This is a genomic window from Stenotrophomonas genospecies 5 (assembly GCF_054473825.1).
Genome location: NZ_JBTMUW010000001.1, coordinates 1075185 through 1304024, shown reverse-complemented (window position 1 = coordinate 1304024; position 228840 = coordinate 1075185). Strand labels below are relative to the sequence as shown.

Genomic DNA, 228840 nt, shown 5'->3' with positions numbered 1-228840 from the left:
TTTCCAGCAACCACGGTGTGGAGGGCGACACCGATGATCCGGCGATCCTCTCGTTGCGTGCACGGCAGATGCGCAACCTGCTGGCCACGCTGCTGCTGTCGCAGGGCACGCCCATGCTGCTGGCCGGCGACGAGTTCGGCCATTCGCAGCAGGGCAACAACAACGCGTACTGCCAGGACAACCCGCTGAGCTGGATCGACTGGGAGCGTGCCTCGCAGCCGGCGGCGCAGGCGCAGGTGGCATTCGTGCGGCGTGCACTATCGCTGCGCCGGCGCTATGGCCTGCTGCGCAGGAACCGGTTCCTGCGCGGCGAATACGATGAAGCGCTGGGCCTGCGCGATATCGACTGGCGGCATCCGGACGGCCGCAGCATGGAGGAGGCGGACTGGCACGACCCCGAACTGCGCGCGCTGCTGATTGTGCTGGACGGTCGAAGCCCCGACAGCGGCCTGCGTGAGCCCGGGCGGCATGTCAGCCTCGCCCTGCTGTTGAATGCCGGAGACCAGCCGCAGCGGTTCCGCGTATCGGATCAGGCGCTGTCGTTCCGGCGCGTACTGCTGCAGACCGACGAGGCGCCGCTGGAGCAGGACGGCACCGGCGACTGGACCCTGCCGCCGCGCAGCCTGTGCCTGCTCGCGGCCAGCAGCGCCTGATTGCAGCGCGCCCGCTCGGCGCGAAGACCGATCGGCAGCGCCGGGTCCCGCCCGGCCTGCCGTGAATCAGCCCAGCAGATGGCGCAGCAACCCGGCCGAGACCACGCCGATCAGCACGGTCGGCAGCATCGACAGCCGGGTGGCGGCCAGCAGGGTGATGGCCAGCGCAGCCAGATCGGCGGGCTTGTCGGCGACGAAATCCGGGGCGATCACCGAGATCAGCACGCAGCCCGGCGCGGCCTCCATGACCGTCACCGCACGCTTGCCGAGGGTGCGGTTGCGCAGGGCCAGGAAGCCGATGATGCGGGTGAGGTAGGTAACGGCTGCCATCAGCACGATGGTGAGCAGCGAGCTCCACTGGATCATGCCGCGTCCTCCGCCAGCAGCCAGGCGGCCACCAGCCCGGCCAGCGCACCACTGGCGACGTACCAGGCGCCGGGAACCAGCAGATAGGTGCCTGCGGCCACCAGCAGGCTGACCAGCCAGGGCCGCGCCGCGCGCAGCCCCTGCCACATGCCACGCAGCAGCACCAGGAAGACCGCGGGGAAGGCCATGTCGAATCCATAGGCATGGATGTCGCCCAGCAGCGGGCCGGCGATCGCCCCCAGCGTCGTGCAGGTCACCCAGACCCCATACAGGCCGGCCGAGGTGCCCAGGTAGTAGGCGAGGCTGAAACCGTGCATGCGCCGCCGCGCGTCGGCGACACCCAGGGCCCAGCTTTCGTCACACATGAAGAACAACGCCGGCAGCGTGCGACGGCGTGGCAGGTGCTGCAGCAGCGGTGCCAGGCTGGCCCCCATCAACAGATGGCGGCTGTTGACCAGCGCGGTGATCGCTACGATGAGCGCGATGTGCGGAGGTGACGTCCACAGCTCGACGGCGGCGAACTCCGAGCCACCGGCGAAGTTGAGCCCGGTCATGAGCGGTACTTCAAGCGCCGACAGGCCCTTCTGCGCAGCCTGTGCACCGAGCACCAGGGCGAAGGGAACAAAACCGATCATCACCGGCACGGCAGCGCGCAGGCCGCGCAGGAACTCGGCGCGGGGCGTGACGTGGCAGGGGGCGTCAGGCGGAAGGAGGGAGGATTGGGCGTCCATGTAGCGGAAGCGAGTGAGGGGGCTTCATCCTAGCGGCGACGGCACGAAATTGGGTTGCGTTGATGCCATTCAATTGAGAATGTTGCGCATCTGATGCGGCAGATGGCCATGAGGGTGAAATCCAATGCAATCTCAACTCGATAACCTTGATCGCCGGATTCTCGAGGCGCTGCAGGTCGATGGTCGTCTGCAGAACCTGGAGCTGGCCAGGCAGGTCGGTCTTTCGCCGTCGGCCTGCCTGCGCCGGGTCCGGCTGCTGGAGGAGGGCGGCTACATCGACCGCTATGTGGCGCTGCTGAACGAGACCAAGGTCGGACGGGGCTTCACCGTGTTCGTGCGGGTCTGGCTGCGTGGGCAGGACGAGGACACCACCAACCACTTCATAAACAGCGTCAAGTCCCTGCCGGAAGTGCTTGAATGTCATCTGATGGCGGGCGACTGCGATTTTCTGCTGCGGGTGGCCGTGGCCGACCTGGACGCGTATCGCCAGTTCCAGATCCGGCATCTGAACAGGATCGCCGGGGTGCAGAACACCAAGACCGAGATCCCGATGCAGCGGATCAAGCAGACCACCCGGCTGCCGCTTTGAGGCCGCGCCGCGCCGGCCCCCGGTGCGGCGGTCATCGCAATGACATCTGCCCCCGGTAGGGTCTGACCCCGCTTGCCGGTCGCGCGCGGGCGACCTCCCGGTCGTGCCGCCTGCCTCCGTCACAGCTGCTGTCGCTGCCGAGGGTCATGTGTTCAACGTCAGGGGGCTGGATGGACGCCACGCGGTCAGAACATGGAGAGTGGCCATCGCTGCGTGGCTGCTGCTGGCCTTCGTCGCCACGGCCGAGGACGACGTCCGTGCCTACGACATCCCGGCGCAGCCGCTGGAACAGGCAGTGGAGCGCTTCAGTGTCAGCAGCGGGTGGTCGGTGATGTACGCCGGCGAACTCGCTGCCGGTCGGCGCAGTTACCCGCTGCACGCCAGCCTGCCGCCGCTGCAGGCGCTGCAGACCCTGCTGCAGGAGACCGGCGTCGAAGCCGAGGTGATCGGCGCGCAGCGCGTGGTGCTTCGGCTGGGCGCGCAACCCGAACGCGCAGCCGGTCCCGTCGGCCTGCTGCCGGAATCCGAGCGCAGCCGTCGTTTTGGCGGGCTGCAGCAGCGGCTGCGCGACGCGTTCTGTGACGACCCCCTGCTCGCACCGGGCCGCTACGCGGCGACGCTGCGTTTCCGCATCACCGCCGAGGGCCATGTCGACGATGCCGAACTGCTCGTCGGCAGCGGCGACGCCCGGCGCGATCGGCGCCTGTTGCTTGCCATCGGCAGGCTGGCGCCGTCCATCGACGCCGCCGCGTTGCCGCAGCCGGTGACGCTGCAGATCCAGCCCTCCCGTGCCGACCACGACTGTGGCCGACGGCAGCCCCTTCCATGATTTCAAGGATTCGAACATGAGCAACGGAACGGCCGGGGCGGTGGACCTGATGGATCACCTGCTGGGGGCTTACGATGAACTCAAGCGCCGGCTGGTGCGCAAGCTGGGCTCGGAAGAGCTGGCAGGCGATGCGCTGCAGGACACCTGGATGCGCCTGAGCGCACGCCGCGACCGGCTGGACCCGGTGCAGAATCCGGCGGCCTATCTGCTGAGGATGGCGATGAACACCGTGATCGATCGGCAGCGCGCCGACCATCGCCTGCTCAGCCTGGAAGAAGTGGACGCGCTGATGGAGATGGCCGATCCGGGCCCCGGTCCGGCTCAGGCTGCAGAGCTTGATCGTGCCCTCGAAGACATGGTCGGCCTGCTGCACCGCATGCCCGAACGCCGCCGCCGGATCCTGCTGGCGATCCGCGTGGACGGCCTGCAGCAGCGGGACGTGGCCGAGCAGCTGGGCGTGTCGCTGCGGCTGGTGCAGCGCGAACTGAAAGCGGCCCAGGACTATCTGGCCGAGCGCAGCGGGCAGGACCGGCAGGTGCGGTTCTGACCGGCGGCGTCCGTCTACACTTTGACGCCGAGCAGAACCCCGCAGCGTGCGGGCATGGCTGGACTGCGCATGGACCCTGATGATCGCCCGCACCGCACGCTCGACGCCGTGGAGCGCCAGGCCCACGCCTGGGTGGTGCGTCTGACGTCGGGCGAGGCCACGGCAGCCGACGGACGCAGGTTCCGCCAATGGTGCGCGACCGATTCGCGTCACCGCGAAGCGTTTGCCCGTGCGCGGCGGCAATGGGAGCAGGTGCGCGTGGCCGGTGAGCAGGTCCCGGCTGCGGCGCGCCAGCCGCAGGCACCGGGCCTGGCACGGCGATGGAGCCGGCGTGCATTCCTGGGGGCGGCCATTGCCGCCCCCGCCAGCCTCGCCGTGGTGGCAGCGATCCGTCCACCGTTGGGGCTGTGGCCGTCGGTGAGTGCGATGGCGGCCGACTTCCATACCGGCACCGGCGAGCGCCTCCAGCTTGCGCTGACGCCGCAGTTGACGCTGGAGCTGGATACGCAGAGCAGTCTGCGGCGCCGGATGGGTGCGGGTGGCGAGGGTTACGAGCTGGTGCAGGGGCAGGCGGCATTCGAGACCGCTGCGGGTTCACGCCTCGCACTGTACGCGGGGCCGGGCTGTGTGATCGCCGATGAGGGCGCAGCCCGGCTGGACGTGCGCAATACCGGGGGACACGTCCGGGTGACGTGCCTGCGCGGCAGCGCCCGCATCGAGCACCCGCAGGGCCGGCTGCGGCTGCAGGCCGGACAGCAGACCCGCTACGACGAACGCCTGAGCGGCGTGGTGGCCGAGGCCGTGGCCGGCGAGGTCAGCGCCTGGACCGAAGGCATGCTGGTGTTCCGCCGCGCGCCGTTGCGCGAGGTGGTGGACGAGATCAATCGCTATCGCCGCGGCAGGGTCCTGCTCGGTGACGGCGCACAGGCGCGTGCGCCGGTCAGCGGTCGCTTCCGCATCGATGACCCGGACGCGGCGCTGGAACAGCTGCGGTTGACGCTGTCGTTGGAGCTGCGTCGCTTCCCGGGCGGTATCGCCGTCCTGGGGTAGAGTCCCCGGCCACGCGCGTCGTGTGGCTGCCGCATGCAAGGAGAAGCCAAGGAATGCGCAACGAGACCATCGGTGTGCTCGACCTGCGACGCAACCTGTCCGCATTGCTGGAGACCACGCAGCGGCGTCCATTGACGGTGCATCGCTATGGATCGCCCTGGGTCTGCGTGGTCTCCGATCCGCAGTGGCAGGAACAGTCCGTGCTGCTGGATTTCGACCCGCAGGGCCATCCGCTGGCTGCCCTGCTGAGGTTGCAGCAGGCGCTGTCGCTGCCGGAGAAGGGCAGCGTATCACCGGCAATGGCGGCCCGCGGTCTGCTGCTGATGGCGATGCATGGCATACAGGGCCTGCCACAGTTGCACGATCAGGTGATCCATCACCGCTTGTGGCACTGGTTCGTGGCCGGTGCGGTGATTGCGATGGACGGATGGCAGTTGCCGGCACTGCGCCAGGCCACGGCCGCGTTGCTGGCCGACGCGGACGCGGCCGGGTTGCTGTCCGCATTTGCCCGACGTCCCGACGTGATGGTGCTGGCACGACAATGCGGCGGCATCGCTCCGCTGCTGGATGCCGATGCCTGCAGGCGCATGACGTCGCTGTGACAGAGGGGCTGAAGCGCAACGCACGGCACATCACGCGCAACGCGCTGTCGCTTCATCGACCCTGCTGACGTCTTCTCCAGAGTACGGCGCATCCGCGTCGTGGAGCGCAGGCAGCGTCGATGGCGGAACGTCGCAGGATCAGCATGCTCGAGCTGGATCGTCACCTGAGCCGGTCGCTGGAACAGGCCCGGCACGCGCCGCTGTGCGTACAGCGCTACGGGCATCCGTGGGTCTGGGTGCTTTCCAGCGACGCCTGGGCAGACGCCGCGCGATGGGCGGCGCTGGACGTCGAGGCGCATCCGCTGCTGGCGCTGCGCCGCGCAACCGATGCGCAACTGCCGGCGTGGCCGGAAGCAGCCATCGCGACGCTGCCCCTGGACATGGACGATGTCCGCATGCTGCAGCGTGCCGCTCTGCTGCTGTGGGTGCAGGCACTGGACAGCGCGCAACGGGTACACGATGACCTGCGCCATCACCAGGTGTACCGCCGCTTCGTCGGCTTCGGCCGTGGCAGCGCCTGGTCGCCGACGCAATGCGTGCGGATCCTGCAGGCCAGTCGCCACCCGCTGCTGCGTCGCTGCGTGGAAGGCGCGTTGGCGGCAGTACCTGCAACGCTGCTGCAGTCGGCTGCCGTGCCGCCGGCGGGCGCCAGCGCAGACAGGGTGGAGCAGCAGCGAATTGCAGGTGGATGTTTATCGTACTGACACATGCGCCGCTGACCATGGTGCAGCGGTCCCTTCCAGGATGACGAGGGCGGAACAATGGCAAGACAGCTTCGTGGTGGCAGGGCCCGGCAGCACGGTTTCAGCCTGATCGAGATCATGGTGGTGGTGGTGATCATCGGCATTCTTGCCGCACTGATCGTGCCGCGCCTGATGGATCGTCCCGATCAGGCGCGGGTGGTGGCGGCACGCCAGGACATCGCCGCACTGATGCAGGCGCTGAAGCTCTATCGCCTGGACAATGGCCGCTACCCCAGCACCGAGCAGGGATTGCAGGCGTTGGTGGCGCCGCCCCAGAGCAGCGGCGCGATGCCGACAACCCCCTATCTGGACCGCCTGCCGAACGACCCCTGGGGGCATCCGTACCAGTACCAGAACCCGGGCGCGCACGGCGACATCGACGTGTTCTCCCTTGGCGCGGACAGCAAGGCCGGAGGTGATGCCGGCAATGCGGACATCGGCTCCTGGCAGCTGTGAGGTCCACCGATGTCGCCTCCGATGGCAGCCTTTCCGTGTCGTCGCCAGCAGGGCATGGCGGTGATCGTCGCGATGCTGGTGGTCGCACTGGTGGCGGTGATCGCGACCGCGCTGCTGACCCGCCAGGCCGCGCAGCTGCGTGCGCTGCGTGGCGACCAGCTGCGGGCGCAGGTACGCATGGCCGTGGATGCCGCGCTGGAGCGCGCGGGGCAGCAGCTTCGTGACGACGCGCGCGAGCAGCTGACCACCGTGCGCGACGGTCGCTGGGCACGGCCGGTGCAGCTGGATGCGCCGCTGCCGGTGCGCCTGCAGATGGTGGACGCGCAGTCGCTGTTCAACCTGCGCAACCTGTTGTCGCAGGGCCAACCGGATGCGCAGGCGCGGCAGGCCTTCGTGGCGCTGTGCGTGGAGCAGGGGGTGTCTGCGGCTACATGCAGCGGTGCCGCGGACCACATCCAGGCACGGCTGCGCGACGGTGATCGCGCCGCGCAGGCGCCCCTGCCGCGCGAAGCCCTGATCGGGCAGGCGCTGGCCGATGCCGAGCCACGCGCCGTCCGGGCGTTGTCCCGGCGCACGGTGGTGTTGCCGGCGCAGACGCTGGTCAACGCCAATACGACTGACCTGGCCGTGCTGCAGGCGGTTGCACCCGGCGCTGATCCGGGCCGGCTGCGGGCGCTGGTGGACGAGCGCGATGGCGGCCGCTGGCTGCTCAACCGCGGTGATATTGCCAACCGCCTGCAGGTGAGCAGCGAGCAGATGTCGGTGATGCCGCTGGGCATCCACAGCGAATGGTTCCTGGCGGTCGGACAGGTCCAGGCAGACGACCGCGACGTCGATTTCCGCGCGTTGATCTGGCGTGAGTACCGCGATGACAGCGTGCGCGTGCAGCGTGTATGGACGAGGATCGGCGCATGAGCGTGCAGCTGCGGGTGCGCCTGCCGGCGCTGGATCGACTGCAGGCCGACAGCCGGGTGGAGTGGGCGCAACTGCAACGCGGTGACGTGGCGGCGCATGGCTGCGAGGCGCTATCGGCGTTGGGACAGCGCCATCCGCAGGCACAGGTGCACGCCTGCCTCGATCCGCATGACCTGATCCTGCTGGAACTGCAGCTGCCGCCGCTGTCAGGTCGCCGGCTGCAGGCCGCGCTGCAGGGCGAGGTGGAGGCGATGCTGCTGGACGACCTGCAGGATGTTGCGCTGGCCAATGGGCCGCAGGCGGCTGACGGGACCGTGCCGGTGGCATGGCTGGGCCAGCAGGCCGTGGCCCAGGCGCAGCAGCTGCTGGCGTCGTGCGGCCTGAGCCTGCAGGGGCTGTACCCGACGCCGCTGCTGCTGCCGTGGACGGAGGGGCGGGCCACGCTGGAGGCGAAGGGCGAGCACCTGCTGGTACGCAGCGGGCGCGACCGCGGCTTCGTGCAGTGGAGTGGCGGGCGCGACGTGGCAGCCGTGCTGCAGGCAACCTCCCTGCGCCTGCAGCAGGCCGGCGTGCAGGCCGTGCAATGGGTGCATGCGGTGCCCTCGGGTTGGCCCGGACACCTGCAGACCAGCACAGTGGCCGCGGGCAGCGAGGCCAGCGGCCCGCTGCCGGCATGGGCACTACCGCTGCAGCGCGGCGGACGACGCCTGCCACGAGTGGCGATCGGGCTGGCACTGGCGGCCGCGGTGCTCGCCGCGACGGGCCTGCAGTTGCAGGTCTCGCGCTGGCGCGGCGAAGGTGAGGCGTTGCAGCGGGAAATGACGCGGCAGTTCAGCGCGCAGTATCCGGAAATCACCGAGGTACTGGATCCGGTCCTGCAGGCACGGCGTGCGTTGGCCGCACCGGTGCAGACGGCTCCACTGCCGCGGATACAGCAACAGGTCGCGCTGGCATTGCAGGCGGTTCCGGAGCTGGCCGGCCGCGTTCGCGGCATGGACTACACGCCCGGCGCGCTTGAACTGGAACTGGACGCCGATGCGCAGGCGCTGGCCGATGATGCGCAGCATCTGGAACGATGGCAGCAGGCGGCGCAGGCGCAGGGCCTGCAGCTGGTCCGCCAGGGCGGTGGCCGCCTGCGGCTGAGCACCGGGGGCAGCCGATGAGGGTACGGACTGCGTGGATGGAAGGCGGCATCGCGGCGCTGTCGCAGTGCTGGCGGCGCCTGCAGCTACGCGAACGCGTCATGCTGACGACGATGGTGGGTGCACTGCTGGCCGCTGCGCTGTGGGCATTCTGGCTGGAGCCCCTGCTGAAGCAGCGCAGCTACTGGCAGGTTGAGCTGCCGCGCCTGCAGGCACAGATACGGGCACTGGCGCCCTTGCTGGACGCGCGCGAGCGCCAGCGCCTGGCCCGGGAGCAGCGGCCGACACTGACCAGCCTGCGTTCGCGGATCGCCGCCGCCGGCCTTGCCGATGGGGTGCGGGTCGACGCGCGCGAGGGACGCTGGCACCTGCAGGTGCAGTCGGTGCCCGCCGATGTGCTCTGGAACTGGCTCCTGCCGCTGCTGGCCGACCCGACCATCGAACTGCAACGACTGCAACTGCAACGCACAGGGGACGCGGATATGCCGGCGGCACGCATTTCAGGAAGCATCGTGATGAAGGCCGTTGCGGGTGAGCTTCGATGAGGTCGATGCACGGTCTTGCCTGTGGCGCGGTGCTGGCTCTGGTCGTGGGGATGCTCCACCTGCCCGCGCCGGCATGGGCGCAGGATGCCAGCGACGAGCCGGTGCAGTTGAATCTGGTGGATACCGATATCGGTGGCGTGCTGCGGATGGCAGCGCGTTTCACCGGCCGCCAGTTCCTGATCGATCCACGCGTGACCGGCAAGATGACGGTGGTATCGGATGGTCCTGTCAGTCGCGCGCAGGCCTATCAGCTTCTGCTCGGCGCACTGCGCATGCGTGGCTTCGCCGTGGTCGAGAACGGTGGCATCAGCCGGGTCGTGCCACAGGCCGATGCCAAGCTGCTGGGCGGCCGGGTAGGCGGCGGAGCGGCAGGTGGAGAGGTTGCCACACGGACCTTCGCGCTGCGTTACGAGAATGCGGCCGCACTGGTCGCGGTGCTGCGGCCGATGATCAGTCCGGACAACCCGATCACGGCCAACGCGGGCAACAATACGCTGGTCATCACCGACTATGCCGACAATCTGGAACGCATCGCGCGGGTGATCGCCAGCGTGGACACCCCGGCTGGCATGGACACCGACGTGGTCAAGCTGCAGCAGGGGATCGCCGTGGATGTGGCCGCGATGGTCGCACCGTTGCTGGATGCGCAGGGCGCCGAGCCGGGCCAGAAGGTGGTGGTGATGGCCGATCCGCGCAGCAACAGCGTGCTGCTGCGCTCCAGCAGCCCGGGGCGCACGCGGTTGGCACGCCAGTTGGTGGAGAAGCTGGACCGGGCACAGGACGAGTCCGGCAACCTGCATGTGGTCTATCTGCGCAATGCACAGGCCACCCAGCTGGCGGGCGTGCTGCGTGGCGTGGTGGCCGGGCAGAGCGACGCGCAGGCGATGGGCAGCGGCGAGGGCATCACGCCGCTGCCTGGCGGGTCCGCTCGCAGCGCGCCGACGCAGCCGCAGCCGCAGCAGGCCGGGGCCACGGGCAATGCGCTGCCGTCGCAGCGGCTCGATCCGGACCGGCGCGACCCCGCTGATGCCGGCAGCAGTGGCTTCAGCCAGAACGGCATCTCCGTACAGGCCGATGTCGCTACCAACACGCTGCTGATCTCGGCGCCGGAGCCGGTGTACCGCAACCTGCGTCGGGTGATCGACCAGCTCGACCAGCGGCGCGCGCAGGTGCTGGTGGAAAGCCTGATCGTGGAAGTCAACCAGACCGATGCCGCTGAACTAGGCGTGCAGTGGATGCTGGGCAATGGCCGTACGTTCGCAGGCACCCACTTCGGTGGTGCGACCGGCGGCAGCGGCCTCAATGGCACGGCGCGCACCACGCTGGACGTGCTGCCGCGCGATGGCCTCAACGTGGGCGTGATCGATGGCACCATCACGCTGCCGGGCGTGGGCCAGATCCTCAACATGAAGGCACTGGCCAACGCGCTGCAGAGCAAGGGCGGTGCCAACATCCTGTCCACGCCGAACCTGATGACGCTCGATAACGAGGCCGCCAGCATCATGGTCGGCCAGACCGTCCCATTCGTCAGCGGCCGCTATGTCACCGACGGCGGAGGTGGCAGCAACAATCCGTTCCAGACCATCGAGCGCGAGGACATCGGCCTGAAGCTGCGGGTGCGCCCGCAGATCTCCGAAGGCGGGACGGTGAAGCTGGACATCTATCAGGAAGTGAGCAGCATCGACGGCCAGAGCTCCAGCAGCGAGGGCATCATCACCAACAAGCGGGCACTGGACACCAGCGTGCTGCTCGACGACGGCCAGATCATGGTGCTGGGCGGCCTGCTCGAGGACAGCGTCAGCCACGGTCGCGACGCAGTGCCGGGCCTGGGCCGGATTCCGGTACTGGGCGCGCTGTTCCGCAGCGACACGCGCAGGCGCGCCAAGACCAACCTGATGGTGTTCCTGCGACCCCACGTGGTGCGGGACCCGGCGGCCGGCCAGCGCCTGACCCGCGATCGCTACGACTACATGCGCAACGCCCAGGCCGCTGCACAGCCGGTGCAGAGCTGGGCATTGCCGGCGTTGTCGGCGCCGCAGCTGCCGCCACGGGACCTGGGCGCGCTCGGCCAGGACAACGCGCGCGACGGGCAGGGGCGGCCATTGCAGAACACCAGTCTGGCGGCCCTGTACCCGACCGGGGAAGGCACTGCGCAACTTGTGCAGTTCGCGCAGGGCCTTGACCCCGCACGCGCCGCGCAGGCGGTGGCGCAGGTGCGGGCATTGGGGCTGCAGGCGTACGCAGAAGCCACACCGGGCGCAGCGGGTCAGCGCCTGCGGGTGCGACTGCCACGCGATCCGGCACAGCTGGACCCGGCCCTGCAGCAGCTGCGGGGCTTGGGATACACCCCGGAACTGGTGATCGGGCCGTGACCGTGGCCAACGATCTGCGATCACTGCCGTATGCCTGGGTGCGCAGCCACGGTGTGCTGCTGGCCGACACGGATGATGGGCCGGTCCTGCTGGGTACCGCCGAGACCCCGGCCTGGGCTGTCGCCGAGCTTCGCCGCCTGCATGGACCCCTGCCGTTCCAGCAACTGGACAGTGCGGCCTGGCAGCAGCGGCTGGGCGAACAGTATCGTGACGGCGGCGACGCGGCGGCGGTCGTCGGCGCGGCGGAGAGCGAAGTCGACCTTGACCGGCTGATGCAGGACATGCCGGAGATCACCGATCTGCTGGACGCACAGGATGACGCGCCGGTGATCCGCATGATCAATGCGCTGCTGGCACAGGCCGCGCGCGATGGCGCCAGCGACCTGCACATCGAGCCGTTCGAGACCCATTCGGTGGTCCGCTACCGTGTCGATGGCACGCTGCGCGACATGGTGCAGCCGCGGCGCGCCCTGCATGCCGCCCTGGTGTCGCGCATCAAGATCATGGCGCACCTGGATATCGCCGAGAAGCGCCTGCCACAGGACGGACGCATCGCCCTCCGTGTGGGCGGCCGGCCGCTGGACATCCGCGTGTCCACCGTGCCGACCGGGCATGGCGAGCGGGCGGTGCTGCGGCTGCTGGAGAAGGATGCCGGCCGGCTGCAGCTGCAGCGCCTTGGCATGGCCGACGACACCCTGGCCACGTTCACTGGCCTGATCCGCCAGCCACACGGCATCGTGCTGGTCACCGGCCCGACCGGCAGTGGCAAGACCACCTCGCTGTACGCCGCGCTCGGCCAGCTCGACAGCAGCACCAGCAACATCCTCACCGTGGAGGATCCCGTGGAGTACGACTTCGCGGGCATCGGCCAGATCCAGGTCAACGCGCGTATCGGGATGACCTTCGGCACCGCCCTGCGTGCGATCCTGCGCCAGGATCCGGACACCATCATGATCGGTGAGATCCGCGACCTGGAAACCGCGCAGATCGCCGTGCAGTCGTCACTGACGGGTCATGGCGTGCTGGCCTCGCTGCATACCAACGATGCGATCTCGGCAGTGACCCGGCTGGCAGACATGGGGGTGGAGCCGTTCCTGCTGGCGTCTTCGCTGCGCGGTGTGCTGGCACAGCGGCTGGTAAGGCGCCTGTGCATGCAGTGCCGGCGCGCGGAGGTCGACGCCGACGGTCGCACGGTGTGGCGGGCAGTGGGCTGCGCAGCCTGCGCACACAGCGGCTACCGCGGGCGAACCGGCATCCATGAGCTGTTCGTGGTCGATGATCGGGTACGGGCGCTGATCCACGAGGGGCAGGGCGAGCCCGCGCTGCGCCAGGCGGCACGGGCCGCCGGCATGCGCAGCCTGCGCGAGGACGGCCAGCGTTGGGTCGACAGCGGGCTGACCACGCTGGAGGAAATCCTGCGCGTCAGCGGCGACGGGTGACGCGACGATGGCGCTGTTCGACTACCAGGCCGCCAACGCGCAGGGACGCATCGAGAAGGGCCAGGTGGATGCCGACAGCCCGCGTGGCGCGCGCCAGCTGCTGCGTGGGCGTGGGCTGACGCCCGTGCAGGTCAGCTCCGCGCGCGGCGCAGGCCGGGGCTGGGGAGCACGCCGGCTTTCGGCCAGCGAACTGGCCTGGGCCACGCGCCAGCTGGCCAGCCTGCTGGCCGCCAGCCTGCCGCTGGAGGGCGCATTGAGCGCCGTCATCGAGCAGGCAGAGCGACCGCATGTGGCCCAGGCGCTGACGTCGGTGCGCGCCGATGTGCGTGCAGGGCAGCGCTTGACCGTGGCCCTGGCGGCCCGGCCGCGCGACTTCCCGCCGATCTATCGCGCCCTGGTCGGCGCCGGCGAGGACTCGGGCGACCTGGCGCGGGTGATGGAACGCCTGGCCGATTACATCGAGGAGCGCAATGCGCTGCAGGCCAAGGTGCTCACGGCGTTCATCTATCCAGCGGCGATCAGTCTGGTATCGGTGGCGATCGTGATCTTCCTGCTCAGCTATGTGGTGCCGCAGGTGGTGACAGCGTTCGTGCAGGCACGGCAGACACTGCCGATGCTGACCCAGGTGATGCTGGCCGCCAGTGCGTTCGTGCGCAGCTGGGGTGCATGGACAGCGCTGGGCATCGGCCTGCTGGTTGCGGCATGGCGGCTGGCGTTGCGCCGCACCGATCTGCGCCTGCGCTGGGATGCGATGCTGCTGCGCGTACCGGTGATGGGGCGCTTCGTGCTTGGCGTGAACAGTGCGCGCTTCGCCTCGACGCTGGCCATCCTGCTCGATGCCGGCGTGCCATTGCTGCGCGCGCTGGAGGCAGCGCGGCAGACGCTGGGAAACGCGCTGCTGGCGCGCTGCGCCGAGGATGTCGCCGCGCGCGTGCGTGAAGGCGCGGCACTGGGCGCTGCGTTGAAAGTGCAGAAGGTCTATCCGCCGATCCTGGTGCATCTGGTCACCAGTGGTGAAAAGACCGGCACACTTGCGCCCCTGCTGGATCGCGCCGCGCAGACCCTCTCGCGCGAGATCGAGCGGCGCGCGATGGCACTGACCGCACTGCTCGAGCCGACCATGATCCTGGTGATGGGCGGGGTGGTGCTGACCATCGTGCTGGCGGTGCTGATGCCGATCATGGAAATGAACCAGCTCGTGCAGTGACGGGCGTGCGGCGCACAGGCCACGCTTCTCCACACAATCCTCCATACCTTTTTTCGATCTTCCACAGGTTTCTTAAGCGGCCTGTCATCGGCACGGACGAGCATGATCCTGTCGTCGCGGAGCGGGCTGGGAGGCCCTCAGCGACAGCAGGCGTGTAGTGACCGTTCCTCCCTTGGCGTTTCCCTTCGCAGCAAACCCTTCAGGAGAAGATCATGTACAAGTACAAGACTCTGGCCGCGCTGGTTGCCACCGCGCTGCTCGCCACTGCCGGCGCCGCGTCGGCGCAGACCGTTACCGGCGGTGGTGCATCGCTGCCGGCCGACCTCTACAAGGGCCAGGCTGACAGCATCCTGCCGGCCAACTTCAGCTACGCCGTGACCGGTTCGGGCACCGGCAAGAAGGCGTTCCTGGAGAACAATTCGGCGCTGTTCTCGACCACCGGCACCGTGCATTTCGCTGGCAGCGACTCGGTGCTGAGCGCGACCGAACTGAGCACCTACACCACCAACTACAACCAGTCGACCAATGCGAACCGCTACGGCGCCCTGATCCAGGTGCCGTCGGTGGCCACCTCGGTGACCATCCCGTTCAACAAGCCGGGTTCGGCCGTCAACCTGAGCGTGGCGCAGATCTGTGGCGTGTTCTCCGGCGCGATCAGCGACTGGTCGACCATCGACGCCAACCGCAGCGGTCCGATCCGTGTGGTCTACCGCACCGAAAGCAGCGGCACCAGCGAAATGTTCACCCGCTTCCTGGCTGCCGCCTGCGCCGCTGAGCCGGCTGCGACCTCGAACCTGGTCGGTGGCACGTTCGCCGTGAAGTCGACCTTCGCCGACCTGTACAAGCGCGATGCCAACAACAACCTGCCGGCGTTCCTGGTCGCCGCGCCGGCCACGGGCGGCACCTCGCTGTACAACGCTGTCTATGCGGCGGATGGCCGCATCGGCTACGTCGGCCCGGACGTGATCCCGAGCCTGACCGATGCGACCAAGGTTGCCAAGGTCAAGGGCTTCTCGCCGGACCAGGTGAGCGTGCAGGCCACCCTGGATACCGTCGCTCCGCCGACCGGCACCGCTGCCGAGAACCCCGCCAACTGGGTGCCGGTGTTCGGCAACCCCTCGGCCGGCTATCCGATTGCCGGCTACACCAACCTGGTGATCGGCCAGTGCTACAAGGATTCGGCGGTTGCCACCAGCCTGCGCGGCTTCCTGGCCCGTCATTATCCGGCGACCTACCCGGCGGCCTACGAGGCGTCGATCACCGGCCATGGTTTCATCCCGCTGACCAAGGCCTGGCGCGATGCGATCCGCAACCGCTTCGTGCTGGCCAGCAGCGCAGCCGGCCTGAACAATCCCAGCACCTGTGCGGGCATCGGCCGTCCGCTGTAATCCGCAGCACCGCGTGAACCCTGTTTGACCCGGCGCCGGCCCCTGTGGCCGGCGTCGCCATTTCCGCCGTGCGGCGTGCAGCGCCATCGCCCCCTGCACGCTGTCGGCTTCATGTCATGCGAACCGTCTATCAGTGGCAGGGCATGCGTTGCGCGTGTCTCGGATCTCCGCTGCCAGTGCGGTCCAGTGCGCGGTCACTCGCATCAGGCGAATGCACGACGTCGGACGCCTCCAGCTGCAGTTGCTGGTCCGGCAACACGGAGCTGCGCTGCAGAGCTCGCGTAGGCACGAACGAGGATGGACGTGTCCTCATGCTGCGGGCTGGGAGATGACAGTAGGGGTGCAGTAACGGTTCCTTCCTTGGCGTTTCCCTTCGCAGTAAAACCTTCAGGAGAAGATCATGTACAAGTACAAGACTCTGGCCGCGCTGGTTGCCACCGCGCTGCTCGCCACTGCCGGCGCCGCGTCGGCGCAGACCGTTACCGGCGGCGGGGCCTCGCTGCCGGCCGACCTCTACAAGGGTTCGCCCGACAGCATCCTGCCGGCGAACTTCAGCTACGCCGTGACCGGATCGGGTACCGGTAAGAAGGCGTTTCTGGGAAACGACTCGGCGCTGTTCTCGACCAACGGTACCGTGCATTTCGCCGGCAGTGATTCGGTGCTGAGCAGCACCGAGCTGAATACCTACACCACCAACTTCAACCAGCCGACCAACGCCAACCGCTACGGCGCGCTGATCCAGGTGCCGTCGGTGGCCACCTCGGTCACCATCCCGTTCAACAAGGCCGGTTCGGCGGTGGACCTGAGCGTGGCGCAGATCTGCGGCGTGTTCTCGGGTGCGATCAGCGACTGGTCGACCATCGACACCAACCGCAGTGGCCCGATCCAGGTCGTGTACCGTTCGGAAAGCAGCGGAACCAGCGAGATTCTCACCCGATTCCTTGCCACTAACTGCGCCCGTGAGCGGGCTGAGACCTCGAACCTGGTGGGCGGCATGTTCGCCATCAAGTCGACCTTCGCCGACCTCTACAAGCGCGATGCCAACGGCAACCTGCCGGGGTTCCTGGTGGCCGCCCCGGCCACCGGGGACACCTCGCTGTACAACGCTGTCTACGCGTTTGAAGGCCGTATCGGCTACGCCGGGCCGGACGTGATCCCGAGCCTGACCGATGCGACCAAGGTCGCAAAGGTCAGAGGCTTCTCGCCGGATCGGGCGCAATGGGAATTCATCCTGACTGTTTTCGATCCTCCGTTCGGCATCGCTGCTCAGGACCCTGTCAACTGGGCTCCCTACATGGGCAATCCTTCAGTTATCTACCCCATCATCGGCTACACCTACCTGTTGATTGGTCAGTGCTACAAGGATCAGACGGTTGCCAATAAACTGAGGGGTTTCCTGGCTCGCCACTATTCGGCGGCCTACCCGGCCGCCTACGAGGCATCGATCACCGGCCATGGCTTCGCCCCGTTGCCCAAGAAGTGGCGCGATGCGATCCGCAACCGCTTCGTGCTGGCCAGCAGCGCAGCCGGCCTGAACAATCCCAGCACCTGTGCGGGCATCGGCCGTCCGCTGTAATCCGCAGCACCGCGTGAACCCTGTCTGACCCGGCGCCGGCCCCTGTGGCCGGCGTCGCCATTTCCGCCGTGCGGCGTGCAGCGCCATCGCCCCCTGCACGCTGTCGGCTTCATGTCATGCGAACCGTCTATCAGTGGCAGGGCATGCGTTGCGCGTGTCTCCGATCACCGCCGCCAGTGCGGTCCACCAGGTTGATGAGGTTACGATGTCGCACCCGCTCCCGTCCGCTGTTCATCCGGCCGCGCCGATGCGCCGCAATCATCCGATGGCCTGGGCCATCGCGGTCGCACTGGGAAGCGTGGTCGCCCCGGCCAGCCAGGCCCAGCAGGCGTTCAGCCCGGCCTGGTTCGCCGAGCGCGGCGCAGCGCAGGGCGCTGCGAGCCAGAGCGGGCGCATGCCCAACGGCGTGCCCATCCAGTTCCAGTTGCCGGCCCAGCAGCAGGATGCTGCGCGGCAGAAGCTGCAGCAGTCGATCGACAATCTCGGCACCGCCGCGCAGGCCATCGCCCTGCAGCAGCGCCTGCAGGATCAGGCGCGGCAATCGCGGCGGGAGGCGGGGTTCATCGTTGCCGACGGATTGGGCAGGGACGGGTTGAAGGTCGATGAGAATCCGTTGACCCGGGGCTGGATCAACGCCCGCGAGGCGATCCAGTCACAGGGCAGTGACGGACGTGTCCAGGTCAGCATCGAGCAGACCGCGGACAAGGCGATCCTGAACTGGGAGACCTTCAATATCGGCGGCAACACCACGCTGAACTTCCTGCAGAACCCGGACTGGGCCGTGCTCAACCGCGTGAACGACCCGAACGCGCGGCCCAGCCAGATTCTCGGCCAGCTCACCGCGGGCGGCACCGTGTTCGTGGCCAACCGCAACGGCGTGGTGTTCGGCAACAACAGCCAGGTCAACGTCCGCAACCTGGTCGCGGCGGCGGCGCGCATCAGCGATGGCCAGTTCCGCGACACCGGGTTGTACAGCGCGGATACGAATACGGCCGCCCTCAGCGATGCCGCTGGCAAGGTGATGGTGGAGCGGGGCGCACGTATCGCGACCCACGAGCCGACCAGCGCCACGCGTGGCGGCGGTTACGTGCTGCTGGCGGGACACAGCGTGGAGAACGCCGGCCAGATCGAGGCGCGAAAGGGCCAGGTGCAGCTGGCTGCCGGCGACAGTTTCGTGATCCGGCGCGGCGTCGGCACCGCAGCCAATACCAGCTCCACCACGCGTGGCAATGAAATCGCGCCGCGCTTCATCGCCGACAGTACCGCGGGCAGCGTGCGCAATACCGGCCTGCTGCGTGCCCGCGAGGGTGACGTGACCCTGGCCGGACGCAACGTCGAGCAGGCCGGCGTGGCCGTGGCCAGCACGACGCTCGCACAGCGCGGCACCGTGCATCTTCTGACCTCGGCCAGTGATGCCGGCAGCACCGTCACGCTCGCCGATGGATCGACCACGGCGGTGCTGATCGAGGACGATGGCAAGGCCACGGCACTGGACACCCAGCGCGACAGCCTCATCAGGGAATCGGCAGAGCAGGATGCGATCCGCGCGGGTGCGCGCTCGGCAACCTTCGACAATCTCTCCCAGCACAACGACCGACGCGACCAGTCGCGGGTGGAGATCGTTTCCGGTGGCACCATCCATTTCCGCCCCGATTCGCTCACGGTTGCCACGGGCGGCCAGGTCATCGCCGACGCGGCGGCCCGCAGCTACGTCGACGATGCAGCACGCGTGGACGTGTCGGGTGCCGTGGGCGTGCAGGTCTCGATGGAAAGCAACAATGTCCAGATCAAGGTGCAGGGCAACGAACTGCGCGATGCGCTGGACAACCGCGACAGCGGCAAGCTGACCAGCAGCGAGGTCTGGGTCGACCGCCGCAGGCTCATCCACGTGCCAGCCGGAACCGGGGGCTACGACGGTGAGCGCTGGTATGCCGCAGGCGGCCTGCTGGAAGTGGGCGGCTACCTCGACAACCAGGGGCATTCGATCGGCGAATGGGCCGCGCAGGGAGGCACCGTCCTGCTGGGTGGCAGTGAAGTGATCACGCATGGTGGGTCACGCATCAACCTTGCGGGTGGCAGCCTGGATGTGCAGAGCGGCGTGATCCGGCAGAGCTGGGTGCGCGGCGTGGATGGCCAGGTGTACCGCCTTGATGACGGGCCGGCGGAGATGCTGTTCGACGGGGTGTATAACGGCCATGAGGTGAAGCAGGAGCGCTGGGGCGTCACCGAGACGTTCCGCGATCCGGTCGTGTTCGCGGCGCAGCGTGTCGACAACGGGTATACGGTCGGCCGCGATGCAGGACGCCTGATCGTCTCCGCCCCGACGGCGGTGCTGGACGGCCACGTGGAGACCGCCACCTTCCAGGGCGCGCAGCAGAACCGCCGGCCCGATGCCGCACTGGACGGCTATGCACAGGCGCAGACGGCAGCAGCGCGCAACGCACAGCTCTACCTCGGGCGTTATGACGGCCAGGGCCGCAGCGGCGTGTTCGGTTCGTACGTGCGCGTGGATGACAAGGCGCCGAAGACGGCGGCGTGGTCACTGCTGGCACCGGTCGGGGAAGAGCGACGCGACACGGTGTGGCTGGACATCGCAGAGTTGAGTGCCCAGCAGTGGGGGCGGATCGATCTGGCGAGCGCCGATCGCATCAGCATTGACGGCCGCCTTCGGTTGCAGGCGGGTGGACAGCTGAATCTGACCGGCAGCGAGGTGGAACTGGCGGGCGACATCGGCATTGCCGGCGGCCAGCTGTCGGCGGGCAACCTGCTGGAGGTGCAGGGCAGGCCGACGGCACTGCTGCACGATGGCCGCGCACGCACCGTTATTGCCGACGGTACCCACATCGATCTTGCCGGTGAATGGAGCAACGCAGCGTTGGGAGAGCCACTGGATGCGGGTGGTGCCTGGACGGATGGCGGCCGCTTGAGCCTGGGCAACAGCCATGACGTGAGGGTGGGCGCGGGGGCGACGGTCGACGTCGAGGCCGGCGCCGCGCTGGACCTGCGCGGCAAGGGTCGTGTCGGCAAAGGGGGCAGCATCAGTCTGCAGGCGAACAGCAGCACGGTGGCAACGGACGGCAGCGGCCGGGTGCAGCTGGGCGAGGGCAGCCGGTTCAGTGGCCGTGGCCAGGGCAGCGGCACGTTCTCGCTGGGCACCGGTGGCCGGGTGCGGGTGGGCGATGCGGATTCGGCCGATGCAGCCGCGCTGCAGATCGATGCCGGCCTGTTCGGCAGCGGCTTTGCCCAGTACGACATCAATGGCCATCAAGGGCTGGAGGTTGCCGATGGCACGCAGCTGGCAGCGCGCATGCCGGGCCTTCGGATCACCGCCGACGCGCGCGCCGCGACGGACCGGAAGGACGCACTGGAGCGCTGGCTGGCACCGCTCTACAGTGCCGATCCGCTGAGCGGGCTGGTCCGCCAGCGCAGCGGTGCCAGCGTGAGCCTGCGCTCGGATCGCAACAGCGTCGGCGGCGACCTGCGGGTGGGCAAGGCCGCGCTGATCGAGGTCGACCCGGGGCAGGCGATCTCCCTGCTCGGCGCCGGCAACATCGACGTGGAAGGTACGTTGCGTGCGCAGGGGGGACGCATCAGCATCGACGATGTGCGCCTGCCGACCACGCTGTATGCCGGGCAGCGGAGCGAACGGACCTGGCGGTTCGCCGACGGTGCGCTGCTGGATGCCAGCGCGGATGCGGTGTCACTGGCCGATGCCGGTGGCCGCCTGCAGGGACAGGTGCGGGCCGGCGGGCGCATCGAGATCGGCGGCGCGCTCGACTGGGAGAGCTCTGCGTCGGTGGACAACCGTCCGCCTGAAGCCTTCGTCGTGCTCGAGCGTGGCGCGCAGCTGCGGGCAGCGGGCGCCTCGGCGCCGCTGGATGTCGACGGGAAGGGACGGACCCGGGTGGACAGCGACGGCGGGCAGATCGTGCTGCGTTCGGCCAACGCTCTGTACCTGGACGGCGCCATGGATGCCTCTGCCGGCGGCAGTAGCGCGCGTGGCGGCACCTTGGGCGTAGCCTTTGGTGGCAGCGTTCATGCGCGCGGTGCGAGCGAGGAGGTGCTGCGCGCGCGTGGCATCACGCTCAGCCAGCGCAGCCCGGTCGACGCGGTGCTGCCGGACCGGCTGGAGTACGGGCACGCGGCGCTGTCGGTGGAGCAGATCCAGGCCGGTGGCTTCGACACCCTGTCCGTGTTCGGTGACGTCCGCGCGGAGGGCGATGTCGACCTGCGCATGGGCCAGAGCCTGCGCATCTACGGACAGGGGCAGTCAAGCCTCGGCATGGCCGTGGCAGCACCGCAGTCCAGCGGCATTTCGCTGAGTGCTCCGCACCTGCTGCTGGCACAGTCGCACTGGCAGTCGCTGCCGGGTGAGAACCTGGTGGTCACCGATACCGTGGCGTCGGCTGCGGAAGGCGACCACGTGCTGTCGGCGAGGGCTGATCTGATCGACATCCGTGATGTCACCTGGCTGCCCGGCTTCAACCAGGTCGTGCTGGACAGCCGCAGCGACGTGCGGCTGCTCAACGCGGTGTCCAACGGCGGATCGATCAGTGCGTTGATGGCGAGCGGGTCGATGGACGTGAGTGCCGCCCGCCTGTACCCCACCTCCGGTGCGACGGGCTATCTGGTCGCGGGTGCGTCTGCGGCGACCTTGGCGACGCCCGGATACTGGTCAGATCCGGATGCGGTGCTGCGCATCCGGGGTACCGGCACGGCGGCGGCCACTCCGCCCGAGTCAGCGCTGGGCGCGTTGCAGCTGGTGGCAGCGACCGTGCAGCAGGGCGGAAACGTGCAGGCGCCGATGGGGGCGCTGCAACTGGGCGGCCTGATCCTGGGCGGCACACGTGCCAGCCGGGTGGAGCTGTTGCCGGGCAGCATCACCTCCACCAGTGGCGCAGGTCTGGCGCTGCCCTACGGCGGTACCGTGGACGGCGTGTCGTGGAGAAGAGGCAGCAGCAGCCTGGAATCACTGACGCCGGGTGGCATTGCGTCCAAGGGCGTGACCGTAACCGCCAACGATGTGGACGTGCATGCCGGTGCGCTGCTGGACGTATCGGGTGGCGGCGAACTGACCGGCGCGGCATTTGTCTCAGGCCGCGGTGGCTCCGTCGACGTGCTGCGCACTGCGCTGGCCGATGCCAACCCGCGCTATGCGTTCAGTGCCTCCGGCAACCCGGTGTACGCGATCGTGCCGGGACGTGCCGGCAGCTTCGCACCCAGCAGCGATGATGGCTTCGCTGCTCCAGCGGTGGGCCAGCAGATCACCGTACCCGCCGGCGTTCCCGGGCTGCCCGCGGGGACCTACACATTGCTGCCGGCCAGCTTCGCGCTGCAGCCGGGTGCATTCCGCGTAGAGCTGGGCGCGACGGGGACCTCCGGCGTACCGCAGCCGATCCAGACCGGCACCGGGACGTGGCGCGTGTCCGGTCAGCAGGGATCGGCACTGGGTGGGGTGGCGTCGCCGCTGCTCACCGACATCCTGCTGACGCCGGCGGCGGTGGTGCGCCGGCATTCCGGCTACAACGAAACCAGCTACAACAGCTTCGTGCAGGCCACCGCCGACCGTCGTGGCGAGGCGCGCGGCTGGCAGACCATCGATGCGCTGGGGCTGACCCTGGCACTGGGTGAAGGCGCTGGCCGCGAGGGAACCGCGGCCATCGACTTCGCCGGCACGGCGCGCTTCTCCGCGGCCAATGAAAAGGGACGCGGCGGCACCCTGTTCGCCACGCTCGCCAGCCCGGCCGTGGGTTCGCTGGAGATCGCTGCTGCCGGCAGTCCGTCGCAGGCGCACGATCGTGGCGCGACCTTCACCGACGACGCACTGAATGCGCTGCGGCCGGAACGCATGGTGATCGGCGGACAGTTCAATGAGACGGCTTCGCTGGTGGCGGTGTCCGGCGCGGTGCGCGATGTGGCGATCCGCTCCGGTGCGACCCTGCAGGCGCCGGAGATACTGGTGGCTGCGGCGTCCGGTGGCAGCGGCATCCTGGTCGAAGCCGGGGCGACACTCGATACCTTGTCTTTCGCACGCGACACCGCGTCCGCGCCGACCGTGCCCTATCAGGTCAATGGCGGCCTGCTGGCCGTCTCGAACCAGCGCCTGAACCTGATCACCGGTACGACCGGCGTGGCGGCAGGGCCGGTCGCGATCGACATCGGCGGCTGCCACACGGACTGCGAAGGCGAGGCACGGCTGGTATCCGATGGCAGCATCGGGGTGGCCACCGATGGCGTGCTGCAGATGCGCGATTCCGCCCGTTATGGCACGCGCCAGCTGGGCGTGAGCATGGCGGCGCTCAACCTCGGCAGCGCCGAGGCGATCGCGCAGGCAGCGGCCGCAGGGGCGTTGCCAAATGGCATGACCATGAACCAGTCCGTGCTGCAGCAGCTGCTGCGCGGCAATGATGCCACCGGCGCACCGGCGCTGGATACGCTGAGCCTGGTCGCACGCGATTCGGTCAACGTGTTCGGCAGCGTCGACCTGGATGCGCGCGACAGTGCCACCGGCCGCGGTGGCCTGCAGACGCTGGTACTGGGCGCGCAGGCCATCCATGGCTATGGTGCGGCGAGCGACCGTGCGCGCATCCTGGTGGACACACTGGTCTGGGACGGTTCGCTGGCGGCGACGCAGGCGGCGGGCAGCGATGCATCGGTGCCGCCGGCCGATCCCATGGTGGACCGGCTTGGCGCGGGGCAGCTGGACATCGTCACCCGCAACCTGCAGCTGGCGCGCGCCCCGTTCAGCCGTCCCAGCTCCGAGGTGCCCGCGAACCGCCAGGTGCTCGGCTTCAGCGCGCTCAACCTCAGCGCGTCCGGGCAGCTGCTGTTTTCCGCGCAGGGTACGCTGGACGTGTACCAGCAGCGCGGCGACTATCTCGCGGACAAGGGCTGGCAGTACAGCGGTGGCAGTATCGGCATCGACACGCCGCTGCTGACGGCCGATCCGGGTGCGCAGCTGCAGGTACGGACCGGCGGCGACTTCCGCCTGCAGGGCGGCAGCGGCAGGGCCGGCGGCGACGCACTGGGCAGTGAACTGAGCATCGATGCCGAGCGGATCGCGCTGGACAGCACGATCGCACTGGCCTCCGGCCGCCTGTCAGCGAGCGCACGCGAAGGCATCGCGCTCGGCAGCCAGGCGGCGCTGGACCTGGCAGGACGCAGGGTTACGCTGTACGACGTGGACCGGTACAGCTGGGGCGGCGACGTGCTGCTGTCCAGCGATGCGGGTGACGTCAGCACTGACGCCGCCTCACGCATAGATCTCTCGGCGCGCAACAACCGCGGCGGACGGCTGACGGTGAATGCCCTGGCCGGGAGTGCCGATCTGGCCGGCGGCATCGAGGGGGCTGCCAGTGGCCGTTACGACGCAGGTGGCACCGTGGTGCCTTACGACGGCGCAGACCTCGTGGTTCGCGCTGGCACGTTGCAGGACTTCGCAGCCCTGAACCAGCGCTTGAACGCAGGCGGTGTCACCGGCGGGCGCACGTTCCGGATCGGTGAGGGTGATCTGCTGATCGGTAACGAGGTGAAGGCGCGCAGGGTCGACATCAGCCTCGACGCAGGCAGCCTGCGCGTGGCGGGGCGCATCGACGCCAGCGGCGAACAGGTCGGCGCGATCCGCCTGTACGCACGTGACGGTCTGCAGGTGGAGGGAACGCTGGATACGCATGGCACCGGCCTGCGCGTGGACAGCCAGGGCAAGATCATCGACAGCCCGAACCGGGCCACGATCGAACTGGGCAGCGCCGCCGGCGGGATCGACATCGGCGCCGGCGCTCATCTGGACCTGCGCGCGGGGACGGCTGTGGCGGTGGGCGGCGGCCGCGGGCAGAACGACGGCGTGGCCCGCGGCACCCTGAAGATCGATGCGCCCCGCATCGGCGGCAACGATGCGGCGATAGCGGTCGCCAACGGTCTGCGCGTCGAAGGTGCGGCCGATATCCAGGTCAATGCGGTGCGACGCTATGAGGACGCCCCCTTGGCGGACAGTGTCGACGTCAACGGCAACCGCGCGCAGCGCGTCACCCAGCAGTGGCTGGACCAGATCGTCGATCCGGACAACCGTGCGTGGATGGACGGCGCGCTGGCCAATGCGGATCTCCGACAACGCACGGCTGCGCTGGGCACGCATCGCCTGCGCCCCGGCGTGCAGGTCCTCGCCCGCCGCAGCGAGGCCAATCCCGGAGGTGACCTGACCGTATCCGGTGACATCGACCTGTCCGGCTACCGCTATGGGCCTGAGGCCGATCGCAATGATTCGGCGCGGCGCGGCTTCGGCGAGTCGGCGTCGCTGGTGCTGCGCGCGGAGGGCAACATCAACGTGCACGGCAGCATCAACGATGGCTTCGCGCCGCCACCGGCCAATCCGGACGAGGCAGGATGGCAGTTGCATGAGAGCCGCAACGGCACCGCCGGTCACACGCCGTTCGGCGGCGACCTGGTGGTGCCGGTGGAGGGCGTGAGGCTGCAGCCCGGTACGGAGTTCCGGGCCGGTACCCGCCTGAACTATGACGTGCCGGTCGAATCGGTAACGCTTCCGGTCGGTACCGTGCTGCCCGCGCCGATGGTGATCTCGCAGAACCTGCGCCTGCCCGCGGGCACGGTGCTGGGTGCGGCGGTGACCACCGACTCCGGGCAGACGCTGGCGGCGGGCACCGTGCTGCAGGAGCCGCTGGTGCTGGCGGCCGGTGCGCGACTGGGGGCCGGCTTCCGCCTGCGCAGCGATGTGCAGATGGCCGCCCAGGACTGGCCGGCCGGCGCGATGCTGCCGGTGACCCTGCGCCTGGCACGGGAAGTCGAGCTCAAGGTAGGCGCGTACATTCCATCGTTGACCAAGGTGGAGCTGCCCGGCGACGCATCGGTGAACCTGCGTCCTGCCGACGCCAACGGCAACCAGGGACGCAACTGGGCGCTGGCGCCGATGCTGGCCGAGGGCACCACCTCCTGGGACCTGACTGCGGTTGCCGGCGCCGATGCCGGGGCAGCCGATCCACGCAGCCGGCGCTGGGGCAGCGAAGGCAGCGTGGTGCTGGCCGACACCCACCAGGGCTCGATCGGTACGGTCAAGACCGAAATCATTTGGGTGGGTGATCGTGCGTTGACCGAGCGGGCATCGCTGGACTGGATCGGCGACACCTCTTATGCGGGCCGTCCGATCGCGGAGCTGGCCGACATGTATGGCTTCACCGAAGATGAGTTCTGCGCGATGTCGGCCGACTATTGCGGCCCGGCCCCCCGCCAGGTAGCCGCGCAGGGCTCGCTGGATTACTGGGGTGACGAGTCCTACGTGGGCACCCCTGCGAAGGACTTCGCGGCGATGTTCGGCATGACCGAAGACCAGTTCTGCAGCACGGCACCCAGCTACTGCGCCGGCGGTGGCACGCAGACCGAAGTGACCACCTACGGCAAGCGCGCGGGCACGCCAGCCTGGAGCGTGCTGCGCACCGGCAAAGGTGATCTGGAACTGCTCGCTGCCGGTGATGTCGTGATGAAGTCCGGCTTCGGTGTGTACACGGCGGGCACTCCCACCACGCTGGGCGAGGGCCGCGACGCTGCCTTCAATTCGCCCCGTGCAGCAGCCCCCAGGAACACCGCACTGCTGGGGCCGAACTTGGTGCCGGGCAGCTATGATGCCGCGTTGGCCGGCTACCAGGCCTGGTATCCCGATCATGGCGGCAACCTGCGCGTCGAGGCCGGACGCGATATCGTCGGTGATGTCTGGACCGCGCGCGCGGAGTCGGGTACCAGTGAGCGCGACTGGGCGCTGTACTCCAGTGCCGCGGTCGGCAATTGGCTGTGGCGGCAGGGAACCGGCAGCACCACCGGCGTGGAGCCGGTGCCGACCAGCTGGTGGATGAACTTTGGCGCCTACACCAACGTGTCCGCTGCTGCTGGCGCCTCTCCGCGGATGGTCGGCTTCACCGGCTTCGGTACATTGGGCGGCGGCAACTTGACGCTGGAGGCCGGGCGTGACGCCGGCGTGCGCGATGCGATAGGTGACGCGCTGGACTCGACGATCGCACCGCGCTCGGGTGCGATCATCGCGGCGGTGGGATCGACCGGCCGGGTCAGCGATGGCCAGCTGCACCTGACCGGCGGCGGCGACCTGCAACTGCGTATCGGTGGCGCACTGAATCCGAATCTGCGGGCGACGTTCTCCAGCCTCAATGCCTCCAGGGCGGGACAGAATCTCGATCTCAACGGTACCTTCAGCAACCTGCGCGGCAGCCTGCTGCTCGATGCGGGACGCATCGGTGCAATGGGCGTCACCCTGGACAGCTACGGGACGCTGGGCCAGCTGCGTGCGGCCGATCTGTTCGCCGCCGACGCCGCCCGCCCGATGGGCGGGCCGGTGCTGGTGCTGGGCGATGCGGTCGCACAGCTGCAGGCGCGGGGCGATGTCGTGCTCGGCGGCGTCGCCGATGCCGGCCGGGTTCCACTGGCCAACTACAGCACGGTGGTGCAGGACAACGGCAGCCGCGCTGCGGGCAGCACCTGGTTCTCCCTGTGGACCGCCAACACAGCCGTGGATCTGTTCAGTGCCGGTGGTGACCTGGCGCCGGGCCTCGCCGGGCCGGAGAACGTGACCGGCAGCAATCTGTGGCCCGAGCAGGTTGCGCTGGCACCGGGCAGCCGGGAGGAGCTGCTGAACTACTGGCTCTATCCTTCGCGCTTCAGCGCCGTTGCCGCCCAGGGTGACATCAAGCTGGACCGGATCAGTGCCGTGACGGGGACGCAGGATGTGATCCTGCTGGCGCCCTCGGCCACCGGGCGGCTGGACGTCCTGGCCGGCGGCAGCATCTTCGCCCGCAGCGGCGCGACCCAGATCACGCGCTCGGGCGCGGATGCGCGCCTGCCGGGGCCGTTCGACCCCGCATTCGTTGCCGAGCAACGCGATGCCAGCGGTAATGTCACGCGTCCGCGGCACAACCTGTCGGTCGATGGCAACATCGCCTCGCCGGAGGCATCGCTTCCGCTGTTCGCGTTCGGCCCGGGTACGCCGTTGTCCACGGTCTCCTCGGCACTGGCACCAAGCCGCTTCTACGCCGTGCAGGGCGACATCATCGGCCTGGCGACAGGCGCCCAACGCACGCTCGACGGCACCGCCTGGCAGCGCACGCAGCTGAACTGGTTCGAGGCAGCAGGCGCGGTGCAGCTGCGGGCAGGGCGGGACATCCTCGGCGTGTCGATGACCGCGTTGAACAGCGCGCCCACCGATATCACGGTGGCGGCGGCGGGACGTGACATCGTGCATCTGGACGCGACGATCGCCGGCCCCGGCAACGTCGAGATCAGTGCCGGCCGTCAGCTGCGCCAGGAGGAGGCGGGCAGCATCGTCAGCCTCGGTGGCATCGTGCAGGGTGACACCCGTCCGGGTGCCAGCATCGCGCTGACGGCCGGCAACCAGCAGATCGATTTCGCCGCCCTGCGTGCCCGCTATCTGGATCCCGCAAACCTGGCCGATCCCGCGCAATCGCTTGCGTCGCAGCCGGGCAGGGCAGTCAAGGTCTACGACCAGGAACTGAAGCAGTGGCTGCAGCAACGCTTCGGCATGGCCGCCGATGGCGAGGCAGCGCTGGCAGCGTTCGATGCGTTGCCGCAGGAACAGCAGCGCATCTTCCTGGGGCAGATCTACTACGCCGAGCTGCGCGAAGGCGGACGCGAGTACACCGATGCGGAAGGGCCGCGCTTCGGCTCCTATCTGCGCGGGCGCGAGGCCATCGCCACGCTGATGCCGGACAGGAATGCGGCCGGTGCGACGATCGACCGTACCGGCGATATCGTGATGTACGGCGGCTCCGGTGTGCGCACCGAGGCGGGCGGCAACATCGAACTGATGGCACCGGGAGGCCAGATCGTGGTGGGCGTACAGGGTGTGGTCCCGCCTGCCAGTGCCGGCCTCGTCACCCAGGGGCAGGGCGATATCCGCCTGTTCAGCCAGGACAGCGTGCTGCTGGGCCTGTCGCGGGTGATGACCACCTTCGGTGGCGACATCCTGGCGTGGTCGGAACAGGGCGACATCAATGCCGGTCGCGGCTCGCGCACCACGCTGTTGTACACACCGCCACGGCGCGTCTATGACACCTGGGGCAATGTGATCCTGTCGCCCCAGGCGCCGGCCAGTGGTGCGGGCATTGCCACCCTCAATCCGATCGCGGAAGTCGCGCCGGGCGATGTGGATCTGATCGCGCCGCTGGGCACCATCGATGCGGGCGAGGCGGGCATCCGTGTGTCGGGCAACATCAATCTGGCCGCGCTGCAGGTACTCAACGCGGCCAACATCCAGGTGCAGGGAGACAGCAAGGGCCTGCCGGTGCTGGCGTCGGTGAACGTCAACGCGCTGGCTTCGGCCAGCGCCGCCGCCAGCAGTGCCAGCCAGGCGGCACAGGATGTGATCCGCAAGAGCCAGGAGGATGCCCGGCGCAACCAGCCTTCGGTGATCAGCGTGCAGATCCTGGGCTTCGGCAACGCCAGCAGCAGCATCAACCCGCCGGCACGCGGCACGACCGCGGCCAGCGGCTACGACGTAGACAGTGCTTTCCAGTTCCCGCAGGCCCGCGAACCGCAGGCGCGTGGAGAGGGTGGCACACAGCGGCGATAGTTGCCGGGGATGATCCACGCGGTGCGTGGCGATCCGCAATCGGGCCCGCTGCCACGGAGCGGTGGCGGCCCCCCGCCAGGACGGCACGGAGGGCAGGGAGCAGCCATCGGCGGTGAGGAGCACCCACAGGCGCCACCGGGCGCGGGACAGCGCCCGGTGGCCGGGATGGCGGACGCTGCGCCCCGGATGACGTGGGTCGACGGCGTGCAGCTGCGTCTGCGGCTAGAGTTCAAGGACGCGACGGTAGCTCAACGGACCGCGGCCATCACGCAGCCGCAGCCTCAGTTCCAGCCCGGTGGCCGGCAGCAGCAGGCCCTGGCTGGGCAGCGTCGTCCAGCCGGCGCCCGGCTGCCAGGCGCGCACATCGAAGAACTGGACATCGTGCGCCACGGCCAGCCCGCGTGACTGCTCTGGTGGCGGCAACGGATAGCGATCCGATGGCGGCCCGCTGGCCCGCCACAGGGTATTGCCCTGGCGCCACCAGCGCACCCGCTGCCAGCGCAGCCCGTCGCTGCCGACGCTGCGGGTGATCTCCAGCGCGAAACTGCCGTCGGCCTGCCGTTCGCTGACCAGCGCCGGCGGCAGCAGGCGCTGTGGCTGGTCAGCGGGGCGTACCGCACCATTCATCAGGGCATCGTCCGCGCGCATCTCGATGTCGCGCTGGAACTGCTGCAGCACCCGCAATGCGGCATTGGTGCCTGCATCAGCCTGGCGCAGTCGCTGGTCACTGGTGGACACGCTGTCCAGCGCACGCCAGCAGATCACGGCCAGCACGCCCATGAGGGTGATCGCGATCATCACTTCGATCAGGGTGAAGCCCTGCACGCGCCGTTTCACGGTGCAGCGGTCCATGGCAGCAGCATGCGTGCCAGCGACTGCGTTGGTGCATCCTCCGCCACCACGATGAGCTCCAGCAGCGGCTGCCCGTCGCTGCCGCTGCCCAGATGCTGCCGCACCAGGAAGCGGCTGCGACCCTGCACGCAGCGCTGCTGCACATCCGCGGGCGGTTGCGCGGCCAGCCGCAGTTCCTGCCAGCGGTCCTGTGCGCACAGCAGTGCCAGACGTCGGTCGCGCAGCCGCGACTGGTCATCGGTTGCCACTGCCACCGAGCGCATCACCGCCGCCAGCGCGACTGCCACGATGGCCAGTGCGATCAGTACCTCGATCAAGGTGAACCCCCGCCGCGGCCCCATCACTGCACGACCTGCAGCTGTCCACTGCCGTCGTCGCGAAGGCGCAGCTGTCGCCCCTGCAGCGACAGCGCCAGCTCCCACGGCACGCCGATCCATTCCGGACTCAGTTCGATGGCTGCCGCCGGCTGTACGGCGATGCCCGGGCTCTGCCACCGCTGGGGGCGCAGCAGGTCGTCGCGCTGCACGTCGGTCCAGCGGTCGCCCTCGCGTCGGCTGAAGCGGTAGCCCTCGGCATCCGCCTGCCAGCGGAGGCTACGGCCATCGATGCGGGCCTCATCGCGTGCCACCTGCAGGCGTTGCGCCAATCGCTCGCCTTCCTGACGGAGCTGGCGCGCAGGATCGAGCAGTGTGCCCAGGCCCAGGCCGATGGCCGTTGTACAGATGCCGATGATGACCAGCACCACCATCAGTTCCAGCAGGGTGAAGCCGCGCGGGATGCGCCGCATCGACATCGCCTCCTGTGCCTGCCGATCGCGGACAGGGTAGCGGCGGATGATGAAACAAAAGCGTCAGCGGCGACTGCTAGCGTGGTGGCCGTCAATGTCGACGAAGGTGCGGAACATGGACGGCAGGCGCTGGGATCGCAATCACCTGCTGACACTGCTGGCGGCGACGCTGCTGCTGGCCGTGATGGCCTACTGGGGCATTGCCCTGTTCGCTGCAGGACCACCCGCGGCGGCCAGCGCGGTAAGGCCGTCGACACCGGCCCGGCCACCGTTCGACGCTGCGGCCAGCGCTCCGCTGGTGCGGCTGCTGTCACCGGGTGCGATCCACACCGAGGTAGTGGTACTGGGTGTGATGGCCAGCGCGCACGCACCGCTGGCACTGCTGTCGGTCGATGGTGGCGCGGTCGATGCCTATGTGCCGGGGCAGCGCCTGGGACCGTCCACGGTACTGGCCGGCATCGGCGCAGAGACCATCGAACTGCAGCAGGCGGGGCGGTCGCGCAGCCTGCCGGTGCCCGCGCTGCAGCCCGTTCCTGCCGACGGCATCGTGCCTGCCGCTGCGGGGCGGCACTGAGGCGCGATCAGCGAGAGGGGCGCTGCGGTGTCACCGAGCGACCAAAGGCGTCGCCCATCCGTTGCCGGGTGCCTTCCAGGTTGTACTGCATGAGCTGGTTGCCGGGCTGCCGCATCAGCCGCTCCGACTCGGACAGGCGCGGTGATCGTGCACGCGGCGGTGCCGGTGCGAGCCTGCGCTGCAGACATTCCCAGGCCGGAATGCGCTCTCCGTTGACCTGCACGTCGATGCAGGGCGGTGTGTCCGCGCGCGTTGCGCGGTCATCGGCGTGCGCAATCGGCATCGCGATGGACGCGAGCAACGCCACGGCAGGCCAGCGCCATGCAATCAGGATCATGCTCATCTCCTATCTCCCGCCACCCCATGTCGGCTGCTTCATGGACGGGTGGCGGGCGCAGTGTCCGCCTGCGCGCATTCCGCCGCCGTCAACAGATGACAGTGCTGTCACAAAACTGTTGGCGGCTTTGACGCGCCCTGCACGTCCTGTGGGTAGACCCACGCGCCGCTCCCTGGCCACTTCCTTCGATACGACGCGATGCCTTCAATGACGCCTGTTCCGTGCCGAGCTGTCCGACTCCCGCTGCGCCTGCGTCCGCGGGTACTCGCGCTGGCCGTGGCGTCCCTGCCATTGCCGCTGCTCGCGCAGGATGCCACGCCGGCGGCCAGGGTGAACATCAACGAGTACATCGTGCGCGGCAACACCGTACTCGATCCGCGTCTGATCGAGCGCGCCGTTGAGCCCTATCTCGGCCCGGGCAGGACGTTGGCCGACGTCGAGCAGGCGCGCGATGCAGTCAGCGCGCTGTACCAGCAGGCGGGATACCAGTCGGTGTACGTGGAACTGCCCGAGCAGCAGGTCAGTGCCGGCGTGGTGCTGCTGAAGGTGCAGCAGACGCCGATCGGCGAACTGCGCGTGGTCGGTGCGGCGCCTGCTGCGGCGGCGCGGATCCGCGCACGGGTACCGGCGCTGGCGGAGGGCCAGGTGCCGGATTTCGACCGGGCGCAGAAGGAACTGACCGCGCTCAACGAAGGCGGTCGCCGCCAGGTGATGCCGCTGGTCCGTGAGGGAAAGACGCCCGGCACGATGGACGTGGACCTGCAGGTGGAAGAAAAGTCGCCCTGGCGAGCGAGCGCCGCACTCAACAATGACCGCAGTGCCGACACCGAGAAACTGCGCCTGAGTGCCTCGCTGGCGGATGACAACCTGTGGGGACGCGGGCACAGCGCCAGTCTCGGCGTGTTCCTCGCTCCGCAAGATACCGATCAGGCCAAGGTGTTCTCGGCGTCGTACACGCTGCCGTTTGAAGGCAGCCCCTGGAGCCTGGAGGCATCGGGCTATACCTCCGACAGCCGCGTGCTCAATGCCGGCGGCCAGGGGGGCGCGGGAACCGGCACCAACGTGGTCGGCAATGGTCATTCGATCGGCCTCAAGCTCAATTACCGCCTGCCCGGCAGCACTGCATGGTGGCGGCAGCTCAGCCTCGGCGTCGACTTCAAGGACACCGAGGAGGACACCTGGATGGGCAGCGACAACCTGAAGACTCCCCTGAAGTACGCACCGCTCACGCTGGCATTCGTGGGTGTGCGCCAGGGCGAACAGGACCAGCTGAGCATCAGCACGCAGCTGGTGGCCGGAACCCGCCGCCTGTTCGGCTATGGCAGCAATGGGTACGACTTCAGCCAGAAGCGGGCGTGGGCCGATCCCAGCTTCGTCGCACTCAAGGCCGATGTGTCGAATACGCATACCTTCGGCAGCGATTGGCAATGGTATGCACGCGGGGCCCTGCAGGTGACCGATGCGCCACTGGTCTCGGCCGAGCAGTTCGCCGCCGGTGGCATGTACACCGTGCGCGGCTACCTGTCGGCCGAGGCGATCGGTGACTACGGCGGTGTGGCGAACCTGGAATGGCGCACCCCGGCATGGCCGCTGTGGAGCGGCAGCCAGCTTCGCGTGTACAGCTTTGCCGACGCGGCCTACCTGCGCCTGCGGCGGCCGCTGCCCGAACAGCGCGACCAGTACAACCTGGCCTCGGTCGGGCTCGGCGCGCAGCTGCGCCTGGGAGATCACCTGCAGTTGCGCCTGGACTATGCGTGGCCCTATGCCGATGGGCCGGTGACCCGCAAGGACGACCCGCGGCTGCATTTCAACATCAGCACCAGTTACTGACCCTTCCCTTGAACATGCGTTCTCCGGAGACCCCTCGCATGGACCGTTTGCTTTCCCGGATGTTGCTGCTGCTGGCCGCGCTGATCGCGCTACCCGCCGCTGCGGCCGATGCCAGCTGGTGGCAGGCCGAATGGAAATACCGCAAGCCGATCACGATCGACGCAGGCCCGCAGGGTGCCGGTCTGGCAGGCGATCCCGGTCGAACCCCGCTGCTGCTGCGCCTGCATACGGGCAACTTCGGTTTCGACGGCACCCAGGATGCCGGCAGCGATCTGCGTTTCGTGTCGGCGGACGGGCGCACCGTGCTGGCGCACCAGATCGAACAGTTCGACCCGGCGCTGGGGCTGGCTCTGGTGTGGGTGGATGTGCCGGCCGTCAGCGCCGCCGCACCTCAGACGATCTGGATGTACTACGGCAACGACAAGGCGCCGGCCAGTGGGAATGGACAGCAGGTATTCGATCCGGACTACACGCTGGTCTACCACTTCGCCGACGCCAATGCCCCGGCACGTGACACCACGGCCTACGGCAACAATGCGGGCGCAGTGGTGCCGGCCGCCGAAGGTTCGGTGATCGGTCGCGGCGTGCAGTTCGCCGGCACTGCGCTGCCGCTGCCAGCCAGTGCTTCGCTGGCGCAGGAGGCCGGCGCGCCATTGACCGTGTCCGCGTGGATCAAGCCGGGTGCACAGAATGCGGCGCAGGCCATCTATGCCCGTCGCGATGGCAGCGCGGAACTGCTGCTGGGCATCGACAACCGGGTGCCGTTCGTGCAGCTCAATGGCCAGCGCAGCACGCCTGCGCAGCCGATTCCGGAGGGACAGTGGGCGCATCTGGCGCTGACGGCGGAGAAGGGGTCGCTGCAGCTGTATCTCAATGGCCACGTGGTGGCGCAGCTCAGCGGCGAACTTCCGGCCATGTCCACCGCAGCGGTGGTGGGTGCTGACGCGCCGGGTGCCGAGCAGCCGCTGGCCAGCTTCGACGGTGCGCTGGATGAACTGCGGATTTCTCGCGTTGCGCGTCCGGCGGCACTGCTGCTGGCCGATGCCACCGCGCAGGGCGCTGACTCACGCCTGATCAGCTATGGCGCCGATGAGCAGTCCATGGGCCAGAGTCACTTCGGCTTCATCCTGAAGGCGATGCCGTTCGACGCCTGGGTGGTGGTGGCCATCCTCGGCCTGATGATGCTGATGTCGTGGGCGATCATGATCGCCAAGAGCCGTCACTTCGGCCGCACCGGCAAGGCCAATGCGGTGTTCACTGATGCTTTCGGCAAGCTGGCCGGCGTGCCGCTGCGCACGCTCTCGGACATGGACCGGCAGGGCCAGGCACCGGCGGCCATGCGCGACGGTTCGCTGTGGCGCATCTATCAGGTGGCCATCGATGAGATGCAGCAACGCCACCAGCGCGACGGCAACGGCGGCTATCTGAGCGCGGCGACCATCGCGGCGATCCGCGCATCGATGGATGCGGTGATGGTGCGCGAGCAGGAGGCGATGTCGCGTCGCATGAACTGGCTGTCCACCACCATCGAAGGCGCGCCCTATGTGGGCCTGTTCGGTACGGTGATCGGCATCATGCTGGTGTTCGTGGTCGCGGCGATGGCCGGTGCGGTGGACATCAACTCGGTCGCGCCGGGCATGGCGGCGGCTTTGCTGTGTACGGCCGCCGGCCTCGGCGTCGCGATCCCGGCACTGTTCGGCTACAACTGGCTGGGCGCACGCGCCGAGGCCATCGGTGCCGACATGGCCGTGTTCATCGACGAATTCGCCGCCCGCCTGGCTGAAGAGCAGGACGGGCGCGGCCCGGCCACGGTGCAGGGCTGAGGAGCGCGTCATGGCCCAGAAGGCGAAGTTCGGCATCAAGAAGCGCGAGAAGGGCATCAACGTGACGCCCTTCGTCGATGTGCTGCTGGTGGTGCTGGTGATCTTCATCCTCACCAGCAACGCCTCCATTCCCGGCATCGAGGTCAACCTGCCGAAGGCCAGCAACAGTGTGGCGCTGGAGAAGCCCAAGACCAAGGCGATCACCATCGATCCCAGCGGCCAGGTGTTCCTTGACGCCTACCCGGTGACGATTGCCGAGCTGGAGGACCGCCTGAGGACAGAACGCGCGACCTCGCCGGACTTCCCGGTAATCGTGCGTGGCGACGCCCAGGTGCAGTACGCGCGCGTGGTCGAGGTGCTGGATCTGCTGCGGCGGCTGGAACTGGCCCAGGTTGGCCTGGTCACCGGCAAGGCACAGGGCTGAGGCATGACCGGCCCTCATTCCCCACGGCCGGAGCCCGGCATGCGTGACCGCCCGCTGCTGGTGACCGTCGCGCTGGTGCTGGCGGTGCTGCTGGTAGTGGGCGCCGTGCTGTGGTGGCTGCTGTTCAAGGACACGGCCAGCACCCGCCGCCCCGTGGTGCAGCCGCCGATGCTGGCGTTGCCACCCCCGCCGCCACCCCCACCGCCGCCGCCTGAGAAGCCCCCCGAACCGGAGACCCCGCCGGAGGAGACCCTGCCCGAGCCAGAGCCGCTGGATCAGCCGACCCCGGCCGAGGAGCCGACGCCGACGCCGGACAACGCCGACCCGGTGACCATGAACGCCGACGCGCAGGCGGGCGGTGACAACTTCGGCATCCAGGCGGGCAGTGGCGGCGGCGCGTCCGGTACCGGTCGCGGTGGTGCCGGCAATGCCACCTATGGCCGCTATCTGGGTTACCTGATGCAGCAGGCGATTGCGCGCGATGCGCGGGTCAAGCGCCTGGCCTTCCAGTTGCAGGTGAACGTGTGGCTGGCGCCGGATGGGCGCCTGGAGAAAGTCGAGCTGGTGCGCGGCAGCGGCAATGAAGAGGCCGACGCCGCCGTGCTCGACGCGCTGCGCCAGATCGGCCGGGTGGACCAGCCGCCGCCACCTTCACTGGACTTCCCCGCGCGCGTGCTTGTGCAGGGCCGCAGGCCGGGGGCGTGAACCGTGATTTCCCCGATTTCCCTTCTTCCGATGAGAACCGTGATGAACAACCACGTCCGCGCTCGAACCGACTCCCGCCCGTCGCGGCCGGCCCGACGGGCGCTGCTGTGCTGCGCTGTGCTGCTCAGCCTGGCGGCGCCGGCCGGTGCAATGGCTGCTGAGACCACCATGATCAAGCTGATCAAAGGCCTGATGGCCACTGGCGCGCTCAAGCCCGAGGACGGCCAGGCGCTGCTGGTGCAGGCCGAAGCCGAGGCAGCAGCAGCCCAGCGCGGTGCTGCCGGTGCTGCATCGGCCAGCAGTGGAGGCATCGCGCTTGAGACGGGCGATGTGCGTGTGCCCTATGTGCCGCAGAGTGTCCGTGATGGCATCCGCGACGAAGTGCGCCAGGACGTAATGGCGCAGGCGAAGGCGGAGGGCTGGGCGGCGCCGAATGAGGTCGCCGAATGGACACAGCGCATCAAGGTGACCGGGGACGTGCGTGTGCGCAGCGAGTCGCGCTTCTATGGCGATGACAACAGCGGCATCGTCAGCAACTGGGCCGCGGTCAATGCGGGCAGTGGATTCGACACCAACACCAATACCAACCTGCAGCTGCCGCCCTTGCTCAACACCCGACAGGACCGCCGTAACCTGTGGCGCATCCGCGCCCGCCTGGGGGTCGAGGCCATGATCGGCGATCACACCACCGCTGGCATCCGACTGGCCAGCGGCAGCAGCAATGGCCCGGTGTCCACCACCGAGCAGCTGGGGGGCGGCCTGAGCAAGAAGGACGTGTGGCTCGACCAGGCGTGGCTGGCCTACAGTCCGGCCGACTGGCTGACCGTGCGTGGTGGCCGTTTCGGCAATCCGTTCTGGAGCAGCGACACCCTGTTCTCCAACGATCTGAATTTCGATGGACTTGCCGCCAACCTGAAGTACGGGTTCGGCGACGGCGATCTGGACCTGTTCGGCACCCTTGCCGTGGCGCCGCTGGAGTACACCTCGGACAGCCTGCAGAGCCGCAGCGGAGAGAAGTCGCCGAACGAGAACAAATGGCTGTCCGGCGCGCAGGCTGGCGTGAACTGGCGCTTCAACGACGACAACGCACTGCGGGCCGCACTGGGCTACTACGACTTCAAGAACATCAGCGGTCGGCTGTCCTCGCCCTGTGCCCTGTACTCCGGCGCCGTCGGCTGCGACACCGACTGGTCGCGCCCGGCGTTCATGCAGAAGGGCAACACCCTGATGCTGATCCGCGACATCGCGCTCAATCCGATGGATCCGGCCGGCACGCCGACGCCGCAGTATGTCGGCCTGGCGTCCGCCTTCCGCCTGGCCACGCTGAACCTGCGTTGGGATACCCGGCTGGCGCAGGACATCGGACTGCGCCTGGAAGGTGACTTCATCCGCAACCTGGCGTACGACACGCGGGCGATGTTCCGCCGCGCGAACAACGGCATCGTCAACAATTTCGGTGCGGGTGACGCTCCCGGCATCGATACGTTCCGCAGCGGCGACACCGCGTGGATGCTGCAGGCAACGTTCGGCGCCATCGATCTGAAGGAGAAGGGGCAGTGGCAGGCACTGCTGGGCTACAAGCGGATCGAGGCCGATGCGCTGCCGGATGCCTACAACGATCCGAACTTCCATCTGGGTGGCACCAACGCGCGCGGCTATTACGTGGGTGGTGCCTATGCGTTGGACACGCGCAGCTGGATCAGCGGCAAGTGGATGGCTGCCAAGGCGGTGTCGGGCCCGCCGCTGGCGATCGATGTGTTCCAGCTGGAGTTCAACACCGGCTTCTGAGCCGCCAGCGATGACGGGCCGGCACGAAACGTGGCGGGGGTGCAGCGATGCGCCCGTCTAGGGAAAGGAGACCACGCGTGGCAACAAGGAGGAGTGTGATGAGCCGTCGCAAGCTGTTCGAAAATCCCGGGACGTCCAGCCAGATGCTGGGCATCGGTCCGGCCTATGTCTCGGTGGAGGGCCTGCGCCAGCACCTGGCCGAGTTCCTGCTGTACGCCGGCCGCCCGGTGGTGATCATGCGCGGGCGCAGCGAGGTGGGCTATTTCCTGCCGTCCCGCTGCTGGCGCCAGCGTGACGACGATCCGCTGGCGGCCGCCGCGGCCAACCAGATGCTGGATGCCGCGGGTTTCCAGGCCGAGGACATCCAGCAGGTGGAGCGGGAGTTCAACGCGATGCGCCGGCGCACCGTGCTGCATCCCCGCCGCTAGCACTTTCCGGGAGCGGCGTTCTGGCCGCGTTCGCTGGTGATGCGCGCCCCTTCGCGCATCACCAGGGTGACCGGGGTCTTCTCGACCACCTCCAGCAGGCGCTGCCACTGGGCATCGTCCAGCGCGGCGCTGGCATGCAGTATGCGGTGCAGATGGAGACGGCCATCAGGATCGCGCTCCGAGCGCAGTTCGGCATGGAACTCACCCAGCTCCCAGCCCTTGCGCTGGGCGTACATGCGCAGGGTGATGGCGGTGCAGGCGGCCAGTGAGGCCAGGTACAGGTCGAACGGGGCGAATCCCTTGCCCTGGCCACCCAGCGAGGCCGGCTCGTCGGCGTTGACATCGAAGGTGCCGTTGCTGATGTGGTGCAGGTAGTTGTCAGCCGTCGAGACAATGCGTGCGTAGGCCATGGGCTTTCCTGTGCGGGGGATGTGGGGCCGGATCAGGCGCGGTGCCGCGCGGCCATCACCGGTGATGATCGGGTGGCAGGGCTATCGTGACAATGGGACTGACGATCCCGGGAGTGGCGGGTGCCGTGGTGCGGGCTGGGCGTGATGGGGTGCCGCGCCCTACAATCACGTCCCGGACCGTCGCCATCACGCCCATCATTCCCCGGTCCGGCCTGGCACCTATGTCTCCCAATGCCCTGGCGCTGGTCGAGCTGTTGATCCGCGAGCGCCGTGCGTTGTCACGCTTCATCGCGCGCTACCTGGACCCGGCCAGCACCGAGGACACCCTGCAGAACCTGTACCTGAAGGCCAGCAGCGTGCCCGGCGATCCGCCGATCCTTGAACCGCGCGGTTACCTGTACCGCATGGCGTACCACCACGCCCTCAACCGCAGTCAGGCCGACGCACGCGAACGGCGGGCGATGGCCGAGTACGCGTGCGAGGTCGGCGATGCCGTTGGTGGTGAGCAACAGGCGCTGGACCAGGCGCAGCTGCGCGAGATCACCCGGACCATCCTTGCGCTGCCGCCGCAGGTGCGGGAGTGTTTCGTGCTCAACCGCTACCTGGGCCTGAGCGAGCGTGAGATCGCCGCTCGCCTGGGCATTTCCAAGAGCCTGGTCGGCAAGCATGTGCTGCGCGCGGCAATGCTGATCCAGCAGCACCAGCAGGGCGCACGCCGATGACCTGCAATTACCGTGGGCAGAGGCCGCCCGCCCTTGTCACAACAGTCACGCGCACCGGTTCGTGGTGCGACAGGCTACGACCATGACCACGTCCGAACCCTCGCCGCGACAGGCCAGGCAGGCGTTGCGCTGGGTGATCCGGTGCAGTGCAGGCCCGTTGCCGGACCGGCAGCAGCGGGCCCTGCAGCGATGGCTGCAGGCCGATCCGCGCCATGCCTTGGCCTGGCGCCGCCAGCAGGCATTCTGGGACGGCCTGGACGCGGCTGGGCCGGAGGTGCTGGCCGCACTGCCGGCACTGACCTCCGATCGCCAGGGCCTGCGCCCGATCGCCCCGCGCAGGCGCCTGTCCTGGTGGTGGGCCAGCGTGGCCGCGGTGGTGCTGGCGGTCCCAGCCCTCCCCGGGGTCGCATTGTGGGCGCGCAGCGATCTGCGTAGCGGCGATGCACCCCGTGTGGTGCAACTGGAGGATGGCAGCACGATCGTGCTGGATGCCCGCACCGCGCTGGCCGTCGCATTCGATGGGCATCAGCGGCAACTGCGGCTGCTGCGCGGGCAGGCGTGGTTCCGGGTCGCGCATGAAGCGCGGCCGTTCCGGGTCGAGGCCGGCGGTGGCCTGGTGCGCGACATCGGTACCGCGTTCAGCGTTTCGTTGCAGGACGCGGTGGTGACCGCCCAGGTCAGCGAAGGGGTAGTGGACGTACATCCCGGTGATGGCAGCCTGCAACGGCTGCATGCAGGGCAGGCACGCGCGTTCCGTGACGGACGCTGGCTGCAGCCGGTGAGCAGCCTCGCCAGCGACGCGGTGGCACCCTGGCGGCGCGGTGAGGTTGCCATCGACGATCTGAGCGCGGCCCAGGCCATCGATCGGTTGGCGCGCTATCGGGCCGCACCGGTCTGGGTGCTGGGGAGAAAAGCGGAGCAGATCCGGGTCAGTGGCCTGTTCCATCTGCGCCAGCCGGACCCGGCCATCACCGCAGTGGCGGCCCAGGCGGGCCTGCGCGTGCAGCGGCTGCCGGGTGGCGCGCTGGTGGTCTGGTGATGCCGGCAGGGTTTGGAGATCGCGATGAAAAAAACCTGAAAAAAGCGTGGGCAGCCTGCAGCGTGCGCTGTCTATAGAGGTACAGCCAGAGCGAAACACCGTTTTTCCTCAAGCCAGACACACCACCGGCAGCGGCTGTGCCCGTGGTTTCCCTACGCTTGAGGAGTTCTGTCCATGCCGTCCACGGCGTCTGCCTGCCACCGTCGCGCCACCACACTGGCCCTGGCCATCTGCACCGCACTGCTGCCGCTGGCCCGGGTGCCGGCCGCGCAGGCGCAACCCAGCACAGCGGCGGCGCTGCGCCAGTACGCAATCCCGGAGCAGTCGCTGGCAGACGCGGTACGTGCCTTCGGGCGCCAGGCCGATGCGCAGGTGGTGTTCCGCAGCGACCTGGTCGAAGGGCGTCGCTCCACTGCGGTGCAGGGTGAGTACAGCCAGATGCAGGCGCTGCAGCGGCTGCTGCAGGGCAGTGGCGTGCGTGCCCAGCGAGGCCTGGATGGCACCTGGAGCCTGCGCGCCGCCGCGGACGCAACGCAGGCATCGGCCGAGGGGGAAGGGGTGCGGGTGACCGATACGCTGGACGTCGCCGGTCGCCTGCAGCCGGAAGGTGGCGAGGCGCGCGATCGCCGTGGCTATGACGACGTGTTCGCGCTGGACCTGACCACGGCGTATTCGGGGCGGGACCGGGTGGAGCGCTTCCGTGGCGCCAACCCGGCCGACGTGGTCAAGGATCTGGTCGGCGTTTTCAGCGGCGATGCGCGCAACAGCGGCGCGCTGGACATCAACATCCGCGGCATCCAGGGGCCGGGGCGGGTGCCGGTGAGCATCGATGGCGGCGAACAGGCCCTCACGGTGTGGCGGGGCTACAACGGCGTCAGCAACCGCAACTACATCGATCCCAACCTGATCGGTGGCATCCAGGTCATCAAGGGGCCCGGCCTGGTGCGTGACGTGCACAGCGGCATCGGCGGCGCGCTGGTCATCAGGACCATCGACATCGATGACGTCGTGGCGGCCGGCGAACGCTTCGGCGGGGAGCTGAAGATAGAAGGCAGCAGCGACGCGGTGGCGCCACGCCTGCCACGCCTCCACAGCGGCGAGGACTACCGGACGGTGCCGGGTTTCCCGCAGGGGTCGCCGAACTCGCCCTATGACGACCGTACCCTGGTGGTGCCGGTGCAGTCGCGCAGCGGCAACACTCCATTCGATGGCGAGGATCAGGCGTGGCGACTGGCGCTGGGCCTGCGCGGCGAGACGGTGGACGTGATGGCGGCCTATGCCTGGCGCCGGCGTGGCAACTATTTCTCCGGCAGCCAGGGCAGCGACTACTACGACCAGGACCCACGCGAGCAGTACGAGTACCAGGGCATCGACTACATCACCACGCTGGCCCGCTACTTCAAGCCGGGTGATGAAGTGCCCAATACGTCGAGTGAACAGGAGTCGTGGCTGCTCAAGGCGACGTGGCAGATCAATGACGACCAGCAGCTGAAGGCGAGCTGGCGGCACACGCTCTCGCACTACGGCGAGATCATGCCTTCGCGCATCCTGTCGGCGCCGGACTACGGCCGCATCCAGTGGCCGTTGAGCCGCGTCGACTCGGATGCCTGGAACCTGGAGTATCGCTGGCAGCCGGCCGGCAGCCGCTGGCTGGATCTGTATGCCAATCTGTGGCGCACCGAGACCGACAGCGATACCTATACCGCGGGCGGCTTCCCCAACTTCGCGCCGGGCAATCCGCAATGGGACCCGGAAGCCAGCCCGATCCTGCGCAACACCGCTCTGGCCAACGCGCGCAACGATCGCACCGGCCTGACGGTCAGCAACCGCTTCGCGTTGCACTCCAGCCTCGACCTGACCGTAGGGGGCAACTGGCAGTACGAGAGCCTGGGTTCGCGCGATCCTTACTTCGGCACCACTGATGGCTGGCGCATGTTTCCGCGTGCCGGCCGCCGCCAGGAGGGTGAGGGCTACCTCAACCTGGAATGGCGTCCGCTCGATGTCCTCACCCTCAACGCCGGCGTCCGCTACAGCCGCTACTGGGCCTTCGACGACTTCCTCGACGCGCACCCGGAGCTTCTGACCAAGGGGGTGGGCAGCAAGCAGGCTACCTATCGGGTCAACGAGCTGCCCGAGCGACCGGCCAGCCTGCAGGCAGAGATCGATGCGCTGGAAGCAGAACGCGAGTTCTGGGAGAGCATCGGCATGGGCTCGGTGATCGATGATTCGATCCGGGGACTGCTGGCCTATTACGAAACACCGCAGGCAGTGGAGCACAACATCGCCTGGCTGCCCGACGCCAACGGCAACTATGCCCGTGCCACCAACCCCTGCCTCAACGGCGAGGTGGCCGCGATCCCGGGCGTGCTGCCGTTGTTCGCCGGCAGCGACCTGGTCTGCAGCATCGGCAACACCGTGCAGGCGCGGCCGGTGGATGGCAGCAACCGGCGCCAGCGCGATCACGCGTGGCTGCCCACTTTCTCGGCGACGGCGCATCTGTCGCCGGCCGCGCGCATCTACCTGCGCTACAGCGAAGCAGTGCGTTTCCCGAGCATGTTCGAAAGCACCATCGCGTTCTCCAGCAGCCTCAACCCGCTGTATGACCTCAAGCCGGAGCATGCCTACAACTACGAGCTGGGTTACGTGCACGACCTGTCGGCGCTGTTCGGAAACACCGCCGACGCCGACGTCAAGCTGGCCTATTACGTGCACAAGACCCGCAACGTGATCGAGCGCGATGCCTACTTCCTGTTCGACAACATCGACAAGCAGACCATCCGCGGCATCGAACTGCAGGCGCGCTTCGACAACCGCCGTTTCTTCACCGATCTGGGCATCGCCCGCACGCTGGAGAACGAGGTCTGCGACGAGAGCAGTGCCGTGCTGCTGGATGCCAACCGTGGCCTGGTCCCGAACTGTGTGCAGGATGGGTTCGTCAGCGGCTACCTGCTGACCCAGGCGATTCCGAAGCTGTCGGTCAACGCGTCGCTGGGCACCCGCCTGTTCGACGAACGACTGGAGCTGGGCAGCCGGATCATCCACTACCGGCGCCACGACAATCCGGACCTGCAGGCCTACCGCGACCGGTTGCTGGCGGGTGGCAGCAGCCTGCTCTGGCAGAACGTGCCCTTCACCTGGGGAAACATCACCACGGTGGATGCGTATGCGCGCTGGCGCTTCAACGAGCACGCCAGCGTGGAGCTGGTCGGCAGCAATCTCGGCAACCGCTACTACGTCGACCCGGCCACGCGGTCCACGCTGCCGGCGCCGGGCCGCACCCTCAAGCTGGGCATCACCGCACGCTTCTGAGCACCTGCATTCAAGCGTTGTACCCGTAGTTCCCTCAACCCAAGGAGCAACACCATGAAAATGATCTCCCGTTCCGTCCTGGCGGTCGCCGCCTCCTTCGCCCTGGCCGGCGCGGCGCAGGCAGCCGACATCGTCGGTGCGGCCAGCCCGGTGACCGATGCCGAGCTGTATGTCGCCGTCGGTGATTCCCAGGTCAACGGTGGCCCGCACTCGGCCGGCAAGGCCGGTATCGGCGTCGGCACCGTGTCCAACGCCCGTCGCGTCGATTTCCAGGGCCTGGCCAGCTATTCGGTGCCGACCACCGTCAATGGCACCACCGTGCGCACGCTGGCCATGCCGATCACCGGTGCGCCGGGCAGCCACTCGGGCATGGGCCACTTCAACTTCGTCAAGGTCGGCAGTGGCGATGTCTGGTTCGGTGAATGGTCCAAGGACGGCGCCGCAGGTGGCTTCAACAACCGCCAGGTCTACTTCGTCGGCGACCGTGCCGGCACCACCCTGCCGGCCGGCGTGGCCACCTACAGCGTGGCTGGCCTGAACAAGTTCAACGGCAGCAACCTGCTCAGCGGCACCTTCCGCGCCAACTTCGGCACCGGCACTCTGCTGGGCGGCCTCAGCGGCGGTGGCCTGTCGGTCAACATCAACGCCACCATCAACAGCGCCACCGCCTCGTTCGCAGGCGCGGCCACCGCCAATGGTTCGGTCAGTGGCACCACCCAGGGCCAGTTCTTCGGTGCCAATGCCGCCACCCTGGCCGGTATCGCCACCTTCGCCGGCAACAGCCAGTACGACACCGCCTTCGGCGGCAGCAAGAACTGATCGCCACGCCCCTGACGGGGCAGGGCAGGGACAAGCCGCGATCCGCCAGTCCCTGCTTCGGCCCGCTGCATCGCTTCACACCGGATCGACCATGCGCCTCCCTCTTTTCTGCCTCCTTCTGCTGGCGCTGACCGCCACGGCGCACGCCCAGCAGGATGACCTGCGCCGCGTGCTGGAGCAGGGCAACGACGTGCGCCATCAACGCCAGGACCAGCAGCGGCTGCAACAGGCCGAACCGGATCGGCCGACCGTCACCCTCGATGGCCGGACCCTGCGCGTGGAGCGCACGGTCGACGACCTGGGCCAGGCGCTGTACCTGTCGTTGCAGCACCAGCAATGGCCCGCCGCGCAGGCCTTCCTGCACGAATACATTGAACTTCCCGGCCATGACCCGCTGCTGCGCCACTACGCACAGGGCGCGCTGGCGCGGGTTGCGGGCGAGCATCATCGCGCGGCTCTTGAGTACGAGGCCCTGCTGGCCCGGCAGCCGGATTTCCTGCCTGCGCGGCTTGAACTGGCGCGGGTCTACGCCGAGGACCAGCGTGACCGGGAGGCGACGTCGCTGTTCACCGCGATCGCCGCCGGCATCGATGACCGCGACCCTGCCACCGCCGGCGTGCGCGGCCGGGTGCAGGGGTATCTGCAGGCGCTACAGGCGCGGCGGCGCTGGAAGGGCGCACTGTCCGCCGGACCTGCATGGAGCGACAACATCAACCGCAGTTCGGCCAGCCGCACCTGCCTGTTCGGCGTAGGCGAGGACTGCATCATCGAGCGCAGGTTGCCCGATGCCCAGCGCGCACCGGGGGTGGACTACGACGGCAGCCTGGAACGCCGCTGGGCACTGGCCGGCCACCACGGCCTGTATGTGCGCGGGTTGGCCTTCGGCCAGGCATGGAAAGACAACCGCGCCTACAACGAACTCAACGCCACTGTGCAGGTGGGCTACAGCTGGCGCAGTGCGCGGCACACCCTGCTGCTGGCCCCCGGCTACGACTATCAGGCACTGGGCAACCGTACCCTGCAGGGCGCCGCAGGCGCGCATGCGGAATGGCAATACGCACTGGACCCGCGCAGCCTGCTGAAGCTGGAGGCGGACTGGAAGCGCCAGCGCTATCGGCAACCGGGGCTGGCCGACAACTACGATGGCTCGATGGGAGCACTGTACGCCACCTGGTTCCGTGCGCTCACTACGCGCTGGACCGTCTTCGCCGGCATCGATCTGGCCGACAGCGGAGCGGCCGACGCAGCCAATGCCTATCGCCAGCGCGGCCTGCGCGTCGGCGCGGCGCGGCAGTGGAGCGGCACGACTGCCACGCTGTTCCTTTCGCTGCGCGAGCGCAGCTACGATGCCTGGAGTCCGCTGCTGGAAGCGCGCCGGCACGACGACGAGCAGAACCTCATCGCGCTGGTACGCAGCGAACGGCTGGCGGTGGCAGGCCTGGTACCCAGCCTCAGCCTGCGCTACACCCGCATCGACAGCAATGTGGACTGGCTGTACAGCCATGACCGCAGCCTGCTGAGCCTCAAATGGGAGCGTGCGTTCTGACCGCAGGCCGGGCACACAGCGTGTTTGGCCGAGGTGAATGCGGTCTCGCTGTTGTCTTCATCCGTCATCACGCGTTCTTGTAGGGCAACTCGCGCATCCTGCGGGCATTGCGGCCGGGCGGGCCGCGCGTGTCAGGGAGTACAGCGTGCTGGAGTCGGGCGATGAACGGGAGGGGCTGCAGGGTCTGCGGGTGCTGGTGGCCGAAGATGAATTCGCCATCGCGATGTTCCTGGCCGACTATCTGCAGCTGAAGGGTGCACACGTCGTGGGCCCAGCCGGTGACCTGCGCGAGTTGGCGCGTCTGGTCGATGATCACCCGATCGACGTCGCCCTGCTGGACATCAACCTGGGTGGTGAGCAGGTGTACCCGCTGGCCGACCGCCTGTCCGAGGCGGGGACGCCGTTCCTGCTGACCTCCGGTTACGACGACAACCTGCCGAGCCGCTTCGCCAGCGCGCCGCGCTGCCCCAAGCCCTACCATATCGACGCGTTGGCCCGTCAGCTGGCCGGACTGGTCGCCGCACCGCGGGCTGCTGCGGGCAAGGTCTGACTGCGCGGCATGGGCCGGCGATTGGATACCGCTGCTTCCCCGTCCGTGCGCGGTGCAGCAGCTTCGGAGCATCGTCTGGGTGGACTGCACGACGGCATGGATGCCCGCATCGCGCGCCACGACTGGTCGAGGACGCCGCTGGGCCCGACAGAACGGTGGCCGGCGCATCTGCGCGCCACCGTGGACATGATGCTGGCCCATGGGTTTCCGATGATCATCCTGTGGGGCCAGGAGCTCATCCAGCTCTACAACGACGGCTATGCCGAGATCCTTGCCGACAAGCATCCCGCTGGCCTGGGGCAGCCCACCCGCGACTGCTGGCCCGAGGTCTGGCACATCAACGGGCCGATCTACGACCGGGTCTGGCAGGGTGAGACCGTCACGTTCGAGGACAAGGTGTACCCGCTGGCCCGGCAGGGCCGGCTGGAGGACGTCTGGTTCACCATCACCTACAGCCCGCTCCGCGGCGAGGAAGGGCAGGTGGGTGGTGTGCTGGTCACCATGTTCGAGACCACGGCAGCGCACGTGGCACAGGCCGCGCGTGAGCGCGAGGAGCGGCGGCGGCAGGAGAGCGACCGGCGCCTGGCGCTGGCGTTCAAAGTATTGCCGGTCGGCCTGTGCATTGTCGATGCGCAGGGGCAGATGCAGCTGTCGAACGACCAGATGCGCGCGTATCTTCCCAGCAGCCAGGTGCCCTCGGCCGATCCGGTCAACCAGCACCGATGGCAGGGCTGGCATGCCCATGGCAGCCCGATCGCACCCGAGGATTTCGCCATCGCACGGGCCCTGCGCGGAGAAACCGTGGTGCCCGGACTGGAGTTCCAGTTCACCCACGATGATGGGTGTGTCCGCTGGACGCGGGTCGCGGCGGCGCCGCTGCGAGATGTCGACGGCGAGGTGACGGGCGTGTTCGCCATCGCGGTGGACATCGATGATCTCAAGCGTGCCACCGAGCGGCAGGCGGTGCTGCTGGCCGAGCTGCAGCACCGCGTGCGCAACATCATGGCCACGATCCACGCCATCGCCTGGCGCACGCGCGAATCGGTCGACAGCGTGGACGAGTACGCTGACCGCCTGTGCGCACGCCTGATGTCGCTCTCCCGCACGCAGACCCTGCTCACCCGCAGCGCCAATGCCGGGGTGAGCCTGCGTGGCATGCTGGACCAGGAGATCGCGGTGCAGGGACACGCGCCCGACGGATTCCTTCTGCAGGGCGAGGAGGACGTGCTGCTGCCGCCCAAGGCGGCCGAGGTGCTGTCGCTGGCGGTCCATGAACTGGCCAGCAACGCGCTCACGCACGGCGCATCGGTGCACAGCGATACGCGGATCGAGGTGTCCTGGTCGATGCAGGACATCGACGGTGAAGCCTGGCTGGACCTGCACTGGTGCGAGCGGCGCGCGGTGAACGACGACTGGGTCGTCCCTTCGCATCGCGGGCTGGGTCGGGCGCTGGTCGAACAGCGCATTCCCTACGAGCTTGGCGGCAGCGGCGAACTTGCGTTCTCACCCCAGGGCGTGGATGCGTGGATCCGCTTGCCGCTGCGCGAGCGCGACAGCCTGCTGCAGACCGATGCCACCTCCAGCCTGTCGCCGCCGCGCGGGTAGCGCCTGCGTTCCTTCAATGGCTGGCCGGGTCAGTGCGTGGCGGCTGCGCCGATCAGGGTGCAGGCGAGCGCCATCGCGACCGGTACCGCCAGATGACGCGTCGCCAGCGCGGTGCCCGTGGTCATCAGCGAAGCCAGGGCAATGCCGAGCGCGAGCACCGGCTGGCCCTGCAGGAACTGGTGGATGCAGCCGGCGCATCCAGCGACGGCCAGGCCAACGGCGAAGCAGACATGGAGCAGGGAGGCAGCATACATGGGGGGATCCTCGCGGTGATGCCGTGGGTAGCGGCCGGCGCCGGGGCAAGTTGAGCCGCGATCTTCCATTCCAACGAATGGATCACATTGTGTGCGCGCCACGGTTACGGCGGGCGACCTAGGGTGGTGCTGCAGAAACATTCGAAACCCGTACGAGGAGGCAGCGATGGCACGAACGATTCCCGAGGGGACGCTCGTGGTGGTGGCCGATGGTGGTTCGGCCCGGGTGTTCACCAATGTCGGCAGCGCGCAGCAGCTCACGCTGAAGCAGGAGGGCGAACTGCGGCTGCAGGACATCAGCGACACGGGCGTCTCCGGGCAGGGCCCGGCCGGTGCCGTTCCCAAGGACATGTCCATCGCCCAGCTCAACGAAGCCACCTTCGCCAAGCAGGTGGCCGAACAGCTCAACGAGGATGCGCTCAACAACCGCTATGCCCACCTGCTGCTGGTGGCCGACCCCACCACGCTCGGACGGATCCGTCCGCTGCTGCACAAGGAGACGCAGGCACGGTTGCTGGGCGACATCGCCAAGGACCTGACCAACGCGCCGCTGGCAGACATCCAGCGCAGCCTGGCGGGGTAACCTCGGTGCCCTTCATGCGCACGCAGCTGTCCAGCGAGCCGTCACGCGCCGAAGTGGAGGCGCGCGACGGCTGGCAGCTGCTGGAATTCGGTGCGCCCTGGTGCGGCCATTGCCAGGCGGCACAGCCGGCGCTGCAGGAGGTCGTGGAAGCACATGATCTGGCGCACTGGAAGATCGAGGATGGGAAAGGGCGGGCGCTCGGGCGCTCGTTCCAGGTGAAGCTGTGGCCCACGGTGATCCTGCTGCACGACGGCCGGGAAGTGGCACGCGTGGTGCGTCCGCGCGTGCGTGCCGATCTCGCCGCGCTGGAGGGCGCGCTGCCCGACTGAGGGCACGCTGCACCGGGGACTGCGGCCGCACTGCAGCATGCGATGCACGGGCACTGGTGCTAGCATCGGTAGACCATCTGAATCGATCCAAATGCCGATGCCCACGCTGGACCGTCGTCTCCTGATCGCCTTCGCCGCCACCGCCATGCTCGCCTCCGGCGCGGCCTGGGCAGCGCCTTCGAAGTCCGCCGCCGACAAGGCGTATGCCTCGGTGGACCCCTTCATCGGTACCGGTGGTGAGGGGCATACCTACCCCGGCGCGACGATACCCTTCGGCATGGTCCAGCTCAGCCCGGACACGCGCATCCAGCCGCGTGAGAAGGCCTACGGCTGGGCCGCCGGATACCGTTATGACGACAGCAGCATCGTCGGCTTTTCGCACACCCACTTCTCCGGCACCGGGCATTCTGATCTCGGCGACATCCTGGTGATGCCGTTCACCGGAAACCCGGGATTGGAACGCGGCGACCCCGAACGGCCCCGCAGTGGCTATGCGTCGCGCTTCCGCCATGACGACGAAAAGGCCGAACCGGGCTACTACGCGGTGACCCTGGACGATTACAAGGTGCGCGCCGAACTGACCACCAGCGCCCGGGTCGGTGTGCATCGCTACGCCTTCCCCAAGGGCGTCGATGCCAAGGTACTGCTGGACATGCGGACCAGCATGTACGACTACCCGGGCAAGGTGCTGTGGTCGCGGGTGCGGGTGCGTACGGACGGCACCATCACCGGTTTCCGCGAGACCCGCGGCTGGGCGCCGGGGCGCCAGCTGTATTTCGCCATGCGCTTCTCGCAACCGTTGGCAGGCCATGCGCTGCACAACACCGAGCAGGACATCGTGTACAAGGGCTTCCCGCCGCCGGGTGAGAAAGATCCGGCACAGCGCGCACAGATCGAAGGCCGCCAGCTGGTCGGCACGTTCGATTTCGGCAGGCTGGATGCTCCGCTGGTGGTGAAGGTGGCGATCTCGCCCGTGAGCGAGGCCGGTGCGATCGCCAACCTGGATGCCGAGGTCGCCGACTTCGACTTCGACCGCGTGCGCGCGCAGGCCCGGCAGGAATGGACGCAGGCACTATCGGTGCTGGACATCGATGCGCCGGAGCATGCGCGGCGTAGCGCCTACACCGCCCTGTACCACACGATGCTGGGGCCGACGCTGTTCATGGATGTGGATGGCCAGTATCGCGGCCCCGACAACGCCGTGCATGTCGCCAAGGGGTATGCCCACTATTCCACGTTCTCGTTGTGGGACACCTACCGGGCGCTGCATCCGCTGCTGACTCTGGTGCAGCCGGAAAAACGCAACAGCGACTTCATCAACTCGATGCTGGCTCACCACGAACACAGCCCGTACGGCATGCTCCCGGTGTGGTCGTTCCACGGCCTGGAAGACTGGTGCATGATCGGTTACCACGCGGTGCCGGTCATCGCCGACGCCTATGTGAAGGGCATCCGCGGCTTCGACGCCGCAAAGGCGCTCGACGCGATGGTGGAGACCGCCAATTACGGTCCCTACGACGGCATCGCGCAGTACCGTGAGCTGGGGTATGTGCCCATCGATGAAGAGGGCGAAGCGGCCAGCAAGACCCTGGAATACGCGTTCGACGACTGGACCATCGCGCGCATGGCGCAGGCGATGGGCAGGAGCGAGATCGCGGCGACATTCGACAAGCGTGCGGCGAACTGGCGCAATGCCTTCGACAAGGACACCGGCTTCATGCGTGCCCGCAAGCGCGACGGCAGTTTCCGCACCCCGTTCGATCCCAGCGCCAGCGGCTACGGCACCGACTACACCGAGGGCAATGCTTGGCAGTACTCGTGGTACGTCCCGCAGGACGTGGCGGGCCTGGCTGCCGCGCATGGCGGCAGCGACCGGCTGCTGGCGAGGCTGGACGAGGTGTTCAACGCCACGGTCGATCCGGCGGTCTTCGAGCACATGGAAGACATCACCGGCCTGATCGGCTGGTATGCGCATGGCAACGAGCCCAGCCATCACGTTGCGTACCTCTACGCCTACGCTGGTCAGCCCTGGCGCACGCAGGCGCGCCTGAAGCAGATCATGGAGACCCAGTACGCCGACCGTCCCGATGGCCTGGCCGGCAACGATGACGTGGGCCAGATGTCGGCGTGGTACGTGTTCACCGCGCTGGGCTTCTATCCGGTGGCGCCGGGCTCGGGGGAGTACATCCTGGGCCGCCCGTTCCTGCCAAGGACCGCCATGCGCCTGCCCAACGGCAGGACCTTCACCATCGTGGCCGAGGGGCTGGATGACAGGCACACCTATGTGGGCAGTGTGTCCCTGAACGGCAAACCGCTGCAGCGCACCTTCCTGCGCCACGACGAGATCATGGCCGGGGGCGAGCTGCGCTTCACCATGCAGGCCGAGCCGAACAGGGACTGGCCCGGGCAGGGCGCGCAGGCGCCGTACTCGATGTCAACGCCGTAACGGTAGCGCCGGGCCATGCCCGGCGGCTTTGCTGTCACACCATCCCGCCATTGGCTCGCAGCACCTGGCCATTGATCCAGCCGCCGTCGGTTCCAGCCAGGAAAGCCACCGCGCCGGCGATGTCGTCCGGCGTGCCCAGCCGCTCCAGCGGATTCATCTGCGCCAGGCGCTCGATCAGTTCCGGCGACTTGCCCTCCAGGAACAGGTCGGTCGCGGTCGGGCCGGGTGCCACGGCATTGACCGTGATGCCACGGCCACGCAGCTCCTTGCTGAGTATCGCCGTCAGGGTTTCCACGGCCGCCTTGCCTGCGGCGTAGACACCGTAGTTCTCCAGCTTGAGGCCGACCACGCTGGTTGACAGCGCGACGATGCGGCCGCCGTCGCGGACGCGTCGCGCGCTCTCGCGCAGCACGTTGAAGGCGCCCTTGAGATTGATGGCGGTGACCCGATCGAACAACGCGTCGTCGGTGGCTGACAGCGGCGCAAGCTGCAGCACTCCGGCGCTGTTGACCACCACATCGATGCCCTCGAATCGAGCCTCGACGGCATCGAACAAGCGGCTCACCGCCTGCGGATCGGCCACGTCGGCCTGCAGCGCAATGGCTTGGCCGCCGGCGGAGACCAGCTCGGCGGCCAGGGCATCAGCCTCTTCGCGGCGGCCGGCATAGTTGATCGCAACCGCATGGCCGTCGGCCGCCAGCCGACGCGAGATCGCGGCGCCGATGCCGCGGGAGCCGCCAGTGACCAGGGCGACTGTACGGGGAGAGGAGCGGGACATGAAGGCTTCCTTCGAAGACGCGCCCGCGTGGCGCCCCATCATCTTGCTGGTTCCTGCCGCCCGGATAATCATGGAGAATCCGACAACATCATCCGGATGTTCGAACAATGGATCGATTCACCGCCCTGCGCGCTTTTGTCCGTATCGTCGAACGTCGCAGCTTCACCCGCGCTGCAGAGGACCTGGGGCTGCCGAGGGCCACGGTGACCGACGCGATCAAGGCGCTGGAGCGGCGGCTGGGGGTGAGGCTGTTGCACAGGACCACGCGACGGGTGGTGCCGACCCTCGAGGGCGAAGCCTTCTATGGCCGCTGCCTGCGCCTGATCGCCGACATGGACGATGCCGAAGCCGCATTCCGTGATGTCCCGCCGCGCGGCACGCTGCGCATCGAAGTGCACGGAACGCTTGGTCGGCACCTGTTGTTTCCGCACCTGCCCGAGTTCCTGCAGCGCTATCCCGACATCGAGCTGGACGTGAGCGAGGGGGATCGCTACGTGGATCTGCTGCGCGAAGGCGTGGATGCCGCGCTTCGGGTCGGCACCCTGGCCGACAGCGATCTGGTCGCGCGGCGACTGGCACTGCTGCGCGAAGTCACCGTTGCCTCACCGTCCTACGTGGGTTCGCATGGGCTGCCGGACAGCATCGACGCGCTGCTGTCCGGTCATCGGATGGTCGGTTTCCGTTCCGGTGCCAGCGGACAGTTGATTCCTCTGGAGTTCCAGCAGGCCGGGCAGGTGCGCCATGTGCCTCTGCCGGCAACCGTGCGGGTATCCGGCGCAGATGCCTTCCTGGGGGCGGCACTGGCGGGGCTCGGCATCATCCAGGCGCCGCGCTACCGGCTGGATCCCTATATCGAACGTGGTCAGTTGCTGGAGTTGCTGGCGGAATCGCCGCCCACACCCAGCCCGTTGAGCCTGGTTCACCCGCGCAACCGCACGCCGTCGCCGCGGTTGCGGGTATTCATCGACTGGATTGCCGGCGTGTTTGCGCCGGACCGCTAGCGCCCGGCAGGGCCAGCTCGAACACGGTGCCCGATGCGTCGGAGACCACGCTCACCGATCCACCATGGGCCTGCACGATGGCGCGGGTGATCGCCAATCCCAGCCCGGCGCCCTCGTGCCGGCCGCGCTCGCCGCGGAAGAACCGGTCGAACAAGCGGGGCAGTGCCTGCATGGGAATCGACGGACCGAGGTTGTGGACAGCAATCCGGCTCATGGGCCCGGTGCCGTCCAGCCGCACCACGATCTCCGTACCCGGCGTGGCGTGCTGCAGGGCGTTGGAAAGCAGGTTGGCGACCGCCCGGTGCAGCATCAGGCGGTTGCCGTTGGCTTCTGCGCTGCCTTCCCGCCGCAGCGTGAGCTGGCGCTCCTCGGCCAGCAGATCGTAGAACTCCAGCAGCGCATCGACCATCGCATCCAGCGCCACCCCCTCGCGCGAGGGCAGGGCGCCGGGTGCTTCGGCCTGGGCCAGATAGAGCAGATCGCCCACGGTCTGTGCCAGCCGTTGCAGCTCTTCCGCGCAGGAGAGCAGCGTCTCGCGATAGGACTCGTTGCTGCGGGGGTGCGCGAGCACCACCTGCACCTGGGTCAGCATGTTGGTGATCGGCGTACGCAGTTCGTGGGCGAGGTCTCCGGAGAACCCGCTGAGGCGCTCGAAGTCCTGTTGCAGCCGCGCCAGCATCCCGTTCAGGCTCTGCGCCAGCTGTTCCAGTTCGACGGGCACGTGCTCGGCCGTGAGCCGGCGCTGCAGTCGTCCGGCGGTGATATGGCGGGCCTCGTCGGCCAGCGTGCGCAGTGGGCGCAGCGTCTGCCGCACGACGTAGCCCCCCAGCAGGCTGCTGGCCACGGCAGCAGTGACCAGAGCGACGGCCAGCAGGTGGCGGAAGCGCTGCAGGAAGTCCGCATGGCGCGCATCGTCGATCGCCAGCAGGGTGGCCAGGCGGCTGCCATCGGCCAGCGTCTGCCGCAGATTGAGGGCGTGCAGGCGGCTTCCGTCGGCCAGCGTCCAGTCATGGCGGCGCGGTTCAGTGTCGGCGGGTTGAGTCCGCGCATGCGCGCGCAAGGCCTCCGGCGCGGTGGAGAAGAGCACGCCGCCCTGCTCATCGACGATGTGGAAGGCGATATCGGGATGGTGGCGCAGCGCATCGCCCAGGCGCTGGGCGCGCTCATCGGACGTGCCGCTGCCGGCGAGGTCGGCGATCAACGCGGCCTTGTTCTCCAGTTCGGCGAAATCCTGTGCGACCAGATCATGGCGCGCGCTCAGATAGATCGCCACGCCCAGTGCAGCCAGCACCAGCGTACCGACCGTGGCGAACAGCACGGTGAGGCGGACGGCAATGGAGCGTGGCAGGCTCATTGCGGTTGCGCTGCTTCGGCCTCGGGTGCCTCCAGCACGTAGCCCATCCCGCGCACGGTGACCACCAGCTTTTCGGCGAAGCCATCGTCGATCTTGGCGCGCAGGCGGCGTATCGCCACATCGATGACATTGGTGTCGCTGTCGAAATTCATGTCCCACACCTGCGAGGCGATCAACGAGCGTGGCAGGACCTCGCCGCGCCGTCGTGCCAGCAGCTCCAGCAGCGCGTATTCCTTCGGGCTCAGTGTGATGCGCTGGCCACCGCGCTCCACGCGCCGGCGCAGCGTATCCACCACCAGATCGGCGACGACGATGCGGTCAGGCTGAGACTGGCCCTGGCCGCGTCGCAGCAGGGTACGCACGCGTGCCAGCAGCTCGGCGAAGGCGAAAGGTTTGGCCAGGTAATCATCGGCACCCAGTTCCAGCCCCTGCACGCGGTCGGCAATGCTGCTGCGCGCCGACAGGAACAGCACCGGCACCTGCCACCCCGCATCGCGCAGGCGCGACAGGACGTTCCAGCCATCGAGACCGGGCAGCATCACATCGAGGATGACCAGCTGGTACTCGCCGCTTGCCGCCAGATGCAGGCCGTCCACGCCGTCGCAGGCGAGATCGACCACGTAGCCCGCTTCGATCAGGCCCTGTCGCAGGTAATTGCCGGTCTTGGGCTCGTCTTCGACGATCAGCAGCTTCATCGTGTGCATGCCGGCCCGCGCAGCGCCGCCCTCATGCCAGCGGGTCCAGCGTGCCGAGCACGGCCACGCAGGCCAGTACCAGCAGCCCGAGTGCGGCCTCGAAGGTGAGGCTGTGACGCAGCGAGCGCAGCGGGCGGAACTGCCAGCCGCCACGGATGGCGGTGGCGAGTGCCGGCACCAGCCGCCAGCGGTGCAGCGCGGCCAGGCCGAGCATGCCCGCGACCAGGGCCAGCTTGAACAGCAGCCAGCGCCCGTGCGCGGTGTTGAACAGGGTCTGCAGCGAGCCCTGCAGATCCACGTAGGTATAGGTGCCGGTCATCGCCAGCAGGGCCACGATTACCGTACCGGGCAGGGCGAAACCATGCGCCACCTGCCAGAGTTCATGGGTGCGTTCACGCAGGGAAGGGCCCTGGGTGCGCAGGGCCAGATGCAGCACCGCGGCGATCGCGCCGACCCATGCGCCTGCGGCGAGCAGGTGGACGGTCCCGGCCGCCAGGCGCAGCGCACCGCGGATGCCGTCGCCGGCGGCGGCGTGGCCGTTCCAGGCCAGGCTTGCCAGGGCGACCGCCGAGAGCGGCAGCAGGATGACACGGCGTGCCCCGGCCACTTTCGCGCTTGCGGCAAGCAGCGGCAGCATTGCCAGCAGCGCCAGCGCACGCACCAGTGCCGCTTCGCCGACCGGTGTGGCGGTGGTGAACCATGCGACGGTCGCTTGATCGACCGCGGCAAGCGGAAGCCCCAGCACGCCTGTCACCCGCACCGCCGCGTCCAGCAGCACGACTGCCAGCGCGATCACGGCCAGTGGCAGGAACATGCGACGCGCAGGCGCAGGGCGGATGAACAGCATCCTGCCGAACAGCAGCATCAAGGCCAGGTACAACGCCAGCCGCAGGGCATAGGGAGACAGTTCGATCACCACCGCAGCTTACTTCACGCTGAAACGATAGTCGCCGGTGACGGGGTGGCTGTCCTGGCCGACGGCGCGCCACTGCAGGCGATAGTCTCCGGCAGGCAGCGGCTTGGCGAAACTCACGACCAGCCGGTGACCATCGTCCGACACCTGCTGGGAAAGGGCAGGCATCGCCATCAGGGTGCGGCCATGGGCCATGCTCAGTTCGATGCGGGTGGCGCGCGGCATCACCCGCTCGCTGAAGGTCAGCTCGATGCGGTTGGCAGGCGCGACGCTGGCATCGGCGGCGGGCGTTGCCTTCACCAGGCTGGGGTGTGCAAGGGCCAGCGGAGCGGCGGCGACGCCCGGCAGCAGCAGGAGCAGAGCGGCGGAGCGGCGGAGCGAAGACGACATGGTGGGTGCCTGCAGGAATGGGGCGCTCAGGCTGACGGCGGGCACCTTTCGTGGCCCTGACCCGGACATTACCGATCTGTCAGGTTGGCCGGTGCCGGGCCGACCCGCCCTTCCCATCATCGGCGCGCGCGTGGGCAGGCACGCAGGGCGCGGCGGTTGCACAGGTGGGCCATCGCCAGCAGCCCACCGCCGCAGGCGGTGGCCATGCCGTGCCAGAGCAGCGATTCCTTCAGCGGTGGATACAGCGATGCGGACAACAGCAGGCCAGCCCCAGCCAGGGCCAGTCGCATCGGCAGCCAGTGGCGGTGCCGGCGCAGGCCCGCAGCGGTGCTGGCCAGCGCCAGCAGCGAGGCGAGCAACGCGAACGCCCACTCCCAGCGTGACATCAGCAGCAGGGTGGTCATCAGGGCATGGCCGGGGTGCTGGAACGAGCGCAACGCCATCATGGCCGCCGGGACGAAGGCCAGCAGCAGCGGCAGCGCGATGCAGTGCGCTGCGCAGGCCAATGACAGCCCTGCGCCGGCCAGATCGAAACGGGGATGCCAGCGTGCCGATGCTGGCGGCTGTGGCAGACCCCTTGCAGGAACGGTGGGGATGTGGTCCATAATGTTACATAGTAACACTAACGGTACCCTCATGAAGCTTCCCGCCACGTTTCTGCTGCTGCTTTCTGCGGCGTCCGCCCACGCCCATGAGGTGCGCCAGCAGTGCGCGCATGTGCATGGCCAGGCCACGGTCGATGTGGCGCTCGAACGGGGAACACTGGACCTGGCAATGCAGGCCCCCGGTATCGGCCTGCTCGATTTCGAGCGACCGCCCGCCACCCCGCAGGAGCGCGCCGCGCTCGCACGTGCGAAGGCACTGCTGAAGGAAGGCGCATGGGTCACCCTGCCGACTGCGGCCCAGTGCCGCCTTGCCGCCAGCAGCGTGGCCGCCGACGGATTCGCTGCAGACCCGATGCGCGACGCCGGGCACCACGGCCATGCCGGCTTCAGTGCCGGACTGCGTTTCCAGTGCGCGCATCCGTCCGCGCTGCGGGTGCTGGTGGTCCGCCTGCCGGTGCTGTTCCCTGGCCTGCATGAGGTCATCGTCAACAGCACCACGCCCGCCGGACAGGGACGGCACGTGCTGACCGCCGACACTCTGCGCGTGGTGCTTGCGCCGTGAGTGCGGCGGTCATCGATGTGCAGGACCTGCGCTTCGCCTATGGCGATCGCCCGGTACTGGAGATTCCGGCATTGCGCGTCGATGCGGGCAGCAGCGTGCTGCTGCGCGGTGCCAGTGGCGGTGGCAAAAGCACCCTGCTGGGTGTGCTGGCCGGCGTGCTGCGCGCTCGCCAGGGCCGGGTCGACGTCGCCGGACACTCCCTGCATGCGATGAACGGTCCGGCCCGCGACCGCTTCCGTGCCGACCAGCTGGGCGTGATCTTCCAGCAGTTCAACCTGCTGCCGTTCCTCAGCGTGCGCGAGAACATCGCGCTGGGTCTGCGCTTCTCGCGGCTGCGCAGGCAGCGCGTCGGCGCAGCGCTGGACGAGGAGATCGCACGGCTGCTGCAGTCCCTGCAGATCGACCCGACGCTGATGGACCGTCCGGCGGGCAGGCTCAGTGTCGGCCAGCAGCAGCGCGTGGCAGCGGCACGCGCACTGATCGGGCGGCCGCAGGTGCTGCTTGCCGACGAGCCCACCTCGGCACTGGACCGGCACGCGGCGGACGCGTTCGTGCGCCTGATGACCCGGCAATGCCAGGCCTGCGGCACCACCGCGCTGGTGGTCAGCCACGATGAAAGCCTGCAGCCTCTGTTCGACCGGGTCATCGTCCTGGCCGAGATCAATCATGCCGGAGCTGCCCATGCTTGAACTTGCCTGGGCCAGCCTGCGCAGCCGCGCGCTCAGTGTTGCCCTCACGGTGCTGGTGATCGCCCTCAGCGTGGTTCTGCTGCTGGGCGTGGAGCGGGTCCGCACGCAGGCGCATGAAGGTTTTGCCAGCACAGTGTCCGGAACCGATCTGATCGTGGGTGCGCGCTCCGGACCGGTGAACCTGCTGCTCTATTCGGTGTTCCATATCGGTGATCCAACCAACAATGTCTCCTGGCAGTCCTATCAGGCGCTGTCGGCGCTGCCGCAGGTGAAGTGGTCGGTGCCGCTCTCGCTGGGCGATTCCTGGCGGGGCTACCGCGTGGTCGGCACCACCGGCGGCTACTTCGAGCATTACCGCTACGGTGCCGGTCATGAACTGGTCTTCGCACAGGGCGGGCCCTTCTCGGACCTGTACGATGCGGTGATCGGCGCGGAGGTGGCGCAGGCGCAGAACATCACGCCGGGCGACCCGATCGTGCTGGCGCATGGCACCGGGGCGGTGCCCCTGGCCACGCATGCCGACAAGCCGTTCCGCGTGGTGGGGATCCTGCAGCGCACCGGAACACCGGTGGATGCGTCGGTACTGGTATCGCTGCCGGCGATCGAAGCCATCCACATCGACTGGCGTTCCGGCGTGCAGCTGCCCGGCCAGCATGTCAGCGCGGAGCAGGCGCGGCGGCTTGATCTGACCCCGACCAGCATCACCGCCTTCATGCTTGGCCTGAATACCCGCATCGCGACGTTCTCCGTGCAGCGCACGATCAATGACTATCCGGAGGAGGCGATGCTGGCGATCCTGCCGGGCGTCACCCTGCAGCAGTTGTGGCAATCGTTGGGCACGGCCGAGCGGGCACTGCGGTTGATCAGCGCGATGGTGGTGCTGCTGGGAATGGTCTCGCTGGTGGCGCTGCTGGTATCAACCCTGCAGGAGCGGCGCCGCGAGATGGCGGTGCTGCGCGCGGTCGGCGCGCGTCCGCGCTACATCGCCGGTCTACTGGTGGTGGAGGCGGTGGCGACCAGCGCGCTGGCGTGCGGGCTGGCACTGGCGGCGCTTGTGCTGGCCAGTGCCGTGGGACGCAGCTGGGCGCTGGCGCAGTATGGCCTGTCGATCACCCACGTCTGGCCGGATGCGCGCGAGCTGGGCTGGGTGGCGGGCCTGCTGCTGGTCAGCGCCGTGGCGGGCCTGCTGCCGGCCGCGCTGGCCTACCGGCGCACGCTCGCCGACGGTCTGGCGTCGCCGGGATGAGCATGCGCCGGCTGGGTGGCTTGCCAGTGTTGCTGATGCTGGTTGCCTGCGAGCGGCCGGTCGACACCGGCGTGCAGGCGCTGCCGCCACCGGTGGCGGATCAGGGCGCAGCGACCGTGGAAGAGCAGGAGCTGGACTGGCTGCAGATGATGCCCGCCGACGAGCTGGCGGCGCTGGAACGTGGCGAAGGCCCTGAGGTGGAGCACAACGGCAGCCGACGCATGCCGCAGTTCGGCACGTTCCGCACCGTCGACGCCGTGCTGCAGCGCCCGGTGCGCCTGCCGGGCTACGTGGTGCCGCTCGCCAGTACTGCGGAAGGACGGCTCAGTGAATTCCTGTTCGTCCCGTATTACGGCGCGTGCATCCATGTGCCACCACCGCCGCCGAACCAGATCGTGCACGTGGTACTGGACCGGGCAATCGAGATGCCTGACATGTACGCTCCGTTCTTCCTGGCCGGAAACCTGCACGCCGAGCGCCTGGACGATGAGCTGGCAGGCTCTGCCTACAGCATGCGCGATGCACGGCTGAAACCCTATGCGCCGTGATTGCCTTGCATGGCTCGCCGGATGCGCGCTGCTGGCCGGATGCGCCCGCGTGCCCGACGGTGCCGGACAGCACCCCGCACCGTTGCCGGCGGCGGCGCCGTCTCCGTCGGCAAGCCCGATCGACCGCTGGGACGCCCTGATGCCGGACGAGGACCGTTTCCAGCGACCGCCGCCGCAGATCGGCCTGTCACGCGACGGCATGGCCGGCGTCGGTGGCCTGATTGACGACAGCGGCGCCGGCACGCCGCCCGGTCAGGCGATCGACCACTCCCGTCCGGAGCGCGCCCGGCAGTTCGGCTCTTCGCGCGTGGTGGCATCGGTGGATGGACGTGCGGTGGACCTGGACGGTTACGTCGTGCCCCTGGGCACCACCGACGATGGACGCGTGGACGAGGTGCTGTTCGTCCCGTTCTATGGTGCCTGCATCCATGTACCCCCACCACCGCCGAACCAGATGATCCACGTGACGTTGGCCACGCCGATCACGCTGGGTGCGCTGTGGGACCCCTATCGACTCGCCGGGCGGGTGCAGGTCAAGCGCTTCGACGCCGACATCGCCAGCGCTTCCTACGATGTGGCGGCCGCCACACTGACGCCGATCCACAACTGATGCGCGGGCGTCCACTACTGGCGATGGCGCTGCTGGCGGTGACGGCCACGGCGGTCGGGTGGCTGTACCTGCGGACAGCGCAGCCGAAGCCGCCGCAGGCCACTTCCGTGGCGCCCACCGATGAGATGCGGCAGCGGATCGAGCGGCGGATGGGGGACGATGCGGCCTTCCGCAACGACGTGGCATTCCTGCTGGTGGCAACCCTGCGCGACCGCTGCCGGCCGGCAGAGGCAGGGCTGCTCGCGCGCATGGCCAACCGTGCCGCGCTGCCGGTACTGGCCGCGGTGAGTGCGGTGACTGCGGAGGATCCAGGCCTTGACCGTCCCATCTACCGTTACATCCAGCACCGCGCCGACAGTGCCCGCTGCACGGATCCGCTGCCCCTCGCAGCGGCCGGTGGCCGCGTGCTGCACGTCGATATCGAGCAGTATGCACGCACCTTCCCGGACAGCTACTTCGATCCCACGCGCAGCAGGGCGCCGCGGGATTTCGGTGGGCATACGCTGCGCGAGCGGGCCTCCAACGCATGCAACAGCGTGGTTTATTCGGTACTGCCGCTCGGCGACGCGGACTGGCGCTGTGCGTCGCTGCGGGCGAACGCGCGGGCCCGGGTGCGTAGCCTGTGCGAGGACGAACTGCGGCGCCAGCACGGTGACATCGCGGGCGAACTCGACATGGCCGTGGGGCAGGGCATGCAGGAACAGGTGGTCGCGGCGGTGGCGGCGTTGCCGGTGGACTGCAGGTAGCACCAGCGGCGCCTGCCGCGGCTGAACAGTGCCTGGGTCGAAACCTGAACACGTCCCTGTAGCGCCATAACTATACAGGATATCCGGTATAGTTAATTCACCCCCTTTTGCCCAGGTCCGTTCCCATGGCCTTGTCCCAGCCCCTGGCCGATGCTCCGGCCCTGTCCCGTGCCCGGCGTTGGGCGCTGTTGTTCACGGTGGCCGCCGGCCTGTTGCTGGTGACGCTGGACAACTCCGTGCTGTACACGGCGCTGCCCACGCTGACGGCGGAACTTTCCGCCAGCGCGGGTCAGGCGCTGTGGATCATCAATGCCTATCCACTGGTGATGGCTGGCCTGCTGCTCGGTGCGGGCACGCTGGGCGACCGCATCGGTCACCGTCGCATGTTCCTGATCGGCCTGGTGGTCTTCGGCGTGGCTTCGCTGGCGGCAGCGTTCTCTGTCACCGCAGCGCAGTTGATCGCTGCCCGTGCGCTGCTCGCCGTGGGCGCCGCGGCGATGATGCCGGCCACGCTCGCGCTGATCGGCCTCAGCTTCCATGAAGAGCGTGAGCGCAACATCGCCATCGCGATCTGGGGCTCGGTGGCGATCGTCGGCGCCGCACTCGGACCGATCATCGGTGGCTGGCTGCTGCAGCATTTCTGGTGGGGATCGGTGTTCCTGGTCAACGTGCCGGTGGTGATCGTGGCCTTCGTCGCGACGCTGCTGCTGGCGCCGGAGGGGCAGCGCGACACGTCCCGGCCGTGGGATCTGCTGTCCTCGCTGCTGGCGCTGGCGGCGCTGTCGGGGCTGGTGCTGGCGATCAAATCGCTGATCGCCACGCCGCCTTCCTATGGCCTCGGCGCGGCGGCATCGGTGCTGGCGCTGGCGGCGGGCGCCGCGTTTGCCCGCCGCCAGCAGCGCCTGCCGCATCCACTGCTGGACTTCGCGATCTTCCGCAATCCGGCATTCCTGGCCGGTACGCTGTCTGCGGTGTTCACCCTGTTTGCGATGGCGGGCCTGCAACTGCTGACCACCCAGCGTTTCCAGCTGGTCGCCGGATTCACGCCATTGCAGGCGGGCCTGCTGGTATCGGTGGCGGCGCTGGGCAGCCTGCCCAGCGCGCTGCTCGGCGGCAGCATCCTGCACCGCGTCGGCCTGCGTCCGCTGATCTGCGGCGGACTGGCCGCGGGGGCACTGGGAGTGGGCGTGGTCGCGTTCGGTTTTCCGCACGGACTGGGCTGGGTCGTCGCCGGCATGGCGATCACCGGGTTCGGCATGGGCTCGGCAATCTCGGTCGCATCCACCGCCATCCTCAACAACGTGCCTGCGCACCGTGCGGGCATGGCGTCCTCCGTGGAGGAGGTCTCCTACGAATTCGGCGGCCTGCTGGCGGTGGCGATGCTGGGCAGCCTGGGCGCAGCGATGTACGGCGCCTTCCTGCCGGTATCGGCGGATGTTCCGGCACTGGCGCGGGAAGGATTCGCCCAGGCGCAGCAGGTCGCCCGCGAAGCCGGCCCGGGCGAGTGGTTCGCCGGCGCCACCGCCGCCTATGACCGCAGCTACCAGATCGTACTGCTGGTCATCACCGCGGTGTTGGCCGTGGGTGCAGCGCTGATCGCGCGCCTGCTGCGCGGGCGGGGAGCCGCGAGGGAGCGGCCGATCGCGTAAAGTAGTGCGATGAGAACCAGCAAGCGCCAGCGCATCCTCGATGCCGCCGTCAACGTGATCAATCGAGACGGCGTGCGCGCGGTGACCTTCGAGTCGGTGGCGGCAGAAGCCGGCCTCACGCGCGGCGGCCTGCTGTATCACTTCCCGTCGCGCGATGCACTGCTGCGCGGCATCGACGAGCACCTGGTGCACAACTGGGAGGCGTCGATGGAAGCGCTGCTCGGCAAGCGTGCCAGCGAGGCCACGGCGCTCGAGCGCTATCAGACCTTCGTCCGCGTGTCGGCGCAGAGCGCGACGCGCGCCGAGCTGATGTTCATGCTCGAATCGGTGGACCCGGAGGCCGGTGAGCGGCCGTGGAGCCCGGCCGTGCAGCGCTGGGCGCCATCGCCGCCGCCGGCCGGCGTGGTTGATCCTGCGGCGCTGGACAATTTCGTGGCACGGTTGGCGGCCGATGGGCTGTGGATCTACGAGGCCATGTACGAAGGACAGCTGGACGACGCGGTGCGCGCCCAGGTGGCCGAGCGCATCGCGGGCCTGTTGTCACCCGGCCGATGATGGGGGTTGCCCACTGACGATGGCGGGTCCCGCCATGGCCGCGTTCATGCCGTTGGCATGTCTTCCGGCCGCAACCGCTCTGGATGGGTGTACACATTGAATCCACTGCCGCGGGCGAAGCCGACCAGGCACAGCCCTGCGCTGCGCGCCAGATCGATCGCCAACGCCGTTGGCGCGGACACGGCGGCCAGTACGCTGGCACCGGCGCGCACTGCTTTGCTGACCATCTCGTAGCTGGCCCGGCTGGAAATCAGCAGCAGTCCACCGTTGATGGCGTGCTCGTTGTGATGCAGGGCGCCGATCAGCTTGTCCAGTGCATTGTGGCGGCCCACGTCCTCGCGCACCCAGCCGATGCGCCCGTTGGCGTCGGCCCAGGCGGCCGCGTGGGTGGAGCCGCTGGCCGCATTCATCGGCTGGTGCTGCGACAGCGTGGCCAGTGCCCGCTGCAGGGCCGCCGGCGCGTAGGTCCGTCGTTCGCGTACCGGGGGCAGGGGCCGCAGCACATCCTCGAGCTGCCGTGTTCCACACAGGCCGCAGCCGCCACGGCCGGGCAGCAGGCGGCCATCGGCCGGATCCAGACCGGCGCCCGGAGCCTCGACAGAAACCGTCATCCGCAGTTCGATGCCTTCCAGCTGCGGCCCCACATCGATCGAGAGCAGCTGCGTCGGCGTGGTGATCAAGCCCTCGCTGAGCGAGAAGCCGAGCGCAAAGTCCTCCAGGTCGCAGGGCGTGGCCATCATCACGGCGAACACGGTGCCGTTGTAGTGCAGCGCTACCGGCACCTCTTCGGCGACCACGTCGGCCTGCGCCTGCGCCTGCACCTGCAGCCCGCCCTCGCGCCAGCGCTGCAACGTGCGCTGCGCGGTGCCGGCAGGCGGAGAGGGCGGCGGGGGCGAGTCAGCCATGCGGAGTGTCCGGACAGAGTGAGCGTGTCATGGGCTGCTGGCCCACGCCCCGAGGATAGCGCAGTGCGTCCGTGGCAATGCAGCAGACTCCGTCGACCCGGAGGGGGCGCGCTGGGAGATGCGGGGCGGCTCTGGCGAAGCGGTCCCGGGCGTGCTTGACTCTGTCTGTCGTGCCCTTCGCAGTCTCGTCTCCTGGCGCCAGGTCTTCGAACATGTCCGAGCAGAAACCCCCTCGTTACAAGCCCTACAACCAGCCCGCAGGCGGCTGGGGTGCGGCCGGCGCCACCGCCCGGGTTCTGCTGCAGCAGAGCGTGATCGGCAACGGCTCCAGGGCACTGCTGGCGATGAACCAGCCCGCTGGCTTCAAATGTCCCAGCTGCGCCTTCCCCGACGCCGACGAGCGCAGGAAACTGGAGTTCTGCGAGAACGGGGCCAAGGCACTGGCCTGGGAGGCGACCCGGTTCCGGGCGGATCGCGAGCTGTTCGCGCGTTATACCGTCAGCGAGCTGATGGAGCGGACCGACTACTGGCTGGAAATGCAGGGCCGGCTGACCGAGCCGATGCGTTACGACGCAGCCACCGACCACTATGTGCCATGCAGCTGGGACGAGGCGTTCGCACTCATCGGCCGTCACCTGCGGTCACTGGACAGCCCGCATCAGGCCGAGTTCTACACGTCGGGCCGCACGCCGAACGAGGCGGCGTTCCTGTATTCGATCTTCGTACGCGAGTTCGGCACCAACAACTTCCCCGATTGTTCGAACATGTGCCACGAGCCGACCAGCCGTGGCCTGCCACCTTCCATCGGTGTGGGCAAGGGCACCATCGTCCTGGAGGATTTCGAGCACGCCGAGGCGATCTTCGTGATCGGCCAGAACACCGGCACCAATTCGCCGCGGATGATGGGCAACCTGGTCGAGGCGCGCAGGCGCGGCGTGCCGATCGTGGCGGTCAACCCGATGCCCGAGCGCGCCCTGATCCGGTTTGCCGAGCCGCAGGATGTGGTGCAGATGGCGACCTTCGGCTCCACCGAGATCAGCAGCGAATTCGTGCATATCCGCATCGGCGGTGATCTGGCGCTGATCAAAGGCATGATGAAGGTGATGTTCGAGCGCGAGGCACAGGGCCAGCGCGTGCTCGACCATCGGTTCCTGGATGAACATACGGTCGGCCTGGAGGCCTTGCGCGCGGACGTGATGGCGCAGGACTGGGACGACATCGTCAGGGTCTCCGGCATCTCGGAGGCGCAGATCCGGCGCTGCGCCGAGATCTACATCCGCTCCAATGCCACGGTGATCTGCTATGGCATGGGCCTGACCCAGCACCAGTATGGTTCGCGGCTGCTGCAGCAGGTCGCCAATCTGCTGATGCTGCGCGGCAACTTCGGCAAGCCGGGGGCGGGGATCGGCCCGATCCGGGGTCATTCCAACGTGCAGGGCGATCGTACCGTCGGCATCGACGAGAAGCCGGCGGCAGCGTATCTGGATCGCCTGCAGGAGGTGTTCGGTTTCAATCCGCCGCGGGAGCACGGGCATCATGTGGTCGAATCGATCGAGGCGATGCTCGACGGCAGCGCCAGGGTGTTCATCGGGCTGGGCGGCAATTTCATCCGTGCCGTGCCGGACACGCCCCGGGCCTACGAAGCCATGCGCAGCCTGCAGCTGACGGTGGGTATCGCCACCAAGCTCAACCGCGGGCACCTGGTGCATGGGCGCGATGCGCTGATCCTGCCGGTAGTGGCGCGCTCGGAACGTATCGTCACGCCCGCAGGCGAGCAGTTCGTGACGATCGAGGATGCGATGTCGAACGTGACCGCATCGCGCGGTGTTCTTGAGCCGGCCAGCGACCAGCTGCTGCCGGAGGTCGAGATCGTCTGTCGCATGGCGATGGCGACGCTGCCGGACAGCAGGGTCGACTGGGCAGGTTGCAGGCATGACTATGCGCGGATCCGTGACCTGATCGCTGCCGTGTACCCGCAGATCTATGCAGGCTTCAATGAGCGCATCCGGCAGCCGCACGGCTTCCATCTGGACATTGCACCGCGCCGCCGGGTGTGGCCCACCGCCAACGGCAAGGCCAACATCCTGGTGATGCCGGGCCTGGATGTGGACGACCCGGTGCACGATCCGGACATGCTGCGACTGGCCACAGTGCGTTCGCATGACCAGTTCAACACCACCATCTACAGCTACAACGACCGCTATCGCGGCGTGTACAACGATCGCAGGGTGGTGTTCATGAACATCGAAGACCGGCTGGCACGCGGTCTGGAGAAGGAGGCGCGGGTCAGCCTGGAGACGCTCAGCGCAGATGGCGTGCGGCGTCGCATCGACGGGCTGACCGTGCTCGACTACCCCATGCCACGGGGCGCGCTGGCGGGCTACTACCCTGAGTTGAATGCGCTGCTGCCGCTGGACTACTACGATCGCCTCAGCGGCACGCCTGCGGCGAAGTCGATTCCGGTGCGCATGCGAGCAGACACAGGCAGCGCAGACACCGCCTAGGGCCGGGCGGCGGCCCGGCCCGCCACGCCCATCGGCTATGATGCCGGTGATGAATGCTGCTGCTCTCCTGCTGCGCTGGCTGTTGCTCGCTGCCCTGGTGCTGACCGCACCCGGGCTGGCGCGGGCCGCATCGGGCGACGGTGGGCAGGGCGACATGGAGCACTGCGCCGCGTTGCATGAGACGGCCGTGGATCGGGCCGGATGCTGCGGCGATCGATCATCGGGCGACTGCGGAGCGAGTGATTGCCCGTGCCCTCCGGCGTGTACCGGCGTGCCGGCGACCTCTTTCGCCGTGGCGATAACCGCCTGGCGTGAGGCGCCACGCGCTGCCCTTGCACGACGGCCTGTGCCGCCGCCCCTGACCGACGCGTTGCGACCTCCCATCGTGTGATGGCCTGCAGGCGCCAGCCGCCTGTTGTCCAGCCTGTCCCATTCCCGATTTTCCCGCGCCTTCGATGCGTGGGTCGCGGGCGTTCCGCCCGCATGCACAAAGGAACCAACACGATGAACCGTTCTCTCTCTCTCGGCCTGCTGCTGGCCAGCATTCTGTCCGGCGCCGGCTGCGCCCGTGCAGCCGAAGAGGTGGCCGCGGCGCCGGGCCATGCCCACGCAGCGGCCGATGCCGCCTCCGTCCCCGATGCGCAGCTGCCGACCGCCATCGTCCACAAGACCGCCAGCTGCGGTTGCTGTGGTGTCTGGATCGAACACCTGCAGGCCGCGGGCTTCGCGGTGGACGTACGGGATACCGATGACATGAACCCGATCAAGCAGCGCCTGGGTGTGCCGGTCGGCAAGGGGTCCTGCCATACCGCCGAGATCGACGGCTATGTGGTGGAGGGGCACGTTCCGGCCGAGGACATCAAGCGGCTGCTGAAGGAGCGTCCTGCGGCGCGTGGACTGGTGCTGCCGGGCATGCCGGCCGGTTCGCCCGGCATGGAGATGCCCGACGGTTATGTGCAGCCGTACACGGTGGAACTGGTGCGCGGTGACGGCAGCACCGAGCCGTTCGCCCACCACGGCCAGGGCGGCTGAGGGTCGCTGCTGCTGTGGCGGCTCACAGGCCGCCACGGCTTCAGTGCGCGTTGTCGCGTCCCCTGGCCAGCTGTGCCTCGAAACTGCGCTCGGCTGAATCCGCGTAGGCGCTGCAGCGCATCGCTGCGGCACTGGCCTTGGCGCCTGCGGCATAGTCCCAGCCGCTGGCGCCAGGATGCGGGGTCAACAGCACGTCGCAGGGCAGGCGGCGCACGGTCGCGAAGCTGCGGCGATAGTCCTCGATCAGGTGCGGATAGCGGGGATTGCCCTGCAACCGGTAGCCCGGCGCACTGAGGCTGTCCGCATAGGCGATGCGTACCGGCCTGCCATCGCGGGTGTCGTTCCAGGTCCAGGCGGTGCTGCCCGGTGTGTGACCCGGCATGAAATGCGCGGTGAAGTGCATTCCGCCCAGCGACACGACCTCGCCGTCCATCAGGATGCGGTCGGCATTGGCCGGAGGGAAGGTGATGTCATCGCCGAAGTGCAGATCGTTGCTGCCCCCGCGCGCCAGCAGGACGGCCGTTTCGGCGTTGCTGGCGATCTGCGCGCCGGTGCGGCGCTTGAGTTCGGCCACCGCACCGGCGTGGTCGGCATGGGCATGGCTGAGCAGGATCCAGCGCAGCTGCTGCGGTGCGACGCCGCGCTGCTGCAGGTTGGCCAGCAGGTGATCGGCCATCTGCGGCATGCCGCCATCGATCAGCACCGCGCCGTCGTCGGTCTGTACCAGCAGTGCGGTCAGGTTTTCGGTGCCGATCTGCCAGGTGTGGTCGGCGATCTGCAGCGGCCTCATCGGCTGCAGCCATGAAGCATCCACCGTGTAGGCCCGCAGCTGGGGCAGGGGCGGCTCTGCTGCGTGTACCGGCGGGACCGCCACGGCAAGGACGAGGGCAGGCAGGAGAGAGCGCATCGTGAGGGTTCGCTGGAAGGAGGCGCAGAAACTAGCATGGGCCTCGTCGGCCGCGTTCCGCATAGATTTCATGGCTCCCATAAGGCTAGTCCAGCCCGGCCCGCAGCCGGTCGTACAGGCGGACCAGGTCGACCAGCGTGCGCGCGCCCATCTTGCGCATCACCTGGGCGCGGCGCACCTTCACCGTGATCTCGCTGACGCCCAGGTCCGCAGCGATCTGCTTGTTGAGCCGGCCCCGGACCACGCCATCCACCACGTCGCGCTCGCCGGCCGACAGCGACTCCCAGCGCTGCTGGAGGGCGCCCAGTTCGTCGCCTTCGCGGCGGCGCTGGCGATCGATGCCGATGCCCTTGTGGATCGCATCCAACAGTTCCTGGTCGCGGAAGGGCTTGGTCAGGAACTCGATCGCACCGTCCTTGATCGCGTTGACACCCATCGCGATGTCACCGTGGCCGGTGATGAACACCACCGGCAGGTGCAGGCCACGCTGGCGCATGCCGCGGTGGAATTCCAGGCCGCTCTGGCCCGGCATGCGCACATCCAGCACCAGGCAAGCGGGCGCATCCAGCAGCGGTTGTTCGAGGAACGCCTGGGTGGACGCGAAGCCCCGTACCTGCAGGCCCATCGAGGCCAGCAGATCCTCCAGCGCCGCGCGCACCGAGGGATCATCGTCGATCACGTACACGATGGGCGCCGGCTCGACGGCCGGTGCAGCGGGTCTACGCATGGCGGTCCCCGATGGCAACAGGCAGGTCGAACACGAAGCAGGCGCCACCGCCGGCAACGCGTTCCGCGCGGATGTGGCCGTCATTGGCCTCGATCATGGAGCGGCTCAAGCTCAGGCCCAGGCCGAGGCCGCTCGACTTCGTGGTCCAGAATGCCTCGAACACGCGCTCCGGCTGTTCCGCCGGCAGGCCGATGCCACGGTCGCGCACGCTCAGGGTGATCCGTTGCCCGTCGCGCCGGCTCAGCAGTGACAGCCGGCGTTCGGCCACCGCTACGCCTTCCATCGCATCGACGGCATTGAGAATCAGGTTGCCGATCACCTGCTGCACCTGCACGCGGTCGGCCTGCACCGGCGGCAGGTCCGGCTCCAGCAGCAGGGCCACGGTCACCCCATGCTGGTCGAGTTCGCTGCGCGAGAGCGCAAGCATTTCCTCCACGGCCTGATTCAGGTCGAAGGTGTCGCGCTGGGGTGCCGCACCCCGGGTCAGTCCGCGGATGCGGGCGATCACATCGCCGGCACGATGCGCGTCGGCGAGGATGCGTGACAGCGCCTGCCGTGCCTTGTCAACATTCGGCGGTTCCTGCGCCAGCCAGCGCTGGCAGGCGTCGGCGCTGCTGGCAATGGCCGCCAGCGGCTGGTTCACCTCGTGCGCGATGGACGTGGTCAGCTCACCGACGGTGGACGCGCGGGCGACCCGCAGCAGGCGTGCCTGCGCCTCCTGCACGGCGGCCTTGGCGGCTTCCATTTTCAGCGCCAGCCAGGTGGTGATGGCGATCACCAGCATGCCGATCACCGAATTGACCAGACCGATGCGGTAGGTGCCGAACCGCGTCAGTACGAAGCTCAGGCCGGTCAGGGCGACACAGGCCACGGCCAGGGCCAGCAATCCGCGCGGCGAAAGCACCCGCGAGGCTGCCAGGATCACCGCCGCATAGAAGCAGGCGGCTGCCACCGCGTAGTCGGTCAACGTGTCGAGCAGGAAGATCGCCACTACGGAGGCGATCAGGGCCAGCAGCACCAGTGGACGGCGGGACGACAGCGAAGGCATCGGGACAGCTCCCTGGCGGGATGGAAAGGATAGCAAAGCCGGCTCTGCCTCCCGTGGCTCTGCGTGTGCACCTGGACGGCAGCGGCTGCCGCGCTGCACGTGCGCGCGATGATCTCGCGTCACTCCTCCAGGCTGGCATTCCAGAACCCCTGCAGGACGCCGGGCGTGGTGGATAACGCCGCCAGAACCGCATCCAGCTCGTCGCCATCGGCGGTGGTGGCATACAGTACCGCTTCGATCTCCACATCGCGCTCGCCGAACGGATGGTGGTCCACCGCGCGCACGGGGTACTGGGCCTGTTCCAGCAACAGCAGCAGGCGATCCAGTACCTCGGCCTGCTGTTCGCGCTGGCAGACGACATTGATGGCATAGACGGCTTCGCTGAACGTCTCCGGCAAGGGCTGCCGCTGGATGCGGTTGACCACCGGCCGCAGCAGCGTGTTGGCGGCGAGCACGAACAGCGTGGCCATCACCGCCTCCGGCAACAGCTTGATGCCGGCACAGGCCCCCACTGCCGCCGAGCCCCACAGGGTGGCGGCGGTGTTCAGGCCCGAGACCTGCGCGCCCTCCTTCATGATCGCGCCCGCGCCCAGGAAGCCGACACCGGAGATCACGTAGGCGACCACGTGCAGCGGCGACGGCGGCCCGCCGTACAGGTCGTGGAAACGGACAGCCAGGTCGACGAACACCGCCGCGCCGACGGCTACCAGCGTGTTGGTGCGCAGCCCTGCGGTACGTTGGCGCAGCTGGCGTTCCAGGCCGATGGCGGCACCGAGGACGAAGGCGGTGGACAGGCTCAGCAGCGAGCCGAGCGTGGCGCCGGCGTTGAACGCGGGCAGGTTCAGGTTGATGGCGGACATCAGGATCTCCCCAGGCACGGCCGGCAACGCCTACTGCCAGCCGTAGCGACGGATGTAGAGCTTCTTCAGTGCAGTGGTCAGTGCGGCATAGCCGAACAGGATCGCCACCAGGAACGGCCAGTACCCTGCCGGCAGTGCCTGCAGCCTGAAGTAGGCGGCCAGCGGGCTCATCGGCAGGATCACGCCCAGGGCCATGATCAGTCCCGTCATCAGCAGCAGCGGTGGCGCGGCGATGCTCTGCAGGAACGGCAGCTTCGGCGTGCGGATCATGTGCACGATCAGGGTCTGGGTCAGCAGGCCGACGACGAACCAGCCTGACTGGAACAGGCCCTGGTCGGCGGGTGTGCGAGCGTCGAACACATACCACATCAGGGCGAAGCAGCTGAGGTCGAAGACCGAGCTGATCGGTCCGAAGAACACCATGAAGCGGCCGATGTCCGTCGGGTTCCATTTCAGCGGCTGCCGCACCAGTTCCTCGTCCACGTTGTCGAACGGAATGGCAATCTGCGAAACGTCGTACAGCAGGTTCTGCACCAGCAGCTGCAGCGGCAGCATCGGCAGGAACGGCAGGAAGGCGGACGCTACCAGCACCGAGAACACGTTGCCGAAGTTGGAGCTGGCGGTCATGCGGATGTACTTGAGCATGTTGCAGAAGGTGCGCCGGCCCTGGATCACGCCTTCCTCCAGCACCATCAGGTTCTTTTCCAGCAGGATGATGTCGGCCGCTTCCTTGGCGATGTCCACGGCGCTGTCGACGCTGATGCCGATGTCGGCGGCGCGCAGCGCGGGCGCATCATTGATGCCGTCGCCGAGAAAGCCGACCACCTTGCCCTGCGCGCGCAGCTGGCGTACCAGTCGTTCCTTGTGCAGCGGCGTCAGGCGGGCAAACACGCGGTGGTGCTGCAGGGCGTGTGCCAGCGCTTCATCGCCCATGCGTTCGATCTGCGGGCCGGTCAGGATCGTGTCCGCGTCGAGTCCGACCTGGGCACAGACACGGGCGGTGACCAGTTCGTTGTCGCCGGTGAACACCTTGACCTCGACGCCATGCATCGCCAGTGCCTGCAGTGCCTGTGCAGCCGATTCCTTGGGCGGATCAAGAAAGGCCACGTAGCCGATCAGGGTCAGTCCACATTCGTCGGACTGGGTGTAGGTCGCCTGCTGCGCGCTGGTTTCCTTCATCGCCACCGCCACCACCCGCAGGCCCTGTTCGTTCAGTTCCTCGGTGGTCTGCCGGACCCGCGCCAGCCGCCGTTCGTCCAGTGGCATGTCGTGGCCGTTCTCGCGCACGGTGGAACACACCGCGAGCATCTCCTCGACCGCGCCCTTGCAGATCAGCTCATGGTGATTCCCGCATTCGGATACCACGACCGACATGCGGCGGCGCTCGAAGTCGAACGGTATCTCGTCCACCTTCCGGTAGTCCTGGCTCAGGCGCAGCGAGCTCTGCAGTTCCACGTGCTCCAGCACGGCGCGGTCCAGCAGATTGATCAGGCCGGTCTGGAAGTGGCTGTTGAGATAGGCGAACTTCAGCACGTCTTCCGAGTCACGGCCGAACACGTCGGTATGCCGTTCCAGGGCGATCCGGTCCTGGGTGAGCGTGCCGGTCTTGTCGGTGCACAGCACGTCCATGGCACCGAAGTTCTGGATGGCGTCCAGGCGCTTGACGATCACCTTGCGGCGCGACAGCAGCACCGCCCCCTTGGCCAGGGTGGAGGTGACGATCATCGGCAGCATTTCCGGGGTCAGGCCGACCGCCACCGACAGGGCAAACAGGAAGGCTTCGGTCCAGTCACCCTTGGTCCAGCCATTGACCAGCAGCACGAACGGCACCATCACCAGGGCGAAGCGGATCAGCAGCCAGCTGACACTGTTGACCCCGGCCTGGAAGGCCGTGGGTGCACGGTCGCTGGCGATGCTGCGCTCGGCCAGAGTGCCGAAATAGGTGCGGTTGCCGGTAGCCAGTACCACCGCGGTGGCCGTGCCGGAGACCACGTTGGTACCCATGAACAGCAGGTTGTGCTGATCGAGCAGGCCGGCCTGCGCATCGCCCGGATGGGCGAACTTCTCCACCGGCAGTGATTCCCCGGTCATGGCCGCCTGGGCCACGAACAGATCCTTGGCCGACAGCACCCGGCAGTCGGCCGGAATCATGTCGCCGGCCGAGAGCACGAGGTGATCGCCGGGTACCAGCTCGCGGATCGGCAGGTCCAGCAGCCGTGAGGGCCGCCGGCTGTGCAGGTGCGCACCGAAGTACTGATCGGCCAGGTCTGCCGCTTCCGTTCCAGGGGTGCGCCGCAGTACACGCGCCGTGTTCCCCACCAGTGCCTTCAGCCGTTCAGCGGCGCGGTTGGAACGCCCTTCCTGGACGAAGCGGATCAGGGTGGACAACAGCACCATCGCGCCGATCACCACCGTGGCCTTCGCATCCTCCGTCAGCCAGGAGACCGCTGCCAGCACGGTCAACAGCAGGTTGAACGGATTGCGGTAGCACTGCCACAGGTGGCGCCACCACGGCAGCGGCTTTTCGTGATCGACTTCGTTCGGGCCGAGGGCGGCCAGCCGTAAGTCCGCCTCGTGCTGGCCCAGGCCATCGGCGTGCGAGTCCAGCCTGCTCAGCAGGTGCGCTTCATCGAGCTGCGCCAAGGTGACCAGTCCGGCGGTGAGGTTGAACGGTACGCTCCCGCTGTTGCCGGGACCGAAGCCGGCTTCGGGCATCGCCCGGCGCCGGAACAGGTTGCCGGCGCGCCGGCTGCGCAGGAAAGCGTTGAACCAGGCATTGAGCAGGCTCATGGGGAACTCCTTGATGGGGCCGGCGCAGGACCGGCACGCAGGGGGCAGGGCGTCGCGTCGCCGTTCAGGCGGAGCGCAGGGCCAGTACGTCAGGCGACCAGGGCTGCATGCGAAGGCGCTGGCTGCCGCCGATGCACAACGGCTTCATCGCGTCGCGGAGGGGGCAGGGCAGATGGCGCAGGACGCTGATGCGCTCGCTGATCGGCAGCAACGAAAGGACGTCGGCCACCACGCGTGGCGAGCCCAGCGCCAGCGAACGGGCAAACAGCACTGGGCCATGCACCCACAGCTGGCTGCGCAGGGCGGTGACATCGCGCGTACCCATCAGGCGGCGCAGGGTGATGTAGAGGGTCTTGCAGAACATGGGGGCACTCTCCAGGCAGGTGCGCCTGGCGGCCCCCCGCACTCACGCAGGCAGGGACCGGCCGCCAGGCGCCAGGTACGGGCGGAAACAGGCAGGCAGGGGCGCGTTGCGCCCGGCAGGGTCGGGATCCATCGGCGTCTCCGTGCAGGTGGGAAGGGGCTGCCGGGCGCGTTTCCCGGCGGTGGTGCCATTGTCGGCCGCTGGCCGGGCACGGCCTAGAGGCCCGTGGGTTAGCGTCGCTATACCTTGGTATAGCGGCCGCAGTCGAAGCTGACGGAATTGTCAGGCAGGCGACAGCATGGTGCCGGAGGTTGCCACCCAGGATGACGGCAGGCCTGCGCAGACCGGCGCGGGCACCGGATTGGACCCCCTGCCATGCGATTGCCTGATGTCACTGCGCTGCTGCGCCGCCGCCACCTCGCGCTGGGAGCGGCACTGCTGGTTGCCCTGTTGCTGGCGATGTTGTTCCACGGCGTTTCCCGCGGCGACGCACAGCCCAGCGCGGCACCGCCACCGGTACCGGTGGTCACCACGCGCGTCGAGCAGCGTGATGTCCCGCACTGGCGAAGCGGCGTCGGCACGGTGCAGTCGCTGCAGAGCACCGTGCTGCGCCCGCAGGTGGATGGCGTGCTGACCGAAGTGCTGTTCGAGGAAGGGCAGAAGGTGCGCAAGGGGCAACTGCTCGCGCGTATCGATGATCGCGCCATCCGTGCCGGTCTGGGCGGTGCACAGGCGGCGCTGGTGCGCGACCGCGCCACGCTGGACGCGGCGCGCTCGGATCTGTCACGGCTGCAGCATCTGTCCAGCGACCAGCTGGTGTCGCGGCAGATGCTGGAGCAGCAGGCCGCCACCGTGCAGCAGTTGCAGGCCACCGGCCGCGGCAACCAGGCTGCGGTGGACGCAGCGCAGGTGCAGCTCTCGTATACGCGCATCGTGGCGCCGATGGACGGCCGCATCGGTCTGCGCCAGGTGGATCCGGGCAATCTGGTGCGCGCCAGTGACACGCAGGGGTTGGTGACCGTGCAGCAGACCGATCCGATCTCGGTGGTGTTCGCGCTGCCGCAGGACGCGCTGCCGCAGCTGCGACAGGCGCTCGCCGCAGACGGCGCACAGGTGCAGGCACTGGACCGCGAGGGTGGCCAGCTGCTGGCTGAGGGCACGTTGCAGGTGATCGACAACCAGGTGGACGAGGCCTCCGGTACGGTGCGGCTGCGCGCGCGCTTCAGCAATGCGTCCGACCAGCTGTGGCCCGGACAGCTGGTCAGCGTGCGGGTGCGCACCGGCCAGAGCACGGGCGCGCTGGTGCTGGATGCCGCGGCGATCCAGCGTGGCGTGCAGGGCAGCTTCGTCTACCGCGTGGTCGCTGATGGCAGCGTGGAATCGCTGCCGGTCACGGTCGGTGAACAGGACGGCGGGCAGGTGGTCGTGCAGGGTGAGCTGCGGGTCGGCGATGTGGTGGTACGCGATGGACAGTCGCGGCTGCGGCCGGGCACGGTGGTGGCCGAGGCCAAACCCGCCGCGGCGCCTGCAGCGGTCCGGCGCGGGGCGGCACCGTGAGCGCGCGCACCTCGCTGTCCAGCTGGTTCGTTCATCACCCGGTCGCCACGACCCTGTTGACCCTGGCGGTGGTGCTGCTGGGCGTGGCAGCATTGCCGCGCCTGCCGGTGGCGCCGTTGCCGGAGGCTGAGTTCCCGACCATCCGGGTCAATGCCAATCTGCCCGGTGCCAGCGCCGAGACCATGGCCTCGGCGGTGGCCACGCCACTGGAAACCCAGCTGACGGGCGTGCCCGGCATCATCGAGATGACCTCGACCAGTGCACTGGGCAGCACTTCGATCACCCTGCAGTTCGATCTGGAAAAGAACATCGACACGGCCGCACAGGAAGTGCAGGCGGCGATCAACGCCGCCGCCGGCCGCCTGCCCAGTGAACTGCCGAACATGCCGACCTGGCGCAAGGTGAATCCGGCCGACAGTCCCATCCTGGTGCTCAGCGTGGTGTCGACCCAGATGTCGATGACCGAACTGAGCGATCTGGCCGAGAGCCGCCTCGCACGCTCGATCAGCCAGATCAGCGGCGTTTCGGAGGTCGGCATCGTCGGCCAGCAGCGTCCGGCGATCCGCATCCAGGCCCAGCCGGAGCGGCTGGCGGCGATGGGCCTGACCCTGTCCGACCTGCGTGGCGTGGCGCAGAACGCCAGCCTCAACCAGGCCAAGGGTGCACTGATGGGCGAGCAGCGCACGTCCACCTTCGAAGCCAACGACCAGCTGTTCAGTGCCCAGGACTACCGGCGCCTGGTCGTTGCCTATCGTGACGGCGCACCGGTGGCGCTGGGTGATGTCGCGCAGGTGATCGACGGCGCCGAGAATGCCTACGTGCAGGCGTGGCCCAACGGCCAGCCTGGGGTCGGCCTGATCATCAGCCGGCAGCCCGGCGCGAACATCGTGCGCACCACCGATGCGGTGCTGGCCGCCTTGCCGGAACTGAGCGCGAACCTGCCGGCCAGCGTCGATGTGGAGGTGCTCAACGACCGTACGCGCACCATCCGCGCGTCGCTGCACGAGGTGGAGCTCACCCTGGTACTGACCATCGTGCTGGTGGTGCTGGTGATGGGCCTGTTCCTGCGCCAGCTTTCCGCCACGCTGATCGTCGGCGCGGTACTGGTGGTCGCGCTGGTGGCGACCTTCGCCGCGATGTACGTGGCCGGCTTCAGCCTGAACAACCTGACCCTGGTGGCACTGGTGGTTGCGGTCGGCTTCGTGGTCGACGACGCGATCGTCGTGGTTGAGAACATCCACCGTCACCGCGAGGCCGGGCTCGGTCCGGTGGACGCCGCCCTGAAGGGCGCCGGCGAAATCGGCTTCACCGTGGTCTCGATCAGCCTGTCGTTGATTGCCGCCTTCATCCCGCTGCTGTTCATGGGCGGGGTGGTCGGGCGCCTGTTCGCCGAGTTCGCGCTGACCATCACCGTGGCGATCCTGATTTCCATCGTCGCCTCGCTGACCCTGGCACCGATGATGGCCGCGCACCTGATGAAGCGCATGCCGGCGCACCGGGACAGCGAGCGGACCCTGGCCGGGCGCCTGCTGGCCGGCTACGACCGCAGCCTGCAATGGGCCCTGCGCCGCCAGCGGCTGGTGCTGGCGGGCTTCGGCCTGACCGTGGCGGTGGCGGTGGCCTCGTACATAGTGATTCCCAAAGGCTTCTTCCCCCTGCAGGACACCGCCTTCGTGTTCGCCACCACCGAGGCGGCGCAGGACATCGGCTACGAGGACATGGTGGCCAAGCACCAGCAGCTCGCGCGCATCGTTGCGGATGATCCGGCCCTGCAGGCCTACAACCACGCGGTCGGCGCCACTGCCGGCAGCCAGACGCTGTCCAACGGCCGCTTCTGGTTCGTGCTGAAGGACCGCGGCGACCGCGATGTGGACGTGCACGGCTTCATTGACCGGGTGCGGGCGAAGATGGCCAGCGTGCCCGGCATCACCGTGTACATGCGCGCGGCGCAGGACATCAATCTCGGCGCCGGGCCGGCGCGGACGCAGTACCAGTACGCCCTGCGCGGACAGGACAGCCGCGAACTGTCGCAGTGGGCCGAGCAGCTGACCGAGCGGCTGCGGGGCCTGCCGCAGCTGCGCGACGTGTCCAATGACCAGCAGGTCGGCGCCAGCGTGACCCGGCTGGAGATCGACCGCACGGCAGCGGCGCGCTTCGGCCTGACCGCCAACGACATCGACCAGGTGCTCTACGATGCCTTCGGCCAGCGCCAGATCAACGAGTTCCAGACCGAAACCAACCAGTACCGGGTCATCCTGGAAATCGCGCCGGGCATGCTGGGGCAGGTCGATGCGCTGTCCTACTTCCACCTGCGTTCGCCACTGACCGGGCAGATGGTGCCGCTGTCGGCCGTGGCCCAGGTGCAGCCTCCGGGCAATGGTCCGCTGTCGATCAGCCACAACGGCATGCTGCCGGCGGTGAACCTGTCCTTCAATCTGGCCCCCGGCGTTTCACTGGGCGAAGCGGTCGGCCTGGTGGAGCAGGCGCAGGCGCAGATCGGCATGCCTGCCAGCATCAGCGGCCGCTTCCAGGGCACGGCACAGGCCTTCCAGGAGTCGCTGGCCAGCCAGCCGCTGCTGATCCTCGCGGCCCTGCTGGCGGTCTACATCATCCTCGGCGTGCTGTACGAGAGTTTCGTGCACCCGCTGACCATCCTGTCCACTCTGCCGTCGGCCGGCATCGGCGCAGTGCTGATGCTCTGGCTGTGGGGGCTGGACTTCTCGATCATGGCGCTGATCGGCATCGTGCTGCTGATCGGCATCGTCAAGAAGAACGGCATCCTGATGGTCGACTTCGCCCTCGACGCACAGCGCAACCGCGGGCTGGCGCCGCTGGAGGCGATCCATGAGGCCTGCCTGACCCGGTTCCGCCCGATCATGATGACCACGCTGGCCGCGTTGCTCGGTGCCATTCCGCTGATGATCGGTTTCGGTACGGGTTCGGAACTGCGCCAGCCGCTGGGCGTGGCGGTGGTCGGTGGCCTGCTGATCAGCCAGCTGTTGACCCTGTACAGTACCCCGGTGATCTACCTGGCCCTGGACCGCCTGTTCCTGCAGCGTCGCCGCGAGCGCAGGGAGGCGGCGGGCGCTGCCCTGGCGGACCCTGGATGAAACTGCTGATCGTGGAAGATGAAGGCAAGACCGCCCATTACCTGCGCACCGGCCTGGGCGAGCAGGGCTGGGCGGTGGATCTGGCTGCGGACGGTGTCACCGGCCTGCATCTGGCGCGCGAGTTCGACTACGACGTGATCGTGCTGGATGTGATGCTGCCGGGCATGGATGGCTTCAGCGTGCTGCGCGAGCTGCGCCGCAGCAAGCAGACACCGGTGATCATGCTGACCGCGCGGGACCGCGTGGATGATCGCGTGCACGGCCTGGGGCAGGGCGCCGACGACTACCTGGTCAAGCCGTTCTCGTTCATCGAACTGCTGGCGCGGCTGCAGGCCCTGGTGCGGCGTGGGCGCCAGCAGGAGCCGACCGAACTGCAGGTGGGCGATCTGCAGGTGAACCTGCTGGCCCGGCGGGCCTACCGCGATGGCTCGCGGCTGGACCTGACAGGCAAGGAGTTCGCGCTGCTGGCGCTGCTGGCACAGCGGCGGGGCCAGATCCTGTCCAAGACGGTGATCGCCGCCCAGGTCTGGGACATCAATTTCGACAGCAATACCAATGTGGTCGAAGTGGCGATCAAGCGCCTGCGCGGCAAGATCGACGGTCCTTACCCGAGCAAGCTGCTGCATACCGTGCGCGGCATGGGCTACGTGCTGGAAGTGCGCGAGGACGAGGGTGGGCGGGGATGAGGATGTCGATCGCCCAGCGCCTGTCGGCGATGTTCGCGTTGGCCGCACTGCTGGTGTTTGCTCTGCTGGGCGTGGGCGTCTATGGCGTGCTCGAGCGGCAGGTGGTGCGCTACCAGCATGCGGAACTGCAGACCAAGCTGCACGCGGTCAGTGGCAGCGTCGCGATGTGCGACAGCACCGAGCGCTGGAACAAGGTGCGCGAGAAGGTCGGCAACCTGATCTCGGGGGACCGCGACACCCTGGTCTGGGCATGGAGCGAGAACCCCACATTCCGCATCGGCCAGGCAGAGCCGCAGGTGCAGGCCCCCGGCAAGGGCGACAACGGCATGGGTACGCTGCCGCGTGAGGGTGGGCACCCGCTGCGCACGCTGTATGAACGGGTGCCGGGCAAGGGTGCGCGACCGGATGTGGACCTGTGGATCGGCATCGACTCGGAGCCCTACACGCAGGCGCTGCAGCGCTTCGGCGTTGCGTTGTGGGTGGCCGGCGGGCTGGGCGTGCTGCTGGTGGCCGGGCTTGGCTACTGGATCGCCCGGCTGGGGCTGGCCCCGCTGCGGGCGCTGTCCAACGAGGCACGCTCGCTCAGCCCGCAGCGGCTGTCGCAGCGCCTGGCCGCGCAGGGACTGCCGGCCGAACTGGGCCACCTCACGCAGGCCTTCAACGGCGCGCTGGATCGGTTGGAGGCAGCGTACACGCGGCTGGACGGGTTCAACGCGGACGTCGCGCACGAGCTGCGCACCCCCCTGGCCAATCTGATGGGACAGACCCAGGTGGCCCTGTCCCGTCCGCGTGATGTGGCGGCGCTGCAGGAGGTCATGCAGTCCAACCTGGAGGAACTGGAGCGCCTGCGTGCGATCGTCAACGATATGTTGTTCCTGTCGCGGGCCGGCCAGGGCGATATCGCGGTGGAAACGCGTCAGGTCCAGCTGGCAGACGAGGTCGCCACCGCCGGTGAATTCATGGAATTCCTGTTCGAAGAGGCCCAGCTGACGTTGCATGTCGAAGGCGACGCCACCGCCCGCATCGATCCGTCGTTGTTCCGCCGCGCGCTGACCAACCTGTTGCACAACGCCGTGCAGCATGCGCGTCCAGGCAGCGACGTGCGTGTGCAGCTGCAGTCCGAAGGCGACGGCGTGCGGGTGGCCGTGCTGAATGAAGGCAACGGCATCGCCGCCGAGCATCTGCCCCTGCTGTTCGAGCGCTTCTACCGGGTCGACCAGGCCCGTGAGTATCGGGGCGAGCGCCATCACGGGCTGGGGTTGTCCATCGTCAAGGCCATCGCCGCACTGCATGGCGGCGAAGTGTTCGTGGCCAGTTCGGACGGTCTGACGACGGTCGGCTTCACCGTGGCACGGTGAAGGGGCGATTCAGCCGGGCTGGCCGAAACGGTCGGCGAAGTCGTCGGTCGCGCGCACCAGCGCGTCGGTCGTGGCCGCTTCGTTCGCACTGTGGCCGGCAATCACCATCTCCAGCCTGGCTTCCGGCCACGCCTTGGCCAGTTCCCACGCGCTGCGTGGCGGACAGATGATGTCGTAGCGGCCCTGTACGATCACCGCCGGGAGGTGGCGGATCCGCTCCACATCGCGCAGCAGCTGGCCGGGCTCAAGGAAGGCCCCGTTGCGGAAGTAGTGCGCTTCTATCCGGGCCTTGGCCAGGGTATCCATAGGGTCGCTGCTGGATTCGGCGGTCACCTCGTGCTGCAGGGTCGCAGCATTGTCCTCCCAGCCCAGCCACGCCATTGCGGCAGCAATGCGGATGGCGGGGTCCGGGCTGTCCAGGCGTGTCCAGTACGCCTGCAGCAGGTTGCCGCGCTCATCTTCGGGAATGTGCGCTTCATAGCGGTCCCAGCGCTCCGGAAATATCCAGCGCGCACCGCCCTGCGGCTCGGAAAACCATTGGTTCTCGATGTCCCGCCCCAGATACACGCCGCGCACGATCAGGCCGGTGGCGCGGGCGGGATGGGCCTGCGCGTACGCCAGCGACAACGTCGAGCCCCAGGAGCCGCCATACACCAGCCAGCGCTCGATACCGAGGTGCTCACGTACCTTCTCGATATCGGCCACCAGTTCCTGCGTGGTGTTGTCGCGCAGTTCGCCGAACGGGGTGGAACGGCCGCTGCCGCGCTGGTCGATCAGCACGATGCGGTACCGCGCCGGGTCGAAGAAGCGACGATGCGTGGGTGAGATGCCGGCACCGGGACCGCCATGCAGATACACCACCGGAATGCCGTCGGGCGTCCCGCACTCTTCGACATGCAGGGTGTGCAGCGTGCTCACGGGCAGAGTGTGCTCGCGATAGGGCGTGATCGGGGGATACAGCGTGCGCATGATGGACGTCAGTGGACCGGGGCCTGACAGCATACCCCCGGCGCGCGCCTACAATGGCGTCATGTCCAGGCAGCCCACTCTCGACGACCTGCGCCGCTACGCGGTGGCGCGCACCCTGTTCCCGCCAACAACGTTGATGGCCGCGATCCGGCGGCTGGGCTTCGTACAGGCCGATCCGATCCGCGCGCCGGCCCGGGCACAGGATCTGACACTGCGGCATCGGGTGAAGGACTATCGGGCCGGTGACCTCGAGCGGCGTTACCCGCGCCTGCCGGTAGAGGAGGACTGCCTGGTCAACTACGGCTTCCTGCCGCGCGAGTACCTGGCGTTGATGCATCCCCGCGTGGCCCGGCGTGCATGGGATGCGGACACCGAACGCCGTGCGGCGGATGTGCTGGCGTTCGTGCGCGAACGTGGCAGCGTGCATCCGCGCGAGGTCGACCAGGCGTTCGCGCACGGCCGGGTGACCAACTACTGGGGCGGCACCAGCAACGCCAGCACGCATCTGCTGGAGGGCATGCACTATCGCGGCCTGCTGCGGGTGCAGCGGCGCGACAGCGGAACGCGCATCTACAGCGTGGCCGAGCATGCGCCGGCGGAGGACAGCGAGGACGGGCGCGTGCGGCGCGCGGCTGCACTGGTCGCGTTGATCGTGCGCAAGTACGCGCCGCTTCCATCGGCCAGCCTGACCTACCTGGCCCGGCTGCTGGGCTACGGCGCACCGCATCTGGCCGAGCAGACCCGGCAGGCGCTGAAGCTGGCGAAGGAACAGCTGGCGAGCGCTACCGTGGAGGGCACCACGTGGTACTGGCCGGCGGACGAGAATCCGCGCTCACGACGGCATGCGCCGGACGAGCAGGTACGCCTGCTGGCGCCGTTCGATCCGGTGGTCTGGGACCGCCGGCGGTTCGAGCTGCTGTGGGGCTGGGTCTACAGGTTCGAGGCCTACACGCCGGCGCCCAAGCGCCAGTATGGCTACTACGCGCTGCCGATGTTGTGGCACGAGCAGGTGGTGGGGTGGGCCAATGTGACTGTCCGCGACGGCCAGCTTGAGCCATCGCTCGGCTACGCGGGGCGCTCACTGGCGCGCGACCGGCTGTTCCGCAGTGCGCTGGAGGACGAGCTGCAGCGCATGGCGCTGTTTCTGGCGGGCGGGCGCGGGGCCGGGTAGCGCTCGCAGCAGGTTGCTGTGGGCGCGTTCGCCATGATCGCCGAGCGTCGTTTCGATGACGTCGACGGCGCCTGCATGACGGCGCAGGCACAGTGGTAGCTCTGCCCGCCGGCTTCAGGAGTTCTGCATGGCCCGCCGCAAGACGTTGCGCATCGCCACGTTCAACGTCAACGGTATCGGCACGCGCTTGCCCCATCTGCTTGCCTGGCTCGACAGGACATCGCCGGACGTGGTCGCATTGCAGGAGCTGAAGGCCACTGATGCTGCATTCCCGGCCGATGCGCTGGAACAGGCCGGCTACGGTGCACTGTGGCTGGGCGAAGCGCGATGGAATGGCGTGGCCCTGCTGGCAAGGGATGCGGTGCCGGTGGAAAGCCGGCGGCGGTTGCCGGGCGAACCGGCGGATGTGCAGAGCCGCTATCTGGAAGCGGCGGTGCACGGCATCGTCGTGGGTGGTCTCTACCTGCCCAACGGCAATCCCCAGCCGGGCCCCAGGTTCGACTACAAGCTGCGCTGGATGAAGCGCCTTATCCGTCACGCGCGCAGCCTCGTCGATCTCCCGCACCCTGCAGTGCTGCTGGGCGATTTCAACGTCATCCCCACCGAGGCCGATGTGTACGACCCGAAGGCATGGCGCCGCGACGCGCTGTTCCAGCCGGAGGTGCGCGAGCAGTTCGAGCATCTGCTCGCGCAGGGCTGGACCGACGCCCTGCGCAGCCTGCACGGTGACAGCACGATCTACACATTCTGGGACTACTTCCGCCAGCATGCCGAGCGCGACCGGGGACTGCGCATCGATCACCTGCTGCTGAACCCGATCCTGGCGGCACGTATGGTGGACGCAGGCGTGGATCGTTGGGTGCGCCTGCAGGACAAGGCCAGCGATCACGCGCCAACGTGGGTGACGGTGCGCACCTGATCCGGATCCGGCGTTGTCCGTCAGCACTGTGGTGGGGCGTCCGCTCAGCGCGTCTGCAACGATGCCTGCAGGGCGGCGGCCAGGGCAGCATCACCTGACACCAGGTCACGCCAGCGCAGGACCACACCCTTGCGCCGGCCTTTTTCCACCAGCTTCAGGCCCTGCGGATCAAGCGTCAGGGTGTAGTGCTGGCCGTCGATCTCCAGTTCACGCCGCAGTGGCCGGTCCAGCGGCGTCATCTGCGTGCTGCCGATGCAGGCCGGGGGGCGCGTGCCGAGACGTGCCGATGGCCGCGGACATGCCAGCGCCACGGAAAGTCGACGGCGCGGCTGATGCCGATCCGCGGGCCGATGACCGGGTCCGTCGGCGGAGGTGTGCCGTCGCGGGCAATGACCACACCGTGGCTGCCCGTCACCAGATCGGCGCCGTCGAAGCTCTTGTCCAGGCCGAATGCCTGGGACAGCTTGCCTGGGCCGCTGGCAAGATCGCGGTCGTGCCGTGCGGCTGGCCTGAGTTCCCGCATCCTGTCGATGCCCTGCACGGGCTCCGCTGCACGCAGCAGGACTGCCACGCCCTCGTGTTCCTGCCCGCACACCACGTTGCTTCCCCAGTGGATGCCGTAGCTGAAGTACACGTACAGGTGCCCGGCGTCCCCGAACATACTGGCTGTCCGCGGCGTCGGTCCTCGGTAGGAGTGCGCGGCCGGGTCCTGGCTGCCGCCGTAGGCCTCGACCTCGACGATACGGGCCGCCCGTCCATCGCTGCGTATCAGCAGCGCATTCAGGAGTTCGGGGGCGACCTCCTGCGGCGGACGCTGGTAGAAGCGGCGCGGCAGGAGCGTCCAGTGATCGGGCAGCCAGTCAGGCACGGCGGTAGCGGGTCGGCGAACGGGGGATCAGTCTGGCGCTGGCAGGGTGAAGCGGATGCGGACGCGGCGTCAATCCGGTGAACGCGGCGCGCGAAGCGCCGCACGCCGGGCGGCGTAGACTTCCGGCGTCTGCGGTTTGACGAACAGCGCCACCAGTTCCGGGTACTCACGCTTGACGGCGTTTTCGATGCGGGTGATGCAGGCCTCGATCTGCGGCGTATGCCGATCATCCTCGAACTCCGCGCTGAGCATGGCCACCACCTGCTCCGGGCCCATCTGCATGGTGGTCACGCCATTGGCGCGGCGCAGATCGGCATCGGTTTCGGCGACGGCCAGGATGCGCTCGGCCACCGCTGGATGGGCAGGCTCGCCCACCAGCAGACCCTTGGTCTCGCGTGCCAGCAGAAACGCAGTCACCGCCAGAACTGCGGCGATGCACAGCGAGGCCACGCCGTCCAGGACCGGCATGTCCAGCAGTTGCGCCGCGACCAGCCCGGCCAGCGCGAATCCGAGACCGAGCAGGGCTGCACTGTCCTCCAGAAGCACGGTGAACGTGGACGGGTCCTTGCTGCGTCGGAACGCCTCGAAGTAGCCGAGCCTGCCCTTGGTGCGGCGGAACTCGCGCAGCGCCACCCACCACGACGCGCCTTCGAAGAGGATGGAAATGCCCAGCACGCTGTAGCTCAGCACATGGTGGGTCGCCGGTTCCGGCTGGCGGATGTGCTGGATGCCCTCGTATGCCGACACGCCCGCGCCCGCCGCAAACACCAGCAAGGCCACGATGAAGCTCCAGAAATACAGCTCGCGCCCGTAGCCGAATGGATGCACGGCGTCCGGCGCCTTGCCGGCCCTGCGCAGCCCGTACAGCAACAGCACTTCGTTCAGGGTGTCGACCAGCGAGTGCACGCCTTCACTGAGCATCGCTGAACTGCCGGAGATGCCAGCGGCGATGAATTTGGCCACGGCAATGGCGAGGTTGCCGGCCAGGGCGGCATAGATGACGAGGCGGGGACCGGTGGGGGCGGACATCGCAGGGCGGTTCAAGGAAGGTTGCCTGATCTTCCTGATGCTGCCGTCCCCGGGGCGTGCAGGGCGTCCGTCAGCGACCCTTCGGATTCAGGTAGAGCCGCGCGCCGTCGGACTCGCGAAAGCCAGACCACCGTCCGCCACCCGATGCACGGAAACGGCCGTACACCGTGTTGCTGGTGTCGGTCAGCAGCAACTGGTTACCGGAAAGCACCCAGCGGTTGGCCGGGAAGAATCCCTCTGGACAGCCCGCCGGCACATAGGCGCTGTAGCCGCCGAACCACTCCATGCTCTTCAGTTCGATCGTGCAGGTGTTCCCGTTCTCCTCGCCCAGCGTCCACGTGCCGAACAGGTCGCTGTCGCGCAGATCGCGGGGATGGCGGCGTTCCTGGCCCCAGCGATCGGTGTCATCGGGGACGCCGATCTCCAGATCCACGCCGGTGCTCTCGCTGTTCGATTCGGAATGCGTCCGGGAATGGGTGCTGGACTGCGAGGTCATCGAGCCGCTGCTGCCGAAGGCCGTGTCATCGCTGCGCTGGCTTTGGCTCTGGGTGGTCGAGGTCTGGGTGGTCTGCGAGGTTTCGGTGCTCTGCTGGCCAAAGCCGAAGGATGCATCCTGGGCCATGACGGGAAGGGACAGGCAGCACAGCGCGGCCAGGCAGGTACGCGGGAGCAGGGCGATCATGGCGGGATGCTCGGGAGGGCGACCCGGAAAGCATGAGACCGGCAGGGTGGGAGACCGCGTGATGGTGCCATGCCGGCTGCGCAACGTTCCTCACTCGTCCAGAACCTGCGCGATGGCATCGGCCAGCAGCATGCGTACGCGGGGCGTGGGCAGATCAGGGTCGCGCACTGCCCGCATGGCCAGCCCTTCCACCAGCACTCGCAGCAGCAGGGTACGGCGGGCGATCCGCTCTTCGTCCGGCGTGCGGCCACGGCCCGCGTCACGCTCACGCAGCCAGCCATGAATCGCGGCGGTGATCTGCTTGTCGTGGCGGCGCAGCACCTCGGCGAGCGCCGGGTCGCGGTGTGCTTCGGCGTTGATTTCCGCAAACAGCGCTACGCTGGCAATGGCATTGCCGTGGATCGGCAGTACCTCACCCCGTGCCCATTGCTGGTAGCACTCCAGCAGCCCAGCCAGCAGGTCCGGTGCATCCGGCATCTGGCTGATGGACGCTTGGTCGTGCCGGAGCTGGCGCTCGATCAGGGCCAGGATCAGGGCCCGCTTGCTGGCGAAGTAGCGGTACATCAGTCCCTGGCTGATCTGCGCCTGCGCAGCGATGTCGGCGATGGAGCCGGCATGGAATCCCCGGGTGATGAAGCATGTCTGCGCGGCATCGAGGATGCGCCGCCGCTGCGCATCTGCATGGGCGGCGGCGGTATCCGCTGCGGGCGAGGGGACCGCGGGCGTCTGTGTCATGGATCTTCCTGGCTGGGATGAAGGGCCGGGATAGTACTTCACGGATCGCGTGAATGAACGGTCATTCATCTGTCACTGGCCGCCTCCACACTGCGCCGGCCAGCCCCTTCCGTGAATGAGTCCGATGCGCCACCTTCCGCTGCACCGATCCCTCCTTGCCCTGGCCGTTGCCACTACGTTGCCCGCCTTGGCCCGTGCCGAAGAAGCCCCGACCGCCGATATCTCCAGCGAAACCGCGCGCACCGTGGTCGCCCTGGACCAGGTGGTGGTGACCGCACAGAAGCGCGCCACCAACCTGCAGGAAACGCCCATATCGGTCTCCGTCGTCGACGCAGAAGGCTTGAAGGATCGGAGTGCGATCTCGCTGGGCAGTCTGTCCGACGGATCGATCCCATCGCTGCGTGTCACCCCGTTCGCGACCCGCAGCTCGGCGCTCAACATCGGCATCCGCGGCATTGGCGCATCCGGAGACGCCAATCAACCCGCCCGCGATGCCGGAGTCGGCATCTATGTCGATGGTGTGTTCATGGGGCGTGCGCAGGGCTTGGGCAGCATGCTCTACGACGTGGAGCGCATCGAAGTGCTGAAAGGGCCGCAAGGCACGCTGTTCGGCCGCAATACTGAAGGCGGTGCGGTGAGCATCGTGACAAAGCAGCCAACCGGGGAGTTCGGTGGCAGCGTGAGCGCGGGCGTGTCGAACTTTGGTGGCTACACCACCGCACTGCACCTGGATCTGCCGAGGGTGGCGGATCTCAGCTTCAAGGTCGATGCCGTGCAGGCAAAGCGTGACGGCACCACGGACAATCCGATGCGCGGCGAGCGCGATTTCAACGCCTATGACAAGCGCGGCGCGCGACTCAGCGCGCTCTGGCAGCCCAGCGATGATTTCTCGCTGCTGTACGCCTTCGACAGATCCTACGATGCAACCACGCCTTACCACACGCAGGTGCTGGTCCCGGGTGCCTTCCTCAGCCCGCTGCAGCAGGCCGGTGCCAGCCAGGACCGGCGCGACAGTGCGATCCTGGGAGGACCGCAGGAGGACAATATCGGCCGCACCAGCGGACACCTGCTGAACCTGTCCTGGACCCTCAGCGACCAGCTTGAGCTCAAGTCCATCAGTTCCTATCGCGAACTGACCCAAGGCCAGTTCGACATGGGCCTGGTCGATGCGATCTCGGCCTATGGAGGGGCCGGTACGCCATTCGGACGCTACAGCCTTGCCCAGGTCTACCAGCACCAGTACAGCCAGGAGCTCCAGCTGATCGGCAATACCGACCAGCTGCAGTTCCTGGGCGGTGCATTCTTCTACCACGAGACTGCCGGCGACAATGCGCAGACTCCGAACATGCTGGTGTGGGGGCCGGGTGGCAACAGCTACACCGTCAACCCGGCAACCAATCCGCTGGATCTCTCGAAAGTACGCGTGGACCGTGCCAGCAAGGCATGGACCGACAGCCTGGGGGTATTCGGGCAAGCGACGTGGACGCCGGAGTCGATGGATCGGCTGCACCTGACCGCGGGTGCCCGTTACACACGCGATGACAAGAAGGGCAACCTGTACACCGTCAACGGTGCCGCCACCCAGCTGGCGTTCAACGACCGCTGGAGTCGCTTCGACCCGATGGTCAACATTGCCTATGACCTCGGTGGCCAGGCCATGGTCTACGTGCGTTACAGCACCGGCTTCAAGGCCGGTGGCGCGAATTCCCGCTCGACGAACTACACCGCGTTCGGCCCGGAAGAAGTGACCGCCTACGAGCTGGGTTTCAAGTCGCAGTTCTGGGACGACCGCGCCCGTCTCAACGTCGCGCTCTTCGACGCCACGATTGCTCACAAGCAGATGGATTTCTCGTTGCCGTTCGACCCGAACAGCGGCGAGACGCGTACCACGATGGTCACCACCAACGCACTGGGCGATGGCAGATCACGCGGCGCGGAACTGGAGTTCAACGTGATGCCGGTGGACAACCTCACCCTGGCACTCAACTACGCCTACACGAAGATCGATGCGCAGACCGCGGTCGATCCGTTCGGCGCAGGCGTGCAGGTGACCGTGCAGCCGCTGCTGGCGCCGAAGAACGCCGGCAGCCTGGCCATCGACTATCTGGTGCCATTCGCTAATTTTTCCGCGCTGAAGTTCCACGTTGATGGGAACTGGTCCGACGGCTTCTACACCAGCGAGTACGACCAGATGCTGACCGACCGTTCATTCGTGGTCAATGCCCGCGTTGCACTGGTGGATGTACCCATGAACAGCACTGGCACCACGATGTCGTTCTCATTATGGGCGCGCAATCTGCTCGATGAGCAGCACCTGTTCTACAAGCTCAACAGTCCGGCACTTGGCCAGACCGGCATCTTCAACGACCCGCGCACCTTTGGCCTCGATGTGGCCATCAACTTCTGAAAGCCCTGGAGAACCTCATGAAGACCCGCCCTGCCAGCCTTTTCCTGGCCCTGATGCTCTGCTTGCCGGTGGCCATGACTGCGGTCGCCGCCGATGCCCCGGAGGCCGTGGCTGCAAAGCCGACTGCCACCGCCAACGTGGTGCCTGTCGCCGCCGATGCGTCGCGGGAAATACCGCTGCAGGGAGCATGGAACGTGCGTACCTTCGCCGGTCTGCAGGGCCGCCATGGGCCGATTCCCGCCGAGGCATTCGTGCGCACCGCCGACCTCGGCCGCCTGACCGACGCAGACCGCGACGCGCTGGCCGCGGCCGGGGTGAAGCTGGACATCGACCTGCGTACCGCAGACGAGGAACGGCAGTCGCCGGACCTGCTGGCCCGCGATGAGCGCTTCGACTACCAGCGCATCTCGCTGATGGGCACCGAGCAGATGGACCTGCAGAAGATGATGGCCAGCTTCCCCGATACGTTGGGCGATGCGTACGTACAGTGGCTGGGCCAAAGCCAGCCACAGTTCAAGCAGGTGTTCCAGCGCATCGCCGCACAGCAGGACGGCACCGTGCTGTTCCACTGCACGGCCGGCAAGGATCGCACCGGCATCATCGCGGGCCTGCTGCTGGATCTGGCCGGCGTGCCCGAAGCGGACATCGTGCACAACTATGCGATCTCAGCCCACTATCTGCAGGGGCAGCCGAAAGACAGCGCCATGAACGCGCAGATCATGGCGCTCATCAGGCAGAATCCGGAGATCGGCCGCAAGATGGCCGGGATGGCCGGGACCGCGCCGGACAACATGGAGCGGTTCCTGGCGGCGCTGCGCAGCCAGTACGGTGGTGCCGAGGGTTATCTGAAGGCGATCGGCGTGAGCGAGCGGGAGATCCGGCAGCTGAAGATCAGGCTGGGCCAGGCAGGCTGAGCGTCGCCATGACGCGTGCGCGGGGACGCGTTGGATCGCGTCCCCGATCGTTCCCGGCCGTCAGGGCCTGGGTTTCAGCCGCGCCACGCGTCGCCGGTACTGGTAGACGTTGTCGCCCTCGATGCGGGTGGCCTCGGTGCCGCGCACCTGGCCCACCTTCTGGTCCGAGCCGCTGACGGGCGCGGCCTGCACTTCGGTTTCATGCTCGAAGGCGTGTGATTTGTCGGTATTGCGGTAGTAGCGGTACAGCGCCCAGTACAGCGCGGTCGCGCCGGCCGGACCCGCCGCCAACAGCCAGAGGCCACTGTCGTCGCTCATGCGGTCGCCATCAGAATGAGGATTGCCACTGCTTCGATGATCGTGCCGGCCGTAAGGGCTGCCAGCAGCATCTTCCACTGCTGCACGGGCACGCTTCCCATGGTTTCGCCGGTACGCCCGTTCACCGCGATGTAGTGCAGCATGCCGCCGTTGCGGCCGGGCTGATGATAGGAGTACAGCCAGACCGGCAGGTACATGGATACCCAGCGGGTGCCATGCACGTCCAGCTGTTCCTGCTCCCAGCGGACGCCCCGGTTGTAGCCGCGCACCGACGCTTCCACCTGTGCGCGCGCGATCGACAGCAGCTGGTCCTCCAGCCGCGGGCGCAGCGTTTCGACATCGAGATTGCGCTTCTCGGACGTGAAGCCGGCCAGGTAGGACGCGTTCCATTTCACCGCGTTCTTGGTGTCGAACGGCAGAATGGTGTTGATGATGTTGTTGGTGTTGGCACTGATGTCCAGATTGCCGCGCTCGGCAGAGGATTCCAGCGGCAGATCGTCGACGGTGAAGTTCACCTGGCGCTCGATCTGGTAGACATCGGCATCGTATACGGTGCGCTTGTTCTTCTCGCTGCCCACGGTGTATCGGCGGGTCTGGATCTCGCCCTTGCCCGCCACGGCGGCGCTGACATTGCTGTCCACGATCATGTACGGCAGGTACACGCCGACCACGTTCTCGGGCGTGAACTGATCCTTGAAGGCTTTCAGGGCGAACAGACGGCGCTTGTCGACGAACTGGCGGATGCGGGCAACCGCTTCGTCCTTGCTGATGTGGAACGGCAGTACCGCATCCGGCACCGCGCCATTGGCGATCTGCTCGTTGACGCCGAACACATGCCGGCACCAGTGGCAGCGCGCCGTCATCGTGCTCTCGGTGTTGACCGTGACTTCGGCGCCGCAGCCGGTGCATTTGAAGCTCATCAGCGCCGAGGCATCGGCATCGATGTCGCGCGCACCGCTGGCAATGATGGTGCCACGCAGCTGGTCGATGTTCTCGCCCAGACCGAATGCCTCTTCCACCCGGACGCCATGCCATTCGTGACGGCAGTACAGGCAGACCAGGATGTCTGTGCCGAGCTTGGGCCGGATATCGGTGGCGCCGCATTTCGGGCACCGGTTCAGGCCGTCCTTCAACTCGGTGGCGGAGGTGTCGATGGCCAGCGGGTCCGGAGCGTCCACTTCGTCGCGGATCGCCTGCGGCAGCTGCGAGGTGTCCAGCGGGAAGCTGCCGGGTGGGGGAGGGACGTCCCGCGGAGAGCCCGGACCGTCCAACGCCGCCCCCGGCAACGGCGGCGGTGTCACAGGGCCGGAAGCGGGCAGCGGAGGCGGTCCGTTGCGTGGATCTGACATGTGCGGTTCGCGTCCTGCGGGTTACAGGCCCAGCGCCTTTGCCTTCAACGCATCATAGTCATCCTGGGTGATCAGGCCCAGGTCCAGCATCTCCTTGGCCTTTTTCAGCTTGGCCACCGGGTCATCCGCAGCCGGGGTGGCCGGCTGCTGCATGCCGCCGACACCGAACATGCCCGATGCCATGCCGACCCCCACCAGGCCTGCCGCGCCGCCGTTCTCGCCGGCGGACTGGATGCCCTGGGCGACACTGGCCTGCAGGTTGGAGTTGCCGCGCGATCCGGCCAGCGCGTCGGCGCGCTGCACGGTCTTGAGCAGTTCACGGGTAGTGGCGTCGTATTCGATGGAGACGATCGCCGTCTTGACGATGGCCAGGCCGCGATCGCTCTGCCACTGGTAGGCCTGCTCGACGGCGGCCGACAGGCTCTGCGCGAAGCCGATCGAATCCTGCTGCAGCCGGGTGATGCGGTTGCCCTTGCCCGGATCGTTGGTGTACAGGCTGAAGGCCGGCGCCAGCGAGCCCACCACCTCATTGAACAGCTGGGTGGCGGCAGCGTTGTCCAGGTCGGTGAAGTCGAACACCTTGCCCGGTTGCAGGTAGGCTGCGGGTACGAAGTTCTTCACGAACAGGATCGGATCAACGATCTTCAACGTGTACGAACCGCGGGTGACCGCGCCGACCTGGGTGTTGAGGAAACCGTCATCCCAGTAGATCTCCGACTGGGTGCCGAAACGGTTGTCCGGCAGTTCCTTCAGCGAGACGAAGAAGGCGGCCTGCTGGCTTCCCGGCTGGCCACCGAACTTGAAGCGCTCCCAGCTCTGCTTGATGAAGGTGCTGACCAGGCCATCGCCGGCGAAGAGGGACTGCGAGTTCAGGTCGTCCGAGCGCCATTCGTATCCGCCCGGTTCGGCGACGAAGGCGGTGATCGCACCGTCCTGGAACAGCAGCAGGCCGTAGCCCTCGGGCACGACGATCTTCGAGCCGTTGCTGATGATGTTGGACGACCCGTGGGTATTGGAGCCGCGCCCGGCATTGGTGCCCTGCGGGACCGCAGCGAACAGGGCTGCGGTGGCCGGCAGGCCGGTGGGCACGGTGTAGAAGTCCTTCCACTGGTCGGCCAGAACACCACCGACCGCACCCTTCACCGCCTGTACCAGACCCATGGCCAACTCCCTGTTGTTGCGTGGACAGGCACCATGCCTGTCGAGCCCGCCTGAATATAGCAGCGGGCGGGGGCGGGCGTGCCATCCCTTGCTGAATCAGGCGGCGGGCGGTCCTCGCAGCGCCTGCAGCACGGCCGCCATGTCCAGCCCGCCCAGGCCGAGCCGCTGGGCGCGAGCGAAGAGAGCATCGCTGGCCTCGATCAGCGGTGCCGTGATGCCGGCATCGCGCGCCGCCGCAGCCACCAGCTGGCTGTTCTTCAGCACGTCGGTGATCGACGCCTGCACCGCGTAGTCGCCGCGCACCATCTTGTCGAGCTTGATCCGCGAAACGTCACTGGCCATCGGGCCGGCATCGAGCACCTGCGCGAAGCGCTCCAGCGGAATGCCGTGCGCTTCGGCGAAATGCACGGCCTCGGCCAGGCCGGTCACCAGCGTGATCAGGTACAGGTTCACGGCGAGCTTCATGCGCAATGCCGCGGGAACATTGCCGCAGGGAACGCATTGCCTGCCCAGCGGCGCCACCAGCGCGGAGGCCTGTGCGACGTCCTCGTCTTCACCTGCCAGCAGGATGACCAGCTGCGCGGCTTCGGCCTGCACCCGCGAGCCGGATACCGGGGCTTCCACATAGCGCCCGCCGGCTGCGCGCACCTGTTGTGCCAATGCCTGCGAATAGGACGCGGAGCTGGTCCCCATGTTGATCAGCAGGCGACCGGCAGCACGCGCGGCGAATTCGGGGCTGTCGCGTGCCAGCACGCTGTCGATCGCCGCGTCGTTGGCGAGCATGAGGATGATCGTGCCGCAGGCAGCGAACACGTCTTCAACGCCATCGGCCACTTCGACACCGGCGGCGACCGCCTCGGCGTCGTTGCGGCCCGAGCGCGACCATCCCAGTACCTGGCTTCCCGTCCGCGCCAGGTGCGACGCCATCGGCGTTCCCATCACTCCGAGCCCGATGAATCCGACAGGCATGACTGCTTCCACTGGGGACAAGGCGCCCATCATGCCGCAGGGCGCCGGCGACTGGCAGGGATTGACCGCGCGCAGTCGGGGACGCAGGCTGGGCCGGCTCATGGCCGCCCGACACCCATCGCCCCTGTCCGCATCCTCGCACGCCATTGAAGGGGTGGCGTGCGCGGAGGATGCGTGGCCCTGCCTCGTGCATGCGGGGAGGCCATGAACCAGAGCCCGGAACTGCTGCGCCGGTTGCTGCGTGCCCGCGACTGCATGGACCGCGCCAGCCACGAACCGTGGCCGGTCGCCCGTCTGGCCGACGTCAGCGCAGTGTCCGTGGCGCACTTCGCACGCTCCTTCAAGCAGGCGTTTGGCATACCGCCCCATCGCTACCTGCTCAGCCGGCGCATCGAGCGGGCGGTTGCCCTGCTGCGCGAGACCGAACTGCCCATCACCGAGATCGCACTGGCGACCGGCTGGGTCAGCCTGGGCACCTTTGGCCGCATCTTCCGTGACATCACCGGCGCCAGCCCGGGTGCCATCCGCGAACGCGAGCGCGCAGGGGTGGCGGCGCAGGGTCGGGTACCGGAGTGCCACGCCCGCGCGGCGCGACGCCCTGACCTGAAGACCGCAGTTCTGGAGAAGCGGCGACGCGACAGCGCTGCTAACGTCGCCCCTGACTGAGGGAGGTCCCATGACGAACAGCGTGAATGTGGTCGGCCTGTACGTGCGCGACCAGGATGAAGCACTCGACTTCTACGTCGGCAAGCTAGGCTTCGAGGTGCACACCGATGTGCGCAACGGTGACTACCGCTGGCTGACGGTCCGCAGCCCCGGGCAGGACGGCGTCCAGCTTGGCCTGTTCCGGCCCGGCCCACCGGTCCACGACGCCGCCACCACGGCGAGCCTGCAGCAGCTGCTGGCCAAGGGGGCGATGCCGCCCCTGGTGCTCGCGGTGGACGATTGCCGGGCCACCTACGAAGCTTGGCGACAGCGCGGGGTCGAGTTCACCCAGGAACCGGTCGAGCGCTACGGCGCGGTCGATGCCGGATTCCGTGATCCTTCCGGCAATGGCTGGAAGATGATCGAGGCCCGGTCCGATGCGAGGCGGCGGCCATGAGCCGCGGGCGCGGGGCCGGCCCCACGCTGCATCCGGTTGACCGGATCACGCCACGGCGCCGGCCGCGTGGGCGGCCAGCAGGGCCGGCAGCTCGTCCATGCGCTGGAACACCCGATGGACACCTGCGGCGCGCAGTGCCTCCGGGGTGCTGTGGTGCGGCCCGCCCTCGCTGAAGCCGAACACGGTGGCACCCGCGGCCACGCCGGCCGCAGCGCCGGTCACGGTGTCCTCGATCACCGCACAGCGTTGCGGCTCGACGCCCAGCGAAGCGGCAGCGGCCAGGTAGACATCCGGATGTGGCTTGCTGCGCGGCATGTCCTGGCCGCTGAAGACATGGCCCTCGAAGGCGTCGAACATCCCGACCTTGCGCAGTTGCAGTTCCACCTTGTGCAGGTCCGCGCCGGACGCGCAGGCGATCCGACCGCCGGTGGCGGCGTGGATGGCCCGCACGGCTTCAGGGGCACCTTCGATGGCGGTCAGGTCCCGCTCCAGGGCACGATTGCGCTGCTGGCGGAACTCCTCCAGCCATTCGGCGGTGAAGGGTTTTCCCGTGCGCTCCTCGATCAGGCCGGCCAATCCGGCAACGGACTTGCCGAGAAAGACCTCGCCTGCCTGGGCGGGGGTCAGCAGCCAGCCGCGCGCACTCAGCATCTCGGAGAGCACGCGGGCCACCAGCGGCTCGGAATCCACCAGTACGCCATCGCAGTCGAACAGCACCGCATCGAAGGGGTAGGGGGACATCGACAACTCCTGCCAGTGAAAAGCCCATCATTATCGCCGGTTCGCGCAGCGCCGGGTTGCCGGGCTGCGCATGGGATGCCGAGGGCGCGCCGACTACAGGCCCGGCTCCCGTCCCATGCGATGCGCCAACGCGAAGATCGCATCGGCCCCGGCCTGGGCAGCGTCCCTGTCTTCCGGCTGCAGGTCGCTGGTGAACAGGTCCTCGACCGACTCCGGCCCGCACATGCCCGACTGGCCGCACAAGCGGTTGAGCAGCGGAGAGTCGATTCCGCAGGGGATGCCGAGCCGGCATCCTGCGAGCATCCAGGCCGCTGTGGCGACCTCGCTGCCGGCGGGAACGCCCTGCAGCTGCTCGCGCCTGCCGGCTGCCGTTGAACCCATCAGGTTGGAAAGAGCCACGTACGCCTCGCCATCCTCCTGCAGGAGGACGGCTTCAATCAGCGTCCTGTGATCGGCCAGGGACAGATCAGAACGTGCAAGCGGGATCTGCTCTTCTATCTGGGCCACCAGACTGCCCTGCCGGGCGGCCAGGCTTCGGTAGTGCCGGACGTTCCTGATGCTCTCGAGAATGCGCAGCGACACCCCGGCACAGCGCCTCTGCAACCAGGCATGGCTGCGTATCAGGGCCGCACGGCGCGCAGTCGGGATGTCGATCGTCGCGAGTGCCGTAGGGTCGAGGGACATCATGCACTCGTCGTAGATCCGGCTCAGGGCCAGGCTGGCGTCGGCGTCGCCGCTTCGCGAGCGCTGCTCCAGGTCGGCGATGAGCAGATCCAGGCGGGCCGCCTCGCGGTAGCGCGCCATGGGTGAAAGCACGGCCTTGGCCTGTCTGGTACCCGCGGCGGCTGCCGACGCCGGCGCACCGTGCAGCGCAGCCTCGGCTCCGGTAGTGGCCGTGGGGGATTGCGTGCTGTCCGCAGACCGCCGCGAGGCGACGACAAGCGTCATCGCCAGGAGGACCAGCAGGGCGGCCACGCACGCGGCCATCCGGGACGGGAACTTCACCATCGACCTCTTCTTGGCAACCGGATCCACCAGCACGGGGAGGGAGCTGTCTGTATGCCTGCATCGGCACGCTCAAGCCTAGCACGCCGCATTCATGTTCAGGCCTGGCGACAGGGGCGTTCCCGCCATGTTGCGTCGCAAGGTGTCTCCCACCATTCGCACTGGTACGGTCCGGCTCGTCGCACTGCAGCGACGGGGAGAAACGACGATGCGCAAGATGCTGCTGCTGTTGATCCTGTTGACCGGTCTGTCACCTGCCGCCTGGGCGGTGACCGTCACCACCACCCATCAGACGATACCCAGCTGGGACGGAACACCGCTCGGGGTATTCGTCATCCAGCCGCAGGGGCAGGGCGAGGGACGCCTTCCGCTGCTGGTCATGCCCAGCAGTTGGGCCGTTCCCAGCGTGGAATATGTCGGCGTCGCGCAGGCGCTCGCCCAGCGTGGCTATATCGTGCTCAGCTACAGTTCGCGCGGGTTCTGGGAGTCGGGTGGGGCGATCGACATCGCCGGACCCGCCACCGTGGAGGATGTCAGCGCGCTGATCGACTGGGCGCTGGACAACACCCGGGCCGATCCTGCCCGCATCGGTGTCTCCGGCATCTCCTACGGCGCCGGCACCAGCCTGCTGGCGGCGGCGCGTGATCCGCGCATCAAGGCAGTGGCCGCACTGAGCGGCTGGGCCGACCTGCAGGCGGCGCTGTACAGCAATGACACCCCCAGCGCGCAGGGCATTGCCCTGCTGGTGGCCGCCGGCCTGGCCACCGGCCGTCCCGGTGAGGAGCTGGCCACGATCAACCGCAGGGTGGTGACCGGCAACTTCCAGGGCGCGGTGGAATCGTTGCTGCCGGTTGCGGCACTGCGCAGCCCGTCCGCCAGCGTGGCGGAGATCAACGCCAACCGCCCCGCCATCTTCCTGGCCAATGCCTTCAACGACAGCCTGTTCCCGCCCGGCCAGCTGGTGGACTTCTTCAATGCGTTGACTGGCCCCAAGCAGCTGCAGCTGCGTCATGGCGATCATGCCCTCAACGAGGCGCTGGGTGCGCTGGGGGTGCCGAATGAGGTCTACGCCTCGGTGGGGGACTGGTTCGATCACTACCTCAAGGGCGTGGCGAACGGCATCGATCGTGCCCCGGCCGTGCAGCTGAAGTCGCAGAAGGGCAGCTGGAACACCTATGCAGACTGGCAGGCGACCCGTGCCGGGGCGACCCAGTACGCGCTGACCGCGCCGGGCGGATTGCTGCTTCCCACGGGCGGCCTGGTCGAGAACGGGCGCAGCAGCGGCTGGAGCTACCGCATCGGCAGTGGCCTGCCGACCGCTGCCAACTCCGGTGTCGCGATGGTGTCCGGCTCCCTGCAGATGGTCAACGTTGCGCCTGGCGCCTACGTGCCCTTCATCGGCCGCAATGCCGCCGGCGTCTGGCAGAGCCCGGTCTACTGGAGCGCCCGTCGCCTGGACGGCATGCCGGAAGTGCGCGTCACCGTCACCCCCAGCCGGGCCGACACCACGCTCTATGCGTATCTGTTCGTCGAGGACGTCCTCGGCAACGGGCAGCTGATCAGCCACAAGCCGTACACCCTGCGCAGCGCGACCCCAGGGCAGGCCAGCACGCTCGATCTGCGTCTTGAAGCGAGCAGCTGGAACATCCCGGCCGGAAGCCGGCTGACCCTGGTGATCGACACCGTGGACCTGCGCTATGCCGGCGTCAGCCAGCTGGGCGGAACGGTCACCTTCAGTTCCCCGGCCAACGCACCTTCAGTCCTGCGGGTGCCCTTGCACTGAGGCGATGCCGCGTTCCTCGACGGGGACGCGGCCGCGTGCGGCGGAGGAAGCGCACGGCGCCGCTGCCAGCGGCGCCTGCTGCATCCGCGTGCCATGCGCCGCATACCATCGCAGGTCTTCGATGAGGCGGGCGATGTCACTGGCCGACGCCGGGTCTGCCGTGCGTTGGCGCAGTGCCGGCATCAGGGCCCGCGCGATGGCTTCGATGCCACGCTCGCCAGCGATGGCCGCGCTGCCGCAGATGCGGTGGGCCATGTCGCTGGCCTTGCCCCAGACGCCCGCCTCGACCGCGACCTGGAGAGCCTGCAGGTCGCTGTCATACGATTCCCAGAAGATCTCCAGCATTCCGCGTGCGATCTCGTCCCCCGGTCCGCGGCCCAGCCAGGCCCTGAGCTGGAAGGTGGAGAGAGGTTTGGTCACGACGTGATCGAACCCCGCCTCGGCGCACTCCTTCGCATGTTCAACGCCCTCCATCGCTGAGATCGCCAGGATGCTGGCACGTCCTTGCCGCCGCGAGTGCTCAATCGCGCGGATCCGCCGGCACAGTGCGTAGCCATCCATGTCGGGCAGGTTGCAGTCCAGCAGGATCGAGCCGAACTGAGGAGCCGTCCGGATTACGCGCAGGGCATGCGCAGCATCCGTCGCCAAGGTCACCGACAGCCCCATCGCCTCGATCTGCGCCTTGAACATCCGTGCACTGTAGATATGATCCTCCACGATCAGTACCGATGGATTCCCGGGCGTGGCGGTCGCCTGCTGTTGCAGTGCGAGCGTGGGAGCGGAAGCTTCGCAGGCTCGCGCGTGACGTGCGGGAAGCACGACGTGGAAGCGACTGCCTTTTCCGGGGCTGCTCTCCACCTGGATGGAACCCCCCAGCCGCTGCGTGATGCGCGAGCAGATGGACAGGCCCAGGCCAGCACCGCCCAGGGCGCGTCCCTGCTGGCTCTGCCAGTAGTCGGAGAACAAGGCGTCGCGCTCCTCGGCACTCATGCCGATGCCGCTGTCGATGACCTCGATGTTCAGCGTGCAGTGCCCGGACGTGCCGGCCTCCACCCACAGGCGCACACGTACGTCACCGTTGCGTGTGAACTTGATCGCGTTGGACAACAGGTTGACAACCACCTGCCGCACCACGATGGGATCGATCCACAGATCGCCCGGCTCGCCACCGGGCAGTTCCACATGGCAGGTTACGTTGCGTTCGCGCGCCTGCGGGCGGAACGCGCGCACCGACTCCTCGATCAGGGGGCGCAGCGCGACCCGCGTTGGCTCCGCTGCGCGGCTGCCTCCTTCAAATCGCGAGTACTCCAAAGCGTTGTTCAGCAGAAGACTGAGGCTGGAGGCACTGGCCAGGGCTGCATCGAGCGCCTCTTCCTGCTCCAGAAGCACGGGTCCCTTGCCGAGCAGGTCGGTTGCCGAAAGCAGCGCATTGGCCGAATTGCGGATTTCATGGCTGACCACGGCCAGCATCCTTGCCTTCTCCTGCGCGGCGCATTTGGCCAGATCCCGTGATCGCTTCATCTGGTAGGCCGCGAACGCCAGCGCCAGCAGGATGAGCGCGGCGGAAATCGCTTCCGTCCGGTAGTACCGCAGGATTGCGCCGACCGAGGGCGGCGTGCGGTACACCGTCTCCAGCCAGCCATCGATCACATCCCGGTGATGGGCGACCGAAAGCGCGCGGAGTCCGCTGTCGATGGTGTCCAGCAGCGCCTTGTCCTCGCGCCTGACCACCGCACGCACCACGATCGGCAGCTCCGCGACCGCACCGGACGCGACCAGGGTATGCTGGAAGTATCGGCGGATCACCGGGTTGTACAGCGCATCGGTTCCCAGCGCCGCATCCGCCGTTCCCGACTCGACCGCACCGAGGATCTGCGGCACTCCCGTGAACTCCAGCACCTTGATATCCGGATGATGGCGCCGGATCCAGTCGACGTACTGGCTGCCCTCGCGTACGGCGACCACGTGGCCGGCCAGCGCGCCAAGCGTAGCGAAACCGGGCCCCGCCGCGCGCGAGAACAGCAGTGTCCTGCCCTCGAAGTAGGGTGGCGACACCAGGAAGCGGTCATCCTGCGGAAGATCCAGGTCCATGACCGAAGGCACCAGATCCACCTTGCCCGACTGAAGCTGACGGTAGGCCTCCGTGGGCGATCCGGTGGGTACGAACTGGAAGCGGACGCCCGCGAGCCCGGCGATGTGCATCATGTAGCGATAGGCGGAAGCACCTTTCCCGGTGGCGAAGCCAACCGCACGCCCTCCGTCCAACTGCGGATCGGCGGCCACACGGATGATGCGCGCCTGCGTGACGTCGTGGTTGCGGGAGGAGTGATGGACTCCCGTGGCAAGCGCGCAGAGCAGAAGCGCGGCTGCAGCCAGCAGCCCGGCCATTCCTGTTGATCGTTTCATCGGCCTTCCAGAGGCGGGCAAAGCACGTGAGCGGATCTCACGGGACGTTGTGCTGAAGAAGCCGTGGCGACGCGGTGCTGTCACCCCGCGGTGCTCCTCCATTTCGGTGCTGGAAGGCTAGCAAAGAGTGCCCGATGCGTCTTTGCAACTAATTGTATTGGAGAACCTGAACGAGCCGTACATCATTCCTGCCCCGGCCCGCTGCCGCCTTCCCACTACACGAGGTGCCAACGCGACCCTGGGCGCGCCCGTCGGCAGACGCGCTCATTCCAGTCCCAACTCCGATGCGAACCTGAAAAGTTCGGCATTGCTGCTCACGCCGAGCTTGCGCATTGCCGCACGCTTCTGGGTGCTGACCGTCTGCTTGGTGACCGCCAGCTCAAGCGCAATCTCATTCACGCCCTTGCCCGCCAGGAGCAGATGTACCACCTGTGCTTCGCGAGGCGAGAGCAGTTCGCCGGCGGAATCGAATCCGTTCACATCGCGGCTGGCCAGGATGGCGGGTGAGAAATACCGGCGTCCCTGGGATGCGGCCAGCAACGCTCTGGCGACATGCCGCAGGTCATCCGACTTGCTGACCACCGCGGCCACCCCGCGCGTGAGCAGAACCTGGATGATCGGCCACTGGTCCAGCGCGGTGAGAACCACGATGCGCAGTGCCGGGTACCTGCTGCACAACGTATCCACCAACGCCAGGCCATCGCAGCCGTCGCCAGCGGGCATGGAGTAGTCGACGACGGCAACATCGGCAGGCTGGACAGCGAGGATGTCCAGCAGTTCGACGCCGTTTGCAACGCTGGCCAGGCATTGGAATCCTGCCTGCTCATCGACGATCGCCTCAACCGCAAAGCGTGTGATCGGATGATCGTCGGCAATGACAACATCCTCGACTCGGTCTTTCATAGTGTTTTCCTTCGCATTGCGTTTTCGCGAACAGGAAACTTCACGGCCAACCTGACAAGCGTCAACAGAAGGAGGCGCGAAACATGCCTGTCGAATTCATCATCGCCGATGATCACCCCGTGGTCACCATCGGCGTTGCCCGGCTCATCGCCGCACACCCGGACCTGTCCCTGCGGGGGTGTGCCAGGAATTCGAGCGAGCTCGTCAACCTGCTGGCCACCACCAGCGTGCAGGTCGCGGTGATCGACTACTCGATGCCGGGTGGCGAGTACGGAGACGGTCTGTCATTGATCCGCTTCCTCCTGCGACGCTTTCCTCGCACGGCGCTCGTCCTGCTCACCGGGAACGACAGCAGCCACATCATCGAGCATGCGCAGCGGGCCGGCGTGAAATGCATCGTTGCCAAGTCCGATCCGCTGGAGTACCTGCCACCGGCCATTCTCGCCGCGGCGGTCGGCAGGAACCACCTGTCGCCGCGGATGCTCGAACTCGCTTCGCTGCATGAGCAGTTGCCGGGCGTGGTGCTGTCCGGGCGCGAGCTGGAGGTCCTGCGCCTTCTGGTCGAAGGTTACAGCCAGCGCGAGGTGGCCCGCCAGTTGTGCCGCAGCGTACAGACCATCAGTGCACAGAAGCGCTCGGCGATGAAGAAGCTCGGCCTCAACAGCACCATCGATGTCCATCGCTATGCTGCTGCCAATGGCTGGGTGACCTGTGCCGATGGCGGATAGGCCTGCGGCATTTGCAAACTAGTTCGATTGTGGAAGTGAACTGCCATCCATACAGTGACTGCAACTTAACTCGTAGTCCGGGGGAGCGGAATGACCATTGAACTGGATGCCTGCGTAGCCGGAGTGCTTGCACGGTTCGCTGCACTGGATGTCGAGCAGCAGCGGTGGTTCCTTGATTCGTTGAACGGCTACATGTACGCGTCCGCGCCGCAGCGGAGGCAGCTGCGCAGCACGTGGGAGAACCATCGTCGCGACGAGGTGGGCGGTCGCAGCGCCGTGCCCCGGCAGGCCTAGGCGGCCACGCGTGTGGAGTGGGGCGCCCGCACACATCATCGCTGTTCCGTGACGCCCACGATCTGCACCGATTCCCGATACAGTGCAGCAACGCCGGACCTCGCCGCGCTTGCCTGCTCCAGTAGTGTCTCTTCCACGGGCAGAAGCCCGGAGCGACATGCCTGCACCACGTCCTTGCACTCCATCATCATCCACTTCGTCTGACTGTCGTCCATCACGATTCTCGACAGCACGCGCGAGGCTTTGCGCAGTGCGATCTCCCGCGATGTCGCATGGGCACAGACGTAGGCGTAGAGCGGGGGCGCGAGGCCATGGCGATCACGCCGCAGGTCGAACTTCATCAGAAAGCACACACGCATCCGAACACCGCATCTCCGGCCGGGTCAAACGGCGCGCCATCGCGCCGACAGTGCAACTCCAGCGGGTTTCGCTGCAGTGCAATATGGCAACAGTGCAATCAAGTCCGCGTTCTTTCCATAGAACTTTTATCAATCATTCGTTGCCGAGCTGGCCGGACAGGGCGATCCGCGCTGAACTTCGGAGTTGTTCGATTGAGTGCTCCAGCCGGCGGACATAGCATGGACGGCGCGCCGGCGCAGGAAGCGGCGAGGGGGCTGTTACCTACATGGACCATGTCGAGGGGGTCAAGACGATGTTCGCAGCGGGAGCCGGAGTACTGTCGGATCTGCGTCACTGCCTGTGCCGGGACTCCGCAACGATGCCCCATGATGAAGGTGCCATCCTGGGGCCGTCATCTGCATCGGAAGAGGCAGGCGTGCGCAGCCACATTGCCTTCCTGTGCCGATTCCCCGATCGCGATGTGCCGGTGATCACCAGCCGGTTCATGGGCCGGTCACTGACGGTGAGCATCGGGCTGGAGCCCCGTGGCGTCGGTCACGCAGGAAGGCAGGCCACCGGGGCAGAGCAGCGTGCGCTGCGCAGCGCGTGCGGCCGCGGTCGCATCCATACCGTTGCCATATCCACACGCACCGCCGCTCCGATCACCCTGCACGGCATGTTCCGTTCGGTGCCCGATGGCGAAGGCGTGATGATCCTGTGCGCCGACGATGCGGTCCGCCAGCATGTGATCGCTCTGATGGGCCTGTCGAACCACTGTTCCAGCTGCGGCGCGACCCGCTGATTCCCTGTTACAGCGTGCGCAGTACACGAAGCTGAGCCGTTCATCCGCGCGGCCCGGGATTTCGAATTATTCGGAATAGTTGCATACCCAGGCAGAGTATCCGTCCCTATCGTAGCGCCCTTCGACGAAGAGGGTGTCGGCAACGCCGCACCCCGACCTCAAGGAAGCTCCGATGAAACGCCTCATTCTGCTGGGCGCAGCCTTGCTGTTGCCCACGTTCGCCAGCGCCGAAATGCCGTCGATCCACGTCGGCGCCATGTACGAGTACCTGTTGCCCGACCAGGGCGCATTGCTGAAGCGTGTCCGCAACAGCGGTGACGCCACGGCATTCGTGCGTGTGCAGGTCACCGAGGTGCGCTACACGGAGGACAACACGCCTTACGAGGTCGATGTGGAGCCGGGTGTGTATGGCGGTGGTGGCAATGCCCTGATTGCCAGCCCTTCGCGCCTCATCGTTCCGCGCCAAGGGCAGCAGGCCACGCGGCTGCTCTTCCACGGCAATCGTGACAAGGAGCGCTATTACCGTGTCCGCTTCGTGCCTGTGCTGCCGAAGAAGGAGGACGAGTTCGCACTGACCGAGGCGCAGTCCGAGGACTATCGCCGTTCCATCGCGGCCGGCGTCAACGTGCTCACCGGCTATGGCGTCTTCGTCATCGTGCATCCGGAAAAGCCGTTGTCTGATCTGCGCACTGATCGACAGGTCGACCGCACCGTGGTGCACAACGCGGGCAACAGCACCGTGGTGCTCGACAACGTGCGCCAGTGCAGCACCGGCACCCAGCCCGGGCAATGCGGAGCGTCGCGCAGGGTGCATCTGTTGCCCGGACGCAGCGAGGCATTCGCACATCTGCCTGGCCAAGACCATCGCTTTGAAATCGTCGAGGGGAAATCCCGCAAATCCGTCCTGCTCGACTAGCAGCTTCCTCTGAAGCTGCGTCCACCGCCGCACACGTCGGCATTTTCCAACCCTGGAGCAATTGCAATGAACCTGAAGTCCATCACCGTGGCCGCCCTGGCCACCCTGACCCTGTCGCCGGCCGTCGCCTTCGCCGATCCGGAGCAGTTCCCGCTGCAGATCAACGTCACGGCCACCGTGCCGTCGCCGACCGGCCTGCAGATTTCCCCGGTGGGTGACTGGGCCGGCGAAACCCAGGACCTGCCGTGGAACATGACCACGCAGCGCCTGGAGCCGGTGCAGAAGCAGATCGACATGAAGAGCGGCCTGGGTGCGATCACTGCGCACCTTGCCTACGACGCCAAGCTGGCGGCAGACGCCGGTGAAATGCCGATGACGGTTTCCGTGGCCGGCAAGACCCTGGACGTGGGCCCGGCCGCCGCCGTTGAAGTCGCGACTGAAGTCGAGGCTGCGGCTGGCAAGCGTGCCCTCGTGTCCATCGCAGCGGCGCCGGCCGGCGGCGACTACCTGCAGGGCAACTACAGCGGCACCGTTTCGATGATGTTCGAAAGCCGTTCGCCGTAAGCACAGTCCTGTGCAGACCGGGCGCGCCCGCTCCCCCCGGGAGAGCGGGCGCGCGCCTCATTCTGACTCAACAAGAAGCCATCATGTCTCCGCGCACCCTCCCTCTCGCCATTACCCTCGCGCTGTTCTGCACCGCGCCTGCCGTGCTGGCTGCCGAGGGCGCGCTGGACACACTGAATCTGCTGGAGCAGTCCGATGCCCTGCCGGATGACTTCCGCGATCACTTCTTCGATGTGCCGCTGGTGGTCCGGGTAGAACGGGACGGCGAGTACCTGGGTGACGCGCGCGCCGTGCTTACCCGCGACAACGCGGTGTCGTTGCTGGAGTTCACCGACGCGCACGGCAGCACCCAGCCCGAGAGCGAGCGCGAGCGTTGGCTGGCCGTGCTGGGCTCCCCTCATGCCCTCGGCCCGTGCACCAAGCCGTGCCGCGATGGGCTCGCCGGCCTGCACTACAGCCTCGAGAGCTCCCTGCTTTCGATCGCCTCCGAAGCGGCCGGCCAGGCGTTTGCGGTGCAGCGCCACCTGTCGCTGCCTGATTCCGGCAGCAGTGGCCTGATCCTGCGCCACCAGTTGAATGCCTATGGCGGGGAGGGCCAGCGGGCTGCCGGTCGCTACGCGCTCGCCGCACAGGGCAGCGTCGGCAACTGGACACTGGACGCCAGCTACCAGGCGGACCGCAGCGGCGAGGATGATCGTCGCGTCCGCCATGTCCTGCAGTCACTGCACGCGCAGCGTGAGTTCAAGGACCATTTCCTGCGTGCAGGATGGTTCCTCCCGAGTTTCGACGGCGTTACACGGCAGCCCCGTGGCGCAGGACGCAACCGTTTCACCACCTTCGGGGTGATGGCCGGTTCGTCCGATACGCTGTTGGTGGACAGTCGTTCGCCCAGCCTGTACCCGGTATACGTGACTGCCAACCGCGAGGGCAGCGTCGAGGTCTACCGTGACGGCAGCCTGATCCTGACCCAGGCGGTCCGTCCGGGGCTTCAGCAGGTGGAGACGCGACGTCTGCCTGGCGGCATCTATGAAGTGGAACTGCGTGTGATCGAGGACGGACGCGAGACGTCACGGACAACGTCCATCATCCACAAACCCACCCAGTGGCGCGATCCCAGCCGGCGTTGGCGCTACAGTGCCTTTGCCGGCGTGCAGGACAGCCTGCTGGACAGCTTCGATGATCCCGGCGCGGGCCGGCCTGCCGTGGGCGGCGTGGTCAACTATCTTGCGCATCCACGTGCGGTGCTTGGCGTTGCTGTGCAATCCATCGGGGACGAGCGCTCGCTTGCCGGTTCAGTCGACTGGCAGGTCAACGACTGGGCCAATGTCTACACGAATGCCTATACCTCCAACCGGACCGGCAAGGGCGTGGACCTGCAGGGCCTGCTGCGCTACCGCAATGGCAGCGTGGTCGCCTCGCATACGCGGAGCTGGCAGGCGCAGGGCGACCTCATCGAGCCTCCGCCGTTTCCCGGGTACACCAGCGCGCCCGTGCGCGAGGGCTGGTTGCGCACCTCCGCAGTCGGGGTCAATCACGGGTTCGGCCGGCATGGCCAGCTCTCGGCCCGGATCTCACACAGCCAGGGCATCAGCCGCGGCACCGGCTTCGACCTTTCATTCAGCCGTCGGCAGACGCTGTTCGGCAGTGACGCCAACTGGCGGGCCTCGGTCTTCGATCGCCCCGGCAGCATCAGCTCGGGCCTGCGACGCAATCGTGGCGTGGAGTTCACCTTGAACATCGCGCTCGGCCAGGATGGGCGGCGCTACAGTGGCAGCCTTGGCTCACGTACCGGGGCCCGGGGAGGACGTGACGTCTACGCCAGTGCAGGCGTGCAACAGAGCTTCGCAGACAGCATCGTGCACAGTATCGCCGGGCAGGCGACCGTGGACAGCACGGGCATCGGCCTGGGCGGCAACGCCCACTTCGAGTCGGCTGCACTGCGCGGGGATCTCCATCTGCAGCGCTCTTCGCTGGACGGTGGTGTGAGCGGGGGCGTCAATCTGGAGAGCACGCTTGCCGTGGGCGGAGGCTCCCTGGCGATCGCAGGCGACGGCCAGGCCAGCATGGTTGACACCGGCATGATCATCGATGTGCGTTCGGACCTGGCCGGCGCCACGATCCGTGCCCACGACAGCCGTGGCGGTTCCCATATCCTGCGCCCCGGCCGCAATCTGCTGCCGGTGTCCGCCTACAGGCCCGGGTCGATCCAGCTCGACTTCGATGATCACCATGCGCCGGCCGCCGCGATCCAGCCGTCGGTGCTGCCCTATCACCTCAACAAGGGCGGCATCGCCTACAACCAGGTCGATGTCGTCAGCACGATCACCGTGATGGGCCATCTGCAGGACTCGCAGGGGCGGCCGCTCGCGGGTGCGCACGTGGTCAATCATGCCGGGCGCAGTGTCGCCGAGGCCGATGGCTTCTTCGCCCTGGAGATGAACAGCCGGATGCCGACGCTGGTGGTGCGTCATCCGGACATCAGCGCATGCAGTTTCGAGCTGGATGGCCGCACAACCCGCCCGCGTGGGGAGATGTGGATGGCCGGCGTCCTCAGATGTCCACCTTCGGCCTTGGCCGCACAGGCTGCGGCCGGCCATGCTGGAGAAGCGCCATGATGTTCCATCTGCTGTGCCGCTTCCTTCGCCGGCTCACGCTCGGCGTGTCGATGCTGCTGCCCGCCCTGGCCGCGCAGGCGGGCGACGTGTACATCACGGCCGAGTTCAAGCCTGACCTGACAAACCCCAACCAACGGGGATTCGTCAACACCACGCCGTGGAGCGGGGTCTGTGCCAATGCGCATATGGCGACCTGCATCGCCAACAACTGGTGGAGCATCGATACGACCGTCCGTGGCAGCAAGGAGGTGATCCGCAATGCGGACTACGGCCCGGACGGCTTCTATATCGCGATGCCGGCACCGCGCATCGTGACCGTCACGTCCGAGGATGGCGCCAGCAGCTTCGACCTCACCCTGCGGGTGATCGGCGCGGCGATGCGGTTCACCGACGAGGACAGGGACGGGGCGTCGAGCGGGTTCTACTCCAGCGGCGGACCGAACAACTGCTCGTATGGGGTGACAGGATCAAGTGCCTACACTGTCATGCGCATGCTCCTGCGCAGCGACGGCGGACAGGGCGCCGTCGCCTGCGGCCTGCACTGGGTGAACACCAACAACTATGCCATTCCAGCACTGGATTTCGTCTATGCGCTGGAAACCCCGGCGCCGCTGGAGATGCGCAGTGGCATCTACACCGGTTCGACCCGATTCTCGTTCGGGGGAACCGGGCAGGGCAGTGACTTCGACCTCGGGCACCGGGTATCCCTGTCCGACAGCCTGGTGAACGTGCATTTCCGCCTGGAGGTGCGCCATGCGTTCCGGTTGGATGTGGCCCCCGGCATGGATCACGCGGTGCTGGCGCCCAGAGGCGGGTGGAGCCAGTGGACCGACCATGGCATCGCACCGGCGCGGCTGCAGCAGGAGGTTCCGTTCCACATCAGCAGTTCCGGCCAGTTCAGTGTCTCGATGCAGTGCGAGCACCTGCAGGCGGACGGGCGCTGCGGGATCCGCAATACGAGCGTTGATGCCGATGACGTTCCGTTGGATGTCAGCCTGACACTGCCGGGTTTCCGTGATCGCGCGAGCGGCCGCCAGGTGGTGGATCTGCCGCTGCGGGTGAACCAGCCTCCGCCTGTATTCACCGCAGATGCCGTCATCATCGGGCGTTCGTCGACGCTTCGGTTCGCCGTGAACGGCGAGCCGGTACGGAAGATGCTGGACCACCCGGGCACCACGTATCAGGGCAGCGTCACCGTGGTGTTCGACGCAGATCCATAGCGCTGCGACGTGTGGTGTCTGGCATCATCGGCAGAGCATTCGGACGAGTGCTCTCCATCCGGTCCTTCCTGGGAACCTCTGATGCCTGACAATTCCGCCCCCCTGCGCGTACTCGCTTTCGCCGGCAGCCTGCGCCGGGACAGTTACAACCGGCACCTGATCGACGCTGCAGCGGGCTCGGCGCCGGCCGGCCTGTCGCTGACCGTCCATGACAGCATCGCTGACATTCCGCTGTTCAACGAAGACCTGGAAGCAGACGCAGCGGGTGGTCCGGACGGCGTGATGCGCCTGCGTGCTGCGGTTGCTGCAGCCGACGGCGTGCTGATCGCCACGCCCGAATACAACCAGTCCCTGCCGGGCGTGTTGAAGAACACCCTGGACTGGCTGTCGCGCAACGATGCCGCGCCGGGTGAGGTGCTGTCCGGCAAGCCGGTCGCCATCATGGGCGCCACCCCGGGGCGGTGGGGCACACGGCTGGCGCAATCGCAGCTGCGCCACGCGCTGGCCGCGATGGGGGCACTCGTCATGACCTCGCCGCAGCTGTACATTGCCGAGGCGGCATCGGCACTCGACACCGCAACGAATGACTTCGATGACGCCACCCGCAAGCGGTTGCACCGCTTCCTGGAGGGGTTCCAGAGCTGGATTCACCAGTTGCGCGGGGAGCGCAGGCCATGAACCACACTCGCATGAAACCGATTGGATGCCTTGCCCTTGCACTGGCCGCGATGCTGACCGGCAATGCCTGGGCCGAGTCAGACGAGAGCACCAAGCGCCCGTCGTCCGAGCAGTTGCAGCGGCTGATTGTCGACCGCTCGCCGCAGACTCGCGTCGAACGTCCTGACAGCGAGCGGATCACAGCTCGCCGCATCGACATCGTGGATGACAAGGGCGTGATCCGCATGACGCTGTCGGGGCAGACGCCGGCACCGATCATCGATGGCATCCAGTACAAGCGCGCGTTCAACGTCGCGGGCATGGTGCTGTACGACGACAAGGGCAGTGAACGCGGCGGATTCGGCACCGCTGACATCGAGGGCGGGATGGCCGTGCTGGCGCTGGATCATCCGGCCATGGACGCGATCGGCTGGCGGGTATCGCCCGATGGCGAGGTCCGGTTCTCGATCAACCAGGCGCCGCCGCCGATCCGCGATGCCGCACTGGGCAACAAGCTGGTGCCGGGGGTGCAGGTTCCGACGCGCATCCAGATGGTGGTGGGCGCCGACGGCACGCCGGCCATCGCGTTGAATGACAAGCAGGACCGGACCCGCCTGCGCCTGACCGTCACTGCCGAAGGCCATGGTGCCATCGAGTTCCTCGATGCACAGGGCAGGGTGGTGCATACGCTGGCCCCGGAAGCCGGTGCGCAGTAGACGCCGGACGCGGCGGTCGATGGCATCGGTCATCTGCAGATGGATCGCCGGTGGGCTGGCAATAGCCTTGTTGGCCACGGCCGCACAGGCGGAGACTCGGGCGCGCGCACCCATCGTGCGAACCGATGATGTGACACGCTTCTTCGCGGTGATGGACGCCAGCGGTGGCAGGCCGGATGCATTGTTGCTGCAGCGCCGCTATCTGGAGCCGGGCAGCGATGCGCTGCATCAGTTCAGCGAACTGCGTATCGGCTCGATGCAGCGGCTTGCCGATGCAATCCAGCAGAAGCCGGCGCTGTATGTGAAGGCGCGCACGTGTGCTGCGGCACTGCCGGGCATCCGCAGCGGAGTGACCCGTGCGCTGCGGAATCTCGGCGAGATCGTGCCGTCGGCCCGTTTTCCTCCGGTCACCCTCCTCGTCGGACGGGGCACCACCGGTGGCGTTACCACGCCCGACGGCGTGGTGATCGGCCTGGAGACACTCTGCAACGCGGACTGGATGCAGGCCGATGTGACGGAACGCTTCGTGCACCTGATTGCGCACGAGTATGTGCACGTGCAACAGCACGGCGCCGCTGTTGAAGTACCGGCGCCTACGCTGCTGTACCAGACGCTGCTGGAGGGCGGTGCAGAGTATGTGGGTGAACTGATCTCCGGGCAGCCCGCCAACAGCCATCTGCGGCGCTGGGCCGCAGGGCGCGAATGCGCCCTGGAACGGGAATTCGTCGCGCAGCGCGACAGCACCGACCTGTCGCGGTGGCTGTACAACGGCCCTGGCGACGACACCCGCCGCGGCGATCTGGGTTACTGGATCGGGCAGCGCATCGCGCGGGCGTACGTCAACCGCGCCGACGACAGGCAGAAGGCCATCGCCGAGCTGCTGGATGTAAGGCCCGAAACCGCAGAGGCGCTGTTCAGCGCCAGTGGTTGGACGCCGGCGTGCGTTCCCGGCAGTACCGGGGCGCGGTAGGCAGGTCGTGCTGGAGCCATGACTTCAGGCACTGCAGGCGATCTGCCTCCATCGCCACTCTGACCGCATGTCCCAGGAAGGAGCATTGCCTTGTCTGCCATCCGACACGTGGCGTCCGTATTGCTGGCGTTCGCGCTGTACTGTCCTTTCGCCGAGGCCAGGCAGTCGCCTGCCGATGTGCTGGCGGATATCGAGCGTAACGGGCGTGCTGCCCATTCCGACGCTGTGCTGATCCAGAAGGACGGTGTTCCACTGCTGGATGTGGCCTCGACCAGCGAGCCGATTCACCTCATGTCGGCCACCAAGTCGATCATGGCGCTGGCGATCGGCCTGCTGCTCGATGACGGGAAGCTTGCGTCGCTGGACGAACCGGTCAGTGCGATCTATCCGGAATGGCGCCAGGGCCAGAAGCGGGACATCACGGTAAGGATGTTGCTGGAGCATACCTCCGGCCTGCAGAACGTTCCCAACGCGGGGGTCGAGCTGGAATCTGCGCCGGATCTCGTGCAGCTCGCGCTCGCAGCGGAAATCACGTCCGTGCCCGGCAGCGCGTTCTCCTACAACAACAAGGCCACCAATCTTCTGCCGGGCATCATTGCCCGCCTGGCCGGCCAGCCCGTGGATGCCTATCTGGAGGCGCGCCTTTTCAGGCCCCTGGGGATCACGCGCTACGACTGGATGAAGGATGAAGCGGGCACGCCCTTGGGCATGGCCGGGCTCTCCCTGTCAGCCCGGGACCTGGCCGCCATTGGTCAGCTGATGCTCGATGGCGGCGTGGCCAAGGACGGAACGCGCCTGATGAGCGAACACGCGATCTCCTTGATGACCGTCGAGAGTACGCAGTCTGCGGACGTCGGATTACTGTGGTGGCGGCTGCCGGAATGGGAGCGATACACGCTGCGGAATGATGCGCAGCGCACGCTCCGGGAGCGCGGCGTATCTGACCGGCTTCAGCATGCGCTGCTGGCGGCGGAAGGCAGCACCTTTGCCAGCAAGTCCGCGCTGATGGCGCATCTCAGCCAGCAGCTGGGCGACGATTGGCAGCCGTTGTACGCCACCGAGATCACCGGCCGCGGGCTGAAGATCGCCGATCTTTTCCAATCCCAGCGTGGTCCGGTCAGCGCCTACGCCGCCAATGGATATCTTGGCCAGCACCTGGTGGTCGTACCGGAGCAGCGCATCGTCGCGGTCCGGCTGATCCAGCGCAGGGAAAGCCATGCCTTTCCGGTCGACGATTACGCCACGTTTCCAGCGGAGATCATTCGCCTGGCGAAGTCGATGCCTGCGTTGGCTGCGCCCGCCACGGGCATCGGCGGGGTGCAGGATGATGTTGCAGTGCACACAGAAATACGCAGCACAGCTAGTCCCATCCGGCTATAGGAGCCCAGCGCCGCTCGATGCACACTTCGTCCCGTGAAGGCCTACGGGAGGGGCGTGAGATGAGTCTGTACATGGGGAGACTGCGCAGGCTGGCAGTGCTTGTGTTGCTGCTGAATCCCTTGCTTGCGGGTGCGGCGCCGGCGGCATCGTCGGTGCCTGCACCCGAGGTGGTTCCGCTGTGGCCGCAGGACCACTGGCCGCAACGCGCGCGTGGCCCGGAACGGATCGGGATCGAAGGCAGCGCGAAGGGCGCGGTCTCGGGCATCAGCGATGCGCGCATGGAAATCTATCGCCCGCTGAAGCCGAACGGCTCCGCGGTGGTGATCTTCGGCGGTGGCGGCTACTTCCGGATCCAGATCGGCAGCGCCGCCAAGCCGACGGCGCAGTGGCTGCAGTCGCTGGGGGTCACGGCTGCGGTTGTCTACTACCGGCTGCCTGCCGATGGATGGGCACCTGTCTCGCCCTTCCAGGATGGCCAGCGCGCCATGCGGCTGATGCGCGCACAGGCTCCCAGCCTGGGGGTCGATCCGGAGCGCATCGGCGCGTTGGGCTTTTCCGCTGGAGGCAACCTGGCCGGGATCGTCGCCACGCGCTTCGATGCCCCGTTGTATGCGCCGGTGGATGCGGCCGACCAGCTGTCGGCGCGGCCGGATTTCCTCGGCATGATCTATCCGGTCGTTTCAATGCGTGCGCCGCTGGACCAGACCCGGTCGAAGCGGGAGCTGGCGAGCCAGGACGACGCCCAGCAGGCGTATTCGGTCGAAGAACACATCCGCAAGGACATGCCGCCGGTGTTCCTGGCCCAGGCCGTGGATGACCGCATCGTGGATGTCGGCCACAGCGTGGCGATGTACCAGGCCGCGCATGCAGCGGGTATTCCGGTGGAGCTGCATCTGTTCGAGGCCGGAGGCCACAGCTGGGGGCTGGGCCGGCCCGGCACATTGGTGGCGCAGTGGCCGCGGCTCTTCGCCAACTGGGCACGCAGCCACGGCTACCTCGGGCCAGCGCCTGCGCGGCTGCCCCCGAACGGTGGCCAGGCGATGCCGGCCGCTGCACCTCAGCCCCAGCCTGCGCTGGACGACGATGGCGCGGGCGACTGAGCCGCGCACCGTACTTCATTCGGGAGAACTCCATGAATTCACTGAAGCGTGCCGCGCTCGCCGCGGCTGCCGGCGGCGGCCTGTTGCTGGCGTCACCCTCCGTGCTGGCCGCGGCCAGCGATACCGAAGCCGGGTTGCGTGCACAGGTGCAGGAGCAGGCCAGACAGCTGCGCGAACAGGCAACCCTGCTGCAGCAGCTGAGCGCACGCCTGGCTGCGCTGGAAGGGGGAACGCAGGGCGCTGCCGCAGTGCCCGGCAGCGACGCCAACGTTGACGCGCAGGTAGCCGCCGCAATCGCCGACACCCGGCAGGACGACCTGGCCATTCTGCAGGCACAGGTGGCCCAGCTTGCCGCGACTGGTGGGGGAGGCGATGGCAATGTGCGCTGGCGCAAGGGTGGGCCCGAGCTGCGCAGCAGTGATGGCCAGTTCACTTTCCATCCCCGTGGCCGCGTGCTGGTGGATTTCAGCACCACCCACGGATCCGGATTCGACGCGCGCAACGTCACCGGCACCGATCTGGCCAGCGGCCGCCTGGGTGCAGAGGGACAGATGGGACCGCTGGGCTACAAGATCGATGCGGACTTTGCTGGCAACGAGGTATCACTGAAGGACACCTACCTGTCCTGGGACACGCGGATGGGAGGGCTGCCGACAGAGATCTACGTGGGCAACAAGCTCAAGGACCGTGGCCTCGACGGTGGCACCAGTGGAGTGAACACGCCTTTCATGCAGCGCAATGCCGTGGCCTCGGTGGGCGCCCAGCAGAGCGGGTACTACGGACTGGGCGTCACCACCAAGGTGATCGGCGATGGCTGGCATGCCAGCGTCGCGGTGACCGGCGACGATATCGGCAATGACAGCACGGCCAGCGACACGATTGCGTATCTGCTGCGCGCGCACTGGAACCCGCTGCGTGGCCAGGCCGGCTTCCTGCACCTGGGCGGCTGGTACTGGTACGAGGATCTCGGCCAGGACGTCGGCAGCATCAACAAGACCTCGCCGATCGCACTGGGCTGGAACGGCAACGTGCGCGTATCGGCCAGTTCCATCGCCAACGTCACCGACAACCGCGCCTGGGGCCTGGAACTGGGCGGGGTGTACGGCCCGGTGTGGGCCTTTGCCGAACACACCACGCGCACCATCGAGTCGCGCACGGTCGACCCGGTCGACCAGCAGGCCACATCGATCTACGCAGGCTGGCTGATCACCGGTGAGCGCCCTGGATTCAGCAGCCGCTCCGGGGTATGGGGTACCACGCGCGTACTTCGCCCCGTGCAGGAAGGCGGCATCGGCGCCTTCGAGCTGGCGGCCCGCTATGACCGCTACGACTTTCTCGATGCCGCCCGCGGCGGCGAGGGCGCGGCATGGACGCTCGGGCTGAACTGGTACCTCAACAACTGGTCCCGCCTGATGCTGAACTACGTTCACTGGAAGACCGACAACAAGGTGGGCAATGCCCAGGGGCCGGATTCCGGCAATACTGTCGGCGTACGGGCGCAGGTCTCGTTCTGAGCCCGGCCGGCGATCCGGGTGCGGCACCCGCGGAGCATCCCTTGACAGGTCACGGCGCCCCCACCACGCTGCGTGCCATGCATATCGATATCAAGGCGCTGAACGAGCGGCAGTTGAAGGCACTCATCGCGGCCGCCGAGCGGCGGCTGCAACTTCTCGCACAGCGACGTTCCGCGGCCGTCGTCAGGCGTGAGCTGGTCGCCGCCGCCGCAGAATGCGGTTATTCAATCGAGGAACTGTTCGCCGGCGCCAGCGCGGTGTCCGTGCCTGCGGGCGGCGCTTCCCGCAGGCGCCGGAAGACAGGCAAGGTCGCACCCAAATATCGCGACCCCGAGAACCGGCGGAATACCTGGACCGGTCGCGGGCGCATGCCGCGCTGGCTTGCGGACAAGACCCGGCACGGTCGCAGCGCGACCGATTTCCTGATTCCGGGCCTGGCCAGGCCGACGACGGGCAAGGATGTGGTCATCGGGCGCAGGAGTGTGTTCAAGCAGAAGTGATGGCGCCCCCTAGTAGCTCCCGAAACGGATCTGCACTGCGCCTTCCACCACGTTCACGACGCCGATCTCCGCAGGGCCGAGCTCGACCACGGCGGGCCAGGAATGGCGGAAACCCAGCGGCCATGCGGGAGGTGTTACCGTGCGCCAGCTCGATCCGCTGTCCTCGCTCCAGCTGACTTCGTTCAGGCACGAGGTCACGAACATCACCCCGCGCGTACTGGTCATGACGTGGGGGCCGCAGCGCTGGTCGGCGAGCGGCGTACCGAGGCCGGCCGGCCAGGTCCGCCCGTCCGTCGAGACCTTGTACGACACCGGGCATTGCGGGTCATCGCCGCAGGTCTCGAACACCATCAGGTAGCCACCGGCGGGGCGGCGTGCCATGACGGGCATGCCGGGCCGGAGCTGCCCACCGCCGGGCTGTTCGGCAATCGTCATCACAGGTCCCCAGGTGCGCCCGCCATCGTTGGACAGGCGCTGTGAAACGACCTGGTTGTAGGACGGATGCTCGTCGGCACGGGTTTCATCGGCATACACCACCGACAGCGTGCCGTCGTCCAGGCGCGTCAACACCGGCTCCCACACGCCGCGGTCCTTGCGCCCGTTCGGTGCCTCGTTGCCGGCGAGGGTGCTCAGGAAGGTCCAGTGTGCTCCAAGGTCGTCGCTGGCATAGAGATGCAGCCGGTAGGAGACGCCTTCGACCAGCGAACGCATCGCCAGCAGCACACGCCCCTCCGGCAGCACCAGCAGTTCGCCGTTGTCGATCATCCGGCCGGGCTCGGCCACGTCGGACCAGGGCGCCCAGCTGCGGGCCCGGTCACTGCTGATCGAGAGCTGCAGGGTGGTCGGCTGCCCTTCATTGAAGCGCGTGGTCACTGCCAGCCAGCGGCCATCCGGCAGCTGCGCCAATCGCCCCCAGCCCGCGTTGCGGGCGGCCACGGTGGCGGTGCCGGTCCATGTGATCTCCGCTGCGTGCAGCACAGAGGCGAACCCGGTCAGGGCCAGCAGTGCCAGGCAGCGCATACCACTGCGCAGAGCGAATGCGTGTCGGACAGTCAGGCGCATCGAGGTCACCAGTAGGTTGCGTAGAGGGCCACCAGGATCGCCAGCACCGCCAGCGAAGCGACGTTGAACGATGGGGCGGTGGCATAGCTCACATCGTCGGTGCGGATACGATCACGATCGCCACTGGCGCGGGTGCCCAGCGCGACGCCTACGCCCAGCAACAGCGTGACCAGGAACACCACGCCCATGCGGTCCATGAAGGGCAGCGAGGGCCACAGCAGCTTCAGGGCCAGCGACAGTACGAAGGAGCCGACCGCCGCAGCCAGCGCACCGGCTTCGTTCGCACGCTTCCAGAACAGGCCCAGCAGGAAGATCACCACGATGCCGGGGGTGAAGAAGCCGGTGAACTCCTGGATGTACTGGAAGCCTTGGTCGAACCCGCCCAGCAGTGGGCGTGCGGTCAGCACCGCCACGATGATCGAGACGGACGCCGCGAACCGGCCAACACGCACCAGTCTGGCTTCCGAGGCATCGGGCGCGCGCTTGGCATAGAAGTCGAGCGTGAAGATGGTGGCGACGGAATTGATCTTCGATGCCAGCGACGCAACGATGGCGGCCACCAGCGCGGCGAACACCAGGCCCAGGATGCCGCTGGGAAGCAGCGCCAGCATCGTCGGGTAGGCCGCGTCCGGGCGCTCCAGGCCGGGGGCGAGCATGACCGCGGCGATGCCGGGCAGCACCACGATGGCCGGAATGAGCAGCTTCAGGAACGCAGCGAATACCACGCCCTTCTGCGCCTCACGCAGATCCTTGGCGGCCAGTGCGCGCTGGATGATGTACTGGTTGAAACCCCAGTAGCTGAGATTGGCGATCCACATGCCGCCCAGCAGCACCGAGAGCCCGGGCAGATCCTTGTAGAACGGGTTGTCCTTGCTGAGGATCATTTCAAAGCGTTCGGGATGCTGCTGCCACAGCTGCATGAAGCCGTCGGTGACGCTGCCGTTGCCGATCTGGCCCAGCGTGATGAAGGTGACCAGCAGGCCACCCAGAACCAGCAGCGAGACCTGCACGATGTCGGTCAGCGCGACCGCCTTCAGGCCGCCATACAGCTGATAGGCCAGTGCGAAGGCGCCCAGCAGCACCAGCGCCACGTCCTGGTTGAGGCCTGCCACCCCGGCAATGGCGATCGAACCCAGCCACAGGATCGAGGTGAGATTGACGAATACGTACAGGCCCAGCCAGAACACGGCCATCAGCGTGCGGATGCGGTTGCCGTAGCGCTCCTGCAGGAACTGCGGCATGGTGGTGATGCCGTTGCGCAGGAAGATCGGCAGGAACCATTTGCCGACGATCAGCAGCGTGATCGCCGCCATCCATTCATAGGATGCGATGGCCAGGCCGATGGCATAGCCCGAGCCGGACATGCCGATGATCTGTTCGGCCGAGATGTTGGCCGCGATGAGCGAGGCACCGATCGCCCACCACGGCAGGCTGCGGCTGGCCAGGAAGTAGTCCTGGGCCGACTTCTGCCGGCCGGCCTTCTCGCGGGAAACCCACTGCGCGAGGATGAAGATGCCAGCCAGATAGGCCAGCACGATGCTGATATCCAGGGGGGAAAGGCTCATGGAAGCTCCGCGATGGGTCCGCGCTGTGGGCACGGCGGCACGTCATTGGGGTTGCCGGCGAACCGGGGCTCGGGAACGCCGGCGATGCCGGCGTCGGTGGCGAACAGATGGCCGGCGAAGGGGTCGCGCGCGCGCGCCGTCGCGTCCAGGCCGTCGTGTGCGCTGGTGATGAACATCGTTCGCAGCATGCTGCCGCCAAAGACCGGGCGGGTGGGCTGCGCGACCGGGACGGAAAGCGTGCGGTCCTGCCGGCCATCGGGCCGGTAGCGCACCACGCGCGAACCGCCCCAGCGGGCATTCCAGAGTCCGCCTTCGGCATCGACCACACTGCCATCGGGCTCGCCATCCTCGGCCCGCAGATCGGCGAACACAGCTACCGCTCCCGGGCTGTCGCCGTAATCGCAACGCAGGATCTGCTTCTGCAGCGAGTCGCAGAAGTACATCGTGCGGCCGTCCGGACTGAACGCTACGCTGTTGGCAATCGCCACGGTCGGTAGCGGAAGCGTCTCGAGCACGAGCTCGGCGGTGAGCCTGTAGAAGGGTGCGACGGCCTGCTTCGGACCGTTCGTGGGCTCATGCAGCATGCCGAACACGAAACGGCCCTGGCGGTCACAGGCGCCATCATTGGCGCGCACACGCGCCCCTGTGTCGGGCAGCACAAGCACGTCACGCAGCTCGCCGCGCGCCGGATGGAAGAATGCCAGCCGCGACGCCAACGCCAGCAGCAGCCAGCCTTCGGCTTCGCACAATGCCAGTGCGGCCAGCCGCTCCGGCATCGGCCAGCGGGTGAGCGCGCCGTCACCGGGGCGATAGCGCCACAGCTGCGCCTGCGCGATGTCGGTCCAGTACACCACCGATTCGCGATCACACCACAGCACGCCTTCGCCCAGGGTGTTTGCGGCCGGCACCGCGACAGTGGCGGACCCGCTCACACCCAGCCTCCGTCGATGATGAAGTCCTGGCCGCTACACATGCGGCTGTCATCGGCGGCCAGGAACAGGGCGGCGCGCGCCAGGTCATCCGCGCGCAGATAGCCCGGCAGGCATTGCGCACGACGCAGCTGTGCTTCGCCCTCCGCGTCCAGCCACAGCCGCTGCTGCTTCTCGGTGATCACCCAGCCCGGTACCAGCGCATTGATGCGGATGCGGTCCTGCCCAAGTTCCCGGGCCAGGCCGTTGACCAGGCCGTGGACCGCGGATTTGGCCACCGCGTACAGCGGATACCCGCTGTTCTTGATCATCCAGCCCGTCGAACCCAGGCAGATGATCGAACCGCCGCCGAGGGCGCGCATGTCCGGCACCAGCGCCTGGATGGCGAAGTACTGGTGGCGCAGGTTCACCGCCATGCTGCGTTCAAAGTCCGCGATGCCGGTGTCGGCCAGGGCATGACGAGCATCGTTGGCGGCATTGTTGACCAGCACCGAGAACGGTCCAGCCAGGATCCGCGCGTGGGCGATGGCGGACCGGAGTGCCTCGATATCGGTGATGTCGCAATGCAGATAGCGCGGGGCAGTCGCAATGTCGCCCAGGCTTTCCAGCAGTGCTTGGGCGCCGCTGTCGTCGATGTCGAGAAAGACGACCTTCGCACCCTGCCGCGCGAAGTGCTCGACGAAGGCGGCGCCGATGCCGGTGGCACCACCGGTGATCAGCACCGCGCGGTTCTCAAGGCTGGGATAACGTGCCTGATCGGTCATGGCGCTCACCACTCGGCCACGCTGCCATCGGCATGGCGCCAGATGGGGTTGCGCCAGCGGTGGCCTTCGGCGGTTCGCTCGTCAACGTAAGCCTGGTTGATCTCGATGCCCAGCCCCGGGCCGTCGGGAATCCTGACGAAGCCTTCCCTGTACTCGAAGGGCGCGCGGTCCACCAGGTAGTCCAGCAGATCGTTGCTGGCGTTGTAGTGGATGCCCAGGCTCTGTTCCTGGATGAAGGCGTTGTAGCAGACCGCATCCAGCTGCAGGTTGGCCGCCAGCGCGATCGGACCGAGCGGGCAGTGCAGAGCGATGGCGACGTCGTAGGCTTCGGCCATGGCCGCGATCTTGCGGGTTTCCGTGATGCCACCCGAGTGCGATGGATCCGGTTGCAGGATGTCCACGCCACCGGTCTGCAGTACGCGCTTGAAGTCGAAGCGGGAGTACAGGCGTTCGCCCAGCGCGATCGGCGCAGGCGAAAGGGCGGCCAGTTCCGGGATGGCTTCCAGGTGCTCGGAAAGCACCGGCTCTTCGATGAACATCAGCCCGAAGGGCGCCAGCTCGCGCATCAGCACCTTGGCCATCGGCTTGTGCACGCGGCCATGGAAGTCCACGGCCACTCCCACATCGCGGCCCACCGCATCGCGCACGGCCTGCACGTTCTCCAGTACCCGCGTGACCTTGTCATGGCTATCGACGAACTGCACTTCCTCGGTGGCGTTCATCTTCACCGCAGTGAAACCGCGTGCCACGGCGTCGCGGGCGGCACGGGCGGTGTCGGCCGGCCGATCGCCGCCGATCCATGAGTACACGCGGATGCGGTCGCGCACGGGGCCGCCCAGCAGGGCATGCACGGGCACGCCCAGTGCCTTGCCATGGATGTCCCACAGCGCCTGGTCGATGCCCGCCAGTGCGCTCATCAGGATCGGACCACCACGGTAGAAGCCGCCACGATAGAGCACGTTCCAGTGGTCTTCGATGTGCCGGGGGTCCTTGCCGACCAGATAGTCGGACAGCTCTTCCACGGCCGCCGCCACGGTGTGCGCGCGTCCTTCGACGATGGGCTCGCCCCAGCCGCAGATGCCGGCGTCCGTATCGATGCGGACGAACAGCCAGCGCGGGGGCACCAGGTAGGTCGTGATGGCAGTGATCTTCATGCGGGGGAGTCCGTGTTCGTTCTGTTCCAGGCGTCGATGAACGCACGCGCGCGGCGTGCGACGTCGTCCGCGGGGGTCATGGGGGCATACAGGGCGGAGCCGATACCGAAGCCGGCGGCACCTGCCTGGCGGTAGGCGGCCATGCGCTCCGGGGTGATGCCGCCGACGGGCAGCAGCGGCGTGCCGGCGGGAAGCACGCTGGACCACGCCTTCAGCACCGGGGGGGGCAGTTGTTCGGCGGGAAACAGTTTCAGTGCATCCGCACCGGCCCGCAGGGCAGCGAAAGCTTCCGTGGGCGTCGCCACGCCGGGCGTGCAGACCATGCCGCTGGCGTGGGCGGCGGCGATGACCTCCACGTCCGCGTGCGGCATCACCACCAGCCGGCCACCGGCGTTGTTCACGACCTGCACCTGCGCGGTGGACAGGACGGTGCCGGCACCGATCAGGCAGCGATCGCCGAGCTGCTTTGCGAGCAGTTCGATGCTCTGCAGCGGCTGCGGCGAGTTCAGCGGGACTTCCAGGATGTGGAAGCCGGCCTCGGCCAGCGCCGCGCCGATGGCGGGCGCTTCCTGCGGGGTGAGCCCGCGCAGGATGGCAACCAAGGGGAGGGGTTGCATCCAGGCGGTGCTCATGGTGTTTCCTTCAGCGTGGGGGTTTTCTGGACAGCCGCGCGCCCTTCAGATTGGCGCGGGAGTCGGCAATCATGTCCAGCATGGCGGCGCGCGCCGCGTCCGGCTGCTTCTGCCGGATGGCGTCGTACACGTCGAAGTGGCGCGGCAGCGAGTACTTGAAGTCCTGCGCGGTCTGCGCCGAGAGCAGGAAGAAGGTGCCCAGCGCCGCGTCGATGACCGAGAACAGGGATGCCAGCAGTTCGTTGTTGGTGGCTTCCAGCACGCTCTCGTGGAACATCAGGTCGGCCTTGGCCCACGCATCCTGGTCCGGTGCATCGGCCATGGCCTGGTACGCGCTCTTGATCCTGGCCAGCTGCGCGGGCGAACGCCGCTCGGCTGCGGAAGCCGCGGCCGCCGGTTCGATCACCTCGCGCATCTCCACCAGCTTTTCCACGAAGTCCTGGGTGGGCATCAGCGCGCAGCGCCACGCCAGAATGTCGCTGTCCAGCTGCTTCCAGTGACGCGGGTCGCGCACCCGCGAACCGGTTTTCTGTCGGGTTTCGATCAGCCCTTTGGAGCCCAGCACCTTCAGGCCCTCGCGCAGGGCGGAGCGGCTGACGGACAAGGTCTGTGACAGCAGCTCTTCCCTGGGCAGGAATTCGCCCGGCTGAAGTGCGCCGCTGATGATCCGCTGCCCGATCTCCTGGGCCACTTGGTCGTAGAGGTTGCGTACCTCGATCGGTTTCACAGGCATCCCTTTGGCTTGGTGCACCGCAGGCTGCGGTCACTCCTATTATCCGACAAAAGGATGGGTGAGGGGTGTGAGGCATGTGGGGGAGCGTCCTCATCAGAGCTTGAACCGGAAGCCCATGCCCAGGGTCTTGTCCTGGTAACGGATGTCGCGCGGCCGCGTGTTGCCGCTGCCCCAGTACTGGTGCAGGTTGTTGCCCAGCAGGTTGGTGGCCGAGAACACCACCGTGGCGCGCGGGGTCACGTCGTAGCTGATCGAGAAGTCCAGCGAGCTGGCCGGCTCGACCTGGTCCTCCGTTCCGGCGACCGTGGGCTGGGTGAAGAAATCGATGTACCGGCTGCGGTAGCCGTAGGCCAGGCGCGCACTCAGGCCGAAGTTCTCGTAGAACAGCACGGCGTTGTAGTTGTTCTTCGAGACGTTCTGCAGCGGCCGCGAGATCACGGGCCCGCCAAGGAACTCCGGAGACTTGGTATCGCCTTCGATGTAGGTGTAGTTGAACTGCGCACCCAGGCCGCTCCAGGCGCCGGGCAGGAAGTCGAAGGTCTGCTGGTAGGCCAGCTCGACACCCTGCAGATGGCCGCTGCCGGCGCTCTGCGGGGATGACAGCTCGTAGTCCTCTTCGGCGATGACCACATTGGTGATGTAGTTCTGGATGTAGCCATCGATGTCACGATAGAACACGCCCGCACTGACGTAGCCCACCGGGGAGAAGTACCACTCCAGCGACATGTCGTAGTTGGTCGACTTGATCGGGCTCAGGTCGGGGTTGCCACTGCTGGCCACGCCCGCCCGGTTGACGGTGCCGGGGTTCAGCGAGATCGACGGATTCAAGGCACCGAAGTCCGGATAGCTCAGTGTCTTGGCCGCCAGCACGCGCAGCTGCCAGGCATCGTTGAAGTGCAGGTTCAGGCTCGCGTTGGGCAGGGCATTGGTGTCCTGCGTGCTGCGGGTGATGGCACTGTAGACACCCGTGCCCGCGTCGAACGAGAAGGCGTTGAGTTCACGCTTGATCTTCTCCGCACGCACGCCCACCAGGCCATCCACGCGCAGGCCGCCCAGATCGAAGTCGTACTTCGCCTGCAGGTAGCCGGCGCTCTTGCGTTCTTCGATATCGAAGAAGCGGCCGGGATTCTCCGCCGCCAGTCCGTCCGGCAGACCGTAATAACGGCGCAGCGCGTCGGCGTTGTCGATCAGGTAGTCGTAGCAGGGCGTCAGGAACGACTGGCTCAGTGCGGAGTTGCCGCGCTTGCTGCAGAAGAAGCTGCTGGCCGGGAACAGCCCCACCACCTGGTTGGCCGGGTTGGGCGAGGCGGTGATGTTGCCCGTACCGGCACCGCCTGGCGGCGGCGTGCTAATTTCCACGCTGCCCTTGGCGCTGGCGGTACGGTCGGCATAGCGCAGGCCGAACTGGAGGTTGGCGATCGGGCCGTCGAGGAACTCGAACGTTCCGTCGCCGCGCCAGCTGTTTTCCTCGCCGCGCGACTCGCCCCAGGTCTGGAACAGGCCATTGAGGTAGAAGCGCGACGGATCCATGGCCGGGTTGCCGGCCAGGTGCCAGTTCTGGTGCTTGCCCGAGGTGCCGTCCCATACGGTGGTGATCGGCCCGGCCAGGAAGGTGTCGATGATGAAGTTCTCATCCCGGTAGTACCCGGACGTACGGGCCACCTCGGTGGACAGCCGCAGCTGGTCGCCGCGCCACTTGAAGCCCAGCGCGTTCTGGATGTCCTGGCCACGCTGCTTGTGCGCCTGGGTGCTGCTGGCGGCATAGCTGTCGCCGGTCCATGTACCTGCGGTGGCGTCGCAGATGGTCTGGCCGGACAGCGGCCCGTCCAGGCGGTTGGCATAGCAGTTGTCGCCGACCTGCAGCCCCGTCGGCGGCACCACCCCGACCGGGAAACTGAACAGGAGCGCCTGGTCATAATCGTCTCGCACGAAATCATAGAGGCCCTCGACATAGACCTCGGTGCGTTCGCTGGGTTTCCACTGCAGGGCATAGTTGAACGCACTGCGCTTGCGGTCGCCATGGTTGTAGTTGGTCCCCCAGCCATTGGGGGCGGCGATCAGGTTGCCGTCATCGGTACGCGCCGGCGTGCCATCCGGATTCTCCAGGACCTTCGGGAAGTCACCCCACACCGCATCGTACGCGTAGCGCTTGCCGACATAGCCGAAGTTGACCATGGCGCCGATCTCGCCGGCATCGGTGTCCCAGCGGTTGCTCAGCAGCAGGCTGGCGGAGGGATCGATGTCGCCACCGTACTTGCTGTGCGTACCGGTCACGGTGCCGGCGATCTCGGCACCGTCGAAATCCAGCGGGCGGCGCAGCTGGATGTCCACCAGGCCCGCGATGCCGCCCAGTGGCAGGCTCGCCTCGCTGCTCTTGTAGACGTTCAGGCTCTTGATGGCGGTGGCCGGCAGGTTCTGGAAGGCGTAGCCGCGGCCGGAGCTGCTGAAGATCTCACGGCCGTTGAGGGTGCTGATCACGTTCGGCAGGCCGCGGATCACCACCCCGGTGGTCTCGCCCTGGTTGCCCTGCGCCACCTGCACGCCGGTAACGCGCTGCAGGGCGTCGGCCACGCTGTTGTCGGGCAGCTTGCCGATGTCTTCGGCAACGATCGAATCGACGACCATCTCCGCCTCCTGCTTGATCGACTGGGCGGTCTGCAGGCTTTGGCGCAGCGCGGTCACGGTGACCGTGTCCAGGTTGACGGCCTCCTGCGGGCCGGCCTCCTGCGCCTGCACCAGAGAGGGCAGGGCGAGGGCCGAAAGGATGGCCAGGGAAAGCACGGTGCGGGAAGAACGAGCGGTCATGGCGGTATCTCCGGATTCCGGAAAGCAGTCGCGGTTGAGTGGCCCGCCTTCATGCGAAGGCGGGCGCCAGTAGGGTCAGAAAGCGGGAACGGAGGTGCGCGGGGTCTTGGCCAGCCTGCGGAACAGCTCGGCTTCGCGTGCCCGGTAGGGCGTGCCGTCGGCCTTCAGCAGATCGTGGAACCACACGGTGGGGGCTTCCATCGTGTAGGGGCGCTGCCAGCTGTCCCACGGGAAGCGGGTCTGGATCGCGCCGTCCACGAACCCCCAGTTGATCATGCCGATGTTCTCGCGGCGGGCGATCGGAAGGATCGTGTCCACGTTCGAGCCTGCGCCGCGTGCCAGCCATTCGGTGCAGATCAGCGGGCGGCCGTACCTGCGCAGCTGTGCAATGCGGGCAACGAATGCCTCCGGCTGCTCGTAGTTGTGGAAGGTGATCACATCCGACTGCTCCAGCTGCGTGCGCTGGATCGCGGTGAGCGATGCGGCGCCCGGCGACCAGTCATCGCCGATCCACACGCCGCTGGTGAGCGGCTGCACCGGCTTCTTCGCGCGTGCCCAGTCGAAGATCTTCGGCAGCAGTTCGGCGATGCGTTCCTGCTCGCCCGGCAGCTGCTTGTCCATGTAGTTGCCACCCCCGGGGTTGTCCGGCTCGTTCCACAGGTCCCAGGCCAGCACGCGCGTGTCATTGGCGAAGTGACCGATCACGCCCTCCACATAGGCCTGGAAGTGCGCGTCGTTGGCGCGGTCCACCAGCATGTGGCGGCTCGGGCTCTGCACCCAGCCGGAGTTGTGCACGCCGGGAATCGGGCGGCGCTGCGGGCCGAGCACCGGATCCGGGTCCCAGCAGCTGTCGAACAGCACGAGCATCGGGCGGATGCCGTTCTTCTCGGCGATGGACAGGAAGGTGTCGATGCGCTTCAGCAGGCCCTGCGGGTCCTGCTGCCACAGCAGGTCATGCAGGTAGACGCGCATGGTGTTCATGCCGAACTGCTCGTGCGCCCAGCGGAGTTCGCGGTCGATGGCTGCCGGATCGAAGGTCTCGGCCTGGAACATCTCCAGCTGGTTGATGGCGTTGGAGGTGGTGTAGTTCGCGCCCACCAGCCACTGCTGTCTGGAATACCACGCGTCGGCTTCGGCCGGGGTCCAGCGTGCGGCGTCGGTCGCATGCGCCATCGGTGCGACGGCGAGCAGCGTTGCCAGCAAAGGGGTAAGCCACTTTCGCATGAGATGCATCTCCTTGGTTCATGAGCTGCCCGTCCTGGCGTGAGCCAGGAGGCGGGCGGTGCGTACTGCGTCGGATTGCCGGTGCCGTGGGCGACCGGTGTGCCAGCTGCGCGGGATCAGCGGCCGGGCGGTGTGCGGTCGGTCGAGAAGTCGTAGACGATGCGGTTCACGTAGGTCTCGCCCGGGGCCAGCCGCGCCGAGCCGAACGACGGCTGGTTCGGTGTGTCCGGGAACAGCTGCGGTTCCAGCGCGATGGCATCGCCCTGGCGATAGACACGGCCACTCTTGCCCACGGTGCTGCCGTCGAGGAAGTTGCCCGAATAGAACTGCAGGCCAGGCTGCGTGGACAGCACGGTCATGACCCGGCCCGAGCGCGGGTCGTGCACGCGGGCGACTTCGCGCGGCGAGCGCGTGGGCGATCTGCTGATGACCCAGTTGTGGTCGTAGCCGCGACCATGCAGCAGCTGCGGCTCATTGCCCTGGCGCAGGTCGCGCCCGATCGGCTTGGCCGTGCGGAAGTCGAAGGCGGTGCCTTGCACCGGCTGCAGCACGCCCGTGGGAATCAGGCTCGCATCCACCGGCGTATAGGCGCTGGCCGGAATGGTCAATTCGTGATCCATCGCCGAGCCGGAACCCTCGCCGGACAGATTCCAGTATGCGTGGTTGCTGAGGTTGACGATGGTCGGTGCATCGGTCGTGGCGCGGTACTCCACCTCCAGCCGGCCATTGCCCTTCAATGCGTAGGTTGCCGTGACCGTGAGCGTGCCCGGATAACCCTGGTCGCCGTCAGGGCTGACATGCTGCAGGGTGGCGTGATCGGCGGCGGCGTCGACGATCTTCCACACCACCTTGTCGAAGCCGCGGGTGCCGCCGTGCAGGCTGTTCGGCCCATTGTTGACCGGTACCTGATAGGTCCTGCCATCCAGGGTGAAGCGACCCTTGGCGATGCGATTGGCGAAGCGGCCGACGATGGTGCCGAAGTACTGCGGATTGTCGAGCGTCGCCTTGAGCGTCGCGTCGCCAAGCAGTACATCGGCGTATGCGCCATCACGGTCCGGCACTTCCAGTGAATGCAGTGCAGCGCCCAGCGTCAGTACCGTGGCCTGCATGCCGGTGCCGTCACGCAGCAGGATGGACTCCACCACGGTGCCATCGGCCGTCCGGCCTACCACAGCGCGTTCCTGTGCCTGACCTGCGCCCACTGCAGACAGTGCCAGTACGCCGATCAGCCCTGCCGTCTTCCCCTTGCCAGCACGCATTGCTCAAGACCCCTCTCGATGTCGTGATGCGTACAAAAACATATAATCAGACAATACGCACGTTGCGACGCAGCACGTGATCGGACCGCCGCGTTCGGCTGGGGTCAACGCGCAGTCGCGGTCATCGCGTGCAGTGCGGAGAAGCCGCGCACCACGGCGTCGGCGGACGCCACCGCGTGCGTGGCGATGCCGATTTCCGACAGCGCCGCCTGGTACAGCCGGGTGACCGGTCCGGAGCCCACCAGTGGCACCGACGCCGACCTCAGCCCGGGGAACAGCGCCAATGCGTCTGCAATCTCCGCACCGGCCAGCAGTCCGCGCAGGTAAGCGCTGGTCGCCGTGCGCGGCAGGGTGCCGCGGATCATCCGTGCCCGCACGCCGAAGAGCAGCGCACCCAGGCCCAGTCGGCGGTCGGCGCCTGCATGCACACCCTCGGCGAAGGCCGGTCCTGGCTCACCCGGTCCGTCCAGCACCGAGGCAAGCAGGCCGCCACTGGCCAGTCGATCGAACAGTTCGCCGGACATCGAGGTCATGAAGCTCTGCACCTGGCCGTCGATCAGCTGGATCCACTTGGTATGCGTACCCGGCAGCGCCACGATGGCATCGGGGCCGACATCGCCGCCGCGCAGCAGCCCCAGCAGCTCGGTCTCCTCGCCGCGGAGCACGTCCGGCATGCCATCCACGGGGCGCACGCAGGCCATGCCGGGCACGATGCTCACGGAGAGCTCGCCGATCCGGGTCGGCACCAGCTGCTGCGCGATCGAGGCAACACCTGCAGGGCACTCCACGTAGCCGGCATCGATCCAGCCGACATTCGACCCGATCATGCCGGCCGCATAGGCGTGGCGTGCAGCCGGCCAGCGTGCGCGGATCGTGTTGGCGGCCACCACCATGTCGTCACGGTCCAGCGTGGCCACGCCCGCGGGCATTTCATGGGCATCAAGCCGCTCACCGTTGGGTCCGATCAGATAGGCGCGCAGATTGCTGCTGCCCCAGTTGATGCCGATGATGCTGTCGGGGTGGTCCTGCTGCATGGTGGTTCCTCGGAGCGATGGTGTTGCCTATTGTCGGATTATATGGTTTGGTTGCCGCTCGCTGGCAAGCCTGCCGGCGCAGTTCCAGTCGGGAGGGGAACGCAATGAACGGCACGCTTTCCATGGCGCTTGCAGCGCTGCTTCAGGTATCGACGAACGCGTCCGCCGCAACGCCGGCGGTGGACAATCCGCTGCTGGACTCCGGGCCGGATCCCTGGATCACCCGCGATGGGGACGTGTTCTATTACATGGGCACGCACGGTGATCGCCTGGCCATCCGCGCCACCCGCGACCTTGCGCACCTGGCTGACGCGCGCGAAGTCACGGTGTGGCGTCCGCCGGCAACGGGAGCGAATGCGAAGTCGATCTGGGCGCCGGAACTGCATCGCATTGATGGGCGCTGGTACATCTACTACACGGCGGCAGCGGGCGATGCACCCGAAGGCCAGGAAGACGCCCATCGGGGGGTGTTCGTGCTGGAGAACGACAATGCCGATCCGACCCAGGGCACGTGGACCGATCGCGGACGGCTGGCCACGGCACACCCCGGCATCGACGGCACCACCTTCGTGACCGGCGGCAAGCGCTACTTCGTGTATTCGCCCTATGTAGGACCGGACAGCGTGCTGGCCATCGTGGCCATGGCCAACCCCTGGACCCTGCGGGGCAGCGAAACCATCATCGCGCGGCCGGACCAGGCGTGGGAGCGACAGGGCGGGCGGCAGATCCTGGAGGGCCCGGAGTTCCTGCAGGGCCCACGCGGCGACCTGTTCCTGACCTATTCGGGCAGTGCGTGCTGGTCGGATGACTACGCGATTGGACTGCTGCACGCCAAGGCGGGCGCCGATCCGCTGGATGCGAGCGCGTGGCACAAGGCGAAGCAGCCGATCCTTGCCAAGCATCCTGCTGGCAACGTGTACGCACCGGGGCACAACGGTTTCTTCCAGATGGCCGACGGCGCGCCGTGGATCATCTACCACGCCAACCCGGGGCCGGACATGGGCTGCACCGCCAGGCGCTCGCCGCGCATCCAGCCGGTGCATTGGAGCCAGGACGGCATGCCGCTGCTGGGTGCGCCGTACGGGCGCGGAGTCGGGGTGAAGTGATTGCGTCGGCGGTCGAATGCTCTCACGCTTCTCCAGCAGCCTTGTCGGGCGCCAGGGCGGCCGCGCGGCTGTGATGAAACGCCGCCGCAGGGCTGGAGGTGTGAGGTGCCGGATTGTTCCGATGCTTTGCGTTACACCGCCGGCACCGTGATCCTCTGCAGGTCCAGCGTGGCCCGCAGCGCATAGTTCTTGCGGATCACCGGCACGATGCGGGTCAGGCGTGGATCGAAGTAGTCCCTGAACAACGGCGGCCGTGCCGAGCCCAGATAGAACGCACGGTCCTGCTTGACTGCTGCCGGCAACAGCACGTCACTGAAGTCGCTGTCGGAGGCGTCAGTCACCAGGCACGGTACATGGCGGAGCCCAAGCTGGCGCAGCAGGTACAGGCGATGGGAGCCATTGGTCAGGATCAGGCGGTTGCCGATCCGGGTGGCACTGACGAGGTTGTCGCTGAAGCCCAGATAGATGACCAGCGCGTGGCTGGCTGCACCGAAGGGTTCGTAGCCGGCGATGGCGGACGGGTCGATCGTCGCCACGTCCAGAAAGCGCAGGTCGTTGGAGCTGGACGCAAAGGTGTAGCTGCCTTCGGACCGGGACGCGCGGACGGGCGGGTGAGCGTGCCGCCCGTTGCGTGCAACCAGCTCCATGATGTCCTGTGCCGTGGGGGAGGCGGGGAAGGCCGCGGCAAGCTCGCCGACATGGCGCAGATTGATGCACTCCTGGAAGACCACCAGCCGGTCGATCTCGACCATCTGCCATGCGCGCGGCACGTTGTTCGTCATGCGGTGCATCGACGGTTGGCGTGGCGCGTGGTCGGCCAGCGCCGCCATCTCCGCAGGAAGTGCATGCACCTCGACCGCGTCGGCGTCGTTGGCCTCTTCCTTCAGCTGGCGCAGCGCGTCGGCGCGGGCGCTCTTCCATTCCTCCACCAGCATCGCCTCATCGAAGCATCCGGGCGGGCATCGCTCCCTGATGAAGCGGATGAACCTCGGCAGCGGGAACGGTCCTTTGAGCAGAAGGGTGGGCTCAAGGCCATCGTCACTGATCGGGTCGCTCATCCATTTCCCCTTCGAGAACGCGTGTCGACGTTGCCGGACAGCGACAGTCGTCACACTGAAATAAGATGTTATATCATAACATTTGCATGCCTTGACGGCAATCGCTCTGCAACACGCGCAGCGATGGTGGCTTGGCTGCTCCGTATCCGTGGCACGACGCCCGGATACATCCACTGACAAGAGGAGATGTTCATGAACGAGCTGATTGAGCTGGGTGTAGTGGCAGGACAGCAGAACCCTGAAGACCAGGGTGTGGGCGGTGATCTGATCGAGCTGGGCTCGGTGGTTTCGGAAACCAAGGCACACAACCACGGCACCTTGTGGGATGGCGTGTTCCCGACCACCTCGCCCTGATCCACTGCGGCATGCATGACCTGCGGTGCATGCCCTGCGCATGCACCGCTTCTCCGCCTGGACTGAAGAGATCACGTAATGGAACAGCCTGCGGCGCGCTATTTCCTGTCGAAGCAGGCCCATGTCTGTGTCACCGGCGATGCAATGGTGATCCTGGACCAGGCGACGGGAAAATACCTGTCGCTCGACCGCCATCGTGCTGCCAGCCTGGGCGGGCTGGTGCTGGGTTGGCCGTTGCCGGCAGACGGCCGGCGGATGCCGGATCTGTTGCAGTCGCTGCTGCAACGCGGGCTGATCACCGACGATCCGCAGCGAGGCAAAGCCGCGACCAGTGCTTCGATCGCGCTGCCGCGCCACTGGATACGCGACGGTGAACCCCGCGGTTGTCCGCGCATCACCGCACGTGACGTCCGCAGATTCATGGCCGCGTGCATGCGTGCCGGATGCAGCAGGACGTTCCTTCCTTTCAGCCACACAGTGTCCTCGGCGCGCAGGCGTGCGCAGGGATCACAGCGCACGGACGTAAGCGTGCAGGAGCTGGCCCTGCGCGTCCGGGTGTTCGACTGGCTGCGGCCGTTGGCCTTCAGGAAGACGGACGAGTGCTTTCTCTACTGCCTGGCGATGCGCGAATTCCTGTCCAGGCATGGAATCGTCGCGGACTGGGTGTTCGCGGTCAGGACCCAGCCCTTCGCGGCGCACTGCTGGCTGCAGCACGGCGATCAGGTTCTGACCGATATCCCCTTCAACCTGCGCCGGATGGTTCCCATCCTGGTGCTGTAGAGGCGCCTCACGCATGTATCGATACATCGCCGTGCTCTGGAACACCTCCTGCGACTCCGCAACCGCCCGGGCGCAGCAGGCGATGCAGCGCATCGAGGCCATGCACGCCGGCATCACCTGCGTGATGAACGACCACGGCGCCGCGATTTATGTCCAGAGTGACAACCCGGGCTACCTTGACTGCAGCCGCTGCGGCTCGCTGGTCGTGCTCGGCGCGCTGTTCGACAGGACTTTCGGCCGGGATACCGTGCCCGCGCGCGTGCCACTGGATGCGGCCGCCGCCGATGCGGCCTGCCGCACGCAGGGAAAAACCCTGGTGCAGCACTACTGGGGCCGCTATGTAGCGTTCGGCTACCAGCCGCAGTCATCGAGCTGGTTCGTCCTGCGTGATCCCACCGCTGAAATTCCCTGTTACATGACGACGGCGGATCAGCTGACGGTGGTCTTCTCCAGCATGGAAGACTGCCTTGCACTGGGCCTGCGCGATTTCAGCATCGACTGGCTCTTCCTGTCCTACTCGCTGCTGTTTCCGTTCCGTGACGGGTTGCAGACCGGCTTCAGGGAGGTCACCGCCATCGAGGCCGGGGAGGCCGTTTCAATCCGCGATGGCGAGCCGGTCAGCCGGCAGTGCCAGTGGGACATCGTGCGCCTGGCCCGCGACGAACCGATCGAAGACCTGCAGGAGGCGGTGCAGCTCGCGCGCTCCACGCTGCTGGGCTGCATCGGTGCCCTGGCCAGCCGGCACCGGCGTATCCAGCTGCAGCTGTCGGGTGGGCTGGATTCCTCCATCATCCTCGCCGGCCTGCTGCACGCACCTTCCATGCCGGAAGTGGACTGTGTCCACCACTATGACGACGGCATCGGTGCCGATGAGCGGATGTTCGCCCGCATGGCGGTGGCCGGTGCCAGTGAGTCGTCGGGCCGGCGCTGCGGGTTCGTCGAGTACCGGCGGCAACCCCACTGCGCGCTGGAAGAGATCATGACCTTCCCGCGGACGGCGCGGCCGGCACATTGCTCGGGCTACCTTCTGCATCGCCGTGATGTCGCCTTTGACGCAGATACCGTGCAGTTCACCGGCGTCGGCGGCGACGCGGTCTTCCTGCGCTTCAAGGGCAACGCTGCGGCGATCGACCATGCCTGGCGGCGCGGCATCGACCGCCACTTGTTCCGGGTCGCCTTTGAAACCGCACAGTCGGGCGATTCGCTTTATGGCGTCCTCAAGGATGCGGTGATCCATGGGCTGCTCAGGCGGCCGGCCAGCATCAACGGTCGCTGGGGCAACCCCTGCGAATGGGTGAAGGTCGACGCGACCGAGCAGGACGTCACGCCACCGGCCTGGCTGCGCCATGCGCGCAACGAAGGCCATGAGGTGTCACCGTACAAGCTTGCGCACATCAGCCGGATGGTGTTTCCGACCAGCGTCCTTGATCCGTTCGAGGGCGCGGGTCGCTGGCACGGTGTCTCTCCGATCAGCGCACAACCGCTGGTCGAACTGTTCGCGCGCATGCCGCTGCGCCTGCTCATGGCGGACGCGGAGGACCGGACGATCGCACGGCGTGCCTTGCAGGGGCTGCTGCCGGACGCTCTGCTGTCGCGGAAGGTGAAGTCCTACCTCGACGATCATTCGGTCGCGGTCACCCAGGGCCATCAGGCGTTCATCCGCAGCCTGCTTGTCGATGGGCTGCTGGCCCGGCGTGGGTACATCGACAGCGCCTCGGCCGACGCTGGCATCCGCCGGGTCGGCCCGGATCATTCGTCGCAGGTGCTCGGCATCTTCGGCCCGCAGGTCAACATCGAAGCCTGGCTCAGGCGCTGGGCAGAGCGGCCCGCAGGGCAGGGAGCCGGAGTCGCCTAGGCGCTCCGGCTCATCTCCTCGAGGTACAGGCTCTCAAGATCGTTGGCGGTGATGGTGGTGGCATCCAATGTCCTGCGCAGCCGCCCGGCCTGCATGAGGCCGATCGTGGTGGCCACCTCGCGCGCGCGGAACAGATCGTGCGTGGCCATCAGGATGGCGGTGCCACGATCACGCTGCCGCACGATCAGGTCATGGAACTCGGCCGACGCGGTGGGGTCGAGGCCGGAGGTTGGCTCGTCAAGCAGCAGTGCCTTGGCGTCCTTGACGATGGCCAGGGCAATGCCGACCTTCTGCCGCATGCCCTTGGAGTAGAGGCCCACGCGTCGTCCGAAGACATCCGGCGCCAGGCCCGCTGTACTCAGTGCATCCCGCAGCCGGGCGGGTGAGCGGTCGTCCACGCCGGCCAGACGCGCGAAGTAGTCCAGGTTCTCAAGACCGGACAGCTCGTCGTACAGCGCCACGGTCTCGGGGATGTACAGCAGCCTGCGTCGCACCTCCTGCGGGTGCCGGTGCGCGCTGAGTCCATCGACTTCCGCGGATCCGGAGGTGGGGGTGAGGAAGCCCAGAAAGAGCTTGATCGTGGTCGATTTTCCCGCACCGTTGGCTCCGAGCAGGCAGAAGATCTCGCCCGGTCCCACCTCGAAGCTGACGTCGTCGAGTGCCCGGTGGGTGCCGTGTTCCTTGACCAGGTTCTTTGCAGAAAGCATGTGGGCTCCTCAAGGGGCCGCCAACCGGCGACGCATCGATCCGGCGGCGATCAGCAGAATCAGGGTGGCGGCGAGCAGCGCCGCGAGATCGGCACGCACTCCACGCCGGCCCACGCCGGCCGGCTCCACGAACCGGAAGCGGGGCAGGGCTTCATATTCGGCAAGTGTCTGCGGCGCGTCGCGATCCAGGTACGCCTTGTGCAGCAACCGACGGGCCTGCCAGAACGCATGGACCTGGTCCTGGAAGGCGAGCGCGCGATCCGCGTCCGAGCCGGCGATGCGGTCCAGCGCGTCCTGTACTGCGACCGCGGGCATCAGCAACCGCACGTTGTCCAGCACCCGGCGGCGTGCATCCTGCGCCCGCTCATGCGATTCGATCAGCGGCGCAAGGTCGAGATCGGTTGCCAGCAGGTCGGCATAGGCCTCGCGCACGTGGTCCGGAATCACCGGTGTCGAAGAACGTACAGCCGTTGAAGCACTGCGGCGATGGAGTGTCTGTTGCCTGGCCGTTGCGGCCAGCCGCGCCTTCACGTCGGTCGCGAGCTGCATCTGTGATGGCGGCGGAACGGCCAGATTCACTGCGGCGAGGGTCAACGACGGGGCCATCACCACGATCAGCAACCACACTCCGCCGGCCGCAATGGCCGCCTCCGTGGTGCGTCGGGCGAAACAGCCGATCAGCACCGCCACCGCCAGCCAGAAGCCGCCATAGGCAAGGATGACCAGCGAGAGCAGGCCGAGGCCGGCAAGGCTCTCCGCACCGGACCACGCCGCCGCGCCGACCAGGATCACTCCCGCAGGCAGCAGCACCACTGCGCCCCGGGCCAGCGCCTTTACCGCAATCAGCCGTCCCGCCGCGACCGGCTGCGACAGTACCAGCGCAGCGATGCCACGCTCGCGCTCGCGGGCCCAGAGGTCATAACTGGCTGCCAGGATGACCAAGGGCAGCAGAAAGACGATGACGAACGCCAGATCGAACCGGCCTGCGGCCCGCGCTGCCGGATTGCCGATGTCGGCCCACACGTTCCTGAAAAGCTGGGTGCGATCGCCCAGCGCCACCACATCGGCCGTATAGGGATAGGCCTCCGCCTGCCCGATCGATACCGACGCCATCGCAGCCGGCGGCAGCACGGGTTGGACGCGCGGCAACACCGAGGGCGCCTTGCCGACGAACACCCGGCTGCGGTCATGGGTGTGCTGCTCTTCGAGCTGGATCACGCCGATGGCGGCGTTACGCTGTTCGACCCACGCCCCGCCATTCCACGCGGCGTAGGCGGCCAGCGCCAGCAGCAGCATCAGCAGGGTGGGCAGCGCCCGATCGCGCAGCAGCCTGCGCACCTCATGGCCGGCAACGGAAAGACTGCTCATGGGGTCGTCCCCAGGCGCCGGGCCGAGAAGAACACCAGTCCAAGCGCCAGCAGCACCCAGCCCAGCAGAATGGCCAGGTTCGCCGCCTGTGCCGCGGCAATGCCGGCCAGGCACTGTTGCCCCGGCCTGTAGGCCACGGACCGGGTGAGGGTCGCGATGTCGGCACGATGCTTCTCCCCCTGCGGCGCCTTGTGCTGCTTCACTTCCGCATTGAGTGCCTGGATCAGGCGGTAGCGGTAGTCTTCCACGCTCTGCAGGAAGGCCAGGTGCGCCGCGAAATCGGTGCGGGCGAATGCGCGTGACCATGACTGCAGCGCGATGGCCGGAGAAACGAAGGCGAATGCGCGCTGTGTTGCTTGCTGCTGCCGATAGGTCGCATGGATCCGCTCGAAGTGGCGGTTGTAGGTGTCCGTCGAGTTCCTCTCTGCGAACTCCAGGGCCACGCCCCGGAAGTTGACGGGAAGCTCTTCCACCGTGTCGACCTGGTAGCGCGCCATCAGCGCGTGTCGCAGGGCGTCCAGCCGCTTGTCCGCAGGGTCATGGCCATCCACTCCGTTCTCCGCCTCTTCCGTCACGGCGGCCCTGAATGCCGGCGCGCTGGGCGTGGGATCCAGCGATTCGGCCACCGCTGGCGCCATTCGTGGCACCAGCACGGTGGCTACCACCCAGAACCCCAGCAGCACCACCAGCGAGGTCCGCGCCGAGCTGGACAACGCCGAGACACCGACCGTGAGGGCACAGAACACCAGCAGATAGAGTCCGTAGGCCGCGCACATGGCCAGCAGCGCGGCGATGTCCATCCAGCCGGCGTTCTGTCCCGCCACAGCGGGAACCGTCGCCGCCAGCATGGCAAGCACCAGCAGCAGGGAAGCACTTGCCAGAGCAATCAATCGGCCGATGATCAGCACCGCAGGCGACGCCCCGGTGCCGAGTTCCTGGCGAAGGGTTTCGCGGGCGACGTCACCGGACAGCGTGGCGAAGCCGGCAAGGATGATGAGCAGCGGCGCTACTACCTGCAGCGCCCAGGCGGCAGAGAAACCGTCGAACCGGCTGAGGGCGGTACCCGCGTCTATCGCGCGATGCCTGGCCGGGTTCTGTGCGTGACCTTCGATGAACACCGAGGTGCCCAGTACATCGGTCAGTCCCGGATCGAGCGCGGCCAAGGGTCGCACCGGTGCGGGAATGGCGCGTCCCACATGCGCCGCGGCATGGGGATCGATCACGCCCTGGCCGTCCCACAGCCGCGCTTCCTCCGCTGCTACGGCCTGGCGCTCCTGCGCCTGCAGGGACAGGCGCGCGGCACCCGTGGCAACGGATGCGCCCGCAAGCAGCAGCAGGACCAGGGCGAGCCACGGCAGGCGCCGCTCACGCCACATCAAGGTCAGCTGGGTTGCCGCGACACCGGCAGCTTGCCGAAGCGTCGACGCAGGCCGGAAGCGGGCGGGGGAGGGCGGGCTCATCCGGCTTACCAGCGATGCGTGAGGGTCACCGACAGGAAGCGCCCCAGCGCGGTCGCATTGGTGGGGTCGTAGCCGGTGTTGATGCTGTTGATGATGAAGGGCGGATCCCGGTCGAGAAGATTCTGCACGTTGAGGGCGAGCGACGTGCCTTCGTGGTCGCCGGCCGGGGCGCCGAAGTGGTACTTGAGGTTCAGGTCGACGGTCGTCCAGGAGCTGACGTGTGGGTGGGCGATGTTGGCCGGATCGCGGTAGCTGTCCACGTAGTTCACGAAGACGCCGCCTGCGGCCTGGCCCCGGTCCAGGGTCAGGCCGCCGCGCAGCTTGAGGTCGACCGGGTAGTACACCGCGTTGACCGCGTCCAGCTCGGGCGATGTGCTGGTCACGCGCCGCGTCGATTCGAGGATGTACTGCCCGGCCAGGCTCATCGCGATCCGCGTCTGGCCCACATCGACGCGATAGGACGCGTTGAGATCGACGCCGCGCTGCGAGGTGTATGCGTTGTTGCGGAAGCGGTTGTCCAGGATCACCTGGCTGCTGGTCTCATCCAGACCGGCAGGGAGTGCATACGGCCCCACACGTGAGACGAACAGCCCCAGGCCCGACACGCCCAGTTGGCGCGCCTGCTGGATCTGCTGCTGCGATGGATCGACGGTCAGGATGTCCGCGTAGGGAGCCGTGGACTGCAGGAACAGGGACGGGAAGCTGCCGCCGAAGCCGCTGCCGATCCGGTCCGCATAGTCGATGTGATAGTAGTTGGCATCAACCGTGAGGCCGGGAACGGAGGGCGGCGCGAACGAGAACCCGCCGGTCCAGGTTTTCGCACGCTCGGGGCCGAGATCGGGATTGCCGTTGGAGAGCATCATCAGGACGGTGCTGCCGTTGGCCGCGTTCGGGTTCGGCACGTTCGCCACGACCACGGTGTTGTTCAGCTGCATGTCCTGGTAGACCGGCGCGCGGTAAGAGCGGCCGTAGCTGGTACGGAAGGAGAGTCCCTCGGTGGCTTCCCACAGCAGCCCCAGCTTGGGGTTCAAGGTGGAGCCGAAGTCGCTGTAGTCGTCGTAGCGCGCCGCCGCGGTCAGCGACAGGTTGCGAACGCCGGGCATCTCCTTGAGCAGCGGGATGTTGAGCTCGGCAAAGGCGGACCTGATCGTGCGCTGCAGATCGAGCGGCTTTTCCAGCCCACGGTGATCGAGCAGCTCATAGCCATCGCGACGGTAACCGACGCCGACCGCTGCGCGTACCGGGCCGGCGGGCAGGCTGAACACCTCGCCGTCGGCCACCACGTCCAGATAGCGCGATTCAGAGTTCGTATCCGTCGGTGGCGCCGTGCTGACGGTGCTGCCGGTAATGGTCGTGCGCTCGTAGGACACCTCGTTCCTGCCGAATCCAGCGTCCAGGCGCGCCTGCCACTGGCGCGGGAGCTCCAGGGTCAGGCCTGCGAACACATCGAACTGCTGCGTGTGCGGGAACAACCGGGTTTCGTCGGCCGTGCCGGAGATGGTGGTGTCCATCTCGCGCTTGGCGAACGAGCCGGTGAGATTCAGCGTCAGCACATCGCTGAGCTCCTGCACGCCATCGACATACAGGCTGTGCCGCTTCGATCCGGGATAGAGATCGTAGGGCCTGACCGTGACGTTCCGGGAGAAATCCTTGTCGGTGGCGGGCAGGTTGCCTTGCTTCAGGAACTCGTAACTTGCCAGCACACGGCCGCGGTCCCACGCCCACCCCGCGGACTGCGACACCTGGTACTCGTCCATGTTGCCGGTGGTGACCGTGCCGTACCGCAGCGACGACTCATAGCCGGTGAAGTCCTGGCGCAGGATGATGTTGACGACGCCACCGACGGCATCGGTGCCGTAGATGGCAGAGGCACCATCGGTGAGGATCTCCACGCGCTCGACCGCACTGAGTGGAATCAGCGATACATCGACATACTGGTAGCGGTTCGATGAGGTCACGCGATGGCCGTTGACCAGGGTCAGCGTAGTCCCCGTACCCAGGCCACGCAGGTTGATCGCAGTGCCCTGGCCGAAGTTGTTGCCGGTATCACGGTCAACACCGAGATTGGCCACATTGGCACCATTGGCGCCGCCACCGAAGTTCTGCGGCAGCTTCTCGAACAGCTGCTGCAGGGAGGCCACGCCAGTGCGGTCGATGGCCTCCCGGTCGATCACGATGACCGGCGACGCACCACCGCCGACGGCATCGCGGATGTTGCTGCCAATGACCAGCACCTTGTCCAGGGTGGCCGTGGGTGCATCGTCGTCGGTGCCCGCGTTCTGTGCTTGGGCCTGCGCTCCGATCTGCAGCGCGGCAGCGATGCTCGCAGCCAGCAACGCGCGCCTACCGCCCATGAATACCTGTTCCATTCCCCGGTCCATCACTCTCATCCGATATCGGCCTGCAGCACGGTCACGTGCATTTGAGAGCGATGTTATATCATATCATTCAACTGTGCAGGGACTGCGTTGCCCTGTGGACCGCCGAGACGCCGGGGACCGAGAGTGATGAAGCCGTTCGCTGTGCCCGCGCCTGTCAGCGAAATACTGACGGCCTACTGGAAAGCCGATCGCACGCTGCTGGTGCTCATTGCCGGCACCGTGCTGCTCTCCGGCCTGGCCACCGTTGCGGCGCCCTATCTGTTCTCGCGGTTGATCGACCGCCTCCCCGGGCAGGGCGCAGCTGTCCTGGCCGGGTGGTTCGTTCTCTACGCCGTGCTGCTCGGGGTGGGCAGCGTGCTGCAGAACACGGTGCAGTACCTGTCATTCCTCAGCGGCGAGAATCTGGGCTTCATCACCAGTACCCGCTACTTCGCGCGCCTGCTGAAGAAGACCAGCAGCTTCTTCGTGGAATACAACGCAGCGGAACTGCAGGTGGCCGGCGAAAAGGGGCGGGGGGCGCTCAAGATCGTCGTGCAGCTGGGCCTGGTGGCCTTCATTCCCAGTGCCCTGCAGATCGTGTTGACCCTGGTCACCCTGGGCGCGCTGATCAACATGCAGATCGTCGCCATCGTGCTGGGCTACGGCACGGTGGCCGTAGCGCTATCTGCCCTCGCTACCCGACGTGCACGCATCCACCGCGAAGCGGCTGTCGAGGCCGGCCAGCAGAACGCGCGCTTCGTCGGCAATGCCATGAGTGCCATGGAAACGCTCAGGCAATTCGGCGGCAGCGACTGGATGGTGCAGCGCTTCGAGCAGAAGGCGCAGAGCGTGCGCGACAGCTGGCGTGCCTACGTACTGCAGCGCGTAGGCTTCATTGCCCTGCTGGGCATCGGCTTGGCCATCGAGTTCATCGTCACCTTCAGCCTGCTGCTGCCGGGCTACCAGAACGGGCAGCTGAGCGTGGGCGACATCGTCCTGTTCAATCTGCTGCTGCTCCAGCTCAACCTGCCGCTGGAGATGATCGCGCGCTCCATCGACGACGTCGCGCGCTCGTGGAGCATGCTGGCACCGCTCTCTACCCTGTGGGCCGCGCCCGAGGAACCGCAGGTGGCCCATGCCGAACGGTTCTCCGCCCGCAGCGGCCTGCTCCAGTTCGACGCAGTGAGCCATCGCTATGACAATGGTCGCGGCGTCACCGATGCGACCTTCCACGCCGGACGCGGCGGCATCACCTTCCTGATGGGAGAGACCGGTACCGGCAAGTCGACACTGTTCAAGCTGGCCCTGAAATCCATCGAGCCCCAGCACGGCCGGATACGGGTGGACGGTACCGACCTGGCACGGATCGATCGCGCGACGTGGCACGCGGCCGTCGCCGTCGTGCCGCAGGACGTGATGCTGCTCAACGAGAGCGTGGCCGACAACATCCTGCTGGGGCGCCCGCGCGATGACGGGCGGCTGCGGCATGCCGCACGCAAGGCTGCCATCCTTACCTTGATCGAGGCACTGCCCGAGCGCTTCGAGACCACGGTCGGGGAGCGTGGCCTGAAGCTGTCCGGCGGTGAGCGGCAGCGCATCGCCATTGCACGCGCACTCTATGGTGAGCCCGCGATCCTGTTGCTGGACGAAGCGAGCTCGGCCCTGGATGAGGCCACCGAACGCGAGATCATGGGTCATATCCGGGCGCTGGCCAGCGAGGTGACCGTGCTGGCCATCACCCATCGGCGCAGTGTCGTCACCGACGCCGATCGGTTGGTGGAGCTGGGCGGGGCGCAGATCGAATCCCTTGGAAGGCCAGCGCATCCCTGATTCCGCGCCCGCTTTGCCGGCTTTCGTCGGCCGGCGCGGGCTCTGGTCGCATGCCGCTCACCAGGCAGGTGCATTTCGGCTAGCGTGGGCACTTGAACACGGGGATGCAGAAATACATGAAGCGCTGGCTCTTCCTGATGCTTGTAACGGTCCCGTTTGCTGCCGGGGCCATCGTCATCCGTGACGACGTGGACGATGCCCGTTACCGCATCGATGGATCTGCCTTCCCGGCCCTGGCCGACCTGCCGGGAGAGGGCCACGGCGTACTGATCGCTCCGCGCTGGGTGGTCACCGCCGCGCACGCGGCACCGATGGACGGCATGGGTGCCGAAGTCACCGTCGGTGGGCGCAACTACGCCGTCGCGCGTGTGTATCTGCACCCTGGTTTCAGGCGGATGCCGGCCGCGCTGGGCGAAGAGGCCCTGGCAACAGGCAGTGCAGGGAAGATCCACGCGTTCCTGGCGGCATCGGATGACATCGCGCTGATCCGGCTGGCCACGCCCGTCGCCGCTGTCGAGCCCGTCGCGCTTTATCGGGGCGCGGGCGAGGTTGCGCAGGTGGCCACCTTGATAGGGAAGGGCGCCACCGGGAATGGCGCCGAGGGGTTGATCCCCGGAGGGTCGCATCGCACCACCCTGCGGCGTGCGTTCAACGCCATCACCGGCGGCAACGACCGCTATCTCTGGTACCGCTTCGATCCGCCGCCGCGCGCCCTGCCGCTTGAAGGCGTGCTCGGCAACGGCGACAGCGGCGGCCCGCTGGTCATCAATGTGCAGGGCCACTGGCAGCTGGTCGGCCTCGGCTCCTGGATCACCGCCGTTCCTGAGCACGCCCTTGAGGCCGGCTTCTATGGCCAGGTGGTGTTCAACGTGCGCATCTCACGCTACGCCGGCTGGATCGACCGCGTCATGTCCGGGGACGACGCCGGTCGATAGCGGTCGCCGGGTTCAACCCGGCAGCTCGCACTTCATCTTTCCGTCCACGTAGTACGGCTTGGGCACGTTGGGGTTGTCGCTGGTCTTCTCGAAGACCACCTCGAACGAGTCGGTATCCGGCGAGCCCTTGCGATCGGTGCAGGCGTCCTGCAGCTTCTTCTTGACCGCAGCAATGCCGGCATCGCGGTTGGCGCCTTCGGCGCTGTTGGTCAGGTTCACGGTTTCGGCCGAGGCCAGCGGACTCAGGGCCAGTAGGCAGCCGGTAATCAGCACGGTGTGGAGCTTGGTCATGGACTCGCCTCGTGAAGGTTCAGGGGCTTCGAGGATAGTGCGCGACTGTTAACGGTGCGTGGTTGGGTGTGACGCGTCACGTTAACGGGTGCCGCCCGCCGGTCAGGGCGGGGCCACATCTACGGACGCTGCGGTCAACGGGAGTGACTGTGTGTCCCGCGAGCGCCAGCGCCCGCGGGACGAGGCATCAGCCTTCCGGCAACAGGCGTTCACTGGCGTGTGTGGTCAGCCCGAGGCCGGCCATGACCAGCCCTTCCAGCACACGGTCGCCGACGTACTGGTCAGGCTCTCCATTCTTGCGGGCGCGCTCTGCGGCAAGCAGAATTTCCATCACCACGCGCAGGCCATTGAGAGAACAGTCGGCGTCGGACAGTGCCATGCGTCGCCCTGGCGGAAGATGGCCTTCCGGCCAGGGCCGGCCGTTGGACGCGGCACCTGCGCCGATGCTGTGCAGCAGTGAAGCAAAGGCGTTGGGATCCGGTGTGGGCTCGTTGGCGGGATGCAGGCGGATCGGGTGCGGAGAAGGGGGGTAGGCGTTGGTCATGGCAGGGCTCCGAACAGATAAACGGAAGCCGCCACCGATGAAGGTGGCGGACGGTGCGAGGTTCGAAACCCGGTCTACGCTAAACCGGCAGGCACAAGGCCTCCGCGCACCGCCCGCCATAGCCGGCCGACGGATTGCCAGCCGGCACCACCTGATGGGTGATGCCGGCTGGCAAGCGTGTACTTCAGCGTAGAACCGGGGTTTCGAAGCCCGGCCACCCGTTTTCGGTGGCGGGCCAAGAATTACTCCCGGTCATGCGGGAAGCCAAGGGCTTGGGGCTGATGCCGACAACGCCCTCGACGCTTTCGGCATTGTTGCATAGCTGGCCGGGGCAGGGAGGCGCCCATCGTGCAAGGGTTTGGCCTGATTTCAGGCGTGGGCTGTCGTGGTGGTGATGGCTCGAGTCCCGGAGCCTGGAATTCAGGGCAATCACGACACGCGGCAGAAGGGATCTGAAGGTGCTGGGCACTCAGATCACCGTATCGCTAAACGCCGCCTGTTCTTTCAGCCATGCGATCACCGTCGATGCGCCGCTGCGCACATCGCGGTGCAGTGGAAGCGCAATCCAGTAGGCCGGGCCGAGCGCTACAGCGGCATCTTTGAATGGCCTTACCAGCGCGCCCGAGGCGATGTCATCGAATGCAAAGCGATGGCGCGCCAGCGCGACGCCCTGGCCCTGCACAGCAGCCCGAAGCACGAGGTCTGACGATGAGAAGCGCGGGCCGGCAGTCACATCCATCGAGGCCGGACCGTACAGCTGCCGCCATGCCTCCCACGATGCATGTGGATCACGATCATGCACCAGCCGCGTCCCGAGCAGGTCGGCCGGCTGCGCCGGTTGGCCGGAAGCTTCGAACAGCGCCGGGCTCATGACCGGATACAGGACTTCGTCCATCAGCGGCTCGCACCTGGCATCGGGCCAGGGCCCACGGCCCATGCGTATGGCCAGGTCGATGTCGCCGGTCTGCAGGTTGTCGATCTTCTGGTCTACAACCACCGACACCTCAAGATGAGGATGCGCCTGCTCGAGTCGCGGAAGGCGCGGAAGCAGCCAGCGTGCCGCAAATGAAGGTGTGGTCGATACGGTCACCGATCGCCCGGAGCGTGCTTCCTGCACTGCGGTGATTGCGCGCTCGATATCGCGGAAGCTCGACAGCGTGGCTCGGCCCAATGCCTCGCCTTGCGGTGTAAATGTGATTCCTCGCCGGCCTGCAGCGTCGCCGACCAGCCGTACACCCAGCCAGAGCTCCAGCTCCGCGAGATGGCGGCTCACCGACGAGTGGACGATGCCGAGCTCGCGCGCGGCCGAGCGAATCCCGCCGTGGGCATACACGGTGGCGAACGCCCGAAGTCCGTTGAGGGGCATCTTCATGGTGGACTCAATAATAGACCAGAAGCGGCGTTCCTTGGACCAGCTTGCCATCACACGATGTTGCATCGAGTCCAGATCGGAGAGGATGAACATGGGAATGCTGGTCGATGGCCGCTGGGTCGATGCCGATTCGACAATGATGGATGGTCGCTTTGTGAGACCGGAAAGCATGTTCCGGCAGGGTCTGGATGGCATTGCGGGCCGACTGCGTGCACAACCGGGTCGCTACTGGCTCATTGCGTCGTCCAGTTGTCCGTGGTCGCATCGCACCCTGCTGCTGCGTGCCCTCAAGCGCCTGGAGCATGCAGTGCCGGTGCAGATCGCGGGTGGTGAGCGAAGGCAGGGCTACGCGGTGGCCGGCGGTGCCTCCTGGGTCGTCCCGGGATGCGGCTCGCGGGTCCGGCACCTGCACGAGATTTACCGTCTGTCGGCACCCCGTTACACCGGCCGGGCAACAGTGCCGGTGCTGTGGGACAGTCAGGCCTGCAGGATCGTCAGCAATGAGTCGTCGCACATCATGCGCGCGTTCGATGCGGCCGATGCGAACGTCGCGGGTGCGTTCACGCTCGTCCCGCCCGCCTTCCGCGGCCGGATCGATGCCCTCAACGCCGCGCTCCAGGCCGGGCTGTTCAATGCCGTCTATCGCGCCGGTTTCGCGCAACGGCAGGACGCCTACGAAGAAGCTGTCGAGAGTGTGTTCGCCATGCTGGATCAGTTGGAGCGGCGTCTTGCGAATGCACGCTATCTGTTTGGCCTGATCATCACCGAGACGGACTGGCGCCTGTTCCCGACTTTGGTCCGGTTCGACGCCGTCTATCACGGCCACTTCAAATGTTCACGTCGGCGACTGATCGACTACCCGCACTTGTGGGCCTACGCGCGAGACCTGTACTCCTGGCGCGGTGTCGCGGCTACGGTCGATCTCGACGTGATCCGCAACGGGTATTACTGGCACGATCGAAGCGTCAACCCGTTCGGCATCATTGCCGCCGCACCCGATTCGGACTGGTCGGCTGCGCACGGTCGCGAGCGCTTCGGGCCGGCGCGGGTGACGCTTGCCTCCGGGCAGGCGATTGAGGTCGATCCCATGACGCTTCAGCGCGGAAAGGTGGTGCGATGAGCGCTCTCCTGATCGGCGCAGGTGTCATCGCCGTTGCCACCATCACGCCAGGTCCCAACAACCTGCTGGTCATGCGCATCGCCGCGCGATCCGGATTCGTGAGCGCGCTGCCAGCGGTCGCCGCCATCGTTGCCGGGGGATTGGGCATGTGGGCGATGGTGGCGGCCGGAGCAAGCACCGCATTCCAAACCGTGCCGCACCTGTACGCCCTTATGACTCTAGCTGGCGGGGCGTACCTGTGCTGGATGGGCGCCCGCCTGGTCCTGGAAACACTCCGGCCACCTGAGAAGCGCGTGCCCACGCCGACCAGTGTCCGGCAAGGCAGCGTGGTGGCGCTGTTCTGCTTTCAGTTCGTCAATCCAAAAAGCTGGGTGCTGGTGCTGACGGTGACTGCCGTCGTCGGCAATGGCGCCGAGCCCCTGCGGACCTCCCTTGTGCTGGCGGCAGCGTTTACGGTGATCTCCGCACTTTGTCTCGCTCTCTGGTGCGCGATGGGCGTTTCAATGATGCGCCATCTGGACACAACCGCGGCACGCAACTGGATTGACAGGGTGATGGGCGCGCTTCTGTTCGCATCAGCGCTGTTGCTCGTGCTCGCTCCGGCCGACATGTCGAACGCATGATCCCAATCATGATCGGCAGGGTGCTGGTTCCAGCTCTGAGAATGGCGAAGCCTGGCAGCTCCGGAGGGTTCAGACCTGCCCGTTTGAATTTAGAAAACGGTCGGTCTAAAATGTGCGGCATGACTCCTGCTGTCACTACGACTACGCGCCGCCGGGGGCGCCCGCCGAGGGCGGATCGCGGCTTTGATGACACCCGGCGCGAGCTGGTGCGCACTGGGATCGCGTTGTTGACGGAGCGAAGCTTCTCTGCAACGGGCATCGACGCAATCGTCAGGCAGCTGGGTGTCCCCAAGGGGTCGTTCTACCACTACTTCGACAGCAAAGAGGCCTACGGCTTGGCTGTGCTCGAGGCCTACGACGAGTATTTCTGCCGCAAGCTCGACCGGCATCTGCTGGACGAAGAACGCGATCCGCTTGAGCGGATCCTGGGATTTGTCGCCGACGCCTGCAGTGGCCTGGAACGATTCGACTTCCGGCGAGGCTGCCTGGTCGGCAACCTTGGCCAGGAGATCTCGACATTGCCGCAGGCCTACCGTGCCCGATTGATCGAGGTGTTCAACGGATGGGAATCCCGGCTGGCCGCGTGCCTTGAACTGGCCCGGGGGCGCGCTGAGCTCTCGTCCGACGCGCGCTGCTCCGAGATCGCCACCGCCTTCTGGATCGGATGGGAGGGAGCTGTCCAACGAGCACGTCTTGAGCGCAGCGCTGCGCCGCTCACGATCTTCGCCAATGCGTTCCTGGCGGGCTTGCCCCGCTGAGTCCATGTTCCTTTGCCGGCTTGTAGCCGATCAGTCTAAATCGTGCAGCAACCTTGCCGCTGCCCCAGGAGGAAGGCCATGTTCAACGCCGTATACATAGACAAGACGGGAAACGAATTGCAGGTCGACGTCAGGCAGGTGCCTGAATCGGCCCTGCCGGAGGGCGACGTCACCGTCCAGGTTTCGCACAGCACACTGAACTACAAGGACGCGATGGCAATCACCGGCCAGGGCGGTGCGGTGGTGCGGTCCTTTCCGATGGTGCCCGGCATCGACCTGGCTGGCACTGTGCTCGAGTCGGCGGACCGGCGCTATCAACCGGGCGACCAGGTGGTTCTCAATGGCTGGGGCGTGGGTGAGCGGCACTGGGGAGGGCTTTCTCAGCTGGCACGCGTCAACGCCGACTGGCTGATCCCGCTTCCAAAGGGCATGCAACCCGAGCAGGCCATGGCTATCGGAACGGCCGGCTATACCGCCATGCTGAGTCTGATCGCGCTGGAGCGCCATGGCCTTTCTCCGGATGCCGGTGAAGTGCTGGTTACCGGAGCGAGCGGAGGCGTAGGCAGCTTCGCTGTGACATTGCTGGCCGATCGTGGCTACAACGTCGTGGCGTCCACCGGACGGCTGGACGAGACCGACTACCTGAAGTCCCTGGGTGCCAGCGAGGTTATTGATCGCAATGTGCTGTCCCAGCCAGGCAAGCCACTTCAGCGGGAGCGGTGGAGTGCCGCCATTGACTCGGTGGGCAGCCACACACTTGCAAATGTGTGTGCCGCCATCAAGGAAGATGGCGCCGTGGCCGCGTGCGGGCTGGCTCAGGGCATGGACTTTCCTGCCACGGTGGCGCCCTTCATCCTGCGCGGCGTGAGCCTGCTGGGAATCAACAGCGTCACGCGGCCCACCGCAGAGCGGCTCGTGGCGTGGGAACGGCTTGTCAAGGACCTGGATCTGGCCAAGCTCGACGCCATCTCCCAGCACATCGGCCTGGGAGAGGTTGTAGCCACTGCCGAAGCCCTGATGGCAGGACGCATCCGCGGACGCGTCGTGGTCAACGTCAATCGTTGACGTGAGGATCGTTGCCGCTGCCTGATGAGGGCGTGGCGCCGCTGGCCGGGGGCTCTGTCATTTCCTGAAGGCGCGGGCCTGCACCGCGCCGACCATCGACCAACGCCTTCTTCACTGCCCGCGACATTACACTTGCGCGCTTTCACATGCGGAACAGGGAGGCAAGTAGCCCCATCGTGAGAGCCATTTCCTCTATTGCCGCTGCCGTGCTCGTCAGCGCTTCGCTGACAGCGGAGGCATCGGAACGCGATCGAAACGGCGGCGCTTACTTCGAGCCGGGCGGCGCGGTAAGGTTCAACTACGGCTGGCTCGACTACGGCGCAACCAGCCGCCTCCAGCTTGAACTGCTGCGTGCAGACCTCGACGCTGGGACCGGGCCGTTTTCCTTCTCTGCCCAATACCGCTGGTACGATGGTTTCGACGCTGTGCATCACGCCTACGCGGGCTGGCAGTTCTCCGATGCTACCCAGCTGAAGGCAGGTATCCAGCAAGTCCCGTTCGGGCTGCTCCCTACCGTTTCGCAGAGTTTCTGGTTCGGCTCCGGCTACTACCTGGGCATCGAGGATGATTACGATCCGGGCCTTGTAGTGATTCACCGCAGCGGCAGCACAACCTGGCATCTCGGCTGGTTCTCCGGAGACGAATACGGATCGGGTGCTCGCTACGATCGCTACTCCTTCGATGTCGCCCAGACCGAGGCGTTGCCGTATCGCGAGCGGCAACGGCTGCATGCACGCGTGGAGAATGCGCGCGACTGGGCTGGCGGGGACCTGCTGCTGGGCGCATCCGCGTTCGCCGGCAAAGTGCAGAACACACAGACACGACGCCATTACGGTCACCAGGGTGCAGCTCTGCATGCACAGTGGACGCGCGATGGCTGGACCGCGCAGTTGCAGTGGGCGCGGTACCGGTATGACGTGCCCGGAGATCGCATCGCAATTTCGGCGTTCCAATCCCCCTTCCAGGTAGCAGCGCAGGCGGATGTGCCAAGCGCCAACATCGCCTATTCGTTCGGCCGGAAGGGCTGGCTGGATGACATCACCTGCTATAACAACCTCAGCATGACCCGCCCGGTCGGGCACCGCGCGGGCCTACGCAACTCGTGGCAGAACGTGACCGGTTGCAGCCTGCAGAAGGGCGTCATGCTCACCTATGTCGATTGGATCGCCGGACGCAACATGTGGTTTGCCGGCGGCGACGGCATCGGCATCAGCGAGGGAGGCCCTTCGCGCTGGCATTCTCGGCTGAATCTGAACCTCGGTTTCTACTTCTGATCGGCCTCGCGCGCTCAGCAGGACCTTCCATTGAAGAACTCGGAGGCATGCTGTCAGGAGCGCTGAGGCGCCGCAGGTACAGCGCCCAACGAAGGCGGCTCAGGGCGTCTCGTTTGATTGAGACAGCAGATTCCTCGCCACTTCTATTGCCTTCTCGCGTGAGGTGACAATGTGGAGAGGGTAGCCCCAGAACTTGGAAAAGGGTACCGAGAACGTCTTGTAGGCGACGCGCTTGGCCGGATTGGGCTCGACCAGGACCATCGCCAGAACCAGCCTGCGAAGCTCGGCCTTGTGCTGCTTCATCCACAGCGCCATGCGTTTCTTCTCCGCTGGCGAGTGGTCATGCTCCTCCGATGGCGCCGTATCAGTGAGAAGTACGAAGGGCTCCCCCCGGCGCAGATTTTCCTCGAATGCGTCGAAGTCATCCTGATGTTCGTGTTCGGGGCCTTGCGCGAGGTCCATCCAGACCAGGGGAAAATCACTGCTGTTCATCGACATGGGCGGCTTCCTTGAGTTTGATGTGTCGCCAGGTGGTCGCTGCAGCGAACAGGCCCGGCAGCGTGATGAAGAAGATTGCGGAAAAGGTGACGTGCCAACCGTCCCTGAAACCGTCGAAGACGCCGCCGAGCGTATTCAGCAGCACAAGTGCGCTCCCCAGTATCAGCGCCATCCAACGGGATCTTCGGGTATTTGACAGTGCGAGAAGCACTGTCACTATCCAGCACCCGTAATAGGCGGGAAATGCCCAGAGCGCGTCGTGATCAAACGTGATTGCCGGTGCCGCTCCATTGGCCCTGGCGAAGTCGTTGACGTAGAAGAACAGCTGGAAGGTGACGAAGAGAATGGCGCCAGCGGCAGTCGTCAGCCACAGCAATGCAACTCTGTCTGGAACACTTCCGGGCCGGGGTGGGGCGGTGGGCGAGGAGGGTTGGGTGGGCATGGCGGATTGTTCTCTGATGAGCCTCTATGGATCTTGTCGGGTACAGTGATGAATCAGTATCTGTAGTCCAGCGTCACCATCACATTGCGCGGCGCGCCATAGCCGACGGTGTCGAAATCTCCCTTCTGAAGCGCGTACTTCCTGTCCAGGACGTTGTTGACGTTGATAGCCACACTGGATTTGTCCGTGATGGAGTAGCGACCCATTACCGAGAGAAGTGCATAGGATCCCTGTTCTCCACCCAGGGAACTGGTTCCTGTGTTGGGCGCGTTGTAGAAGCGGCTTTGCCATTTGAAGCCGCCGCCCAGCGTCAAGCGGTCCCATTGGCCCGGCAACCGATAGGTCGTGAAAAGCTGCGCTGTGGTGCGGGGCAACTGCGTGTTCAAGCGCTCGTGGGCACCGTCCTTCGCAGTGAAGTGCGCGACACCCGCGTAGACGTTCCATCCACGGGACAGCTCTCCCTGAAGATCCAGCTCGATACCGCGAGACCTGGTCCCGTCGGCGCCGCGGTAAGCCTGCGCTCCGCTGGGTGTGTAGGTGCCGGCGACCGATTGCGCGGCGTTGTCCAGTTCGGTGTGGAAGAGGGCAATCGATGCAGTCAAGCGCCCGTCAAGAAGCCCTGCCTTCAGCCCGATTTCGCTTGTTCTGCCTTTTGAAGGGGTCAGCACGTTACCGTTGCTGTCCCGATACTCTGTCTGGGGGTTGAACACTCCTGTGTGGCTGGCGTAGACCGAGTACGTCGCGTTGATGTCGTAGATCAGGCCGGCGTACGGGGTGAACTCGCCACTTTTTCTGTAGTGCACCGGTGCTCCACCGGCCGCATCGTCGATTTCATAGGTACTGATGCGCCCCCCGACGATCAGCTTCAGTGGTCCAGCCAGCGAGAGTCGTGCCGCGCTGTAGACGCCACCTTGCTTGATTCGGGTTCGCGTCGGCGTTGTGGACATCGCATCGAAGTCAGGCCTGCGGAATGAGGGGCTCAACTCATACACGTTCACCGGCCAGATGCCTGCATAGAAGGGGGCGACGTCCTCCTGATATGCGTTGCGCCGCGAGCGGGTGGCGCCGACGACCAGATCGTGCTGTCGGCCAAACAGCTGGAAGGGGCCACCGGCCATGACGTCGAACGTGTTCTGGCGACTGCGCCCCTCGGACGCCAGCGCTACCGGATAGGCCCCGTTGGGGAACACGCCCAGGCCTGTGGCACGATCAGGTCGGCCGATCAGGCCAAGGAGCTCGGCGGCATGCTCGGTCCGATATTGATTCGCGGTGGCCTGGAACTTCCAGCCGTTTCCGAAGAGATGCTCGATTTCGGCGAAGGCCGTCTTGAGGGTGTTGTCCCAGTAGCTCCAGTCCTGCGCGTAGTTCCTGGAGCGCGCATACTCCGCTTGCGTACCATCGCTGAACCAAAGTGGCAGGCCTCCCCAGGTCGATCCCTTCGGCGTGATGTCCTGGTATTCGTACCCCAGGCGGAAGGTCGTGTCGGCGGTCAGATCGGCCTCGATGACGCCGTACAGTGACTTCCTCTGCGGCCTGTAGCCATCAAGGTAGCTATGTCCGTCCTGGTATGTCCCCACCAGTCGCGACCGGATCCGACCGTCGGCGGTCAGCGGTGTGGAGATGTCGCCGACGCTCCGATAGGTCTCCCAGCTGCCGGCCCCCAGCGAAGCGCTCGCCGAGAAATCACGTGTCGGTCGTTTGCGCACAAGATTGATCGCGGCTGAAGGGTTGCCGGTACCTGTCAGCAGGCCCGATGCACCACGCACGACTTCCACGCGGTCGTAGAAGGCTGTATCAAGAGTGCCGATGCCACTTCCATTGACGGTGCTGCCGACCACCGTGGGTATGCCGTTGTACTGGATGTTATTGATCAGGAAGCCGCGCGCATAGAAGCTGGTGCGCTCACTGTCCGACTGGTACGTGGCGATTCCAGAAGTGCTCTCCAGTGCTGCCTGCACCGAGTCCAGGTGCTGGTCATCCATGCGCTGACGCGTCAGTACAGTCAGTGCCTGCGGCGTCTGCTGGAGCGACAGCGGCATGCGCGTGGCGGCAGAGGACTCCCGCGTCGTATAGGATCCTGTGCCCTCTGTGGCCGCCTTGTCCTTGTGAGCCAGCACTGTAACCGTGGGTAACGCGGTCTCTTCCGGCGCTGTCCATTCGTCCGCGCGATCCGACGGAACGGATTCGCCTGCAAATGCGGTCGGCGCGCCCAGCAGGGCCCATGCAACTGCCACGGCCAGGCCAGCGTATCGGGCGTCCATCGGGCGCCCGCGCCTGTACTCCAGATCAGAATTCCCATCCGCACCGGCAAGCACGTTGATCGGGTAATGGGGAGCATCGGCGCTCTGCTGGCCAGTCATAAATAATAGTCATTCGCGTTTGGGCGGCACATTTAACAACGAAATCCAGTGGAACACTGGCGAACCCAGGCCAGACTATTGTTCAGTCAGGCCAGGTCGGCAGCGGCAGGCGGCACGCGGCACGCGGCACGCGGCAGGCGAGAGTCGGCTACAACGAAGGAGCGGGGTCGTACCGGGCCAGAGGTGGAGCAGGCCGGGGGCTTGAACGGGAGTTGGCCAGTCCGTTCAGCCCGGCAGATGGCCGGGCAAGGTGATTGTGGGCGGCGCGATCTGCGGCGCCAGCATGGAACGTTCTGAAAGGTAGCGCCCAGGTGGCTTTCCCATCGCCTTGCGAAACATGGTTACAAAGCCGCTTGCACTGCCGTACCCCAGATCCAGTGCGATCGTTTGAACGCTTTCACCTTGGGCCAGACGTTGGAGCGCGAGGATGACGTGCAGCTGCCGGCGCCAACGACCAAAGCCCATACCGATCTCGTCCTGCAGGAGGCGGCTCATGCTGCGCTCGCTCATGCCGACGCGGCTCGCCCATACGCCCTTTGGCGTCTTGTCGGTCGGGTCGACCAGCAGGCACTCGGCCAAGCGACGGAGTCTTGCATCGCGCGGCATCGGCAGATGCAGATCTTCAACCGGGGCCTCTGCCAGCTGGTCGAGCAATGTGGCAATGAGGCGCTCCTCCTTGCCTCCAGCTGCATACCGCTCAGGAAAATCAGCCGCCTTCAACAGCAGTTCGCGCAGCAATGGCGAAACCGCAACGGTACAGCAGAACGTTGGGAGGTCCGGTGCGGCCTCCGGCTCGACAAACAGGCAGTAGCATTCTGTGTGTCCCGCTCCCCTTGCCGAGTGGGGAAGGTCGCCCGGTATCCAGACTGCGCACTGCGGAGGAACGATCCAGACGCCATCTTCCACCTCGCAGGTCAAGACGCCGCGAACCGAATAGATCAGCTGTGCCTTGCGGTGCTGGTGGCGCTCATTTTCCCAGTCCCGCGCCACCGAAGCGGCAGTAACGGCTACAACTGCCTGGTGAAGGCTGTCGACGCTCGCGTGCGCTGCGAAATCAGTGGTGGATACTCTAGACATGATGGAGGGGTCGATAGGCGGACGGCGATCTGCCGCCCGATTAGGGATTGCGGCCATTCACTTGTCAATGAAGCAGGCGCATCCTCGCGGCTGCGCGCTCATCGCCCGTTTGCCCGCTTTGGACGCCCCCTTCTGAACGGAGCCGGCTTGCGATGGCGGTTTCATGGGATGATGCATCACTGTGCCCGCCTGCCAACATATGCATACGCTGACTGATCCCCACCTGCTCAATGACGTCGCTGAGATCGGTCGTATCGAGGCAGTGCCGCGCATCCTCGAAACCGTAGCCCATATCACGGGCTCGAGATTCACGGCGATTGCCAGGGTTACAGAGACGACCTGGACGGCCTGCGCCACCCTGGACACGCTCGGGTTCGGGCTTGTTCCAGGCGGGCAGCTGGTCCTGGAAACCACCATCTGTGACGAGATCAGGCAGTCATCAACCTCCGTGGTTTTCGCACGCGCCAGCACCCACCCGCTGTACTCCAAGCACCACACGCCTCGGATCTACGGGCTTGAGAGTTACGCGTCGGTTCCGATTCATCGGCCGGACGGCAGTTTCTTCGGCACCCTGTGCGCCATTGATTCTTCGCCGGGCAACTTCGATGAAGCCCATGTCCGACGGTCCATGGAGCTGCTTGCCGAGCTCGTCGGCAACTATCTGGACAAGGAGGACCGCCTACAGGAAGCGGAGACGGCGCTTTCGGACGCGCGGCGGGATTCCGACTTGCGCGATCAGTTCATCGCGGTACTGGGCCATGATCTTCGCAGCCCCCTCCAGGCAATCAGCGTAGCGGCAGATGCACTTGAGGATGAGGCGCCGTCCGCGCGTCAGCAGCAGATGCTTGCGCACATCGCATCTGGCGTGACCCGGATGGATGGGCTCATAAACGATGTACTTGATTTTGCCAGGGGCCGATTGGGTGGAGGCATCCCGATCTCGCTCCGGGAAAGCGATACGCTGCAAGCTGACCTTGAACGAGTTGCAGCGGAAGTGGCGATCGCCACCGGTCGCGAGGACATCGATGTGCAGATGCGGATCGAGGGCAGCGTGGTCTGCGATCCCGGCAGGCTGTCGCAGCTGCTGGCCAACCTGCTGACGAACGCAGTGCAGCATGGCGAGCGGTCGCTTCCTGTCACGCTGAGGGTGCACGCTGCATCCAATCGCCTCACGCTGGATGTGCACAACGCAGGCTGCATTGCGCCCGACAGGCTCAGCACCATTTTCAACCCGTTCTCGCGTGAGAAGGGCGAGCTTCCCAGGCCAGGTCTTGGTCTGGGCATCTACATCGCATCGGAGATTGCCAAGTCTCATGGCGGGATACTCGATGTGGTGTCAAGTGAAAGTGCCGGAACCGTGTTCACGTTCCGGATGCCAAGCGCGGATGTTGCCTGAGCGCCGGGGCTGGCCCTGCTTGATGCCACGGCATGCACTATCCAGGAGGTAGGCCGCGGTGGACTTTCGCTCAAGCAAGCTGTGGTAGCTCACGTCGTAGCACTTCGTGCGCTGCGCGGGGGCGAAGGCAGACCGTCAGGCACCTGTTGGCCGGACAATGCTCTGCCAACGGAAGCTCTCGCGCATCCAGCGTGGATCGTGCCTCCTTGCTGGGTTGGTCGGGAAGTCCCTTCTCGAACGCTTGATTGTAGATCTGTGTACCGTGGGCAATACTGAGATTGCCCCTGAGCGAGAGGACAGATCGTTGAGCGCCTCCATGCTTCCAAGAATCATAGGTTTCGACGTGCCACGGCTACAGGAGCATGTCGACTCATCTACCGACGAGGCCATCATTGCATTGCTGGATCTTGCCCCCGGTGCTCGCTGGATTGAACTGTTCCTGATGAAGTGTGAGGCGCTGGCGACTCAGCTTTCGCTTGCGCAAGTCCGGGTTGAAGGCTCGAAGATCTACTTCTACGGTTCGATCAGCGACTCTCGGGCGCTTGCAGATGCTGTCATGTCCATCGTCCACGTGCTGAATGATCAGCTGATGCGGGAAGGGAATGATGCAGCTGGGCAGGAGGGGCGTTGCTAAGGGCAGGAGAGTCGTGACCAGCATAGGGTCGCGATCTCCGCTGCGCCGGGGTGCCCGCGGAGACTGGATCGAGCCGCAAGCCTGACTTGGAGGGCGCCCAGCCATGCCTCGCGCATTCCGTGCGGATCTCTGATGTAGATGTCACACGCGAGCCGGATGACGGGGTCAACTTCATGGCGAAAGCTGACAGCAGGCAGGGCGCCAGAGTTGAATGCCAACCCCCAATGGGTAAGCTCACGCTCGACGTCAACGAAATCCTTGTTCCTCGTGCGTTCCATGGTTTGCTCCTGTTGGACATGCACTGTACACCCTTCAGGACAGCGGCCTGTTCATGGCGCTTGTTCATACTCGATCCAATCGGGCACGGCTGCGTAACGCGCTGAAGCCCACTGTGGGGTCGCAGCAGATGGCTGCATCGGAGCAAGACATGAACAACACTTCCCAGAACCAGAATGATGGCCGCAACTCGAGTGTCGAGAAGAAGCCCGGCCAGCAGGGCCACGCGGACGGCAAGGATCTCGGCGGTGAGGATCTGGCCGGACAGCAAGGGCAGCAACAGCAGCAGCCAAGCGAAACAGAGACTGGACAGCCAAGCCCTGGCCAGAACCCAAAGGCGGGTGTTGATCGCGACAGTCAGCGTTGATGCCCCAGAGGTGGCCGCGCCCAGCGCGGCTGCTTCGGCATCGACAGGAAGGCTGGAATGTCGTCTCACAATCAGGCTGTGACCTTGATGTCTCAGATCATGTACCAATCGCGCCCGGTCAGCACGACGACGATGGCTCAGTGCCGGGCTTGCCATGGCGAGAGTCCTGGTGGAATGGAGTGTGCGCGGTGTTTGACTGAAGAGTTGGGAAGAGTGATTGCCAATCGAGGCGCTGCTCTTTGCTGGCTTGAGTCGTTCCTGAAAGTTCAGCGAGACGAGGCACGCGTGTTCATCTGTGCAAAGAGAGTCGATGCGTCAGCCTTGGAGTAGTCGCATTCGGACCTGACATTGCGCAAGCGTATGCTCGATAAATCCAGGAGCAACGCTATGAACTTCCCGATATGCATCTACGACCGAACGGGTACGGGGCTCGGCCTTCCTGCCGGGTGGTGGATTGACCTTCAGTCCGATCTCCCCGCTCTGGTGAGAGGTGGTGAGCGCATAGATCTGCCACGCTCATCGAGAGATGACCGCCCTCGCCTGGATCCTGAAGTTCTCAGCGATCTGTCGAGGCGGATCCGGGGCTCGCAATGGCTAGAGTAGATCGAGCCCAACCGCCAGGCGTGCGCTGGTTGTTCTTCCGTCTTCGGAACGGACAGTCGATCAGCCCCGCCAGGCTGATGTCTGTCTGGTGCGAAGCCAGTGAATCGACTGAGTGCGCAGTACGCCGCGAGATCATTGACGGTGCTGGCTACGTGTATGCCCTTTACGCGCCCAATGGGCTGCGCTCACCTCGTCGCGTGGAACTGCGCATGAGGGCGCTTCTGGAAGAGGCGGGATTCGCCTTTACGATGGGAAGTTTGGCCGGGAGACATCCAGCCGACGGCTGAGGCGCGCCGTTTCCGGGACTGGAGGATCAATCTCCCGGTGGGTTCGCCGCCGCTCTGAGATCATGGCGTAGGGCCAGCCCAGCCGGCCGAAAGACTTTGCGTACGCTGGACGCGGCGCGGTGCCGATGCCTCCGGGCCCAAACGTGGTCATGCGCAATGACGGAACATCCGGCGAAATCAGGCAGCAGCTGAATCCATGCCTCGGGTATCTGCCCGCGCGCGATCGGCAGCAACAGCCTTGCGCCCTACACGCGATCACTTTCAGGCAGCCGCGACAGACCTCAGTGGAGCCTTCGCGGCGGCGGAGGCAATCCAGCCCTTCGGGCATGTCCATCACTCGCTTCTAGTCCTCGATATCGAATGGATCATCTGCTTGGAGCGCGCCAAGAGTTGTTGACGACGGCACTGCTCGAGCCAGTGGTGCCAGATCTCCATTTCGTCCATCAGACCTGTGGCCCCGCATGCAGGGCAGGTGAGGGTGGTTCCCTTCTGATCTGTTTCAAAGCCTGCGCCCCTGGTCATTGACGACCTCAGCCCACAGCTTCTACAGGTTGAACGCACCTGATCCAGTCGGATGATTGCGCCATCGAGTGCAAGCTGGGGCAGGATCGAATGGACCCTGAAGGTGTTGGGAGGGTGCATGGTCGTGCCATTTGGGGGGCTGGACACGGGAGCAAAGGATTGTGCACCGGAGAAGAGCCGCGAGATTGCAGTGTCCGCTCTTTGATGTGAGATCCCCTTCACGTCAATCGTCTCCGGCTGGCGGTCGAGGTGGATAGCCAGGAAGGATGCCCGAACGGGGCACATCCCCTGGGGGCAAAGCCGTTGCCAGCCCACGGCAGCAATGTGGTGCTGGCCCCTGACGGTGCCACCCAGTTCTTGCTTCGCATCTGCGAAGTGCCGCTGCAGGTCAGTTTCCGCGCACGCGATAGAGCAGCTGTCTGCCGAAATGGGCCTGACGGTGGAGTTTCCGAGTGATCGTGTTCGTTGCAGAGATCTGGCGGAAAGCTGAGGCACTGATTCATCGAACCGTAGCTCTACCGCGGCGCCACGATCTCTGGCCAAACTAGAGCCTTCCCGGTTCAAGCCGGCAGCTGAAGACATTTCCTTCACTGCAAGGACGAATACTGAAACTTCCGCCCTACGCATGGCAGATGCAGTCCATTCCGCATCTCGACTATCCACAGCAGGTTGGCGCGTTAAGACTCGGATGCATCAGATCCGAGCGTCGAGGCGACTCCACGTTCTAATCCTTGTTTGAGCTCAACCCAGCTGCGGCGGGTGTTGACGGGCATGAACGAACCTCCAATTGCGATTCAGTATCGCCTCGTGGCTTCCGCTGATGGGGCAGATCAGTGCCGCAGATCAGTGTCTGTGGCGCACGCTTGCCAGACACGGCATTGAAGATGACCGGCCAGTACGCTCGGCCGTTGATGCCGGCATGCCTTCGACCGGTTTCACAAATCTGTACCCCGCAGACGGGCATAGTGCCCTCTGAGTAGTGTGAGCGCGTCCATCCAGCCACGGGGTTTCCCCGAACGCCAGGAGGTCACTGTGCCAAGTTGGGATGAAGGAATGAAGTTGACGCGTCGCCAGGTGATCGCCGGCGGCGCCACGACCGTGGCGATGTCCGCCGCACCAGGGGCGTCATCGCTCGCCGCCGAACTGGCGGCATCCCCGCCGCCCAGGCCGCCGGTCATCAGCACGGTGGCCTTGACCGTCAACGGCGCGCGCCGGGAGCTTGAGCTCGACACGCGGACCACGCTGCTCGATGCCCTGCGCGAACATCTGGAGCTGACCGGGACCAAAAAGGGCTGCGACCACGGTCAATGCGGTGCCTGTACCGTGCTGGTCAACGGTGAGCGCATCAATGCCTGCCTCAGCCTGGCGGTGCAGCACCAGGGCGATGCCATCACCACCATCGAAGGCCTCGGAACCCCCGATGACCTGCATCCGATGCAGGCCGCCTTCATCAAGCATGACGGTTACCAGTGCGGGTATTGCACGCCGGGGCAGATCTGTTCGGCGGTAGCGGTACTGGACGAGATCAAGCGGGGTGTCCCCAGCCATGTGCAGGCGGACGTCAGCGCACTGCCCCAGGCCACCAGCATGGAAATGCGCGAACGCATGAGTGGCAACCTCTGCCGATGCGGCGCCTATTCCAACATTGCCGAGGCAATGCAAGAGGTCGCTGGCGTGACCTCTGCAGGGAGGCGCTCATGAGGGCCTTCAGTTACGAACGCGCGAAATCCCCGGCCGAGGCCGCCAAAGCCGTGGCCGGTACCGAGGGCGCGAAGTTCCTGGCCGGAGGGACCAACCTGCTCGACCTGATGAAGCTGGAGGTCGAGACGCCAACGCACCTGGTCGACGTGCAGGACATCGGCCTGGACAGGATCGAACCCACCGACGAGGGCGGCCTGCGCATCGGCACGCTGGTCACCAATACCGCACTGGCCTCGCATGAACGCGTGCGCCGCGACTACGCGGTGCTGACCCGCGCGATCGTGGCAGGCGCCTCCGGGCAGCTGCGCAACAAAGCCACCACCGGCGGAAATCTGCTGCAGCGCACGCGCTGCCCGTACTTCTACGACCCCCATCTTCCCTGCAACAAGCGCCTGCCCGGATCAGGCTGCGGCGCGCTCGAAGGGTTCTCCCGGCAGATGGGCGTGATCGGCACCTCGGACAGCTGCATCGCGACCTATCCGGGCGACATGGCGGTGGCCCTGCGGGTGCTGGACGCCTCGATCCAGACCGTCAGGGGTGACGGTAGTACGCGCAGCATCCCGATCGCCGATTTCCATCGTTCCCCCGGCGACAGGCCGCAGCAGGACAACGTGCTGCAGCGCGGTGAGCTGATCACCCACGTCACGCTGCCGGAACCCCTGGGCGGTCGGCACGTGTACCACAAGGTACGTGACCGCGCGTCCTATGCGTTCGCACTGGTGTCGGTCGCGGCGGTCGTGCAGCAAGACGGCTCGGCGCGGTTCGCCTTCGGTGGAGTTGCGCCGAAGCCGTGGCGCATCGAGGCAGCCGAACCCCTGCTGCGCGACGGCGTAAAGGCCGCAGCCCGGCAGGTGTTCGCCGGCGCCCGTCCGACGCGGGAGAACGCGTTCAAGATCGCTCTCGCCGAGCGCACCCTCGCAGCTGTGCTGGTGGAAGGAGAGCACTGATGCCCCTTGAATTCAACGCCCCCGCCGGTGACAACCTGTTCGACAAAGCGAAGGTCGTCGGCAAGTCGACGCCGCGCATCGACGGCCCACGCAAGACCACCGGCACCGCCCCCTATGCGTATGAGCGCCATGACGTGGCACCGAACCAGGCCTACGGCTATATCGTCGGCGCGGGCATCGGGAAGGGGCGCATCATTTCGATGGATGCCTCCCGCGCACGCGCCGCCCCGGGCGTGCTGGCGGTCATCACCGCACCGGAGACCAAGCCGGTCGGCAAATCGAACTGGAACAATGCGCCGCTGTTCGGCGGCCCCGACGTGGCCCACTACCACCAGGCCATCGCCTGCGTGGTGGCAGAGACCTTCGAGCAGGCCCGCGCCGCCGCGGCATTGATCCGCACCCGCTATGAGCGCGGCAAGGGCCGTTTTGATTTTCCCGCACTGGCGCCGTCCGCGCCGCTGGCAAAGGGGCGCGATGGCAAGCCCGACCGGCAGGCGCTGGGCGATTTCGACACCGCCTACGCGAGCGCCGCGGTCAAACTCGACGAGACCTACCACACCTCCGACGAAAGTCATTCGATGATGGAGCCGCACGCCACCATCGCCGCCTGGGAGGGCGACACGCTCACGCTGTGGACGGCGAACCAGATGATCGACTGGGCCAGGCAGGGCATGGCGGCGATCCTCGGCATCGATCCTGCCAAGGTGCGCGTGGACTCGCCCTATATCGGCGGCGGCTTCGGCGGCAAGCTGTTCATCCGTGCCGACGCGGTGCTGGCCGCGTTGGCGGCCAAGCAGGTCGGGCGACCGGTGAAGATCGCGCTGCAACGGCCTTTGATGGCCAACAACACCACCCACCGGCACGCAACCATTCAACGCGTCCGGATCGGTTGCGCGAAAGACGGCAGGATCTCCGCCATCGCCCATGAGAACTGGTCGGGCAACATCAACGGCGAGGACGGCGAGAACGGCACCCTGCAGACGCCCAAGCTCTATGCGGGCGCCAACCGCCTGGTGGCCAACTACATCGCCACGCTCGATATGCCCGAAGGCAATGCAATGCGCGCGCCGGGCGAAGCGCCAGGCCACATGGCGCTGGAAGTGGCGATGGACGAGATGGCCGAGAAGCTGGGCCTCGACCCGATCGCGTTCCGCATCCTCAACGAGCCGGAGGTCGTACCCGGCGACCCGTCCAAGAAGTTCTCCGACCGCAACCTGGTGCGCTGCCTGCGCGAAGGCGCCAAGCGCTTCAACTGGAACAAGCGCAATGCCAGGCCGGCGCAGGTAAGGGAAGGGCACTGGCTGGTCGGCATGGGCGTGTCCGCGGGGTATCGCGGCGCACCGACGATGAAGTCGGCGGCGCGGGTGCGGCTCGACGGCCAAGGCGGCGTGATCGTGGAAACCGACATGACCGACATCGGCACGGGCTCCTACACGATCATCGCGCAGACGGCAGCCGAGACCATGGGCGTGCCGCTGGACCGGGTCCAGGTGACCCTCGGCGACTCTCGTCATCCCGCCTCCGCCGGTTCCGGCGGCCAGTGGGGCGCGGCAAGCTCCACCGCAGGCGTGTACGCGGCGTGCGTCAGCCTGCGCCGCAAGGTGGGCGAGAAAATGGGCTTCAACGGCGACACCGCAAACTTCGCCGATGGCCGCATCCAGGCGGATGGGCGGACCATCAAGCTGGCGGAGGCGGGGACACTGTCGGCGGAGGACGGCATTGCCTTCGGCGACTTCAAACAAGGCTACGACGTCGGCACCTACGCAGGGCATTTCTGCGAGGTCGCCGTGCATGCCTACACTGGAGAGACGCGCATTCGCCGCATGCTTGCCGTATGCGATGGCGGCCGGATCCTCAATCCGCTGTCCGCACGCAGCCAGGTCATCGGCGGGATGGTGATGGGCGCGGGTGCGACCCTCATGGAGGAACTGGTGGTCGACAAGCGGCTTGGCTTGTTCATCAACCACGACCTGGCCGGCTACGAGGTTCCCGTGCACGCCGATATTCCGTACCAGGAAGTGGTCTTCCTCGATACGCTGGACCCGGTGATCTCGCCGATGAAGGCCAAGGGCGTGGGTGAACTGGGCATCTGTGGGGTCGGCGCCGCGATCGCCAATGCGGTCTACAACGCAACCGGTGTGCGCGTACGCAGCTATCCCATCACCCTGGACAAGCTGTTGCCCGGCTTGCCCGACGTAGGCTGACGTTGCGCATGGACCGATCCGTAGCCTCACCCGCGCCGGAAGCTTCAGCGGCAGGTGGAGGGCAGCCCGGCGATCTTGCCGAGGACCTGTCCGCAGCGCCGGGTTTCCTCACCGAAGGCAGCCCGCGCGGCGTACTCGAGACGGCCTTGACGCGTGTGCGCGCGGGGGAGCACGCCGTGCTCGCGCTGGTGCTGGAAACCGATGGCTCCACCTACGCCGGTGCCGGCGACATGGTGCTGTTCTGCAACGGCAGCCAGGTCGGCTGGCTCAGCGGCGGATGCCTGGAGCCAGAGCTCGCGCGACGCGCGGAGCAGGTGAGCGCGGCAGGGCAGGTCGACTGGATCGAGATCGACACCCGCAGTGACGACGACCTGCTGAGTGGGTCCGCGCTCGGCTGCCGCGGCCGGCTTCGGATTGCGCTTCTGCCATTGCGTGCCATGGCCGGCATCGACGTTGTCATCGAGGCATGGCTGCGCGAGGGTGTGCCACTACAGCGCGAGCTTCGCGCATCGGGGCAGATCGTTTTCCGCGCGGGCCGTCGCGAGCGGACGTGGCAGCTGCATCCGATGGATGGTACGCAGCCTTTTGGTGAGGGTGCGTGGCGTTTGACGCTGCCCCGGCTTCCGCGGGCCCTGATCCTGGGTGGCGGTCCCGAAACGCCCTTCCTGGTTCCGTTGCTGCGTGGCCTGGGGTGGCAGATCAGCGTGGCCGAACGGCGAGCGCGCTGGGCCTCAGCGGGGCAGGGCGCGGATGCACAGTTGCAGACCAGCCCGGCCGAGGCCCTCCATGGCGACCCGTGCGACGCGGTACTGGTGATGCATCACGATTTCGAACTTGACCGGGAGGCGCTGGTGGCCCTGGCGGATACCAAAGTCGCGTTCATTGGACTGCTGGGTCCGCAGCGAAGGCGCGAGGACTTATTCAAACTGCTGACTCCGGATCAGCGCCACCGCCTGTCCCCGAGACTTCGATCACCGGTTGGCCTGAAAATCGGCGGCCGAGGGCCAGAGGCGATTTCGCTCAGCATCGCCGCGCAGCTGCAGCAATGGCGAAGCGCGCACGGCAGGTGACCGACCCGCATGCGGTCGTCGTGCTTGCTGCCGGCGGGAGCACCCGACTTGGCCAGCCCAAGCAGCTTCTAACCCGGCAGGGTGAGACCCTGGTACATCGCGTGGTCCGATTGGCGCTGGAGCTCGCGCCGGCGCAGGTGCTGGTCGTGGTAGGCGCGAACGCACAGGCAGTGACATCCAGCATTTCCGGGCTGGATGCCACCCCGGTAACCAACCACCACTGGGAACGCGGCCTGGCGAGCAGCCTGCAGGTTGCCGGCGGTCACCTGCTGCCCACGGTGAGCGCGGTGATGGTCGTGGCATGCGACCAGCCCGCAATCGAGCACGCCCATCTGCGGGCGCTGCTTTCGGGTGCCCGCACCGCGGCGTCAGCGTGCGCGGGCACCCGTCACGGAAGTGCGCTTGGCGTTCCCGCGGTAGTACCGCGCGCCTGGTTCACCCCTGTGGGTGCAGCCGGTGACCGCGGCTTCGGAGCGCGCCTGCGGCAACTTCCTGCCGATATGGTGCATGTCCTACAGGCACCGGAACTGGGCCTGGATGTCGACACGGCAGAAGATCTTGCGCGTGCGCGCGATGCGGGCTGGATCGATACTGAGTGAGTCGCGCGCTCACCCGCCGGGCGCCAGTGAATGGCGTGCACCGCGAAACAAATGGCCGCCAGTACGTGGGCCCGATTCCGATATAGGTCGTGCGTGCCGCCTCATCCTTGTGAGTGGGTGAGGGGCGGGGCGCTAATGAGGCGGCACCAAACGGCCGTGATCCGTCACGTTAATCGAATTAAAGCCTTTGGGGCGATGCGTCGCATGTTGCTATATGACAGGTTTGCATCGATGGAGGAGGACGCGTGGGGTGTAGCCGATGCAATCGCGACAAGGAAGATTTATCGAGGATAGACGAAGCGATGCTACTTCTATCCGCGGCGGTCCCCGTCTGTCCAACTAAACGAAAATACGCGCACTACCAAGAGCTCATGCGACAACCTTTCTGGGCGCTGGCTCTAACGACGGACAGCTTGGTGGATGGGAACCGCTTTTCTAGAATAGAATCTGCAACTGCAGCAGACACACTGATTGTTCAGTCAATGCATGCTGCCGCTCTTGCCAGAGCGCCTACGACTCAACTTAACCTAGGCTCAAGCCGAATGATCACTCTAAGTTTCGATAGAGGTCTAATTCGCCTTAGTTCTTGGGATGAGCTCTATGAGACACCTGGCTATGTCAAAGTGCTTGACGCTAAGTCAGTCCAGCTTAGGGAGATCATTGGCGTCTACTCATTTCAAACGAGAGAAGCGTGTGGTCTCAAGAGCTGCAAACAGCCCCACGGCAATGGATACGTAGTAACTACTACTAGTGGAATCGTCACAAACATTGGAAGCATTTGCGGTAAGCGGGCGTTCTCAATTACGTTTACAAACTTGCGAAGAGCGTTCGACAGAGACCTCAAGGCCAAGGAGAGAAGGGAAAGGCTGGAGGCACTTCAAAGTAGGCTGCCGGCGGTCCTGGAGCAGTTTCGCTCTATGCGGGACCACGCGAAACCACTTTACAGAGCTACTATGGGTCTGAGGGGGTCAGGTGTTCCGCGGCAGATAGCCGACGCGGTACGGAATATGATGCGTGTCGGAGACGGTGCGATAACCAAGAATAGAAAGGCGACCCCTCAAGAGCGAGAATTTGCCATTGAGTCGGGGCTGGCTAGGCGGGACATGCCGTACTATGTCAGTGAGATTGTTGGACGCATCAGTAGCGTGAGTGCACTAAACGAGGCGGAGGCGCTTAGGGGACTGCTCAACGAGCTCGACCCGACGCTCAACAGACTGGCAGAGTGCGATCTAAGCACAATTTCAGACAAAGAAGCTCGCCATCTTGATAAAGCGACCAGCGGCATCGACTCTAGGCTTGATCAAATCGGCCGCACGATTACGTCGCTGCGTGCATTTGCCACCCAGGACAACATTGGCCAACTTGCAACGATCTTAGACTCACCGACTGATAGGAGGCTCTTCGATGGGTTCTTGCATTCATTGCCTGCGCCCGGACTAGTTCGGTAAAGGCGCCTGCCTAATGACCCTCGGCTGAAGCGAAACGATCGCAAGCGACAAGCTCCTAGAATGGTATGTCGAACGTTCCGACCTCTATCCCACCCTTGTACCGAGCTCTTTTTTCAAAGATGCTTGCAAACTCCCTTCGAAGCTCGGCGTCACTGTTCAGCTTATCCGCATCACTCTCAGAAAAATCCATCGACACCTCGATTCCCCGCTTGTTAGTGCTAAGGATGACTTCCCCACTTGGCATGGGAATTCTCAGCCTCGAAGCCGCCTTGCTCAGATAGTGCCTGAGCATATAGCCAATTTCTTCTTTGAAGTAACTGCGCACTTCAGATGAAGTCGCAATGGCCGCAAAGCTCTTGCCGACCTCATCTGAGAAGAACTTAACATTATGCGAATGAAGCAAGTCGATATCGCCAATCCATTGCTTCAGTGCGGAAGATTGCACGAAATGCACGGACGCAGCCGTGTCTTTCCTTCTCACCATATATCGAACGAAGCAAGTGATGCGATCGACCTCGCGCACCTGCTTCCTGTCTTCATTGAATTGAACTTCCACCATTTGAGCATCAAAGACTGCATGCAGTGAGTAGCTGTAGATCCTCTTCCTTCGCGCCATATCGCCCCCGGCCCGCTTTCCGAGTTCGTGATCGAGAGCCTTGATTAGGCTAGTAAAAGAGTCGTAGTAAGGCTTGTCATTGTTAGCCTGCCCCTCATTGCCCACCATCTGAAATGCAAAAACGTCCCGAGCCGCCACTAGCATCGCCCTAACTGCGGGGCTCATCGATGAAAAATAGCGATCTTTCCAGTTCGCGCTGGAGAGATGGGCCTTCATCGGCTGCAGTCTCGTGGCCTGTGGCGCAGGCTCCCAGTCAGCATTTGGGTCCTTGGCTGGGCGCTTGCGCGAAAGAAAGGCTGCGGCATCCTTTGCGATTTTCTTGCAGCTGATCAGAGCGCAAGTGAGTACGTGTACATCGTCCATTTTTGTTGTCTTGTAGGCGATAACATCGAGCTCTCGAGCCTGATTGCTTGCGTCATCAATGTAATAGCTTCCATTGATAGTCTTCCAGCCCGCCTTCTGTAGCGCTGTCACCACCTCGTGCTCAAGAACAAACCCAGTTTTCGCAACCGCTTCGAGGACTTTCGCATTAGTTGGCACGAGTAAATCCTTATAATTTGGCGTGGGCAGACATCATTGCTCGGCTGGGTTACCGGCGCAGTTCAATTGTCCGACCAAGCGGCAAGTCGGGGAAAGATCTTTGTTTGATCGGGTCAGCGGACGGTGACTGCACGACCTCAGTCCACGCATGACCGTTAGGATGTCATGCAACTGGCTGACGGGCTGATCGTCTTCCCCAAACTGCCGTGCGGGGTAGCGGTAGTGGGATGACGGCGGATCCATGTATACGGCGAGAAGTCGCCACTGTTGGCGGAGCTTCGTTGCCACTGTCGGCAGCGAGCTCTCATAGGCAGGATCGACGACCCTAGATACTTCCTCGGCCGTCAGCCAATGCTCCGCCAACCTCGCGCGCCTTTGTGCAGCGGAGACCAAGATTGGATGGAGGCTTTCGGAGCGGGAACTCACCATCTCGCACCTGCGCTCGCAGGTATTCGAGGGTCGAGCGAGGCCAGGCAGGTCATAGGGCAAGCATACCGGGATCGATAGAGGCTGCTATCAAAGGTGATTGGTCGTTTGCAGCGCGCAGACACGCGAACTCCGGTTTGCCACAAAGCGAGCGAGTACCTCGGCCTTCCATTTCGGGCAACTTGTAGTCAGTTTGTGCTTCCAGAGGGCATCTTTTCGGTCGCCCGTCGGGTCAGGGGCGATTGTTGGTCAGAAAAAGGGCGTCTGTTGGCTTGAAGGAGGGAACTTCATTGTCGTCATACGGCTGTCTGCCGCACCGAAAACGCCCGGCCTCTAACGCATTGATTTTAGAAGATATGGATGGGGTGAGCTTAGCCTCTTCCTGGCAGCTTCCGTCCACCAAAGATGCCCGATATTTCCGGAAGTCCACCAAAGATGCCCGATATTCCCGGAAGTTCACCAAAGACGCCCGGCATTTCCAGAAGTACATAAATAACGCCCAACAGTTCCGGAAGCCCATAAAACACGCCCACGACTGCCGGGGGTTCATTAGAATTGCCAATTAGCCCACGCGGCGGCAAAGCCTCCCCTTGTGTTGCGTACTCGCATGAAGGCTACTGCCGTTCGCAGTCCGGCACGAGACAGTGCCGTTGCCCCAATGATGGCAAAAATTGCTAAGAACTGCCTGCCTTAGGATTTCTGCTGGATTCTAGCTGTTTTTCGAGGTGTCACCCAGGCGACCCGGACTTCTCTCAAGGAACGGGCGGAACCCTGAAGCTCGATGACCGGATACCCACCTGAAGGCAGTACATCCTTCGGATTCAGCTTGAACACCCTTGCAAGCGTCAACGCCAAGCCTTCCTCATAAGCGGTTGCCAGAACCCACACAAGCGCGTCGACCAAGGCGGATCTTCCCTTAATGCTGTCCAATACCGAAGCGACGATTACGGAAGGGGACCTATCCGGCTTGTCGTTCGCGATACCAAAGGCCGCAGCGGCCAGCTCCAGCGCTGTGCCGCACGCTAACGTTACCATCGGGTCGACAACCGAGAGATTGAGCCAAGTCGCGCCGCTGGCAGAAACACCATAGGGAGCTAGGAACGACTCGTGCCGCTCTACCTCAGTGGGTCCTTGGGTGTCGTAGTGCGTTGAGCGGAAGCTCAGGACAGATAGGCCTTCAAGTCCGACCCTGGCGCATGCCGCTGCAGTGGCCCGCGTCAAAGCATCGTAGGCCATCAATGGGAGCGGAGCGCACATGAGGCCCGAGTTGCCGCCAATCATTGCCCAGCCCCAGAACGCCCCTGGCTCCGGATCGTCAGCGGATGGCTGGAAAGCCTCATACCTTACGTGAGCATTGCCATCGTCCTGGTGGACGGGCGGCATAGGAGTCGTTCTATCAATCAGGCGCGCCAGAGCTGAAGGCCAGCTTTGCGCATCACTGGGGAAGTGAATCACTCGGCCTGCCCGCTGGCGTGATGCCCAATGAAGGTAGTCATCCACCCACTGCGACACTTCACGAGCGGGAAATTGCCTGACGTCCAGTAGCGCTGTGTGGGCGTCGATTGGCTGAAATCCACAAGTACAAGTCCCGAGACCACCGGAGTGGTCAAAACTGGTGCCCAGCGTCCTTCCGCATGCCTCGCAGTGGCTGATGAGCTTCTCGCCATGCCAAGGGCACGCAGAGATGGAAGGAAGGAGAAATAGTGAACAATGGTAGCCGTGAAGTGCGCATGCGGGGCACCGCATATATGGAAGCTCACTACCCGCGAGAAGTCGAAGTGATTGAACTGGAAGCCACGCGGCCGGATTCCATAGATTCTTCGTTGTGACGTCACGGACTTCGATGGCTGACGCAAAAGTATCCTGCACCCGGCCCGGCAGAAGCAAAGGGCGGAGCATGGAGCGCCCAGTCTTACGCCTCACCCCCATGATCATGAGTTGCTCACTTGTTGGCATGCCCAGTGCAACGATCCGCTGCAGCACGCCGTAGCCCGATATGTATGGATAGAACTCATGCTCTGCGCCGACAATCCGAGGCGTAGAAGGATTTACGGCGCGAGAGCTATTCATTGCTTCCCCCTACCTGGTTTGCCGTATTCTGTATCTTCTCAATGATGGCGATTGCCTTGTCGGACATCTTCTCGCGCATGCGAATGAACTCGGTTCGCAGGTACCCGACATGCACAAGCGCAGCACGGACGTCAGATGGAGTGAAGCGTTCGAAACTCTGCTGAAACCAAGCGTTCGTTAGCAGATTCCGCACGGTCGATGTGAAGGAGCACATCGGCCAGCCACTATGTTCGGGAAGTCCCACCTCCCTCCGGAGGGCGGACACAGCATCGCAAATCATCTCCGTTTCAGATTCCAGCCGCCATCCGCGATCAAATGCGTCGGTGGCGAAGTATCTAGAAAATGGCATGTCCTCTGTCGGCCACCATGCTGCGCCGTCGTAGCGCGACAGGGCATGCCTGACCTCATCTCGCGCCGCAAGAGGAAGAAATGGGGCTGAGTCCAGAAACCACCGGCGAACAACATGTGACGGATGGTGCTGCCACATGTCGCCAAGCTCGATGCCCTGCTGGTCACTTTGGTACACAAAGACCAAAAAGAGAGTAAGCCTGTCCTTGCTCATCAAGTTATCAAGATCTTCTAAGCACTGAAACTCAAGATTGGTGAGCCGTTGAGCACTGTCGATGAACAATACGTACCTGCGTACGTCGGCGTGCCCACACGCGGCGCGCATGTGATTGTGTATTCGTGCCCTCAGCTCGTGAGGCCTGGCCGATGACCAGCGCGGCATTCCCAGTTGATGTGAAAGCGCGTGCCAGAAGCTCAGCGGGCTCCTGCATGCATCTGAGGTTGCGACGATTGCCCTGGCCACACCTGCGCGGCGTCCGTCCTCCACGAGCCAGCGCCAGTCGGTTTCGACTAGATAGTCTTGCGCCGTGGATTTGCCAACCCCGCTCTCTGAGTAAAGAGAGCACCCATGATGACCCTGCTGAATGTTGTACAGAACGAAATCCGCCATGCGTTCGACAGGCTTCGTGTTGATACGGTAGCCAGACTCAATGAAAAGTGGATGGTCGGGGTCAAGGCGACGGACGGCCATGATGGCCTCCGCAAGGTCCGATCTAGTCATCAAGATTCACCTTGCCTCCCCGGGGGACTCTTACCGGGATGTGAGCTGGCTGGGACCGAATGTCGGGCAGACGGCCGAAGTGCAACTGCTGCAAGCGCGCAAGTTGGTCGACTGCGGGTTGGGACGTGTCTGCAGTAGATCGAAGATGCGCTATGAAGGCTTCAATTGCACACTCCACGCCAGCGATTGAGAAATCACTGCGCTGTTTGGACCAACGACAGATGATCCTTCGCGTCCTCTCGTCATGCGGCGCGCGCGACCAAGGCGCTCGCGCGGTAGCCACTCCGAATGGCACGGTGGCACTTTGAAGTAGCACGATTGAACGAAGATCGCGCCTATTCACGCGCGCAAGAATCCTGGTGCCAATCAGTCCCCATTTATCGTTAAGGGAAGGGGATCGGTAGTCCGCATACAAGTAGGTGACATGGGGCAACTCCCCATTATCCTTGTTGCCTTTTACGGGCAGGCTTACGATTGTCGAAGCCATATCTGCAGCATCCAGGCCACAGGTTTCCGGCGCAAACGCAAACGCTGACTCTTTGCGATTCGTGAGATACGCTAGCGGCGTCATCTGTCCGAGTGCGGAGTGAGGCGTCGCGTTGTAGTTGGCTATGATGACGTCCAGGAGCTCCTCGAGAAGGTGCATCTGGATGGGATGGGCATCCGGAGAGAAGTTGCTGATCCTGATCTTGTTTTCCCCCAGCCGTTTGGCGGGCTCAAAACCGCCGGGGATCTTACGCAGCGCACCACGTTCCAAGCGCGAGAAGAATTGCTCTACAATGGGTCGTGAGCGCGGTGTGTGCGACTTTCCGAAGATCATCACACCTCCCCGAGCCCTGCAGAATGCTGCTTCGAGTGCATGGGCCGAGTGCGCAAGGAAGTTGTCCAGTGCGACAGCGGCCGAGCGCGTGACTATCGGCGTTGCTGCCTGATAGACGGGCATTCCAGCGCCAGGTGCGTAGAAGAGGTCCGGGATCGTCAGGTCCCTGGGAGCCCAGGGTTCCATTGACTTGGACAAGCAGAGCGCTACATCAAGATTGTCATAGCTCTGGCCGACACAGAGAAGCCATCCCGTTACCGCCCTGGATTCAGTCTCTATTTCGATGAGAAGCCATAGCCGTGACACTTTGCGCGTAACACGCGCGCCATTGGGCATATCGATGGAGATCTTGCATTCAACATCGATTTGGTGCGCGTCAAACTCCGTTCTGGCGAACAGGCCCATCCGTACTGCTTGCTCCAAAGCGACAGGAGCGTTCGATGCCGATTGAGGTTCATAAAGGTCCACGTCGGCTACTGCCGACTGCCGCCGCTTGAGCAAAGCAAGCAGCGAGCGCTTCCCCTTGCCAGGATCGTTCAGGGGGAATTTGTCCTCCAGGTTGTGCTGCTTCAGCTCCGCAAGGACTCGTTGGTGCAATTTTACGAACGCGCTTGGAGGGCGGCCCGGCGGCAGATGGGTTGCAAAGCCATCGATCAAGGCTTTAACACTCGGCACAGCTTCGGAGACTTTGTGCCACGCAAATCTTCCTGGAACCAGCGGCAATTCCGCGGGTTCGAAGGAAAGCTCAGTCGAGTAACTGCCCCATGGAATGCATACGCGAAATCCGTGCGGCATGCCATCGTGGGCTATCGTGGGCGCTTTCATTGCCATGCGCTTCAGGCGTTTGTGGCAGATTCCATATCTCCGGGATATAGCGGTGATGGTGGAACGGCCCAGAAGCAAGGCGGTGAGTGCTTCCTTGGCCACGCGGAACTTGGAGAGATGATCTGGTGCAATATCAACCGGATGTGGGGAGTACCACTCGTCGAGTGTCGCCTGATCATAGATTTCGTACCTAGCCATGACGCACCTCCACGAGGGCATCCGGATCCCCTGGGCGATAGTCCACGAGTTGTACGCGGCCGGTGTAGACGAGGCTTGCCACTGCGCAAGCCACTGCGAACCGGGCCTGGCCCGTCTGCAGTTGTAATGCGCTCATGGTGAGGCGCTCAACGTTCTGGAGCATGTCCTCAATCCTCACTTCCAACTGCCTGGCCCCCGCGATCTTTGCATTGGCCCAGACAAGCGGAAGTAGTTCGTAGGCAACAGCGACCTCGCTGGCGCGAGATGCCAGAGAGTTTTCGTGGACAAGTCGCAATACGAGCCCTTGATTCAAGGCCATGTGGATGAGCTCGTCATCTGCGGGAAGCTTGACTAAGCCAACGCTCAGTGAAGCCACCCGTTTTGTAGGGATTACAAACTGGTAGTGCTGGGTGCCATCCCTCCGCCCGACCCAGAAGCTCAACTCAAGGTCGCGCTTCTCGCCTACCGTGATTCGACGCGGCCTCTCAACATACATCTCCACCTGGGGGTCAAATTCGAGCATCAGCGCCTGGCAAAAGTTGACCAGGTCGGCCACCGTTACGGTCCGCCCATTCTTCGGGGACTGAAATACAAAGATTTCGCGGCGGTCGCGCTTGCCGCGTGCTAGCTCGAGAGGGGAATGGGGCAGATGCCCCTCACGGCGGTCTTCGTCCGTCGGTTTGGCGGTCGCGCTTTTTCCTGCGGTCATCATCCTGCTCCTCAGCCGTCGGCTTGCGAACGTCTGCCCGGTCTCGAGATTGGAACAAGGTGCCCATTCAGGTTCGCCTCCGCCATATGAGATGGGGAGGAAATGGGCGCACCCCTCCGCGCGAACGGGAAGTCGCTTGACTTTGTCAAGGAAAAGGGTGAGCCTCAGGGTACAGGCTGAGTTTCACCACCATCTGCTCCAACAGATGTCACTTGCCCCCGCGCCAACGGGGGCAAGTCATTTCCAGGGTTCGGAGATGTTAGTTTCCGGCTCTTGGTACTCTCCTCGGCGCTCGGCGAGCGCATCTTCGGGGACGTCTTGAGTCTGTTCTTGAAACGCTACAAGCCCGGCCCCTTGAGTTTGGGTTGTGGGGCGTCATTCCTGGTTGGGCTTCAGAGCAGCCGCTTCATCTTGCGGGGTGCCAGATACTGCCGGCGGACTGATTGCGGCCCTCAGCCCAACCATCCAGTCGGCGATGTCCATCGCAAAGGCAAATTTGCCGCGGCGGCCGGGCACTTTGAATATCTTCACGGGCAAGGTTCCGCGTGCCTCTGCTTGGCGGAGCGCGTGGCTGGAGCGATAGCCAAGAGCTCGCGGCAAGTTTTCATAGCCGATGAGAGGCCCGAAATGAAAGGTCAATTCTCTTTCGATCTCACGGCGTTCCGGGGCCAGGATTGATTCGTTGGTCCGCTCCGTCATGGCGTGGTCACACCCCGTCGCTTGTGTCCTCCTGATTCTGCCCCTCTAATACGGATGGTGGAAGGAGTAACAAACTCGCGTTTCGTTACCCATCAAAGGTGAATGGGGAGGGGCACGGCCATGGCGCTCAAAGAGATACCCTTTTACGGCGAGGCGCGACTTGCCCGCATGCGTGCAAGCACGAGCATACTTCCCGCCAACCGAGCCGTGCCGTACTGCCTGCGATCACTCAGTGTCGGATTGTGGTTTGAATGCTTGCGAAGCCGAATGGGCCTATCCAGCGCATACGCGCTCGGACAGTCGATATCCCCGGAGCGTCCCGGCTGCCACTCCAATGTGTGGGTGAAATATGCCCATGCGGAACACGTCCCGTCCCAGGCGACGCAGGCAGCAGCCGAGGCGCGCTATCCCGGCTCCCGCATGGTTCTATGTTCACCGGTCTGGGCCGCTCTGAATGTCCACGAGGCACTTGGCGGTTGTGGAGAATCAATACTCATGTCGCTCAGTGCACCTGTGCAACTGGAAGTGTTCAGCGGAGCGAGCTTGCGAGCCGGCATGTTTGTCCGCCGAGACCGTCGGTTACGAGAGATCACCGAGGGCTTGTGCGGGCTGGGCACTCTGGATAGCCTGGCGGCACTAGTGGTGATGTTGAGGGTCGCCCATGAGCAGGGCAGACGGCATGACTGCTTTGCCTTGGGGCGTGCACTGCACGATTGCCTGCTACTGGTGGGGCAGGATAGTCCCATCCAGCTTATTGCCGAAGAGCTGTTCTGGTACTTCAGCCATTTCGTGCTTCCTTTCACAGGGTGCCGGGGTGTTCGGATTGCATCGTCGCGACGCCGCTTGCTCCTGCAGCATGAGGTTCTCTCCCGCCTCGTACTTGAGCTTGAAGACAGCGGGTTCGACTATCTCCCAGGCATGCGTCACCCGCTCTTGCGGGTAGTCCGCAATCAGCAGCATGCTCCGTCTTTGCGCTTCTTCTCGCCCGGCGTCGGACCCTGCAGCGCAACATCGCGGCAGATGGCGCGGTAGCGCTATCAATACAGAGTCTTGTTGAGACGAGGAGGCATCCAGGATGGTGAGCGCAGAGACTAAAGGCTCGACCGATTACGAAATGAGCCGCTTGTGGTGGGCGGCACGGCTGTCGCAGTCGAGTAGAGGCTCAAGATGATTGCCTATCTTGGTTGGGGGTCGCTGGTATGGCAACCCGACGGTCTACCGGTTCGTGGACAGTGGCTGGCAGACGGGCCAACGGTTTGCGTAGAGTTTTTAAGGCAATCCGGCAATGGACGGCTTACGTTGGTCATGCATGCGGCCGCGTCTGCTGTCACCTCCTTCTGGGTTGAGGCTGGTACCGACGACGAGGGCGACGCCAAGCGAGCCTTGCGTGAGCGGGAAGCCATTCCCTCAAAGAACATGGAGCGACACTTGGGGGTCTGGACACATGGCTGTCCAGCACCGGCGAGTATTCCTGGGCTCGCTGACTGGGCCGCTGCTCGCGGGATTACCACTGTGCTATGGACGGCGCTGCCACCGAAGTTCAACGGGGAAAATCAACGCGTCCCATCAGTGGAAGAAGCAGTTGCCTACCTCGCAAGCCTCTCAGGGCAAACTGCGACGCTCGCAGAAGAGTACGTCCGGCGAGCCCCGCCCCAGATTGACACCGTCTATCGTCGTGAGTTTGCTGCACGTCTAGGCTGGCATCCCCTTCCGAAAGGGAGCTAACTGCGACGTGCGTGTGATAGCCGATGGCCAAACTCCGGCAATGGCCAGCACCGTTTCTCACCTTGGGCCGACTTGGGCCGGAAGGCCCGGCCCTGTCAGCGCTGCCCGGGGCTCCGGCTCAACAACTGGATGAGCAGAAGCCACTTGTGTGTCACTTTGCCGGCGGAGGCAGCACAACGATGAGTGCCATCCATGGGGCGATTGCCAGAACAGTGGCAATGTACGCGTACTTCAAACAGCTGAATTTTGACGAGAGAATCTTGGAATTGCGCCAACATTGACCCAGGAGGTCTTCCTCGAACTCCATCAGCGTACGCTCCGCGCACTTCTGCAAGAACTCGTGCTCGGCCATGCTCGACACCCGTTCAAAGAAGATGAGCGAATTTGACCCGCCTCGCAGTTCCGGAAAATATCCGTACCACAGGTGCCAGAAGCTAACAGTAAGCGGTGTAAGGAACAAAACGCCCACAACCGAGATCAGGGCCGTTAGTTCATCAAGTTTCGGCAGCCGCGTCGCGATCATGGCAAGCATGCCCAGGTTGATACCCAGGCCGACCGAGAGTTTTGTGTCTACACGGGAGAAGAAGCCCAAGACCAAATTCAGCTGCTGCCAAGCGGCACTAACGCGGTCGCTTTGATTTGGCGGGTGGCCGCCAGAATTTTGAGGTTCTTGCACGGGGTGAGTTCTCTGTCTTGAGGGATACGGTTTGTGTTCGTTTGATGGCAGATCGAAGACCGCAGATGTCCAGCGTTCCGCAGCAGCGCGCTCCTGCAGCCGCACAATCCTCAAGGAAAGCTGTGTCGGCCAGCGCACATCGGTGCTGTTCCAAGATGAAAGTGACCAGGGCCGCAGCGTGGTCGCCACATGCAGTGATCGCACCGTCAGGATCGCGGCCACATGGGCAGACTGGGGGTCTCCCGACCAAGGTTTCAGTGCGCGTCGACACCCGAGCAAGGAGTAGTTTGCCGTGCCAGAGCTCGAGCCTCCGCTTCTGAGGGCGCGAATCCTTGCGGACCATGAACTGCCCCGCGAGCACATCTGCCTTGAATGCCGGACCCAGTCGTTCGGCTGCCTGCTCAGCATTGGCCTGATGCTGCGCAGCACGACCGTGCGCGCGGCCGTTCTCCGCTCCAGGAAAGACCCGGCGGGCGTTCGCGCCGATCTGGTAGGTCAGGTACTGGTAGACCGTGGCCCACCAATGCCTCGCTGCTGCTTCGTCTTGGATCCGGCTCGGATTGTCTTCTCCCCAGCCGAGGCAGAAGCTACGGTCACCGTTGATATGCCGATCGGGACAGAACCCCGGCAGCATGCCGGGGTCGGCGATCTCGCGCACTGAGACGTGCTCGCCTGCAACGGAGACGAGCAATCTAAATGCGTACTCGGCTCCGCCGGCCCGAACCACTGTGATCCCAACCAGCCCCCCGACAGGGTCTACGATCAACGTGGCACCGTAGTCCGGTGCCACGCGCTGCAGCAGCTCCAAAGGCCTTGGCGTCACGTCGCGGCCACATGAGGACGGATCGGCTGCGCGAGCGCAGGAGCCACTGCGGGTGCCACTTCAGCGTAGTGTGCCTCCAGTGTTGCCTTCGCCACGCGGTCCCCGGATGCGGCGAGTTCCTCCACCGCTGCGGCATAGTCTAGGTTCGCCGCCTTTCGCTTGTCGGTAAAGACGGTCCGTATCGCGGCGCTGGCGGCCTTGTAGGCATTTTCACCAATGGCCGTCTCCACACCGTCGCAGAGTCGTTGTTGGGCTTCAGATTCCAACACCGCTCGCCCCGTGGCACACCGCAGAAGGCTCCCCTTCATGCCCAGGCGGGAAATGGCAAGGGGGCCAAGTTCGAAGCCAATGGCCAATCCCAGCTCTGCCACTTCCGCGCCTTCGGCGCTCAGTTGCTCCAGGGCAGTGGAGAAACTGCTGCGCAATGCACCCGCGCACTGGGCAGCGGTGCTGACCGTGTCCTGCGCATCTGTCGTCTGTGACGTGCCCTCCAGCAGCACCCCATGAAGGCAGTCGCCAATAAAACGGACACGACGCCCTCCAAAATCCTCGTGTACGACCGCATCCAGCTCAGAGCGCAATACGTGCAGTGTTCGAACCAGATGTTCGGGATCCTCCTCTAAGTGCTTGTCCACGAAGTCGGTGAATCCGTCAATGTCGGCATAGATCGAAACGCCATCAAATCGCCTTGAGTTCGCCGCGCTGAGCAGGGAGAAGTCCAGATCAGAAAGCGGAGGCGTCGGTCGACTGAACTTGAATTCGCCGATAGGGAGCTCGGCCTGTTCATCTTTCCAGAGTTCGATGATGCGCGACTTGGAAATGCCGAGTGCAGCGGCCTCGACGCATGCGGAAATCTGAGCATCGGTCAGCGAAGTGGTGCGGTCCTTGTTGCCGGTCAAGGTAGGCAGTTCAAGCACGGCACGTGCGCCGTGCGTCAGGTAGATGCCTTCAGCCCCTCCATGCCCGGCACACTTGGCCGCCTGATTGGCTGGGGAGCCTAAGAAAAGAGGTTCTCGGCTGGCGCGACGACCATTGTTGACGGCCAACGCCATCCCGCTGTCAATGCCGACACGAACCTGGGCATTGGGGATGTGCGCGTCCGAGTCGCCCGTTTCAGCCAGCACATCGATGGCGAGCTGGGCGATCGCAACCGCGCGCTCGATCCGGGCGCGTTCGTTGGCATCGCCGTACGGCTTGGTCACAACCGCATGCAGCCGCTGGTTGTGAAAGTCCACACGGATGGCATCACTTTCAACGAGGATGCGATGGACGGCGCGGTAGTGCTGATTCAGGAATCGAAGGGCCCGCTTGTGGCAGGTTTCGCCTTCGATGTCAGTGCAGCTAAGCATGTCCGCCAGATTGACGATGTCGATGTAGACATGCGCCCCTTGGACGCGATAGGCGCGATTGACTGGAATATCCACCAGCGAGGTTTCCCGCTTGTAATCGCGGATGTCCACGTCGCGGACTTCGGCGTAACGGGTGGCAATGCGCTTCTTGGTGCGATCTTTTTTCCAGCTGTGTCCCATCGTGCTACTCCCTGCGCCCAAGAGGAGGCCAGGCCGGGCGGGTCGCGTCGCCTACGGCGTGGCTGGCAGCCGGATTCATTCCAGCTCCTTTGGGCGTATATTGGGACCCAGTTCACACTTTCAAGGGGGCAGTATGGGGACTGGGATCGTCGAGCGCCTCGCGGCGGATGATGGCAGGCGACTGATCGCCGCCTTGGCTGAGTTCCGCCTGCTGGCCGGCTTGGACGCGGCCGCAGCCCAGCTGGCACAGGCCGGGGAATTGCTCGACGTGGGGACAGGGCAGGCCTTTATCACTCAGGGCGCCCCAGAGACCGACGTTTTCTTCATTGTCTCCGGCTCCGTGGACGTGCTGGTCAACGGCAAAGTGGTTAATACCCGAAGGGCTGGGGACCACGTCGGCGAAATGGCAGCCATCGAACCGGCGCAACTGCGGGCGGCAACTGTTACTGCACGCGAGCCGACCGTAGTGCTAAAGGTGCCGGAAATCGATTTCAGCAGGATTGCGGATTCACACCCCGTCATCTGGCGGCGGCTGGCCGCGACCCTTTCGCGCCGTCTAAAAGAGCGCAATCACATGATTACCCAACCTCGCGGACAGGTCCGGGTCTTTGTGATGTCGTCGGTGGAGGCGCTCCCTGTCACGCGGTTGCTGGTACAGCACTTCGAGCACGACCCGTTCCTGACGGTGGTATGGGACCACGGGGTGTTCCGCGCCGCCAACTACACACTTGACGAGCTCGAGCGCCAGCTGGAACAGGCAGACTTTGCCATTGCCGTGGCCCACGCGGATGACATGGTCATCAGCCGCGGTGACGAGTGGCCTGTCATGCGCGACAACGTCGTCTTTGAACTGGGTATGTTCATTGGATTCCTGGGGCGTCGGCGCGCCTTCTTGATGGAGCCGCGCGAAGACAAGCTGAAGCTTCCCAGTGATCTCACGGGGCTCACGACCGTCCCCTACCGATACACCCCTGGCCCGGACGCCCGGGCTTTGATTGCACCGGCATGCGAACAAATTCGCTCCCGCATTCTCGAAGCTGGGCCGAGGGACTGACGGTGGCACTGCTGGAAGAGATGACGGCCGCCGTGCAGGCGATAGCACAAACCCGATGGTCTACACGGAGAGGTCAAGTTGTACCCGATCCAGAAGATCTGCGATTGGGCAATGACGCAGTGGAGTTTGATCGTGCCACTGTTTTGTACGCGGACCTGAACGGCTCAACGAATATGGTCGACACCGAAGCCTGGCAGTTGAGTGCAGAGATCTACAAAGCGTTCCTGCACTGTGCAGCGACGATCATCAGGAAAGAGGGCGGCAAGATCACCTCCTACGACGGAGATCGTGTCATGGGCATCTGGGTGGGTGACCGGCAAGCCACGCCGGCGGCTAAGGCCGGGTTGAAAATCAACTATGCGGTCAAGATGATCGTCATGCCAGCGTTGAAAAAGCAGTACCCCGACTGGACAGGTACCGTGAGGCATGTCGTCGGAATCGACAGCAGCCCAATCCGAGCTGCTCGCACGGGTATTCGAGGCGGCAACGACATCGTCTGGGTTGGACGCGCGGCCAATCATGCGGCCAAGCTCACGGACCTGGACCTTGCCCCGTCAACCTGGATTACCGATGAGGTGTTCATCCGGTTGGCTGATGAGTTGAAGTACGGTGGAACGCCGCCGACTCTGATGTGGGAGGCGTTCCGCTGGAACCGGCAGGGTGGTCGCCGCATTCACGGATCAGACTGGGCTTGGCGCGTCTAAAGCGCCCTCTGCGGACCCGGCATTCGCAGGGCCAGCATGGCAGGGAAAGGGCGCACTGTTAGAGGCCGATTTCATGGCGCGGGAGTCAGGCAGCCGAGTCCTGCCCTCCGATGAGTGCGCGCCGGGAGAGGAACCCGCTGCCATTGCGGAGCTCTGGCAGAGGTTCATCTACGCACCGGCCCCTAGCGCCGCATTGATCTCAGCGAAGGCCTTCTCAAAGCGCTCCAGCGTTTCATTGATGGCCGTAGTTTCCGCGGCCAGCACGTGCTGATTCTGGATGAGCCAGTTGGCGGGAGTGAAATGATCCAGGGGCGGAACGGAAGCCCCCATGACATTAAACAGTGCTTCGGCCTGTTTGACCTGGCGCGTCAGGGCACCGTCTTGGCTGAACTGCCGGGCGGAAATTTGCCCTTTTCCCTTCAGACCGTAGGCACCGTTGAGGATGTCGGCGAAGACGGCGGGTGCGAAGAAGTCCTCAATGTCGCTCTCGGCCTTTCCGGTGAAATCCGTGGCTACCAAGACGCCGGAAGTCTTCATGATCTGAGACTCCCTCAGCCGCTGCACCTTGCCTTTATCGCCATTGCCGTAGTCACACAAGGCGACCATGTGGATGCCCTTGCCAGAGAAGAGCGAGGCGAACGATTGCACTTTGTCTATGCCGCCTGTGGGGCAGATCACCCACCGGCTGTCCAAGCCTTGGCGCTTGCGTTGCTTGAGCGCGTGCGATGCCGCCTGAAGATAGAGCACATCCGAAGGTCCTTCGACCAACAGGGTATGCGCTCCCACAAACAGGCTTTGGGTAACCTCGTAACCGAGATGGGCCTGAAGGGGGAACAGCGTGTCCTGATCGACGCTCAGGACGTCCGCGGAGACCTGTGTGCCCTTAACGGTGGGGCGGCGACGCTGGTCGTAGGTGACAACGTCCTCGACGACGCGAACGTCCGCAAGACGATCGGCCGGCACCATAAAGGGCGAGTGGGTGCTGTAGATGACCTGGTGGTCGGGGAGTAGACGCTCAATGATGTAGCGGAGCAGATCAGCTTGCGCCTTTCCATGTAGCGTCAATCCAGGCTCATCCAGAAGGATGATCGCACCGGGGTTCCTCTTTCGCATCTGCTTGAACTGCGACAGGAAGGAGAAGAACCAGACGAATCCGGCGCTGCGCTCAGACAGGGGCACCGAAACCTTGTGGTTGTCATTCCGAATGCGGATTTTGGCAACAGTCCCGCTATTGAAGGGGGCGGGATCCTCGGAGAGGCCTTGGGCAAGCGCTATCTCTACACTGAGCGCGTCGTTCTGACTCCAAAACTCGAAGATCTCATCGGTAATTTCATTGGAGGCGGCTTGGCAACGTGCGTTGAGCTCTTCCAGGCGTGTGCTGGACTGCAATTCGCTGACCGACGTCCCGGCGTACTCGAGGAAGTCGAGGAAAATCTGGTCACCCGGGGAGATCGTCGCGCCGCTTTGGGTGTCACGAGACAGCTTGTCCAGCGATATCTCCCCGGACATGCGATCAAAGTGAGAGGTATAGAAGAACGCCGGCATCCTTTTCTGCAGGATATCGATGGCCGCCAGCACTGGTTTCCCCTTGCGGAAGCCGCTGATGGACCGCTTGACCGCCTGCAATTGGTCAGACGGCTCGGGGTGCGCATCTATCTCGACCACGAGTCGATCCAGCAATATCTTGGAAAACTTCTCCCGCTCTTCGCCTGCCACACCGTGCTGGTCGAGCAGAAACGCGCGCACCACGTTGGGATCGACGTGAATGCTCCAAGTGCTGTGGCCACTGTAATCTGTCGTTACGTCAACGGTCGTACTACTTAACGCGCCGGCACCCAGGACGTCGGCGACCGCCTTTTGGTCTTCGTGGCTGAGCTCCCAGGTCAGGGTGGCAACCGGTGCGGGTTCGTCGTCGTGGCGTTCCTCATACCGCGTGAGGAAGCGGCGGGGGTAATCGCGCACCGTGTCGTAAGCAAACTGGTCGGCGATGGGACGGGTACCAAACAACGCCGTCAGAATTGCAGTCTTGCCCGCCTCGTTCTTACCGACCAAGCAGGTCAGCTCTCCGACATCGAACGTTCCGGAATCCTCTGCAGAACGGAAGTTTCGGATCCGTGCCTTGACTAGCTTCATGCTGCCCCCTGATTCCTGCCGTGGATGGTGCGCGTCTTGTGCAGGATAGGGCCCGAGCGGGGCACATTCAACGCGCACTGCTGGCCGCTCGGGCCGGAGGCTCAGTCCTCATCCATCAGGCGCGCGGCGGGGTTGCTGCCGACGCCGCCCTGCTGGAAATATCCGATCACGCTGGCCACGGAGCGGTGATCGGTCATCGCCATCAGCGCCGGCAGGGCCACCCCACGCCGCGCACCTTCGGTAACAAAGCCCGAGCGCAGGCTGTGGCCGGCAAAGTCCCCGTCCAGACCGGCCAACCGCGCCCGGTCCTTAACGATGGCGGCGACCGCCTTGCCGCTGAGCGCGCCGCCCAATGACCGTGGCCAGACGCGCCGGAACAGGGGGCCGTCGGTAATCTCGGCCACGTCCAGCCAGTCCTGCAGTGCGGTGGCTGCCTCTCCCAGGATGGGCTTGTCGGGGCTGCTGCCAACCACTGGCCCGGACTGCAAGGTTTTTCCGTGATCCAAGCGATAGGTGTAGCCGCCTTCGGGCAGTCGGGTGAGGTGATTCACCGTCGCCTCGGCGACTTCGCTGCGGCGGCGCCCGCCGCTAGCAAAGGCAAAGTAGAGCAGGGCGCGATCGCGCTTCCCCTTGAGCGAGGTGTCGCAGGTGGCCGCCATTGCGCGCAGATCTGCGGCTGACAGCGCGGTCTTCTTGGCCGGGCGCTCGCCTCGTTTGTGAGAAGCCCTGCGCCCCTTGGACAGTAGGGTCCTCACGGCGCGATTCTCGCAAGGGTTGTCTTGGCGGGCCTGCTTGTGGGCCGCCGACAAGACCGCCACCCGGTGGACCAGGCTGGAGAACGCCAGCGGCCCAGGCTTCTTCTTCAGGCCCGCATGCACCAAGGCACTATCCAAGTCTGCAGGCAGATCCCAACGAAGCCCCAAATCGCCTGAGCGCCCCATGTGATCCACGATGAACTGAACCACTGCCGCCGGGGGGACGGGTAGGGCGATGGGCCTGCCATAGCGCCCTTCGAACCAGCCCGCCCAATAGCGCAGGGCGCCGGCGTAGCTGCGAATGGTGTTAGGCGCTTCGGCCTCCTGCAGGATGTCTCGCACCGCTTCTGCGGCGGAAGTGGCCAGCCGCTCCGGAACCAGCCCCGAAACGAGTTCCCCTGACGCAGCAGTGATATTATTCATATGTACTATGTATTGTGCACTATGATTAGGTTGAGCTACATCTGATAAATATGCCTTATCAGACATGGCCTGCCAATTCTCACCGTTCCGCAGAAGGACACCCAATGGCCAAGGGCATCAGCGAACTGGATGTGCACCAGGCAGCGGACGACATCATCGCCGCCGGCGAACGTCCCACCGTCGAGCGAATCCGAGCCCACTTGGGCACCGGCTCGCCCAACACCGTCACGCGTTGGCTGGAGACCTGGTGGCAGACCGTAGGCTTTCGCCTGCGCCAGCGCGCCATTGAGGCGGCGGTTCCAGGCATCCCAGAGCGGGTAGCTCACCTGAGCCAGCGTTTGTGGCAGGCCGCGCTGCAGGATGCCGGCGAGCTCGCTCAGACCCAGCTGGAGTCGACCAGGCACGCACTGGAGGAACGCGAGCGCCTGCTGGAGGAGGACCGGGTGGCCCTGACGCTGGCGATTGAGGCCAGCCAGAAGCGCGAAAGGGAGGCTCAGGTCCAGACTCAGGCCGCCGCCACCACCGCGGAGCAGTTGGCGGCACAGGTCTCCCAGATGACGGCACAAGTACAAGACCTGCTGCGCCAACGCGATGGAGCCTATGGACGGGCGGAGCGACTCGAGCAGGAACTGGATGCCGTACGCCGCAGTCTGGGCGAGGCCGCGGCCGCTCACGAAGAAGAGAGGAGGGCGCTCCAGGCGCACGTCAGGGCAGTGGAGGATCGTGCCCATACGGAGGTTGACCGGCATCGCCAGGCGTTGCGGTCAGCCGAGCAGGAGTGGGGGCGGGAGCGCATGGCCTTGGCCACCTCATTGCGAGAGAGCGAGCAACAAGCCATTGCTGCTGCCAACCGCGAGCAACAGGCATTGCGCCGACTGGAAGGCGTGAACGCGCGGGCTGATGGCTTGGAGGCGCAGCTGACGTCACTGAAGGAAACCACTCGGCAAGTTACCGAGGCACTCCGACAAGGGAGAGCGAACACGGCAACGCCAAGCAGGCAAAGCAAGCCACGCCGCACCGCGCCCAGAAGAGTGGGCGAGCCGACACAAGAACCCAATAGCAGGAAATCTAAGACTTGAGGCCATCCATTCGATCAAGGCTTCTTTCCCCGAAAGACTTGGAGGACGTACACGCCCCCCCCAAAGTTCATCCTCGACCGCGCCCGAGAGCACGGCGCGACAGGCCCCGTACGAACGGTAGAAACCAGCACGCCGGAGGAGGAACGCCATGAAGCAGGGAAGAACTGACAGAGATTGGGCGGTGGTCGCTGTGATGACCTTTGCCGCAGGAGCCGTCTTGACTTGGGCACTCATGAGCAAGCCGAGTCCCAAATCCGCCACGTTAGCGCTTGACTGGCCGGCGTGGGTGCAAGCGATCGGCAGCATCGCAGCCATCATCGCCGCGGGACTGATCCCCCTTTGGCACGCCAGAGTCAGGAGACGGGAGGTCACACAGTCCCTCATAGAGCTGATTTCCTATGCGCGATTTCCAGCGACACTGATGCTGGCGCAGTTCGAGGGAGGATTCGGCGGCCCCCGGCTGATCTTGGCGCATCTGACCCAGCTTCATAAGGCTTTCGATTCAGTCAACTATGTTGACGTGCCGAACCGATCCTTGGCGATTGCGCTGCAGCAATCAGCAACGGCTGTGAGTGCACTTAAGGAGATCCAGGAACTCTTTCTGAGAAAAGAAGAGATGAAAAAGGGGCGGGGGAGCGAGATCGTTAAAAAGTACCTGCTCATGCTCGATAGAGCCGTCGAAGAAGCAATCAAGGCAACCGGTCAGCGGCCTCGAGACTTCAACTACGACACAATCGTGCTGCCTAATGAATAGCCCATGCAAATGCTGTTCGTTACAACTACGCGGTAATAGTCACAAACCTCTCTCTAGTAATCCACTGCCGAGGGCTATCCGGCAAATCGTGCGGAGTCGGAGGGAGTAGCTGGCGTCTGAACGGGGGAACTCGCCTGGCGATGTAGCAGGGGCCTGGTGCACTGGACTGTAACAGAGCAGTTTCACTGTCACCGCGCCTTGTTACGGTAAAGAACCTCCGTTACATTCGCTGCTATGAACGACCTCGACGCCGCAGCCCGCTATCTTCAGGGTCTACTACCCGACATGGTCGGTGAGCTCGAGCCCTGGCCCAGCTCCAAGACGCGCGGCTTACCCCACTTCCTCGCCACCCTATTCGGCCTGGCCGAGCTTGACCTGCTCGGCCACAGGGTGCTGCTGGCCACCGTCCCGGCGCAGACGGAACCGTTGCCACCTTTGCGGCTGATCGCGCAGGTGCATCGATTGGCGGAAAAGGCCGGCTTGAGGGTCATTCTCGTGCTCTCCGGCGTTTCGCCCTACATTCGCTCCAAGCTCATCGAGTCTCGGGTGGATTTCGTTGTGCCTGGTAGCCAACTGTTCGCTCCGAGCTTCCTGATGAGCTTACGCGAGCGCGATTCGTCTCCAAGGGTGCTCACATCCGCTGGGGAGCGGTTGAGCCATCCGGCACAAGCGGTTCTGATCGCGGCCCTGTTGCGGCCCGACTTGGAGGAGCGCGGCATCCCTGGCAGCGTCCCGTGGGTGCCGCTCGACCTGGCGCGCGAGGCAGGCTACTCACGCATGACTGCCTCGCGGGTCGCCCGTGAACTGGTGGCGGCTAACCTCGTCAGCGCCCAGCGCGAGGGGCGGGAGACGAAGCTACGGTTCTTGAAAGCGCGCCGCTCCTTGTGGGCGGTCGCGCTGCCGCGGCTGCGCTCGCCGGTGCTGCGCACCACTTGCATCGGCAAAAGTGGCTTGGACATGCTGCTGGCCGATCATTGTCGTGCTGCGGGAGAAACCGGCCTGTCCGTTCTCACCGAACTGGCGGCGCCATCGCGTCCGATCGCTGCGATCGGACGAGACTGCTTCCGTCGGCATCCGGAGCCGGAATGGTTTCCCGTGGCCGGCGAGGGCTATGCAGACGTGCAGCATTGGGCGTACTCCACCCGCCTGGGTGGCGCGGGCACCGTCGTGGACCCGTTGTCGCTGTACCTGTCCTTGCAGGGACAGGGCGACCCGAGGCTGAACGGCGCGCTGCGGGACCTGCTCGATGAGGTCTTCGTCTGATCGCAGGCGCGCGGGAGCTCGGCGAGTGGTGCCTGAACTCCGGTACCAGTCCGCGGTCATCGGGGCCGTTGCGCTGGCCGTCGTAACGCAGGAAGCGAAGCGGCAAGTGGGGCCACGAAGGATCTGGAACGTGGTGCTGAGCGTGGAGGCGCTGACGCTTGCGTTCGGCCAGCGGTTCTCGGGGGGATATCGAGGCAGCGGCTACGAGGTGCGCCAGCCCTCGGACCGACACTCAACGTTCTATCGCTTCCGGCGGCCTGCGCCCAGAAACTGCAGGAGTGGCCGACGGGTCGTTTCGACCTGATCGTCTGCAGCGGGATGGACGACTAACCCGGGCCGGATGCCCTGCTCGAACTGCGTGACGGTGCGCATGGGGCGACGAAGGACGGTAGCCTGCTGGTGGCTTGCCAATGGCTGCCCATCCTTCAAGTAGCAATGCCTTGGGCGCATGCGCTGGCTAGGATTGTGCCGCGCTGAATCTGCTTCTGGCCGGCAGACGATCACCCTCGAAGTCGCAGGGCTAGGACAACTGATCTCAATCATGGAGGGATAGATGTGGCCTAACCCTTAACAACTCCGTGAGGGCGGCTTACATCGCATCCACAGTGATGCCATGAAGGATCATTGAAGCATGCTGGGACGCAAGTTTGTCCAGCGCAGGTGCATGCGGACTCGAGGTCCCGAACAGCTCGTGGAACAGCACACCCATTACGATCGGAGCCATGATTGAAAAGGCCATGAGATTTGAGTCGCCGGCGCGGACGGTCCCCTTGGCCTGCGCCCGCTCGACAGCGCTTGCCACCAGCCGGATCATGCGAGATGCAACTTCGTCATGCCAGATCCTCGCAAGCTCAGGAAACATTCGGCTCTCCGATAGCACCATTCGCAATGCTGCAGACAAGCGGGCATCGCCACCTGATGAGACCGCTCGCTGGAGGAGCGTCGGGATTAGCTCCTCAATCGACCCGTCGAAGGTCGCCTGTGCCGTCTCAAGGCCTTCCAGATTTGTGGAGATCAACTGGCGCGCTGCGGCTCGAAACAGCTCTTCCTTGGTTTCAAAGTAGAGGTAGATCGTGCCCTTCGCGACTCGTGCGCGCTTCGCGATATCAGAGAGCTTTGCGGCAGCAAAGCCGTTCTCAAGGAAAACATCTACCGCAGCGTCTACAATCTCGAGCGGCCGCGCCTCCTTGCGACGACTCCACTTAGGTTGCATCTCGCTCACGTGCTCAATCTCTTGCCCATGCGGGAATCCCAATAGCGCTGCAGCTCGTCTAGGGACTGCGTTGGCTGTGCCAATCCCACCCAAGTGTCAGGCCGCAGAACGTAGACAGCGTCCTGCTGACGTCCAGCGCGGCCATGTTCTTCGTGCCAGGTAAACTCGCGAAGAGCCATGCCGCGGCTGTCGCACCAGCCCTTTAGTTCAGTACTGGCTCGTCCATAGACATGGACCTGCCAGCCGATTTGCTCTGAGATCGCGTAGTTGTCCTCACCACGCGTCTTCACCCAGGGCAGGCGATCGCCGCCTTCAATCTTTCCAGCCTTGCCCTGGCTCAAGGGGCTATGCGATCTACAGCATCATCATGATCAACGTTGTCTTCCACGTGATCCCGCTGATTCTCGGGGTCGGCTACGGCGCGGGAACGCTAACTGCGATCATCATCTTCATCCCCCTCTGCGCTTGGATGATCTACACATCCTTTGGCGCGGGTCGTATGAGCTATCGAGCACTAGCCCTTTTGGTTGGTGCGGGAGTGTTGTTCCATGCCCTACTCACTATTCCGATGATTCTCCTGCTGCAAGGTGCAATCTCAGAGACGTCCGTAGTCATGATTCAGGTAGCCAACCCCTTTGTGCTGATGGTCATCTTGTCGGCGGCGGAGCGCTCGCGCTTGAGCATGCCGGCAAGGCAGCGTCGGCCAAGTGCCTCTCGCTAGCTCGAGTCTTCTTCGGCGCCTAGTCAGACCTCCCATCCCGTCTCGCTCACGCAGCCGCTTCGGTGACCCCTGGCGGACAAGGCGGAGCAACTTTAATGGTGCCTGTCCCCGCCTGTGTTGAGGCGGGGTAGCAGCTTGCAATGGCGTTAGGGATTCTCGATGGGAGCCAGATCATTTGCCCCTATTGCTCGATGGAGGAGGGGGCTGGCTCGCTCCTATTGAGCCGACGCCTTGCCCGGGCCTTTGTATCTGCTCAGCCAATAGCTGTAAGGCGTGGGTAGCACGCTGGCTGGGAGCTCCTGGCCAAGCGCAATGGCCATTTGGTACGGATAGTGCGGATTGGATAGGTGGGCCCGCCCGATCATCACTAGGTCAACCTAACAGTCCGCTACAACGCGCTCGGCAGTCTGTGGATCATCGATGCACCAACCTGTGGCCACCGGAAGCCCAGTTTCATTAGCAAATCGCTCAGCAAGGGGTGCCAGGAACGCCTGTGTACCCCATGGGACGCGGCCACCAAGAGCACTGAAGCCAATGCTCACGTTGAGCAGATCAAGCCCCAACTCTCGCATTTCTTTGCCAATCTCAATGGAGTCGACCAGTGCTTGGCCATCGCGCGAGTTGTACTCCACAACTCCAAAGCGCGCGGTCAGCGGCAGATGCTCGGGCCAAACCTTACGGACGGCCGCCAATGTCTCCAGCAGGAAGCGTGCTCTGTTCTCCGCACTGCCACCGTAGCGATCCTCCCGCTTGTTGCTGTCGGGGCTGAAGAAGCTCTGCGCCAGATAGCCATGAGCGAAGTGAAGCTCCAGCCATTCAAATCCTGCAGCAAGCGCACGCTTGGCTGCAGCGACGAAATCCGCTTGAACGCGATGAATGTCCTCAACCGTCATCTCGTTGGGAACTCTATCGAGCGAGCCGCCAAAGGCGATCGGCGAGGGACCAAGGATCGCCCATCCTGCGGGATCATCGGCTGCGATGTGGTCATCGCCTTGCCATGGCCGATTTGCACTAGCCTTGCGCCCTGCGTGGCCGATCTGGATGCCAGCTACGGCACCGCCTTGCTTGATGGCAGAAGCGATGGCTGCCATTCCTGGAATTTGCTCATCACCCCACAGGCCAGCACATCCCGGGGTGATGCGTCCTTCCGGAGACACGGCGGTAGCCTCGACAATCACGAGCCCAGCGCCTCCGCGCGCAAGCGCGGCATAGTGGCTGAGATGCCAATCGTTGATACGGCCGTCCTCCGCACTGTACTGGCACATGGGCGGCACCGCGATACGATTCTTAAGAGTGACACCTTTGAGCTCGAATGGGCTAAACAGGGCAGACATAAACGGGGCTTTGGGGAGAGCAAGAGGAGCAAGCACGGGGATTTACTCCGGCTTAGGACGTTGACTTGGCGGCTCGAGCTGCTTCCACCAGGCCGTCCAGCCAATCCTGGTGACCATTGATCATTGGATTCGGCTTGGCCAGACGCAGGGCTTCTGCAGGCTGTCCCTTCTGCGTCTCCTGCGTGAGGATCCGCACTCGGCCACCATCAAGGTCTTCGACAATCCACGCATGATGAACGTCAAGTCGATCGGCAGACCCGGGCTCACCGGCCCAGCCATGCCAAGCGATCCGGCCCGGACCCTCGGAGGTAGGAGCCTCATGCTCGACGCATTGAGCCTCCACGGGGAAGCCAAAGGTTTCAAAGTAGAATCGATCCCCGTTTCGCAACAGAGGGCCGGCGCCATCGTGGAAGCGCACATTGGCTGAATTTCCGTAGTAGGTCGGCCACAGACGTGGCTCTTCAAGCAACGGCCAAACATCAGCTGCGGCAAGGCCGAGGACGATCAGCTCATTCGAGACAAAGTTTTCGGTGTAACCAGGAAGGTAGCCTTCCGGCCAACGAATGCCGTTCATTTTCATCATATGCTCCTTAGGGCTAGCGGCGCGGCTCGCCGATGAATCGTTAAAATTACGTTCGCCAGCTTCTAACTTGCAGACCTCTGACTTCTACAGCCGAGACACTTGCTCCGTACCGTCGTGTCTCAGTTTGGCGAGGACTGCCTGGCAGTCGAAAGCTGGCTGAGGGTGTGCGTGGAGCTAGACGTACGCGCCAGCTGAATACGTAAGCTCGTAGCTGTGGCTGTAGATCTCCAGGATGTTGCCCAGCGGATCCTCCATGTAAACCATCCGATAGGGCTTCTCCCCTGGGAAGTACTCTCGAACCGGCATTCGCTGCTTTCCACCAGCTGCCACAATCCGAGCGGCCAGGCCTTCAACGTCCGGATCCTGAATACAGAAGTGGAAGACGCCCGACTTCCAGTACTCGAAGTTGTTCGCGGGACGCTCGGCGTTATTGAACTGGAAGATTTCGACTCCAACCCGGTCACCAGTGGATAGATGTGCAATGCGGAAGCTGCCCCATCCAGGCCCAAACACATCCGTGCACATCACGCCAATTGCGCTTTCGTCTTCAGCAATCCTGGTCGGCGGCATGACGAGGTACCAGCCCAAGACTTCTGTATAGAAGGAAACCGCGGCATCGAGATCGGTAACAGACAGGCCGATGTGGGAGAAGGCGCGAGGGTAGGGAGGGGGTAGGGCAGGCACGGCACACCACTGAAGAGAGGGGTAGCCGCAAGATTAGACCCTGCAACTCAACCATGATCTGATCCATTTTTATCAGATTGATAAAATATTCTTATGCTGAATGAGCATTGGCTCCGATCCTTTCGGGCTATCGCAGAGGTCGGGAGCTTTACCAGGGCCGCAGGCCAGCTGCAGCTCACCCAGGCTGCGGTCAGTCAGCATGTACGTCATCTTGAGCAACAGCTGGGTGCCCTGTTTCTGCGCAGACCACGATTTATTGAGCTGACGCCGGCGGGAATGGCTCTATTGCAGTACTGCCAAGAGATGGATTCGGCCGATCGCCGGCTTCAAGCCAAGCTCGCGAGCGCGGACAGCGATCAGGGGGAGTTTGCGCTGATAACCCCCGGGAGTGTTGGCCTTGCTCTTTACCCGGTGTTGCTGGACTTCCAGCGCACCCATCCCGGCTTGATCATTCGTCATCGCTTCTCGCCGGACCCAGAAATCCTATCGGCGGTACTGGAGAAGAAGTACGAGGTGGGTCTACTTGCACTTCGGCCGGATGACCCTCGGCTGCGGGCTGAGCCCTTCACCGAGGAGGCGCTTGAGCTGGTAGTTCCGAGAGGTGCCTGCGCGGACAGCTGGGCGGATCTTCAAAAGTTGGGTTTCGTTGATCATCCAGATGGCCAGGCTATGGCCACCCGCCTTCTCGCCCGCAAGTTCCCAGGAAATCCAGGCGTACGCGCGCTTCCTATACACGGCTTCACCAATCAGGTTGCGCTCATCCTTGAGCCGGTATCGCTCGGGCTGGGATTCACTGTCATTCCGCGACACGCCCGTGAATCCTTCGCTCGGCAAGACGCAATTGAGGTGGTTGACTGTGGATCTCCGGTGGTTGACACCCTCTGGATGATCCATCGATCCGAATGGCCACTGTCTGGGCCAGCTAAATGGTTGACCCAACAGCTTCGAGGCCTGCCTCGATTCAGCGGGAGGAGGGCTCCACCTCTCGCTGGAGCGGACTGAGGCCCCTTCTATACTGGTCTGGGGTCCGGCCAGAGTGTCGCTTGAACATCTCACTGAAAGACGTTGAGTTTGCATAGCCCAGATCGTCTGCAATCTGCGTAATTGATCGGTCTGAACCCAAGGCATCAATTGCCCTCAGAAAACGAAGCCGACTGCGCCACTCTCCGAACCCCATCCCTAGCTCGCGCTTTGCCAAGCGCTCAAGTGATCGAACACTAATGTGGTGGCGCTCTGCGACCTCAAGTGCCGACGGAGAGTCCTGAAGGGAGGTCTCGGCATAGCTCAGAATCCGCTTTAGCACGTCACCGCTGGCCAGCGGCAGGAAGCTCGACATCACCGGCGCGGCCAGAATCAGGTCAAGGGCGACCGCGGAGAGTCGCCGGTCTTCTGGCTTAACGGCCTCGCCGATGTCACGACGGGCCAGTTCGTCCAAGATCTCCCTAAGCAACGAGCTAACCGCTAACGCAGTCGGAATGCTGGGCATCTGCGCCGACGCGCCGACCGAAAGGTATGCGGATCGATAAGCAACCGCACCACGGTTTCGGGATGAGTGGTGAACACCAGGCGGAATCCATATCGCATAGTGGGTAGGGGACACCATCCAGTCCTCGCCTACCTGTAACTCCATGACACCCTGCGCAACATAGTTGAACTGCCCCCACGGATGCACACGAGCATCCCAGTCGGAGGGAGGCAAAGTCCCTTGCCGAACGTAGATGTCTCCAGGGATGGAGCTGAACGAGGGGACGGGGTCCATTGCCATGTCGCATTCAAGATGAAGATTGGCGCAAATTATGGATGTAACGAAATTCCGCCAAGTCTACGCTACTGGCTGTTGATATCCAGTATCTGAGGATGCCATGTACTACCTGCTCCCCCTCCTGGCCTGCCTTCTCTGGGGCGCCAACACCATCGTTACAAAGCTCGCTGCAGGGACCGTCGGCCCGGTCGATATTAGCTTCTGGCGATGGCTTGCTGCGGCCATCATCTTGCTCCCATTCGCCCTGCCGCGCCTGAAGTCGAACCTAGCGGTCCTGAAAGCCAATTGGGCACGCTTCCTCGTGCTCGGTGCTTTGGGCGGTGTCATGTTCCAATGCCTGGCGTACTACGCCGCACATTTCACTTCTGCGACCAACATGGGCGTTATCCAGGCACTCATCCCGTTGATCGCTCTTGCCTTGTCGCGCATCTTCATGGGTCACGCAGTCCGCGGTGGCGCAGTGATTGGTTCGATCATCTCCTTGGTTGGGGTGATAGCGGTAGTGTCCCATGGTGACTTTGAAGCCTTGGTTTCCCATGGAATCAACAAAGGTGACGCCCTGATGCTGCTGGGCGCTTTGGCTTTTGCCACCTACAATTTGCTGATGCACAAGTGGCGCATTCCCGTAACGCTGATCGAATCCCTGTTTCTTCAAGCCATGTCTGCAACGATCCTGCTGCTACCTCTTTTCCTTGTCGCAGGCACTGGCGTCCAGGGTGGCGCAGCCATCGGCTGCATTGCATTCGCAGCAATCGGCGCTTCGATCATGGCACCGTTGGCATGGATGACCGGCCTGCATCGGCTGGGCTCTGCTCGCGTGGCCGGGTTCTTCAATCTCGTCCCGATCGTCACTGCATTGCTTGCGGTGGTGGTCCTCAAAGAGTCTCTGAGCACCTGGGTCGTGGGTGGCGGTTTGATGGCAGTATTTGGTGTGGTACTGGCGGAGTACGCAGCTCGCAAGAAGCCTGACGAGGTCATGGTCGTGGATGACACCTCGACCAAGCGCTGAAAGACAATTGCATAGCTGCAGTTCAAATGAAAACGGGCCGCTTGAGGCCCGTTCTCCTTGTTCGGGGAACGCTTCTTCGGCTAGCCAGGTTCAAAGGGCCCTCTCCTCAAGGTGAAGTTGCATCTAGACAGCGCTCTTCAGCTGAGTTGGGCACATGCCGGTTAGTCGGCGAAACATTGCAATAAAAGGGGAGGGGCCGCTATAGCCCAGCCGCTTGGCAACATCACCAACTTTGCAGTCGCTCTGGAGGAGAGGGAGGGACGCAGCAAGCTTCAGCCTCTGGCGCCACTCACAACATCCCAGGCCAGTAGCGGCAACCCAGCGTCTTGCAGGAGTCCGAGAGGATACGCCAGCAACTTCTGCCCATTGAACTAGTGACTGGCCACTTCCTGGATCGGCTTGTAGCGCATCGATGATGGGGGCTAACAAGCGCGAAAACGCCAAGAATGCGCGGCCAAAGCTTCTGTTCCGGTAACTCAGCGAATGACCGGGGATCACCCCAAAGCGGAAAGGCTAACAGTAGGAACCGGGGATGCTTCGCGGCCCAGCTGCGCATCTTGCGCTGCCGCCGCCAAGCGATAGCCTTTGCGTCTCGAAGCTTGTGTAGGGCGCAATCCTCCACGTCAGACAGTCGCGCCGAAAGGGTATAGGCCCCGCGACAAGCCCATCGGAGGCATTTAGGGGTTCGCTTTAGCGACCTGTGGAGCTGCTGTGGAGTGGGCCGGAGAAATGTCTTCACATCAACAACTGTAAAGACGTCGCTTCACCCGGATCTACACGAGGGTTCAGACCCCACGGTTCCACAAAACAGCCTAAAGTTTCGACCCGGCACGCCGAGGCCGATCTACGTCACGGATTTCCGGCAGGGCGTGCCCCTTCCATCCGGTTGGCCGTCTGTCACTGGCGTGTGCGCCTGGTCCCGACCGGCCGGCAAGAAGCGCGAACCTACCGCTACACCCTAAGGGGCTTTAGTCTTTGATTCGCTTCTCAAAGTTTGTGATCAACTTGCCCAGCGAAAGGCCTGTCAGGCGGGCGATATCTCTCAGCTCCACCACATCAACCCTTCTCTTGCCTGTTTCGACGTCGCTGATGAATGACTGGCTGCGGCCCAGCATGCTGGACACCTGGGCCTGGGTCAGACCGGCAGCTAGCCGCGCCTCGCGAACAGCCTCAATGAGGGCAGCGTACTCTTTTCGATGGATGGACTTCGACACGACCGCGCCTTGGCTGAGCGGCCTAGAAAGCTATATCCAGTTCTCCGATATCTAAAAACCAGATATTCTGTCTTCTTCATTGACAGGGGGACGCATGAGCGAACAGCCATACCGCTTCATCACCGCGGCCAGAAGCAGAGCAACACTGATCCTGGCAGCATCAGCACTGCTAGCTGCCTGCAGCGGTCCGACAGACAAGAAGATGGTTACGAATGGAACCCAGCAGCAATACCGGCAGTCAATTGACGCTATCGACGCGGAACTCAATGCCCACGAAAGAGCGGCCTTCAACTGGGCAGTCGCTGGGATGAACCTTGAAGAGGGTCGGCAGGGAATCATTACGTACAGGGCCAAAAGCTGCCTAAGCGACTGAATTTCAAAGTTGATTGCTCGTCTCTCGATCAGGTTCTCCCCATCTATGGGGTCTGTTCAAGCACCTTGGCTGTGTAGCTCAGCGGCGCCACTTCCCTTTCAAGATCCAGGTGGTAGTCGCCGAAGCGATTGATGTGGCTGGTCCGATAAGGCGACAGGCCGGCCAGGATCTCGGGCGTCAGTTCAATCCCCTCCTTCCTCATCTCGGCCAAGGTCCGGCTCATGCCTTCCACGTTGTGGAGGATGATCATGTTGGCCACCAGCTGGCTGTACTTGATGATCTTGCGCTGCTCGTGTTGGACGTTCTCAGCAATGATCCCCTGGCTGCCAAAGAACACCCATTTCACGAAGCCGTTGTATTCCTCGCTCTTGTTGGTGGCAGCGTGGATCGTTTTGCGGATCTCATTGTCATCAATGTAGCGCAGCAAGAACAGCGTTCGAACGGCCTTGCCAAGTTCCCGGAAGGCGAAGTACAGCTTGTTCTTCCGGCTGTAGGTGCCCAGCCGGCGCAGGATCGAGGACGCGGTGATCTTGCCCAATCGGATTGAGATCACCACCCGCAGCATGTCGTGGAGATGGGTGGCGATCAGTTGCCAGTCGATGCTGTCCCCGAACAGTGCCTGGATGTTCTTATAAGCCCTACCCGGTTCGGGCCGAAAGAATGTCAGGTCCTTGATGTTCCGGATCCGGGGCATCAGCTGGATGCCCAGCATGTGGGCCAGGCCGAAGACCGGATAGCTTTGGGCCTGCGTGTCGCCATGGACGATCTCAGGCTGGATGTCGGAAGTGTTGGCCAACAGACCGTCGAGGATGTAGATGCCCTCGTGCACGCCACAGGGAATGAAGTGGCTGAACGGCGCTACGTATTTGTCGGACACGTGGCAGTAGCCGATGCCACCGTAGCCGCCGTAGCGGATGTGATACTCCGACAGCAGGTTGTCCTCGTAGACGCTCCACTTCGTGCCATCAGCTGATGCGCTCTTGCCGCTGCCCCAATAGCCAGGCAGGTCGAATCTGTTGTAGGTATTGATGACCTCCACGATGGCCTTCTCAAGCACATCCTCGGTCACGTATTTCAGGTTGAGCCAAGCGACTTGGCGCCGGCTGAAGCCCTTGATCGACCGCGCCGTCTGCGTCGGCCCCAGGTTGCAGCCGTAGCAGAATAGCGTGGTGATCACACGTCGGGGCAGATCTTCGACCTGGCTCTCGGTGCCGGCGATCGGGCGGAAGAAACGGTGCAGATCCAGCCATTGGCTGGCATCGATCAGGACATCGACGATGCTGGATTCTGGAAGCCGTTCGGCGATGAGGCGATCCACCGTGGTAATCGCGCTGGAGACTTCGGCGCGTTGCCCCTTCCGCAGCACCAGGCGCCCATCCAGGATGTCCGCATGTACGTTCTCCGGGAAACGCGCGTCGACCTCATCGGCCAGGGAGGTCAGTTGTGCACGTAATCCCGCCACGAAAGACTCGGCGTCGGTGGGCAGGCCTGACACCTGGCCGTAGGCTTCCAGTTCCTGGGCCAAGGTGGCTTCATCGACCAGCTGCTCACGGTAGTCATCAAACCGTTCGCTGCTGGGAATGAAGAGATCTCCGGACTTCAGTTCGTCCTTGACCTGCACCAGCACGGCCAGCTCGAAGTACTTACGGTGCATCCAGCCGGCGCCGGCTGCACTGGCCCGCTTGCCGAACACGTGCTGACACCAGAGCTTGGACATCCAGTCAAAGTCCTTTTCCGGGTCCAAACCGAGGGAGGCGACCTCGATCAGCTCACGGCGCTGGTTGCGCAGCGAGAGCACCGCTGCGATCAGCGGCTCCATGCCGGCGTCGTGGCTGGTCGCCCGAAGTTTCATCAGCTCCAGCCCATTGAACAGCAGCGGCCTGACCGCGCCATAGGGCTGCAGCATGAAAGGCAGGTAGTTCTTCCCGGCGTAGGCCATATGTTCTTCGCATTCGGCCAGCAAGGTCGACACTTCCGCTTCCAGGCTGTTGTCGATGGCATCCACGCGCTGACTATCGCTGCCGTCTAGCTGATAGGCCTGCAGGATTTCCTTGAGCTGGCCGATGAGGAAGTCGGCCCGTTTGGCATGTTCGAGCTGGTAGGCCAGCAATTTCTGCTGGGCCGTGTTCTCCAGCCCGCGCACCTGCTTGATGAACAACTCGGCTGCATCATCCAGTGTCTTGGCATGCTGGGCGCGAATGAAGATGGTGGCCAGCGCATAGCGCTTGTCCGGAGCCAGTTCGGCCAGCTCGCTGGCGTCATAGGCCCGAGCCATTGCACGGAACTGCTTGAGCTTGGGCACCGGCACATCGATGGGAGGCAGCTGGTCGGCCAACTGCTGCAGCATGCGGATGTGCTGCAGGTAGAACCGAACTTCCTTGTTGGTGGGCCGGCCGGGCTCGCGCTTGAGTGATTGCCAGCCGGTGAACCTGGACCCTTCCGGTGCGCGCAGCAGTTCGTCGATGAGCGTGCGCGTGGCAGGCGTCAGCGCGTGGCTGATGCTGCGGTAGTAGCCCAGATTGACCCGCTCACGGGCGCCGATGGCGGCCAGCTCCAGAGTGCGGAAACCGGGCAGTTCGTAGCGATGGTGCACCAGCTCTTCGAGCAGGACGTTCACGATGTCCGGGATGGTGTGCTTGGTCTGGGCTGCTCCGGTGGCCACTGTGTCCAGCCAAGCCAAGCCCGATTTATCCAGGGGACGTACCCCGATGAATTGCCGAAGCTGCGGCATATGCCGGCGCTGGCTGCCGGAAGCGTCGTAGCGTTCGAGCTGGTCGGTGTCCAATACGCGCCCGAGTCGGGCGGCCTTGGCGATGTGCTTCCGGATCCGCTCGGGTACGTCGGCCAACAGCGTGAAGTAGCCCAAGCGTTGGAAGAGCTTGAGATGAATCAGTACCGCCAGCTGCGGACCCGGCTGGGTGGTCAGCTGCTTGGCGAATGCAATCTCAGCGGCGGTCGGGGTATAGATCTCCTCCAGTTCCTTGGCGGTGGGATCAGGCTTCAGTCGCGGGTAGGCGGTCTCGTGAAGGGTAGCCATTGGATCCGGAGGGTGTGAGGGGGATCAGTCCCAGTGCCGGCCGTCGTCTGTACTGAGCGACGCTTCCAGGAAGCACTGGTGCGTATCGGCCATGCGGTGCATGTCATCGAGCAACGTGGCCAGGATTTCATCCAGATCCCTTTCGGGATCGGTGGGAGCAGTCAACTGGTACTCGCTGCTGGCGGTGTTCAGGCGCACAGCCTGGAACGGGGCCAAGCAGATCTCTTCAATTCGGCCTCGGGCCTTGGCCGCGCCGCGGCCCGTGCGGGCAAACGGGGTCAGCACCATGCGCAGGCGCAGCTGCAGGGCCGATTTGCCCTCCGGCGCCGGCAGTGCCATCGCCGGTACCGGCACGGTTGGACTGGGCAGGCTTGCTTCAATGCGGTCCCGGGCAAACGGGTCACGCCCGTCCAGGTAACGCATGGCCGACTGCACATCGCGCCAGCCCACGTACTCCATCAAGGCCTTCATGTCCCAGCCTTGGTCGTTGGCCCAGCTGGCAAAGCCGCGGCGCAACGAATGGCTGCTGTGGAGCCCCGCATCGGCAAAGCCTGCACTGGTCAGCAACTCGCGCAGCAGGCGCACCAAGCTGTTGGGATGCAGGCCTTCGGCGCTCACCTGGCCCCATTGGTTGACTGCCCGAAACACCGGCCCTTCTTGCAGGTCGGCCGCCTGCAGCCACGCCTGGGTCGCCTCCACCGGACATAACCGCGACAGCGCCGGCACCTTGTAGGTGACGCCGGCTGCTTGGCGATCACCCTTGCTGCGTGGCAAGAAGCAGGTCATCCCCTGTCCCGGCACCAGCGTGAGATGGGCCACGTCCAGACGCAGCAGTTCATCGCCACGGAATCCCCGCCAGAACCCGAGCAGCACCAGCGCTCGGTCTCGTTGATGGCGCAGCGCCGCCGGCCCATCGCCCCGGGCATGTGCCGCAGCGATCGCCGCGGCCAGCCAGTCATCGAGCTCGACCAGCCGCCGAATCTGGAGCGGCGCGGCTTGCTTGACCTGGCCCGGGTGCAGGGTCTGGATGCCTTTGAGCACCTTGCGCACCAGCGGCGATCGGGTCGGGTCGACAAAGCCGTGGTCGCGGTGCCAAGAGGCGATGGCCGCCAGACGTTGGCGGAGGGTGCTGGTCGCCAAGGTCTGCGCATAAGCGGCCAGGTACCGGGCCACGCTGTCAGGTGTCGCTGGGAGGTGGCCTTGCCATTCAACCTCGAAGTGCCGCAGCGCCGACGCATAGCTGCGCACCGTGTTCTGGCGCGTGGCCGCATCGAGGTAGCGGTCCAGTTCGGTCACTGGCGCGTGGCCTCCACCGAGGTCGTCTGGCGCAGCGTCGACAGGATGGTGCATTCCGCCCGCTGCCCGCCATGGCAACTGGCAATCACCCGTTCCAGCTCGCTGGCCATGCGCTGCAGGTCGGCCATGCGGGCGCGCACGTCGGCCAGATGGCTGCGGGCCAACCGGTCCACGTCCCCGCACGAAAGCTCCTCATCGCCGGCCAGCTGCAGCAGGCTGCGGACCTCCTCCAGGCTGAAGCCCAGGTCCCGGCCACGCGCAATGAAGCGCAGCCGCTCGATGTCGGCCGGGCCATAGACCCGGTAGCCGTTGCCCGTGCGCCCCGGGCGCGGCAGCAACCCGATCCGCTCGTAATAGCGAATCGTCTCCAAGTGGCATCCGCTGGCGTCGGCAGCCTCACTGATTTTCATTCGTAGTACGCTTGACTCCGTAGTAGCTACGGACTTTACGCTGAACCCGTATCCGCCGCCACTCCGGCCGCGGCGCTGCATGTGACGACCATGCCACTGCCCATCGCCTTGATTCGCTACTGCCTGATTGCCTTGCTGATCGGCTGGGTTCTGCCCGCTTCTGCTCAGGCGGAGCCTGCCGCAGCAGACCTGCGCCAAACCTGGCAGATGCTCGATTACATCGCGGTCGACTACCCCGGCGCGGTCCAGGCCGGTCGCGTAATTGCCCCCAACGAATACGCCGAAATGAGCGAGTTTGCCGGCGCCGTGCGCAGTCAGCTGGCAGCATTGCCCAGTGGCCAGAACCAGCAGGAGCTGACGGCCCAGGCCGACCGCCTGGTCCAGGCGGTGGCAGAGAAGGCCGACCCGGCGCAAGTGGCAACGTTGGCGCGCGGGCTCGGCACGACGCTGTTGGCCCGCTACCCGATCGGCGCTGTTCCGGCGAGCGCGCCGAAGACCTCCCAGGCCGCGTCCATCTACAGCCAGCAGTGCGCGGCCTGTCACGGCCCCACAGGTCACGGTGATGGCCCCGCCGCGCAAGCGTTAAGTCCGCCGCCGATCGCGTTCACCGATGCCACTCGCGCCGCGCAGCGAACGCCGCTGTCGTTGTACGAGGTCATTTCCCAGGGTGTGCCGGGTACCGGCATGGTCAGCTTCTCTGGGCTGTCAGAAAGTGATCGCTGGGCGTTGGCATTCTATGTGGGCAGCTTGGGGTACTCCTCGCAAGCCAAGGCTCAAGGTGAGGCGTTATGGCGCACCAGTGCCGAGGCCCATACGCACATTCCCTCGCTCGAAGCGCTGACACGCACGCGAGAGGCCGATCTTGCCACCACGATGCCCGCCGATCAGGCAAACGCGATCATCGCCTACCTGCGTTCGCAGCCACAGGTAGTAAACGAAGCGGTACCAGGAGCCGATCGCTTTGCGGTGGCGCGGCAGCGACTGGCCGCCAGCCAGCGCGCTTACGCTGATGAGGACCTGGCTCAAGCCAAAAAGCTTGCGCTCTCGTCCTATCTGGATGGTGTAGAGCCGCTTGAACCCACGCTGGCCACGCGCAATCCGTCATTGCTGCGAGAGATCGAGACGGCCATGGCAGGCTACCGCGCGCAGCTGGATCAGCATGCGCCCGCGGCTGACGTTGCCGGGCAGGCAGCGCAAATTGCCCAGCTGTTTGATCGCGCGGACGTGGCGCTGCAGGACACCCGAATAGGCGCCAGCACCGCGTTTCTAGGCAGCTTTACCATCTTGGTACGCGAAGGACTGGAAGCGCTGCTGATCGTGATTGGTATCGTGGCGTTCTTGCGTAAAGCCGAGCGGTCTGATGTGTTGCCGTATGTGCATGCGGGTTGGATCTGCGCGTTGTTGGCAGGCGCAGCTACCTGGGCGGTGGCCACTTACTTTGTTGATATCAGCGGTGCGAACCGGGAAGTCACTGAGGGCGTCTCGGCCTTGTTCGCTGCCGCTGTCCTGCTCAGCGTAGGCATCTGGATGCACCAAAAGAGCCTTGCAGGGCGGTGGCAGGAGTACCTGCACGCCAAGCTGACGACTGCGCTGACACGGCGCTCGGCTGTTTTCCTGTTCATGCTGGCCTTTGTCGCGGTGTACCGCGAGGTGTTTGAGACGATCTTGTTCTACATCGCGATGTGGAGCGATCAGGCGTCCACCGCCATCCTCGCAGGCCTGGCGGCGGGAATCGCGGTGTTGGCTGCGGTGGCGTACTGGATGCTGCGCATGAGCAGGCGGCTGCCGATTGGCCGGTTCTTTTCGATCAGCTCGATTCTCATCGCGGTGATGGCGGTCATCCTGATCGGTAAAGGCGTGGCCGCGTTGCAGGAAGCGGGCTGGATCTCTCAAACACCGCTCGCGTTGCCGCGCATCGAGTGGATCGGCCTGTATCCCACCTGGCAGTCGCTGCTGGCGCAGGTATTGGTAGGCACCGCCGCCATCGTGGGGTTCCTCGCCAATGCCCGTTCCGGTGTGCGTAGACAGCCAGGCGCAAACAAGCAATGAAACAACACAGCAGAGGACCAAGACATGAGTGATTGCGGGTGCCACCACGAAGCCAAGAACAAGGAGGAGCGACGCATCCTCTGGATCGCCTTGGTCCTGAATGCAGCGATGGCCGTGATCGGCGGCATTGCCGGCTGGATTGCCCATTCCACCGGGCTGCTGGCTGACGCGCTGGACATGCTGTCTGACGCCACCGCCTATGCCATTGGCCTGGTCGCTATCGGGCGCACGGCGCGCTTCAAGGCCAACGCCGCGTGGGTCAGTGGCAGCGTGCTGCTGGTGCTGGGCGTAGGCGTGCTGGTCGAAGTCGGCCGCCGGGTGATGTACGGCGCCGAGCCGGTCAGCGGTTGGATGATCGGTACCGCTCTGGTCTCGCTGGCCGTGAACCTGAAGGTGCTCCGTATGCTCGCCCCCTTGAAGTCTGGCGAAGTGCATCTGCGAGCGACCTGGCTGTTTACCCGCGCCGATGTGGTGGCCAACGTTGGGGTGATTCTGGCCGGCCTGTTGGTGTGGTGGCTGGCCAGCCCCTACCCGGATTTCGTGATCGGCGCCCTGATCGGCCTGTATGTGATCAAGGAGGCTTTCGAGATCTTGGGTGATGCTCGCCGGGCGCGTGCCGACGCGCGCAAAACGCCTGCATGACAGCGCTTGGCCGGCTGAGCTGTGGCCTGCGCTGGCTGCTGCTGGCGCACTTGGCCGTGGGCCTTGTGACGCAGCCGGTGCTGGCAGTGGTTGGCGAGCTCCATGCTCAAACCCATCTGGCCGCGGCCGACCATGACCCGGCAGTGGCATCACCAGCTTCCGAGCGTGGCGTAGACGCCGCGCTGCACCGGCTACAGCAGCTGGTGCTGTGCTGTAGCCAGGCCGCGCCGGCTCCAGAAATAGTGTTGGCCATTGCTCATATCGGCCGGCATTGGCCGTCGGCGACAGCCCATGCGGACAGATATCGGCATGAGCACCTGCTCGCGCCGTTCCGGCCGCCGATCGCAGGGTGATGCGCGCCGGCGTGCGCCGGATCCCTGTTGGCTATCGAAAATTCTGGAGTACTTCATGCATGTGCGATTGGCGGCCCTGGCCGCGTGGCTACTGTTGAGCGCGGCGGCAACGCCGGCGACAGCAGAAGAGCTGATGACCTTGGACGACGCGTTTGCACGCGTGGCCCAAACCCACCCCGAGCTGCGCCTGGTCGATGCGCGAGCCACGGTGCTCGCTGCCGAGCGCGACCAGGCCGTGCAGCGGCCACCGTGGACGTTGGGGGCGGAGGTTGAAAATGCGCTGGGCACGGGCGCGGCCCGTGGCCTGGACAGCGCGGAGTTGACCTTGAGCCTGAGCTCGGTCCTGGAGCGCGGCGGCAAGCTCGACGCCCGCCGCACCTTGGCCCAAAGCCGGATTGATGCACTGGCCGTGCAGCGCGAGACCAGGCGGCTGGACCTGCTCGCCGAGACGGCGCAGCGCTATTTGGCCGTTGTCGGTGCCGACCGGCAACGCAGCCTGACGAACATGGATGTCGGCCAGCGCCAGCGGACCGTCGCCGCTGCCCGGCAGCGCCTGCAGGCTGGCGCGTCTCCCGAATCGGTGATGCTCACCGCACAAGCAGCACTGGCGAGAGCAGAGTTGACCCGTGATCGGGCCGAGCAGCAGCGCATTGCCGCCCGGCAGCACCTTGCTGCCCTCTGGGGCGAACGTGCTCCGAGCTTCGAGGTGGCCGCGGCGGATCCCATGACCCTGCCGGCGATCGCGTCCATGCAGTCGCTGGCCGAGGAATTGGAGCGCACTCCCGAGTTGGCGCAGTTTGCCGATGCCCGCCGGATCGCGCAGGCACGACTGCAGCTGGCGCGTTCGGCGGCCTCGCCGGACTTGTCGTGGCAGCTGGGCGTGCGCCGCCTGCAGGAGACTGACGACACCGCGCTGGTGGCCAGCCTGTCCATGCCACTGGGCAGCCGCAGCCGCGCGCAGCCGGAGATCCGCGCCGGCGAAGCCGAGCTGGAGGTTCTGACGATCGAGCGCGAGGCCAAGGGCCTGTCGCTGTATTCCACGCTGGTCGAAGCCCATGGTCGCTACACCGTGGCGCAGGCCGAGGTGGCACGGCTGCAAGGCGAGGTGCTGCCGAAGTTGGCCCGGGCTGAGAAGGCCGCCGAGCGCGCCTATCGCGCCGGCGCGATCAGCTACCTGGAATGGGCACAGCTGCAGTCCGAACGCACGGCCATGGCCCAGCAGCAGCTGGACGTGGCGCTCGATGCGCAGCGCGCCCTGATCGAAATTCAACGCCTGACCGGCCAAGCGCTTGTCGCGCCGCCGGCGGCTGCTTCCACCGGAGAGACCCCATGAATCGCTTTTCTTGGACCGCACTGGGCATGGCCCTGATGATGCTGGCCGCCTGCAACGCGTCGGCCCCCAACGAAGCGTCCGAAGGCGGCGCCGCCGCTGAGGGCGAAGAGCACGGCGAGCACGAGGAAGCGCCGCTGGAAACCAAGATTGCCGCCAAAGCTGCGCAGGCAGCGGGTATCCAGGTCGCACCGGCAGGCCCCGGTGAGATTGCTGACGAGCATGAGGTGCAAGGGCTGTTGACCCCGATTGACGGTCGCATCGCGCAGGTCACGGCACGCTTCCCCGGACCGGTCCGCTCCGTGCGTGCGGGCGTGGGTGATCAGGTACGGGCCGGCCAGGCACTGGCCACGGTAGAGAGCAACCTGAGCCTGACCACCTATACCGTCACCGCGCCGATCAGTGGCGTGGTCATGGCGCGCACGGCCGCCGTAGGCATGGCCGCCGCTGAGGGCGCGCCGCTGTTTGAGGTCGCCGACCTGTCCACGCTGTGGGTGGACCTGCACATCTTCGGCGCCGACGCCCAGCACATCGGTGCTGGCGTGCCGGTGACGGTTACCCGCTTGAGCGATGGCGTCACCGCACAGACCACCTTGGAGCGCGTCCTGCCCGGCACCGCCACCGCCAGCCAAAGCACCATTGCGCGCGGCACGGTGGCCAACACCGATGGCCTGTGGCGGCCGGGGTCGGCGGTCAAGGCGCGGGTCACCGTGGATCGCCAATCGGCAGCGTTGGTGGTGCCGATCACGGCGCTGCAGACCGCAGAAGACCAGGACGTGGTCTACGTGCAGCAGGGCGAAACCTACCACACCCGGCCGGTGAAGCTGGGGCGCCGCGACGCCGAACGCGCCGAAGTGCTGGAAGGCCTCAAGGCCGGTGAACAGGTGGTGGTGGCCCAAAGCTTCCTGATCAAGGCCGACATCGAAAAGTCCACCGTGGAAGAAGAATGAGGCCCGCCATGCTCGAACGCCTCATTGGGCTGTCCATCCGCCATCGCTGGCTGACGCTAGTGCTCACCGCTGCGCTGGTTGCGCTGGGCGTGTGGAGCTACCGTCACCTTTCCATTGACGCCACACCCGACATCACCAACGTCCAGGTCCAGATCAACACCCAGGCCCCGGGTTACTCGCCGCTGGAGGCCGAACAACGGGTCACCTTTGCCATCGAAACGGCCATGGCCGGTCTGCCCAAGCTGGACTACAGCCGCTCGCTGTCGCGCTACGGGCTTTCGCAGGTCACCGTCGTCTTCAAGGACGGCACCGACCTGTACTTTGCCCGCCAGCAGGTCGCCGAGCGCCTGCAGCAGATCGCCTCCCAGCTTCCCGAAGGGTTGGACCCGGAAATGGGGCCGATCTCCACCGGGTTGGGCGAGATCTTCATGTACACCGTGGAGGCCGAGCCCAACGCTCGCAAGCCCGACGGCACCCCGTACACGGCCACGGACCTGCGCACCCTGCAGGACTGGGTGATCCGGCCGCAGCTGCGCACCACGCCCGGCGTCACCGAGGTCAACACCATCGGCGGCTTCGAGCGGCAGATCCACATCACTCCCGATCCAGCTCAGTTGGTGGCGCTGGGCTTCACGTTGAACGACGTGGTCGCCGCGGTCATGCGCAACAACCAGAACATCGGCGCCGGCTACATCGAGCGCAACGGACAGCAGTTCCTGGTGCGCGTGCCGGGCCAGCTAGCCAATCTGGAGGCAATCGGCAACATCGTGCTGGACCGGCGCGATGGCGTGCCCATTCGGGTGCGCGACGTCGCTAGCGTGGGCGAAGGCAAGGAGCTGCGCACGGGCGCGGCCACCCAGAATGGCCACGAGGTCGTGGTCGGTACCGCCTTCATGTTGTTCGGCGCCAACAGCCGGGAAGTCTCCCAGGCGGCCGCGGCCAAGCTGGATGCCGCCAACGCCAGCCTGCCTGCCGGCGTCCATGCCAAGGCCGTCTATGACCGCACCGCGCTGGTGGATCGCACCATCGGCACGGTGTCCAAGAACCTGATCGAGGGCGCGCTGCTGGTGGTGGTGGTGCTGTTCCTGCTGCTGGGCAATGTGCGCGCCTCGTTGATCACCGCGGCGGTGATCCCGTTGGCGATGCTGTTCACCATCATCGGCATGGTGCGTGGCGGCGTGTCGGGCAACCTGATGAGCCTGGGCGCGCTGGACTTCGGCCTGATCGTGGACGGGGCGGTGATCATCATCGAGAACTGTCTGCGCCGGTTCGGCGAGGCGCAGCACGCGCTAGGCCGCCAGCTCAACGATGAAGAGCGCTATGACCTGACCGCCTCGGCCACCGCCGAGGTGATCCGTCCCAGCCTGTTTGGCCTGGGCATCATCGCCGCGGTCTACCTGCCGATCTTCTCGCTGTCCGGGGTAGAAGGAAAAATGTTCCACCCGATGGCGATCACGGTGGTGCTGGCCCTGACCGGCGCCATGGTGTTGTCGCTGACCTTCGTGCCGGCGGCGATCGCCAGCTTCCTGCGCGGCCGTGTGGCTGAGCACGACAACCGCCTGATGCGCTGGTCGCGTGCCCGTTATACGCCGCTGCTGGATTGGGCCCTGCGTCGGCGCGTGGTGGTGCTGGCCGGCGCGGCCGTGCTGGTGGTGGGCTGTGGCGTGCTGGCCACCCGCTTGGGTTCGGAGTTCGTGCCGAGCCTGGATGAGGGCGACATCACCTTGCAGCCCATGCGTATTCCCGGCACCAGCTTGGAGCAGTCGGTGGCCATGCAGGAAACGCTGGAGAAGCGCCTGGCCCAGTTCCCGGAGGTGGCCAACATCTTCTCAAAGATCGGCACCGCCGAGGTGGCCACCGATCCTATGCCGCCGTCGATGGCCGACACCTTCCTGATGCTCAAGCCCCGCGACCAGTGGCCCGACCCGCGCAAGCCCAAGGCCGAGCTGGTGGAAGAGCTGGAGGCGGCGGCCAAGGAAATCCCGGGCAGCAACTACGAGTTCACCCAGCCCATCCAGATGCGCACCAACGAGTTGATCTCCGGCGTCCGTTCGGACGTGGCGGTCAAGGTCTACGGCGACAACCTTGACCAGTTGACGCGCCTGGCCAGCCGGGTCGAGCGGGTCATGCGTAGCGTCCCCGGCGCCGAAGACGTCAAGGCCGAGCAGGTCTCCGGCCTGCCGCTGCTGACCATCACGCCAGATCCGGCGGCATTGGCACGGTATGGCCTGAACCCGGGCGATGTGCAGGAAACGGTGGCCACCGCCATTGGGGGCAGTGTTGCCGGCCAGTTGATCGAGGGCGACCGCCGCTTCGACCTGGTCGTGCGCCTGCCCGAAGCGCAGCGCCAAGACCCCGCTGTGCTGGCAGATCTGCCCATTCCGCTGCCGGCAAGCACCAGTGTCGATGAGTCCAGCCGTCTGGCCGCCGGCGCCAATGGGGGGCCTCGCACGGTGCCGCTGCGGGAAGTGGCGAAGATCCAGGTAGAGCGCGGGCCCAATCAGATCAACCGCGAGAACGGCAAGCGCCGCGTGGTGATCACCGCCAACGTGCGCGAGCGCGATCTGGGCGGGTTCGTCGGCGAGTTGCGCACACGCATCGGCCAGGATGTCGCGCTTCCAGAGGGCTACTGGATCGATTACGGCGGCACCTTCGAGCAGCTGATCTCGGCCACCCAACGCCTGGGCGTGGTCGTTCCGGTGACACTGGCGTTGATCTTCGCTCTGCTATTCATGGCCTTCGGCTCGGCCAAGGATGCGGCCATTGTGTTCAGTGGCGTGCCGCTGGCGCTGACCGGCGGTGTGCTGGCACTGGCTCTGCGCGGGATTCCGTTGTCGATCTCTGCCGGCGTGGGCTTCATCGCGCTGTCGGGCGTGGCCGTACTCAACGGGCTGGTCATGATCGCCTTCATCCGCCGTCTGCGCGAACAGGGCGATCCGCTAGACGACGCTGTGCGCGACGGCGCCCTTGGACGCCTGCGACCGGTGTTGATGACCGCCCTGGTAGCCTCGCTGGGCTTCCTACCCATGGCCTTGAATGTCGGTGCTGGCTCGGAAGTGCAGCGGCCGCTGGCCACTGTCGTCATCGGCGGCATCGTCTCATCCACCGCATTGACCTTGTTGGTGCTGCCGGTGCTCTATCGTTGGCTGCATCGCGACCGAGCTCCCCGCGCCGGTAGCACTGCTTTGGAGTCCCCATGAACGAGCTCAACCTGGAACAGGTCCGTGCGGCGATGTTTACCGACCCGGGCGTGAAAGCGGTGGACGACCTGCGCCTGGTCGCCGGTGAGCATGGCCGTGCGATCGCGGCCACCATCACGGTCGCGGCGCCCTCGGTCGACCTGGACCTGGTGCATGCTGTGATTGCCCAGGTCCTGGCCGATCAATTCGGCATCGATCAGATCATGCTGTGTTTCAACGACCCGGGCCCGGTACCGCCGCCGCCCACCGCGGCGCCGTTAAAGAAGATGTGATCGCAGCCCCTGGCTCTATGCGTCTGCGCTGGCAGGCGCATAGAGCTGATGACCCGGCAACGCGCACGCGCCGGCATACACAAAGGCCACGCTTTGCCGCGCCCGGGTGAAGGCCACGTAGTATTTCGGCGGCGCGGTGATACGCGCTGCATCGGCCGTGCACAGGTACTGCGTCAACGGCCCGTTCGGAAAGATGAGGACCCGACTGTAGGTGCGGCCCTTGCACTGCCCAAAGTTCACCGCCGGCAGTCCGTCGCACGCCTGCCGCCGGTCATGCCGGAGCACGGTGGGGGCGAACTCCTGCATGTACGCGGCCACATCCCCTGGAGCGACGAGGTAGATGCCATCGTGTCCGGTGACCTCGCCATTGCCTGATTGGGTCCGCGGCATCTGCGGATAGAGCGTGTCAGCCATATCGCACAGGGCCTGGACGCAGCGCAGACTGGTGAGGCGGTGATCCAGCCGGCATAAGCCGTCGGCCTCCCAAATCTGAAACAGCGCTGCCAGATTCGGACCACGGTATTGGCTGTACCTTTGCGCATAGTTGGTCGCATACGTGGCTTGGCGCGTATCGCCTACCAACGTGATGGCAATCTCGCTCTTCAACAGCCGTTCGACCAGATCCAGATCAAAGCCGGCCAGATCCTGGACTTCGTCGATGTAGAGCTCGTCGTACATCGCCGCCAATCGCGCCACGACCTGGCCTTGGGTCAGCTCATCGCAGCGCACAGCGAAATCGGCCGCTCGGTCCGAATACATCCGGTTGCCCGCCAGGTAGTGGCGCGCCACCTGGGTGCGTGGGGCGCGGTTGTTGGTGACACCTTCTACGAACAGGATGGTCTCGATGCGAGGCTCAGGGCAAAGCGCAGCCTGGTACGGGCGAATGCACTGGCGCAGCAGAAAGCCATACCAGCTGTGCAAGGTGACATGCGCGGGGACCGCGCCTGCGTGGGCCTCAAACGAGCGCCGGATCTCTTCCAGGTTTTCCAGCGTGTAGGTGACAATCGCGATGCGGCGCTCAGGTCGCTCCAAGGCCTGCCGGACCAGCAACGTGGTCTTGCCCGAGCCGGCTGCCGAGAGCAGGACCCGGTTAGGTGATGGCACGCTGGACATAGTCCGGGAACCTGATCGAGTGCGGGCTATTGAAAATCGCCAAGGCCGTATCGGTCTTATGGCCCTTCATGTACTTGAGCAGCGCCACCTCATCGGCAAAGGCCTTGCCCAGCACGGTATTGAGTTCGGCCAGCGAGTTGGCTTTGATCAGCTGCTCTTCCAGCGAAGGGGCGCTCTCGTCGGAATCGTAATAGATCGCGTTGATGTGCTCGGCATAGCGCTCTTGCACAACTGCGATATCACCGTCGTTGTCGGTGATCACCTTGGCCTGAATCCTCAGTCGATCGGCAATCTGCAAGAAGCGTTTGAATGCCAACGACTTGACCGAAATGATGTCTACGCCGTGAGCCATCGGCGCCACGCCGTGATGGTCACTGTAGGCACGCTGCACGATCAGTTCGTCGGAAGGGCCTTCCACCAGGATCGCCTGCTTGGCCAGGATCAACCGCAGCGTGTCGTGGCCCGGCAGCTTCATGAAATAGTCGTGGGTATCGCTGGGCAGCTGGTCCAGCTTCATCTGGCCTTGCGCGCTGAACAGGATCACGTTGTCCACGCCCAGCTTGTTCAACACGAAGCTGCTGTGGGTGGCGATGATCACCTGCTGGGCGGTGGAGAGGGCCGCAATCTTGTCGATCAGCTGGGTCATGCTGGAATAGGACAGATGGTTCTCCGGCTCCTCGATCAGCAGCACGTGAGCCGCGCCGGCCGCGTGCATCGCCAGCTTCATCTTCACCGCGCTTTGCTCGCCCTTGCCGGCCTGGGTGAACGGGAGCTCATCCAGGTAGGGTGACAGGCTGGTTTCCCACGTTGAGCGCGGCGATGTGTCCACGCCTACCGTCAATGCCCTGTGGCTGATGTCCCCGGTGTGCTCGGTCAAGTAGGCATTGATCGCTGCCACATCCGCTTCTTCGGAAAAGCTCTGCCGCATGCGGCGGAAGCTCAGCGACAGCGAGACGCGCTGCGCAGGCGTCAGTGCCTGCTCGATGATGCCGGCGATATAGCGATCGGCACCGGACAAGGTCTTGATGCCGTGCGTGTCGATGATGGTCGAGTCGAACGGAATACTACGGGCGGTGACGCCATTGTTGGCGAAGGAGTACCAGCGCACCGTGTAGTACTCCACCGGCAGGCTGACCGCGCCCTGGTGCTGCTGCAGGTAGGCGTTGAACTCCTCGCGGTAGTCGTCGTTGAGCTCGACCAGCAGCCGGATGCCGGCGGTATCCAGACGCAGGGAGTTGTTGGTGCCGCGTAACGACGCCAGCGCGGCGTCGGCGCCCAGATAGGCTTCGATGGAGATCCGTGGCGGCGAGGCCGGCGTGCCCGTGGCAAGCGCTCCCAAGTACTCCCGCACCGTGGGCTGGTGGAACAGGTAGGGCGTGAGCTCGTAGGCAAGATTGCGCCCATGCAGCTGGCCGGTGACCACCGCGTGGATGGCCTCCAGCAGGGTGGATTTACCGACCTCGTTGTCGCCCACCACCAGGTTCATGTGGGCATTGAGGGGCAGGTCCAGATGGCGAAACGACTTGAAGTTGTCGATGACGATACGTTCGATCGGCATGCACAGTCCTATGATGGCCAACGGGCTCGGTGGCGGAGCCTGCCTGCACCCTGGCTGGCCTCCTTTCCGCTCTGGGCCATACTACCCAGCGATCGCCGGCCCTGGGCGGTTTCGTACTGCTTGGGACGCCGGGAAGGGTCAGAATCCGCCTTACGCGGGATAATTCAATATTATCCCGTATAACTATTTTCGCCGACGAGCGGTCGTCTACCTGCTTTAATAGTATGTAATTACATGGTATGTAATACATTACGAAATAAAGTGAGGTGGCACGATGGCGCGCGCAGGACTCTATAAGAGTGACGTCCAGAAGGCGCGCGACGCGCTGCTGGCCCAACGCAAGAAGCCGTCAGTCGACGCGGTGCGAGTGGCCTTGGGCAACACGGGCTCCAAGACCACGATCCACCGCTACTTGCGTGAACTGGAAGGAGAGGAAGGCGGCGGTCCGGCGAGGACGGTAGCCGTTAGTGATGCTTTGCAGGACTTGGTTGCGCGCTTGGCCTCGCGGCTCCAGGAGGAAGCAGAGGCCATCCTCACCCAGGAGCGTGAGCGCCATCAGGCTGAGCTCCACAGTCGGCAACAGGCGCTTTCCGGTGCCCAAGAGGAGGCTGCCGCCTTGAGCAGTCGGCTGCAGCGCACCGAAGCAAGCCTGCACCAAGAGCAAGCTGCTCACGCCCTCCTTCAACAGAATCTAGGTGACAGGATCGCGGAAATCGCCCAGTTGAACGAGCGCATCGCTGGCATGACGGTGCGGCTGGCTGATCATGAGGCGCATACGCGTTCTCTGGAGGACAAGCATGCCCATGCCCGGGAAGCGCTTGAGCACTACCGCACTTCAACCAAAGAGCAGCGTGAGCAAGAGCTTCGCCGTCACGAGCATCAGGTCCAAGAGCTGCAAGTAGCCTTACGTCAGGCCAATGAAGCCTTGGGCGCGAAGAATCAGGAGCTGTTGGTGCTGAACCGCGACAATGGTCAATGGCTGGAGCGCCACGGGCGGATTGAGCGTGAGCTTGCCCAGCTACGACAGGCCCACGAAGGCCAACACAGCGAGGTCGTGGCGTTGCGCCAGACCGCGACGGACTATTTGGCACTGCAGGAGCGCTGGAAGACTGACGCCAAGACCTTGGATACCATGCGCAACGAGCTAGCTCAAGTTCAAGACACCCTTGCGCGGGAGCGTGAGCGCCGCGAGAGCGCTGAAGCCGATGCGTTGCGTGCCAATGCACGTCTTGAAGCGCTAGAGCCTCTACTGAATCAACTGACGCCAGCACAAAATGCGGTGAAGAAAACTCGGCGCGGCCATGCGCAAGATGGGGGAGCCGACTGACGAGGCTGCTCGTTTGTCTGCTAGCGGCTGGGGTGGCGCTCACCTGTCCAGTACGCCCATTCCATAGGGACGACCCAATCTACAAACAGTTTGGCTACTGAGGACTCCGGTGCCAAATGATAGGGCTTGAACATGCCTTGCTCGGGCGAACTGGTCATCAGGTAGCGCAGGCGCTTCTGGACCTCCTGAAAGATGGCTTCCCGCACATGGGCGCTGTCGTGCACGCCAAGACGCATCGCCACCGAGGCACCTTGGCGTACCGCCGCCCAGCAGCAGTAACGCCACCGCGCGATCGGCAAGCCCCGCGGTCCGGATTGAAAGACGAACCCCACATCACGTGCCCAGCCTGGGTCGAAGTGATGTTTGAGCAATTGCTGCTCCAGAAACTGCTCGGTCTCCCAGAGTGCAAGTTCATCCCACAGCTCCAGTTTCGCGTCCGCCAAGTCTACATCGTGTGCCATATCGCCGAGTTGGTCTTCCAGCACCGGGAGCAGGTGCCTGCGCTCGTGGGTAGACCAGGCGAAAGCACATTGCGGATCTTCGATGGGCGTGACCTCGGCATCGGGGCGGATCTGCCATCGATCCGCTGGCCAGGGAACTTGGATCAAGGCCAAGTCTCGCAGCGTGTCCAGCACCAGCAAGGTGGAGCGGCGTGTGGGCGCCACCGGTAGGCGTCGTAGCTGCGCGGCTAACAGTGCGGCTAGGAAAAGGGTGCCACGAAGGCCCAACTCCTCGATGCTGGCGACCCCAGATGGCGTCATTGACGAGGTTCCGGGCATGCGGTTTCCGGGGATGAGGGAGCGGCGTGGCTCCTGGGGGGGGGGCGGCGCTACCGGTGTCGCCGGTTGCCTCAAAGCTAAGAATATCTTAGTATGCAAGGCTGGGTACATCCGCCATCCTTATGGGGTCTCCATGGGGTGCGCGCGTGACTTTGTCCGTCGACTCAACACCGACCTTCGCTCGACGCCTCAAACAAGCCCGCCTGCACACGGGTTTGTCGCAGAAGGAGTTGGGCATCCGGGCCGGTCTGGATCCTCACGTGGCCAGCCCCCGAATCAACCAGTACGAGCGTGGCAAGCACGAGCCCATGCTGGAGATTGCTGAGCGGTTGGCCCAAGCGTTGGGGATCCCCGCCGCCTTCCTTTACACCGACGATGATCTGCTGGCCAAGTTGCTCCTGCGCTGGGGCTCGCTAAGCAAGCAGCAGAAGCGCGAGTTGGTGAAGCTGATCGAGGCCACGCCCGAGAAGTAAACCGAACAAGCGCTCGCCCTATGGGCAACTCTTCGCCTCAACCCGCCCTTTGGGCGCTTCTGGAGGGAGCTGCAGTGTCCGCGGCTAGTGCGACTGACAAGTCGCGACATCTCAGGCTTACTTGAGATTTTGTTCACGACCGATACACACGCGCCTTGTCTAAAGTGATATACCATGTCGCCCGTGTCAGCCTCCTCACTTCTACTGCGACTGTTCCTGATCGCCATGCTCGTGCTTAACGGCGCGTGGTCGGCGTTTGCGTCCGTCAGTATGAACCCGGTCATGGAAGAGCAGGCCAGCGAAGTGGCTGCCGCGGTGCAAGTCGACGAAGACTGCTTCGCCCATCACAGTGCTGAGCATCATCCCGATGCCACATCGATTGAAAAGGCTGGCACTGGGCATGGCGACCATGCCGGTCCCGACTGTTGCAAGTCTTCTGCGTGCCGGTGCGCCTGCGTACACGCTTGCGCGAGCGCACTTCCTGCGCGCCTGCATGTTTCGGTGCAACTGGCCTTGGGCCTGGATGTCATGCCGCTGCCCCTAGGGCATGCGGCACCTGCCTTGCCTCATCTGATCCGACCACCGATCGGCTAAGCGTCCCTAGGCGCCGCAATGGCGCCGTTGGTGTGGCTTGCATGCCTGTTTAGGCCAGCCGCCCGCTCTGTACCACCGCCCGCCGGTGGCAACACGACGCTTGGAGCATTTTCATGTCGCATGATGATTTTCGTGGTCCACGCGGTGGACCGCTGCTGCCTTCGCGGCGGCGATTTGTCCAAGGCTTGGCCTTGGGAGGCGCAGTCGCAGGATTAGGTTTCTGGCCCAAAGCCAGTTGGGCGCTCAAGGGGCCGGGACAACCCAACGTACTATCGGGCACTGAGTTTGACCTGACCATTGGCGAGACGCCGATGAACTTCACCGGCAAGACCCGCACCGCGATCACGGTCAACGGGTCCGTTCCGGCGCCGTTGCTGCGGTGGCGGGAAGGCACCACGGTCAACTTGCGCGTCTCTAATGCATTGCCCGCTAACTCCATCCATGGCGCGGACACCTCCATCCATTGGCACGGCATCATTTTGCCGGCCAACATGGACGGCGTGCCGGGTCTGAGCTTTGACGGTATCGGACGTGGTGAGACCTACCACTACCGGTTCACCCTGCATCAGGGCGGAACCTACTGGTACCACAGCCACTCAGGGTTCCAGGAACAAGCCGGGCTCTATGGCCCGATCGTCATCGACCCATTGGAGCCGGAGCCCTTCAGTTTCGATCGCGACTACGTCGTGATGCTGAGCGATTGGACAGACCTGGACCCGACGGCCCTGTTCGATCGTTTGAAGAAGATGCCGGGCCATGACAATTACTACAAGCGCACGGTCGGCGATTTTGCGCGCGATGTGAAGCGCAACGGCCTGTCGGCCACGTTGGAAGATCGCAAGATGTGGGGCGTGATGCGGATGACGCCCACGGACCTGTCCGACGTCAACGCCAACACCTACACCTACCTGATGAACGGCACGACCTCACTGGGCAACTGGACCGGTTTGTTCCGCAGTGGCGAGAAGGTGCGCCTGCGTTTCATCAATGGCTCTGCCATGACGTACTTCGATGTGCGTATTCCGGGGCTGAAGATGACCGTGGTGGCGGCAGATGGCTTGTATGTCCATCCGGTTTCCGTCGACGAGTTCCGCATCGCGGTAGCAGAAACCTTCGATGTGATCGTGGAGCCCTCCGGGCAGGACGCATTCACCATCTTTGCCCAAGACTCCGGTCGCACCGGCTACATCAGCGGCACGCTCGCTGTGCGCGAAGGATTACGCGCGCCCGTTCCGTCTGTGGATCCCCGGCCGCTGCTGACGATGGCAGACATGGGCATGGATCATGGGTCGATGGATATGTCTGGCGGCAGCAAGGGCATGGAAGGCGGCTGTGGTGCGGCCATGGGCATGCCTGGCATGACCCCACCTGTCAGCGGTAACGCGACCTCGGCCCATGCAGGCCATGCGATGCCCGCCGCCGGCGATGGTGCCATGGCAGGCATGCAGCACGGGGGCATGCAATCACACCCTGCTAGCGAGACCAACAATCCCCTGTTGGACAACCAAGCCATGAGCGTGAGTTCGCGCTTGGATGATCCGGGCAATGGCCTGCGCGATAACGGCCGTCATGTGCTGACGTATTCCATGCTCAAGAGCACCTTTGAAGACCCTGACGGACGCGACCCCGGTCGCGAGATCGAGCTGCATCTGACCGGACACATGGAGAAATTCTCCTGGGGCTTCAACGGTCAGAAGTTTTCCGATGTCGAGCCGCTGCGGCTGAACTACGGCGAGCGTATGCGCATCGTATTGGTTAACGACACGATGATGACCCATCCCATCCATTTGCACGGCATGTGGAGTGACGTGGAGGACGACAACGGCAACTTCATGGTGCGCAAGCACACGGTGGATATGCCGCCAGGTAGCCGACGCACGTATCGCGTGCGTGCCGATGCGTTGGGCAGCTGGGCGTTCCATTGCCACCTGCTTTATCACATGGAAGCCGGAATGATGCGCACGGTGAGGGTCGACGAATGAACATCAATAGACGCGATACCACCCTGACTGCGCTGACGGCTATCTCGCTGGCCCTGGCCAATGCGGCCAGCGCCCAATCTATGCAGCACGGCTCCATGCAGATGGAGCAGGGCGCGCAGACCCAGACTCAGGATCACTCTGCACATCAGGCACCGACATCAAAACCTGCGCCAGCCCAAAAGCCTGCAACACCGGCCAAGACGAGCGAAGCGACGATCGATCATGCGGCGATGGGCCACGCCGAGCCGCAGGCTAACGCAGCCGAGCCTGCCATGCAGGGCATGGACCATTCGCAGATGGGGCACGGCTCGCCCGCGAGCACACCTGCGGCGCCCACAGCGCAGGCGCAGTCGATGCAGGGCATGGATCACAGTCAGATGGCACAGCCCGCTGCAGCCGACACCTCCGGCACGGCCACGCCTGCGATGCAGGGGATGGACCATTCGCAGATGGGCCATGATTCGCCCGCGCCCGCTACACCAGAAGCGGGAATGCAATCGATGGAGGGCATGGACCACAGTCAGATGGGACACGGGCCTGCAGCGCCAACGCAGCCGCGCACCCCGATTCCCGCGGTGACGGACGCGGATCGCAAGGCGGCCATCGCGCCGGAACACGCGCATCCGGTGCATGACAACTCGATCAAGAGCTACGTGCTGCTCAATCGCCTGGAAACCTGGGATGCCGATCCGGGCACCGGGCTGGGCTGGGAGGGCCAGGGCTGGATCGGTACGGACCTCAATCGCGTCTGGCTCCGCAGTGAAGGCGAACGCACGGATGGTCAGACCGAGTCGGCTGATCTGGAAGTGCTTTACGGCCGCAGTATCTCCACGTGGTGGGATGTGGTGGCCGGTGTGCGTCATGACTTCAAGCCTGGGGCATCGCAGAACTTCGCCGCTATCGGTGTACAGGGCTTGGCGCCGATGAAGTTCGAAGTGTCCGCCACAGCCTATCTCGGCGAAGGGGGCCAGACTGCCGCCAATGTCGAGGCCGAGTACGAATTGCTGCTAACCAACCGGCTGATCTTGCAGCCGCTGGTGGAAGTCACCGCCTATGGCAAGAACGATCCATTGCGCGGGATAGGTTCGGGTCTGAGTGCCGCTGAGGCGGGGCTACGACTTCGCTATGAGTTCACCCGAAAGTTCGCTCCCTACATCGGCGTGGTGTACGAGCGCGCGTTTGGCAATACCGCAGACATGCGACGCGAGCATGGCGAGTCCTTTGAAGACACGCGCTTGGTCATCGGCCTTCGTACCTGGTTCTAAGGGGAACTGACAATGAAATCCAACAAAAAGATGTGGGTATGGCTCGGTGCCGGCGTGGCATTGGTTGCGGTGGTCGCAACCGCCACGCTCTCTCTGGGCGTGTACAACGTGGCCGCCGACGATCCGCATAGTCGCCCGGTGTATGCGCTACTTGAAACGGCGCGCGAGCGTTCCATTGAGGTGCGCGCCGCCAAGCTTCAGCTACCCACGAACCTTGATGATCCTGAGCGTATCCGCCAGGGTGCGGGCAACTACAACGCCATGTGCGTGACCTGCCATCTTTCACCAGACGCGGCGGCCACCGAGATGAGCAAGGGCCTGTACCCCGCGCCACCGAACCTAAGCAAACAGCCGGTCGCTCCAGCTGAGGCGTTCTGGGTGATCAAGCACGGCATCAAGGCCAGCGGCATGCCCGCTTGGGGCGGCAGCATGGACGATGAGTTCATATGGAACATGTCGGCCTTCCTGCAGAAGTTGCCCACGCTGGACGCGACTGCGTACAAGGAACTTGTCGACAGCAGCGAGGGCCATTCGCATGGCGGCGGCGAGACGCAAGGCCACCATGACGACGAAAAGGCCGAGGATCACCCTGCCTTATTCGAGCCGGGCAACAACTCCATGCCGCATGCGCACCCGCCGGGCGTGGACGACGATCACCACGGCCCGACACCCAGCGACACGGAAGTCGGGTTGGTGAGCCACGGCCATCCCGACGGCAAGGTGGAGTCGCACCCTGCACCACACACGCCCGTGGCCGATGACGGCCATGCGCACCCCCATTGATCTTCTTGGAGCCCACGCAATGAACGCAACAGCAATCTCGTTCACCCTCGCACTGGCACTGGCCGTCGTGTCCCCCGCAATGGCGCAGGCGACACAGCCGCACGCACATCACCCCGCTGCCGCGGCATCTGCGGACGTCGACGTCCCAGTCACTGCAGAGGCCGCGGTCGCCGTAGCGGAGCGTTTCAACAGGGCCCTGTCTAGCGGCGATCTGGCCACGGTCGAAGCCCTGCTCGCTGCCGACGTTCTCATCCTCGAGTCCGGGGGCGCCGAACGCAGCCGCGAGGAATACATGGGCCATCACGCAGTCAGCGATGCGGCGTTCCTCAAGGGCGCCCATCGCCAGCTGCTCCGTCAGCGCGCACGAGCCGCTGGCGAGTTCGCGTGGGTCGGAACCGAAAGCGAGTTGCATGCCCAGAAGGACGGCCAGCCACTGACCGTCCAGAGCGACGAGACGATGGTGCTGAAGGAGACCGCGGACGGCTGGCGGATCGTCCACATCCACTGGTCCTCGCGGACCAAGCGCTGAGTCGAGAGATTGAAATGACTACGCTCACATTGCACCGTCTGACTTTTGTGGTCCTTGCCGTGGCTGGTCTGGGTGCTTGCACCCAGGATGCTTCATCCGCGCAACCCACAACCTCGCCCTCCGCACAGGTTGTCGTCCAATCAGCCGACGCGACTCCAGCAGCCCTGCCACGCATGACCGTCCACAAGACCCCGACCTGCGGGTGCTGCGGTGTCTGGATCGACCACGTGCAGAAGGCGGGATTCACCGTGGATGTGCACGACATGGATGACCTGGGTCTGGTCAAGGAGCGGTTGGGTGTCCCCTATGCAAAGGGCTCCTGCCACACGGCCGAGATCGGCGGATACGTCATCGAAGGCCACGTTCCGGCCGCGGACATCAAGCGTCTCCTCGAAGAAAAGCCGAACGCACGCGGCCTGGTCCTCCCAGGGATGCCGCTTGGTTCTCCGGGCATGGAGGTCCCGGAGGGACGCCAGCAGCCGTTCACGGTCGAGCTGATACATCGCGACGGAACCACTGAACCGTTCGCACAGCACTGATCCGTCGCAGCAACAGGGGACGGTGTTGCGGGCGCGCCGATTCTCGCCCGCGAGGAAGAAGGAGAACTACATGACTCACCATTCCGCAGCACACCGGCCCCAGGCCATGAACGAGTGCATCGACAACTGCACGCAATGCCATGCGATCTGCCTGGAGACCATCAACTACTGCCTGACCAAAGGAGGTGTTCACGCGGCCCCGGAGCACATCGCGCTGTTGGCGACGTGTGCCGATACCTGCGCAACCAGTGCCGACGCGATGCTGCGCGGTGCCAGCGTTCACGACGTGGTTTGCGGTGCCTGCGCGGAGATCTGCCGCCAGTGCGCCGATGCATGCGACGCCATGAACGACCCTGAGATGACGCGCTGCGCCGAAGTTTGTCGCCGCTGCGCGGAAAGCTGCAGCGCCATGGCAGCGTAATGCGTCGAGGATCCCGCCTGAGCCGGTGGGATCCTCGTCTCGCGAAAGCGGAAGTATCAAGAAAATCCGACAAATCGTGGTTTCAGTGACAGTCCGACATCTAACGCTTGTCGCATCGAACACAGCGCGGCCCCTCCCGAACGGGCTTTGCATCACATTCCAATGAGGATTTATCCATATGAAGTCGTCCAACGTCATTCGCTCCTTCGCGCTCGTCCTCGCAATCGCGGCCGGGCAGTTTTCGCTGCAGGTCGCGCACGCCCACGCCGCGCTGCAGCAGTCCACACCGGCGGCAAATGCGGTGGTGGCCTCGCCAGGCCAGATCGATCTCGTGTTCAACGAGACATTGATTCCGCGGGCGTCGCGTCTCAAGTTGCTCATGAAGCACGGCAGTTCCACCATGCCGATCGAGAATTTCACGACCGAGATCGTCAACAACGGCAAGACCCTGCGTGCCAAGTTGCCTGGACCGCTGGCTCCGGGCGTCTATACCGTGGAATACCGCGCCGTCGGTGGTGACAACCACCCCATGCCGGGCAGCTTCAGCTTCACGGTGCGCTGAGGAGTCGCGAATGTTCGACCTGTCGGCTTATGCACTGAGATTCTTGGAATACCTTGTCATCATGGTTCTTTTCGGGGTTCCACTCTTCGGTTGGTACGGGTCGCGTCGATCGGCACTCGCCGACGCCTTGGCCGGGTGGTCACTCATGGGCGTTCTATTGGCGGGTGCCGTAGCCGGTCTCGTGCTCACCGGGCTCGATGTCGTCTTCAAGACCGCGGGCATCATGGGAATGCCGCTTGCCGAGGTTGATCGCGCATCGCTTGGCTGGTATCTGCTCGAGACGTCCGCGGGCCGGGCAGCCATGGCGAGAGGCGCGCTGCTGGTCGCCCTGATGTTCGTGCTCGGATGGCATCGTCGCCGCGGGAAGGTGGAGACCGCCTTCCCGCTGGGGGCGATGCTGGCGGGCGGCGCACTCGCTTCGCTGGCATGGAACGGCCACGCCGCCGCTGGCGAGGGCTTGGCAGGCGCGGTCCGGCTTGCTGCAGGCATCGTCCATCTTCTCGCGGCAGGCGGCTGGATCGCAGCGGTCCTGATGTTCCTTGCCATGCTGCTGCGCGGCAAAGAGACGAACGGCAGCGGGCGTCTGCGATCAACGCATGACTTTCTGCATGGTTTTTCGACGCTGGGAACGATCTTCGTTGGTGCGCTCATCGTGTCCGGCATCGCGCACTACGGGGATCTCACCGCGTGGTCGTTATCGGCCCTGTTCCAGAGCACCTACGGGAAGTTGCTGCTTTTCAAACTGGCCCTGTTCGCTGGAATGCTGGGTTTGGGAGCGCTGCACCGATGGACGCTGGTGCCGCGCTTGGAACGAGCGCTGACCAGCGGAGATCCCGCGCAGGAGGTGCGGGCTTTGCGGCAGAGTGTTACGGCTGAGGCCGCGCTGGCCATCTTGATCCTGATTGTTGTTTCAGTGCTCGGGACGCTCAGCCCCGAATAGCTGTGTAACCCGCAATGGCACACTGCCTTGGCAGTCCATCCCCACTAAAGCGAGCATCGGCATGAACTCACCGTCGTCCCATGACCATCACCATTCTGCAGGCGCAGCCCCTGTCGAGGCTGCGGATGGACGGGTCATCACCAATCCCGTCCGCTATACGGACGATGCTCCCCAGCAAGTTGAAGTGACCGCCCCAGCAGCGGTGGCCCAACCCAGCGGTACCCACGCCACGGTCTACACCTGCCCGATGCATCCGCAGATTCGTCAGCCAGGTCCCGGCACCTGTCCGATCTGCGGCATGGCGCTGGAGCCGGAGATGCCCTCGCTGGAGGAGGACGACAATCCAGAGTTACGCGATTTCACCCGAAGGTTCTGGTGGACGTTGCCTTTGACGTTGATCGTCCTGGTCTTGGCCATGCTGGGACACCGTCTGCCCGGCTTGTCCACGCAGGCGCGCACCTGGATTGAGCTCGTGCTGAGCGCCCCGGTGGTGCTCTGGGCGGGGTGGCCTTTCTTTGAGCGCTGCCTACAGTCCATCGGCAATCGCAGCCCCAACATGTGGACGCTGATCGGCATCGGCGTGGCCGCCGCGTTTGGCTACAGCGTGGTGGCCACCGTGGCACCGGACCTGTTTCCGGACTCTTTCCGCGAGCATGGACGGGTAGGGGTCTACTTCGAGGCGGCAGCGGTCATCGTCTCGCTCACCCTGCTCGGACAGCTGCTGGAACTGCGGGCGCGTTCCAAAACCTCGGCGGCCATCAAGTCCCTGCTGGGATTGGCGCCCAAGACGGCTCGCCGCGTCAAACCCGATGGGGGCGAAGAGGACGTTGCGCTGGATCACGTGCACGTGGGTGATCTGCTTCGCGTACGACCGGGCGAGAAGGTGCCGGTCGATGGGGAAGTCATCGAAGGCCGCGCCAGTGTCGATGAGTCGATGCTGACCGGTGAACCCATTCCGGTGGAGAAGGCTGTCGGTGATCACGTTATAGGCGCCACGCTCAACGGGACGGGCGCCTTAGTCATCCGGGCGGACAAAGTCGGATCCGGGACGGTACTGGCGCAGATTGTGCAGTTGGTAGCCCAAGCCCAGCGCTCCCGCGCGCCGATGCAGCGTATGGCGGACAAGGTGGCGTACTGGTTTGTCCTGGCCGTGCTGGCCACGGCGGTGCTCACGTTCTTCGGATGGGGTCTGTTTGGACCCGAACCGTCCTGGACCTTTGCCGTCCTCAATGCCGTATCGGTTCTGATCATTGCTTGCCCGTGTGCCTTGGGTTTGGCTACCCCCATGTCGATCATGGTCGCCACTGGCCGCGCTGCGCAGGTCGGGGTCCTGTTCCGCGATGCTCAGGCGATCGAGCAGCTACGTCTGATCGACACGTTGATCGTGGACAAGACCGGTACGTTGACCGAGGGGCGTCCAGCCTTTCGCGACACGCTCTCCAACGCCGGCTTCGACGCCGATCAGATCCTTTGTTTGGCCGGCAGCTTGGAGCAGGGCAGTGAGCACCCCTTGGCCGAGGCCATCGTGGCTGAAGCCCAGCGACGTGGCTTGAACCTGGTGGCCGCCCAAGATTTTGATTCGCTCACCGGCCAAGGCGTCCGCGGGCGCGTGTCCGATCAGGATGTCGTGCTCGGCAACCAAAGCCTGATGGCGTCGGTTGGCGCCGATGTAGCACCTTTGCAAAGCAGCGCCGAGCGTCTTCGGAAAGAAGGCGCTAGCGTGATGTTCCTGGCGGTCAATGGTCGGTTGGCCGGCGCCATTGCGGTGGCTGATCCCATCAAAGCCACGACCTTGCCTGCCTTGAACCTGCTACGTGCCGATGGCCTGCACGTGGTGATGGCCTCCGGTGACGCACAGGCGACGGCCGAGGCCGTGGGGCGCACGCTGGGCATCGAGGATGTGCGTGGTGGCGTCAAGCCGCAGGACAAGGCCGACCTGGTCCAGCAACTCAAAGCCCAGGGTCGTCGCGTGGCCATGGCTGGCGATGGCATCAACGATGCGCCGGCCCTGGCGGCAGCCGATGTGGGCATCGCGATGGGGACGGGCACGGATGTGGCCATGTCCAGCGCCCAGCTCACCCTGGTCAAGGGTGATTTGAGGCGCATCGTGCAAGCCCGTGCCATCTCGTCTTTGACGGTGGCCAATATGAAGCAGAACCTGGGCTTCGCCTTCGTCTACAACGCCATCGGCGTGCCTATCGCCGCCGGCTTGCTGTATCCCAGCTTCGGCCTTTTGCTCAGTCCGATGATGGCGGCCCTGGCCATGAGCCTGAGCTCGGTTTCGGTGGTCACCAATGCCCTGCGTTTGTCCGGCTCCACCGTTGTTGCCACCCCCCACCCTGACCGCGCCGATGAGCCTGCGCGCGGCCATTCCTGTCACTGATGGCTCATATCCCACAAGGAGTACTGCAATGAAGCGTTATGCCTCCCTCTCGATGATGGCCTTGTTCCTGATGGCGGGCGCGGCCTTCGCCGGCGGCCAGACCACCACGCCCACCACCGACCACGGTCAGCACAAGCCGGCGGCGGCCGATGCCGATTTCACCAAGCTCGATGCCAACAAGGACGGCTCGCTGTCCAAGGAAGAACTGGCCAAGCACAAGCTGGCGCCGCACTTTGGCATGCTCGATAGCAACAAAGATGGCAAGCTGAGCCCGCAGGAATTCGCTGCCGGCAAGGGTATGTAAGTGTTCTCAGCCCGGGAGCTGTTCCAACAGTTCGCGGGTTCTTCCGCCGTTCTGCCATTCCCACGGAGATTGTTATGTCCTCTTCGCACGGTACGCACGAAAACGCGCAAGACCCGCAGTCCCAGCACGCAAAACCGCACGCCTCACACCAACCTGCCCACCAGGCACAACAAGGGCATCAAGGCCATTACGGCCGCCTGTTGTTGATGATGGGCCTGTCTTTCGTGGCCATGTACGCATTGATGTACGCAATGGTCGATCAGTGGGCTAACGTCTATAACAACGTGAACCAGTTCTACATGGCGGGCCTGATGGCCGCTCCCATGCTGCTGATCGAGCTGTGGCTAATGTCCAGCATGTACCCCGATCGCCGACGCAATCTGATTCTGGCTGGTCTGACGGTGGCGTTCATGCTGTTCTGCTGGTGGGGCATTCGCACTCAAGCAGCGGTCACTGACAAACAGTTCATCCGTTCGATGATTCCCCACCACGCTGGCGCCATCCTGATGTGTGAGGAGAATCGTCTGAAGGATCCTGAGTTGGTGAAGCTCTGCCAGGACATTATTACCTCGCAGACACAGGAGATCGCGCAAATGAAGCAGTTGCTGGCTGAGCGTTCCCATTAGCTCACTGCCTTTTGCCAGCCGATATCACTTCACTGAGCC

Annotated in this window: 206 protein-coding genes and 1 pseudogene (2 of these 207 running past the window's edge); 121 read left to right on the top strand and 86 right to left on the bottom strand. The window is 65.5% G+C overall.

Features of this window, described 5'->3' with window-relative positions; genetic code table 11:
* Nucleotides 1-653: the 3' end of a glycogen debranching protein GlgX gene (gene glgX / locus ACX9OW_RS06025; protein ID WP_197571115.1), read on the top strand. 1465 nt of this gene lie to the left of the window's left edge; 653 of the gene's 2118 nt are visible here — the last part of the coding sequence; its start codon lies beyond the left edge, outside the window; its stop codon occupies nt 651-653.
* 66 nt (nt 654-719) lie between these two features.
* Here glgX and ACX9OW_RS06020 read toward each other — a convergent pair whose 3' ends face one another.
* Together ACX9OW_RS06020 and ACX9OW_RS06015 are read right to left on the bottom strand one after the other, a co-directional pair.
* Entirely contained in the window at nt 720-1019 is a 300-nt protein-coding gene (locus ACX9OW_RS06020; RefSeq protein WP_053516356.1) for an AzlD family protein, read from the bottom strand.
* The gene (locus ACX9OW_RS06015) at nt 1016-1750 is read right to left on the bottom strand and encodes an AzlC family ABC transporter permease (RefSeq protein ID WP_459062066.1); all 735 of its coding nucleotides are present in this window, start codon (nt 1748-1750) and stop codon (nt 1016-1018) included. The genes ACX9OW_RS06020 and ACX9OW_RS06015 overlap by 4 nt, the downstream gene beginning before the upstream one ends.
* 124 nt (nt 1751-1874) lie before the next feature.
* On the opposite strand from ACX9OW_RS06015, the gene ACX9OW_RS06010 reads away from it, so the two are divergent.
* The 16 genes from ACX9OW_RS06010 to ACX9OW_RS05935 all read left to right on the top strand — a co-directional run bounded on the left by ACX9OW_RS06010 (nt 1875) and on the right by ACX9OW_RS05935 (nt 29754).
* Nucleotides 1875-2339, top strand: coding sequence for an Lrp/AsnC family transcriptional regulator (locus ACX9OW_RS06010; RefSeq protein ID WP_065176121.1), 465 nt, complete (start codon nt 1875-1877; stop codon nt 2337-2339).
* A 148-nt stretch (nt 2340-2487) separates the two neighbouring features.
* Nucleotides 2488-3168 (top strand): TonB-dependent receptor, encoded by a 681-nt coding sequence (locus tag ACX9OW_RS06005; RefSeq protein ID WP_128988257.1) that lies wholly within the window; start codon nt 2488-2490, stop codon nt 3166-3168.
* A gap of 16 nt (nt 3169-3184) precedes the next feature.
* On the top strand, nt 3185-3715 hold the full coding sequence (locus ACX9OW_RS06000) for an RNA polymerase sigma factor (RefSeq protein ID WP_053516348.1): 531 nt from the start codon (nt 3185-3187) through the stop codon (nt 3713-3715).
* A gap of 69 nt (nt 3716-3784) precedes the next feature.
* On the top strand, nt 3785-4765 hold the full coding sequence (locus ACX9OW_RS05995) for a FecR family protein (protein ID WP_065176119.1): 981 nt from the start codon (nt 3785-3787) through the stop codon (nt 4763-4765).
* Nucleotides 4766-4818: 53 nt separating this feature from the next.
* A complete protein-coding gene (locus ACX9OW_RS05990) occupies nt 4819-5367 on the top strand; it encodes a hypothetical protein (RefSeq protein ID WP_180875265.1) in 549 nt (182 codons plus the stop codon).
* Between the two features lie 143 nt (nt 5368-5510).
* A complete protein-coding gene (locus tag ACX9OW_RS05985; protein ID WP_241685947.1) occupies nt 5511-6071 on the top strand; it encodes a hypothetical protein in 561 nt (186 codons plus the stop codon).
* Between the two features lie 57 nt (nt 6072-6128).
* Complete coding sequence (gene gspG / locus ACX9OW_RS05980) at nt 6129-6566, top strand: type II secretion system major pseudopilin GspG (RefSeq protein ID WP_065176116.1); 438 nt, start codon at nt 6129-6131, stop codon at nt 6564-6566.
* A 54-nt stretch (nt 6567-6620) separates the two neighbouring features.
* A complete protein-coding gene (gene gspK / locus ACX9OW_RS05975) occupies nt 6621-7481 on the top strand; it encodes a type II secretion system minor pseudopilin GspK (protein WP_128988305.1) in 861 nt (286 codons plus the stop codon).
* Nucleotides 7478-8644, top strand: a complete 1167-nt coding sequence (gene gspL, locus ACX9OW_RS05970; protein WP_263174453.1) for a type II secretion system protein GspL — start codon at nt 7478-7480, stop codon at nt 8642-8644. Before gspK ends, gspL begins: the two co-directional genes overlap by 4 nt.
* Nucleotides 8641-9168 (top strand): type II secretion system protein M, encoded by a 528-nt coding sequence (locus ACX9OW_RS05965; RefSeq protein WP_263174451.1) that lies wholly within the window; start codon nt 8641-8643, stop codon nt 9166-9168. Before gspL ends, ACX9OW_RS05965 begins: the two co-directional genes overlap by 4 nt.
* The gene (gene gspD / locus ACX9OW_RS05960; protein ID WP_459062065.1) at nt 9165-11540 is read left to right on the top strand and encodes a type II secretion system secretin GspD; all 2376 of its coding nucleotides are present in this window, start codon (nt 9165-9167) and stop codon (nt 11538-11540) included. Before ACX9OW_RS05965 ends, gspD begins: the two co-directional genes overlap by 4 nt.
* A gap of 2 nt (nt 11541-11542) precedes the next feature.
* The gene (gspE, locus tag ACX9OW_RS05955; RefSeq protein ID WP_197600094.1) at nt 11543-12979 is read left to right on the top strand and encodes a type II secretion system ATPase GspE; all 1437 of its coding nucleotides are present in this window, start codon (nt 11543-11545) and stop codon (nt 12977-12979) included.
* A gap of 7 nt (nt 12980-12986) precedes the next feature.
* Nucleotides 12987-14186, top strand: coding sequence for a type II secretion system inner membrane protein GspF (gene gspF, locus ACX9OW_RS05950; RefSeq protein WP_197600052.1), 1200 nt, complete (start codon nt 12987-12989; stop codon nt 14184-14186).
* Between the two features lie 212 nt (nt 14187-14398).
* On the top strand, nt 14399-15574 hold the full coding sequence (locus tag ACX9OW_RS05945) for a substrate-binding domain-containing protein (protein WP_053516316.1): 1176 nt from the start codon (nt 14399-14401) through the stop codon (nt 15572-15574).
* Between the two features lie 400 nt (nt 15575-15974).
* Entirely contained in the window at nt 15975-17150 is a 1176-nt protein-coding gene (locus ACX9OW_RS05940) for a substrate-binding domain-containing protein (protein ID WP_459062064.1), read from the top strand.
* 205 nt (nt 17151-17355) lie between these two features.
* The gene (locus tag ACX9OW_RS05935; RefSeq protein ID WP_459062063.1) at nt 17356-29754 is read left to right on the top strand and encodes a filamentous haemagglutinin family protein; all 12399 of its coding nucleotides are present in this window, start codon (nt 17356-17358) and stop codon (nt 29752-29754) included.
* A 222-nt stretch (nt 29755-29976) separates the two neighbouring features.
* Here ACX9OW_RS05935 and ACX9OW_RS05930 read toward each other — a convergent pair whose 3' ends face one another.
* From ACX9OW_RS05930 to gspH, 3 genes are read right to left on the bottom strand one after another with little or no spacing between them, the layout of a single operon-like run.
* A complete protein-coding gene (locus ACX9OW_RS05930) occupies nt 29977-30591 on the bottom strand; it encodes a prepilin-type N-terminal cleavage/methylation domain-containing protein (protein WP_317233192.1) in 615 nt (204 codons plus the stop codon).
* Nucleotides 30588-30947 (bottom strand): type II secretion system minor pseudopilin GspI, encoded by a 360-nt coding sequence (gene gspI, locus ACX9OW_RS05925; RefSeq protein ID WP_193395860.1) that lies wholly within the window; start codon nt 30945-30947, stop codon nt 30588-30590. Before gspI ends, ACX9OW_RS05930 begins: the two co-directional genes overlap by 4 nt.
* Nucleotides 30947-31393 (bottom strand): type II secretion system minor pseudopilin GspH, encoded by a 447-nt coding sequence (gene gspH, locus ACX9OW_RS05920; protein WP_053516372.1) that lies wholly within the window; start codon nt 31391-31393, stop codon nt 30947-30949. The genes gspI and gspH overlap by 1 nt, the downstream gene beginning before the upstream one ends.
* Nucleotides 31394-31508: 115 nt before the next feature.
* Here gspH and ACX9OW_RS05915 point away from each other — a divergent pair, with 115 nt between their 5' ends.
* Nucleotides 31509-31967, top strand: coding sequence for a hypothetical protein (locus tag ACX9OW_RS05915; protein ID WP_459040304.1), 459 nt, complete (start codon nt 31509-31511; stop codon nt 31965-31967).
* A 7-nt stretch (nt 31968-31974) separates the two neighbouring features.
* On the opposite strand, the gene ACX9OW_RS05910 is transcribed toward ACX9OW_RS05915, so the two are convergent.
* Entirely contained in the window at nt 31975-32250 is a 276-nt protein-coding gene (locus ACX9OW_RS05910; protein WP_229765786.1) for a hypothetical protein, read from the bottom strand.
* A gap of 261 nt (nt 32251-32511) precedes the next feature.
* Here ACX9OW_RS05910 and ACX9OW_RS05905 point away from each other — a divergent pair, with 261 nt between their 5' ends.
* The 6 genes from ACX9OW_RS05905 to ACX9OW_RS05880 all read left to right on the top strand — a co-directional run bounded on the left by ACX9OW_RS05905 (nt 32512) and on the right by ACX9OW_RS05880 (nt 39302).
* The gene (locus ACX9OW_RS05905; protein WP_459062062.1) at nt 32512-34134 is read left to right on the top strand and encodes a ShlB/FhaC/HecB family hemolysin secretion/activation protein; all 1623 of its coding nucleotides are present in this window, start codon (nt 32512-32514) and stop codon (nt 34132-34134) included.
* A gap of 38 nt (nt 34135-34172) precedes the next feature.
* On the top strand, nt 34173-35957 hold the full coding sequence (locus tag ACX9OW_RS05900) for a DUF2341 domain-containing protein (protein ID WP_459062061.1): 1785 nt from the start codon (nt 34173-34175) through the stop codon (nt 35955-35957).
* A 10-nt stretch (nt 35958-35967) separates the two neighbouring features.
* Entirely contained in the window at nt 35968-36381 is a 414-nt protein-coding gene (locus ACX9OW_RS05895; protein WP_459040306.1) for an ExbD/TolR family protein, read from the top strand.
* Nucleotides 36382-36420: 39 nt separating this feature from the next.
* Entirely contained in the window at nt 36421-37086 is a 666-nt protein-coding gene (locus ACX9OW_RS05890; protein ID WP_053516301.1) for a cell envelope integrity protein TolA, read from the top strand.
* A 42-nt stretch (nt 37087-37128) separates the two neighbouring features.
* Nucleotides 37129-38874 (top strand): putative porin, encoded by a 1746-nt coding sequence (locus tag ACX9OW_RS05885; RefSeq protein WP_459062060.1) that lies wholly within the window; start codon nt 37129-37131, stop codon nt 38872-38874.
* A gap of 98 nt (nt 38875-38972) precedes the next feature.
* The gene (locus ACX9OW_RS05880; RefSeq protein WP_065182343.1) at nt 38973-39302 is read left to right on the top strand and encodes a hypothetical protein; all 330 of its coding nucleotides are present in this window, start codon (nt 38973-38975) and stop codon (nt 39300-39302) included.
* On the opposite strand, the gene ACX9OW_RS05875 is transcribed toward ACX9OW_RS05880, so the two are convergent.
* Nucleotides 39299-39712, bottom strand: coding sequence for an OsmC family protein (locus ACX9OW_RS05875; protein ID WP_459062059.1), 414 nt, complete (start codon nt 39710-39712; stop codon nt 39299-39301). The two genes, ACX9OW_RS05880 and ACX9OW_RS05875, sit on opposite strands and share 4 nt — an antisense overlap.
* A gap of 221 nt (nt 39713-39933) precedes the next feature.
* Between ACX9OW_RS05875 and ACX9OW_RS05870 the strand changes: the two genes are divergently transcribed.
* The 7 genes from ACX9OW_RS05870 to ACX9OW_RS05840 all read left to right on the top strand — a co-directional run bounded on the left by ACX9OW_RS05870 (nt 39934) and on the right by ACX9OW_RS05840 (nt 49302).
* On the top strand, nt 39934-40434 hold the full coding sequence (locus ACX9OW_RS05870; protein WP_053516292.1) for an RNA polymerase sigma factor: 501 nt from the start codon (nt 39934-39936) through the stop codon (nt 40432-40434).
* Nucleotides 40435-40516: 82 nt separating this feature from the next.
* Entirely contained in the window at nt 40517-41473 is a 957-nt protein-coding gene (locus ACX9OW_RS05865; RefSeq protein WP_459062058.1) for a FecR family protein, read from the top strand.
* Nucleotides 41474-41647: 174 nt separating this feature from the next.
* A complete protein-coding gene (locus ACX9OW_RS05860) occupies nt 41648-44782 on the top strand; it encodes a TonB-dependent receptor (RefSeq protein WP_459062057.1) in 3135 nt (1044 codons plus the stop codon).
* A 54-nt stretch (nt 44783-44836) separates the two neighbouring features.
* Nucleotides 44837-45601: a Slam-dependent surface lipoprotein gene (locus ACX9OW_RS05855; protein ID WP_053516287.1), complete on the top strand. Its 765-nt coding sequence runs from the start codon at nt 44837-44839 to the stop codon at nt 45599-45601.
* Nucleotides 45602-45692: 91 nt separating this feature from the next.
* A complete protein-coding gene (locus ACX9OW_RS05850) occupies nt 45693-47147 on the top strand; it encodes a surface lipoprotein assembly modifier (RefSeq protein ID WP_322522677.1) in 1455 nt (484 codons plus the stop codon).
* A gap of 145 nt (nt 47148-47292) precedes the next feature.
* Nucleotides 47293-47697, top strand: coding sequence for a response regulator (locus ACX9OW_RS05845; protein ID WP_065176179.1), 405 nt, complete (start codon nt 47293-47295; stop codon nt 47695-47697).
* A gap of 96 nt (nt 47698-47793) precedes the next feature.
* Nucleotides 47794-49302, top strand: a complete 1509-nt coding sequence (locus ACX9OW_RS05840; protein ID WP_459062056.1) for a sensor histidine kinase — start codon at nt 47794-47796, stop codon at nt 49300-49302.
* Between the two features lie 29 nt (nt 49303-49331).
* Here ACX9OW_RS05840 and ACX9OW_RS05835 read toward each other — a convergent pair whose 3' ends face one another.
* Nucleotides 49332-49556 carry a hypothetical protein gene (locus ACX9OW_RS05835; protein WP_368865967.1) on the bottom strand — a complete coding sequence of 75 codons (225 nt, stop codon included), beginning with the start codon at nt 49554-49556 and terminating at the stop codon, nt 49332-49334.
* Nucleotides 49557-49722: 166 nt separating this feature from the next.
* On the opposite strand from ACX9OW_RS05835, the gene ACX9OW_RS05830 reads away from it, so the two are divergent.
* The 3 genes from ACX9OW_RS05830 (at nt 49723) to ACX9OW_RS05820 (ending at nt 52914) form a co-directional block, all read left to right on the top strand.
* Nucleotides 49723-50139, top strand: coding sequence for a baeRF12 domain-containing protein (locus ACX9OW_RS05830; protein ID WP_065176180.1), 417 nt, complete (start codon nt 49723-49725; stop codon nt 50137-50139).
* Nucleotides 50140-50144: 5 nt separating this feature from the next.
* Entirely contained in the window at nt 50145-50468 is a 324-nt protein-coding gene (locus ACX9OW_RS05825) for a thioredoxin family protein (protein ID WP_346480227.1), read from the top strand.
* Between the two features lie 91 nt (nt 50469-50559).
* The gene (locus ACX9OW_RS05820; protein ID WP_459062055.1) at nt 50560-52914 is read left to right on the top strand and encodes a GH92 family glycosyl hydrolase; all 2355 of its coding nucleotides are present in this window, start codon (nt 50560-50562) and stop codon (nt 52912-52914) included.
* Nucleotides 52915-52948: 34 nt separating this feature from the next.
* Here the strand turns inward: ACX9OW_RS05820 and ACX9OW_RS05815 are convergent, their stop codons facing one another.
* Nucleotides 52949-53692 (bottom strand): SDR family oxidoreductase, encoded by a 744-nt coding sequence (locus tag ACX9OW_RS05815; protein WP_459062054.1) that lies wholly within the window; start codon nt 53690-53692, stop codon nt 52949-52951.
* A 107-nt stretch (nt 53693-53799) separates the two neighbouring features.
* On the opposite strand from ACX9OW_RS05815, the gene ACX9OW_RS05810 reads away from it, so the two are divergent.
* Entirely contained in the window at nt 53800-54693 is an 894-nt protein-coding gene (locus tag ACX9OW_RS05810) for a LysR family transcriptional regulator (RefSeq protein WP_065176182.1), read from the top strand.
* Here ACX9OW_RS05810 and ACX9OW_RS05805 read toward each other — a convergent pair.
* The 5 genes from ACX9OW_RS05805 to ACX9OW_RS05785 all read right to left on the bottom strand — a co-directional run bounded on the left by ACX9OW_RS05805 (nt 54653) and on the right by ACX9OW_RS05785 (nt 58650).
* The gene (locus ACX9OW_RS05805) at nt 54653-56047 is read right to left on the bottom strand and encodes a heavy metal sensor histidine kinase (protein ID WP_459062053.1); all 1395 of its coding nucleotides are present in this window, start codon (nt 56045-56047) and stop codon (nt 54653-54655) included. The two genes, ACX9OW_RS05810 and ACX9OW_RS05805, sit on opposite strands and share 41 nt — an antisense overlap.
* Nucleotides 56044-56742 (bottom strand): heavy metal response regulator transcription factor, encoded by a 699-nt coding sequence (locus tag ACX9OW_RS05800; RefSeq protein ID WP_283219788.1) that lies wholly within the window; start codon nt 56740-56742, stop codon nt 56044-56046. The genes ACX9OW_RS05805 and ACX9OW_RS05800 overlap by 4 nt, the downstream gene beginning before the upstream one ends.
* A gap of 31 nt (nt 56743-56773) precedes the next feature.
* A complete protein-coding gene (gene copD / locus ACX9OW_RS05795; protein WP_053516365.1) occupies nt 56774-57658 on the bottom strand; it encodes a copper homeostasis membrane protein CopD in 885 nt (294 codons plus the stop codon).
* Nucleotides 57659-57667: 9 nt separating this feature from the next.
* On the bottom strand, nt 57668-58045 hold the full coding sequence (gene copC, locus ACX9OW_RS05790) for a copper homeostasis periplasmic binding protein CopC (RefSeq protein ID WP_053516266.1): 378 nt from the start codon (nt 58043-58045) through the stop codon (nt 57668-57670).
* A gap of 116 nt (nt 58046-58161) precedes the next feature.
* Entirely contained in the window at nt 58162-58650 is a 489-nt protein-coding gene (locus ACX9OW_RS05785) for a MerC domain-containing protein (protein ID WP_128989661.1), read from the bottom strand.
* Between the two features lie 31 nt (nt 58651-58681).
* Here ACX9OW_RS05785 and ACX9OW_RS05780 point away from each other — a divergent pair, with 31 nt between their 5' ends.
* The 8 genes and pseudogenes from ACX9OW_RS05780 to ACX9OW_RS05745 all read left to right on the top strand — a co-directional run bounded on the left by ACX9OW_RS05780 (nt 58682) and on the right by ACX9OW_RS05745 (nt 65255).
* Nucleotides 58682-59212, top strand: coding sequence for a ZrgA family zinc uptake protein (locus ACX9OW_RS05780; protein ID WP_459062052.1), 531 nt, complete (start codon nt 58682-58684; stop codon nt 59210-59212).
* Nucleotides 59209-59901, top strand: a complete 693-nt coding sequence (locus tag ACX9OW_RS05775; RefSeq protein ID WP_193395843.1) for an ABC transporter ATP-binding protein — start codon at nt 59209-59211, stop codon at nt 59899-59901. The genes ACX9OW_RS05780 and ACX9OW_RS05775 overlap by 4 nt, the downstream gene beginning before the upstream one ends.
* On the top strand, nt 59894-61147 hold the full coding sequence (locus ACX9OW_RS05770) for an ABC transporter permease (RefSeq protein ID WP_081284414.1): 1254 nt from the start codon (nt 59894-59896) through the stop codon (nt 61145-61147). Before ACX9OW_RS05775 ends, ACX9OW_RS05770 begins: the two co-directional genes overlap by 8 nt.
* 2 nt (nt 61148-61149) lie before the next feature.
* A complete protein-coding gene (locus ACX9OW_RS05765) occupies nt 61150-61695 on the top strand; it encodes a DUF3299 domain-containing protein (protein WP_164152801.1) in 546 nt (181 codons plus the stop codon).
* A complete protein-coding gene (locus ACX9OW_RS05760) occupies nt 61685-62305 on the top strand; it encodes a DUF3299 domain-containing protein (RefSeq protein WP_322522683.1) in 621 nt (206 codons plus the stop codon). Before ACX9OW_RS05765 ends, ACX9OW_RS05760 begins: the two co-directional genes overlap by 11 nt.
* A complete protein-coding gene (locus ACX9OW_RS05755) occupies nt 62305-63051 on the top strand; it encodes a hypothetical protein (protein WP_111186902.1) in 747 nt (248 codons plus the stop codon). The genes ACX9OW_RS05760 and ACX9OW_RS05755 overlap by 1 nt, the downstream gene beginning before the upstream one ends.
* Before the next feature lie 125 nt (nt 63052-63176).
* Nucleotides 63177-64705 (top strand): annotated as a pseudogene (locus tag ACX9OW_RS05750) (MFS transporter).
* A 4-nt stretch (nt 64706-64709) separates the two neighbouring features.
* Nucleotides 64710-65255, top strand: coding sequence for a TetR/AcrR family transcriptional regulator (locus ACX9OW_RS05745; RefSeq protein ID WP_459062051.1), 546 nt, complete (start codon nt 64710-64712; stop codon nt 65253-65255).
* A gap of 44 nt (nt 65256-65299) precedes the next feature.
* On the opposite strand, the gene fdhD is transcribed toward ACX9OW_RS05745, so the two are convergent.
* Entirely contained in the window at nt 65300-66160 is an 861-nt protein-coding gene (gene fdhD / locus ACX9OW_RS05740) for a formate dehydrogenase accessory sulfurtransferase FdhD (RefSeq protein WP_459062050.1), read from the bottom strand.
* Between the two features lie 212 nt (nt 66161-66372).
* Here fdhD and ACX9OW_RS05735 point away from each other — a divergent pair, with 212 nt between their 5' ends.
* Together ACX9OW_RS05735 and ACX9OW_RS05730 are read left to right on the top strand one after the other, a co-directional pair.
* Nucleotides 66373-68664, top strand: coding sequence for an FdhF/YdeP family oxidoreductase (locus ACX9OW_RS05735; protein WP_459062049.1), 2292 nt, complete (start codon nt 66373-66375; stop codon nt 68662-68664).
* A 504-nt stretch (nt 68665-69168) separates the two neighbouring features.
* Nucleotides 69169-69696, top strand: a complete 528-nt coding sequence (locus tag ACX9OW_RS05730) for a DUF411 domain-containing protein (RefSeq protein WP_081284412.1) — start codon at nt 69169-69171, stop codon at nt 69694-69696.
* Nucleotides 69697-69736: 40 nt separating this feature from the next.
* Here the strand turns inward: ACX9OW_RS05730 and blaL1 are convergent, their stop codons facing one another.
* From blaL1 to ACX9OW_RS05700, 6 genes are all read right to left on the bottom strand, one after another.
* Nucleotides 69737-70603 carry a L1 family subclass B3 metallo-beta-lactamase gene (blaL1, locus tag ACX9OW_RS05725; protein ID WP_459062047.1) on the bottom strand — a complete coding sequence of 289 codons (867 nt, stop codon included), beginning with the start codon at nt 70601-70603 and terminating at the stop codon, nt 69737-69739.
* 85 nt (nt 70604-70688) lie between these two features.
* Nucleotides 70689-71330, bottom strand: a complete 642-nt coding sequence (locus tag ACX9OW_RS05720) for a response regulator transcription factor (RefSeq protein WP_065182324.1) — start codon at nt 71328-71330, stop codon at nt 70689-70691.
* On the bottom strand, nt 71323-72378 hold the full coding sequence (locus tag ACX9OW_RS05715) for a sensor histidine kinase (RefSeq protein WP_459062046.1): 1056 nt from the start codon (nt 72376-72378) through the stop codon (nt 71323-71325). The genes ACX9OW_RS05720 and ACX9OW_RS05715 overlap by 8 nt, the downstream gene beginning before the upstream one ends.
* Before the next feature lie 119 nt (nt 72379-72497).
* Entirely contained in the window at nt 72498-73238 is a 741-nt protein-coding gene (locus tag ACX9OW_RS05710; RefSeq protein WP_065176105.1) for an MgtC/SapB family protein, read from the bottom strand.
* Nucleotides 73239-73268: 30 nt separating this feature from the next.
* Nucleotides 73269-76028, bottom strand: coding sequence for a magnesium-translocating P-type ATPase (mgtA, locus tag ACX9OW_RS05705; RefSeq protein WP_459062045.1), 2760 nt, complete (start codon nt 76026-76028; stop codon nt 73269-73271).
* Nucleotides 76029-76092: 64 nt separating this feature from the next.
* Complete coding sequence (locus ACX9OW_RS05700; RefSeq protein WP_459062044.1) at nt 76093-76392, bottom strand: hypothetical protein; 300 nt, start codon at nt 76390-76392, stop codon at nt 76093-76095.
* Between the two features lie 375 nt (nt 76393-76767).
* Between ACX9OW_RS05700 and ACX9OW_RS05695 the strand changes: the two genes are divergently transcribed.
* The 4 genes from ACX9OW_RS05695 to ACX9OW_RS05680 are packed head-to-tail and all read left to right on the top strand — an operon-like array spanning nt 76768 to nt 83103.
* On the top strand, nt 76768-77949 hold the full coding sequence (locus tag ACX9OW_RS05695; RefSeq protein ID WP_459062043.1) for an efflux RND transporter periplasmic adaptor subunit: 1182 nt from the start codon (nt 76768-76770) through the stop codon (nt 77947-77949).
* Nucleotides 77946-81059: a multidrug efflux RND transporter permease subunit gene (locus ACX9OW_RS05690; protein WP_053515917.1), complete on the top strand. Its 3114-nt coding sequence runs from the start codon at nt 77946-77948 to the stop codon at nt 81057-81059. Before ACX9OW_RS05695 ends, ACX9OW_RS05690 begins: the two co-directional genes overlap by 4 nt.
* Nucleotides 81056-81745, top strand: a complete 690-nt coding sequence (locus tag ACX9OW_RS05685; protein WP_053515914.1) for a heavy metal response regulator transcription factor — start codon at nt 81056-81058, stop codon at nt 81743-81745. The genes ACX9OW_RS05690 and ACX9OW_RS05685 overlap by 4 nt, the downstream gene beginning before the upstream one ends.
* Nucleotides 81742-83103 carry a heavy metal sensor histidine kinase gene (locus ACX9OW_RS05680; RefSeq protein ID WP_065176097.1) on the top strand — a complete coding sequence of 454 codons (1362 nt, stop codon included), beginning with the start codon at nt 81742-81744 and terminating at the stop codon, nt 83101-83103. Before ACX9OW_RS05685 ends, ACX9OW_RS05680 begins: the two co-directional genes overlap by 4 nt.
* Before the next feature lie 9 nt (nt 83104-83112).
* On the opposite strand, the gene pip is transcribed toward ACX9OW_RS05680, so the two are convergent.
* Nucleotides 83113-84072 carry a prolyl aminopeptidase gene (gene pip, locus ACX9OW_RS05675; RefSeq protein WP_340044577.1) on the bottom strand — a complete coding sequence of 320 codons (960 nt, stop codon included), beginning with the start codon at nt 84070-84072 and terminating at the stop codon, nt 83113-83115.
* Between the two features lie 61 nt (nt 84073-84133).
* Between pip and ACX9OW_RS05670 the strand changes: the two genes are divergently transcribed.
* Complete coding sequence (locus ACX9OW_RS05670; protein WP_111186909.1) at nt 84134-85243, top strand: DNA glycosylase AlkZ-like family protein; 1110 nt, start codon at nt 84134-84136, stop codon at nt 85241-85243.
* A gap of 127 nt (nt 85244-85370) precedes the next feature.
* The gene (locus ACX9OW_RS05665) at nt 85371-86162 is read left to right on the top strand and encodes an exodeoxyribonuclease III (RefSeq protein WP_459062042.1); all 792 of its coding nucleotides are present in this window, start codon (nt 85371-85373) and stop codon (nt 86160-86162) included.
* A gap of 44 nt (nt 86163-86206) precedes the next feature.
* On the opposite strand, the gene ACX9OW_RS05660 is transcribed toward ACX9OW_RS05665, so the two are convergent.
* From ACX9OW_RS05660 to ACX9OW_RS05640, 5 genes are all read right to left on the bottom strand, one after another.
* Nucleotides 86207-86401 carry a hypothetical protein gene (locus ACX9OW_RS05660; protein WP_111186911.1) on the bottom strand — a complete coding sequence of 65 codons (195 nt, stop codon included), beginning with the start codon at nt 86399-86401 and terminating at the stop codon, nt 86207-86209.
* Entirely contained in the window at nt 86398-87030 is a 633-nt protein-coding gene (locus tag ACX9OW_RS05655; RefSeq protein WP_459062041.1) for a DNA-3-methyladenine glycosylase, read from the bottom strand. The genes ACX9OW_RS05660 and ACX9OW_RS05655 overlap by 4 nt, the downstream gene beginning before the upstream one ends.
* Before the next feature lie 69 nt (nt 87031-87099).
* Entirely contained in the window at nt 87100-88059 is a 960-nt protein-coding gene (locus ACX9OW_RS05650; protein ID WP_053515898.1) for a cation diffusion facilitator family transporter, read from the bottom strand.
* 70 nt (nt 88060-88129) lie between these two features.
* Nucleotides 88130-88741, bottom strand: a complete 612-nt coding sequence (locus ACX9OW_RS05645) for an AprI/Inh family metalloprotease inhibitor (protein WP_065182310.1) — start codon at nt 88739-88741, stop codon at nt 88130-88132.
* A gap of 90 nt (nt 88742-88831) precedes the next feature.
* A complete protein-coding gene (locus ACX9OW_RS05640; protein ID WP_193395825.1) occupies nt 88832-89476 on the bottom strand; it encodes a TetR/AcrR family transcriptional regulator in 645 nt (214 codons plus the stop codon).
* A 124-nt stretch (nt 89477-89600) separates the two neighbouring features.
* Here ACX9OW_RS05640 and ACX9OW_RS05635 point away from each other — a divergent pair, with 124 nt between their 5' ends.
* Together ACX9OW_RS05635 and ACX9OW_RS05630 are read left to right on the top strand one after the other, a co-directional pair.
* A complete protein-coding gene (locus ACX9OW_RS05635; protein WP_459062040.1) occupies nt 89601-91883 on the top strand; it encodes a TonB-dependent receptor in 2283 nt (760 codons plus the stop codon).
* A gap of 17 nt (nt 91884-91900) precedes the next feature.
* Entirely contained in the window at nt 91901-92797 is an 897-nt protein-coding gene (locus ACX9OW_RS05630) for a tyrosine-protein phosphatase (protein ID WP_193395823.1), read from the top strand.
* A 60-nt stretch (nt 92798-92857) separates the two neighbouring features.
* Here the strand turns inward: ACX9OW_RS05630 and ACX9OW_RS05625 are convergent, their stop codons facing one another.
* The 4 genes from ACX9OW_RS05625 to ACX9OW_RS05610 all read right to left on the bottom strand — a co-directional run bounded on the left by ACX9OW_RS05625 (nt 92858) and on the right by ACX9OW_RS05610 (nt 96594).
* The gene (locus ACX9OW_RS05625) at nt 92858-93115 is read right to left on the bottom strand and encodes a hypothetical protein (protein WP_053515893.1); all 258 of its coding nucleotides are present in this window, start codon (nt 93113-93115) and stop codon (nt 92858-92860) included.
* On the bottom strand, nt 93112-94464 hold the full coding sequence (locus tag ACX9OW_RS05620; RefSeq protein WP_459062039.1) for a TFIIB-type zinc ribbon-containing protein: 1353 nt from the start codon (nt 94462-94464) through the stop codon (nt 93112-93114). Before ACX9OW_RS05620 ends, ACX9OW_RS05625 begins: the two co-directional genes overlap by 4 nt.
* A gap of 21 nt (nt 94465-94485) precedes the next feature.
* Complete coding sequence (locus tag ACX9OW_RS05615) at nt 94486-95625, bottom strand: SPFH domain-containing protein (protein ID WP_065182307.1); 1140 nt, start codon at nt 95623-95625, stop codon at nt 94486-94488.
* Nucleotides 95626-95721: 96 nt separating this feature from the next.
* Nucleotides 95722-96594, bottom strand: coding sequence for an NAD(P)-dependent oxidoreductase (locus ACX9OW_RS05610; RefSeq protein ID WP_081284411.1), 873 nt, complete (start codon nt 96592-96594; stop codon nt 95722-95724).
* Nucleotides 96595-96798: 204 nt separating this feature from the next.
* On the opposite strand from ACX9OW_RS05610, the gene ACX9OW_RS05605 reads away from it, so the two are divergent.
* Together ACX9OW_RS05605 and ACX9OW_RS05600 are read left to right on the top strand one after the other, a co-directional pair.
* Complete coding sequence (locus ACX9OW_RS05605) at nt 96799-97260, top strand: helix-turn-helix transcriptional regulator (RefSeq protein ID WP_197600021.1); 462 nt, start codon at nt 96799-96801, stop codon at nt 97258-97260.
* Nucleotides 97261-97270: 10 nt separating this feature from the next.
* On the top strand, nt 97271-97696 hold the full coding sequence (locus tag ACX9OW_RS05600; RefSeq protein WP_053515885.1) for a VOC family protein: 426 nt from the start codon (nt 97271-97273) through the stop codon (nt 97694-97696).
* A 45-nt stretch (nt 97697-97741) separates the two neighbouring features.
* Here ACX9OW_RS05600 and ACX9OW_RS05595 read toward each other — a convergent pair whose 3' ends face one another.
* Both ACX9OW_RS05595 and ACX9OW_RS05590 read right to left on the bottom strand, forming a co-directional pair.
* Entirely contained in the window at nt 97742-98437 is a 696-nt protein-coding gene (locus tag ACX9OW_RS05595) for an HAD family hydrolase (protein WP_459062038.1), read from the bottom strand.
* Nucleotides 98438-98530: 93 nt separating this feature from the next.
* Complete coding sequence (locus ACX9OW_RS05590) at nt 98531-99445, bottom strand: hypothetical protein (protein WP_459062037.1); 915 nt, start codon at nt 99443-99445, stop codon at nt 98531-98533.
* Between the two features lie 205 nt (nt 99446-99650).
* Between ACX9OW_RS05590 and ACX9OW_RS05585 the strand changes: the two genes are divergently transcribed.
* Nucleotides 99651-101225 (top strand): S15 peptidase family protein, encoded by a 1575-nt coding sequence (locus ACX9OW_RS05585; RefSeq protein ID WP_459062036.1) that lies wholly within the window; start codon nt 99651-99653, stop codon nt 101223-101225.
* Here ACX9OW_RS05585 and ACX9OW_RS05580 read toward each other — a convergent pair.
* Together ACX9OW_RS05580 and ACX9OW_RS05575 are read right to left on the bottom strand one after the other, a co-directional pair.
* Complete coding sequence (locus ACX9OW_RS05580; protein ID WP_459062035.1) at nt 101199-103631, bottom strand: ATP-binding protein; 2433 nt, start codon at nt 103629-103631, stop codon at nt 101199-101201. The genes ACX9OW_RS05585 and ACX9OW_RS05580 overlap by 27 nt on opposite strands.
* 264 nt (nt 103632-103895) lie before the next feature.
* Nucleotides 103896-104534: a response regulator gene (locus tag ACX9OW_RS05575; RefSeq protein ID WP_459062034.1), complete on the bottom strand. Its 639-nt coding sequence runs from the start codon at nt 104532-104534 to the stop codon at nt 103896-103898.
* Nucleotides 104535-104617: 83 nt separating this feature from the next.
* Here ACX9OW_RS05575 and ACX9OW_RS05570 point away from each other — a divergent pair, with 83 nt between their 5' ends.
* On the top strand, nt 104618-105262 hold the full coding sequence (locus ACX9OW_RS05570; RefSeq protein WP_065182299.1) for a LuxR C-terminal-related transcriptional regulator: 645 nt from the start codon (nt 104618-104620) through the stop codon (nt 105260-105262).
* 90 nt (nt 105263-105352) lie between these two features.
* Nucleotides 105353-105556, top strand: coding sequence for a hypothetical protein (locus ACX9OW_RS05565; RefSeq protein WP_459062033.1), 204 nt, complete (start codon nt 105353-105355; stop codon nt 105554-105556).
* 35 nt (nt 105557-105591) lie between these two features.
* On the opposite strand, the gene ACX9OW_RS05560 is transcribed toward ACX9OW_RS05565, so the two are convergent.
* Complete coding sequence (locus ACX9OW_RS05560; protein WP_154582308.1) at nt 105592-105897, bottom strand: hypothetical protein; 306 nt, start codon at nt 105895-105897, stop codon at nt 105592-105594.
* Between the two features lie 377 nt (nt 105898-106274).
* Here ACX9OW_RS05560 and ACX9OW_RS05555 point away from each other — a divergent pair, with 377 nt between their 5' ends.
* The 12 genes from ACX9OW_RS05555 (at nt 106275) to ACX9OW_RS05500 (ending at nt 118849) form a co-directional block, all read left to right on the top strand.
* A complete protein-coding gene (locus tag ACX9OW_RS05555; RefSeq protein WP_053515868.1) occupies nt 106275-106697 on the top strand; it encodes a hypothetical protein in 423 nt (140 codons plus the stop codon).
* Nucleotides 106698-106869: 172 nt separating this feature from the next.
* Nucleotides 106870-107613 carry a molecular chaperone gene (locus tag ACX9OW_RS05550; protein WP_111186926.1) on the top strand — a complete coding sequence of 248 codons (744 nt, stop codon included), beginning with the start codon at nt 106870-106872 and terminating at the stop codon, nt 107611-107613.
* A gap of 66 nt (nt 107614-107679) precedes the next feature.
* A complete protein-coding gene (locus ACX9OW_RS05545; protein WP_053515864.1) occupies nt 107680-108177 on the top strand; it encodes a CS1 type fimbrial major subunit in 498 nt (165 codons plus the stop codon).
* Nucleotides 108178-108260: 83 nt separating this feature from the next.
* Entirely contained in the window at nt 108261-110792 is a 2532-nt protein-coding gene (locus ACX9OW_RS05540) for a TcfC E-set like domain-containing protein (protein ID WP_459062032.1), read from the top strand.
* Nucleotides 110789-112012: a hypothetical protein gene (locus tag ACX9OW_RS05535; RefSeq protein ID WP_459062031.1), complete on the top strand. Its 1224-nt coding sequence runs from the start codon at nt 110789-110791 to the stop codon at nt 112010-112012. The genes ACX9OW_RS05540 and ACX9OW_RS05535 overlap by 4 nt, the downstream gene beginning before the upstream one ends.
* Nucleotides 112013-112093: 81 nt before the next feature.
* On the top strand, nt 112094-112690 hold the full coding sequence (locus tag ACX9OW_RS05530) for an NADPH-dependent FMN reductase (RefSeq protein ID WP_459062030.1): 597 nt from the start codon (nt 112094-112096) through the stop codon (nt 112688-112690).
* Between the two features lie 11 nt (nt 112691-112701).
* On the top strand, nt 112702-113385 hold the full coding sequence (locus tag ACX9OW_RS05525; RefSeq protein WP_111186930.1) for a hypothetical protein: 684 nt from the start codon (nt 112702-112704) through the stop codon (nt 113383-113385).
* Between the two features lie 19 nt (nt 113386-113404).
* Nucleotides 113405-114355 (top strand): DUF2268 domain-containing putative Zn-dependent protease, encoded by a 951-nt coding sequence (locus ACX9OW_RS05520; protein ID WP_459062029.1) that lies wholly within the window; start codon nt 113405-113407, stop codon nt 114353-114355.
* A 90-nt stretch (nt 114356-114445) separates the two neighbouring features.
* Entirely contained in the window at nt 114446-115735 is a 1290-nt protein-coding gene (locus tag ACX9OW_RS05515) for a serine hydrolase domain-containing protein (RefSeq protein WP_459062028.1), read from the top strand.
* Nucleotides 115736-115794: 59 nt separating this feature from the next.
* A complete protein-coding gene (locus ACX9OW_RS05510; protein WP_459062027.1) occupies nt 115795-116835 on the top strand; it encodes an alpha/beta hydrolase in 1041 nt (346 codons plus the stop codon).
* A 32-nt stretch (nt 116836-116867) separates the two neighbouring features.
* Nucleotides 116868-118349, top strand: coding sequence for an OprO/OprP family phosphate-selective porin (locus ACX9OW_RS05505; protein WP_459062026.1), 1482 nt, complete (start codon nt 116868-116870; stop codon nt 118347-118349).
* Nucleotides 118350-118426: 77 nt separating this feature from the next.
* A complete protein-coding gene (locus tag ACX9OW_RS05500; RefSeq protein ID WP_279941460.1) occupies nt 118427-118849 on the top strand; it encodes an H-NS histone family protein in 423 nt (140 codons plus the stop codon).
* A 9-nt stretch (nt 118850-118858) separates the two neighbouring features.
* Here ACX9OW_RS05500 and ACX9OW_RS05495 read toward each other — a convergent pair whose 3' ends face one another.
* The 11 genes from ACX9OW_RS05495 to ACX9OW_RS05445 form a co-directional block, all read right to left on the bottom strand.
* Entirely contained in the window at nt 118859-119911 is a 1053-nt protein-coding gene (locus ACX9OW_RS05495) for a sialidase family protein (protein WP_459062025.1), read from the bottom strand.
* Between the two features lie 5 nt (nt 119912-119916).
* Nucleotides 119917-121476, bottom strand: coding sequence for a sodium/sugar symporter (locus ACX9OW_RS05490; protein ID WP_180875196.1), 1560 nt, complete (start codon nt 121474-121476; stop codon nt 119917-119919).
* Nucleotides 121473-122408: an SMP-30/gluconolactonase/LRE family protein gene (locus tag ACX9OW_RS05485; protein WP_340044909.1), complete on the bottom strand. Its 936-nt coding sequence runs from the start codon at nt 122406-122408 to the stop codon at nt 121473-121475. Before ACX9OW_RS05485 ends, ACX9OW_RS05490 begins: the two co-directional genes overlap by 4 nt.
* Nucleotides 122405-123169, bottom strand: a complete 765-nt coding sequence (locus ACX9OW_RS05480; protein WP_459062024.1) for an SDR family NAD(P)-dependent oxidoreductase — start codon at nt 123167-123169, stop codon at nt 122405-122407. Before ACX9OW_RS05480 ends, ACX9OW_RS05485 begins: the two co-directional genes overlap by 4 nt.
* 5 nt (nt 123170-123174) lie before the next feature.
* Nucleotides 123175-124323, bottom strand: a complete 1149-nt coding sequence (dgoD, locus tag ACX9OW_RS05475) for a galactonate dehydratase (RefSeq protein ID WP_065175640.1) — start codon at nt 124321-124323, stop codon at nt 123175-123177.
* Nucleotides 124320-124955 (bottom strand): 2-dehydro-3-deoxy-6-phosphogalactonate aldolase, encoded by a 636-nt coding sequence (locus tag ACX9OW_RS05470; RefSeq protein WP_459062023.1) that lies wholly within the window; start codon nt 124953-124955, stop codon nt 124320-124322. Before ACX9OW_RS05470 ends, dgoD begins: the two co-directional genes overlap by 4 nt.
* A gap of 10 nt (nt 124956-124965) precedes the next feature.
* Nucleotides 124966-125682, bottom strand: coding sequence for a FadR/GntR family transcriptional regulator (locus ACX9OW_RS05465; RefSeq protein ID WP_229765774.1), 717 nt, complete (start codon nt 125680-125682; stop codon nt 124966-124968).
* Nucleotides 125683-125781: 99 nt separating this feature from the next.
* Nucleotides 125782-128493, bottom strand: coding sequence for a TonB-dependent receptor (locus tag ACX9OW_RS05460; protein WP_459062022.1), 2712 nt, complete (start codon nt 128491-128493; stop codon nt 125782-125784).
* Nucleotides 128494-128568: 75 nt separating this feature from the next.
* A complete protein-coding gene (locus ACX9OW_RS05455) occupies nt 128569-129717 on the bottom strand; it encodes a cellulase family glycosylhydrolase (RefSeq protein WP_111187013.1) in 1149 nt (382 codons plus the stop codon).
* Nucleotides 129718-129833: 116 nt separating this feature from the next.
* On the bottom strand, nt 129834-130976 hold the full coding sequence (locus ACX9OW_RS05450; RefSeq protein ID WP_459062021.1) for an aldose epimerase family protein: 1143 nt from the start codon (nt 130974-130976) through the stop codon (nt 129834-129836).
* A gap of 104 nt (nt 130977-131080) precedes the next feature.
* Nucleotides 131081-132010, bottom strand: coding sequence for a 2-dehydro-3-deoxygalactonokinase (locus tag ACX9OW_RS05445; RefSeq protein ID WP_180875190.1), 930 nt, complete (start codon nt 132008-132010; stop codon nt 131081-131083).
* Nucleotides 132011-132114: 104 nt separating this feature from the next.
* On the opposite strand from ACX9OW_RS05445, the gene ACX9OW_RS05440 reads away from it, so the two are divergent.
* Nucleotides 132115-133116, top strand: coding sequence for a glycoside hydrolase family 43 protein (locus ACX9OW_RS05440; protein ID WP_459062020.1), 1002 nt, complete (start codon nt 132115-132117; stop codon nt 133114-133116).
* Nucleotides 133117-133247: 131 nt separating this feature from the next.
* Here ACX9OW_RS05440 and ACX9OW_RS05435 read toward each other — a convergent pair whose 3' ends face one another.
* Entirely contained in the window at nt 133248-134174 is a 927-nt protein-coding gene (locus ACX9OW_RS05435) for a ParB N-terminal domain-containing protein (RefSeq protein WP_459062019.1), read from the bottom strand.
* Nucleotides 134175-134366: 192 nt separating this feature from the next.
* Between ACX9OW_RS05435 and ACX9OW_RS05430 the strand changes: the two genes are divergently transcribed.
* From ACX9OW_RS05430 to ACX9OW_RS05420, 3 genes are all read left to right on the top strand, one after another.
* Nucleotides 134367-134528, top strand: a complete 162-nt coding sequence (locus ACX9OW_RS05430) for a hypothetical protein (RefSeq protein WP_180875215.1) — start codon at nt 134367-134369, stop codon at nt 134526-134528.
* Between the two features lie 78 nt (nt 134529-134606).
* Nucleotides 134607-135308 (top strand): lasso peptide biosynthesis B2 protein, encoded by a 702-nt coding sequence (locus ACX9OW_RS05425; protein ID WP_111186943.1) that lies wholly within the window; start codon nt 134607-134609, stop codon nt 135306-135308.
* Between the two features lie 13 nt (nt 135309-135321).
* Complete coding sequence (locus tag ACX9OW_RS05420; RefSeq protein WP_459062018.1) at nt 135322-137163, top strand: asparagine synthase-related protein; 1842 nt, start codon at nt 135322-135324, stop codon at nt 137161-137163.
* On the opposite strand, the gene ACX9OW_RS05415 is transcribed toward ACX9OW_RS05420, so the two are convergent.
* Genes ACX9OW_RS05415 through ACX9OW_RS05400 form a run of 4 tightly spaced genes read right to left on the bottom strand, consistent with a single transcriptional unit; the run spans nt 137160 to nt 143067 of the window.
* Nucleotides 137160-137870 (bottom strand): ABC transporter ATP-binding protein, encoded by a 711-nt coding sequence (locus ACX9OW_RS05415; RefSeq protein WP_053515807.1) that lies wholly within the window; start codon nt 137868-137870, stop codon nt 137160-137162. The two genes, ACX9OW_RS05420 and ACX9OW_RS05415, sit on opposite strands and share 4 nt — an antisense overlap.
* A 9-nt stretch (nt 137871-137879) precedes the next feature.
* Nucleotides 137880-139238, bottom strand: coding sequence for an ABC transporter permease subunit (locus ACX9OW_RS05410; protein WP_459062017.1), 1359 nt, complete (start codon nt 139236-139238; stop codon nt 137880-137882).
* Nucleotides 139235-140698, bottom strand: coding sequence for a DUF3526 domain-containing protein (locus tag ACX9OW_RS05405; protein ID WP_459062016.1), 1464 nt, complete (start codon nt 140696-140698; stop codon nt 139235-139237). The genes ACX9OW_RS05410 and ACX9OW_RS05405 overlap by 4 nt, the downstream gene beginning before the upstream one ends.
* A gap of 5 nt (nt 140699-140703) precedes the next feature.
* Nucleotides 140704-143067 (bottom strand): TonB-dependent receptor plug domain-containing protein, encoded by a 2364-nt coding sequence (locus tag ACX9OW_RS05400; protein ID WP_459062015.1) that lies wholly within the window; start codon nt 143065-143067, stop codon nt 140704-140706.
* Between the two features lie 138 nt (nt 143068-143205).
* On the opposite strand from ACX9OW_RS05400, the gene ACX9OW_RS05395 reads away from it, so the two are divergent.
* Both ACX9OW_RS05395 and ACX9OW_RS05390 read left to right on the top strand, forming a co-directional pair.
* Nucleotides 143206-144888: an ABC transporter ATP-binding protein gene (locus tag ACX9OW_RS05395; RefSeq protein WP_459062014.1), complete on the top strand. Its 1683-nt coding sequence runs from the start codon at nt 143206-143208 to the stop codon at nt 144886-144888.
* Between the two features lie 116 nt (nt 144889-145004).
* On the top strand, nt 145005-145823 hold the full coding sequence (locus tag ACX9OW_RS05390) for a S1 family peptidase (RefSeq protein WP_459062013.1): 819 nt from the start codon (nt 145005-145007) through the stop codon (nt 145821-145823).
* Nucleotides 145824-145835: 12 nt separating this feature from the next.
* Here ACX9OW_RS05390 and ACX9OW_RS05385 read toward each other — a convergent pair whose 3' ends face one another.
* The 3 genes from ACX9OW_RS05385 to ACX9OW_RS05375 all read right to left on the bottom strand — a co-directional run bounded on the left by ACX9OW_RS05385 (nt 145836) and on the right by ACX9OW_RS05375 (nt 148123).
* Nucleotides 145836-146114: a hypothetical protein gene (locus tag ACX9OW_RS05385; protein WP_053515798.1), complete on the bottom strand. Its 279-nt coding sequence runs from the start codon at nt 146112-146114 to the stop codon at nt 145836-145838.
* Between the two features lie 187 nt (nt 146115-146301).
* Entirely contained in the window at nt 146302-146658 is a 357-nt protein-coding gene (locus tag ACX9OW_RS05380) for a hypothetical protein (RefSeq protein ID WP_253118492.1), read from the bottom strand.
* Between the two features lie 469 nt (nt 146659-147127).
* Nucleotides 147128-148123: a LysR substrate-binding domain-containing protein gene (locus tag ACX9OW_RS05375; protein WP_231107777.1), complete on the bottom strand. Its 996-nt coding sequence runs from the start codon at nt 148121-148123 to the stop codon at nt 147128-147130.
* Between ACX9OW_RS05375 and ACX9OW_RS05370 the strand changes: the two genes are divergently transcribed.
* The 5 genes from ACX9OW_RS05370 to ACX9OW_RS05350 all read left to right on the top strand — a co-directional run bounded on the left by ACX9OW_RS05370 (nt 148122) and on the right by ACX9OW_RS05350 (nt 152870).
* On the top strand, nt 148122-149150 hold the full coding sequence (locus ACX9OW_RS05370; RefSeq protein ID WP_459062012.1) for a glutathione S-transferase family protein: 1029 nt from the start codon (nt 148122-148124) through the stop codon (nt 149148-149150). The genes ACX9OW_RS05375 and ACX9OW_RS05370 overlap by 2 nt on opposite strands.
* Nucleotides 149147-149773 (top strand): LysE family translocator, encoded by a 627-nt coding sequence (locus ACX9OW_RS05365; RefSeq protein ID WP_459062011.1) that lies wholly within the window; start codon nt 149147-149149, stop codon nt 149771-149773. The genes ACX9OW_RS05370 and ACX9OW_RS05365 overlap by 4 nt, the downstream gene beginning before the upstream one ends.
* Nucleotides 149770-150531 (top strand): acrylate utilization transcriptional regulator AcuR, encoded by a 762-nt coding sequence (gene acuR, locus ACX9OW_RS05360; RefSeq protein ID WP_459062010.1) that lies wholly within the window; start codon nt 149770-149772, stop codon nt 150529-150531. The genes ACX9OW_RS05365 and acuR overlap by 4 nt, the downstream gene beginning before the upstream one ends.
* Before the next feature lie 78 nt (nt 150532-150609).
* Complete coding sequence (gene acuI / locus ACX9OW_RS05355) at nt 150610-151596, top strand: acrylyl-CoA reductase (NADPH) (protein ID WP_459062009.1); 987 nt, start codon at nt 150610-150612, stop codon at nt 151594-151596.
* Between the two features lie 176 nt (nt 151597-151772).
* Complete coding sequence (locus ACX9OW_RS05350; RefSeq protein WP_459062008.1) at nt 151773-152870, top strand: hypothetical protein; 1098 nt, start codon at nt 151773-151775, stop codon at nt 152868-152870.
* Nucleotides 152871-152969: 99 nt separating this feature from the next.
* On the opposite strand, the gene ACX9OW_RS05345 is transcribed toward ACX9OW_RS05350, so the two are convergent.
* The 4 genes from ACX9OW_RS05345 to ACX9OW_RS05330 all read right to left on the bottom strand — a co-directional run bounded on the left by ACX9OW_RS05345 (nt 152970) and on the right by ACX9OW_RS05330 (nt 157247).
* Nucleotides 152970-153368: a hypothetical protein gene (locus tag ACX9OW_RS05345; RefSeq protein WP_065182258.1), complete on the bottom strand. Its 399-nt coding sequence runs from the start codon at nt 153366-153368 to the stop codon at nt 152970-152972.
* Nucleotides 153349-153744, bottom strand: coding sequence for a hypothetical protein (locus ACX9OW_RS05340; RefSeq protein ID WP_229765771.1), 396 nt, complete (start codon nt 153742-153744; stop codon nt 153349-153351). The genes ACX9OW_RS05345 and ACX9OW_RS05340 overlap by 20 nt, the downstream gene beginning before the upstream one ends.
* A 119-nt stretch (nt 153745-153863) precedes the next feature.
* Nucleotides 153864-156170: a TonB-dependent siderophore receptor gene (locus ACX9OW_RS05335; protein WP_459062007.1), complete on the bottom strand. Its 2307-nt coding sequence runs from the start codon at nt 156168-156170 to the stop codon at nt 153864-153866.
* A gap of 225 nt (nt 156171-156395) precedes the next feature.
* Nucleotides 156396-157247 (bottom strand): AraC family transcriptional regulator, encoded by an 852-nt coding sequence (locus ACX9OW_RS05330; RefSeq protein ID WP_253118485.1) that lies wholly within the window; start codon nt 157245-157247, stop codon nt 156396-156398.
* A gap of 199 nt (nt 157248-157446) precedes the next feature.
* On the opposite strand from ACX9OW_RS05330, the gene ACX9OW_RS05325 reads away from it, so the two are divergent.
* From ACX9OW_RS05325 to ACX9OW_RS05280, 10 genes are all read left to right on the top strand, one after another.
* Entirely contained in the window at nt 157447-158643 is a 1197-nt protein-coding gene (locus tag ACX9OW_RS05325; protein ID WP_253118484.1) for a GAF domain-containing sensor histidine kinase, read from the top strand.
* A gap of 304 nt (nt 158644-158947) precedes the next feature.
* Complete coding sequence (locus ACX9OW_RS05320; protein WP_253118483.1) at nt 158948-159277, top strand: hypothetical protein; 330 nt, start codon at nt 158948-158950, stop codon at nt 159275-159277.
* Nucleotides 159278-159704: 427 nt separating this feature from the next.
* Nucleotides 159705-159920 carry a hypothetical protein gene (locus tag ACX9OW_RS05315; protein WP_193395781.1) on the top strand — a complete coding sequence of 72 codons (216 nt, stop codon included), beginning with the start codon at nt 159705-159707 and terminating at the stop codon, nt 159918-159920.
* A 590-nt stretch (nt 159921-160510) separates the two neighbouring features.
* Nucleotides 160511-160810, top strand: coding sequence for a hypothetical protein (locus ACX9OW_RS05310; RefSeq protein ID WP_227255271.1), 300 nt, complete (start codon nt 160511-160513; stop codon nt 160808-160810).
* Nucleotides 160811-162385: 1575 nt separating this feature from the next.
* Nucleotides 162386-163033, top strand: a complete 648-nt coding sequence (gene paoA, locus ACX9OW_RS05305; protein ID WP_065182255.1) for an aldehyde dehydrogenase iron-sulfur subunit PaoA — start codon at nt 162386-162388, stop codon at nt 163031-163033.
* Nucleotides 163030-163980 (top strand): FAD binding domain-containing protein, encoded by a 951-nt coding sequence (locus tag ACX9OW_RS05300; protein WP_053515781.1) that lies wholly within the window; start codon nt 163030-163032, stop codon nt 163978-163980. Before paoA ends, ACX9OW_RS05300 begins: the two co-directional genes overlap by 4 nt.
* Nucleotides 163980-166184: an aldehyde oxidoreductase molybdenum-binding subunit PaoC gene (gene paoC, locus ACX9OW_RS05295; protein WP_459062006.1), complete on the top strand. Its 2205-nt coding sequence runs from the start codon at nt 163980-163982 to the stop codon at nt 166182-166184. Before ACX9OW_RS05300 ends, paoC begins: the two co-directional genes overlap by 1 nt.
* 8 nt (nt 166185-166192) lie before the next feature.
* Entirely contained in the window at nt 166193-167254 is a 1062-nt protein-coding gene (locus ACX9OW_RS05290; RefSeq protein WP_459062005.1) for an XdhC family protein, read from the top strand.
* Nucleotides 167230-167853: a nucleotidyltransferase family protein gene (locus ACX9OW_RS05285; RefSeq protein ID WP_459062004.1), complete on the top strand. Its 624-nt coding sequence runs from the start codon at nt 167230-167232 to the stop codon at nt 167851-167853. The genes ACX9OW_RS05290 and ACX9OW_RS05285 overlap by 25 nt, the downstream gene beginning before the upstream one ends.
* Before the next feature lie 623 nt (nt 167854-168476).
* On the top strand, nt 168477-169301 hold the full coding sequence (locus ACX9OW_RS05280; protein WP_459062003.1) for a hypothetical protein: 825 nt from the start codon (nt 168477-168479) through the stop codon (nt 169299-169301).
* Nucleotides 169302-169356: 55 nt separating this feature from the next.
* Here ACX9OW_RS05280 and ACX9OW_RS05275 read toward each other — a convergent pair whose 3' ends face one another.
* From ACX9OW_RS05275 to ACX9OW_RS05230, 10 genes are all read right to left on the bottom strand, one after another.
* The gene (locus tag ACX9OW_RS05275; RefSeq protein ID WP_263174217.1) at nt 169357-170457 is read right to left on the bottom strand and encodes a hypothetical protein; all 1101 of its coding nucleotides are present in this window, start codon (nt 170455-170457) and stop codon (nt 169357-169359) included.
* A 1116-nt stretch (nt 170458-171573) separates the two neighbouring features.
* Nucleotides 171574-172119, bottom strand: a complete 546-nt coding sequence (locus tag ACX9OW_RS05270; RefSeq protein ID WP_126412179.1) for a hypothetical protein — start codon at nt 172117-172119, stop codon at nt 171574-171576.
* An 826-nt stretch (nt 172120-172945) separates the two neighbouring features.
* Complete coding sequence (locus ACX9OW_RS05265; RefSeq protein ID WP_072167141.1) at nt 172946-173992, bottom strand: ATP-binding protein; 1047 nt, start codon at nt 173990-173992, stop codon at nt 172946-172948.
* Between the two features lie 22 nt (nt 173993-174014).
* A complete protein-coding gene (locus tag ACX9OW_RS05260) occupies nt 174015-175865 on the bottom strand; it encodes a hypothetical protein (protein ID WP_024956856.1) in 1851 nt (616 codons plus the stop codon).
* Nucleotides 175858-176574: a hypothetical protein gene (locus ACX9OW_RS05255; RefSeq protein ID WP_049401583.1), complete on the bottom strand. Its 717-nt coding sequence runs from the start codon at nt 176572-176574 to the stop codon at nt 175858-175860. Before ACX9OW_RS05255 ends, ACX9OW_RS05260 begins: the two co-directional genes overlap by 8 nt.
* A 375-nt stretch (nt 176575-176949) precedes the next feature.
* A complete protein-coding gene (locus tag ACX9OW_RS05250; protein ID WP_024956858.1) occupies nt 176950-177273 on the bottom strand; it encodes a hypothetical protein in 324 nt (107 codons plus the stop codon).
* Between the two features lie 720 nt (nt 177274-177993).
* Nucleotides 177994-178233 carry a hypothetical protein gene (locus ACX9OW_RS05245; RefSeq protein ID WP_126412177.1) on the bottom strand — a complete coding sequence of 80 codons (240 nt, stop codon included), beginning with the start codon at nt 178231-178233 and terminating at the stop codon, nt 177994-177996.
* A 916-nt stretch (nt 178234-179149) separates the two neighbouring features.
* Complete coding sequence (locus tag ACX9OW_RS05240) at nt 179150-179521, bottom strand: Pycsar system effector family protein (protein ID WP_228756380.1); 372 nt, start codon at nt 179519-179521, stop codon at nt 179150-179152.
* A gap of 97 nt (nt 179522-179618) precedes the next feature.
* A complete protein-coding gene (locus ACX9OW_RS05235) occupies nt 179619-180401 on the bottom strand; it encodes an E2 domain-containing protein (protein ID WP_369332838.1) in 783 nt (260 codons plus the stop codon).
* Between the two features lie 92 nt (nt 180402-180493).
* Nucleotides 180494-182026, bottom strand: coding sequence for an adenylate/guanylate cyclase domain-containing protein (locus ACX9OW_RS05230; protein WP_043033494.1), 1533 nt, complete (start codon nt 182024-182026; stop codon nt 180494-180496).
* Nucleotides 182027-182159: 133 nt separating this feature from the next.
* Between ACX9OW_RS05230 and ACX9OW_RS05225 the strand changes: the two genes are divergently transcribed.
* Nucleotides 182160-183080 carry a TIR domain-containing protein gene (locus ACX9OW_RS05225; RefSeq protein WP_088428977.1) on the top strand — a complete coding sequence of 307 codons (921 nt, stop codon included), beginning with the start codon at nt 182160-182162 and terminating at the stop codon, nt 183078-183080.
* 2 nt (nt 183081-183082) lie between these two features.
* Nucleotides 183083-183784, top strand: a complete 702-nt coding sequence (locus ACX9OW_RS05220; RefSeq protein WP_197621874.1) for an adenylate/guanylate cyclase domain-containing protein — start codon at nt 183083-183085, stop codon at nt 183782-183784.
* A 168-nt stretch (nt 183785-183952) separates the two neighbouring features.
* Here the strand turns inward: ACX9OW_RS05220 and ACX9OW_RS05215 are convergent, their stop codons facing one another.
* Nucleotides 183953-185917, bottom strand: a complete 1965-nt coding sequence (locus ACX9OW_RS05215; RefSeq protein WP_024956865.1) for an AAA family ATPase — start codon at nt 185915-185917, stop codon at nt 183953-183955.
* A gap of 101 nt (nt 185918-186018) precedes the next feature.
* On the bottom strand, nt 186019-187095 hold the full coding sequence (locus ACX9OW_RS05210) for a site-specific integrase (protein ID WP_043033496.1): 1077 nt from the start codon (nt 187093-187095) through the stop codon (nt 186019-186021).
* Nucleotides 187096-187199: 104 nt separating this feature from the next.
* On the opposite strand from ACX9OW_RS05210, the gene ACX9OW_RS05205 reads away from it, so the two are divergent.
* The 3 genes from ACX9OW_RS05205 (at nt 187200) to ACX9OW_RS05195 (ending at nt 190191) form a co-directional block, all read left to right on the top strand.
* Entirely contained in the window at nt 187200-188174 is a 975-nt protein-coding gene (locus ACX9OW_RS05205; protein WP_049402764.1) for a DNA-binding protein, read from the top strand.
* Nucleotides 188175-188322: 148 nt separating this feature from the next.
* Nucleotides 188323-188928: a hypothetical protein gene (locus tag ACX9OW_RS05200; RefSeq protein WP_033836002.1), complete on the top strand. Its 606-nt coding sequence runs from the start codon at nt 188323-188325 to the stop codon at nt 188926-188928.
* 234 nt (nt 188929-189162) lie between these two features.
* Nucleotides 189163-190191, top strand: a complete 1029-nt coding sequence (locus ACX9OW_RS05195) for a hypothetical protein (protein WP_049402763.1) — start codon at nt 189163-189165, stop codon at nt 190189-190191.
* Nucleotides 190192-190780: 589 nt separating this feature from the next.
* On the opposite strand, the gene ACX9OW_RS05190 is transcribed toward ACX9OW_RS05195, so the two are convergent.
* Together ACX9OW_RS05190 and ACX9OW_RS05185 are read right to left on the bottom strand one after the other, a co-directional pair.
* Nucleotides 190781-191404: a TetR/AcrR family transcriptional regulator gene (locus tag ACX9OW_RS05190; protein ID WP_043033616.1), complete on the bottom strand. Its 624-nt coding sequence runs from the start codon at nt 191402-191404 to the stop codon at nt 190781-190783.
* A 5-nt stretch (nt 191405-191409) separates the two neighbouring features.
* Nucleotides 191410-191745 (bottom strand): hypothetical protein, encoded by a 336-nt coding sequence (locus ACX9OW_RS05185; RefSeq protein ID WP_043033500.1) that lies wholly within the window; start codon nt 191743-191745, stop codon nt 191410-191412.
* Between the two features lie 26 nt (nt 191746-191771).
* Between ACX9OW_RS05185 and ACX9OW_RS05180 the strand changes: the two genes are divergently transcribed.
* Complete coding sequence (locus ACX9OW_RS05180) at nt 191772-192125, top strand: hypothetical protein (RefSeq protein WP_043033501.1); 354 nt, start codon at nt 191772-191774, stop codon at nt 192123-192125.
* A gap of 377 nt (nt 192126-192502) precedes the next feature.
* Here the strand turns inward: ACX9OW_RS05180 and ACX9OW_RS05175 are convergent, their stop codons facing one another.
* The 3 genes from ACX9OW_RS05175 to ACX9OW_RS05165 all read right to left on the bottom strand — a co-directional run bounded on the left by ACX9OW_RS05175 (nt 192503) and on the right by ACX9OW_RS05165 (nt 194726).
* A complete protein-coding gene (locus ACX9OW_RS05175; protein WP_269213927.1) occupies nt 192503-193459 on the bottom strand; it encodes an NADH:flavin oxidoreductase/NADH oxidase in 957 nt (318 codons plus the stop codon).
* Nucleotides 193460-193511: 52 nt separating this feature from the next.
* The gene (locus ACX9OW_RS05170) at nt 193512-194039 is read right to left on the bottom strand and encodes an SRPBCC family protein (protein WP_223224789.1); all 528 of its coding nucleotides are present in this window, start codon (nt 194037-194039) and stop codon (nt 193512-193514) included.
* 177 nt (nt 194040-194216) lie between these two features.
* Nucleotides 194217-194726, bottom strand: a complete 510-nt coding sequence (locus ACX9OW_RS05165; protein ID WP_033836000.1) for a lactoylglutathione lyase family protein — start codon at nt 194724-194726, stop codon at nt 194217-194219.
* Between the two features lie 93 nt (nt 194727-194819).
* Here ACX9OW_RS05165 and ACX9OW_RS05160 point away from each other — a divergent pair, with 93 nt between their 5' ends.
* Nucleotides 194820-195728 carry a LysR family transcriptional regulator gene (locus ACX9OW_RS05160; RefSeq protein ID WP_033835999.1) on the top strand — a complete coding sequence of 303 codons (909 nt, stop codon included), beginning with the start codon at nt 194820-194822 and terminating at the stop codon, nt 195726-195728.
* Here ACX9OW_RS05160 and ACX9OW_RS05155 read toward each other — a convergent pair.
* A complete protein-coding gene (locus ACX9OW_RS05155) occupies nt 195688-196491 on the bottom strand; it encodes an AraC family transcriptional regulator (protein WP_043033503.1) in 804 nt (267 codons plus the stop codon). The genes ACX9OW_RS05160 and ACX9OW_RS05155 overlap by 41 nt on opposite strands.
* A gap of 97 nt (nt 196492-196588) precedes the next feature.
* Between ACX9OW_RS05155 and ACX9OW_RS05150 the strand changes: the two genes are divergently transcribed.
* On the top strand, nt 196589-197497 hold the full coding sequence (locus ACX9OW_RS05150; RefSeq protein ID WP_043033504.1) for a DMT family transporter: 909 nt from the start codon (nt 196589-196591) through the stop codon (nt 197495-197497).
* A gap of 123 nt (nt 197498-197620) precedes the next feature.
* Here the strand turns inward: ACX9OW_RS05150 and ACX9OW_RS05145 are convergent, their stop codons facing one another.
* Nucleotides 197621-197995: a helix-turn-helix domain-containing protein gene (locus tag ACX9OW_RS05145; RefSeq protein ID WP_080334755.1), complete on the bottom strand. Its 375-nt coding sequence runs from the start codon at nt 197993-197995 to the stop codon at nt 197621-197623.
* A 470-nt stretch (nt 197996-198465) separates the two neighbouring features.
* Nucleotides 198466-198711: a helix-turn-helix domain-containing protein gene (locus ACX9OW_RS05140; protein ID WP_043033505.1), complete on the bottom strand. Its 246-nt coding sequence runs from the start codon at nt 198709-198711 to the stop codon at nt 198466-198468.
* Between the two features lie 94 nt (nt 198712-198805).
* Here ACX9OW_RS05140 and ACX9OW_RS05135 point away from each other — a divergent pair, with 94 nt between their 5' ends.
* Complete coding sequence (locus ACX9OW_RS05135) at nt 198806-199084, top strand: hypothetical protein (protein WP_033835997.1); 279 nt, start codon at nt 198806-198808, stop codon at nt 199082-199084.
* 43 nt (nt 199085-199127) lie between these two features.
* Here the strand turns inward: ACX9OW_RS05135 and ACX9OW_RS05130 are convergent, their stop codons facing one another.
* The 3 genes from ACX9OW_RS05130 to ACX9OW_RS05120 are packed head-to-tail and all read right to left on the bottom strand — an operon-like array spanning nt 199128 to nt 203827.
* Nucleotides 199128-202121, bottom strand: coding sequence for a Tn3 family transposase (locus ACX9OW_RS05130; protein WP_043033507.1), 2994 nt, complete (start codon nt 202119-202121; stop codon nt 199128-199130).
* A gap of 24 nt (nt 202122-202145) precedes the next feature.
* The gene (locus ACX9OW_RS05125) at nt 202146-203417 is read right to left on the bottom strand and encodes a site-specific integrase (protein WP_005413373.1); all 1272 of its coding nucleotides are present in this window, start codon (nt 203415-203417) and stop codon (nt 202146-202148) included.
* The gene (locus ACX9OW_RS05120) at nt 203414-203827 is read right to left on the bottom strand and encodes a MerR family transcriptional regulator (RefSeq protein ID WP_012480230.1); all 414 of its coding nucleotides are present in this window, start codon (nt 203825-203827) and stop codon (nt 203414-203416) included. The genes ACX9OW_RS05125 and ACX9OW_RS05120 overlap by 4 nt, the downstream gene beginning before the upstream one ends.
* 90 nt (nt 203828-203917) lie before the next feature.
* On the opposite strand from ACX9OW_RS05120, the gene ACX9OW_RS05115 reads away from it, so the two are divergent.
* The 7 genes from ACX9OW_RS05115 to ACX9OW_RS05085 are packed head-to-tail and all read left to right on the top strand — an operon-like array spanning nt 203918 to nt 212623.
* On the top strand, nt 203918-205876 hold the full coding sequence (locus ACX9OW_RS05115) for a cytochrome c/FTR1 family iron permease (protein ID WP_043033508.1): 1959 nt from the start codon (nt 203918-203920) through the stop codon (nt 205874-205876).
* A 24-nt stretch (nt 205877-205900) separates the two neighbouring features.
* Complete coding sequence (locus tag ACX9OW_RS05110) at nt 205901-206518, top strand: cation transporter (protein WP_005413376.1); 618 nt, start codon at nt 205901-205903, stop codon at nt 206516-206518.
* Nucleotides 206515-206871, top strand: a complete 357-nt coding sequence (locus ACX9OW_RS05105; protein WP_012480228.1) for a hypothetical protein — start codon at nt 206515-206517, stop codon at nt 206869-206871. The genes ACX9OW_RS05110 and ACX9OW_RS05105 overlap by 4 nt, the downstream gene beginning before the upstream one ends.
* Before the next feature lie 55 nt (nt 206872-206926).
* Entirely contained in the window at nt 206927-208204 is a 1278-nt protein-coding gene (locus tag ACX9OW_RS05100; RefSeq protein WP_043033510.1) for a TolC family protein, read from the top strand.
* Nucleotides 208201-209151 (top strand): efflux RND transporter periplasmic adaptor subunit, encoded by a 951-nt coding sequence (locus ACX9OW_RS05095; protein WP_021201906.1) that lies wholly within the window; start codon nt 208201-208203, stop codon nt 209149-209151. Before ACX9OW_RS05100 ends, ACX9OW_RS05095 begins: the two co-directional genes overlap by 4 nt.
* An 8-nt stretch (nt 209152-209159) precedes the next feature.
* Nucleotides 209160-212351, top strand: coding sequence for an efflux RND transporter permease subunit (locus tag ACX9OW_RS05090; protein WP_049402758.1), 3192 nt, complete (start codon nt 209160-209162; stop codon nt 212349-212351).
* Nucleotides 212348-212623, top strand: coding sequence for a hypothetical protein (locus ACX9OW_RS05085; RefSeq protein WP_019184735.1), 276 nt, complete (start codon nt 212348-212350; stop codon nt 212621-212623). Before ACX9OW_RS05090 ends, ACX9OW_RS05085 begins: the two co-directional genes overlap by 4 nt.
* Nucleotides 212624-212638: 15 nt before the next feature.
* On the opposite strand, the gene ACX9OW_RS05080 is transcribed toward ACX9OW_RS05085, so the two are convergent.
* On the bottom strand, nt 212639-213736 hold the full coding sequence (locus ACX9OW_RS05080; RefSeq protein ID WP_459062002.1) for a UvrD-helicase domain-containing protein: 1098 nt from the start codon (nt 213734-213736) through the stop codon (nt 212639-212641).
* The gene (locus tag ACX9OW_RS05075) at nt 213714-215294 is read right to left on the bottom strand and encodes an ATP-dependent nuclease (protein ID WP_459062001.1); all 1581 of its coding nucleotides are present in this window, start codon (nt 215292-215294) and stop codon (nt 213714-213716) included. Before ACX9OW_RS05075 ends, ACX9OW_RS05080 begins: the two co-directional genes overlap by 23 nt.
* A gap of 274 nt (nt 215295-215568) precedes the next feature.
* Between ACX9OW_RS05075 and ACX9OW_RS05070 the strand changes: the two genes are divergently transcribed.
* Complete coding sequence (locus ACX9OW_RS05070) at nt 215569-216621, top strand: DNA-binding protein (RefSeq protein ID WP_021201903.1); 1053 nt, start codon at nt 215569-215571, stop codon at nt 216619-216621.
* Between the two features lie 20 nt (nt 216622-216641).
* Here the strand turns inward: ACX9OW_RS05070 and ACX9OW_RS05065 are convergent, their stop codons facing one another.
* A complete protein-coding gene (locus ACX9OW_RS05065) occupies nt 216642-217400 on the bottom strand; it encodes a hypothetical protein (RefSeq protein WP_231298593.1) in 759 nt (252 codons plus the stop codon).
* Between the two features lie 122 nt (nt 217401-217522).
* Here ACX9OW_RS05065 and ACX9OW_RS05060 point away from each other — a divergent pair, with 122 nt between their 5' ends.
* The 13 genes from ACX9OW_RS05060 to ACX9OW_RS05000 all read left to right on the top strand — a co-directional run bounded on the left by ACX9OW_RS05060 (nt 217523) and on the right by ACX9OW_RS05000 (nt 228801).
* Entirely contained in the window at nt 217523-217873 is a 351-nt protein-coding gene (locus tag ACX9OW_RS05060) for a helix-turn-helix domain-containing protein (protein ID WP_043033515.1), read from the top strand.
* Nucleotides 217874-218047: 174 nt separating this feature from the next.
* Nucleotides 218048-218467 carry a transcriptional regulator CopL gene (copL, locus tag ACX9OW_RS05055; protein WP_012480218.1) on the top strand — a complete coding sequence of 140 codons (420 nt, stop codon included), beginning with the start codon at nt 218048-218050 and terminating at the stop codon, nt 218465-218467.
* Between the two features lie 113 nt (nt 218468-218580).
* Nucleotides 218581-220449, top strand: coding sequence for a copper resistance system multicopper oxidase (locus ACX9OW_RS05050; RefSeq protein ID WP_012480217.1), 1869 nt, complete (start codon nt 218581-218583; stop codon nt 220447-220449).
* Nucleotides 220446-221714, top strand: coding sequence for a copper-binding protein CopB (locus tag ACX9OW_RS05045; RefSeq protein ID WP_005413421.1), 1269 nt, complete (start codon nt 220446-220448; stop codon nt 221712-221714). Before ACX9OW_RS05050 ends, ACX9OW_RS05045 begins: the two co-directional genes overlap by 4 nt.
* 12 nt (nt 221715-221726) lie before the next feature.
* Nucleotides 221727-222497 (top strand): c-type cytochrome, encoded by a 771-nt coding sequence (locus tag ACX9OW_RS05040; RefSeq protein ID WP_005413420.1) that lies wholly within the window; start codon nt 221727-221729, stop codon nt 222495-222497.
* Nucleotides 222498-222516: 19 nt separating this feature from the next.
* Nucleotides 222517-223026, top strand: a complete 510-nt coding sequence (locus tag ACX9OW_RS05035; protein ID WP_031269112.1) for a nuclear transport factor 2 family protein — start codon at nt 222517-222519, stop codon at nt 223024-223026.
* A gap of 14 nt (nt 223027-223040) precedes the next feature.
* Nucleotides 223041-223565, top strand: coding sequence for a DUF411 domain-containing protein (locus ACX9OW_RS05030; RefSeq protein ID WP_012480214.1), 525 nt, complete (start codon nt 223041-223043; stop codon nt 223563-223565).
* Nucleotides 223566-223635: 70 nt separating this feature from the next.
* Nucleotides 223636-223986, top strand: coding sequence for a four-helix bundle copper-binding protein (locus ACX9OW_RS05025; RefSeq protein WP_012480213.1), 351 nt, complete (start codon nt 223636-223638; stop codon nt 223984-223986).
* Between the two features lie 178 nt (nt 223987-224164).
* The gene (gene copC, locus ACX9OW_RS05020; RefSeq protein WP_005413416.1) at nt 224165-224548 is read left to right on the top strand and encodes a copper homeostasis periplasmic binding protein CopC; all 384 of its coding nucleotides are present in this window, start codon (nt 224165-224167) and stop codon (nt 224546-224548) included.
* A gap of 10 nt (nt 224549-224558) precedes the next feature.
* Nucleotides 224559-225488, top strand: coding sequence for a copper homeostasis membrane protein CopD (copD, locus tag ACX9OW_RS05015; protein ID WP_459062000.1), 930 nt, complete (start codon nt 224559-224561; stop codon nt 225486-225488).
* A gap of 247 nt (nt 225489-225735) precedes the next feature.
* On the top strand, nt 225736-227871 hold the full coding sequence (locus ACX9OW_RS05010; protein ID WP_024957401.1) for a copper-transporting P-type ATPase: 2136 nt from the start codon (nt 225736-225738) through the stop codon (nt 227869-227871).
* 28 nt (nt 227872-227899) lie between these two features.
* Nucleotides 227900-228175 (top strand): hypothetical protein, encoded by a 276-nt coding sequence (locus tag ACX9OW_RS05005; protein ID WP_005413412.1) that lies wholly within the window; start codon nt 227900-227902, stop codon nt 228173-228175.
* 74 nt (nt 228176-228249) lie between these two features.
* A complete protein-coding gene (locus tag ACX9OW_RS05000) occupies nt 228250-228801 on the top strand; it encodes a DUF305 domain-containing protein (protein ID WP_031269107.1) in 552 nt (183 codons plus the stop codon).
* 29 nt (nt 228802-228830) lie between these two features.
* On the opposite strand, the gene ACX9OW_RS04995 is transcribed toward ACX9OW_RS05000, so the two are convergent.
* Nucleotides 228831-228840 carry the 3' portion of an arginase family protein gene (locus tag ACX9OW_RS04995; RefSeq protein ID WP_187756563.1) on the bottom strand. It continues 179 nt past the right edge of the window, so 10 of the gene's 189 nt are visible here — the last part of the coding sequence; the start codon falls outside the window, past its right edge — the gene reads right to left on this strand; the stop codon is at nt 228831-228833.

Excerpts from the sequence above, each read along its gene's own strand:
- ACX9OW_RS06020 (WP_053516356.1), bottom strand. The coding sequence starts at position 1,019 with ATGATCCAGTGGAGCTCGCTGCTCACCATCGTGCTGATGGCAGCCGTT.
- ACX9OW_RS06015 (WP_459062066.1), bottom strand. The coding sequence starts at position 1,750 with ATGGACGCCCAATCCTCCCTCCTTCCGCCTGACGCCCCCTGCCACGTC.
- ACX9OW_RS06010 (WP_065176121.1), top strand. The coding sequence starts at position 1,875 with ATGCAATCTCAACTCGATAACCTTGATCGCCGGATTCTCGAGGCGCTG.
- ACX9OW_RS06000 (WP_053516348.1), top strand. The coding sequence starts at position 3,185 with ATGAGCAACGGAACGGCCGGGGCGGTGGACCTGATGGATCACCTGCTG.
- ACX9OW_RS05995 (WP_065176119.1), top strand. The coding sequence starts at position 3,785 with ATGGACCCTGATGATCGCCCGCACCGCACGCTCGACGCCGTGGAGCGC.
- ACX9OW_RS05990 (WP_180875265.1), top strand. The coding sequence starts at position 4,819 with ATGCGCAACGAGACCATCGGTGTGCTCGACCTGCGACGCAACCTGTCC.
- ACX9OW_RS05985 (WP_241685947.1), top strand. The coding sequence starts at position 5,511 with ATGCTCGAGCTGGATCGTCACCTGAGCCGGTCGCTGGAACAGGCCCGG.
- gspG (WP_065176116.1), top strand. The coding sequence starts at position 6,129 with ATGGCAAGACAGCTTCGTGGTGGCAGGGCCCGGCAGCACGGTTTCAGC.
- gspK (WP_128988305.1), top strand. The coding sequence starts at position 6,621 with ATGGCGGTGATCGTCGCGATGCTGGTGGTCGCACTGGTGGCGGTGATC.
- gspL (WP_263174453.1), top strand. The coding sequence starts at position 7,478 with ATGAGCGTGCAGCTGCGGGTGCGCCTGCCGGCGCTGGATCGACTGCAG.
- ACX9OW_RS05965 (WP_263174451.1), top strand. The coding sequence starts at position 8,641 with ATGAGGGTACGGACTGCGTGGATGGAAGGCGGCATCGCGGCGCTGTCG.
- gspD (WP_459062065.1), top strand. The coding sequence starts at position 9,165 with ATGAGGTCGATGCACGGTCTTGCCTGTGGCGCGGTGCTGGCTCTGGTC.
- gspF (WP_197600052.1), top strand. The coding sequence starts at position 12,987 with ATGGCGCTGTTCGACTACCAGGCCGCCAACGCGCAGGGACGCATCGAG.
- ACX9OW_RS05945 (WP_053516316.1), top strand. The coding sequence starts at position 14,399 with ATGTACAAGTACAAGACTCTGGCCGCGCTGGTTGCCACCGCGCTGCTC.
- ACX9OW_RS05940 (WP_459062064.1), top strand. The coding sequence starts at position 15,975 with ATGTACAAGTACAAGACTCTGGCCGCGCTGGTTGCCACCGCGCTGCTC.
- ACX9OW_RS05935 (WP_459062063.1), top strand. The coding sequence starts at position 17,356 with ATGTCGCACCCGCTCCCGTCCGCTGTTCATCCGGCCGCGCCGATGCGC.
- gspI (WP_193395860.1), bottom strand. The coding sequence starts at position 30,947 with ATGGGGCCGCGGCGGGGGTTCACCTTGATCGAGGTACTGATCGCACTG.
- gspH (WP_053516372.1), bottom strand. The coding sequence starts at position 31,393 with ATGCGGCGCATCCCGCGCGGCTTCACCCTGCTGGAACTGATGGTGGTG.
- ACX9OW_RS05915 (WP_459040304.1), top strand. The coding sequence starts at position 31,509 with ATGGACGGCAGGCGCTGGGATCGCAATCACCTGCTGACACTGCTGGCG.
- ACX9OW_RS05910 (WP_229765786.1), bottom strand. The coding sequence starts at position 32,250 with ATGCCGATTGCGCACGCCGATGACCGCGCAACGCGCGCGGACACACCG.
- ACX9OW_RS05905 (WP_459062062.1), top strand. The coding sequence starts at position 32,512 with ATGACGCCTGTTCCGTGCCGAGCTGTCCGACTCCCGCTGCGCCTGCGT.
- ACX9OW_RS05900 (WP_459062061.1), top strand. The coding sequence starts at position 34,173 with ATGGACCGTTTGCTTTCCCGGATGTTGCTGCTGCTGGCCGCGCTGATC.
- ACX9OW_RS05895 (WP_459040306.1), top strand. The coding sequence starts at position 35,968 with ATGGCCCAGAAGGCGAAGTTCGGCATCAAGAAGCGCGAGAAGGGCATC.
- ACX9OW_RS05890 (WP_053516301.1), top strand. The coding sequence starts at position 36,421 with ATGCGTGACCGCCCGCTGCTGGTGACCGTCGCGCTGGTGCTGGCGGTG.
- ACX9OW_RS05885 (WP_459062060.1), top strand. The coding sequence starts at position 37,129 with ATGAACAACCACGTCCGCGCTCGAACCGACTCCCGCCCGTCGCGGCCG.
- ACX9OW_RS05880 (WP_065182343.1), top strand. The coding sequence starts at position 38,973 with ATGAGCCGTCGCAAGCTGTTCGAAAATCCCGGGACGTCCAGCCAGATG.
- ACX9OW_RS05875 (WP_459062059.1), bottom strand. The coding sequence starts at position 39,712 with ATGGCCTACGCACGCATTGTCTCGACGGCTGACAACTACCTGCACCAC.
- ACX9OW_RS05870 (WP_053516292.1), top strand. The coding sequence starts at position 39,934 with ATGTCTCCCAATGCCCTGGCGCTGGTCGAGCTGTTGATCCGCGAGCGC.
- ACX9OW_RS05865 (WP_459062058.1), top strand. The coding sequence starts at position 40,517 with ATGACCACGTCCGAACCCTCGCCGCGACAGGCCAGGCAGGCGTTGCGC.
- ACX9OW_RS05860 (WP_459062057.1), top strand. The coding sequence starts at position 41,648 with ATGCCGTCCACGGCGTCTGCCTGCCACCGTCGCGCCACCACACTGGCC.
- ACX9OW_RS05855 (WP_053516287.1), top strand. The coding sequence starts at position 44,837 with ATGAAAATGATCTCCCGTTCCGTCCTGGCGGTCGCCGCCTCCTTCGCC.
- ACX9OW_RS05850 (WP_322522677.1), top strand. The coding sequence starts at position 45,693 with ATGCGCCTCCCTCTTTTCTGCCTCCTTCTGCTGGCGCTGACCGCCACG.
- ACX9OW_RS05840 (WP_459062056.1), top strand. The coding sequence starts at position 47,794 with ATGGATGCCCGCATCGCGCGCCACGACTGGTCGAGGACGCCGCTGGGC.
- ACX9OW_RS05835 (WP_368865967.1), bottom strand. The coding sequence starts at position 49,556 with ATGTATGCTGCCTCCCTGCTCCATGTCTGCTTCGCCGTTGGCCTGGCC.
- ACX9OW_RS05830 (WP_065176180.1), top strand. The coding sequence starts at position 49,723 with ATGGCACGAACGATTCCCGAGGGGACGCTCGTGGTGGTGGCCGATGGT.
- ACX9OW_RS05820 (WP_459062055.1), top strand. The coding sequence starts at position 50,560 with ATGCCGATGCCCACGCTGGACCGTCGTCTCCTGATCGCCTTCGCCGCC.
- ACX9OW_RS05815 (WP_459062054.1), bottom strand. The coding sequence starts at position 53,692 with ATGTCCCGCTCCTCTCCCCGTACAGTCGCCCTGGTCACTGGCGGCTCC.
- ACX9OW_RS05810 (WP_065176182.1), top strand. The coding sequence starts at position 53,800 with ATGGATCGATTCACCGCCCTGCGCGCTTTTGTCCGTATCGTCGAACGT.
- ACX9OW_RS05805 (WP_459062053.1), bottom strand. The coding sequence starts at position 56,047 with ATGAGCCTGCCACGCTCCATTGCCGTCCGCCTCACCGTGCTGTTCGCC.
- ACX9OW_RS05800 (WP_283219788.1), bottom strand. The coding sequence starts at position 56,742 with ATGAAGCTGCTGATCGTCGAAGACGAGCCCAAGACCGGCAATTACCTG.
- copC (WP_053516266.1), bottom strand. The coding sequence starts at position 58,045 with ATGTCGTCTTCGCTCCGCCGCTCCGCCGCTCTGCTCCTGCTGCTGCCG.
- ACX9OW_RS05785 (WP_128989661.1), bottom strand. The coding sequence starts at position 58,650 with ATGGACCACATCCCCACCGTTCCTGCAAGGGGTCTGCCACAGCCGCCA.
- ACX9OW_RS05780 (WP_459062052.1), top strand. The coding sequence starts at position 58,682 with ATGAAGCTTCCCGCCACGTTTCTGCTGCTGCTTTCTGCGGCGTCCGCC.
- ACX9OW_RS05770 (WP_081284414.1), top strand. The coding sequence starts at position 59,894 with ATGCTTGAACTTGCCTGGGCCAGCCTGCGCAGCCGCGCGCTCAGTGTT.
- ACX9OW_RS05765 (WP_164152801.1), top strand. The coding sequence starts at position 61,150 with ATGCGCCGGCTGGGTGGCTTGCCAGTGTTGCTGATGCTGGTTGCCTGC.
- ACX9OW_RS05760 (WP_322522683.1), top strand. The coding sequence starts at position 61,685 with ATGCGCCGTGATTGCCTTGCATGGCTCGCCGGATGCGCGCTGCTGGCC.
- ACX9OW_RS05755 (WP_111186902.1), top strand. The coding sequence starts at position 62,305 with ATGCGCGGGCGTCCACTACTGGCGATGGCGCTGCTGGCGGTGACGGCC.
- ACX9OW_RS05745 (WP_459062051.1), top strand. The coding sequence starts at position 64,710 with ATGAGAACCAGCAAGCGCCAGCGCATCCTCGATGCCGCCGTCAACGTG.
- fdhD (WP_459062050.1), bottom strand. The coding sequence starts at position 66,160 with ATGGCTGACTCGCCCCCGCCGCCCTCTCCGCCTGCCGGCACCGCGCAG.
- ACX9OW_RS05735 (WP_459062049.1), top strand. The coding sequence starts at position 66,373 with ATGTCCGAGCAGAAACCCCCTCGTTACAAGCCCTACAACCAGCCCGCA.
- ACX9OW_RS05730 (WP_081284412.1), top strand. The coding sequence starts at position 69,169 with ATGAACCGTTCTCTCTCTCTCGGCCTGCTGCTGGCCAGCATTCTGTCC.
- blaL1 (WP_459062047.1), bottom strand. The coding sequence starts at position 70,603 with ATGCGCTCTCTCCTGCCTGCCCTCGTCCTTGCCGTGGCGGTCCCGCCG.
- ACX9OW_RS05720 (WP_065182324.1), bottom strand. The coding sequence starts at position 71,330 with ATGCGTAGACCCGCTGCACCGGCCGTCGAGCCGGCGCCCATCGTGTAC.
- ACX9OW_RS05715 (WP_459062046.1), bottom strand. The coding sequence starts at position 72,378 with ATGCCTTCGCTGTCGTCCCGCCGTCCACTGGTGCTGCTGGCCCTGATC.
- ACX9OW_RS05710 (WP_065176105.1), bottom strand. The coding sequence starts at position 73,238 with ATGTCCGCCATCAACCTGAACCTGCCCGCGTTCAACGCCGGCGCCACG.
- mgtA (WP_459062045.1), bottom strand. The coding sequence starts at position 76,028 with ATGAGCCTGCTCAATGCCTGGTTCAACGCTTTCCTGCGCAGCCGGCGC.
- ACX9OW_RS05700 (WP_459062044.1), bottom strand. The coding sequence starts at position 76,392 with ATGTTCTGCAAGACCCTCTACATCACCCTGCGCCGCCTGATGGGTACG.
- ACX9OW_RS05695 (WP_459062043.1), top strand. The coding sequence starts at position 76,768 with ATGCGATTGCCTGATGTCACTGCGCTGCTGCGCCGCCGCCACCTCGCG.
- ACX9OW_RS05685 (WP_053515914.1), top strand. The coding sequence starts at position 81,056 with ATGAAACTGCTGATCGTGGAAGATGAAGGCAAGACCGCCCATTACCTG.
- ACX9OW_RS05680 (WP_065176097.1), top strand. The coding sequence starts at position 81,742 with ATGAGGATGTCGATCGCCCAGCGCCTGTCGGCGATGTTCGCGTTGGCC.
- pip (WP_340044577.1), bottom strand. The coding sequence starts at position 84,072 with ATGCGCACGCTGTATCCCCCGATCACGCCCTATCGCGAGCACACTCTG.
- ACX9OW_RS05670 (WP_111186909.1), top strand. The coding sequence starts at position 84,134 with ATGTCCAGGCAGCCCACTCTCGACGACCTGCGCCGCTACGCGGTGGCG.
- ACX9OW_RS05665 (WP_459062042.1), top strand. The coding sequence starts at position 85,371 with ATGGCCCGCCGCAAGACGTTGCGCATCGCCACGTTCAACGTCAACGGT.
- ACX9OW_RS05660 (WP_111186911.1), bottom strand. The coding sequence starts at position 86,401 with ATGACGCCGCTGGACCGGCCACTGCGGCGTGAACTGGAGATCGACGGC.
- ACX9OW_RS05650 (WP_053515898.1), bottom strand. The coding sequence starts at position 88,059 with ATGTCCGCCCCCACCGGTCCCCGCCTCGTCATCTATGCCGCCCTGGCC.
- ACX9OW_RS05645 (WP_065182310.1), bottom strand. The coding sequence starts at position 88,741 with ATGATCGCCCTGCTCCCGCGTACCTGCCTGGCCGCGCTGTGCTGCCTG.
- ACX9OW_RS05640 (WP_193395825.1), bottom strand. The coding sequence starts at position 89,476 with ATGACACAGACGCCCGCGGTCCCCTCGCCCGCAGCGGATACCGCCGCC.
- ACX9OW_RS05635 (WP_459062040.1), top strand. The coding sequence starts at position 89,601 with ATGCGCCACCTTCCGCTGCACCGATCCCTCCTTGCCCTGGCCGTTGCC.
- ACX9OW_RS05630 (WP_193395823.1), top strand. The coding sequence starts at position 91,901 with ATGAAGACCCGCCCTGCCAGCCTTTTCCTGGCCCTGATGCTCTGCTTG.
- ACX9OW_RS05625 (WP_053515893.1), bottom strand. The coding sequence starts at position 93,115 with ATGAGCGACGACAGTGGCCTCTGGCTGTTGGCGGCGGGTCCGGCCGGC.
- ACX9OW_RS05620 (WP_459062039.1), bottom strand. The coding sequence starts at position 94,464 with ATGTCAGATCCACGCAACGGACCGCCTCCGCTGCCCGCTTCCGGCCCT.
- ACX9OW_RS05615 (WP_065182307.1), bottom strand. The coding sequence starts at position 95,625 with ATGGGTCTGGTACAGGCGGTGAAGGGTGCGGTCGGTGGTGTTCTGGCC.
- ACX9OW_RS05610 (WP_081284411.1), bottom strand. The coding sequence starts at position 96,594 with ATGCCTGTCGGATTCATCGGGCTCGGAGTGATGGGAACGCCGATGGCG.
- ACX9OW_RS05605 (WP_197600021.1), top strand. The coding sequence starts at position 96,799 with ATGAACCAGAGCCCGGAACTGCTGCGCCGGTTGCTGCGTGCCCGCGAC.
- ACX9OW_RS05600 (WP_053515885.1), top strand. The coding sequence starts at position 97,271 with ATGACGAACAGCGTGAATGTGGTCGGCCTGTACGTGCGCGACCAGGAT.
- ACX9OW_RS05595 (WP_459062038.1), bottom strand. The coding sequence starts at position 98,437 with ATGTCCCCCTACCCCTTCGATGCGGTGCTGTTCGACTGCGATGGCGTA.
- ACX9OW_RS05590 (WP_459062037.1), bottom strand. The coding sequence starts at position 99,445 with ATGGTGAAGTTCCCGTCCCGGATGGCCGCGTGCGTGGCCGCCCTGCTG.
- ACX9OW_RS05585 (WP_459062036.1), top strand. The coding sequence starts at position 99,651 with ATGCGCAAGATGCTGCTGCTGTTGATCCTGTTGACCGGTCTGTCACCT.
- ACX9OW_RS05580 (WP_459062035.1), bottom strand. The coding sequence starts at position 103,631 with ATGAAACGATCAACAGGAATGGCCGGGCTGCTGGCTGCAGCCGCGCTT.
- ACX9OW_RS05575 (WP_459062034.1), bottom strand. The coding sequence starts at position 104,534 with ATGAAAGACCGAGTCGAGGATGTTGTCATTGCCGACGATCATCCGATC.
- ACX9OW_RS05570 (WP_065182299.1), top strand. The coding sequence starts at position 104,618 with ATGCCTGTCGAATTCATCATCGCCGATGATCACCCCGTGGTCACCATC.
- ACX9OW_RS05565 (WP_459062033.1), top strand. The coding sequence starts at position 105,353 with ATGACCATTGAACTGGATGCCTGCGTAGCCGGAGTGCTTGCACGGTTC.
- ACX9OW_RS05560 (WP_154582308.1), bottom strand. The coding sequence starts at position 105,897 with ATGAAGTTCGACCTGCGGCGTGATCGCCATGGCCTCGCGCCCCCGCTC.
- ACX9OW_RS05555 (WP_053515868.1), top strand. The coding sequence starts at position 106,275 with ATGCCCCATGATGAAGGTGCCATCCTGGGGCCGTCATCTGCATCGGAA.
- ACX9OW_RS05550 (WP_111186926.1), top strand. The coding sequence starts at position 106,870 with ATGAAACGCCTCATTCTGCTGGGCGCAGCCTTGCTGTTGCCCACGTTC.
- ACX9OW_RS05545 (WP_053515864.1), top strand. The coding sequence starts at position 107,680 with ATGAACCTGAAGTCCATCACCGTGGCCGCCCTGGCCACCCTGACCCTG.
- ACX9OW_RS05540 (WP_459062032.1), top strand. The coding sequence starts at position 108,261 with ATGTCTCCGCGCACCCTCCCTCTCGCCATTACCCTCGCGCTGTTCTGC.
- ACX9OW_RS05535 (WP_459062031.1), top strand. The coding sequence starts at position 110,789 with ATGATGTTCCATCTGCTGTGCCGCTTCCTTCGCCGGCTCACGCTCGGC.
- ACX9OW_RS05530 (WP_459062030.1), top strand. The coding sequence starts at position 112,094 with ATGCCTGACAATTCCGCCCCCCTGCGCGTACTCGCTTTCGCCGGCAGC.
- ACX9OW_RS05525 (WP_111186930.1), top strand. The coding sequence starts at position 112,702 with ATGAAACCGATTGGATGCCTTGCCCTTGCACTGGCCGCGATGCTGACC.
- ACX9OW_RS05520 (WP_459062029.1), top strand. The coding sequence starts at position 113,405 with ATGGCATCGGTCATCTGCAGATGGATCGCCGGTGGGCTGGCAATAGCC.
- ACX9OW_RS05510 (WP_459062027.1), top strand. The coding sequence starts at position 115,795 with ATGAGTCTGTACATGGGGAGACTGCGCAGGCTGGCAGTGCTTGTGTTG.
- ACX9OW_RS05505 (WP_459062026.1), top strand. The coding sequence starts at position 116,868 with ATGAATTCACTGAAGCGTGCCGCGCTCGCCGCGGCTGCCGGCGGCGGC.
- ACX9OW_RS05500 (WP_279941460.1), top strand. The coding sequence starts at position 118,427 with ATGCATATCGATATCAAGGCGCTGAACGAGCGGCAGTTGAAGGCACTC.
- ACX9OW_RS05495 (WP_459062025.1), bottom strand. The coding sequence starts at position 119,911 with ATGCGCCTGACTGTCCGACACGCATTCGCTCTGCGCAGTGGTATGCGC.
- ACX9OW_RS05490 (WP_180875196.1), bottom strand. The coding sequence starts at position 121,476 with ATGAGCCTTTCCCCCCTGGATATCAGCATCGTGCTGGCCTATCTGGCT.
- ACX9OW_RS05480 (WP_459062024.1), bottom strand. The coding sequence starts at position 123,169 with ATGACCGATCAGGCACGTTATCCCAGCCTTGAGAACCGCGCGGTGCTG.
- dgoD (WP_065175640.1), bottom strand. The coding sequence starts at position 124,323 with ATGAAGATCACTGCCATCACGACCTACCTGGTGCCCCCGCGCTGGCTG.
- ACX9OW_RS05470 (WP_459062023.1), bottom strand. The coding sequence starts at position 124,955 with ATGAGCACCGCCTGGATGCAACCCCTCCCCTTGGTTGCCATCCTGCGC.
- ACX9OW_RS05460 (WP_459062022.1), bottom strand. The coding sequence starts at position 128,493 with ATGACCGCTCGTTCTTCCCGCACCGTGCTTTCCCTGGCCATCCTTTCG.
- ACX9OW_RS05455 (WP_111187013.1), bottom strand. The coding sequence starts at position 129,717 with ATGCGAAAGTGGCTTACCCCTTTGCTGGCAACGCTGCTCGCCGTCGCA.
- ACX9OW_RS05450 (WP_459062021.1), bottom strand. The coding sequence starts at position 130,976 with ATGCGTGCTGGCAAGGGGAAGACGGCAGGGCTGATCGGCGTACTGGCA.
- ACX9OW_RS05445 (WP_180875190.1), bottom strand. The coding sequence starts at position 132,010 with ATGCAGCAGGACCACCCCGACAGCATCATCGGCATCAACTGGGGCAGC.
- ACX9OW_RS05440 (WP_459062020.1), top strand. The coding sequence starts at position 132,115 with ATGAACGGCACGCTTTCCATGGCGCTTGCAGCGCTGCTTCAGGTATCG.
- ACX9OW_RS05435 (WP_459062019.1), bottom strand. The coding sequence starts at position 134,174 with ATGAGCGACCCGATCAGTGACGATGGCCTTGAGCCCACCCTTCTGCTC.
- ACX9OW_RS05430 (WP_180875215.1), top strand. The coding sequence starts at position 134,367 with ATGAACGAGCTGATTGAGCTGGGTGTAGTGGCAGGACAGCAGAACCCT.
- ACX9OW_RS05425 (WP_111186943.1), top strand. The coding sequence starts at position 134,607 with ATGGAACAGCCTGCGGCGCGCTATTTCCTGTCGAAGCAGGCCCATGTC.
- ACX9OW_RS05420 (WP_459062018.1), top strand. The coding sequence starts at position 135,322 with ATGTATCGATACATCGCCGTGCTCTGGAACACCTCCTGCGACTCCGCA.
- ACX9OW_RS05415 (WP_053515807.1), bottom strand. The coding sequence starts at position 137,870 with ATGCTTTCTGCAAAGAACCTGGTCAAGGAACACGGCACCCACCGGGCA.
- ACX9OW_RS05410 (WP_459062017.1), bottom strand. The coding sequence starts at position 139,238 with ATGAGCAGTCTTTCCGTTGCCGGCCATGAGGTGCGCAGGCTGCTGCGC.
- ACX9OW_RS05405 (WP_459062016.1), bottom strand. The coding sequence starts at position 140,698 with ATGAGCCCGCCCTCCCCCGCCCGCTTCCGGCCTGCGTCGACGCTTCGG.
- ACX9OW_RS05400 (WP_459062015.1), bottom strand. The coding sequence starts at position 143,067 with ATGGAACAGGTATTCATGGGCGGTAGGCGCGCGTTGCTGGCTGCGAGC.
- ACX9OW_RS05395 (WP_459062014.1), top strand. The coding sequence starts at position 143,206 with ATGAAGCCGTTCGCTGTGCCCGCGCCTGTCAGCGAAATACTGACGGCC.
- ACX9OW_RS05390 (WP_459062013.1), top strand. The coding sequence starts at position 145,005 with ATGAAGCGCTGGCTCTTCCTGATGCTTGTAACGGTCCCGTTTGCTGCC.
- ACX9OW_RS05385 (WP_053515798.1), bottom strand. The coding sequence starts at position 146,114 with ATGACCAAGCTCCACACCGTGCTGATTACCGGCTGCCTACTGGCCCTG.
- ACX9OW_RS05380 (WP_253118492.1), bottom strand. The coding sequence starts at position 146,658 with ATGACCAACGCCTACCCCCCTTCTCCGCACCCGATCCGCCTGCATCCC.
- ACX9OW_RS05370 (WP_459062012.1), top strand. The coding sequence starts at position 148,122 with ATGGGAATGCTGGTCGATGGCCGCTGGGTCGATGCCGATTCGACAATG.
- ACX9OW_RS05375 (WP_231107777.1), bottom strand. The coding sequence starts at position 148,123 with ATGTTCATCCTCTCCGATCTGGACTCGATGCAACATCGTGTGATGGCA.
- ACX9OW_RS05365 (WP_459062011.1), top strand. The coding sequence starts at position 149,147 with ATGAGCGCTCTCCTGATCGGCGCAGGTGTCATCGCCGTTGCCACCATC.
- acuR (WP_459062010.1), top strand. The coding sequence starts at position 149,770 with ATGATCCCAATCATGATCGGCAGGGTGCTGGTTCCAGCTCTGAGAATG.
- acuI (WP_459062009.1), top strand. The coding sequence starts at position 150,610 with ATGTTCAACGCCGTATACATAGACAAGACGGGAAACGAATTGCAGGTC.
- ACX9OW_RS05345 (WP_065182258.1), bottom strand. The coding sequence starts at position 153,368 with ATGTCGATGAACAGCAGTGATTTTCCCCTGGTCTGGATGGACCTCGCG.
- ACX9OW_RS05335 (WP_459062007.1), bottom strand. The coding sequence starts at position 156,170 with ATGACTGGCCAGCAGAGCGCCGATGCTCCCCATTACCCGATCAACGTG.
- ACX9OW_RS05330 (WP_253118485.1), bottom strand. The coding sequence starts at position 157,247 with ATGTCTAGAGTATCCACCACTGATTTCGCAGCGCACGCGAGCGTCGAC.
- ACX9OW_RS05325 (WP_253118484.1), top strand. The coding sequence starts at position 157,447 with ATGCATACGCTGACTGATCCCCACCTGCTCAATGACGTCGCTGAGATC.
- ACX9OW_RS05315 (WP_193395781.1), top strand. The coding sequence starts at position 159,705 with ATGAACAACACTTCCCAGAACCAGAATGATGGCCGCAACTCGAGTGTC.
- ACX9OW_RS05310 (WP_227255271.1), top strand. The coding sequence starts at position 160,511 with ATGGCTAGAGTAGATCGAGCCCAACCGCCAGGCGTGCGCTGGTTGTTC.
- paoA (WP_065182255.1), top strand. The coding sequence starts at position 162,386 with ATGAAGTTGACGCGTCGCCAGGTGATCGCCGGCGGCGCCACGACCGTG.
- ACX9OW_RS05300 (WP_053515781.1), top strand. The coding sequence starts at position 163,030 with ATGAGGGCCTTCAGTTACGAACGCGCGAAATCCCCGGCCGAGGCCGCC.
- paoC (WP_459062006.1), top strand. The coding sequence starts at position 163,980 with ATGCCCCTTGAATTCAACGCCCCCGCCGGTGACAACCTGTTCGACAAA.
- ACX9OW_RS05290 (WP_459062005.1), top strand. The coding sequence starts at position 166,193 with ATGGACCGATCCGTAGCCTCACCCGCGCCGGAAGCTTCAGCGGCAGGT.
- ACX9OW_RS05285 (WP_459062004.1), top strand. The coding sequence starts at position 167,230 with ATGGCGAAGCGCGCACGGCAGGTGACCGACCCGCATGCGGTCGTCGTG.
- ACX9OW_RS05270 (WP_126412179.1), bottom strand. The coding sequence starts at position 172,119 with ATGGCCTACGATGCTTTGACGCGGGCCACTGCAGCGGCATGCGCCAGG.
- ACX9OW_RS05265 (WP_072167141.1), bottom strand. The coding sequence starts at position 173,992 with ATGGCCGTCCGTCGCCTTGACCCCGACCATCCACTTTTCATTGAGTCT.
- ACX9OW_RS05260 (WP_024956856.1), bottom strand. The coding sequence starts at position 175,865 with ATGGCTAGGTACGAAATCTATGATCAGGCGACACTCGACGAGTGGTAC.
- ACX9OW_RS05255 (WP_049401583.1), bottom strand. The coding sequence starts at position 176,574 with ATGACCGCAGGAAAAAGCGCGACCGCCAAACCGACGGACGAAGACCGC.
- ACX9OW_RS05250 (WP_024956858.1), bottom strand. The coding sequence starts at position 177,273 with ATGACGGAGCGGACCAACGAATCAATCCTGGCCCCGGAACGCCGTGAG.
- ACX9OW_RS05245 (WP_126412177.1), bottom strand. The coding sequence starts at position 178,233 with ATGCTGCTGATTGCGGACTACCCGCAAGAGCGGGTGACGCATGCCTGG.
- ACX9OW_RS05240 (WP_228756380.1), bottom strand. The coding sequence starts at position 179,521 with ATGATCGCGACGCGGCTGCCGAAACTTGATGAACTAACGGCCCTGATC.
- ACX9OW_RS05230 (WP_043033494.1), bottom strand. The coding sequence starts at position 182,026 with ATGGGACACAGCTGGAAAAAAGATCGCACCAAGAAGCGCATTGCCACC.
- ACX9OW_RS05225 (WP_088428977.1), top strand. The coding sequence starts at position 182,160 with ATGGGGACTGGGATCGTCGAGCGCCTCGCGGCGGATGATGGCAGGCGA.
- ACX9OW_RS05215 (WP_024956865.1), bottom strand. The coding sequence starts at position 185,917 with ATGAAGCTAGTCAAGGCACGGATCCGAAACTTCCGTTCTGCAGAGGAT.
- ACX9OW_RS05210 (WP_043033496.1), bottom strand. The coding sequence starts at position 187,095 with ATGAATAATATCACTGCTGCGTCAGGGGAACTCGTTTCGGGGCTGGTT.
- ACX9OW_RS05205 (WP_049402764.1), top strand. The coding sequence starts at position 187,200 with ATGGCCAAGGGCATCAGCGAACTGGATGTGCACCAGGCAGCGGACGAC.
- ACX9OW_RS05200 (WP_033836002.1), top strand. The coding sequence starts at position 188,323 with ATGAAGCAGGGAAGAACTGACAGAGATTGGGCGGTGGTCGCTGTGATG.
- ACX9OW_RS05195 (WP_049402763.1), top strand. The coding sequence starts at position 189,163 with ATGAACGACCTCGACGCCGCAGCCCGCTATCTTCAGGGTCTACTACCC.
- ACX9OW_RS05190 (WP_043033616.1), bottom strand. The coding sequence starts at position 191,404 with ATGCAACCTAAGTGGAGTCGTCGCAAGGAGGCGCGGCCGCTCGAGATT.
- ACX9OW_RS05180 (WP_043033501.1), top strand. The coding sequence starts at position 191,772 with ATGATCAACGTTGTCTTCCACGTGATCCCGCTGATTCTCGGGGTCGGC.
- ACX9OW_RS05175 (WP_269213927.1), bottom strand. The coding sequence starts at position 193,459 with ATGTCTGCCCTGTTTAGCCCATTCGAGCTCAAAGGTGTCACTCTTAAG.
- ACX9OW_RS05170 (WP_223224789.1), bottom strand. The coding sequence starts at position 194,039 with ATGAAAATGAACGGCATTCGTTGGCCGGAAGGCTACCTTCCTGGTTAC.
- ACX9OW_RS05160 (WP_033835999.1), top strand. The coding sequence starts at position 194,820 with ATGCTGAATGAGCATTGGCTCCGATCCTTTCGGGCTATCGCAGAGGTC.
- ACX9OW_RS05155 (WP_043033503.1), bottom strand. The coding sequence starts at position 196,491 with ATGGCAATGGACCCCGTCCCCTCGTTCAGCTCCATCCCTGGAGACATC.
- ACX9OW_RS05150 (WP_043033504.1), top strand. The coding sequence starts at position 196,589 with ATGTACTACCTGCTCCCCCTCCTGGCCTGCCTTCTCTGGGGCGCCAAC.
- ACX9OW_RS05135 (WP_033835997.1), top strand. The coding sequence starts at position 198,806 with ATGAGCGAACAGCCATACCGCTTCATCACCGCGGCCAGAAGCAGAGCA.
- ACX9OW_RS05130 (WP_043033507.1), bottom strand. The coding sequence starts at position 202,121 with ATGGCTACCCTTCACGAGACCGCCTACCCGCGACTGAAGCCTGATCCC.
- ACX9OW_RS05120 (WP_012480230.1), bottom strand. The coding sequence starts at position 203,827 with ATGAAAATCAGTGAGGCTGCCGACGCCAGCGGATGCCACTTGGAGACG.
- ACX9OW_RS05115 (WP_043033508.1), top strand. The coding sequence starts at position 203,918 with ATGCCACTGCCCATCGCCTTGATTCGCTACTGCCTGATTGCCTTGCTG.
- ACX9OW_RS05110 (WP_005413376.1), top strand. The coding sequence starts at position 205,901 with ATGAGTGATTGCGGGTGCCACCACGAAGCCAAGAACAAGGAGGAGCGA.
- ACX9OW_RS05105 (WP_012480228.1), top strand. The coding sequence starts at position 206,515 with ATGACAGCGCTTGGCCGGCTGAGCTGTGGCCTGCGCTGGCTGCTGCTG.
- ACX9OW_RS05100 (WP_043033510.1), top strand. The coding sequence starts at position 206,927 with ATGCATGTGCGATTGGCGGCCCTGGCCGCGTGGCTACTGTTGAGCGCG.
- ACX9OW_RS05095 (WP_021201906.1), top strand. The coding sequence starts at position 208,201 with ATGAATCGCTTTTCTTGGACCGCACTGGGCATGGCCCTGATGATGCTG.
- ACX9OW_RS05090 (WP_049402758.1), top strand. The coding sequence starts at position 209,160 with ATGCTCGAACGCCTCATTGGGCTGTCCATCCGCCATCGCTGGCTGACG.
- ACX9OW_RS05085 (WP_019184735.1), top strand. The coding sequence starts at position 212,348 with ATGAACGAGCTCAACCTGGAACAGGTCCGTGCGGCGATGTTTACCGAC.
- ACX9OW_RS05080 (WP_459062002.1), bottom strand. The coding sequence starts at position 213,736 with ATGTCCAGCGTGCCATCACCTAACCGGGTCCTGCTCTCGGCAGCCGGC.
- ACX9OW_RS05075 (WP_459062001.1), bottom strand. The coding sequence starts at position 215,294 with ATGCCGATCGAACGTATCGTCATCGACAACTTCAAGTCGTTTCGCCAT.
- ACX9OW_RS05070 (WP_021201903.1), top strand. The coding sequence starts at position 215,569 with ATGGCGCGCGCAGGACTCTATAAGAGTGACGTCCAGAAGGCGCGCGAC.
- ACX9OW_RS05065 (WP_231298593.1), bottom strand. The coding sequence starts at position 217,400 with ATGCCCGGAACCTCGTCAATGACGCCATCTGGGGTCGCCAGCATCGAG.
- ACX9OW_RS05060 (WP_043033515.1), top strand. The coding sequence starts at position 217,523 with ATGGGGTCTCCATGGGGTGCGCGCGTGACTTTGTCCGTCGACTCAACA.
- copL (WP_012480218.1), top strand. The coding sequence starts at position 218,048 with ATGTCGCCCGTGTCAGCCTCCTCACTTCTACTGCGACTGTTCCTGATC.
- ACX9OW_RS05050 (WP_012480217.1), top strand. The coding sequence starts at position 218,581 with ATGTCGCATGATGATTTTCGTGGTCCACGCGGTGGACCGCTGCTGCCT.
- ACX9OW_RS05045 (WP_005413421.1), top strand. The coding sequence starts at position 220,446 with ATGAACATCAATAGACGCGATACCACCCTGACTGCGCTGACGGCTATC.
- ACX9OW_RS05040 (WP_005413420.1), top strand. The coding sequence starts at position 221,727 with ATGAAATCCAACAAAAAGATGTGGGTATGGCTCGGTGCCGGCGTGGCA.
- ACX9OW_RS05035 (WP_031269112.1), top strand. The coding sequence starts at position 222,517 with ATGAACGCAACAGCAATCTCGTTCACCCTCGCACTGGCACTGGCCGTC.
- ACX9OW_RS05030 (WP_012480214.1), top strand. The coding sequence starts at position 223,041 with ATGACTACGCTCACATTGCACCGTCTGACTTTTGTGGTCCTTGCCGTG.
- ACX9OW_RS05025 (WP_012480213.1), top strand. The coding sequence starts at position 223,636 with ATGACTCACCATTCCGCAGCACACCGGCCCCAGGCCATGAACGAGTGC.
- copC (WP_005413416.1), top strand. The coding sequence starts at position 224,165 with ATGAAGTCGTCCAACGTCATTCGCTCCTTCGCGCTCGTCCTCGCAATC.
- copD (WP_459062000.1), top strand. The coding sequence starts at position 224,559 with ATGTTCGACCTGTCGGCTTATGCACTGAGATTCTTGGAATACCTTGTC.
- ACX9OW_RS05010 (WP_024957401.1), top strand. The coding sequence starts at position 225,736 with ATGCATCCGCAGATTCGTCAGCCAGGTCCCGGCACCTGTCCGATCTGC.
- ACX9OW_RS05005 (WP_005413412.1), top strand. The coding sequence starts at position 227,900 with ATGAAGCGTTATGCCTCCCTCTCGATGATGGCCTTGTTCCTGATGGCG.
- ACX9OW_RS05000 (WP_031269107.1), top strand. The coding sequence starts at position 228,250 with ATGTCCTCTTCGCACGGTACGCACGAAAACGCGCAAGACCCGCAGTCC.